232 protein-coding genes, 3 tRNA genes, 1 other RNA gene, 1 pseudogene and 3 other annotated features (1 of these 240 running past the window's edge) are annotated in these 230,686 nt (G+C 32.2%); of the genes and pseudogenes, 229 read left to right on the top strand and 8 right to left on the bottom strand.

Features of this window, described 5'->3' with window-relative positions; all coding sequences use genetic code 11:
- From gpr to rpoD, 38 genes are all read left to right on the top strand, one after another.
- Nucleotides 1–834: the 3' portion of a GPR endopeptidase gene (gpr, locus tag EV214_RS01445; protein WP_132241944.1), read on the top strand. It extends 141 nt beyond the left edge of the window; the window shows 834 of its 975 coding nt (coding positions 142–975); its start codon lies off the left edge, out of view; the stop codon is at nucleotides 832–834.
- A gap of 146 nt (nucleotides 835–980) precedes the next feature.
- Nucleotides 981–2,210, top strand: coding sequence for a stage II sporulation protein P (gene spoIIP / locus EV214_RS01440; protein ID WP_243116523.1), 1,230 nt, complete (start codon nucleotides 981–983; stop codon nucleotides 2,208–2,210).
- An 87-nt stretch (nucleotides 2,211–2,297) separates the two neighbouring features.
- Nucleotides 2,298–2,627, top strand: coding sequence for a hypothetical protein (locus EV214_RS01435; protein WP_165916168.1), 330 nt, complete (start codon nucleotides 2,298–2,300; stop codon nucleotides 2,625–2,627).
- Nucleotides 2,628–2,807: 180 nt separating this feature from the next.
- A complete protein-coding gene (gene lepA, locus EV214_RS01430; RefSeq protein ID WP_132241938.1) occupies nucleotides 2,808–4,622 on the top strand; it encodes a translation elongation factor 4 in 1,815 nt (604 codons plus the stop codon).
- 52 nt (nucleotides 4,623–4,674) lie between these two features.
- Complete coding sequence (hemW, locus tag EV214_RS01425) at nucleotides 4,675–5,814, top strand: radical SAM family heme chaperone HemW (RefSeq protein ID WP_132241936.1); 1,140 nt, start codon at nucleotides 4,675–4,677, stop codon at nucleotides 5,812–5,814.
- A 106-nt stretch (nucleotides 5,815–5,920) separates the two neighbouring features.
- Complete coding sequence (gene hrcA / locus EV214_RS01420; RefSeq protein ID WP_132241934.1) at nucleotides 5,921–6,943, top strand: heat-inducible transcriptional repressor HrcA; 1,023 nt, start codon at nucleotides 5,921–5,923, stop codon at nucleotides 6,941–6,943.
- A 151-nt stretch (nucleotides 6,944–7,094) separates the two neighbouring features.
- Nucleotides 7,095–7,631, top strand: a complete 537-nt coding sequence (gene grpE / locus EV214_RS01415) for a nucleotide exchange factor GrpE (protein WP_132241932.1) — start codon at nucleotides 7,095–7,097, stop codon at nucleotides 7,629–7,631.
- A 35-nt stretch (nucleotides 7,632–7,666) separates the two neighbouring features.
- A complete protein-coding gene (gene dnaK / locus EV214_RS01410) occupies nucleotides 7,667–9,508 on the top strand; it encodes a molecular chaperone DnaK (RefSeq protein ID WP_132241930.1) in 1,842 nt (613 codons plus the stop codon).
- A gap of 127 nt (nucleotides 9,509–9,635) precedes the next feature.
- On the top strand, nucleotides 9,636–10,769 hold the full coding sequence (dnaJ, locus tag EV214_RS01405) for a molecular chaperone DnaJ (protein ID WP_132241928.1): 1,134 nt from the start codon (nucleotides 9,636–9,638) through the stop codon (nucleotides 10,767–10,769).
- Nucleotides 10,770–10,970: 201 nt separating this feature from the next.
- Complete coding sequence (prmA, locus tag EV214_RS01400) at nucleotides 10,971–11,927, top strand: 50S ribosomal protein L11 methyltransferase (RefSeq protein WP_132241926.1); 957 nt, start codon at nucleotides 10,971–10,973, stop codon at nucleotides 11,925–11,927.
- A complete protein-coding gene (locus tag EV214_RS01395) occupies nucleotides 11,920–12,678 on the top strand; it encodes a 16S rRNA (uracil(1498)-N(3))-methyltransferase (RefSeq protein WP_132241924.1) in 759 nt (252 codons plus the stop codon). Before prmA ends, EV214_RS01395 begins: the two co-directional genes overlap by 8 nt.
- Entirely contained in the window at nucleotides 12,679–13,983 is a 1,305-nt protein-coding gene (gene mtaB, locus EV214_RS01390; RefSeq protein ID WP_132241922.1) for a tRNA (N(6)-L-threonylcarbamoyladenosine(37)-C(2))-methylthiotransferase MtaB, read from the top strand.
- Between the two features lie 91 nt (nucleotides 13,984–14,074).
- Nucleotides 14,075–14,416, top strand: coding sequence for a histidine triad nucleotide-binding protein (locus EV214_RS01385; protein ID WP_132241920.1), 342 nt, complete (start codon nucleotides 14,075–14,077; stop codon nucleotides 14,414–14,416).
- A 126-nt stretch (nucleotides 14,417–14,542) separates the two neighbouring features.
- Nucleotides 14,543–14,731, top strand: a complete 189-nt coding sequence (gene rpsU, locus EV214_RS01380; protein WP_132241918.1) for a 30S ribosomal protein S21 — start codon at nucleotides 14,543–14,545, stop codon at nucleotides 14,729–14,731.
- 25 nt (nucleotides 14,732–14,756) lie between these two features.
- Nucleotides 14,757–15,197 (top strand): GatB/YqeY domain-containing protein, encoded by a 441-nt coding sequence (locus EV214_RS01375; RefSeq protein WP_132241916.1) that lies wholly within the window; start codon nucleotides 14,757–14,759, stop codon nucleotides 15,195–15,197.
- A 132-nt stretch (nucleotides 15,198–15,329) separates the two neighbouring features.
- Complete coding sequence (locus EV214_RS01370) at nucleotides 15,330–16,652, top strand: NfeD family protein (RefSeq protein ID WP_132241913.1); 1,323 nt, start codon at nucleotides 15,330–15,332, stop codon at nucleotides 16,650–16,652.
- Nucleotides 16,653–16,665: 13 nt separating this feature from the next.
- Complete coding sequence (gene floA / locus EV214_RS01365) at nucleotides 16,666–17,661, top strand: flotillin-like protein FloA (RefSeq protein WP_132241911.1); 996 nt, start codon at nucleotides 16,666–16,668, stop codon at nucleotides 17,659–17,661.
- A gap of 33 nt (nucleotides 17,662–17,694) precedes the next feature.
- The gene (locus EV214_RS01360; protein ID WP_132241909.1) at nucleotides 17,695–18,183 is read left to right on the top strand and encodes a hypothetical protein; all 489 of its coding nucleotides are present in this window, start codon (nucleotides 17,695–17,697) and stop codon (nucleotides 18,181–18,183) included.
- Nucleotides 18,184–18,292: 109 nt separating this feature from the next.
- Nucleotides 18,293–18,571, top strand: a complete 279-nt coding sequence (yqfC, locus tag EV214_RS01355) for a sporulation protein YqfC (protein ID WP_132241907.1) — start codon at nucleotides 18,293–18,295, stop codon at nucleotides 18,569–18,571.
- A 30-nt stretch (nucleotides 18,572–18,601) separates the two neighbouring features.
- A complete protein-coding gene (gene yqfD, locus EV214_RS01350; protein WP_165916167.1) occupies nucleotides 18,602–19,804 on the top strand; it encodes a sporulation protein YqfD in 1,203 nt (400 codons plus the stop codon).
- 33 nt (nucleotides 19,805–19,837) lie between these two features.
- Complete coding sequence (locus EV214_RS01345) at nucleotides 19,838–20,812, top strand: PhoH family protein (RefSeq protein ID WP_132242048.1); 975 nt, start codon at nucleotides 19,838–19,840, stop codon at nucleotides 20,810–20,812.
- Between the two features lie 21 nt (nucleotides 20,813–20,833).
- Nucleotides 20,834–22,930, top strand: coding sequence for an HD family phosphohydrolase (locus EV214_RS01340; RefSeq protein ID WP_132241903.1), 2,097 nt, complete (start codon nucleotides 20,834–20,836; stop codon nucleotides 22,928–22,930).
- Nucleotides 22,931–23,386 carry an rRNA maturation RNase YbeY gene (gene ybeY / locus EV214_RS01335; RefSeq protein WP_132241901.1) on the top strand — a complete coding sequence of 152 codons (456 nt, stop codon included), beginning with the start codon at nucleotides 22,931–22,933 and terminating at the stop codon, nucleotides 23,384–23,386. It abuts the gene before it with no gap.
- Between the two features lie 13 nt (nucleotides 23,387–23,399).
- Entirely contained in the window at nucleotides 23,400–24,098 is a 699-nt protein-coding gene (locus EV214_RS01330) for a diacylglycerol kinase (protein ID WP_132241899.1), read from the top strand.
- A 56-nt stretch (nucleotides 24,099–24,154) separates the two neighbouring features.
- Nucleotides 24,155–25,429 (top strand): hemolysin family protein, encoded by a 1,275-nt coding sequence (locus EV214_RS01325; protein WP_132241897.1) that lies wholly within the window; start codon nucleotides 24,155–24,157, stop codon nucleotides 25,427–25,429.
- Between the two features lie 17 nt (nucleotides 25,430–25,446).
- Nucleotides 25,447–26,049: a DUF502 domain-containing protein gene (locus tag EV214_RS01320; RefSeq protein WP_165916166.1), complete on the top strand. Its 603-nt coding sequence runs from the start codon at nucleotides 25,447–25,449 to the stop codon at nucleotides 26,047–26,049.
- A 30-nt stretch (nucleotides 26,050–26,079) separates the two neighbouring features.
- Nucleotides 26,080–27,162, top strand: coding sequence for a DUF3048 domain-containing protein (locus tag EV214_RS01315; protein WP_165916165.1), 1,083 nt, complete (start codon nucleotides 26,080–26,082; stop codon nucleotides 27,160–27,162).
- Nucleotides 27,163–27,174: 12 nt separating this feature from the next.
- Complete coding sequence (locus tag EV214_RS01310) at nucleotides 27,175–27,570, top strand: cytidine deaminase (RefSeq protein WP_132241891.1); 396 nt, start codon at nucleotides 27,175–27,177, stop codon at nucleotides 27,568–27,570.
- A gap of 19 nt (nucleotides 27,571–27,589) precedes the next feature.
- Nucleotides 27,590–28,480: a GTPase Era gene (gene era / locus EV214_RS01305; protein ID WP_132241889.1), complete on the top strand. Its 891-nt coding sequence runs from the start codon at nucleotides 27,590–27,592 to the stop codon at nucleotides 28,478–28,480.
- A 233-nt stretch (nucleotides 28,481–28,713) separates the two neighbouring features.
- Nucleotides 28,714–29,460, top strand: coding sequence for a DNA repair protein RecO (recO, locus tag EV214_RS01300; protein ID WP_132241887.1), 747 nt, complete (start codon nucleotides 28,714–28,716; stop codon nucleotides 29,458–29,460).
- Nucleotides 29,461–29,478: 18 nt separating this feature from the next.
- Complete coding sequence (locus EV214_RS01295; RefSeq protein ID WP_132241885.1) at nucleotides 29,479–30,024, top strand: DUF4342 domain-containing protein; 546 nt, start codon at nucleotides 29,479–29,481, stop codon at nucleotides 30,022–30,024.
- 52 nt (nucleotides 30,025–30,076) lie between these two features.
- Nucleotides 30,077–30,248, top strand: a binding site (T-box leader).
- Between the two features lie 52 nt (nucleotides 30,249–30,300).
- On the top strand, nucleotides 30,301–31,692 hold the full coding sequence (locus tag EV214_RS01290; RefSeq protein ID WP_132241883.1) for a glycine--tRNA ligase: 1,392 nt from the start codon (nucleotides 30,301–30,303) through the stop codon (nucleotides 31,690–31,692).
- Nucleotides 31,693–31,976: 284 nt separating this feature from the next.
- Nucleotides 31,977–32,618 carry a helix-turn-helix transcriptional regulator gene (locus EV214_RS01285; protein ID WP_132241881.1) on the top strand — a complete coding sequence of 214 codons (642 nt, stop codon included), beginning with the start codon at nucleotides 31,977–31,979 and terminating at the stop codon, nucleotides 32,616–32,618.
- 18 nt (nucleotides 32,619–32,636) lie between these two features.
- Nucleotides 32,637–33,446 carry a pyruvate, water dikinase regulatory protein gene (locus EV214_RS01280; RefSeq protein WP_132241879.1) on the top strand — a complete coding sequence of 270 codons (810 nt, stop codon included), beginning with the start codon at nucleotides 32,637–32,639 and terminating at the stop codon, nucleotides 33,444–33,446.
- Nucleotides 33,447–33,475: 29 nt separating this feature from the next.
- Nucleotides 33,476–36,097: a pyruvate, phosphate dikinase gene (gene ppdK / locus EV214_RS01275; RefSeq protein ID WP_132241877.1), complete on the top strand. Its 2,622-nt coding sequence runs from the start codon at nucleotides 33,476–33,478 to the stop codon at nucleotides 36,095–36,097.
- Nucleotides 36,098–36,274: 177 nt separating this feature from the next.
- Complete coding sequence (locus EV214_RS01270) at nucleotides 36,275–37,282, top strand: deoxyguanosinetriphosphate triphosphohydrolase (RefSeq protein WP_132241875.1); 1,008 nt, start codon at nucleotides 36,275–36,277, stop codon at nucleotides 37,280–37,282.
- 447 nt (nucleotides 37,283–37,729) lie between these two features.
- Complete coding sequence (dnaG, locus tag EV214_RS01265; RefSeq protein WP_132241873.1) at nucleotides 37,730–39,580, top strand: DNA primase; 1,851 nt, start codon at nucleotides 37,730–37,732, stop codon at nucleotides 39,578–39,580.
- A 25-nt stretch (nucleotides 39,581–39,605) separates the two neighbouring features.
- Nucleotides 39,606–40,694, top strand: coding sequence for an RNA polymerase sigma factor RpoD (gene rpoD / locus EV214_RS01260; protein WP_132241871.1), 1,089 nt, complete (start codon nucleotides 39,606–39,608; stop codon nucleotides 40,692–40,694).
- A gap of 49 nt (nucleotides 40,695–40,743) precedes the next feature.
- Here rpoD and EV214_RS01255 read toward each other — a convergent pair whose 3' ends face one another.
- On the bottom strand, nucleotides 40,744–40,947 hold the full coding sequence (locus EV214_RS01255) for a hypothetical protein (protein WP_132241869.1): 204 nt from the start codon (nucleotides 40,945–40,947) through the stop codon (nucleotides 40,744–40,746).
- Nucleotides 40,948–41,036: 89 nt separating this feature from the next.
- On the opposite strand from EV214_RS01255, the gene EV214_RS18575 reads away from it, so the two are divergent.
- The 6 genes from EV214_RS18575 to rnpB all read left to right on the top strand — a co-directional run bounded on the left by EV214_RS18575 (nucleotide 41,037) and on the right by rnpB (nucleotide 44,796).
- Nucleotides 41,037–41,189 (top strand): hypothetical protein, encoded by a 153-nt coding sequence (locus EV214_RS18575; RefSeq protein WP_165916164.1) that lies wholly within the window; start codon nucleotides 41,037–41,039, stop codon nucleotides 41,187–41,189.
- Nucleotides 41,190–41,193: 4 nt separating this feature from the next.
- Nucleotides 41,194–41,760, top strand: coding sequence for an HAD family hydrolase (locus EV214_RS01250; RefSeq protein WP_132241867.1), 567 nt, complete (start codon nucleotides 41,194–41,196; stop codon nucleotides 41,758–41,760).
- Nucleotides 41,761–41,799: 39 nt separating this feature from the next.
- Nucleotides 41,800–42,495 (top strand): tRNA (adenine(22)-N(1))-methyltransferase, encoded by a 696-nt coding sequence (locus EV214_RS01245; RefSeq protein ID WP_132241865.1) that lies wholly within the window; start codon nucleotides 41,800–41,802, stop codon nucleotides 42,493–42,495.
- The gene (locus EV214_RS01240) at nucleotides 42,480–43,598 is read left to right on the top strand and encodes a Nif3-like dinuclear metal center hexameric protein (protein ID WP_165916163.1); all 1,119 of its coding nucleotides are present in this window, start codon (nucleotides 42,480–42,482) and stop codon (nucleotides 43,596–43,598) included. The genes EV214_RS01245 and EV214_RS01240 overlap by 16 nt, the downstream gene beginning before the upstream one ends.
- Nucleotides 43,599–43,664: 66 nt before the next feature.
- Nucleotides 43,665–44,378, top strand: a complete 714-nt coding sequence (locus EV214_RS01235) for a zinc ribbon domain-containing protein (RefSeq protein WP_165916162.1) — start codon at nucleotides 43,665–43,667, stop codon at nucleotides 44,376–44,378.
- Between the two features lie 73 nt (nucleotides 44,379–44,451).
- Nucleotides 44,452–44,796, top strand: an RNA gene (rnpB, locus tag EV214_RS01230) — RNase P RNA component class A.
- Between the two features lie 44 nt (nucleotides 44,797–44,840).
- On the opposite strand, the gene EV214_RS01225 is transcribed toward rnpB, so the two are convergent.
- The gene (locus EV214_RS01225) at nucleotides 44,841–45,797 is read right to left on the bottom strand and encodes a hypothetical protein (RefSeq protein WP_132241859.1); all 957 of its coding nucleotides are present in this window, start codon (nucleotides 45,795–45,797) and stop codon (nucleotides 44,841–44,843) included.
- A 211-nt stretch (nucleotides 45,798–46,008) separates the two neighbouring features.
- On the opposite strand from EV214_RS01225, the gene EV214_RS01220 reads away from it, so the two are divergent.
- Entirely contained in the window at nucleotides 46,009–47,283 is a 1,275-nt protein-coding gene (locus EV214_RS01220; RefSeq protein ID WP_132241857.1) for a coiled-coil domain-containing protein, read from the top strand.
- Nucleotides 47,284–47,356: 73 nt separating this feature from the next.
- Nucleotides 47,357–47,635: a hypothetical protein gene (locus EV214_RS01215; protein WP_132241855.1), complete on the top strand. Its 279-nt coding sequence runs from the start codon at nucleotides 47,357–47,359 to the stop codon at nucleotides 47,633–47,635.
- Nucleotides 47,636–47,684: 49 nt separating this feature from the next.
- On the opposite strand, the gene EV214_RS01210 is transcribed toward EV214_RS01215, so the two are convergent.
- Nucleotides 47,685–47,771 (bottom strand) — tRNA-Leu (locus tag EV214_RS01210).
- Nucleotides 47,772–47,931: 160 nt separating this feature from the next.
- Between EV214_RS01210 and EV214_RS01205 the strand changes: the two genes are divergently transcribed.
- The 10 genes from EV214_RS01205 to EV214_RS01160 all read left to right on the top strand — a co-directional run bounded on the left by EV214_RS01205 (nucleotide 47,932) and on the right by EV214_RS01160 (nucleotide 59,665).
- A complete protein-coding gene (locus EV214_RS01205) occupies nucleotides 47,932–48,885 on the top strand; it encodes a metal-dependent hydrolase (RefSeq protein ID WP_132241853.1) in 954 nt (317 codons plus the stop codon).
- 166 nt (nucleotides 48,886–49,051) lie between these two features.
- On the top strand, nucleotides 49,052–49,651 hold the full coding sequence (locus EV214_RS01200) for an RNA polymerase sigma factor (RefSeq protein ID WP_132241851.1): 600 nt from the start codon (nucleotides 49,052–49,054) through the stop codon (nucleotides 49,649–49,651).
- Nucleotides 49,652–49,665: 14 nt separating this feature from the next.
- The gene (locus tag EV214_RS01195) at nucleotides 49,666–50,970 is read left to right on the top strand and encodes a DUF4349 domain-containing protein (RefSeq protein WP_132241849.1); all 1,305 of its coding nucleotides are present in this window, start codon (nucleotides 49,666–49,668) and stop codon (nucleotides 50,968–50,970) included.
- 143 nt (nucleotides 50,971–51,113) lie between these two features.
- Nucleotides 51,114–53,777: a DNA polymerase I gene (gene polA / locus EV214_RS01190; protein WP_132241847.1), complete on the top strand. Its 2,664-nt coding sequence runs from the start codon at nucleotides 51,114–51,116 to the stop codon at nucleotides 53,775–53,777.
- 18 nt (nucleotides 53,778–53,795) lie between these two features.
- Complete coding sequence (gene coaE / locus EV214_RS01185) at nucleotides 53,796–54,392, top strand: dephospho-CoA kinase (protein WP_132241845.1); 597 nt, start codon at nucleotides 53,796–53,798, stop codon at nucleotides 54,390–54,392.
- Between the two features lie 16 nt (nucleotides 54,393–54,408).
- Nucleotides 54,409–54,978: a lytic transglycosylase domain-containing protein gene (locus tag EV214_RS01180; RefSeq protein WP_330571224.1), complete on the top strand. Its 570-nt coding sequence runs from the start codon at nucleotides 54,409–54,411 to the stop codon at nucleotides 54,976–54,978.
- A 444-nt stretch (nucleotides 54,979–55,422) separates the two neighbouring features.
- On the top strand, nucleotides 55,423–56,457 hold the full coding sequence (locus EV214_RS01175) for a nicotinate phosphoribosyltransferase (RefSeq protein WP_132242046.1): 1,035 nt from the start codon (nucleotides 55,423–55,425) through the stop codon (nucleotides 56,455–56,457).
- A 25-nt stretch (nucleotides 56,458–56,482) separates the two neighbouring features.
- Nucleotides 56,483–58,105, top strand: coding sequence for a peptide ABC transporter substrate-binding protein (locus tag EV214_RS01170; protein WP_132241843.1), 1,623 nt, complete (start codon nucleotides 56,483–56,485; stop codon nucleotides 58,103–58,105).
- 138 nt (nucleotides 58,106–58,243) lie between these two features.
- A tRNA-Leu gene (locus EV214_RS01165) sits at nucleotides 58,244–58,329 on the top strand.
- A 241-nt stretch (nucleotides 58,330–58,570) separates the two neighbouring features.
- Nucleotides 58,571–59,665, top strand: coding sequence for a C40 family peptidase (locus tag EV214_RS01160; RefSeq protein ID WP_132241841.1), 1,095 nt, complete (start codon nucleotides 58,571–58,573; stop codon nucleotides 59,663–59,665).
- Nucleotides 59,666–59,790: 125 nt separating this feature from the next.
- On the opposite strand, the gene EV214_RS01155 is transcribed toward EV214_RS01160, so the two are convergent.
- Nucleotides 59,791–60,342 (bottom strand): lytic transglycosylase domain-containing protein, encoded by a 552-nt coding sequence (locus EV214_RS01155; RefSeq protein WP_132241839.1) that lies wholly within the window; start codon nucleotides 60,340–60,342, stop codon nucleotides 59,791–59,793.
- 306 nt (nucleotides 60,343–60,648) lie between these two features.
- Here EV214_RS01155 and EV214_RS01150 point away from each other — a divergent pair, with 306 nt between their 5' ends.
- From EV214_RS01150 to EV214_RS00965, 38 genes are all read left to right on the top strand, one after another.
- Entirely contained in the window at nucleotides 60,649–61,530 is an 882-nt protein-coding gene (locus EV214_RS01150; RefSeq protein ID WP_165916161.1) for an SPOR domain-containing protein, read from the top strand.
- 11 nt (nucleotides 61,531–61,541) lie between these two features.
- Nucleotides 61,542–61,916, top strand: a complete 375-nt coding sequence (locus EV214_RS01145; RefSeq protein ID WP_132241835.1) for a DRTGG domain-containing protein — start codon at nucleotides 61,542–61,544, stop codon at nucleotides 61,914–61,916.
- Nucleotides 61,906–62,343: an ATP-binding protein gene (locus tag EV214_RS01140; RefSeq protein WP_132241833.1), complete on the top strand. Its 438-nt coding sequence runs from the start codon at nucleotides 61,906–61,908 to the stop codon at nucleotides 62,341–62,343. The genes EV214_RS01145 and EV214_RS01140 overlap by 11 nt, the downstream gene beginning before the upstream one ends.
- A 15-nt stretch (nucleotides 62,344–62,358) precedes the next feature.
- Nucleotides 62,359–62,691 (top strand): DRTGG domain-containing protein, encoded by a 333-nt coding sequence (locus EV214_RS01135; protein ID WP_132241831.1) that lies wholly within the window; start codon nucleotides 62,359–62,361, stop codon nucleotides 62,689–62,691.
- A gap of 3 nt (nucleotides 62,692–62,694) precedes the next feature.
- Complete coding sequence (locus EV214_RS01130; protein WP_132241829.1) at nucleotides 62,695–63,402, top strand: PHP domain-containing protein; 708 nt, start codon at nucleotides 62,695–62,697, stop codon at nucleotides 63,400–63,402.
- A 32-nt stretch (nucleotides 63,403–63,434) separates the two neighbouring features.
- Entirely contained in the window at nucleotides 63,435–63,986 is a 552-nt protein-coding gene (locus EV214_RS01125) for an ATP-binding protein (RefSeq protein ID WP_132241827.1), read from the top strand.
- A gap of 426 nt (nucleotides 63,987–64,412) precedes the next feature.
- Entirely contained in the window at nucleotides 64,413–65,741 is a 1,329-nt protein-coding gene (gene rsxC / locus EV214_RS01120) for an electron transport complex subunit RsxC (protein ID WP_132241825.1), read from the top strand.
- 17 nt (nucleotides 65,742–65,758) lie between these two features.
- Entirely contained in the window at nucleotides 65,759–66,694 is a 936-nt protein-coding gene (locus EV214_RS01115) for an RnfABCDGE type electron transport complex subunit D (RefSeq protein ID WP_132241823.1), read from the top strand.
- Nucleotide 66,695: 1 nt separating this feature from the next.
- Nucleotides 66,696–67,256: an RnfABCDGE type electron transport complex subunit G gene (locus EV214_RS01110; protein WP_132241821.1), complete on the top strand. Its 561-nt coding sequence runs from the start codon at nucleotides 66,696–66,698 to the stop codon at nucleotides 67,254–67,256.
- Between the two features lie 16 nt (nucleotides 67,257–67,272).
- Nucleotides 67,273–67,875 carry an electron transport complex subunit RsxE gene (gene rsxE / locus EV214_RS01105; protein WP_132241819.1) on the top strand — a complete coding sequence of 201 codons (603 nt, stop codon included), beginning with the start codon at nucleotides 67,273–67,275 and terminating at the stop codon, nucleotides 67,873–67,875.
- A gap of 20 nt (nucleotides 67,876–67,895) precedes the next feature.
- On the top strand, nucleotides 67,896–68,471 hold the full coding sequence (gene rsxA / locus EV214_RS01100; protein ID WP_132242045.1) for an electron transport complex subunit RsxA: 576 nt from the start codon (nucleotides 67,896–67,898) through the stop codon (nucleotides 68,469–68,471).
- A gap of 15 nt (nucleotides 68,472–68,486) precedes the next feature.
- Entirely contained in the window at nucleotides 68,487–69,470 is a 984-nt protein-coding gene (gene rnfB, locus EV214_RS01095) for an RnfABCDGE type electron transport complex subunit B (protein ID WP_132241818.1), read from the top strand.
- A gap of 141 nt (nucleotides 69,471–69,611) precedes the next feature.
- A complete protein-coding gene (locus EV214_RS01090; RefSeq protein ID WP_132241816.1) occupies nucleotides 69,612–69,995 on the top strand; it encodes a NusG domain II-containing protein in 384 nt (127 codons plus the stop codon).
- A gap of 13 nt (nucleotides 69,996–70,008) precedes the next feature.
- Nucleotides 70,009–70,551 carry a Gx transporter family protein gene (locus EV214_RS01085; RefSeq protein WP_207669597.1) on the top strand — a complete coding sequence of 181 codons (543 nt, stop codon included), beginning with the start codon at nucleotides 70,009–70,011 and terminating at the stop codon, nucleotides 70,549–70,551.
- A 10-nt stretch (nucleotides 70,552–70,561) separates the two neighbouring features.
- Complete coding sequence (locus tag EV214_RS01080) at nucleotides 70,562–70,810, top strand: DUF4321 domain-containing protein (RefSeq protein WP_165916160.1); 249 nt, start codon at nucleotides 70,562–70,564, stop codon at nucleotides 70,808–70,810.
- 9 nt (nucleotides 70,811–70,819) lie between these two features.
- A complete protein-coding gene (locus EV214_RS01075; protein ID WP_132241810.1) occupies nucleotides 70,820–71,398 on the top strand; it encodes a nucleoside triphosphate pyrophosphatase in 579 nt (192 codons plus the stop codon).
- Between the two features lie 209 nt (nucleotides 71,399–71,607).
- The gene (gene radC, locus EV214_RS01070; protein WP_132242043.1) at nucleotides 71,608–72,270 is read left to right on the top strand and encodes a RadC family protein; all 663 of its coding nucleotides are present in this window, start codon (nucleotides 71,608–71,610) and stop codon (nucleotides 72,268–72,270) included.
- 26 nt (nucleotides 72,271–72,296) lie between these two features.
- Nucleotides 72,297–73,331: a rod shape-determining protein gene (locus EV214_RS01065; RefSeq protein WP_132241808.1), complete on the top strand. Its 1,035-nt coding sequence runs from the start codon at nucleotides 72,297–72,299 to the stop codon at nucleotides 73,329–73,331.
- A gap of 45 nt (nucleotides 73,332–73,376) precedes the next feature.
- The gene (mreC, locus tag EV214_RS01060) at nucleotides 73,377–74,180 is read left to right on the top strand and encodes a rod shape-determining protein MreC (RefSeq protein WP_165916159.1); all 804 of its coding nucleotides are present in this window, start codon (nucleotides 73,377–73,379) and stop codon (nucleotides 74,178–74,180) included.
- Between the two features lie 13 nt (nucleotides 74,181–74,193).
- Complete coding sequence (mreD, locus tag EV214_RS01055; protein ID WP_165916158.1) at nucleotides 74,194–74,694, top strand: rod shape-determining protein MreD; 501 nt, start codon at nucleotides 74,194–74,196, stop codon at nucleotides 74,692–74,694.
- A gap of 7 nt (nucleotides 74,695–74,701) precedes the next feature.
- Entirely contained in the window at nucleotides 74,702–77,464 is a 2,763-nt protein-coding gene (locus tag EV214_RS01050) for a penicillin-binding transpeptidase domain-containing protein (protein ID WP_132241802.1), read from the top strand.
- Nucleotides 77,465–77,576: 112 nt separating this feature from the next.
- Nucleotides 77,577–78,215, top strand: coding sequence for a septum site-determining protein MinC (minC, locus tag EV214_RS01045; protein WP_132241800.1), 639 nt, complete (start codon nucleotides 77,577–77,579; stop codon nucleotides 78,213–78,215).
- A 47-nt stretch (nucleotides 78,216–78,262) separates the two neighbouring features.
- Complete coding sequence (minD, locus tag EV214_RS01040; RefSeq protein WP_132241798.1) at nucleotides 78,263–79,057, top strand: septum site-determining protein MinD; 795 nt, start codon at nucleotides 78,263–78,265, stop codon at nucleotides 79,055–79,057.
- Nucleotides 79,058–79,077: 20 nt separating this feature from the next.
- Entirely contained in the window at nucleotides 79,078–79,356 is a 279-nt protein-coding gene (minE, locus tag EV214_RS01035) for a cell division topological specificity factor MinE (RefSeq protein WP_207669596.1), read from the top strand.
- Nucleotides 79,357–79,867: 511 nt separating this feature from the next.
- Nucleotides 79,868–80,974 (top strand): rod shape-determining protein RodA, encoded by a 1,107-nt coding sequence (gene rodA, locus EV214_RS01030; RefSeq protein WP_132241794.1) that lies wholly within the window; start codon nucleotides 79,868–79,870, stop codon nucleotides 80,972–80,974.
- A 71-nt stretch (nucleotides 80,975–81,045) separates the two neighbouring features.
- Nucleotides 81,046–81,456, top strand: a complete 411-nt coding sequence (gene mgsA, locus EV214_RS01025) for a methylglyoxal synthase (protein WP_132241792.1) — start codon at nucleotides 81,046–81,048, stop codon at nucleotides 81,454–81,456.
- A 74-nt stretch (nucleotides 81,457–81,530) separates the two neighbouring features.
- Nucleotides 81,531–82,574 carry an FAD:protein FMN transferase gene (locus EV214_RS01020; protein ID WP_132241789.1) on the top strand — a complete coding sequence of 348 codons (1,044 nt, stop codon included), beginning with the start codon at nucleotides 81,531–81,533 and terminating at the stop codon, nucleotides 82,572–82,574.
- A 165-nt stretch (nucleotides 82,575–82,739) separates the two neighbouring features.
- The gene (locus EV214_RS01015; RefSeq protein WP_132241787.1) at nucleotides 82,740–83,474 is read left to right on the top strand and encodes a M23 family metallopeptidase; all 735 of its coding nucleotides are present in this window, start codon (nucleotides 82,740–82,742) and stop codon (nucleotides 83,472–83,474) included.
- A 19-nt stretch (nucleotides 83,475–83,493) separates the two neighbouring features.
- On the top strand, nucleotides 83,494–84,369 hold the full coding sequence (locus tag EV214_RS01010) for a M50 family metallopeptidase (protein ID WP_132241785.1): 876 nt from the start codon (nucleotides 83,494–83,496) through the stop codon (nucleotides 84,367–84,369).
- 110 nt (nucleotides 84,370–84,479) lie between these two features.
- Nucleotides 84,480–86,324 (top strand): TIGR03960 family B12-binding radical SAM protein, encoded by a 1,845-nt coding sequence (locus tag EV214_RS01005; RefSeq protein ID WP_132241783.1) that lies wholly within the window; start codon nucleotides 84,480–84,482, stop codon nucleotides 86,322–86,324.
- On the top strand, nucleotides 86,317–87,033 hold the full coding sequence (locus tag EV214_RS01000; protein ID WP_132241781.1) for a TIGR03936 family radical SAM-associated protein: 717 nt from the start codon (nucleotides 86,317–86,319) through the stop codon (nucleotides 87,031–87,033). The genes EV214_RS01005 and EV214_RS01000 overlap by 8 nt, the downstream gene beginning before the upstream one ends.
- A 29-nt stretch (nucleotides 87,034–87,062) precedes the next feature.
- Complete coding sequence (locus EV214_RS00995) at nucleotides 87,063–88,550, top strand: Rne/Rng family ribonuclease (protein WP_132241779.1); 1,488 nt, start codon at nucleotides 87,063–87,065, stop codon at nucleotides 88,548–88,550.
- Between the two features lie 164 nt (nucleotides 88,551–88,714).
- The gene (gene rplS, locus EV214_RS00990; protein WP_132241777.1) at nucleotides 88,715–89,059 is read left to right on the top strand and encodes a 50S ribosomal protein L19; all 345 of its coding nucleotides are present in this window, start codon (nucleotides 88,715–88,717) and stop codon (nucleotides 89,057–89,059) included.
- 58 nt (nucleotides 89,060–89,117) lie between these two features.
- On the top strand, nucleotides 89,118–89,636 hold the full coding sequence (lepB, locus tag EV214_RS00985) for a signal peptidase I (RefSeq protein ID WP_132241775.1): 519 nt from the start codon (nucleotides 89,118–89,120) through the stop codon (nucleotides 89,634–89,636).
- An 11-nt stretch (nucleotides 89,637–89,647) separates the two neighbouring features.
- The gene (ylqF, locus tag EV214_RS00980; protein ID WP_132242041.1) at nucleotides 89,648–90,526 is read left to right on the top strand and encodes a ribosome biogenesis GTPase YlqF; all 879 of its coding nucleotides are present in this window, start codon (nucleotides 89,648–89,650) and stop codon (nucleotides 90,524–90,526) included.
- A gap of 53 nt (nucleotides 90,527–90,579) precedes the next feature.
- Nucleotides 90,580–91,389, top strand: coding sequence for a ribonuclease HII (locus EV214_RS00975; RefSeq protein ID WP_132241773.1), 810 nt, complete (start codon nucleotides 90,580–90,582; stop codon nucleotides 91,387–91,389).
- Nucleotides 91,364–92,821, top strand: a complete 1,458-nt coding sequence (locus EV214_RS00970) for a hypothetical protein (RefSeq protein WP_132241771.1) — start codon at nucleotides 91,364–91,366, stop codon at nucleotides 92,819–92,821. The genes EV214_RS00975 and EV214_RS00970 overlap by 26 nt, the downstream gene beginning before the upstream one ends.
- A 4-nt stretch (nucleotides 92,822–92,825) precedes the next feature.
- On the top strand, nucleotides 92,826–93,098 hold the full coding sequence (locus EV214_RS00965) for an EscU/YscU/HrcU family type III secretion system export apparatus switch protein (protein ID WP_132241769.1): 273 nt from the start codon (nucleotides 92,826–92,828) through the stop codon (nucleotides 93,096–93,098).
- A gap of 40 nt (nucleotides 93,099–93,138) precedes the next feature.
- Here EV214_RS00965 and nudC read toward each other — a convergent pair whose 3' ends face one another.
- The gene (gene nudC / locus EV214_RS00960; protein WP_132241767.1) at nucleotides 93,139–93,954 is read right to left on the bottom strand and encodes an NAD(+) diphosphatase; all 816 of its coding nucleotides are present in this window, start codon (nucleotides 93,952–93,954) and stop codon (nucleotides 93,139–93,141) included.
- A gap of 214 nt (nucleotides 93,955–94,168) precedes the next feature.
- Here nudC and EV214_RS00955 point away from each other — a divergent pair, with 214 nt between their 5' ends.
- From EV214_RS00955 to selD, 91 genes are all read left to right on the top strand, one after another.
- On the top strand, nucleotides 94,169–94,450 hold the full coding sequence (locus tag EV214_RS00955; protein WP_132241765.1) for a hypothetical protein: 282 nt from the start codon (nucleotides 94,169–94,171) through the stop codon (nucleotides 94,448–94,450).
- A 1,163-nt stretch (nucleotides 94,451–95,613) separates the two neighbouring features.
- A complete protein-coding gene (locus EV214_RS00950; RefSeq protein ID WP_132241763.1) occupies nucleotides 95,614–95,973 on the top strand; it encodes a YraN family protein in 360 nt (119 codons plus the stop codon).
- A 144-nt stretch (nucleotides 95,974–96,117) separates the two neighbouring features.
- Nucleotides 96,118–97,653, top strand: a complete 1,536-nt coding sequence (locus EV214_RS00945) for a YifB family Mg chelatase-like AAA ATPase (RefSeq protein WP_132241761.1) — start codon at nucleotides 96,118–96,120, stop codon at nucleotides 97,651–97,653.
- A 15-nt stretch (nucleotides 97,654–97,668) separates the two neighbouring features.
- On the top strand, nucleotides 97,669–98,748 hold the full coding sequence (dprA, locus tag EV214_RS00940) for a DNA-processing protein DprA (RefSeq protein ID WP_132241759.1): 1,080 nt from the start codon (nucleotides 97,669–97,671) through the stop codon (nucleotides 98,746–98,748).
- A gap of 76 nt (nucleotides 98,749–98,824) precedes the next feature.
- Nucleotides 98,825–100,897 carry a type I DNA topoisomerase gene (gene topA / locus EV214_RS00935; RefSeq protein WP_132241757.1) on the top strand — a complete coding sequence of 691 codons (2,073 nt, stop codon included), beginning with the start codon at nucleotides 98,825–98,827 and terminating at the stop codon, nucleotides 100,895–100,897.
- Nucleotides 100,898–101,325: 428 nt separating this feature from the next.
- On the top strand, nucleotides 101,326–102,105 hold the full coding sequence (gene codY, locus EV214_RS00930; RefSeq protein WP_165916157.1) for a GTP-sensing pleiotropic transcriptional regulator CodY: 780 nt from the start codon (nucleotides 101,326–101,328) through the stop codon (nucleotides 102,103–102,105).
- 372 nt (nucleotides 102,106–102,477) lie between these two features.
- Complete coding sequence (gene flgB, locus EV214_RS00925; protein ID WP_132241755.1) at nucleotides 102,478–102,891, top strand: flagellar basal body rod protein FlgB; 414 nt, start codon at nucleotides 102,478–102,480, stop codon at nucleotides 102,889–102,891.
- Nucleotides 102,892–102,896: 5 nt separating this feature from the next.
- Nucleotides 102,897–103,334, top strand: coding sequence for a flagellar basal body rod protein FlgC (gene flgC / locus EV214_RS00920; RefSeq protein WP_132241753.1), 438 nt, complete (start codon nucleotides 102,897–102,899; stop codon nucleotides 103,332–103,334).
- Nucleotides 103,335–103,359: 25 nt separating this feature from the next.
- Nucleotides 103,360–103,644, top strand: a complete 285-nt coding sequence (fliE, locus tag EV214_RS00915) for a flagellar hook-basal body complex protein FliE (protein ID WP_165916156.1) — start codon at nucleotides 103,360–103,362, stop codon at nucleotides 103,642–103,644.
- A 34-nt stretch (nucleotides 103,645–103,678) separates the two neighbouring features.
- Nucleotides 103,679–104,542, top strand: coding sequence for a flagellar basal-body MS-ring/collar protein FliF (gene fliF, locus EV214_RS00910; RefSeq protein ID WP_132241749.1), 864 nt, complete (start codon nucleotides 103,679–103,681; stop codon nucleotides 104,540–104,542).
- Nucleotides 104,520–105,233 carry a flagellar M-ring protein FliF C-terminal domain-containing protein gene (locus EV214_RS00905; RefSeq protein WP_132241747.1) on the top strand — a complete coding sequence of 238 codons (714 nt, stop codon included), beginning with the start codon at nucleotides 104,520–104,522 and terminating at the stop codon, nucleotides 105,231–105,233. The genes fliF and EV214_RS00905 overlap by 23 nt, the downstream gene beginning before the upstream one ends.
- An 11-nt stretch (nucleotides 105,234–105,244) precedes the next feature.
- Nucleotides 105,245–106,255 (top strand): flagellar motor switch protein FliG, encoded by a 1,011-nt coding sequence (gene fliG / locus EV214_RS00900; RefSeq protein ID WP_132241745.1) that lies wholly within the window; start codon nucleotides 105,245–105,247, stop codon nucleotides 106,253–106,255.
- Complete coding sequence (locus EV214_RS00895; RefSeq protein ID WP_132241743.1) at nucleotides 106,248–106,991, top strand: FliH/SctL family protein; 744 nt, start codon at nucleotides 106,248–106,250, stop codon at nucleotides 106,989–106,991. Before fliG ends, EV214_RS00895 begins: the two co-directional genes overlap by 8 nt.
- Before the next feature lie 10 nt (nucleotides 106,992–107,001).
- Nucleotides 107,002–108,309: a flagellar protein export ATPase FliI gene (gene fliI, locus EV214_RS00890; RefSeq protein ID WP_132241741.1), complete on the top strand. Its 1,308-nt coding sequence runs from the start codon at nucleotides 107,002–107,004 to the stop codon at nucleotides 108,307–108,309.
- Between the two features lie 11 nt (nucleotides 108,310–108,320).
- Complete coding sequence (gene fliJ / locus EV214_RS00885; protein ID WP_132241739.1) at nucleotides 108,321–108,764, top strand: flagellar export protein FliJ; 444 nt, start codon at nucleotides 108,321–108,323, stop codon at nucleotides 108,762–108,764.
- A gap of 9 nt (nucleotides 108,765–108,773) precedes the next feature.
- The gene (locus EV214_RS00880) at nucleotides 108,774–110,024 is read left to right on the top strand and encodes a MotE family protein (protein WP_132241737.1); all 1,251 of its coding nucleotides are present in this window, start codon (nucleotides 108,774–108,776) and stop codon (nucleotides 110,022–110,024) included.
- 27 nt (nucleotides 110,025–110,051) lie between these two features.
- On the top strand, nucleotides 110,052–111,449 hold the full coding sequence (locus tag EV214_RS00875; RefSeq protein ID WP_132241735.1) for a flagellar hook-length control protein FliK: 1,398 nt from the start codon (nucleotides 110,052–110,054) through the stop codon (nucleotides 111,447–111,449).
- Between the two features lie 11 nt (nucleotides 111,450–111,460).
- The gene (locus tag EV214_RS00870; RefSeq protein ID WP_132241733.1) at nucleotides 111,461–111,904 is read left to right on the top strand and encodes a flagellar hook capping FlgD N-terminal domain-containing protein; all 444 of its coding nucleotides are present in this window, start codon (nucleotides 111,461–111,463) and stop codon (nucleotides 111,902–111,904) included.
- Entirely contained in the window at nucleotides 111,897–112,259 is a 363-nt protein-coding gene (locus EV214_RS00865; RefSeq protein WP_132241731.1) for a TIGR02530 family flagellar biosynthesis protein, read from the top strand. The genes EV214_RS00870 and EV214_RS00865 overlap by 8 nt, the downstream gene beginning before the upstream one ends.
- 78 nt (nucleotides 112,260–112,337) lie before the next feature.
- Nucleotides 112,338–113,777 (top strand): flagellar hook protein FlgE, encoded by a 1,440-nt coding sequence (locus EV214_RS00860; protein ID WP_132241729.1) that lies wholly within the window; start codon nucleotides 112,338–112,340, stop codon nucleotides 113,775–113,777.
- A gap of 46 nt (nucleotides 113,778–113,823) precedes the next feature.
- Complete coding sequence (locus tag EV214_RS00855) at nucleotides 113,824–114,045, top strand: flagellar FlbD family protein (RefSeq protein WP_132241727.1); 222 nt, start codon at nucleotides 113,824–113,826, stop codon at nucleotides 114,043–114,045.
- A gap of 3 nt (nucleotides 114,046–114,048) precedes the next feature.
- Nucleotides 114,049–114,837 (top strand): motility protein A, encoded by a 789-nt coding sequence (locus EV214_RS00850; protein WP_132241725.1) that lies wholly within the window; start codon nucleotides 114,049–114,051, stop codon nucleotides 114,835–114,837.
- On the top strand, nucleotides 114,838–115,590 hold the full coding sequence (locus tag EV214_RS00845) for a flagellar motor protein MotB (RefSeq protein WP_132241723.1): 753 nt from the start codon (nucleotides 114,838–114,840) through the stop codon (nucleotides 115,588–115,590).
- A 24-nt stretch (nucleotides 115,591–115,614) separates the two neighbouring features.
- On the top strand, nucleotides 115,615–116,031 hold the full coding sequence (locus EV214_RS00840; protein ID WP_132241721.1) for a flagellar basal body-associated FliL family protein: 417 nt from the start codon (nucleotides 115,615–115,617) through the stop codon (nucleotides 116,029–116,031).
- A gap of 16 nt (nucleotides 116,032–116,047) precedes the next feature.
- Nucleotides 116,048–117,034 carry a flagellar motor switch protein FliM gene (gene fliM, locus EV214_RS00835; protein WP_132241719.1) on the top strand — a complete coding sequence of 329 codons (987 nt, stop codon included), beginning with the start codon at nucleotides 116,048–116,050 and terminating at the stop codon, nucleotides 117,032–117,034.
- Nucleotides 117,021–118,196 (top strand): flagellar motor switch phosphatase FliY, encoded by a 1,176-nt coding sequence (gene fliY / locus EV214_RS00830; protein ID WP_330571215.1) that lies wholly within the window; start codon nucleotides 117,021–117,023, stop codon nucleotides 118,194–118,196. The genes fliM and fliY overlap by 14 nt, the downstream gene beginning before the upstream one ends.
- Before the next feature lie 15 nt (nucleotides 118,197–118,211).
- Nucleotides 118,212–118,574 carry a response regulator gene (locus EV214_RS00825; protein ID WP_132241717.1) on the top strand — a complete coding sequence of 121 codons (363 nt, stop codon included), beginning with the start codon at nucleotides 118,212–118,214 and terminating at the stop codon, nucleotides 118,572–118,574.
- A 91-nt stretch (nucleotides 118,575–118,665) separates the two neighbouring features.
- On the top strand, nucleotides 118,666–119,061 hold the full coding sequence (locus EV214_RS00820) for a flagellar biosynthetic protein FliO (protein ID WP_165916155.1): 396 nt from the start codon (nucleotides 118,666–118,668) through the stop codon (nucleotides 119,059–119,061).
- Nucleotides 119,058–119,831: a flagellar type III secretion system pore protein FliP gene (gene fliP, locus EV214_RS00815; RefSeq protein ID WP_132241713.1), complete on the top strand. Its 774-nt coding sequence runs from the start codon at nucleotides 119,058–119,060 to the stop codon at nucleotides 119,829–119,831. The genes EV214_RS00820 and fliP overlap by 4 nt, the downstream gene beginning before the upstream one ends.
- Nucleotides 119,832–119,842: 11 nt before the next feature.
- A complete protein-coding gene (fliQ, locus tag EV214_RS00810; RefSeq protein WP_132241711.1) occupies nucleotides 119,843–120,112 on the top strand; it encodes a flagellar biosynthesis protein FliQ in 270 nt (89 codons plus the stop codon).
- Between the two features lie 15 nt (nucleotides 120,113–120,127).
- Nucleotides 120,128–120,913, top strand: coding sequence for a flagellar biosynthetic protein FliR (gene fliR, locus EV214_RS00805; protein ID WP_165916154.1), 786 nt, complete (start codon nucleotides 120,128–120,130; stop codon nucleotides 120,911–120,913).
- Between the two features lie 4 nt (nucleotides 120,914–120,917).
- Entirely contained in the window at nucleotides 120,918–122,006 is a 1,089-nt protein-coding gene (flhB, locus tag EV214_RS00800; protein ID WP_132241707.1) for a flagellar biosynthesis protein FlhB, read from the top strand.
- A gap of 11 nt (nucleotides 122,007–122,017) precedes the next feature.
- On the top strand, nucleotides 122,018–124,045 hold the full coding sequence (gene flhA / locus EV214_RS00795) for a flagellar biosynthesis protein FlhA (protein WP_132241705.1): 2,028 nt from the start codon (nucleotides 122,018–122,020) through the stop codon (nucleotides 124,043–124,045).
- 1 nt (nucleotide 124,046) lies between these two features.
- Nucleotides 124,047–125,171, top strand: a complete 1,125-nt coding sequence (gene flhF / locus EV214_RS00790) for a flagellar biosynthesis protein FlhF (RefSeq protein ID WP_132241703.1) — start codon at nucleotides 124,047–124,049, stop codon at nucleotides 125,169–125,171.
- Complete coding sequence (locus tag EV214_RS00785; RefSeq protein ID WP_132241701.1) at nucleotides 125,164–126,084, top strand: MinD/ParA family protein; 921 nt, start codon at nucleotides 125,164–125,166, stop codon at nucleotides 126,082–126,084. Before flhF ends, EV214_RS00785 begins: the two co-directional genes overlap by 8 nt.
- 31 nt (nucleotides 126,085–126,115) lie before the next feature.
- Entirely contained in the window at nucleotides 126,116–126,781 is a 666-nt protein-coding gene (locus EV214_RS00780; protein WP_132241699.1) for a flagellar brake protein, read from the top strand.
- Complete coding sequence (locus EV214_RS00775) at nucleotides 126,782–127,837, top strand: protein-glutamate methylesterase/protein-glutamine glutaminase (RefSeq protein ID WP_132241697.1); 1,056 nt, start codon at nucleotides 126,782–126,784, stop codon at nucleotides 127,835–127,837.
- Nucleotides 127,838–127,842: 5 nt separating this feature from the next.
- Nucleotides 127,843–129,867 carry a chemotaxis protein CheA gene (locus tag EV214_RS00770; RefSeq protein ID WP_330571214.1) on the top strand — a complete coding sequence of 675 codons (2,025 nt, stop codon included), beginning with the start codon at nucleotides 127,843–127,845 and terminating at the stop codon, nucleotides 129,865–129,867.
- Nucleotides 129,868–129,899: 32 nt separating this feature from the next.
- Complete coding sequence (locus tag EV214_RS00765) at nucleotides 129,900–130,361, top strand: chemotaxis protein CheW (RefSeq protein WP_207669595.1); 462 nt, start codon at nucleotides 129,900–129,902, stop codon at nucleotides 130,359–130,361.
- Between the two features lie 23 nt (nucleotides 130,362–130,384).
- Entirely contained in the window at nucleotides 130,385–131,002 is a 618-nt protein-coding gene (locus EV214_RS00760) for a chemotaxis protein CheC (protein ID WP_132241695.1), read from the top strand.
- Nucleotides 131,002–131,487, top strand: a complete 486-nt coding sequence (locus EV214_RS00755; protein WP_207669594.1) for a chemotaxis protein CheD — start codon at nucleotides 131,002–131,004, stop codon at nucleotides 131,485–131,487. Before EV214_RS00760 ends, EV214_RS00755 begins: the two co-directional genes overlap by 1 nt.
- Nucleotides 131,488–131,500: 13 nt before the next feature.
- Nucleotides 131,501–131,791, top strand: a complete 291-nt coding sequence (locus tag EV214_RS00750) for a hypothetical protein (protein ID WP_132241691.1) — start codon at nucleotides 131,501–131,503, stop codon at nucleotides 131,789–131,791.
- Between the two features lie 47 nt (nucleotides 131,792–131,838).
- Entirely contained in the window at nucleotides 131,839–132,573 is a 735-nt protein-coding gene (locus EV214_RS00745) for a FliA/WhiG family RNA polymerase sigma factor (protein ID WP_132241689.1), read from the top strand.
- Nucleotides 132,574–132,594: 21 nt separating this feature from the next.
- The gene (locus tag EV214_RS00740) at nucleotides 132,595–134,406 is read left to right on the top strand and encodes a FapA family protein (protein ID WP_165916153.1); all 1,812 of its coding nucleotides are present in this window, start codon (nucleotides 132,595–132,597) and stop codon (nucleotides 134,404–134,406) included.
- A 15-nt stretch (nucleotides 134,407–134,421) separates the two neighbouring features.
- Nucleotides 134,422–134,751 (top strand): hypothetical protein, encoded by a 330-nt coding sequence (locus EV214_RS00735; protein WP_132241685.1) that lies wholly within the window; start codon nucleotides 134,422–134,424, stop codon nucleotides 134,749–134,751.
- 17 nt (nucleotides 134,752–134,768) lie between these two features.
- Nucleotides 134,769–135,266: a DUF6115 domain-containing protein gene (locus tag EV214_RS00730; RefSeq protein ID WP_132241683.1), complete on the top strand. Its 498-nt coding sequence runs from the start codon at nucleotides 134,769–134,771 to the stop codon at nucleotides 135,264–135,266.
- A gap of 4 nt (nucleotides 135,267–135,270) precedes the next feature.
- On the top strand, nucleotides 135,271–135,726 hold the full coding sequence (locus EV214_RS00725; RefSeq protein ID WP_132241681.1) for a hypothetical protein: 456 nt from the start codon (nucleotides 135,271–135,273) through the stop codon (nucleotides 135,724–135,726).
- 224 nt (nucleotides 135,727–135,950) lie between these two features.
- On the top strand, nucleotides 135,951–136,649 hold the full coding sequence (rpsB, locus tag EV214_RS00720; RefSeq protein WP_132241679.1) for a 30S ribosomal protein S2: 699 nt from the start codon (nucleotides 135,951–135,953) through the stop codon (nucleotides 136,647–136,649).
- Nucleotides 136,650–136,737: 88 nt separating this feature from the next.
- Entirely contained in the window at nucleotides 136,738–137,655 is a 918-nt protein-coding gene (tsf, locus tag EV214_RS00715; RefSeq protein WP_132241677.1) for a translation elongation factor Ts, read from the top strand.
- A gap of 109 nt (nucleotides 137,656–137,764) precedes the next feature.
- Nucleotides 137,765–138,478: a UMP kinase gene (gene pyrH, locus EV214_RS00710; protein ID WP_132242031.1), complete on the top strand. Its 714-nt coding sequence runs from the start codon at nucleotides 137,765–137,767 to the stop codon at nucleotides 138,476–138,478.
- A 3-nt stretch (nucleotides 138,479–138,481) separates the two neighbouring features.
- The gene (frr, locus tag EV214_RS00705) at nucleotides 138,482–139,039 is read left to right on the top strand and encodes a ribosome recycling factor (RefSeq protein WP_132241675.1); all 558 of its coding nucleotides are present in this window, start codon (nucleotides 138,482–138,484) and stop codon (nucleotides 139,037–139,039) included.
- A gap of 3 nt (nucleotides 139,040–139,042) precedes the next feature.
- Nucleotides 139,043–139,228, top strand: coding sequence for a hypothetical protein (locus EV214_RS00700; RefSeq protein WP_132241673.1), 186 nt, complete (start codon nucleotides 139,043–139,045; stop codon nucleotides 139,226–139,228).
- A 66-nt stretch (nucleotides 139,229–139,294) separates the two neighbouring features.
- Complete coding sequence (locus EV214_RS00695) at nucleotides 139,295–140,062, top strand: isoprenyl transferase (protein WP_330571212.1); 768 nt, start codon at nucleotides 139,295–139,297, stop codon at nucleotides 140,060–140,062.
- A 14-nt stretch (nucleotides 140,063–140,076) separates the two neighbouring features.
- Complete coding sequence (locus tag EV214_RS00690) at nucleotides 140,077–140,862, top strand: phosphatidate cytidylyltransferase (RefSeq protein ID WP_132241671.1); 786 nt, start codon at nucleotides 140,077–140,079, stop codon at nucleotides 140,860–140,862.
- A gap of 69 nt (nucleotides 140,863–140,931) precedes the next feature.
- On the top strand, nucleotides 140,932–142,089 hold the full coding sequence (locus EV214_RS00685) for a 1-deoxy-D-xylulose-5-phosphate reductoisomerase (protein ID WP_132241669.1): 1,158 nt from the start codon (nucleotides 140,932–140,934) through the stop codon (nucleotides 142,087–142,089).
- A 2-nt stretch (nucleotides 142,090–142,091) separates the two neighbouring features.
- Nucleotides 142,092–143,114 (top strand): RIP metalloprotease RseP, encoded by a 1,023-nt coding sequence (gene rseP / locus EV214_RS00680; protein ID WP_165916152.1) that lies wholly within the window; start codon nucleotides 142,092–142,094, stop codon nucleotides 143,112–143,114.
- A gap of 14 nt (nucleotides 143,115–143,128) precedes the next feature.
- Nucleotides 143,129–144,184: a flavodoxin-dependent (E)-4-hydroxy-3-methylbut-2-enyl-diphosphate synthase gene (gene ispG / locus EV214_RS00675; protein ID WP_132241665.1), complete on the top strand. Its 1,056-nt coding sequence runs from the start codon at nucleotides 143,129–143,131 to the stop codon at nucleotides 144,182–144,184.
- 66 nt (nucleotides 144,185–144,250) lie between these two features.
- On the top strand, nucleotides 144,251–148,519 hold the full coding sequence (locus EV214_RS00670; RefSeq protein ID WP_132241663.1) for a PolC-type DNA polymerase III: 4,269 nt from the start codon (nucleotides 144,251–144,253) through the stop codon (nucleotides 148,517–148,519).
- 194 nt (nucleotides 148,520–148,713) lie between these two features.
- Nucleotides 148,714–149,178 carry a ribosome maturation factor RimP gene (gene rimP, locus EV214_RS00665; RefSeq protein WP_207669593.1) on the top strand — a complete coding sequence of 155 codons (465 nt, stop codon included), beginning with the start codon at nucleotides 148,714–148,716 and terminating at the stop codon, nucleotides 149,176–149,178.
- A gap of 16 nt (nucleotides 149,179–149,194) precedes the next feature.
- Complete coding sequence (gene nusA / locus EV214_RS00660) at nucleotides 149,195–150,253, top strand: transcription termination factor NusA (protein ID WP_132241661.1); 1,059 nt, start codon at nucleotides 149,195–149,197, stop codon at nucleotides 150,251–150,253.
- 13 nt (nucleotides 150,254–150,266) lie between these two features.
- Nucleotides 150,267–150,539 (top strand): RNase P modulator RnpM, encoded by a 273-nt coding sequence (rnpM, locus tag EV214_RS00655; protein ID WP_132241659.1) that lies wholly within the window; start codon nucleotides 150,267–150,269, stop codon nucleotides 150,537–150,539.
- Complete coding sequence (locus EV214_RS00650) at nucleotides 150,529–150,855, top strand: L7Ae/L30e/S12e/Gadd45 family ribosomal protein (RefSeq protein ID WP_132241657.1); 327 nt, start codon at nucleotides 150,529–150,531, stop codon at nucleotides 150,853–150,855. Before rnpM ends, EV214_RS00650 begins: the two co-directional genes overlap by 11 nt.
- Before the next feature lie 2 nt (nucleotides 150,856–150,857).
- Nucleotides 150,858–152,864 carry a translation initiation factor IF-2 gene (gene infB, locus EV214_RS00645; protein WP_132241655.1) on the top strand — a complete coding sequence of 669 codons (2,007 nt, stop codon included), beginning with the start codon at nucleotides 150,858–150,860 and terminating at the stop codon, nucleotides 152,862–152,864.
- A 27-nt stretch (nucleotides 152,865–152,891) separates the two neighbouring features.
- On the top strand, nucleotides 152,892–153,263 hold the full coding sequence (gene rbfA, locus EV214_RS00640; RefSeq protein ID WP_132241653.1) for a 30S ribosome-binding factor RbfA: 372 nt from the start codon (nucleotides 152,892–152,894) through the stop codon (nucleotides 153,261–153,263).
- Nucleotides 153,247–154,218, top strand: coding sequence for a DHH family phosphoesterase (locus EV214_RS00635; protein WP_132241651.1), 972 nt, complete (start codon nucleotides 153,247–153,249; stop codon nucleotides 154,216–154,218). Before rbfA ends, EV214_RS00635 begins: the two co-directional genes overlap by 17 nt.
- Nucleotides 154,219–154,226: 8 nt before the next feature.
- Complete coding sequence (gene truB / locus EV214_RS00630; RefSeq protein WP_132241649.1) at nucleotides 154,227–155,120, top strand: tRNA pseudouridine(55) synthase TruB; 894 nt, start codon at nucleotides 154,227–154,229, stop codon at nucleotides 155,118–155,120.
- 12 nt (nucleotides 155,121–155,132) lie between these two features.
- The gene (locus EV214_RS00625) at nucleotides 155,133–156,074 is read left to right on the top strand and encodes a bifunctional riboflavin kinase/FAD synthetase (protein WP_132241647.1); all 942 of its coding nucleotides are present in this window, start codon (nucleotides 155,133–155,135) and stop codon (nucleotides 156,072–156,074) included.
- Between the two features lie 116 nt (nucleotides 156,075–156,190).
- On the top strand, nucleotides 156,191–156,454 hold the full coding sequence (gene rpsO / locus EV214_RS00620; RefSeq protein ID WP_207669599.1) for a 30S ribosomal protein S15: 264 nt from the start codon (nucleotides 156,191–156,193) through the stop codon (nucleotides 156,452–156,454).
- Nucleotides 156,455–156,648: 194 nt separating this feature from the next.
- Nucleotides 156,649–158,754, top strand: coding sequence for a polyribonucleotide nucleotidyltransferase (pnp, locus tag EV214_RS00615; RefSeq protein WP_207669592.1), 2,106 nt, complete (start codon nucleotides 156,649–156,651; stop codon nucleotides 158,752–158,754).
- A 98-nt stretch (nucleotides 158,755–158,852) separates the two neighbouring features.
- Nucleotides 158,853–159,563: a polysaccharide deacetylase family protein gene (locus tag EV214_RS00610; protein WP_132241641.1), complete on the top strand. Its 711-nt coding sequence runs from the start codon at nucleotides 158,853–158,855 to the stop codon at nucleotides 159,561–159,563.
- Nucleotides 159,564–159,652: 89 nt separating this feature from the next.
- The gene (locus tag EV214_RS00605; RefSeq protein WP_132241639.1) at nucleotides 159,653–160,912 is read left to right on the top strand and encodes a M16 family metallopeptidase; all 1,260 of its coding nucleotides are present in this window, start codon (nucleotides 159,653–159,655) and stop codon (nucleotides 160,910–160,912) included.
- Nucleotides 160,913–161,000: 88 nt separating this feature from the next.
- Nucleotides 161,001–161,441 carry a dUTP diphosphatase gene (dut, locus tag EV214_RS00600; RefSeq protein ID WP_132241637.1) on the top strand — a complete coding sequence of 147 codons (441 nt, stop codon included), beginning with the start codon at nucleotides 161,001–161,003 and terminating at the stop codon, nucleotides 161,439–161,441.
- A gap of 74 nt (nucleotides 161,442–161,515) precedes the next feature.
- Nucleotides 161,516–161,785 (top strand): YlmC/YmxH family sporulation protein, encoded by a 270-nt coding sequence (locus tag EV214_RS00595; protein WP_132241635.1) that lies wholly within the window; start codon nucleotides 161,516–161,518, stop codon nucleotides 161,783–161,785.
- Nucleotides 161,786–161,919: 134 nt separating this feature from the next.
- Nucleotides 161,920–163,140 carry an aspartate kinase gene (gene dapG / locus EV214_RS00590; RefSeq protein WP_132241633.1) on the top strand — a complete coding sequence of 407 codons (1,221 nt, stop codon included), beginning with the start codon at nucleotides 161,920–161,922 and terminating at the stop codon, nucleotides 163,138–163,140.
- Nucleotides 163,141–163,295: 155 nt separating this feature from the next.
- Entirely contained in the window at nucleotides 163,296–164,075 is a 780-nt protein-coding gene (locus tag EV214_RS00585) for a ClpP family protease (protein WP_132241631.1), read from the top strand.
- 162 nt (nucleotides 164,076–164,237) lie between these two features.
- Nucleotides 164,238–166,529: an FtsK/SpoIIIE family DNA translocase gene (locus EV214_RS00580; protein WP_132241629.1), complete on the top strand. Its 2,292-nt coding sequence runs from the start codon at nucleotides 164,238–164,240 to the stop codon at nucleotides 166,527–166,529.
- A gap of 14 nt (nucleotides 166,530–166,543) precedes the next feature.
- Nucleotides 166,544–167,611, top strand: a complete 1,068-nt coding sequence (gene mnmH, locus EV214_RS00575; protein WP_132241627.1) for a tRNA 2-selenouridine(34) synthase MnmH — start codon at nucleotides 166,544–166,546, stop codon at nucleotides 167,609–167,611.
- A gap of 3 nt (nucleotides 167,612–167,614) precedes the next feature.
- Nucleotides 167,615–168,955: a 30S ribosomal protein S12 methylthiotransferase RimO gene (gene rimO, locus EV214_RS00570; RefSeq protein WP_132241625.1), complete on the top strand. Its 1,341-nt coding sequence runs from the start codon at nucleotides 167,615–167,617 to the stop codon at nucleotides 168,953–168,955.
- Nucleotides 168,939–169,475 carry a CDP-diacylglycerol--glycerol-3-phosphate 3-phosphatidyltransferase gene (gene pgsA / locus EV214_RS00565; protein ID WP_132241623.1) on the top strand — a complete coding sequence of 179 codons (537 nt, stop codon included), beginning with the start codon at nucleotides 168,939–168,941 and terminating at the stop codon, nucleotides 169,473–169,475. The genes rimO and pgsA overlap by 17 nt, the downstream gene beginning before the upstream one ends.
- A gap of 176 nt (nucleotides 169,476–169,651) precedes the next feature.
- The gene (locus EV214_RS00560) at nucleotides 169,652–170,881 is read left to right on the top strand and encodes a competence/damage-inducible protein A (RefSeq protein WP_132241621.1); all 1,230 of its coding nucleotides are present in this window, start codon (nucleotides 169,652–169,654) and stop codon (nucleotides 170,879–170,881) included.
- Nucleotides 170,882–170,990: 109 nt separating this feature from the next.
- On the top strand, nucleotides 170,991–172,031 hold the full coding sequence (gene recA, locus EV214_RS00555; RefSeq protein ID WP_132242025.1) for a recombinase RecA: 1,041 nt from the start codon (nucleotides 170,991–170,993) through the stop codon (nucleotides 172,029–172,031).
- A gap of 270 nt (nucleotides 172,032–172,301) precedes the next feature.
- Nucleotides 172,302–173,831: a ribonuclease Y gene (gene rny / locus EV214_RS00550; protein WP_132242023.1), complete on the top strand. Its 1,530-nt coding sequence runs from the start codon at nucleotides 172,302–172,304 to the stop codon at nucleotides 173,829–173,831.
- A 159-nt stretch (nucleotides 173,832–173,990) separates the two neighbouring features.
- On the top strand, nucleotides 173,991–174,251 hold the full coding sequence (locus EV214_RS00545; RefSeq protein ID WP_132241619.1) for a stage V sporulation protein S: 261 nt from the start codon (nucleotides 173,991–173,993) through the stop codon (nucleotides 174,249–174,251).
- A 181-nt stretch (nucleotides 174,252–174,432) separates the two neighbouring features.
- Nucleotides 174,433–175,248 carry a PHP domain-containing protein gene (locus EV214_RS00540; protein ID WP_132241617.1) on the top strand — a complete coding sequence of 272 codons (816 nt, stop codon included), beginning with the start codon at nucleotides 174,433–174,435 and terminating at the stop codon, nucleotides 175,246–175,248.
- Nucleotides 175,249–175,316: 68 nt separating this feature from the next.
- Nucleotides 175,317–176,747 carry an adenylosuccinate lyase gene (gene purB / locus EV214_RS00535; RefSeq protein ID WP_132241615.1) on the top strand — a complete coding sequence of 477 codons (1,431 nt, stop codon included), beginning with the start codon at nucleotides 175,317–175,319 and terminating at the stop codon, nucleotides 176,745–176,747.
- Nucleotides 176,748–176,805: 58 nt separating this feature from the next.
- Nucleotides 176,806–177,008: a binding site (T-box leader), on the top strand.
- A 60-nt stretch (nucleotides 177,009–177,068) separates the two neighbouring features.
- Entirely contained in the window at nucleotides 177,069–178,307 is a 1,239-nt protein-coding gene (locus EV214_RS00530; protein WP_132241613.1) for a glutamate-5-semialdehyde dehydrogenase, read from the top strand.
- A 9-nt stretch (nucleotides 178,308–178,316) separates the two neighbouring features.
- Nucleotides 178,317–179,108 carry a glutamate 5-kinase gene (proB, locus tag EV214_RS00525; protein ID WP_132241611.1) on the top strand — a complete coding sequence of 264 codons (792 nt, stop codon included), beginning with the start codon at nucleotides 178,317–178,319 and terminating at the stop codon, nucleotides 179,106–179,108.
- A 183-nt stretch (nucleotides 179,109–179,291) separates the two neighbouring features.
- Entirely contained in the window at nucleotides 179,292–180,440 is a 1,149-nt protein-coding gene (gene steA, locus EV214_RS00520; protein WP_132241609.1) for a putative cytokinetic ring protein SteA, read from the top strand.
- A complete protein-coding gene (locus EV214_RS00515) occupies nucleotides 180,434–181,321 on the top strand; it encodes a copper transporter (RefSeq protein ID WP_165916151.1) in 888 nt (295 codons plus the stop codon). The genes steA and EV214_RS00515 overlap by 7 nt, the downstream gene beginning before the upstream one ends.
- Nucleotides 181,322–181,332: 11 nt before the next feature.
- The gene (locus tag EV214_RS00510) at nucleotides 181,333–182,016 is read left to right on the top strand and encodes a glycosyltransferase family 2 protein (RefSeq protein ID WP_132241605.1); all 684 of its coding nucleotides are present in this window, start codon (nucleotides 181,333–181,335) and stop codon (nucleotides 182,014–182,016) included.
- 290 nt (nucleotides 182,017–182,306) lie between these two features.
- Nucleotides 182,307–183,320, top strand: a complete 1,014-nt coding sequence (selD, locus tag EV214_RS00505; RefSeq protein WP_132242021.1) for a selenide, water dikinase SelD — start codon at nucleotides 182,307–182,309, stop codon at nucleotides 183,318–183,320.
- A 26-nt stretch (nucleotides 183,321–183,346) separates the two neighbouring features.
- Here selD and EV214_RS00500 read toward each other — a convergent pair whose 3' ends face one another.
- Nucleotides 183,347–184,723: an alanine/glycine:cation symporter family protein gene (locus EV214_RS00500; protein ID WP_132241603.1), complete on the bottom strand. Its 1,377-nt coding sequence runs from the start codon at nucleotides 184,721–184,723 to the stop codon at nucleotides 183,347–183,349.
- Between the two features lie 311 nt (nucleotides 184,724–185,034).
- Here EV214_RS00500 and selA point away from each other — a divergent pair, with 311 nt between their 5' ends.
- The 7 genes from selA (at nucleotide 185,035) to nfsA (ending at nucleotide 192,961) form a co-directional block, all read left to right on the top strand.
- Nucleotides 185,035–186,450, top strand: coding sequence for an L-seryl-tRNA(Sec) selenium transferase (selA, locus tag EV214_RS00495; RefSeq protein ID WP_132241601.1), 1,416 nt, complete (start codon nucleotides 185,035–185,037; stop codon nucleotides 186,448–186,450).
- 13 nt (nucleotides 186,451–186,463) lie between these two features.
- Entirely contained in the window at nucleotides 186,464–188,359 is a 1,896-nt protein-coding gene (gene selB, locus EV214_RS00490; protein ID WP_132241599.1) for a selenocysteine-specific translation elongation factor, read from the top strand.
- 125 nt (nucleotides 188,360–188,484) lie between these two features.
- Nucleotides 188,485–188,916 carry an acetyl-CoA carboxylase biotin carboxyl carrier protein gene (gene accB / locus EV214_RS00485; RefSeq protein ID WP_132241597.1) on the top strand — a complete coding sequence of 144 codons (432 nt, stop codon included), beginning with the start codon at nucleotides 188,485–188,487 and terminating at the stop codon, nucleotides 188,914–188,916.
- A gap of 9 nt (nucleotides 188,917–188,925) precedes the next feature.
- Nucleotides 188,926–190,278, top strand: coding sequence for an acetyl-CoA carboxylase biotin carboxylase subunit (locus EV214_RS00480; protein WP_132241595.1), 1,353 nt, complete (start codon nucleotides 188,926–188,928; stop codon nucleotides 190,276–190,278).
- Nucleotides 190,279–190,295: 17 nt separating this feature from the next.
- Nucleotides 190,296–191,216 (top strand): acetyl-CoA carboxylase, carboxyltransferase subunit beta, encoded by a 921-nt coding sequence (gene accD / locus EV214_RS00475; RefSeq protein WP_132241593.1) that lies wholly within the window; start codon nucleotides 190,296–190,298, stop codon nucleotides 191,214–191,216.
- Nucleotides 191,209–192,153: an acetyl-CoA carboxylase carboxyltransferase subunit alpha gene (locus tag EV214_RS00470; protein ID WP_132241591.1), complete on the top strand. Its 945-nt coding sequence runs from the start codon at nucleotides 191,209–191,211 to the stop codon at nucleotides 192,151–192,153. The genes accD and EV214_RS00470 overlap by 8 nt, the downstream gene beginning before the upstream one ends.
- A gap of 70 nt (nucleotides 192,154–192,223) precedes the next feature.
- On the top strand, nucleotides 192,224–192,961 hold the full coding sequence (gene nfsA, locus EV214_RS00465; protein WP_132241589.1) for an oxygen-insensitive NADPH nitroreductase: 738 nt from the start codon (nucleotides 192,224–192,226) through the stop codon (nucleotides 192,959–192,961).
- 47 nt (nucleotides 192,962–193,008) lie between these two features.
- Here the strand turns inward: nfsA and EV214_RS00460 are convergent, their stop codons facing one another.
- Nucleotides 193,009–194,565, bottom strand: coding sequence for an ABC-F family ATP-binding cassette domain-containing protein (locus EV214_RS00460; RefSeq protein WP_132241587.1), 1,557 nt, complete (start codon nucleotides 194,563–194,565; stop codon nucleotides 193,009–193,011).
- Nucleotides 194,566–194,879: 314 nt separating this feature from the next.
- Between EV214_RS00460 and EV214_RS00455 the strand changes: the two genes are divergently transcribed.
- From EV214_RS00455 to EV214_RS00315, 31 genes and pseudogenes are all read left to right on the top strand, one after another.
- Complete coding sequence (locus EV214_RS00455; RefSeq protein ID WP_207669591.1) at nucleotides 194,880–196,349, top strand: alanine/glycine:cation symporter family protein; 1,470 nt, start codon at nucleotides 194,880–194,882, stop codon at nucleotides 196,347–196,349.
- Between the two features lie 248 nt (nucleotides 196,350–196,597).
- Nucleotides 196,598–196,694: transfer RNA gene (locus tag EV214_RS18570), tRNA-Sec, on the top strand.
- Between the two features lie 290 nt (nucleotides 196,695–196,984).
- Complete coding sequence (locus EV214_RS00450; protein WP_132241583.1) at nucleotides 196,985–197,899, top strand: GTP-binding protein; 915 nt, start codon at nucleotides 196,985–196,987, stop codon at nucleotides 197,897–197,899.
- Between the two features lie 15 nt (nucleotides 197,900–197,914).
- Nucleotides 197,915–198,784 carry a uroporphyrinogen decarboxylase family protein gene (locus EV214_RS00445; RefSeq protein ID WP_132241581.1) on the top strand — a complete coding sequence of 290 codons (870 nt, stop codon included), beginning with the start codon at nucleotides 197,915–197,917 and terminating at the stop codon, nucleotides 198,782–198,784.
- A 76-nt stretch (nucleotides 198,785–198,860) separates the two neighbouring features.
- The gene (locus EV214_RS00440; RefSeq protein ID WP_330571208.1) at nucleotides 198,861–199,127 is read left to right on the top strand and encodes a hypothetical protein; all 267 of its coding nucleotides are present in this window, start codon (nucleotides 198,861–198,863) and stop codon (nucleotides 199,125–199,127) included.
- Between the two features lie 41 nt (nucleotides 199,128–199,168).
- Nucleotides 199,169–199,609, top strand: coding sequence for a B12-binding domain-containing protein (locus tag EV214_RS00435; protein WP_132241579.1), 441 nt, complete (start codon nucleotides 199,169–199,171; stop codon nucleotides 199,607–199,609).
- A 56-nt stretch (nucleotides 199,610–199,665) separates the two neighbouring features.
- A pseudogene (locus EV214_RS19535) lies at nucleotides 199,666–199,818 on the top strand (uroporphyrinogen decarboxylase family protein); the annotation flags it as partial.
- A 60-nt stretch (nucleotides 199,819–199,878) separates the two neighbouring features.
- Nucleotides 199,879–201,675, top strand: a complete 1,797-nt coding sequence (locus EV214_RS00425) for an ASKHA domain-containing protein (RefSeq protein ID WP_132241577.1) — start codon at nucleotides 199,879–199,881, stop codon at nucleotides 201,673–201,675.
- 152 nt (nucleotides 201,676–201,827) lie between these two features.
- Nucleotides 201,828–202,511, top strand: coding sequence for a BofC C-terminal domain-containing protein (locus EV214_RS00420; RefSeq protein WP_132241575.1), 684 nt, complete (start codon nucleotides 201,828–201,830; stop codon nucleotides 202,509–202,511).
- A gap of 112 nt (nucleotides 202,512–202,623) precedes the next feature.
- Entirely contained in the window at nucleotides 202,624–203,220 is a 597-nt protein-coding gene (ruvA, locus tag EV214_RS00415) for a Holliday junction branch migration protein RuvA (RefSeq protein WP_132241573.1), read from the top strand.
- Between the two features lie 19 nt (nucleotides 203,221–203,239).
- The gene (ruvB, locus tag EV214_RS00410) at nucleotides 203,240–204,253 is read left to right on the top strand and encodes a Holliday junction branch migration DNA helicase RuvB (protein ID WP_330571207.1); all 1,014 of its coding nucleotides are present in this window, start codon (nucleotides 203,240–203,242) and stop codon (nucleotides 204,251–204,253) included.
- Between the two features lie 11 nt (nucleotides 204,254–204,264).
- A complete protein-coding gene (locus tag EV214_RS00405; protein WP_165916150.1) occupies nucleotides 204,265–205,935 on the top strand; it encodes a SpoIID/LytB domain-containing protein in 1,671 nt (556 codons plus the stop codon).
- A gap of 12 nt (nucleotides 205,936–205,947) precedes the next feature.
- Nucleotides 205,948–206,973, top strand: a complete 1,026-nt coding sequence (queA, locus tag EV214_RS00400; RefSeq protein WP_132241569.1) for a tRNA preQ1(34) S-adenosylmethionine ribosyltransferase-isomerase QueA — start codon at nucleotides 205,948–205,950, stop codon at nucleotides 206,971–206,973.
- A gap of 33 nt (nucleotides 206,974–207,006) precedes the next feature.
- Nucleotides 207,007–208,125, top strand: coding sequence for a tRNA guanosine(34) transglycosylase Tgt (gene tgt, locus EV214_RS00395; protein WP_132241567.1), 1,119 nt, complete (start codon nucleotides 207,007–207,009; stop codon nucleotides 208,123–208,125).
- An 83-nt stretch (nucleotides 208,126–208,208) separates the two neighbouring features.
- Nucleotides 208,209–208,487, top strand: coding sequence for a preprotein translocase subunit YajC (gene yajC, locus EV214_RS00390; RefSeq protein WP_132241565.1), 279 nt, complete (start codon nucleotides 208,209–208,211; stop codon nucleotides 208,485–208,487).
- Nucleotides 208,488–208,619: 132 nt separating this feature from the next.
- Nucleotides 208,620–209,015, top strand: a complete 396-nt coding sequence (locus EV214_RS00385) for a TIGR04086 family membrane protein (protein WP_165916149.1) — start codon at nucleotides 208,620–208,622, stop codon at nucleotides 209,013–209,015.
- A gap of 67 nt (nucleotides 209,016–209,082) precedes the next feature.
- Nucleotides 209,083–209,223 carry a six-cysteine ranthipeptide SCIFF gene (gene scfA / locus EV214_RS00380; protein WP_132241561.1) on the top strand — a complete coding sequence of 47 codons (141 nt, stop codon included), beginning with the start codon at nucleotides 209,083–209,085 and terminating at the stop codon, nucleotides 209,221–209,223.
- A 78-nt stretch (nucleotides 209,224–209,301) separates the two neighbouring features.
- Complete coding sequence (gene scfB / locus EV214_RS00375; RefSeq protein ID WP_132241559.1) at nucleotides 209,302–210,654, top strand: thioether cross-link-forming SCIFF peptide maturase; 1,353 nt, start codon at nucleotides 209,302–209,304, stop codon at nucleotides 210,652–210,654.
- Between the two features lie 10 nt (nucleotides 210,655–210,664).
- A complete protein-coding gene (locus tag EV214_RS00370) occupies nucleotides 210,665–211,171 on the top strand; it encodes a gamma carbonic anhydrase family protein (RefSeq protein WP_132241557.1) in 507 nt (168 codons plus the stop codon).
- An 88-nt stretch (nucleotides 211,172–211,259) separates the two neighbouring features.
- Complete coding sequence (gene secD, locus EV214_RS19025) at nucleotides 211,260–212,522, top strand: protein translocase subunit SecD (protein ID WP_243116517.1); 1,263 nt, start codon at nucleotides 211,260–211,262, stop codon at nucleotides 212,520–212,522.
- 18 nt (nucleotides 212,523–212,540) lie between these two features.
- A complete protein-coding gene (gene secF, locus EV214_RS19020; protein ID WP_243116516.1) occupies nucleotides 212,541–213,422 on the top strand; it encodes a protein translocase subunit SecF in 882 nt (293 codons plus the stop codon).
- Nucleotides 213,423–213,623: 201 nt separating this feature from the next.
- Nucleotides 213,624–214,139, top strand: a complete 516-nt coding sequence (locus EV214_RS00360; protein ID WP_132241555.1) for an adenine phosphoribosyltransferase — start codon at nucleotides 213,624–213,626, stop codon at nucleotides 214,137–214,139.
- A 141-nt stretch (nucleotides 214,140–214,280) separates the two neighbouring features.
- Complete coding sequence (locus EV214_RS00355; protein WP_132241553.1) at nucleotides 214,281–216,467, top strand: RelA/SpoT family protein; 2,187 nt, start codon at nucleotides 214,281–214,283, stop codon at nucleotides 216,465–216,467.
- 23 nt (nucleotides 216,468–216,490) lie between these two features.
- Entirely contained in the window at nucleotides 216,491–216,940 is a 450-nt protein-coding gene (dtd, locus tag EV214_RS00350) for a D-aminoacyl-tRNA deacylase (RefSeq protein ID WP_132241551.1), read from the top strand.
- An 11-nt stretch (nucleotides 216,941–216,951) separates the two neighbouring features.
- Nucleotides 216,952–217,575, top strand: coding sequence for an MBL fold metallo-hydrolase (locus tag EV214_RS00345; RefSeq protein ID WP_132241549.1), 624 nt, complete (start codon nucleotides 216,952–216,954; stop codon nucleotides 217,573–217,575).
- Nucleotides 217,576–217,641: 66 nt separating this feature from the next.
- A complete protein-coding gene (locus EV214_RS00340) occupies nucleotides 217,642–217,833 on the top strand; it encodes a hypothetical protein (protein WP_132241547.1) in 192 nt (63 codons plus the stop codon).
- Nucleotides 217,834–217,842: 9 nt separating this feature from the next.
- Complete coding sequence (gene hemZ, locus EV214_RS00335; RefSeq protein WP_243116515.1) at nucleotides 217,843–219,318, top strand: coproporphyrinogen dehydrogenase HemZ; 1,476 nt, start codon at nucleotides 217,843–217,845, stop codon at nucleotides 219,316–219,318.
- Nucleotides 219,319–219,378: 60 nt separating this feature from the next.
- Nucleotides 219,379–219,587 (top strand) — a binding site (T-box leader).
- Between the two features lie 65 nt (nucleotides 219,588–219,652).
- Nucleotides 219,653–220,912 carry a histidine--tRNA ligase gene (gene hisS / locus EV214_RS00330; RefSeq protein ID WP_132241543.1) on the top strand — a complete coding sequence of 420 codons (1,260 nt, stop codon included), beginning with the start codon at nucleotides 219,653–219,655 and terminating at the stop codon, nucleotides 220,910–220,912.
- Nucleotides 220,913–220,932: 20 nt separating this feature from the next.
- Nucleotides 220,933–222,714 (top strand): aspartate--tRNA ligase, encoded by a 1,782-nt coding sequence (aspS, locus tag EV214_RS00325; RefSeq protein WP_132241541.1) that lies wholly within the window; start codon nucleotides 220,933–220,935, stop codon nucleotides 222,712–222,714.
- Nucleotides 222,715–223,110: 396 nt separating this feature from the next.
- Complete coding sequence (locus tag EV214_RS00320; protein ID WP_132241539.1) at nucleotides 223,111–223,920, top strand: glycosyl transferase; 810 nt, start codon at nucleotides 223,111–223,113, stop codon at nucleotides 223,918–223,920.
- Nucleotides 223,921–223,975: 55 nt separating this feature from the next.
- Entirely contained in the window at nucleotides 223,976–225,079 is a 1,104-nt protein-coding gene (locus tag EV214_RS00315) for a DUF3866 family protein (protein WP_132241537.1), read from the top strand.
- Here the strand turns inward: EV214_RS00315 and EV214_RS19285 are convergent.
- Complete coding sequence (locus EV214_RS19285) at nucleotides 225,039–225,170, bottom strand: hypothetical protein (protein ID WP_279233091.1); 132 nt, start codon at nucleotides 225,168–225,170, stop codon at nucleotides 225,039–225,041. The genes EV214_RS00315 and EV214_RS19285 overlap by 41 nt on opposite strands.
- Nucleotides 225,171–225,246: 76 nt before the next feature.
- On the opposite strand from EV214_RS19285, the gene EV214_RS00310 reads away from it, so the two are divergent.
- From EV214_RS00310 to EV214_RS00285, 6 genes are all read left to right on the top strand, one after another.
- Entirely contained in the window at nucleotides 225,247–225,780 is a 534-nt protein-coding gene (locus EV214_RS00310) for an NUDIX hydrolase (protein WP_132241535.1), read from the top strand.
- Nucleotides 225,781–225,882: 102 nt separating this feature from the next.
- Nucleotides 225,883–226,521 carry a stage II sporulation protein M gene (gene spoIIM / locus EV214_RS00305; RefSeq protein ID WP_132241533.1) on the top strand — a complete coding sequence of 213 codons (639 nt, stop codon included), beginning with the start codon at nucleotides 225,883–225,885 and terminating at the stop codon, nucleotides 226,519–226,521.
- Between the two features lie 25 nt (nucleotides 226,522–226,546).
- The gene (locus tag EV214_RS00300) at nucleotides 226,547–226,765 is read left to right on the top strand and encodes a hypothetical protein (protein WP_132241531.1); all 219 of its coding nucleotides are present in this window, start codon (nucleotides 226,547–226,549) and stop codon (nucleotides 226,763–226,765) included.
- A gap of 77 nt (nucleotides 226,766–226,842) precedes the next feature.
- Entirely contained in the window at nucleotides 226,843–227,730 is an 888-nt protein-coding gene (gene xerD / locus EV214_RS00295; RefSeq protein WP_132241529.1) for a site-specific tyrosine recombinase XerD, read from the top strand.
- 122 nt (nucleotides 227,731–227,852) lie between these two features.
- Nucleotides 227,853–229,019, top strand: a complete 1,167-nt coding sequence (locus EV214_RS00290; RefSeq protein WP_132241527.1) for a D-alanyl-D-alanine carboxypeptidase family protein — start codon at nucleotides 227,853–227,855, stop codon at nucleotides 229,017–229,019.
- 279 nt (nucleotides 229,020–229,298) lie between these two features.
- Nucleotides 229,299–230,396, top strand: coding sequence for a M24 family metallopeptidase (locus tag EV214_RS00285; RefSeq protein WP_132241525.1), 1,098 nt, complete (start codon nucleotides 229,299–229,301; stop codon nucleotides 230,394–230,396).
- Nucleotides 230,397–230,686: the final 290 nt, after the last annotated feature.

Raw genomic sequence — 230,686 nt, 5'->3', positions numbered from 1 at the left:
GAGGGAAGTAAAATCATGAGTAAGCCAGAAGGCAGTTATATTACCATTGAATCACATGGTTTAAAAAAGGCAGATGCAGACTTAAAAGATGAATTAAGCCAGCTTTTAGCAAAAGAATTAGTGAAAATTTTACCAGAAAAAAAGAATTTCAAAACACTTATTGTAGGTCTAGGAAACTGGGATATTACACCTGATGCATTAGGACCTCAAGTCGTATCAAAGGTATTTATTACAAGACATTTTTTTGAAAGCTATAAAAAGAGTGAGGACGAATCAATGCGGCCTGTTAGTGCAATATCTCCAGGGGTAATGGGAACTACAGGAATCGAAACAGTAGAAACGATTCAGGGGGTTGTAGAGAAGACAAAGCCAGATTTAGTGATTGCCATCGATGCCCTTGCTTCAAGAAAAATGCAAAGAGTACATACTACCATTCAAATATCAACAACTGGAATCAATCCAGGTTCAGGCGTAGGCAATAAACGAAAAGAATTAAGTCAACGTACACTGGGCGTACCTGTTTTTGCAATTGGCGTGCCAACTGTTGTAGATGCTGCAACTTTGACGAACGATACCATAAGCTTAGTTGTAGAAGAGTTTTCCAATCAAGCAACGAAAGGTTCGGAATTTTATAAGATTTTAAAAGGAATGTCGGATGAAGATAAATATGCACTAATTAAAGAAGTATTGGAACCTTATGGTGCAAATGTGATTGTTACAACAAAAGATATTGATATGATTATAAAAAATATTTCTCAAATCATTGCAAATGCTTTAAATATTGCCCTACATCCAGGCATAGACTTAAAAGATGTAAATCGATATTTGCAGTAGTGAATCAATCATATATTGAAGGTACCTCTCATATAATTTATGGATAAGAAAAAATAAATACAAAATAGCGAAAAGTAATTTATGATTTCATTATTCATTAAAGTAAAGGTTGCTACAAAAGAAAATAGAGAGAGGTGCATGGATTGGTGAATATTAAGGTGATCGAGCTAAAAAAATATTATAAGAGGGTAGGAATCTTCATAACTTGTATAATGTGTATTTTATCATTAAGAATTATTATTTTAGATACGAAAGATATGATTGCAAAAGCCAATGGTGCGCAAGTAGAAAAACATGTTGTACAAGCAGACAATAAAAAACATATATCTGATCATTTATTTATGATTATGCTAAACAAAACCATACCTGCTATGGAAGTGAATTACAAAAAAGAAAATGGATATAGTCAGGATAAAGAATTTATAAAGCTTGCTTTAGGCAAATTAATAAATTTTGATTATGAAGATCCTAAAACTTTGTTTGAAGCGCAAATGCCTGTTCTAAAAGATATAGATGATGATTTAGCAGAAAAGGAAAATGCTTTCGTTTTCAATAACGAGAAAAATGATCAAAATCAAAACAATGACATTTATTATGTAAATGGAAAACCAATTGTAAAAGAGGAAAAAAATGAAGTTGTGCCATCAAGTAATATGAAAGGGGAAAATACAGAAGTTGCAAAGAATGCACCCGATAAAGATTTAGCAGCGATACAGGTCGTAAGTTCTTCAATAAAAAAGCCTAATCAAGTAAAACTTGATATGAATAAACCTACAATATTCATCTATCATACTCATGCAACAGAATCATATATGCCAGAAGAAATAGGAAATTTTCATTCTTTAAAAAGGAAATACACAGTAAGGGCAGTAGGAGATCAATTATCAGAATATCTATCTAATAAAGGATATAAAGTAATACATGATGATACGATGCATGATTATCCTTCCTATCAACAATCGTATGTAAGATCATTAGAAACTTTGAGAAAAAATCTAAAAAAGAATACTTCGTTGAAAATAATCTTTGATATTCATAGAGATGCGGCACCGAATAATGACACAGCTAGAACAAATAGTTATGTAACAATAAATGGTGAAAAAGTTGCAAAGTTTAGTATTGTTGTTGGAACTGGAAATGAAAATGCAGAAAAATTAATGATATTAGCAAAATATATAAAAGCAAAAAGTGATGAACGTTATCCAGGATTAGCAAAAAAAACAATTACGAAGCCTTATAAATTTAATCAGTTTAATTCAGATTACTATGCCCTCATAGAAATAGGGAATACAGCAAACTATATAGATGAGGCCGTAAGAACAACGAAATACGTAGGAGAAATTTTAGATCAAGTGATTAAGGATATAAATAAATAAAGAAAAGGACAATTTTCAAAGGTGGATTACAAAACTATGATGTTATAGAAAACATAAATTTTGTCTAAAATAGTATTGGTGATGAAGATGAGTCGAAGTGAAAGAAAAAAAAATGAAAAAAGTGAAAAAAAAAATATAGGTAAAAAGTGTATTTGTATATTCCTTTTATTTTTTTTGATGATAAGTGGTATATTGGTAGTAGATGATTCGTTTAGAATGATGATGATGATAGAAGAACCAAAAGTTATCGAACATCATAAGATAAACGAAAAAGTGCATGAAATAGGATTTTGTGGAGAAAAATTCTACATAGACGAAGAAAAAATATATGACGGATATATATATATTCAAAATCAAGTAAAATACTTTATGACAATGTTGAAGGAAAAGAAAAATAATTTTTCAGAAGAACAGTGAATATAGGCCGAGTGACTTGCTCGGCTATTGTTGTTCGTAATTAAGAAATGAGCAGCTGTGATAGTCGCATATGGATTTATATCTATCGTTTACATGCTAGAAATATGAGTGCTATACGATAGAAATGAATTATGGTATAATGGTAAAGATTATCCAATTGTGTATAGAGGAGGAGTAGTAATGACCAGTAATCGTCAAAAAAAGATACGTAATTTCTGTATCATTGCTCATATTGATCATGGGAAATCTACCCTTGCTGATAGATTGATAGAAAAGACAGGATTACTTACCCTGAGAGAAATGAAAGATCAAATACTAGATAGCATGGACTTAGAGAGAGAGCGTGGCATTACGATAAAGCTACAAACAACCCGATTGGTATATAAAGATCAAAAGGGTGAAGAGTATATATTAAATTTAATAGATACTCCGGGACATGTAGACTTTACCTATGAGGTATCAAGAAGCTTAGCTGCTTGTGAAGGCGCTGTTTTGGTAGTAGATGCAGCGCAAGGGGTGGAAGCACAAACTTTGGCCAACGTGTATTTAGCACTTGACCAGAATTTGGAAATTATACCTGTAATTAATAAAATTGATTTACCTGGTGCAAGACCTGATGAAATAAAAGATGAAATTGAGGAGATTATTGGAATTGATGCAAGTGACGCACCCCTTATTTCTGCAAAAGAAGGGTTAAATATTGAAGAAGTTCTAAAGGCTATTGTAGAAAAAGTACCCGCACCAAATGGAGATGAAGAAGATGCATTAAAAGCATTAATCTTTGATTCCTACTATGACAGTTATAAAGGTGTTGTAGCTTATGTAAGGGTAAAACAAGGAAGCATAAAGCCTGGAGATCAGGTTCTTATGATGTCAACGAAAAAGAAATTTGAAGTGAATGAAGTAGGTGTATTTACGCCAAGAGCAATAGCTGTAGGAGCGCTTAAAGCTGGAGATGTTGGGTATATAGCAGCAAGTATAAAAAAGGTAGCAGATATAGAGGTGGGAGATACCATTACAAGTGCTAAAAATCCTGCTAAAGAACCTTTGCCAGGATATAAAAAAGTAGTGCCTATGGTTTATTGTGGCGTATATCCGGCTGAAGGGGAAAAGTATGAAAATGTTCGTGATGCTTTAGAAAAATTACAAGTAAACGATGCGGCATTATCCTTTGAACCAGAAACTTCAAATGCTTTAGGGTTTGGATTTAGATGTGGATTTTTAGGACTTTTGCATATGGAAATTATTCAAGAAAGATTAGAAAGAGAATTTGATTTAGATTTAATTACCACATCTCCAAGTGTTATCTATAGAGTAACAAAGACCGATGGACAAGTATTGATGATACAAAATCCAACGAATTTACCGCCTATTCAGGAGGTTAATTTTATTGAGGAACCTATTGTAACTGCACAAATTATGCTACCAAATGACTATGTTGGAAATGTAATGGAATTGTGTCAAGATCGAAGAGGTGTAATGAAGAACATGGAGTATTTAGACGAAAGAAGGGTAGTACTCCGTTATGAACTCCCTTTAAATGAAGTAATCTATGACTTTTTTGATGCACTAAAATCTAAAACAAGAGGATATGGATCACTAGATTATGAATTTAAAGAATATAATCGCTCACAACTTGTTAAAATGGAGATATTATTGAATAAAGATGTTGTGGATGCTTTTTCAATGATTGTACATGAAAGTAAAGCTGAATCAAGAGGCAGAATTGTTTGTGAAAAATTAAAAGAGGTTATTCCGAGACATATGTTTGCCATTCCAATACAAGCAGCTGTTGGAACGAAGGTTATTGCGAGAGAAACCATCAGTGCATTAAGAAAAGATGTATTGGCAAAATGTTATGGTGGAGATATCAGTAGAAAGAAAAAACTATTAGAAAAACAAAAAGAAGGTAAAAAGCGTATGAGACAATTAGGGTCAGTAGAAGTTCCGCAAGAAGCTTTTATGGCTGTGTTAAAATATGATGATAAAAAATAGTCACCTTTTGGTGGCTGTTTTTATTAGGATCCTAAAATGGAGGGCTAACAAAATGAAAGAGCTTGGTATGTATATTCACATTCCCTTTTGTATACAAAAATGTTTTTATTGTGATTTTTGTTCGTTTGCGAATAGGAAACATTTGATTCCTGAATATATAAATGCTTTAACAGAAGAAATGAAATCGTGGAAAGAAAAATTAAAAGAATATAGAATAAAATCTATATTTATAGGAGGGGGAACCCCATCAATTATTTCAATTGATGAAATGGATAAAGTATTAAGGACAATCTATTTGAATTTTGATTGCAAAAAAAATCTAGAATTTTCTATAGAAAGTAATCCAGGAACATTAGAAAAAGAAAAATTAGCATATTATTTAAATAATAATATAAATAGATTGAGTATAGGGCTACAGGCATGGCAAGATAATCTTCTGAAAAGTTTAGGGAGAATACATAATCAAGAAGTATTTTTGGAAAATTTTCTATTGGCGCGGGAAATTGGTTTTAAAAATATTAATATTGATTTAATGTTTGGCCTTCCTGAACAAACGTTAACACAGTGGCAAGAAACTTTGTATAATATAGTGGCACTTAGACCAGAGCATATTTCGGCTTATAGCTTAAAAATTGAAGAAAACACAGTGTTTGACAAGCTTTATGAAAGTGGTGTTTTACAATTGCCTTCAGAAGAACAAGATAGAGCAATGTATCATTTTGCAATAGATTATTTGCAAGAACATGAATATATTCATTATGAAATATCGAATTTTTCAACAAAGGGAAAAGAATGCATACATAATAAGATGTATTGGAATAATGAAGAATATATTGGATTTGGGTTGGGTGCCCACTCTTGCTTAGGAAAAGTACGTTTTTCAAATACAAAAGACTTAAATGAATATATTAATAAAGATAATGAAAGAGAAATAGACTATATAATTGAAGAAAAAATGTCACAAAAAGATGAAATTGCTGAAACTATGTTTTTAGGTTTAAGAATGATAGATGGCATAGAAATTGAAAGATTCACAAAAAGATTCAGTTGCAGTCCATTAAAATTATATAGGCATGAAATTTGTAAACTAAAAGAAGAAGGACTAATACACGTAGATGGTAAAAAAATAAGATTAACAAGAAAAGGAATAGATTTATCGAATCAAGTTTTTGTAGACTTTTTACCAGATTAAAAAAATAACAAAAATGTTATTGACAAATTATTTTATTAGTGATAATTTAAAAACATAATAGTTTAGCACTCATTAAAAGAGAGTGCTAACAAATAGGAGTGGTATTATGGAGCTGGGAGAAAGAAAATTAAAGATTCTGCAGGCCATAATAAAAGATTTTATAGATACAGCCGAACCTGTAGGCTCAAGAACATTAAGAAAAAAATATGATTTGGGGATTAGTGCTGCTACAATACGAAATGAAATGGCAGATTTGGAAGAAATGGGATATTTACAGCAACCCCATACTTCAGCTGGCAGAGTTCCTTCTGATAAGGGATATCGATTATATGTAGATAGTCTAATGATTATTGATAAACTAGCTCAGAGACAGAAGGAAGCTATAAGAAAAAGTATTTTACAAAGTGTAGGAGAAGTAGAACAAGTAATAACCAACACTTCAAAAATATTATCACAAATGACGCGGTTGACTTCTGTTGTTTTGTCGCCACAGTTCGATCAAAGTAAGTTAAAAACGGTTCAATTAATACCTGTTGATGAAAGTAGTATATTATTAGTAATCATATCTGAATCAGGGGTTGTAAAGAATACACTTTTGAGAATGAATGAAAGTTGCACACTAGATAATTTAATGTTTTTATCAAAAATGCTAAATATAAAGCTTAAGGGACAAACCATCAGAAATATCACATGGGATACTGTGGAGGATATCAAAAAAGAAATAAAAGCATTTAATTCATTACTAGATTTAGTCATGCCTGTTGTATTATCAACGCTAGAAGAGATGGTTAATATACAGATGTATTTAGATGGACTGACAAATATTTTTCATTTACCTGAGTATCATAGTATTGATAAAGCAAGAGATTTTATGGAAATGCTAAACCATAAAGAGAATATAATGGATTTATTAATCAATAGTAGAGATGGTGTAGACATCACCATTGGGAAAGAAAATAAACATGAGGCAATGCAGCAATGTAGCTTAGTTACAGCGACGTACAAAATAAATGGATTGATTGTTGGTAAAATTGGCGTGATTGGACCTACTAGGATGAATTATGAAAATATTGTTTCGGTTGTAGATTATATAACAAAAAACTTATCAAATTTGCTAGGAGCGTTGTAGAAAAAAGCAACTATATAGTGCAAAATATATGTTTTGCACTATATATATGTTTTTATCTATATGAGATATAAAGCATTACATAATAAAAGTATATAATTTTTTTCCTTTATAGTAAAAAGGTAAAAATACAAATGTAGGCAGGTGTTTAATCATGGAAGAAATGAAAGAGAATGAAACAAAGATGGATGAACCAGTAGAATCCAATCTAGATGCTACAAAAGAAGAAATGAATGAATGTAGCATGGAATTTGAAAAAATCAAAGAAGAAAACAAGGAGTTAAACAACAAATATTTGAGAATGACAGCAGATTTTCAAAATTATAGAAAAAGAGCAGAAAAAGAGAAAAGTGACATTTATAATTTTGCAAATGAAAAATTGATGATAGATTTATTGCCAACCATCGATAACCTAGAAAGAGCTATGCAGTCTTATACAGATGAAGGAAAAGATGCATCTCTTGCTGAAGGTATGGAGATGATTTTGAAGCAATTTTTAGATGTGTGTCATAAAAATGGCGTTGAAGAAATTGAAGCCATGAAAAAAGAATTTGACCCAAATTATCATCATGCTGTTATGCAAGAAGAAAATGATGATTATGACGCAAATATCATTATAGATGTATTCCAAAAAGGGTATACCCTTTTTGGAAAGGTTATTCGACCAAGTATGGTAAAAGTTTCAAAATAAAAAATTATATATAAGATGAAGGAGGAAATTTTACAATGGGTAAAATAATAGGTATTGACTTAGGGACAACCAATTCATGTGTTGCAGTTTTAGAAGGTGGAGACCCTGTTGTAATTCCAAATGCAGAAGGAAATAGAACAACACCATCTGTCGTTGCATTTACAAAAAGTGGAGAAAGACTTGTAGGAGAAACAGCAAAAAGACAAGCGATCACAAATCCTGATAAAACAATTATGTCTATAAAAAGAGAAATGGGTACAGATCATAAAGTGACAATTGATGGAAGAGATCATTCACCGCAAGAAATTTCAGCAATGACCCTTATGAAATTAAAAGCAGATGCAGAAAGCTATCTAGGAGAAAAAGTAACAGAAGCCGTTATCACTGTTCCTGCATATTTTACAGATAGTCAAAGACAAGCTACAAAAGATGCTGGGAAAATTGCAGGTCTCGAAGTAAAAAGAATTATCAACGAGCCCACAGCAGCATCATTAGCTTATGGCCTTGATAAAGACGATACACACCAAAAGATCATGGTATTTGATTTAGGTGGAGGTACTTTTGACGTTTCTGTATTAGAACTTGGGGATGGGGTATTTGAAGTATTAGCAACGCATGGAAATAACCATCTTGGAGGAGATGATTTTGACCAAATAATTATAGATTTTTTAGCAGAATCATTCCAAAAAGAACATGGGGTAGATTTGAGAAAAGATAAAATGTCATTACAAAGATTGAAAGAAGCTGCTGAAAAGGCGAAAAAAGAGTTGTCAAGTACACAAACAGCAAATATTAATTTACCTTTTGTTACAGCTACAGCTGAGGGACCTCTCCATTTAAATATGGATTTAACACGCGCTAAATTCAATCAACTTACTGCAAAGCTTGTAGAAGCAACAATGGAGCCGACAAAAAAAGCATTAAAGGATGCGGATTTAGGTACTGGAGAACTCGATAAAGTTGTTTTAGTAGGCGGTTCTACAAGAATTCCAGCTGTACAAGAAGCCGTAAAAAAACTTACAGGAAAAGATCCGCATAAAGGCGTTAATCCGGATGAGTGCGTGGCTATTGGTGCAGCTATTCAAGCAGGGGTATTAACTGGAGAAGTAAAAGATGTATTATTATTAGATGTAACACCACTTTCACTAGGAATTGAAACTTTAGGAAGTGTATTTACAAAGCTTATTGAAAGAAATACAACCATTCCTACGAAAAAGAGTCAAGTTTTTTCTACAGCAGCAGATAATCAAACAGCTGTAGATATACATGTATTACAAGGGGAAAGACAAATGGCTTCTGACAATATTACATTAGGAAGATTCCAATTAACTGGAATCATGCCAGCACAAAGAGGTATCCCTCAAATAGAAGTAACATTTGATATCGATGCGAATGGAATTGTTAATGTTAGTGCAAAAGATAATGGAACAGGAAAAGAACAAAAGATTACGATCACTGCTTCAACAAATTTATCAGATGCTGATATTGAAAAGAAAGTAAAAGAAGCTGAACAATATGCAGAAGAAGATAAAAAGAAAAAAGAAGCAATTGAAGAAAAAAATAAAGCAGATGCTATGGTTTATGAAACTGAAAAAGCATTAAAAGAAGTAGGAGACAAGATTAGTGTTGATGAAAAAACGAATGTTGAATCAAAACTTGAAGATCTTAAAAAAGCTTTAGAAGCAGATAATGCTGAAGAAATCAAAAAAGCAAATGAAGATTTAACAACTGCTTTCCATGTATTATCTCAAAAGATGTATGAACAAGCTGCTCAAAATGAAAACCCACAAGGAGAGCAAGGACAGAATACAACAAATGCACAAGATGACAATGTAGTAGATGCAGACTATGAAGTTGTGGATGATGAAGATAAATAGATAGAAGAGGCACCCTCATGGGTGCCTTGTAAATGTGAAAACACTTGCTAAAATTAGATATTTTTCATATAATTTATATAGTTTTGTGGTTTTCTCACAAAACCTGAATAGAAAGGCGGTGAGAAGTATGGCTAAAAGAGATTACTATGAAGTGTTAGGTGTAGATAGAGGAGCTGATGAACAAGCCATTAAGAAAGGTTACAGAAAAATGGCTATGAAGTATCATCCAGATAGAAATCCAGACAATAAGGAAGCAGAAGAAAAATTCAAAGAAGCGAATGAAGCTTATGAGGTTTTAAGTGATCAGAATAAAAAAGCAAGATATGATCAATTTGGGCATGCGGGTGTAGATGGAAATAGTCAAGGTGGATTTGGTGGTGCATCTGGATTTGGCGGATTTGATGATATTTTTGGTGATATATTTGATATGTTTGGGGGCGGGTTTTCTGGCGGGAGAAGAAAATCTGGACCTCAAAAAGGTGATGATTTAAAACAGGAAGTGGCAATAACTTTTGAAGAGGCTGCTTTTGGTGTTGAAAAAGAAATAAGTATTTCAAGACATGAAAACTGTTCTTCGTGTAACGGTACAGGAGCAAAGCCTGGAACAAATAAAAAAACATGTTCTAAGTGTAATGGAACAGGTGAAGTTCGTTATGCAACAAGAACGCCGCTCGGTCAATTTGTGAATGTGAAAACTTGTGATACATGTAATGGAGAAGGAAAAATCATTGAGCAACCTTGTGCAACTTGTAATGGAACAGGAAAAGCAATAAAAAATAAAAAAATGCAAATAAAAATTCCAGCAGGAGTAGATACAGGTTCTGTTATGTCCTTAAGAGGAGAAGGGGAGCCCGGTGAAAAAGGTGGACCTAGAGGAGATTTATATATTGTCATTCGCGTAAAGCAGCATGAAATTTTTAAAAGAGATGGAAATGATGTGATTTGTGAGGTACCAATTACTTTTGTACAGGCAGCATTAGGAGATGAACTCATTATTCCAACATTAGATGGGCAAATTAAGTATAAAGTTTCTGAAGGGACACAAAGCGGTACGATATTTAGAATGAAGGGTAAAGGCATACCTAATTTAAGAGGTTATGGCAGAGGGGATCATTACGTAAAAGTAGTTGTGGAAATCCCTACAAGACTTAATGAAAAGCAAAAAGAATTACTTAAGAAGTTTGCTGATATAATGGGAGAAGATGTACATGAACAGAGAAAGAGTTTTTTTGATAAAGTAAAAGATACTTTTGGTATTTAGCTAAAGCACCCAGTGATTACTGGGTGTTTCATTTGTATAATAGATTTATGCAAGTTTTTATCTAATAATTATAAGCGCGCTACTTTTTAAAGTGCGAGACTAAGAAACTCAATTAAGTTTTAATTCTATAAACTTATGGTAAAGACAAGTAGTCTAGGGTATAATAACACATAAAGTGGAAAGTTACGGAGGATTTAGAATATGAAATGGATAGAAGTGAAAATTAAAACAACGACAGAGGCTGTTGAAGCAGTAGCTAATATTTTGTATGATGCTGGGGTGGGAGGTGTGGTCATAGAAGATCCAAACGACTTGATTTTCAAAGAAAAAGAATCAGGAGATTGGGACTATGTTGATGAATCTATTTTTGAAAGAGAGTATGAAGGTGCCATAGTAAAAGGATATTTCCCAGAGAATGGAGACTTACTAGATAAAATTAAACTTATAGAAGAACATGTAGAAAAAATACCACAATACAATCTTGATAAAGGATTAGGAGAAGTTACAACAACAGAAGTCTATGAAGAAGATTGGGCGAATGAGTGGAAAAAATATTATAAACCTAAAAAAATAGGAGATAAGGTGGTTATAAAGCCTTCTTGGGAACCTTATGAAGCTGCATTTGATGAACTTGTGATCGAACTTGATCCAGGGATGGCATTTGGAACAGGCACCCATGAAACAACGATGATGTGCATACAAAATTTAGAAAAGTATATAACGAATGAACATGAGGTATTTGATATTGGCTGTGGCAGTGGTATTCTTTCTGTTGCAGCTGCAAAACTTGGAGCAAAGAAAGTTATAGGTGTTGATTTAGATGAAGTAGCCGTCACAGCTTCTAAAAGAAATGTATTAGAAAATGGAGTAGATACTAAAGTTGAGATAAAACATGGAAATTTGATGGATGTGATTATAGGAAAAGCAGACATTGTGGTTGCTAATATTATAGCAGATGTAATTATACATTTATCTTCCTATATAAGTGATTTTATGAAGAAAGATAGTGTTTTTATTGCTTCAGGTATTATTCTTGAAAAGATTGATGAAGTGGTCAAAGCCTTAGAAAAGAACGAGATGGAAATTCTTCATATTGATAGACAAGGTGAATGGGCAGTGATTGTTTCTAAAACAAAGGGTGAAAAAAGGGATGCATAGATTTTTTGTAAATGAAAAAAATATTTTAGGTGAAGAGCAAAAAATTATTATTGATGACAAGGAAGATGTGAAACATATTGGCAAGGTATTAAGGCTTTCGCAGGAAGATCGCATAGAGATCTGTGATGGACAGAATATAGATTATATAGGGGAAATTATTTCGTTAACAAAGTCAGAAATCATTGTAAATATATTAGAGCGACGTTTATCTAAAACTGAACCACTAGTGAATATAACACTTTTTCAAGGAATACCTAAATCAGCTAAAATGGATATGATTATACAAAAATGTACAGAACTTGGAATTAAAAGAATTGTTCCTGTGGTTACAGAGCGTACAATTGTACAATTAAAGGATGAAAAAGCTGAGACGAAAAAGATTGAAAGATGGCAAAAAGTTGCAGATGCGGCAGCAAAGCAGTGTAAGAGGGGTCGAATTCCTACGATTGCGTATCCTATTTCATTTGAAGAAATGTTAAATGAAATAGCTACGTATGATTTAAGGATGATTCCTTATGAGCAGGAAGAAAATAGAGGAATTAAAGGGCTTTTAAAGAATAATGGAGACTATAAAAGTGTTGCCATTATCATTGGACCAGAAGGTGGTTTTGAAAAAGACGAAATTATAGCGGCACAAGGTAAGGGGGCTTTATCTGTTACCTTAGGGCCTAGAATATTAAGGACTGAAACCGCGGGTTTTGTAGCTTTAAGTATATTGATGTATGAGATGGGTGATTTAGGAGGCATATAGATGAAGAAAGTAACATTTTATACCCTTGGATGTAAAGTGAATCAATATGAAACAGAGGCAATGGGAGAGGTTTTTGAAAAAGCTGGATATGAGATGGTAGATCACGAAGAACATGCAGATGTATATGTAATTAATACTTGTACTGTTACAAATCTAGGAGATCGAAAATCAAGACAGTTTATTCGAAGAGCAAAACGAAAGAATCCAAAGGCTATTATAGCAGTGGTGGGATGCTATTCTCAAACAGCCCCTAAGGAAGTAGCTTCTATTGAAGGCGTAAATATTATTTTAGGAACAAATGATCGGAATAAAATTGTTGAATATGTAGAAAAAGCAGCAGAGAGCAAGATGATTAATGCTGTTGATGATATTATGAAAATTCATGAATTTGAAGAAATGACGATAGGAGAAATAAAAGGAAAAACGAGAGCTTACCTTAAAATTCAAGAGGGATGCAATCAATATTGTACGTATTGTATTATTCCTTATGCAAGAGGACCTATTCGAAGCAGAAAAATAGAAGATATTGTAAGTGAAGTGAAACGTTTAGCAAAGAATCACTTTAAAGAAATTGTGCTTACGGGAATTCATGTAGCATCTTATGGAAAAGATCTAAAAAACACGTCATTATTGGATGTAATTGATGCAGTACATGAAGTGGAGGGTATCGAACGGATAAGAATTAGTTCTATAGAACCAACAATTATGACAGAAGACTTTGTAAAGACGCTTTCAAACTTAAAAAAAGTTTGTCCGCATTTTCATTTGTCATTGCAAAGTGGATGTGATGAGACGCTTAAGAGAATGAATAGAAAATATACTACAATAGAATACAAAACAATTGTAGAGCGGCTAAGAAAATATATGCCTGATGCATCCATCACTACAGATATTATGGTAGGGTTTCCTGGAGAAACAGAAGAAGAATTTGAAAAAACCTTTGAATTTGTTCAAGAGATTGGATTAAGTCAAATTCATGTATTTAAATATTCTCAAAGAAGAGGAACACCAGCTGCTAAATATGAAAATCAAGTGCCCTCGAAAATAAAGAATAGAAGAAGCGAAAGATTGCTAACATTGGCAAACGAAAGTCTAATAAAATATCATGAGAAATTCATACATACACAAAGACCTGTACTCTTTGAGACGGAAAGTAATGAAATGCAAGGTTATTATGAAGGATTAACAGATAACTATATTCGCACATTTGTCCAATCAAAAGAGGATGTAGAAGGGAAAATATTGCTAGTAGTATTAGAAAAAATATTAGAAGAAGCAGTAGTAGGAAAAATATTAGACAAATAGAAAGTATAAGACGTTTGAAAGAAGGAATTCTATTATTTGTGTTGAATAGATATGGATAGAAGTGTGTAATGGTATAAAGGAGGTGAATAGAATGGCCGATTGTATTTTTTGCAAAATTGCTTCTGGAGAAATTCCATCAAAAGTGGTATATGAGGATAATTTTGTAATGGCTTTTCATGATATAGAGCCGCAAGCGCCAACACATATTGTAATAATTCCAAGAGAACATATAGCATCACTTGATCATGTTTCTGATAGTCATAAAGATCTACTTGGACATATTTTCCTTTCGATAAAAAAAGTTGCAAAAGCGCTAGACTTAAAAGATGGCTATAGAGTTGTAAGTAACTGTGGGCATTTAGGTGGACAAACTGTAAGTCATATACATTTCCATCTTCTAGGTGGACGACAACTTCAGTGGCCTCCGGGTTAAAAAAAGTTGCACAAATTGTTAATTTAATGTATAATAACATAGTGCTATTTTGGATGCCTAAATGGTTCTGTTTCATTTGGAATTCTATGAGCATGCATAAGTTTGCTAGCGGAGGGAGGGAGAATTATGTCAACAGAAATTAAATTAGGGGAAAGCGAAACTCTTGAAAGTGCTCTTCGCAGATTCAAGCGCTCATGTGCGAAAAGTGGTGTTTTATCAGAAGTTAGAAAAAGAGAACATTACGAAAAGCCTAGCGTAAAACGTAAAAAGAAAGCAGAGGCTGCTAGAAGAAATAAAGCTAAGAAAAAATTCTAATAAATTTAAAAAAGAGGTGTCACACATGTCCCTCAAAGAGAGATTAATGGCTGATTTAAAAGAAGCCATGAAGGAAAAAAAGAAACTTGAAAAAGCAGTTATAACCATGGTACGATCCGCTATAAAACAATATGAAGTTGATCATAGAGTAGAGCTTGATGATGAAGCTATTTTAGATATCGTATCAAAGCAAGTAAAACAAAAAAAAGATGCTATTGAAGAGTTTGCCAAGGGTGGAAGAGATGACTTGGTGGATGAAGCAAAAGCTGAAATAGACATTTTATTGAACTATTTGCCACAACAATTGACAGAAAAAGAGCTTACACAAATTGTTAGTCAAACAATTGAAGAAGTTGGTGCGAATAGTATGAAAGATATGGGTAAAATTATGTCAGCAGTGATGCCTAAAGTAAAAGGTAGAACAGATGGCAAAACGGTAAATAGAATTATAAAACAATTTCTATAATAAAAAATGATCTAAGTTTAACTTAGGTCATTTTTTCTATTTTTACTATGAATTGTTTAAAAAAAGCATGAAATGTAATATACTATATTGGAAGACAAGATTTTAGGTTTATTATTAAAGGAGGTGAAAAGTTTGAAAAGATTTTATATGAAATATATGCTTTTTTGCGTATTAATCGTATACTGTGTATTTTCTAGTACTTATGCTTATGCTGAAAATGAGAAAAGTGTATATGTCATACCTATAAAGGGGGAGATTAATCCTGCTGTTACACAATTTGTGGAAAAGGAAATAAGAAAAGCAGAAAATGATCCGGATTCTGTAGCAATTATATTTGAAATCGATACATTAGGAGGGATGATTAAAGAAGCTACGAAAATAAGAGATCATATGATGAAAACATCCCTTCGAACGATTTCTTTTGTGAATAAAAAAGCAGAATCAGCAGGGGTGCTGCTAACGATTGCATCAGAACGTATTGCTATGAGCAGTGGAAGTACAATAGGATCGGCAGAAACCATTCCGTATACAGAAAAAAATATTTCGTATTGGAAAGGTGAATTGAGAACTACTGCAGAGCAAAGAGGGAGAGATACAAAATTAGTAGAAGCTATGGCAGATCGACGTATTGAAATAATAGATCCAAATGATGCAACAAAATATGTTGCACAGAAGGGTGAATTGTTAAATTTAACAACAAAAGAAGCTGAAAATCTAGGATTTACTGATTTAGTAGGAAATAGCTATGAAGAGATTTTAGACACATTAAATGTGAATTATACAAAAATCATTAATATCAAACCAGATTTTAAAATGATGATTGCACAAGGGGTCACAAGCTCTGTACTGCTCCCTATCCTCTTAAGCATAGGGTTTATTGGGATGATCATAGAATTTTTAACACCAGGCTTTGGTGTTGGAGGAACAATTAGTTTTATTGCTTTTACTATTTTTTTTGGGGGAAGCATGTTAGCTGGGAATGCTGGCGTTTCGGTAATTATGATTTTTGTCACGGGGATAATCCTTCTATTCATTGAATTGATAGCACCAGGGTTTGGCGCACCAGGAATAGGTGGGATTTTATGTATTATACTAAGTATTGTTTTATCTTCAGATTCTATTGTGCTTGGTATTACATCGTTAGGTATTGCTTTTATTTTAGCAATCATTACGGCTGTTTTATTACTAAAATATGCACCAAAGAATAGATATTTTGATAAAATCATTCTTGAAACCCAGTTGAGAAAAGATAAAGGTTTTGTAACTACACAACAGAAAAAATCTTTATTAGGATTAGAGGGTATAACGGTTACGCCATTGCGTCCTGCTGGGATGGCAGAAATAGAAAAAACAAAAATAGATGTTGTAGCAGAAGGCGAATTTATTGATGTACATACGAAAGTGAAAGTGATTAAAGTAGAGGGTAGAAAAATAGTAGTAAAAAAAATAAATTAGGAGGTTTTAAAATATGTCACCTATTGTTGGGTTTGGGATTATGGCTATTGTTGTACTTTTGGTTTTAGGATTACTTTTGAGTTTTATACCTGTAGGATTATGGATTACAGCCTATTTTTCAGGTGTGAAAATAGGTATTTTTACCTTGGTAGGGATGCGTTTTAGAAGAGTGTCTCCATCTAGAATTGTAAATCCTCTTATTAAAGCAACAAAAGCAGGATTAGATCTAGATATAGATAAATTAGAAGCACATTATCTTGCTGGAGGAGATGTGGATAGTGTAATAAATGCCCTTATTGCTGCGCAAAGGGCGGAGATATTTTTAGAATTTGAAAGAGCTGCTGCAATTGATTTAGCAGGTAGAGAAGTCTTGAGTGCTGTTCAGGTAAGTGTTAATCCAAAAGTAATAGAAACTCCAAAAGTCGCAGCGGTTTCTAGGGATGGTATTGAAGTAATGGTAAAAGCAAGGGTAACAGTAAGAGTGAATATTGAAAGACTTGTTGGAGGTGCTGGAGAAGAAACGATCATTGCTAGAGTAGGAGAAGGAATTGTAACGACAGTAGGTTCTGCGACGAGCCATAAAGAAGTCTTAGAAAATCCTGATTTGATATCAAGAACTGTTTTATCTAAAGGGTTAGATGCAGGTACGGCCTTTGAGATATTATCTATTGATATTGCTGATGTAGATGTAGGAAGAAATATTGGTGCACAACTTCAAACAGAACAAGCAGAAGCGGATAAAAGAATTGCGCAAGCAAAAGCAGAAGAAAGACGTGCAATGGCTGTTGCAAAAGAACAGGAAATGGTGGCAGCTGTACAAGAAATGCGTGCAAAGGTTGTAGAAGCTGAAGCAGAAGTTCCTAAAGCTATGGCTATGGCCCTAAGAGAAGGAAAACTTGGTGTGATGGACTATTATAATATGCAAAATATTATGGCAGATACAACCATGAGAAAGAGTATATCTATATTAGGAAAAGAAGAAGATACAAATTCTCAAGTAAAGAAATAGTTGACTTCTTTTTAACTTAAAGGATGTGAGCCAATGGATTTTGATAAAATTATATCGATATTACTTCCACTTATTTTCTTTATAGGACAGGTAATTTTTAAAAAAGATAATAAAGAAAAACTAAAACATAAAAATGACGCAAAAAAAGATAAAAAAAATGATTATAGAGACAAAGGAAATAAGTATATAAAAGGATTTGAAGAAAAAGCACAGGGACTAAAGGACGAAATACATTCAACTTTAGAGAATATGGAAGTAGATGATTATAAGGGCCAAGCGCCTATGATTTACGAAGCAAAAGTAGAAAATGATCATCGACAAGTAAATGTAAAGGGAATACCAGATGTTAATACATCTAATAAATCTATAGAAATTAAAGAGACTGCGATAAAAGAAGAAATAAGAGATGTGATTTGCGAAAGAGAAATCGGTAAAAAAGGAATTTTGATCAATAAAAACAATTTGATATATGGTATTATTATGTCAGAGATATTAGAAAAACCAAAGTCTTTGAGAAGATAAAAAGCTGTGAAAATATTTTCGCAGCTTTTTTCTTCTATTTAAGTCCTTAAAATAAAGGAATACAGCATAATATAGAAGCATAAAATTAAATATAAAGGGGGAGTATCTTATGAAAAGGAAGGCAAAAGAGATAAAAGAAAGTGTATCAGAGTTATTAGAACTTCCTAAAGATATTATATTAGATCTTCCAAGAATTACTTTACTGGGAAATATACAATTATATATTGAAAACCATAAGGGGATTATTGAATATTCTGAACTTAGAATAAGAATAAATACAAAAAGTGGTGTGATTAGAATCGTAGGAAAAGATCTCTCGATTAAAACCATTATGACAGAAGAAATTATTGTATGTGGAAGCATTGAAAATATTGAGTTTGTCAAGTAATATTTTTACAGAATAAGGGGGGAGGGAATTTTGATCATAGTAAAGCTATGGAATTTTTTTAGAGGATATGTTGTTATTAAAATTGAAGGTCTAGCACTAGAAAAATTTATAAACTATGCGATTGCGAGGGGAATATATCTTTGGGATATTGTTAGGATAGATTATACTACACTAGAGGCAAAGGTAGGGTTAGAAGGATACAAAGAACTTAGGCATATTGTAAAAAGGGCAGGATGTAGAGTGAAAATTAGACAAAAAATAGGATATCCTTTTTTTATGTACAAAATTAAAATGAGAAAAATGTTTGTAGTGGGATTTGCTATTGCAATATGTATTATAATGAGTACTACTTCTTTTGTATGGAATGTTGAAATTGTTGGAAATGAGAAAATATCACAAACAGAAATAAGAGAAAGGTTAAATGAATTGGGTTTGTATACAGGGGTATGCAAATATAAACTAGATCTATCAGATATAGAGAATAATATGATGATAGAACTTGAAAATTTGGCTTGGGTAGGGATAGAGATACAAGGAACAAAGGCAATTGTAGAGATTGTTGAGAACGTATCACCTCCAGAAAAAATACCCAAAGAAGTACCATGCGATATTATTGCTAGAAAAAAAGGTGTGATTAATAAATTGATTGTAAAAGAAGGAGATGCATTGGTACAGGAAGGAGATATTGTAAAGAACGGGCAAGTTTTAATGACAGGGGTTATTGAAAGAGAAGGATTAGAAAAAAGGTATGTACATGCATTCGGAGAAGTATTTGCGAAGACTTATTATGAAGAAGTGGGTGCCATTTCTTTGGTCAAATTTAAAAAAATAAAAACAGGAAATAAGTTTGTAAGAAGAATTATAAAAATTGGAAATAATCAAATCATATTAAGTTTAGGAGAAATCCCCTATAATAATGTTATAATTGAGAAAAAGAATAAAAGTCTTTCAAGTTGGAGGAATATTAAAATGCCTGTCGAAATTCTTATAGAGGAGTATTATGAAGCTACCTCACAAAAGGAAGTAATTGATAAAAGTACTGCAAAACAGGCAATGCAAGAGAAATTAATGGTAAAGTTGCTTAATAAGATACCGGAAAATGTGAAAATATTAAATAAAGATATAGTATTCTATGAAGAAAAAAATAGAATACGGGCAAAATTAACAATTGAAGTTTTGGAAGAAATAGGAAAGCAACAGCGGATTACATCTATTGTCAAGGAGGATGAGTGATTGGAACAAAAATGGATAGAGAAAAAAATAAGTATGAACGAATTTGATTATACAAAAGAATTATTTGGAAATTTCGACGAAAATATAAAAATTATTGAAAACACATTTCATGTAAATGTTGTAGTAAGACAAGGAGAAATTGTAATCATTGGGAGTCTAGAGGAAGTAGAGATGACAGAAAAACTTCTATATAGATTGATTCAAATTGTTAAGATAGGAGAAAACTTAGATAGTCAGAAAATAAATTATTCTATCAAGTTGCTTATGGAAGGACAAGATGATAAAATAGAAGGTTTATTAGAAGAGATCGTTTGTATTAGTGCCAAAGGAAAACGAATAAAACCAAAGACATTAGGACAAAAAAAATATGTTAAGAGTATAAAAAATAGTGATGTAGTATTCGGAATTGGTCCTGCAGGAACGGGAAAGACTTATTTAGCTATGGCTATGGCAGTAAGTGCTTTTAAAAATAAAGAAGTAAGTAGAATTATACTAACAAGACCTGCAGTAGAAGCAGGAGAGAGTTTAGGATTCTTACCAGGTGATTTACAAGATAAGGTAGATCCTTATTTAAGACCCCTTTATGACGCCCTATATGATATATTAGGTGGGGAAACTTTCTTAAAATACAAAGAAAAAGGAATGATAGAGGTAGCACCCTTAGCATATATGAGAGGGAGAACATTAAATGATGCATTTGTTATTTTAGATGAAGCACAAAATACGACAAGGGCACAAATGAAAATGTTTTTAACAAGACTGGGTGTAGGATCAAAGGCTATTGTAACGGGAGATATAACACAGATAGATTTACCTAAAGGGAAAGAATCAGGGCTTAAGGAAGCTATAGAAATTTTGACGCAAGTAGGAGGCATCGACTTTGTATTTTTGGATGAAAATGATGTAGTTAGACATTCGTTAGTACAAAGAATTATTAAAGCTTATGAACAACATGAACAAAAGAAAGAAATACTTATTAAAAGTAAAGATGGACATAGGAAAAGATAGAAAAACTAGGGGGAAATTTATATGACCTTTTTTAAGCATGTCCTGCAGAAAATAAATAATACGATACTTGTACGTTTTTTACGAAAAAAGATGGTAAGTAAAATTATGCTTACAGCAATTTTTTTTGTGGTCATCTTTTTTAGTATGATTGCAAGTCTTGCACCTCAAAAATATGAGTTGCAAGTAGGACAGAAAGCACCAGAAGATCTTCGGGCACCAAGAGATATAGAAAATAAAATTGAAACGCAGCGGCTCATAAAAAAAGCAGAAGATGCTGTTGAACCAAAAGAGAAAATTGATCCAACGATTCAAATTGACATAAAGAAAAAAATTGAAAAATTTTTTGAAAATACTTATGAAATTCGATCACTAGAGGATATTACAACTGAAGAAAAGTTAAATAGACTAAAGGAAAAAGATGAAATAAATTTAAATGATGATGAGCTTGTCTTAATGCTTGTAGCATCTGAGAAACATTTGAAAAATATTGAAAGCTATATATATGAAATTATTACCCAAGTAATGTCTAATGGAATTAAAACCGAAGAATTAGAAAAAGAGAAAAAGAATATTGAAAATTATTTTAAAGGACTAAAAGATTTCAGTGAGAAAATACGATCACTAGGTAGTCAAATTGTAAATACATCCATTCAAGCAAATCGTTTTTTAGATGTTGAGCGAACACAGCAAAAGAGGGAAGAAGCAAAAGAGAGTGTTGATGCAGTTATGGTTAAAAAAGGTAATACCATTGTAAATCAAGGAGAAACCATAACAAGAGAACAATTACAACTTCTGAAGGATGCGGGAATGACAAAAAAGCAAGGAAGCAAAGATTTTTCGCTACAGATTGGGGTAGCTATCTTAGTTATGAGTGCACAAATCTTGTTAATCGCATATATGTATGTATTTAACAAAAATATTTTTGAGTCTTTACCAAAGCTTTATCTTATATTTATTATATTTGTATCTGTTTATATGGTAGCTAAAACAACCTATGATATTTCTTTTTTCATAGCACCAGTTGCAACGGCTGCTATGCTTGTAGGTATTTTGATCGATACAAGATTAGCCATATCTATTAATTTAGTTATGGTAATACTTCTTACACTTAGCAGTGGGAATCATATTGGTTTTTTCATTACTGCACTTATAGGAGGAACGGTAGGAGCTTGTAGTGTTACACGTACCCATCAGAGATCAAATATATTTTTAGCAGGAGTAATTGTAAGCTTTAGTAATATGATGATTATTATTGGATTAGGAATGCTGAACCACTATGAATTTTCTAAAATAGCTATAGATAGCTTGTATGGTATATTAAATGGGATATTTTGTGCCATACTAACCATAGGGACATTACCATTATGGGAATCAGCCTTTCATATCTTGACACCGCTGAAGTTATTAGAATTATCTAATCCAAACCACCCAGTCCTAAAAAAATTACTACTTGAGGCGCCAGGAACGTACCATCATAGCATTATTGTAGGTAATTTAAGTGAAGCTGCAGCTGAGGCAATAAGCGCCAATGGATTATTTGCAAGAGTGAGTGCTTATTATCACGATATAGGGAAGCTCAAAAGACCGTATTTATTTAAAGAAAATCAATTAACTAGTGAAAATCCGCATGACAAAATTGCTGCTAGTCTAAGTGCTATGATTATAACAAGTCATGTAAAAGATGGTTTAGAAATAGGGGCAAAATATAAACTACCACAAGAGATTATTGATATGATTGAGCAGCATCATGGGAATACATTAGTTAAGTATTTTTACCATAAAGCGATGAATGAAGAGGAAAAAGAACAAGTTGATGAGAAGGATTTTCGTTATGAAGGAAAAAGACCTCAGTCTAGAGAAGCTGCTATTGTTATGATTGCAGATTCAGTAGAAGCTGCTGTGAGAAGTATGCCAGGACCAAATAACGAAAAAATAAAAAACTTAATAGATAAAATTATAGAGGACAAGCTTAGTGATGGTCAATTAGATGAATGTGATATAACCCTGAAGGATTTAGAAAGAATGAAAGCATCTTTTAGAAGGGTTTTAATGGGCATATTCCATGAAAGAATAGAATATCCGGAATTAAATACAAAAAAGGTAGAGGTGGCAAAATAAATGGACATAATGATAGATAATAGACAAAAGATCATAGAATATGATAAAAAAAATGAAGCTTTAATAATGAAAGCGATTGATTTATCTTTAGAAAAAGAAGGGGTATCTAAGGATATAGAGATAAGTATATCTTTTGTAAACAATGATGAAATACATGTTTTAAATAGGAATTACAGAGGGGTAGATCGACCGACAGATGTCTTGAGTTTTCCACAATACGAAAATATACATGAGATAATTGAGCCAACTGTATTAGGAGATATTGTGATTTCTTTGGAAAAAGCAAAAGCGCAAGCTGCTTCCTTTGGGCATTCTTTTGAAAGAGAAGTGTTATTTTTAATAGTTCATAGTATGTTCCATCTTTTTGGATATGATCATGATACAGAAGAAAATACTAAAGTAATGCGAAAAAAAGAAGAAGATGTATTGCAACAAATGGGTATACTAAGAAAATAAGTGAGGTACTTTCATGAAAGTAAGAAAACTAATAGATAGTTTTAACTACGCCATTGATGGTATTATCTACACTTTGAAAACCCAACGGAATATGCGAATACATTTTACGATGGCTGTGATTGTATTGTTTTTGAGTTTGTTTTTTGATTTATCGAAGTTAGAAATACTCATTTTATTTTTTACAATTGCCTTAGTAGTCATTGCTGAAATGATCAATACTTCTATTGAAGCAAGCATAGATTTAATAACAGATCAATACCATGAATTGGCTAAAATTGCTAAAAATGTAGCGGCAGGGGCAGTACTTATAGCTGCTTTAAATGCGGTTGTTGTTGCCTACATTATCTTTTTTGATAAATTTAATAGGATTACAGACATGGTTTTGCATAAAGTTAGAAAAATGCCGATTCATATTACATTTATTAGTTTACTGATTACAATTTTAGTTGTGATTAGTATAAAAGCTTATACGGGAAAAGGTACTCCTTTAAGAGGAGGAATGCCAAGTGGCCATACGGCGATTGCATTTTCAATCTTAACGTCTATTGCATTTATATCTGAAAATACCCTTACGATTTCACTATGCTTGCTAATGTCAATTTTAGTGGGGCAAAGCAGGATTGAAACAGGTATTCATAATTTTTTTCAGGTTATAATGGGTGCAATTTTAGGGATATTCATTACAGTATTCATTTTTCAAATCATTTATTAGGGGGGGAGTAGGTTAGGGCTACTACCCTTTTATAGACCGTATTGGGAGGAATTAGTTTGGTTACATATGATGTAGGCATAAAATGTATTTTGTTGATGATATTACTTGTTTTATCAGGACTATTTTCTAGTGCTGAAACGTCGCTGACTTCAATTAATATTATCAAAATAAAGCAACTTCAAAATAATGGAAGGAAAGATGTACAAGTACTAGAAAGGCTTATGCATAAGACGCCTAAGATTTTAGCAACTATACTTATTGGAAATAATATTGTGAATATTGCAGCTACTGCTATTGCTACTGAGCTTACATTTAAATTGATTTCAGGACAAAATGCAACATTGGTTGCTACAATAGCCATGACATTACTCATATTAATTTTTGGTGAAATAACGCCTAAAACCTATTCTGCCCAATATCCTGAAAAAGTAGCGATGAAGTTAGGGAGACCTTTAGAATTTTTATCTATTGTCTTATACCCAATCCTGAAAATTCTGACGACTATTACAAATGCAATTATCAAGCTCTTTGGAGGAGATATAAAAACAACAACAGTTTTAGTTTCAGAAGAAGAAATTATGACTTTAGTAGATGTAGGTGAGGAGGTAGGGATTATTGAACGAGATGAAAGAGAAATGATCAATAGTATTTTTGAAATAGGGGATATAGAAGTAACAGAAGTGATGGTACCAAGAATTGATATGGTCTATCTTGAAGAAGTATCGACCCTAGAAGAAACATTGAATGTAGTTATGCAATATGGATATTCTAGAATTCCTGTCATTAAAGATACAGTAGATAATGTTATCGGTATTTTATATGCAAAGGATCTATTAATATATTCTAAAGAAAAGAAAGAGTTGCAATTTGAATTTGATATTCTTAAATTAATCAGAGCGGCATACTACGTACCTGAAAGTAAAAAGGTCAGTAATTTATTAAAAGAGATGCAAAAGGAAAAGGTACATATTGCCATCGTATTAGATGAATATGGGGGAACATTAGGACTAATCACAATAGAAGACATTTTAGAGGAAATCGTTGGAGATATTTTAGATGAGTATGACAATGAAATTGATTTTATCGAACATTTAGGAGATAATTCTCTTATTGTGAATGCAAAAGTATCTATTGAGGAAATCAATGAAATTTTACAAGTAAATATCTCAGAAGAAGAATATGAATCTATAGGAGGATTTGTGTTTAATTTATTAGGCAGAATACCTATTAAGGGAGATGAGGTTATATTAGATCATGTGAAAATTAAGGTTTTAAATGTGCATAATCGAAGAATTAAACAATTAGAAATACAAAAGATTACCATAGAATAATGGGGGAAATATTTCCTATGAAAAAGATAAGAAAGATTTTTATCACAGGATTATTTGTATTAACGCCTATAGTTGTAACCAGTATGTTAATTGGATGGATCTTCAATACAGTAGATTCTATATTTCGCGTACCCATAGAAAAAATCATTGGTTTTCGTATAATAGGAATAGGCTTTATATTAACAATGATCATCATTTTGGGGACAGGTGTCTTTGCAACAAATTACTTAGGGAAAGAATTCATTCATTTTGTTGAGCGTGCATTAAGTAAAATTCCGCTAGTAAATACGATATATTTATCCATTAAGCAACTAATAGACACCATTCTTATGAAGCAAAGGGACGCTTTTAAAAGCACAGTTTTAGTAGAGTATCCGTCCAAAGGAATTTATACAATTGGTTTTGTTACATCAGATGCGCATAGAGATATTTCGGAAAAAGTTGGTAAAAGAATGAAAAGCGTTTTCATTCCAACCACACCAAATCCTACATCAGGTATGTTTATAATGATACCAGAGAAGGACGTGATGCCACTAAACATAACTATTGATGCAGCTTTGAAATTAGTAGTATCTGGTGGAATTTTGCTCCCAGAACAAATGCAAATGAAAGACAAATGAAAAAACAAATGGAAGGATGAGGGGGACATGTTGAAAAATAGAAAAATAATCTTATTCGTTTTAGTTATTTTTACCTTTAATTTTTTAGTAGGTTGTGGTTCAAAGAAAGAGGAGCCTGCTATTATAGAACAAGAAGTTGAACTAGAAAAAAATAAACCTACAAATATAGAAATTGTAGATAGTAAAGAAACAAATGAAAAACCAGAAAAAGTAAAAAAAGTAGGGGTACCATCGCCTATTAGCGGTATGTATGCAAAAGAAGAGAATATACATAAAAGGCCTTTTGCTGTTATGTTTGACAATCAAAGTAAAGCTAGGCCACAAGCAGGGTTAGATCAAGCAGAAATTGTTTATGAGATTTTGGCAGAGGGGAATATTACAAGATATATGGCGATATTTTTAACCAATGAGCCAAATTTAATTGGACCTGTAAGAAGTGCAAGACCTTATTTTCTTGATAAAGCCATGGAATTCGATGCACTATATGTTCATGATGGTGGCAGTCCACAAGCATTAAAAGACATCAAAAATCTTAAAATAGGAGATATTAGCGCACAGTCTAGAGGAAAGGATATTTTTTGGAGAAAAAACCATAAAGTTAGACCTCATAATGAATATACAAATGCCGCTGCAATTAGAAAAGCAGCAATGCAAAGCCATTATAGAGAAAATGTAGATTTTGATACGTATATTTTTAATGATGAAGACCAAAAAAATGGTGGAAGTAGTTTAACCTATGTTAAGATGCCGTATTCAAAAACATATAAACCAAATTTTAAATATAATGAGGAAGATGGTTTGTACTATAGATATATAAATAAAGAACCTCATTTAGACGAAGGTTCAAAGAATCATTTAACAGCAAAAAATATTATCATTCAAAAGGCACAAACAAAAGTAATAGATAATGAAGGAAGAAGAGAAATAAATTTGGTAGGAAAAGGTGAAGGATTATTCATTACAAAAGGAGAAATATGTAAGGTTACTTGGGAGAAAAAATCTAGAAGAGCGATCACAAGATTTTTCTATGAAGATGGAGAAGAGATTAAATTTAATCCAGGCATTACTTGGATGGAAGTCATTCCATCGAATTTTGAATTAATCACACAGTAGGGAGGAAAAGATTTGACAGATAAAGAATTGTTTCAAAAGGCAGTGGAAGCAAAGGAATATGCTTATGCACCGTATTCAAAGTTTAGAGTAGGGGCAGCAGCATTAACGAAAGATGGACAGATTTACGCAGGCTGTAATATAGAATGTGCATCTTTTGGAGGAACAAATTGTGCAGAAAGAACGGCTATTTTTAAAGCTATTTCGGAAGGTAACAAGGAGTTTGAAGCCATTGCTATTGCAAGCGATAACAATACATTCACATTTCCTTGTGGTATTTGCAGACAGGTTATATTTGAGTTTGGTAAAAAAATAAAAATTATTGTAGGGAAGCCAGATGGAGAAATTAAGGTGGTTTCAATTGACGAATTATTGCCACATGGTTTTTCGGGAGAAGATATGGATAAATAAATAGGAAGAGGGTTAATGAATGAAATTTCAATCAGGATTTGTAACAATTATTGGAAGACCTAATGTAGGAAAATCAACACTAATGAATCAAATTATTGGGGAAAAGATTGCAATTATGTCTGATAAACCTCAGACAACAAGAAATAAAATACAAACCATTTATACAAAAGAAAATTTTCAAGTTATATTTTTAGATACGCCTGGGATGCATAAACCCAAAAATAAATTGGGTGAATATATGCAAAAATCTGCACAACAAACGCTAAATGAAGTGGATGTAATATTATTAGTAATAGATGATACAGCAGATATGGGTCCGGGAGATCAATATATTCTAGAAATGATAAAAACTGTGAAGACGCCTATTGTATTAGTGATAAACAAAATGGATAAAATTCCACCAGAAAAATTTGAAAAAATATACAATATGTATAATCAGCAAAATTTATTTCATGACATCATAGCAATATCTGCCACTGAAAATAAAAATGTGCAGAAGCTTATGGACAAAATTGTGAAGGGCTTGCCAGAAGGGCCTCAATATTTTCCAGCAGATATGATTACAGATCAGCCAGAAAAAGTAATTGTTAGTGAAATTATTCGGGAAAAACTTCTACATTATTTACAAGAAGAAGTGCCTCATGGTGTAGCAGTAGATGTTTTGAGTATGAAAAAAAGAGAAAAACAAGAGATTGTGGATATTAGTGCAACCATCTATTGTGAAAAGAAATCTCATAAGGGAATAATTATTGGTAAAAATGGAAGAAAATTAAAAGGTGTGGGAAAAAGTGCAAGAATTGATATTGAAAATTTACTTGGATCAAAAGTTTTTTTGGAATTATGGGTTAAGGTAAAGGAAGATTGGAGAGATCATGAAAATATGTTAAATACTTTAGGATATAAGTTATAGCAGAATTACAAAATTTACAATGTATATAAGCACCCTATGGAAGAAAAATATAAGTGTATAGCCTATTTGAAAGAGGTGATCGTAGGGTGTTAGAAAAAATATTGTGGAATTTGTTTTTGACTACGGGAAATATAAATATTTATATGAATTATAAAAATCTTCAAGAAATAATCCCAGATAAGGAAATTGAAGCACAAAAAATTTATCAGATACACAACTTTTGAGGTGATGAAATGCTTTTAAAAACAGATGCAGTGGTTCTAAAGCAAAGTAAATTTGGTGAAGGACATGCAGTCCTTACCTTATTTTCGAAAAAAACAGGAAAGCTGCAAGCTGTAAACAAAGGATACAAAAAATCAGGAGGAAAATATTCAGTAGGCACACAACCGTTTTGTTATGGAGAATTTGTTCTTTTTAAAGGCAGTGGTTTATACCAGATTTCACAAGTAGATCTAAAGGATTCCTTTTATAAGTTAAGAGAAAATGTTATAAAGTTGACTTATGCTTCATATATATTAGAACTAACGGAAAGAATGGTTACAGAGGGACAAACAAATAATCGATTGTTTTATACATTACTTCAATTTTTACATATTTTTTCTAACTTTCATAAGGAATATGAAACTTTAATAAAAGCTTATGAACTAAAACTCTTGATGTATTCTGGATATAAGCCCGAAATGAATAACTGTGTGCATTGTGGAAATAATTATAAAGAAAAGATCAAATTTAGTGTAAATGAAGGTGGCATATTATGTGAAAGTTGCTTTAGAGAAGATTCTTATGCTATGCAAATTTCCAAGGTTACCATAAATGTTATGAAATTTTTAATGGATACAGACTTAGAACAAATTTCAAAATTAAAAATAAAGCCAAATGTGTTAAAAGAACTTAATAAAATTGTGAAAGAATATATCTATACTTATATAGATAAAAAACAATTTAAAAGCTTGCAATTTTTAGAATCTATAAAAGAATAATATAAAGGTGGTGCGAGTATGGAAATTACTTTAGAAAAAATTGATCAAGTAAGGGATCGAACAGGTGTAAGCTACAAGGAATCAAAAGAAGCATTAGAAGCAGTGGGTGGAAACGTCATTGATGCTATTATTTACATTGAAGAAATGCAAAACAACAAGTGGACAGACAACATTTCTGGTGTTGGCAATGATGTCGTAGAAAAGCTAAAGGATATTGTTAAAAAAGGAAATGTAACCAAAATCGTCTTAAAAAGAGATGAAGAGATTATTATGAATATCCCTGTGACGGTTGGGGCTGTAGGAGCAGTTTTATCGCTACCAGCTACAATGGTAGGGATTTTAGCAGCATTAGCTGCTAAATGTAAAATTGAGATTGTAAAAACGGATGGAGAGATTGTTGACATCAATGAGATGGCAGGAGAAACTTTAGAAAATGTAAAAAGTGTTGCAGAAGATACCTTTAGCAATGTAAAATCAAAGGTAGATGGATATAAAAACAAAGGAAATGTAGATAAAAAAGATGTAGATGTTGATTTAAGCAAAGATGAAGACAAAGAAGAGTAAAAAGAATCTTTACATCAATAGAACAATATGGTAGAATCATATAAAAATATAAGCATTTGCTATGAAAGAGAAAAGTAATTAGAGGGTATTATTTCAGAGAGTTGGTGGTGCTGCAAATCCAATATAATCCCTTGATGAAAGGAACTCTTGAGCATATTAATGAAAGTGGATACTTTTGTATCAACTAGGGTGGAACCGCGGAAGCAAAGTCTTTCGTCCCTTGATGTAGGGATGAAAGGCTATTTTTTTGATTGTACAAAAAGAGGAGGACTGAAAATGACTGCAGAGAAGAAAATGGATAAGATCGTTGCATTGGCAAAAGGAAGAGGATATGTATTTTCGGGATCTGAAATTTATGGAGGATTAGCGAATACTTGGGATTATGGCCCTTTAGGGGTAGAACTGAAAAATAATGTAAAAAAAGCTTGGTGGAGAAAATTTATTCAAGAATCTCCGTATAACGTGGGAATTGATGCTGCTATTTTAATGAATCCTCAAACATGGGTAGCTTCTGGACATATAGGAGGATTTAATGATCCTTTATTAGATTGTAAAAAATGTAGATCAAGATTTAGAGCAGATAAGCTTATTGAAGATTATTTTAGAGAAAAAGAAGCAACAGAAATAACGGTTGATGGTTGGGCAAATGAAAAAATGGAAGTTTTTATCAATGAAAAAAATATAAAGTGTCCAGAATGTGGTGAATTAGATTATACAAAAATTAGACAATTTAATCTTATGTTTAAAACGTTTCAAGGGGTAACAGAAGATTCAAAAGCAGAAATATATTTAAGACCAGAAACAGCACAAGGCATATTTGTGAATTTTAAAAATGTAGTTAGAAGTTCAAGAAAAAAAATACCTTTTGGCATAGGACAAATTGGAAAATCTTTTAGGAATGAAATAACGCCTGGAAACTTTACTTTTAGAACCCGCGAATTTGAACAGATGGAACTTGAATTTTTCTGTAAACCAGGAGAAGATTTAGAATGGTTTGAATATTGGAAAACATTTTGTAAAAAATGGCTTCTAGATTTAAATATGAAAGAAGAAAACTTAAAATTAAGAGATCATGAAAAAGAAGAATTATCTCACTATAGCAATGCTACAACAGATTTTGAATATAAGTTTCCGTTTGGTTGGGGTGAGTTATGGGGTATTGCAGATAGAACGGATTTCGATTTGAAACAGCACAAGGAGCATTCGGGTGTTGATTTAAGTTATCAAGATCCAGTAACAAATGAAAAATATATACCATACTGTATAGAACCATCTCTAGGCGCGGATCGAGTCACATTAGCCTTTTTAATAGATGCTTATGAAGAAGAAGCATTAGAAGATGGAACCAGTAGAACGGTTTTGAAATTACACCCAGCGTTATCGCCATATAAAGCTTGTGTATTGCCACTCACAAAGAAGTTAGACGAAGGCGCTACAGAATTATTTGCCAAACTTGCGAAAAAGTTTATGGTTGATTATGATGTATCAGGAAGTATAGGAAAGAGATATAGAAGACAAGATGAAATTGGTACGCCGTTTTGTATTACTTATGATTTTGATACTTTAGAGGACAATGCAGTTACTGTAAGAGATCGAGATACAATGCAGCAGGTAAGAATAAAAATTGAAGATCTAGAAAGATACATCGAAGAAAGAATGGATTTTTAAGAATATATATCATGTGTATATAGGAGACAATAGAGGAGAAGTTACTGCATTCTCACTATTGTCTTTTTCTAAAAAAAATTACAAATTATGCTATGCTGTTTATATAGATAGCAAATAGTTATAATAAAGAAGAATTATTTTATAGATATAATTATTTTCTGAAAAAAATATAAAAAAGTGAAAAAAGAGATAGTAAAAATGTTTAATATTTGTTACAATGATATATATAATATAACATATAAAAATAAATAGTATAACATATTACATAAAATTCTATAAAAGAGGTGATAACCATAGAATTTTCAAAACGCCAACAAGCAATTATTGAGATTGTAAAGGAAAAAGAACCAATAACTAGCGAGCAAATTGCGAAAATACTAAAAGTTACAAGAGCTACACTAAGACCAGATTTAGCTATACTTACAATGACAGGTATGTTAGATGCAAGACCTAAGGTCGGTTATCTTTATTCTGGAAATAAGCCAATAAATCTAATTTCTGAGAAAATTCATGGTATAACAGTAAATGATATAAAATCTATACCTGTTGTTGTTGACGAACAAACTACACTCTACGATGCACTCGTCATATTATTTCTTGAAGATGTAGGATCTATTTTTGTACTATCAGAGGGTTATCTTGCAGGAGCCGTATCAAGAAAAGATTTTCTAAGAAACATTATGGGTGGTACAGATGTAAATAAGGTACCTGTAGGTTTAATTATGACGAGAATGCCTAATATTATTATGACGTATCCAAATGAAACTGTGCTAGAAGCTGCGATTAAAATTATAGATCATGAGATAGACAGTCTTCCTGTAGTTGAAAAAGTTAAAGTAGATAAAAAAGAATACTACAAAGTCGTGGGAAAAGTATCTAAGACTAATATCACAAGAGTATTTGTTGAACTTGGAATAAATAATTAAAAAGGGGGGCACTAAAAGATGAATCGCAGACTTGTTGTATATATAATATCTGATTCTATAGGAGAAACAGGAGAACAAGTTGTAAAAGCAGCTATTAGCCAATTTGTGTGTAAAGATTGCGAAATAAGGAGATTTCCATATATATCGGATGAAGATCAAATTGTTGAGATTATGAATGAAGCAGCGAATGAAAACTCTTTGATTGTTTTTACAATGGTTGTACCAGCTTTGAGAAAAATATTGATTGAAAAGGCACAGCAGCATGATATTATTAGTATTGATATTATGACCCCAATCGTAGATTCTTTACAAAAAGTTTTAGGAGATATCCCGAAAAATGAACCAGGTCTGATTCGAAAATTAGATGAAAAATATTTTAAAAAAATTGAGGCAATCGAATTTGCTGTAAAATATGATGATGGAAAAGATCCAAGAGGCTTAAACAAAGCAGATGTTGTATTAGTGGGTATATCAAGAACTTCTAAAACACCACTGAGCATGTATCTTGCCCATAAAAACATAAAAGTTGCAAATGTTCCATTAGTACCAGAAGTACCTATACCAGAAGAGTTATTTAAGGTTGCATCTAAAAAAATAATAGGACTTACTACAAATCCAATAAAATTAAATGAAATAAGACAAGAGCGGCTAAAAGCTCTAGGTCTTAGAAATGAAGCAAATTATGCAAGTATGGATAGAATACTAAAAGAATTAGATTATGCCGAAAGTCTAATGAAAAGACTAGCTTGTCCAATCATTGATGTATCAAATAAAGCCATAGAAGAAAGCGCAAATATTATTTTAGAAATATTGAAACAAAACGTATAAGAATTTGTTACTTGAAAGGAGTTTTGGACATGAGAAAATATGTATATGCTTTTGACGACGGAAATAAGGAAATGAAATCAATACTTGGAGGGAAGGGAGCAAACTTAGCAGAGATGACAAAAATAGGGTTGCCTGTTCCTCCAGGATTTACTGTTAGTACAGAAGCGTGCAATCAATATTATGAAGATGAGAAAAAAATTAGTGAAGATATTGAGAAACAAATATTTGAACTTCTCCAAGGATTAGAAGAAAAGATCAACAAAAAATTTGGAGATATAAAAGATCCGCTACTTGTATCCGTAAGATCTGGTGCTGTAGTTTCTATGCCAGGAATGATGGATACCATATTAAATTTAGGATTAAATGACCAATCTGTAGTAGGTCTAGCATCTGAAACAGAAAACGAACGATTTGCTTATGATAGTTATAGAAGATTTATTCAAATGTTTGGAGATGTTGTTCTAAGTATTCCAAAATATAAATTTGATCGTATCTTAGAGAATGAAAAGGAAATAAATAAAATTGAACTGGATACAGCATTAGATGTAGAGAACCTTAAAAATATTATTAAAGGATATAAAGAACTTGTCAAAAAAGAAACAAAAAAAGATTTCCCGCAAGAACCTAGAGAACAATTACTTATGGCAATTGAAGCTGTTTTTGGTTCTTGGAATAATACAAGAGCAATTATTTATAGACAAATAAATGATATACCTGGGCACTTAGGAACAGCAGTAAATATACAGTCTATGGTATTTGGAAATATGGGAGAAACATCTGGTACAGGGGTAGCTTTTACAAGGAATCCATCTAATGGGGAGAAAAAATTGTTTGGGGAATTCTTGATGAATGCACAAGGAGAAGATGTTGTAGCAGGGATTAGAACACCTCAATCTATTGAAAAATTAAATGATACTATGCCAAAAGTATATGAAGAGTTTGTACGTGTTGCAAATCTTTTAGAAAACCATTATAAAGATATGCAAGATATCGAATTTACGATTGAAAAAGGAAATTTATATCTTCTACAAACAAGAAATGGAAAAAGAACAGCACCAGCGGCCATTCATGCAGCTGTAGATATGGTGAATGAAGGGCTAATAGACAAAGAAACAGCAATTATGAGAGTAGAACCAAATCAATTAGATCAGCTACTGCACCCAACATTTGAAGAGAATGCAATGAAAGCAGCAGAAAAGATTACTACAGGTTTACCAGCTTCGCCAGGTGCTGCTACAGGGAAAATCTATTTTAATGCCCAAGACGTTGTAAAAGCTGCTAGTGCTGGAGAAAAAGCAATATTGGTAAGATTAGAAACTTCTCCTGAAGATATAGAGGGAATGGCAGCAGCCCAAGGAATTCTTACAGCAAGAGGTGGCATGACTTCTCATGCAGCAGTTGTTGCAAGAGGAATGGGAAAATGTTGTGTAGCGGGTTGTGGAGAAATAAAAGTTGATGAAGGAAATAAAATCTTTAGAATAAGCGGTAAAATCTTCAAAGAAGGAGCGTATATTTCATTAAACGGAAATACTGGAAATGTCTATGCGGGAAGCATTCCTACAAAAGAACCAGAATTATCTGGAAGCTTTTCAAAACTTATGCAGTGGGCTGATGATTTAAGAACTCTGAAGATTAGAACCAATGCAGATACGCCAAGAGATGCACATATGGCTGTAAAATTTGGGGCAGAAGGAATTGGACTTTGTAGGACAGAGCATATGTTTTTTGATGAAGAAAGAATTGCTATTGTAAGACAAATGATTGTAGCAAAAGATGTAGAGGAGAGAATGATCGCTTTAGATAAATTGCTACCTTTCCAAAAAAAGGACTTTGTAGGCATATTTGAAGCAATGGGTGAAAGGCCTGTAACTGTAAGGCTACTTGATCCACCATTACATGAATTTTTACCACATAGTGATGAAGATATTAAAACATTGTCAGAGCAAATAGGGGTAGCATATAGGGAACTAAAAGAAACCGTTGAAGAATTAAAAGAATTTAATCCAATGCTTGGTCATAGAGGCTGTAGACTTGCGATTACTTATCCAGAGATCTATCAAATGCAGGTAAAAGCATTGATTATGGCTGCAATAGAGGTGAAAAAAGAGAAGAAAATCAATATTACACCAGAAATTATGGTGCCTCTCATTGGACATGAAAAAGAACTTGGAATTATAAAAGAACTTATTGTAAATACTGCAAATGAAATTATCAATGATAGTGACGAAAAAATTGACTATACAATTGGTACAATGATTGAAGTACCAAGAGCTGCATTGACGGCTGATGAAATTGCAAAACATGCAGAGTTCTTTTCATTTGGAACAAATGATTTGACACAAATGACTTATGCTTTTTCTAGAGATGATGCAGGAAAATTTATTGGAGAATATAGAAACAAAGGAATTTTTGAAAAAGACCCATTCCAAAGGCTTGATCAAGTTGGAGTTGGAAAATTAATGGAAATTGCACTGGACTTAGGGAAAAAATCAAGACCAAATATAAAATTAGGCATCTGTGGTGAACATGGAGGAGATCCAGATTCAATTGATTTTTGTCATAGAATAGGGTTACATTATGTTTCTTGTTCCCCATATAGAGTACCTATTGCAAGATTAGCAGCAGCGCGTAGTGCGATAAAAAATAAATAGTAAAAAAAGCATGAAAATTTATGAGGTCACTGAAAAAGCATAGCTTTTTCAGTGACCTCAAATTTATTCATACCTTTTTACGAATAACCTACTACAAATAGAGGAAGGAATAAAATAAAGTCTGTTGTATATATATAAATACGAGCAAGTTATTTATAAAAAGAGGGGTAGGTAAAAATGAGTTTCAGAGAAATAACTGAAAGCATGGAAGAGGAAAGACTTTTACCATATGCTGCGAAGGCATCACAAACGAAAGGAAGAAAAGTAGAGGAAGAAAAATGTGTTATACGAACAGAATATCAAAGAGATCGAGACCGGATACTGCATGCAAAAGCATTTAGAAGACTTAAGCATAAAACCCAAGTATTTCTCTCACCAGAAGGGGATCATTATAGAACCAGACTTACCCATACATTAGAAGTCGCTCAAATTTCTCGAACGATAGCTAGAAGTTTAAAATTGAATGAAGATTTAACAGAAGCCATTGCATTAGGTCATGATATCGGGCATACGCCATTTGGACATAGTGGAGAAAAAATATTAAATGAAATCCATGTAAATGGCTTTAAGCATAACGAACAAAGTCTAAGAGTGGTAGAATATTTAGAAAAAGGGAAATTAGGATATGGGTTAAATCTTACGCTTGAAGTACGCGATGGGATATTAAATCACACAGGAGATAATGAACCATGCACATTAGAAGGGCAGATTGTAAAAATTAGCGATCGTATTGCATATATTAATCATGATATTGATGATGCTATAAGGGGGAGAGTCATTGATTATAATGATCTACCAAAAGACTGTTTAGGTGTATTAGGGGCAACGCATAGTGAAAGAATTAATAAGATGATTGTAGATGTAATTAATAATAGCTATGAAAAAAAAGAGATTCGAATGAGTGAAGAAAAAAAATCATATACAAATAAATTGCGGGATTTTATGTTTGAAAAAGTATATTTAAATAGAGCTGCTAAAAAAGAAGAAGATAAGGCAAAATACATAATAGAACAACTTTATCATTGTTTTTTGAACAAACAAGAAAAAATACCTAAGGAAATATGGATGAGAATAGAAGATTTTGGGGTAGAAGAAGTTGTAAAGGACTATATAGCGGGAATGACAGACAGATATGTGATTAACAAATATTTGGAAATTTATGTACCTCGTGTGTGGGAGAAATAATTCTGAAAATTATGTATTTGAGTTTTAGAATTATTTAAGAAGGATTAAAGATACTTATGTCGAATATTGTGAAGCATAGGAAAAAGATGACATGTATATAAATTACAATATTAGTCAATTAGTAGATATGCAGATTATAAATAACGTTCATAAAAACAACATAAAGTTTTTTATTTGTCGAGTTGTGGATGTGTTTATAATTTAGACAACATAGATCAGTGGATGTTTAGAAGATAAATGGATATGAAAATAATGAGAGGGGGACGTAAGATTAAATGATATGCTGAGTGGATAAAAGGTGACAATGTACAGTTTATTGACAGTTTTAATCAAGTAATAGAAAAGTCCCTATATAGTTCTTGCGATTAGTGAATTAAATTTCATATAAAGCAGGAAATTTAATAAATATGGAGAAACAATAAAAAAAGGATTGTATGGGTGATTGATATGGGCAATAATTTTGATGAAAAATTAATTGATGAAATAAAGCTGCGGAATGATATTGTAGCGGTTATTTCTAAATATGTACAATTAAAAAAAAGTGGACGTAATTATGTCGGGTTATGTCCTTTTCATAATGAGAAAACACCTTCCTTCATGGTATCAGAGGAAAATCAATTTTATCATTGTTTTGGATGTGGAGAAAAAGGTGATATAATCAATTTTATTATGAAAGCTGAAAATTTAGATTTTGTAGATACGGTTTCACTACTTGGAGAATGGGCAGGAATAAATTTTGATAAAAATTCCACATCCAAGCAGGAAAATGAAGAAATATATCGAAAAAATAAAGTGTATGAAATAAATAGAGAAGCGGCCTTGTTTTATTATAAGAATTTATTGGATAAAAAAAATGGTGGATTAAATTATTTGTTAAAACGAGGATTAGAGATTCAGACAATAAAGAAATTTGGACTAGGATATGCACATGAGGATTGGGAACAACTCAATAAGTATCTTTTATGTAAGGGATATAATCAAAATGAAATATTTATGGCAGGTTTAGTTTCAGAACAGAAAAATAAGAATGGCTATTATGATAGATTTAGAAACAGAGTCATGTTTCCCATTATTAATACGACAGGAAAAGTGATTGCTTTTGGGGGAAGAGTATTAGGTGATTTTCAGCCCAAATATTTAAACTCTCCTGAAACGCCAGCTTTTAATAAAGGGAACAATTTATTTGGACTAAATTTTGCAAAAAATGAAGTGACCCAAAAACATCAAATCATTGTGGTAGAAGGATATATGGATGTTATTTCACTTTATCAAAATGGCATAAAAAATGTTACGGCATCCTTAGGGACAGCCCTTACAAAAAATCAAGCGAATTTATTAAAAAGGTATGCAGGGGAAGTTGTCATTGCATATGATACAGATACAGCAGGACAAGCGGCTACATTACGAGGGTTGGATGTTTTAAGGGAAGTAGGATGCAAAGTAAGGGTACTGCGTTTGTCACAAGGAAAAGATCCAGATGAATTTGTCATGAAAAAAGGAAAAGTGGCTTTCTTGGAAGAAGTGGACAATGCACTATCTTTAATAGATTATAAAATTATGTTATTAAAAAAAGAAAATGATTTAGCAACTACTGAAGGTAGCGTGAAATTTGTAAAATCCATAACAAAAATATTAAAAGGATTAACGAGCCCAGTAGAGATGGATGCATATATTAAGAAAATTGCATTAGAATCACGAATTTCAATAGAAGCTATAAAGTCAGAAATTTATGGAAATAATAAATACGATAGAAGAAATAATGAAAAAAAACAGATACTAGATGGGAATAAGTATAGAAGTAAACATGATAGGTATACTAATAAATATGAGATACAACCTTTAAAACCAATAGAAAAAAATGGACATTTAGAAGCGCAAAGGTGCTTATTAAAATTAATGACAGCTAATAAAGAAATTTTCTATAAAGTAAAGATAGTTATTTCTTATGAGGATTTCGTAGATGAAACTTATAAAAAAATAGCACAAATTCTTTATGAATTGTATGAAAAAGATGATTCTGTGGATTTGGAAAAGATATCAAACCAATTAAATATAAAAGAAATAGCCATATTACATGATATTAATCATTGCATTGTACCGAAAGAAAATGTGGAAAAAGCTTTAATCGATTATGTCAACAGTATCCAAAAACATAAATTTAAAAACATGAAAGTAGATATGGAAGATGAATTAAAGCAGCTTGAAAAAGTAGAAAATAAAACAAAAGAGCAGATAGTGAGGATAAGAGAGTTATGTATAGATTACGAAAAATTAATGAAAGAACTAAAAAAATTGTAGGATTGTAAGAAGGGAGGGAAGCGTAATGAGTAAGAAAAGTGAAAATAAAAAAGTGCAGTCTGTTAAAAACCTTGTAGAAAAAGGTAAAAAAAGAGGCATGTTAACATATAATGAGATTATGGATACATTAGAAGAGATAGATCTAGATAAGGATCAGATTGAAGAAGTATATGATAATTTAGCTGCAATGGGAATTGATATTGTAGGAGAAAAGGAAGACTTTATTGAAAAGGAAGCGGAAGCGGAAGAAACAGTAGAGTTAGATATTTCAATTCCTAAAGGGATTAACATAGATGACCCTGTAAGAATGTATCTCAAGGAGATTGGGAAAGTACCATTACTTTCAGCTACAGAAGAAATAGAGCTAGCTAAAAAAATGGAGCAGGGAGATGAAGAAGCAAAGAAAAGATTATGTGAAGCGAATTTAAGGCTTGTTGTAAGTATTGCAAAAAGATATGTGGGAAGAGGCATGTTGTTTTTAGATTTAATACAAGAAGGAAACCTAGGGCTTATCAAAGCTGTGGAAAAATTTGATTGGAGAAAAGGTTATAAATTTAGTACCTATGCAACTTGGTGGATCAGACAGGCAATTACAAGAGCTATAGCAGATCAGGCAAGAACCATAAGAATTCCTGTTCATATGGTGGAAACCATTAATAAATTAATAAGAATTTCAAGACAATTACTTCAAGAATTAGGAAGAGAACCAAAGCCTGAAGAGATTGCAAAAGAAATGGATCTTCCAGAAGATAAAGTTCGAGACATATTAAAAATTGCCCAAGAACCAGTATCCTTAGAGACGCCTATTGGAGAGGAAGAAGATAGCCATCTTGGTGATTTTATTCCTGATGATGATGCACTAGCACCTGCTGAAGCAGCAGCATTTTCAATGCTTAAAGAACAATTAGTAGAAGTGTTAGATACATTAACGCCAAGAGAGCAAAAGGTTTTAAGATTAAGATTTGGATTAGATGATGGAAGAGCAAGAACGTTAGAAGAGGTGGGCAAAAAATTTGATGTTACAAGAGAAAGAATTCGCCAGATTGAAGCAAAGGCTTTAAGAAAACTAAGACATCCTAGTAGAAGTAAAAAGTTAAAAGATTATTTAGAATAAAGATTCGCGCATACGCGAATCTTTGTAATTGCATAGGAAATAATTATGTTTACCAATATTGTTTTTGTGTACCATATTCAATTTTTTTTTCTTTTTCTTCCTGGGATTCTTGATCATCTAATTGATCTTGTAAATAATCCATCATTTGAGCAGCTTCTTCTTCCCAATCAGAAGTAGTACCACCCCATTTAAAATGTACTGATTTCTGAAAGGGCATATGATTAAAATTAGTTTTTGATTTTTTCTCAGTCATAAAAAAACCTCCTTAATTATATTTTGTACAAAAAAAAAGAAATGATATTGTTAATATTTGGTTATTCTAAATCTTGGAGGTGTTATACAATGATTAATACAATATTGTTTGATTTAGATGGTACATTACTACCAATGGATTTAGAAGAATTTACACATCATTATCTAAATGCCCTTTGCAAAAAGTGTGCGCCTATGAATAGATCCAAAAGACTTACCGAAAGCCATTTGGGCATCTACTGAAAAGATGGTAAAGAATATTGATAAAAATAGAACAAATATGGAAATTTTTATGGAAGATTTTGTTACACGAATCGATATGAAAATGGAAGAATTCGAACGATTGATGAATAGTTTTTATCAGGAAGAATTTGAAAATTTAAAATTTACAACAAAGCCTACCGCGATTGTCATAGACATTGTGAAAATTTTAAAGCAAAAAAATTATAAACTTATTGTTGCAACAATAAGTTTATTTCCAAGAACTGTAATTTTACATAGAATTCAATGGACAGGACTTAATGATAAAGATTTTTCACTTATTACAGATTATGAAAGTGCACATTTTTGTAAACCAAATCTTGAATACTTTCAAGAAATATTATCTATAATAGAAAAAACCCCTGAAGAATGTTTAATGGTAGGAAATGATGTGCAAGAAGATTTAGTAGTAAGTAAACTAGGCATGAAAACTTTTTTGATTGAAGATCATATAATCAATAGAGAAGATAGCAAACCACAACCAGATTTTACAGGATCCTATAAGGATTTATTAAAATATGTAGAAGAATTACCAAGTTTGAAAGAAGAATAAGAAAAGTTTATAGAATATATTGTATTGTGAGGAGTTAGCATGAAATTAACACCTAGATTATTAACGATTGCGAAATTCGTACCCCCAAAATCTGTCGTTGCAGATGTTGGGACAGACCATGGGTATATTCCCGTATACCTAATAGAAAATAAAATTGCACAAAAAGTGATTGCAACAGATGTAAATGAAGGACCGCTATATAGTGCTCAGACCGCTATAAAAACATATGGAATGGGAGATTATATTGAAACAAGATTAGGAAATGGTCTTGCCCCTATAAAGTCTAATGAAGTAGATACAGTCATTATAGCTGGAATGGGAGGGTTACTCATTCGGGATATATTAATGCGTCATATGGATGTAACAAAATCTGTTAACCGATTTATTTTACAGCCTATGGTAGCACAAGATGAATTGAGACGATGGCTCATTCAAAATGACTTTAAAATTGTGGATGAAAAGTTAGTTCGTGAAGAGCATAGGATCTATGAAATAATGGTTGTAGAGCATGGCATGCAAAATATTGATGATGAAATTTACTTTGAAATTGGACAGAAATTGATAGAAAATAAAGATCTCTTGTTAGAATCTTTTATAAAAAAACATATAAAAAAGCAAAATGAAATTATTAATAATCTATCTGATCAAGAAACAGAAAATGCAAAGAAAAAGTTAAAAGAATGCAAAAAGAAAGCCGAAAAATTAGAGGAGGTGCTAAGATGGGTGAAAAGCTAGCAACGGTAATAAACATCATGGAAAGTATAGCACCTCCCTATTTGGGTGAAAACTGGGACAATGTAGGTCTTCATATAGGACAACATGATAGAAGTATTCGCAGAATTCTAGTATGTCTAGAAGTAACAGAAGCGATTATTGATGAGGCTGTATATAAAAATATAGATATGATTATTTGTCATCATCCATTGATATTTAAAACCATTAAACATATTAGAACAGATAATCCTATTGAAAAAATGATTTATAGATTAATAAAAAAGGATATTGCACTCTATTGTGCCCATACAAATTTAGATATCGCACATGGGGGTACAAATGATGTTCTAGCCAAATTTTTAAATATTACAGAAACAAAGCCATTAATCATAAGTGATAAAGAAAAGTACTTTAAACTTGCTGTTTATGTACCCAAAACGCATGTGCAAAAGGTAAGCGAGGCCATATGCAGTGAAGGCGCAGGACATATAGGGAACTACAGTCATTGTACATTTCAAACAGAAGGGGTAGGTACTTTTAAGCCTTTAGATGAAACAAATCCTTTCATTGGCGATATAGGGAATATTGAAAAAGTGGAAGAACAGAAGATAGAAACAATTGTTTTAAAAGAAAATTTAAATAAAGTGATCCAAAGTATGCTAACTGTCCATCCTTACGAAGAAGTAGCGTATGATATTATACCTCTAAAAAATCAGATACATAAACATGGCTTAGGAAGAGTAGGAAAATTAGTTAAACCTATAGAGGTAGGTGAATTTTGTGAAGCAATAAAATCAAAGCTCGGTATAAAATTTGTAAGAGTAATTGGAAATTTAGACAAAACAATACAAAAAATTGGTGTATGCACTGGCAGTGGCGCAGCATTTATTGAGGATGCGTATAAAGCTAGATGTGATTGTTATATTACAGGAGATGTGAAATATCATGATGCACAATATGCACTTTCTTTAGGGATTACACTCATTGATGCTGGGCACTTTGAAACAGAATATATAGTGTGTGAACCACTAGCAGAAGGTTTGAAAAAAATGATTGAAAAAGATGATTATGATCTAGAAATAGTATTAGCATCTAATGATATGAATCCTTTTCAGACGCTATAGGAATAGGTTTTTTTACCTATTCTTTTTGTTTTTGTGTTATATAATAAAATAAAAGGTGGGGTAGGCATGCAGCAGATGGATTATTTATGGAAGCTTCAAAAAATGGAAAATATCATACAAGAAGAAAAGAGAATGCTAAAAAGTATTACAAAAGGAGAAGAAATTGGAGAGAAAATAAAACAACATAAAGAATTTAAAAATATTTATGAAGTTAGAAAAAAGAAGAATGAGGAAAAGAAAAAAGAATTAACAAAGTTTGAAGATACGTATAATGAAATGTCCTATAAAAAAGATGAAATAAAGAATAAGTTATATGATGGAAAAATTATAGATTTGAAGCAACTAGACAGTCTTTTAAAAGAACAAGAAAAACTAGAAGACACAATAAGCAGCATTGATTCAAAAATGCTCGAAATAATGGAAGTGGTTGAGGCAATAGACGAAGAATTAAAAGCGACGGAGATACAAGAACGTAGAATGGGTAGTATTATTAAGAAGATGCTTTTAGATCGAAAAATTCAAATTCATAATATAGAAGAAAAAATTACAGAACAAATGAAAGAGAAAGAAGAGGTCTTAAAAAATATAAATGAAAAATATATGGAAATATACATGGATATAAAACGTAAAAAAAATAATCCCATTGCGCGCATAGAATCTGATATCTGTACAGGCTGTCATATGGATCTGCCTATTATGGTTCTTAGTAAATTAAAAAGTCAAGAAATTGTAATTTGTAGTAATTGTGGCAGGATAGTATATAGTATAAGTGAAGGATAAAATACAATAATTGGATTTTGACAAATATTTGTCTTTATGATATCATGTTATTTGTCGTTAAAAGTAAATATTTTGAGTAAGTCAGATGGTCGCGGATCGCATTTGCGAACGAGGAAAGTCCGAGCTCCGTAGGGCAAGGGTGCTGGGTAATACCCAGTGGAGGTGACTCCAAGGAAAGTGCAACAGAAATAAACCGCCAATCATTATTGGTAAGGATGGAAAGGGGAGGTAAGAGCTCACCGCTTCTCTGGTGACAGAGAAGGCTATGTAAACCCCACCCGGAGCAAGACCAAGTAGGGATTTAAAAAGGCGGCTGCCCGTCGCTTCCCGTTGGTAGGTCGCTTGAGCCTACTGGCAACAGTAGGCCTAGATAGATGGCTGTCAGATACAGAACTCGGCTTATAGACTTACTCATAATAAAAAACACTTGCCTTCTTTAGGCAAGTGTTTTATTCATATATATTAATTTTGCTCCTCATTAACTTCAGCTACTTCTGTTTCTTGTGTACATCTACAGTGTGGTTTTCTGTCGATTTGATTAGGGAATAATTGTGGGAAGGTTGAACAAATTGGATCTGTTTCAGCTGAAAGATTAGGGAAACCAGTCGATAACACACAAAGTTGAACAGGAACAACGATTTTCTTCTCACAAGTTATACATAAAGCTATGATTAGATTTGCACTAACATTACCGTTTGATGGATCTACTATAATATCTCTCGTGATGCTATTTGTACCTAAACGTGTTTCACAATTAATATTACAAAATTCAGTAAAACGTGGAAGAAATGCTGTATCGAATACAGATGGCATGCATAGTTCAAAGAAATTTGTTAAAAGAAGTGGTGCTTGATTTCTAGAAATTGGAACATTTGCAGAAAGTGTTACTGTGCATTCCTTATCGCATTTATCTGTAAATAATACATCTATTTCGACAACGACATTACCAGTGATTTCAATAGTTTGAGTACCAAATATAGGTGTACCTTTCCATTCATTATCACAATCCTTCGTATTTGTGTATAATATCTTTTCGGATTGTGTTCCGTCAGGACCCGTAACTTCAAGAGCATTTCCACATCCATCTTCTACAAAATCAGCTCCAGATATGGTTGTTGTAGGTTTTACAATCAAGTTTCTCTCGTCATTAATATCCAAAGGATTAAAGAATTTTTTACATCGGATGTCTAAAATTCTTAATATTCTAGCGTTTCTTCCTAAGTTTGGTTCAAATTCTTGTCCTGCAATCGTTTTTAATCCTTGCAAATTAAATAATGCTGCATCATAAACTTTTTGTACATATATAGGTTCAGCTTTCACCTTTCTAAGTGTGCCATCAAATTCACATCCTGTACTAGCCGTACAACATTTATCAGAAAGGGAAAGATTGAGTTGTGGTGAATTATGATTACATGTCATAGTCGTGACCCCCTTTTTATATTCTTTTCTTTATAATAGCTTTTCTCACTGCTAGTATATTCATTTTTAAATTTTCTGTTACACTTCTTATATAAATTTGTCATATAGTATTTAGCTTTTTAATATTATAGTAGGAAAAGAGCATTTTAAAAGTTATCTATAAATTTGTTTAGAGAATGTAGTGACTAATTTGTAGTTGGGGGGTGATAACATGTCCTTTGCAAATCAAAGAAACACTTTGATTCATGATCATCTAGGAAATCTATATAATTTTCGATGGGATGAAGAAAGGATCCTATATACGTACTTTGATAAGTATTTAAAAAAGTATGAGAAGGATATACTTGTTGAAGATTGTACATTAGAATTTGACGCAGGAATTGATGCGCAAAATAATGTATATTTTGTTTATCAAAGAAAAGATGGTAGATTGATACTCAAGTCTTTAGTCAATGGTTTTTGGCAAGAAAATCTATTAGGAGGAGAAAATACACTAAATATATTAAACTTAAATCTTTTTATCGATTATGGACGGATACATATTATTTATTGTGTGCCTTCAAATGAAAGTGATATGACTTATAGAATTTATCACCACTATTATGATGAACAAGGTTGGAAAAACTTTGTGGTACAAGATATTGAAAGAAAAAATCTACTCAATCCATTTCAAATGATAAAAAAAGAAAAAAACTTTGTTGTTGGATTTTATGATTTGATGGGTGAAGAAGAACAAATCTTCATTAAGGAATTTAATACAGAAACGGATCAATGGGAAAACACCATACAACTTACGGATGGATCTAATAATAGAGTGTATTTAGATATACTCATAACAAAGAAAGAAAATTTGCACCTAACCTATTCAGAATATTTCCAAGGAAATCTTTTAATAAAAGATGAAAAATATAAAGTGCATGAAAATAAAGCGATAAAAATAGCTGAAAATATAATATCGAATCCGTCTAACTGTACTAATCCTACTTTTATTAAGGATCACGATAAACTTTGGAATGTGTGGACAGAATATGATCAAATTGTCAGTAGCTTATCAACGGATGACGGAATAACCTGGAGTGAGCCATATTTATGGAAAGAATCGAAAGAAGAAATTTTTTTTCGATATAAGTTTGATACAAATGATGAAAATATAGATACTGATTATAGATTTAATTATTCTTTTGGAAAAGATTATCCAGAGTTTTCGTTTATAGGGTTCGGTCCTCTTGAGAGGGCAGAAAAAATACCATTACAAATAAATAAAAAAAAAGAGGAGGAGGCTTGTGTAATGGAGTTAGAAGAAGTGAAAAGAAGTGAAAAGCAAATAAATGATGTGCGAAACGATACGATCCAGATTAGTAAATTACAAAAGGATATTGAAAAATTAGAAGCAAAAATTTCAGATATCAAAAATTTGGAAGAAAGGATAAATAATATAGAGGAATATTTTAGGAGAAGAAGAGGACTATTTTTCTCTAGAAAATAAAAATGAAAAGATGACTTGTGGGATTGATTATAAGTCATTTTTTATTTTAACATGAAAAGAAAAAGCTAAATATTTGTACAATATAGATAATTGTGGTCATATTGTTTTAGCGTCTTTAGAAGAAATTACTTCAAGTATTGAGGAAATATCTAGTGGAGCGAATAATATTTCAATTTCTTCTGGTGAGATTAGATTGCAAAGTATAGATACAAAAAAACAAGTAGAACAGACAGATGACATATTAAGATACATAAAAAATATTTCAGATCAGACGAAAACAACAGAACAAATTGTAAATGCGCTGCAGGGATTAAATGTAACTATGCAACGGTTATCTGAAATTATAGAATAATTGATAAAGAAAATAAAAAACCTAGGTTATTCAACCTAGGTTTTTAGCTTGGTGCCGAAGGTGGGACTCGAACCCACACGAAGTTGCCCCCATCGGATTTTGAGTCCGACGCGTCTGCCAATTCCACCACTTCGGCTTGCCACAAGAATTATAATACCATAGATAACAAGAAAATGCAATAATTATTTTAAAAAAAACAATAAAAAACGAAAAATAATTAGAAATCTTATTGAATGATAGATGGGATTATGGTAAACTAAAATCATGATGTAAAATAGATGATGGAGGTGAAAAGAATGGATCCGGTTACGCATGGCATTATTGGGCTAGCTATATCTAGCTTTAGTGGAGAAGCAATAACATTTAGTAATCCTATCGCGTTAGGCTGTGCAATTGGAGCCATGTCTCCAGATATAGATATTATTGCAAAGTTAAAGGGTGACTACACTTATTTAAAGCATCATAGAGGGATATCTCACTCTATACCAGCTCTTTTTGTACTTGCAGGAATCATTACAATGGGTTTATCGTTATTTTTCAAGGAATTTCATTTTTTACAAGTATTTATATGGACTTTTATAGGGGGTTTATCCCATACATTCTTTGATATTTTAAATTCCTATGGGGCGAAACTGTTTATGCCATTTACAAAGAAAAAATCAATGGTAGGGATACTCATGCTATATGATCCGGTCATAACCATTCTCAGTTTTTTATTAATATTTGTAAAGCAAAAGGGGTTGATCTTTTATGGGGGAATTCTTTTTAGTTTTATTTTATATTTAGCAATAAGGTGGAAGATGAAAAAATATGCAGAAAAAATCGTATTGGCATACTATCAACATGGGTATAAAATTACAGATATAAATATTTTACCAGCCCTTATGGCTTTTCATAAATGGGACTTTATCGTAAATACGAATAGTCATAACCTTGTAGGGCAAATAAATCTCTTAAATAAAAAAGTATTTGAAAGAAAGAAATTTAAAAAACCAGAAGATGAAATCCTTCAAATGTTTAAGGAAACAAAGATAGGAAAATATTTTAGAGAGTTTACACCTAACTACCATGTCATTCAACTAGAAGAGATGAACAATATTATATTAAAGTCTATTGATTTACGATATTTTCTAAGAAATAATTTTATGCATCATGCTACTGTTATATATGATCGTGAAGAAAATATTGTTGAGTCATTTTTTCATCCCTATAGTATTCAAAAAAACATTAGGGTAGTGGAAGTTGAATAATCAAAAAATGGTTATGTATGAGTGACGTTGAAAAAAACGTCGCTTTTTCTTTATTTCTCAAGAAAAAAACATATAATATTCATGATTCTATAAAAAACATGGAACTTATTATGTAATGTTCACGTCTAAATAGGTAGGCTTTTGTGGGAGAAAGGAGGGCGTTTGTGTGGAAAGGCTAGAAAAATCTCTAATTGAGAAAAGTCAACAAGGGGATATAGAAAGCTTTGAATTTTTAATAAAAGAACATCAAAAGCTAGCATTTAATATAGCTTACCGAATACTCGGAAATATTGAAGATGCAAAAGATGCTACACAAGATGCTTTTATAAAAACGTATAAGTCGCTTTATAAATTTAAAGGAGAAAGTAATTTTTCAACGTGGCTATATAAAATTGTTACAAATACATGCTTGGATTTATTGAGAAAAAGAAAAGTACAAAATACATATTCTTATGATGGACAGGTTGAGACGCAAGATGGGAAGATTGTTAGAGAACTTCATGATGAGAAGCATAGCCCTGAAATTATTGTTCAAAGGCGAGAATGCAAAAAAAATATTCAAGATGCAATTAGATGTTTATCAGAGAATCATAAAACAGTCATTGTATTAAGAGATATCCAAGGTTTTTCTTATGAGGACATCAGTAAAATGTTAGGTTGTTCTGAAGGAACGATAAAATCACGAATTAGCAGGGCGAGGCAGGCATTAAAGGAGGTAATAGAAAAGAATAGGGAACTTTATGATGAGACTTACGTCAAAATATAGAAAGGAGGGATTTTATGAGATGTACTGAAATGAAAGAGTTAATAGCTCTTTATATAGATGATTTGTTAGATGGACATATAAAAAATATGCTAGATAAGCATTTGGAAGAATGTTCAGAATGTAGAGATGAATATGAAATATTAATGAATCAGATAAATTTATGTAAACAACTTCCGATGATTGATTTGCCAGAAGGGTTTGAGGATGAGTTGCATAAGGGATTGCTAAGGGTGAAAGAAGAAAATAAAAATTTAAATCATGAAAGCAATGTAGAAGTACTTCGGTTAAAGAAAAAGAATAAAAAGCGAAACTGGAAATTATTCACCTCTATTGCAGCGATGTTTATAATATTGATTGTGGGTAGTGCAATGATTGGGCATATGAAAACGGGTTCAGAAGAAGAAATGAGTAAAGAAATGATCACAGAAGAAAGCAAGATATACGCTGGTCAGCAACCTGTTGCAAAGCAAAGAATGATGGCAAGTGAACCTAAGTTAAAAATAGAAGATAATAATGCTGAGTTAAGTATGAATGACAGTACAACATTTACTTTGGAAGGTGCTTCTGAAAACTTTGGCAACAACGCTACAGTTAATGGAATAAATGAAAGAGGGATTAAAAAATCAAGTGAAAGAAAAGTCATAAAGAATGCTTTTGTTTATCTTGATATAGAAAATTATGATGAGAAATTTAATGAAATTGTAAAAATTATAGAAGTGGTTGGGGGTTATATTGAAAATTCGAATACAAATTATAAAGACTATAATGCTGAAAAATCACTCGTGAATGGGAATATAACTATACGTATACCAGAAAAACATTTTATACATATTTTAGAGAAAATAAAAAAAATAGGGATTGTCACGAATTTGGGTATAGATGGGAATGACATTACGCAGCAGTATAGAGATACAGTCAATGAAATAGAGAATCTCAAAATTCAAGAAAAAAGACTTAGAGAGATCATGAACAAAGCAAAGAGTGTAAAGGATGTATTAGAGGTTGAACGAGAATTTACAAGGGTTCGTGGACAGATCAATCAAATGACTGGAAATATTAAAAGATGGGATGATTTAACCAGTCTTTCTACGATTGAAATTTCTCTAAATGAAATTATTCCAAAAGATAAAAAAATTGGTCCTGTAAATAGTAATACAATAGATCAAGCAAAGAAGGCTTTTATTAAGACGATAAATCATATAATGGAATTCGTTGAAAAGAGTTTTATTGTGTTCGTTAGTATATTACCGATTGTTTTCATAATAGGTGTTATCGGAATCCCTGTTATATGGTATATTATAAAAAGGACTAAAAAGTAATAGGTATGAAAAAACAAGTCTCAATGATGAGACTTGTTTTTTTAGGAAGGAATTTATGAAAAATTTTAGAATATAGTAAAGATTACTATATTATCTTATTTTGGGTAGTATATAGATAAGAAATTTTGAAGGAGAGGATTACTATGGAAAATAAAAAAATTGTCATTATAGATGGAAACAGTCTTATAAATAGAACCTTCTATGCATTACCACCATTAACTACAAAGGAAGGGGTACATACGAATGCAGTTTATGGATTTGTAAATGTATTATATAGAATACTTGAAGACTACAAACCAGACTATATGACGGTTGCTTTTGATCGAAAAGCACCTACATTTAGACATGTTGCATTTGATGCATATAAAGCTGGAAGAAAAAAAATGCCTTCTGAATTAGGGGCGCAGTTACCTATTTTAAAAGAAGTTTTAGATGCCTTTAACATGCATAGGGTAGAGATTGATGGTTATGAAGCAGATGATTTGATAGGGACCATTGCAAAATTTTGTGAAGAGAGAGATGTTTATCCGATTATTATTACAGGAGACCGAGACGCACTACAACTGGCTTCAGATAAAACAAAAGTATTAATAACAAAAAAAGGAATAAGTGAGCTAGAAGAATATGATGAAATAGGTGTTTTTGAAAGATATGGTGTTACACCAAAAGAATTTATTGATTTGAAGGGGCTTATGGGAGATAAGTCTGACAATATTCCAGGGGTACCTGGGATTGGGGAAAAAACAGGTATAAAGTTAATAAAAGAATTTAAAAGTGTTGAAAATTTAATAAATAATCTAGAAAATGTGGCTAGTGATAAATTACGAGATAAATTAGAAGAATTTGCACAGCAAGCTGTAATGAGTAAAAGATTGGCAACGATTATGCTAGATGTTCCAGTAGAAATGTCCCTAGGTGAATTTGAAATAAAGAATCCGAATGAAAAAGCGCTAGTAGAAATATTTAATAGATTAGAGTTTCGTAAGCTCGTAGAGAAATTGAAAATAAATGATGAAAGTAACGAGCAACCAATGAATTTATTAGAAACAAATATAATAGACACAGTAGAAGAAATAGATCTATTAAAAAAAAAGATAAAAAAAACAGGGGAAATATATTTAAAAGTATTGCATGATGGCAAAGATGTTAGAAAAAATATAATAAGCGGGATTAGTTTAATCGTAGGAGAAGAAAGCTATTTTACCGATACAAAAAATAAAGAGATAATCAATGGATTAAAAGATATATTTGAAGATTCTAATATAAAGAAATCTGGGTATCTGATAAAAAAGGATCTGCTTGCATTAAAATCATATGGAATATTTTTAAAGAACATAGCCTTTGATTTGGCAATTGCTTTATATTTACTAGAACCAACGAGAAAATCTTATGAAATTAGTGATATTGCTTATGAATATTTAAACGAAAAAGTTATGAGTGAAGAGGAACTTTTAGGAAAAGGGAAAAAAAGAATAAATTTTAGTGAAGTTACGAGAGAAAAATTAATAGAATATGGAGGCTGTATTTGTAATACGGTTATAAAGACAAAGGATAAGGTTATAGAAAAATTAAAAGAATATGATATGGAAAAGCTATATTACGAAATAGAATTAGCTTTGGTAGATATACTAGCAGATATGGAATACGAGGGATTTATGGTGGATAAAGAAACACTTAATGAAATAGGGAAAACATTAGATGAAAAGATAAATGGTTTAACAGAAGAAATATATGACCAAGCAGGAGAAGTATTTAACATTAATTCTACCAAACAATTGGGTGTAATTTTGTTTGATAAGCTAGGACTAGACCCTATTAAAAAAACAAAAACAGGTTATTCTACAAATATTGAAGTATTGGAAAAATTATATAATAAGCATAATATTGTTCCTAATATTATAGAATATAGGCAAATGGTAAAATTAAAGTCCACTTATGTAGACGGATTGATTGGGGTCATTAACCATACAACGCATAAAATACATTCTAGCTTTAATCAAACAGTGACTGCTACTGGAAGAATAAGTAGTACAGAACCTAATTTGCAAAATATACCTATCAAAATGGATGTGGGAAGAGAAATTCGAAAAGTATTTATCCCCAAAAGTGAGGAGTATTTATTACTCGATGCAGATTATTCACAAATAGAATTAAGGGTTTTAGCCCATATATCCAAAGATCCTAACTTTATAGAAGCATTTCATAAAGAACAGGATATACATACCGCTACTGCATCTAAGGTATTTAATATGCCTATGGAAGAAGTAACATCTTTAGAAAGAAGCAGAGCGAAGGCTGTTAATTTTGGCATAGTATATGGAATTAGTGATTATGGATTGTCAGAAAATCTTCATATAACAAAAAAAGAGGCGCAAAAGTATATAGATGAGTATTTTAATAAATATACTGGCGTTAAAGCATATATGGAGAATATCGTAATAGAAGGAAAAGAAAAAGGTTATGTAACAACGATGCTAAATAGAAGAAGGTATATTCCTGAATTAAAAGATAAAAATTTTAATGTACGTTCTTTTGGTGAAAGAACTGCAATGAATACACCTATTCAAGGAAGTGCAGCAGATATTATAAAAATTGCTATGATTAAAGTATATGAAGAACTAAAAAATAGGAATTTAAAATCAAAATTGATTCTACAAGTACACGATGAATTGATTATAGAAGTGCACAAAGATGAAATAGAAGAAGTGAAAGAAATTTTAAAAAGTCAAATGGAACATGCGCTTCATTTAGATGTACCGCTAAAAGTGGATATGAATATAGGTAGTAGCTGGTATGAAACAAAGTAATGAAGGGGAAATAAACTTATGAAAATTATTGGACTTACTGGGGGTATTGCTTCAGGAAAAAGTACGGCTTCAAATATTTTGAAAGAATTAGGCATACCTGTTATAGATGCAGATTTAATTGCTAGAGAAATTGTAGCGCCGGGGAAACCTACACTTGACGAAATTAAACAGATTTTTGGTGAAGTAGTAGTTCATGAAAATGGAACGCTAAATAGAAAATATTTAGGTGAAATTGTTTTTTCAGATAAAAACAAATTGAGGGAATTAAATTACATTACCCACAAAAGAATCATTGAAGAAATTATAAATAAAATAAATATATATAGAAAAACTCGTACATATCCTGTTATAATAATAGATGCAGCCTTATTGATTGAAATGGATATGAAAAAAATAGTGGATGTTGTTTGGTTAGTAATAACCCATGAAAGCATACAATTAAAAAGATTAATAGAGCGAGATCATGTGAGTTGTGAGGATGGGCTAAAACGGATAAAATCCCAAATGGCTACAGAAGAAAAGAAAAAATATGCAGATGTAGTCATAGATAATAACCAAGATATTATGTATTTGAAAAAACAAATAGAGGAGCAATTAAGAAAGATAAATAGATAGGCATGGAGGGATACTTTTGATTTTGATTGATCTTAAAAAACATAAAAAATTGCTTGTTGTAATTGCAATGGTAATGACAATTGGCATTGTTTTAAATAATACAAATTGGTTACTTAAGATTTTGTATCCAATCCATTATGAAGAAATTATTGACAAGTATGCAATAGAATACAATCTAGATCCACATCTTATTGCGGGGATTATTCGAACAGAAAGTAAATTTAATGAAAAAGCAAGATCTTCTAAAGATGCAAGAGGACTTATGCAAATTGCGCCTATAACGGGAAAATGGGCTTCAGAAAAATTGGGTATGGAAAACTATGATGAAGCAATTTTATTTACACCAGATGTAAATATTAAAATAGGATGCTGGTATTTAAATAAACTGAAAGAAGAATTTGGTGGGGATTTACAATTGATGCTTGCTGCATATAATGGAGGAAGTGGGAATGTAAATAAGTGGCTACAAGATACAAAATATAGCGAAGATGGAAAAACACTAACAGATATCCCTTTTGCTGAAACAAAAGCATATGTAAAAAAGGTTATAAAAAGTTATAAAGTTTATAGGATTGTATACAGATAACAGGATATATCTTGTTATCTGTATATTTATATCGTATGGATAAGATGTTAAGAGAATATGTAAAGTTTCTATAAAATTTTGATAAAGAGAGGTTTTGACACGAAACAAAATGAATCAAATGCTATTTTCATATGAATAATGGAAGGAATTTATTGAATAAATTGAACAAGTCATTTATAATAATTATTGCAAAGTAATTTTAAGTACTTTAATATTTTTTTGCTACTAGCTAAAATGGGTGAAGATATGAAAAGTTATTTTCATACCATTGTAACATCAGTAGTAATCGGTACTATATTTGGAATAGTAATTTTAAAGGTTATGCTGTAGGACCACTTATAGGTTCAGGCATTGCATAGTTTATGATTTATATAGCAGAAATATTCATAAAGTATTGATATGTTATTACCAATAATAGGATACAATAGAAAGGAATGTGATTATATGAAACATATGACAAGTCTTGAGGATATTAAAAATATAAAAATTAGCAAGGATCGATGCATGCACTCGAGTAATCATGATGAAATTTTAACAGGATTAACAACAGATGTTTATTTTTTGAGAACGTTAGATATTTTAAAATACATGAATTTAGATAACCAAATAGTAACTGCCGAAATTTTCGCCCGAAAACCGGGTGTGTTTGTAGGAATTGAAGAAGTAAAGAATATGCTAAAGGATAAAGATGTTGAAGTGTGGGCAGTGGATGAAGGGGAAACGTTTGAAGCCAAAGATACTTTAGTGAGAATTAAGGGCGCTTATAATAAATTTGGTGTTTTTGAAACAGCAATGCTTGGAAGTCTCGCAAGTGCTAGTGGATGGGCTACTGCTGCTAGCGCAGTAAAGAAAGCGTGCGGAGACAAAACTTTTTTATGCTTTGGAGCTAGGCATGTACACCCAGCTGTTGCACCGGTAATGGAGAGAGCTGCTGTAGTTGGTGGAGCGAATGGTGCAAGCTGTGTTTTAGCAGCAAAACTAATGAATATGGAAGCCAATGGTACATTGCCTCACGCAGCTATGCTAATTGCAGGAGATACGTTAGATGTCGCAAGAGTCTATGATGAAGTTACACCAGCATCACACAAAAGGATCGTGCTAGTAGATACATTTAAAGATGAGGTTGAAGAAAGTTTGAGAATTGCAAAAGAACTAGGAGATAGATTGTTTGGTATTCGATTAGATACACCAAGCGAGAGAGGTGGGGTAACACCATACCTTGTGAAAGAATTAAGAAGTAAATTGGATATTAATGGATACACCCATGTAAAAATATTTGTATCAGGAGGGTTAACTCCAGATAAGATAAAAATATTATGTGAAGCAGGGGCAGATTCTTTTGGTGTAGGAAGCTATATTTCAGGAGCACCTGCAATTGATATGACCATGGATATAAAAGAAGTAGGAGGGGAATCTGTTGCCAAGAGAGGAAGAATTCCTGGACTTGTAGAAAATAGTAAGTTAAAAAGAATTCTTTAGAGAAGGACTAAGTGGAGGTATTTGAGTGACAAAGGAAAAAAAGATTTTTTGTTGCATAAGTGTTTTAACGATTTTACTGATATTATCAGGATGTATGGATAAAAATGCAGAAATCAAACCAAGTAAAGAGGAATTTGTACAAATTGGAAATCCTGTATCAGGAGGGGAATTGATTATTCCTGTTATTCAGTTTGATACATTAAATCCCATTTTGAATGATAACAAAAGTGTTTATTATTTAAATAAACTTATTTATGATGGATTAATCACCTTAGATGAAAAGCTAGAAACACAACCAGCTTTAGCCCAAACATGGGATGTCTCAGAGGATGGCAAAGAATGGACTTTTGATTTAAGAAATGATATAAGGTGGCATGATGGGAAAGCTTTTACTGCGGAAGATGTGAAGTTTACCATAGAGGCCCTTAGAATGAATGTAGGCAGAAAAGAATCTGTTTATAGTGTGTATGTAAAGGACATAAACAATGTTCAAATGATAAATGCATATAGAATAACCATTGGATTTAAAACGCCTATAAACAATGCAATAGAGCTATTTACATTTCCAATTATACCAAAACACAAGTTTTTAAGTAGCCAAGACGTTTATAATAAAATAGATCTTGTACCCATCGGAACAGGACCTTATAAGATTGATACATATGACAAGTTTAAAAGCATTAAATTTACGCTTAATGACGATTACTGGGGAGATAAGCCCTATATTACTTCAATACTTGCGAAGCGTATACCAGACAAAGAAGCAGTACTGACGTCTGTTGAAACAAGTGAAATAGATGTTGCAGAAGCAACTAACTTTGACTGGGAAAAATATAGTGAAGATAAATCACTAAAAATTTATGAATATATAACCCAAGATTATGAATTTTTAGGATTTAACTTTCGTAATAAGATTCTTCAAGATAAAAATGTTAGAAGTGCATTAGGGTATAGTATAGACCGACATGCTATTGTTGATGAAGTCTATTTAGGACATGCGACAGTAGTAGATGTACCGATTCATCCAGATGCATACTTGTATGATGAAAATGAAAAAAAAATGGGGAAAGATCTATTAAAGGCGAAGAAATTATTAAAAGAGTCGAATTGGGAAAATAGAGATACAGACCCATGGCTTGAGAATGAATCAGGACAAGAACTAAGATTATCTCTATTAGTAAATGGTGACAACTTGCAAAGGATAGAGGGTGCGCAAATGATTGCATCCCAGCTTAAAGAAATAGGAATAGATATAGTGATTAATAAGGTCAATTGGGAAGAATACCAAAAAAGAATAGGAGCAAAGCAGTTTGATATTGTTTTAAGTGGTTGGAGATTACCCTATTCTTCTAATATTCGATTCGCCTTGCATTCAAGCTATGTAGGAAATACCAATTTTATTAGCTATAGTAATCCTGAAATGGATAGATTATTAGATGAGGCGTTAAATGACAAAAACAAATCATTGAGAAAAGAAAAATATAAACAATTGCAAAATTTTATTGTAGAAGAGGTTCCTTACTTTAGCTTATATTTTAAAAATAGTTCAATTATTATGAAAAAACGAGTAAAAGGGGATATAATGCCAAGACCTTTCAATATATATGGCAATATTGAAAAATGGTATCTTTTAGAAGAGTCAAAATAGGCATGCAATATTTATTGACAGTTTATTAAAAATAAGATATAATATATAGGGAATGTGAATTTGAGATAATGCGATTGTTGGACTGCTTAGATCATATTGACAATTCTTCTATATTATAGTATGATGATTTGGAAATATGCAAGGGTGGTGGAATTGGCATACACGCAAGTTTGAGGGACTTGTGCCGTAATGGTGTGTGGGTTCGAGTCCCATCCCTTGCACCATATAAAAATAAGTGAATGTAAAAACAAAAGCTGTCTCTGATTTAGGGTAGCTTTTTTATTTTTAAATTAAAAAAAATATTGTGACAGGCAGGAATTTTTATTTGTATGTAGAATAATAATATGTAGAACGTTGTAAAAATGTGATAGAATATCTATAGGACAGGATAACTTGAATAGGACATAAAGGGAAATTGTTTTAAGGTTTATTTAAAATACTGATTTTAATGGGGGCTGACAAAGGATGAAGTTTATAAAATATGTTTTTGTTATAATGGTGATTTTGTTGTGCAATTTATTTATATTTTCTTTTGTGTATGGTGAAGAAAGTATGAAAGGTGTAGTAATAGCAAATGATGTAAATGTCAGGGAAGAACCTAAAATAGAATCAGCAGTTGTAAATACTTTGAAATTAGGGGAATATATTTCTGCTGTAGATAATAGCGGAGAATGGGTTGGAGTAGCATTAAATGATGGAAAAATAGGATGGGTAAACAATAAACTAATTGTTATGGTAGATTATGAAAAAGACTTGATTAAGAAAGGTATTGTAAAAGCAAATTGCTTAAATGTGCGCCAGGAGCCAAATGGTGATGCAAATATTATACAAAAAATAGAGGGTGGATTGGAAGTAACCATAACGAAAGAGAATGAAGGTTGGTATGGGTTACTCCTTGATAACGAAAAAGAAGGCTGGGTAAGTTCAGAATTTGTAACGATAAAGAATAATTATAAAAAAGCGAAGATTACAGGAAATAATGTGAATATGAGAGCAAATCCATCTGACACAGGTGAAATTGTAAAAACGATAGGAGCAGATAGTGATATATTGATAAAAGATTTTCAAGATAGTTGGTATCATATTATTACAGCAGATCAACAAGAAGGTTGGATTTATAAAGATTATGTAAAGATTTTATTAAATGACCAATCTACGTCAAGAGGTGGAAGTAGATCTAGTCTTGGAGTGGAAGTAATAAATTTTGCTAAGCAACAATTAGGTAAAAGATATGTATATGGCTCTAATGGACCAAACACTTTTGATTGCTCAGGGTTTACATCCTATGTGTATAAAAATATTGGCATAAAGCTTCCTAGAGTATCGAGAGATCAAGCAAAAGCCCAAAATGGTGTAAAAGTATCAAAAGACGATCTAAGAGCAGGAGATTTAGTTTTTTTTAATAGCAATGGATCAGGGCAAGTTAGTCATGCGGGTATATATATAGACAATGGACAGTTCATACATGCCTCTTCAGGTAGCGCCATGAGTGTAATTATATCGAGTTTTAATGATGGACATTATAATAAAAGATATGTTACTGCTAGAAGGTTCTTTTAAAAAAACCCCTACTATTTTATAGTAGGGGTTTTAAATCACTTTTTTAATTTGAGCAATGGAAATTATGAACGTTAGTGAATAATTTCGTTGGCGAAATGAGCTGTTGCGATAGCAATAAGAGAATTTTACTTTGTATCTTCATAGATTTCTTTTGAATGAAGCACTTTATTAACATAGTTCTTTGTTTCAGCAAAAGGAGGAATTCCGTTATACTTAGCTACATTACTAGGACCAGCATTGTAAGCCGCTAAAGCAAGCTTCGTATTCCCATCATATTTTGATAATAGATCACGAAGGTATTTTGTACCGCCATAAATGTTTTGAGAAGGATTCAAAGGGTTTGTCACACCAAGTGTTTTGGCTGTTTGAGGCATTAATTGCATTAGACCTTGTGCACCAACCTTTGATTGGGCATTTTTATTAAACCCTGATTCTGCATGGATGACTGCTTTGATTAGATTTTCATCAACATTATATTTTTTAGAAGCGGATTCGATAATAGAATTATAACTTTCATGAGAAATATTTTCGTATGCTTCATTACCAATACTTTCATTTAAAATGTCTTCAAAATTTGTGGAAGTATGATTTTTTACAAAGTTTAAGTTGACGGGTAGTCGACTTTGTATTTCGGCTATTTTTTGATCAAATATTTTTTGGACAGGATTATTACGCATGATAAGGACTCCTTTTAGTATGATTTATCAAACTACAGTATGTATCGGATGTATTTACACATTTCTTTAGTGGCGATAATGTAATTATTTAGAAAAAAATAGTGAAATAATATATTAAGGCATAATTAAAAAATAAGTTTACTAATTTTGCAAGTTGTTTTCTTAATCTATAAAAAAATTAACCCACATAGATAAAGAAGGAAAAAATGATAGGACTGTAGAAAATAAAATATAGAAGAAAATTTATATAGGAAGAGAGCGCTTTTGAAATGGATGGAAAGGATATATTTTAGGGGAGGTATAGGAATGCGGCAATCAAGATCAAAAGTTAGAAAAGAAAGTAAGGGGAAAAAATTAAGTTTTATTATTATATTTTTAATACTATTGCCAAGTATATCGATTTTATTAGGATATTTAGGTACAAAATATGTTATTAAGCCCATTCTTTCTAAAAATAGTGTAGAAATAAAAGAAAATACTTTCAACGAGATCCCTAGGGAAGTAGTTAAGCCAGATGAAAATATACAGCCTAATAGTGAAAATATACAACCTACCAATGAAAAAGAAACATATCTGAGTGCATTTGAGATCAAGGGACTTGACATATTTAGTATGCAAGTAGGAAGCTTTTCCACAAAAGAGAATGCACAAGTGTTGGTAGATGAATTAAAATCCAAAGAAATGGGGGCTTATATTTGGTATAATGAGAGGTATAAAGTAATGACGATTTCAATGTTAGATAGAGAAAGCATAGAACCATTTATTAGGAATGTGAAACAAGAATATGAGGGAGCTTTTGTAACGACAAGAAGTGTTCCGATAAAAACAATTAAATATGCTGAAGCAGATGCGCAGTGTAGTATGCTACTAGAAAGTCAAAATAAACGACTTATTGAAATCTTTAAGGACGTATCTGAAAGCATCATAAGATCAAAAGAAAAGCCTATTCATATTTTGATTCAAAAACAGATTGATGATTTAGAAGATATGAAAGATAAATTAAAAAAAGAGAAACCAACAAAACATATTGAAGCGATATACCATGCATTTGTAAAATTAGTAGATGATTTTATACAAGGATTGCAAGATGGTCTGAAGAATGATACAAAATCATGTATGACAATACAAAATACATTGATGAAAGGGTTGTACCAATATTCAGATTTCGTAACAAATAATGAATATTGAGGAGGATTCGGATGAAAATTATAGAGATAATGAATTGGCTAGATGCAAAATGCCTAACGGGACAGGAATCATTAAATTCAGAAGTAAATACGGCTTTTGGGTGTGATCTGATGAGTGATGTGCTAGCTTTTATTAACGAGAAAACACTCTTACTAACAGGCCTTACAAATCCACAGGTAATTCGAACGGCAGAGATGATAGACATTAATGCAATTGTTTTTGTGAGAGGAAAAAAACCTAATAAAGCAGTGGTTGATCTAGCAAATAAAAATAACATGATATTACTTTGTACAAATCATACGCTATATACAGCGTGTGGTATATTGTATATGAAAGGACTTAAAGGGATTTTTAACAAGGAGGAGAACGAATCATATGGACAATGAACAAGGGAAAAATAGCATAAAATTAGAATATGAGATCATAAAAGATGACTTTTCTAGAGCTGGGGAAGCATCAAGCAATATTAAAAAGATTCTTAGGCAATTAGGTATAGATTCAAAAACCATAAAAAAAGTGGCCATTGTTACTTATGAAGCAGAAATGAATATTGTAATTCATTCAGATGGTGGAAAAATAACTGTATTTATTAGTCCTCATGATATACAAATAATTGCTAAGGATCGAGGACCGGGTATTAAAAGCATTGATCGTGCAATGGAAGAAGGATTCTCTACTGCTTCTAACAAAGTGAGAGAGTTAGGATTTGGTGCAGGCATGGGACTTCCAAATATGAAAAGATATAGCGATGAATTTGATCTGCAGTCAAAATCAGGTGAATTTACAGTTCTTGAAATAAAAATCTATATATAAGTAGGAGGGAAAAGAATGCAAGTGATGGATTTAGTTAAAAAAGCAAACTTTAAATTAATAACAAGTGATCCTTTAATTTCCAGAAAAATCAAAGGCGTATATTGTTGTGATTTATTAAGCTGGGTCATGGCGCGTGCTAAAGAGGGGGATGCTTGGATTACGGTTCAAACGCATATGAATATTGTAGCCGTTGCAAGTTTACTAGAGATTAGTTGTATTATTATACCAGAGTCTATCCCAGTGGAAAAGGAAACAATTGATAAAGCCAATGAAGAAAATATTTTTATTTTGAGTACAGATTTAAATAGTTATGAAATATTTTGTAAAATGAAGCAACTGGGATTATAGAATATGCAAATAGCCGTAGATTTCCATATTCATACAGCTTTATCGCCTTGTGGAGATAATGATATGACACCAAACAATATTGTCAATATGAGTGTATTAAAAGGATTAGATGCCATAGCGATTACGGATCATAATAGTGTGGAAAATTGTAAAGCTTGTATGCAAGTGGCACAAAATAAAAATATTCTTGTCATACCTGGTATGGAAATTCAAACAAAGGAAGAAGTGCATTTGATTTGCTTGTTTAAAAATTTAGAATGCGCAAATATTTTTCAAAAATTGGTTTATAGCAAACTAGAAGAAAAGGAAAATATTCCGAAAATTTTTGGGAGACAGCTGATTTTCAATGAGAAAGATGAAGTAATCAAAGAAAATAGTAGAATGCTCATTGCTTCTGTAAACCTTTCATTAAATGAAGTCTTTATAGAAATGAATAATTTAAATGGGGCAGTGATTCCAGCGCACATAGATAGAAGCGCTTATAGTGTAATTGCAAATTTAGGTTTTATTCCTAAAGAATTGCCCATTAAGATTTTAGAAGTGTCAAAAAAGTGTGATGTGGAAAAGTTTTTGCGTAAATATAAGTATTTAAGCAAGTACAAGATCATTAAAAGTTCAGATGCCCATTATTTATGGCATATACTAGAACGTGAAAATTTTATTGAAGTAAAGAAAAAAAACATTGATAGTGTTTTAGATACGTTAAAATAGTATATAAATATCAATAACGGAGGGGTTGAAGATTGAAAGAACTATCACTTCATATATTAGATATTGTTCAAAACAGTATTACAGCTAAAGCTACTCTTATAAAGATTATGATTGATGAGAATGAAAAAAAGAATGCTATGACCATAGAAATTATTGACAATGGCATAGGCATGAGTAAGGAGTTAGTACAAAAAGTAACAAACCCCTTTGTAACGACACGGACAACGAGAAAGGTGGGGTTAGGAATCTCTTTGTTTAAGGCTGCAGCAGAAAGATGTAATGGTAAGTTCTATATAGATTCAGCCTTAGGTAAAGGGACAAAAATATATGCAAGTTTTGAAAAAAATCATATTGATCGAGCGCCTATAGGAAATATGGCAGAAACCATCATTAGTATGATTATATCAAATGAAAAGATTGATTATTTATATGTGCATTGGCTAAATGATCATAAATTTGTCGTTGATACGAGAGAAGTAAAGAAAATATTAGGAGATGTACCACTAAATAATACAGAAGTTATTGATTGGATAAAACATTATCTGATAGAAGGGCTAATGCATCTAAAGAAAGAGAATAAATGAAAAATTTAATAGTTTTCATTTATTCTTAAAAATAAAATTGCATAGTGCGATTTTATTTTTTGCGTAAATGATGGAAAAAATTTTAATATCTAAGAATGGAAAATCACAGAAAACTACACAATTCCTTATATTTCATAAATTATGAATTAAATCTATATGATGAAGGTAGATTGACTTTTCTCGACAGAAAAGTTAATATATAATTGTGTGCATGAAAATATTGTTTTAATGATCCTATATTTTTGGAGATGTATTAAATAAATACAAGGAACATTTTAGATTTTTCCACATAATACAGTATACATTAGAAAAATTTAAAAGAATGAACATTTTACCACAAAAAATATAGTGAAGAACAAAAGCATCATTGCATATGGGCATGGGCAGATTTAAATAACAATTTTATTAAATAAGGGGTGAACATACATGAACTTTTTATCCTTTAGAGGTGGGGTACATCCGCCACATTATAAGGAAGCAACGGAAAATTTAAAAGTTGAAAAAGCTAAAGATCCAAGTATTGTTGCTATATCTCTTCAACAACATATCGGAGCACCTTGTGAAGCTCTAGTAAAAGTTGGAGACAAGGTAAAAGTAGGACAAAAGATAGGCGAAGCAAAAGCTTTTGTTTCTGCACCTATTCATAGTAGTGTTTCTGGTGTTGTGAAACAAATTAAAACCATGAAAGTACCAATACCAGCAGGTGAAGCACAATGTATTGTGATTGAATCAGATGGACTCAATGAGATTCATGAAAGTGTTATACCTAAGGGGGATCTAGAATCTCTATCAGGAAAGGAAATTCTTACGATTATCAAAGAAGCGGGTATGGTAGGTATGGGAGGAGCAACTTTTCCAACCCATGTAAAATTATCTCCACCACCAGATGCAAAGATTGATACGATCATTTTAAATGGTGCTGAATGTGAACCATATTTAACAGCTGACCATAGACTCATGTTAGAAGATCCAGAGAGTATTATTTATGGATTAAAAGCAATGATGAAAGTTGTAAATGTTTCAAAAGCGTATATTGGAATAGAAAACAATAAGCCTGATGCCATCGAAAGTATGCTAAAAGCAGCACAAAAAGAAAGTACGATAGAAGTAGTAGGACTTCAAACGAAATATCCTCAAGGGGCTGAAAAACAATTAATTTATGCTTGTACAAAGAGAGAAGTTCCATCAGGAGGACTGCCATCTGCTGCGGGTGTTATTGTAAACAATGTTGCAACAGCTTCAGCAATTAGCAATGCTATTAAAACAGGAATGCCTTTAATAGAAAGAATTTGTACAGTTACAGGAAAAGGCATTAAAGAACCTAAGAACCTATTAATCAAGGTAGGAACACCTACAAAAGAAATTATTGAGCAATGTGGTGGATACAATGGAAATATTGGCAAAATTATCATGGGTGGACCAATGATGGGACTTGCGCAATATACAGATGAACTTCAAGCAATAAAAGGTACATCGGGAATACTTGTTTTCACACCAGAAGAAGCGAAGCTTCCTGAAACGAAGGCCTGTATAAGATGTGGTAAATGTGTTGAAATTTGCCCAGCTTTCTTACAACCCTTATATATTAGTGCGTACTCTTTAAATGATATGCATGATACAGCGGAGAAATACCATGCACTTGACTGTATAGAATGTGGTTCTTGTTCGTTTATCTGTCCTTCCAAGAGACCACTACTCCAATCAATTAGAGTATCTAAGCGCGAAATTGTTGCAAAAAAAAGAAAGACTAAGTAATGGGAGGGAATGAGAATATGGATAATAGACTTATTGTATCTTCGTCTCCCCACATAAGGGCAGATGAATCAGTTAATAGAATAATGAGAGATGTTGTAATTGCGCTAATGCCTGCAACATTAGCAGGTATATATTTTTTTAGAATGGGTGCAGTGAAAGTGATTTTAGCTGCAGTTATTGCAGCAGTAGTAACAGAAGCAGTCATACAAAAGATGTGTAAAAAAACGGTTACAATTAATGACTGGAGTGCGGTAGTTACAGGATTATTATTAGCCTTTAATATACCAGCAAGTGCACCTATGTGGATTCCAGTAATTGGATCAATCTTTGCAATTGCTATTGTAAAACAAGTATTTGGAGGACTCGGACATAACTTTATGAATCCAGCATTAGCAGCACGTGCGATGCTACTCGCTTCATGGCCAGTACAAATGACAGCTTGGGTAAAACCAGGAGTAGATGCTGTGAGTACAGCAACACCACTAGCAATCATGGGTGGAGAAGCTGCGGGCGAGTTGCCTTCTATTGCAGATTTGATAGTTGGAAATATTGGAGGATGTATTGGTGAAACTTCTGCATTGCTTTTAATTATTGGAGGCATTTATCTTGTCTATAGAGGTGTAATTACACCAAGAATACCTGTAATTTACATTGGAACAGTTGCAGTACTCATGTTCATATTTGGTGGATTTGATTTTAACTTTATGATTAGCCAAGTATTTGCAGGAGGATTAATGATTGGGGCAATATACATGGCAACAGATTATGCTTCATCACCTGTATCAGCAAAAGGGCAAATGATCTTTGCATTAGGATGTGGGATATTAACGGCAGTGATTAGAAAATTTGGCGGATATCCAGAAGGTGTTTCTTATTCAATATTACTAATGAATGTGGCTGCACCACTTATTGATAAGTATACGAGCCCAAGAGTATTTGGGGAGGTGAAGTAAAATGAAAGAGATAGGAAAATTAGGAATCATTCTATTTATTATAGCAGCTGTAGCAGCTACTATACTTGGATATACAAATGATATTACAAAAGCTCCTATTGAAGCGCAAATGATGCAAGCAAATATCACAGCGCGCCAAACAGTACTTCCAGATGCTGCTGAATTTGAAGAAGTAGATAAAGGGCAATATGAAGGATATGAAAATATTCTAGAAGTATTTAAAGGTGTCAAAGATGGTGAAACAGTAGGTTATACAATCAAGACAAATCCGGGTGGATATGGCGGAGAAGTTGAAGTAATGATTGGTATTACTATGGACAATGCGATTAGTGGTGTAAACATAGGAAGTCATAATGAAACACCAGGACTTGGGGCGAAAGCATCAGGAGAATTCAAGGATCAATATAATGGAAAAAGCGTTGATAAGGAAGTAGAAGTTATTAAATCAGGAGAACTAAAAGATAATGAGGTTATGGCTATTTCAGGAGCAACGATTACTTCAAAAGCGGTAACAAAAGGTGTAAATAGTGCAATTAAATTATTTAACGAGAAGTTAAAATAGTTTTGGAGGTGACAAAATGAAGTTAGGAAAAATCTTTATGGCGGGAATTTTATTTGAAAACCCGATTTTTATACAAATGCTTGGCATGTGTCCAACTCTTGCGGTTACAACATCAGCAGTTAATGGAATAGGTATGGGGCTTGCAACAACAGCAGTTTTAATAGGATCAAATACGGCAATTTCACTACTTAAAAAGGTGATACCAAGTAAAATCCGTATACCAGCATTTGTTGTTGTCATTGCAACATTTGTTACAGTTGTAGGAATGCTACTAAAAGCGTATTTGCCTGCACTTGACAGTCAATTAGGTTTATTCATTCCACTTATTGTTGTTAACTGTGTTATTTTAGGAAGAGCAGAAGCTTTTGCATCAAAAAATTCTGTAGTAGCATCTGCAGTAGATGGCATTGGAATGGGATTAGGATTTACCATTGCACTTACTATATTAGGAAGTGTTCGAGAAATACTAGGAGCAGGTGCAATATTTGGTAAAGTTTTATTTGGCGCATCTTTCCAACCAGCTTTAATAATGATTCTTCCTCCAGGAGCTTTTCTTGCTTTAGGATTATTATTAGCGCTTTTAAACTATGTGCAAGCTAGAAAAGCAACACAAAATTAAAGGGGGAAAAGATAATGGATATGAAAGGATTATTTGTAATACTCGTTAGTGGTATATTAGTAAATAACTTCGTGTTGTCAAGGTTCCTAGGGATTTGTCCTTTCTTAGGCGTATCTAAGCAAGTTGAAACCGCTACGGGTATGGGCATGGCTGTAACATTTGTTATGACATTAGCATCAATTATTACATGGATGGTGCAACACTATATTTTAGATGTTTTTGAATTGGGTTATATGCAAACAATTGCTTTTATATTGGTAATTGCAGCATTGGTCCAGTTTGTAGAAATGGTTATTCAAAAAATGAGCCCAACACTATATCAAGCGTTAGGGGTATATTTACCACTTATTACAACAAACTGTGCAGTTTTAGGGGTAACACTTTTAAATATTCAATTTGAGTATAATTTAATTGAAACAATCGTAAATGCTATAGCAGCAGCGGTAGGATTTTCTTTAGCGATTATTCTTTTTGCAGGAATTAGAGAACGTTTAGAAATAGCAGATGTACCAAGTATATTTAAAGGATTTCCAGTAGCGCTTATAACAGCTAGTTTAATGGCTATTGCATTTTTAGGATTTGCCGGACTTGTGTAAAAGGAGGGAAAAAACATGGATATATCAACAATTATGGGTCCTGTTGTAAGTCTAGGTGGAATGGGACTATTATTTGGAGCAGGACTTGCTTATGCTTCACAGAAGTTTGCTGTAGAAGTAGATCCAAGAGTAACTGCAATTGGTGAAGCACTACCAGGTGCAAACTGTGGAGGATGTGGATACCCAGGATGCGGAGGTCTTGCAAATGCAATTGTAGAAGGAAAAGCACCAGTAAATGCTTGTCCTGTTGGAGGCGCAGAATGTGCAAGTAAGATTGCTGAGATCATGGGTGTAGCAGCAGGGGATGATGTGAAAAAGGTTGCTAGAGTTATATGTAGTGGTGGACATTCAAATTGCAAGGAAAAATTTGAATACTATGGCATACAAGACTGTAAAGCAGCTGCAATGGTTTCAGGAGGAAGTAAAAGTTGTGCATATGGATGTTTAGGTCTTGGTACCTGTGTGAATGTTTGTCCATTTGATGCAATCTATATAACAGAAGATGGTATTGCAAAAGTAGATCCAGAAAAATGTACATCTTGTGGGAAATGTATTGAAGCATGTCCGAAAAATGTGATCGACATTGTACCCTATGCGCAAAATGTAGTCGTTGATTGTAACAATAAAGAGCGTGGAAAAGTTGTGAAAGATAATTGCGCTGTAGGATGTATAGGATGTCAACTTTGTGTGAAAGCCTGTCCGTTTGAAGCCATAACTTTTGAGAATAATCTTGCAAAAATTGATTATGACAAATGTAAAAACTGTATGATTTGTGCAGAAAAATGTCCAACAGGAGCAATTTATGCAAACTTTGAAAAAAGAAAAAAAGCAGAGATTGTTGCTGAAAATTGTATTGGCTGTACAATCTGTGCGAAAAAATGTCCAGTTGATGCGATTGAAGGGGAATTAAAACAAGTACACAAGGTGTTAGAAGATAAATGTATCGGGTGCGGTGCTTGCGTAGAAAAATGTCCTAAGAAAACAATTGTTATGAAATAAATAAAAGAACATGCAGTTTATGCATGTTCTTTTATTTTCCATAATGAATATGAATTTATTGCTTGTAATGAATAAGTCAAAATGTTAAACTTAAATTATCTGATTTGATAGGAAATTGTGATGAAAAATAAGAGTTGAGAGATGATTATAGTGACAAAATGGGACAGATGGTTAATAATTTCGATTATTTTTTTTGCCATAATGGGCATGTTTTTTGTTAAGTCTATAACGCATAATGATGAACATTTGTATTTAATAATTGAAGTAGATGGAAAAGAATATAAAAAAATTTCTCTAGATCCATCCAATCCTCCGAGTACCGTTAAAATCGATACAATTTATGGGCACAGTATCATTGAAGTTGGAGGGGATGGGGCTAAGTTTTTAGAATCAGATTGTAAAGATCAACTATGTGTAAAAATGGGGAAGATTACAAAAGCTAATCAAACAAGTATTTGTTTGCCCAATAGAGTATCTATAAAGCTAATATCAAAAAAATCTGACGTAGATAGTATTAGCTATTAGAGAGGATTAAATGATGAATGTAAGAAGAATGATCTATTTATCACTGCTTGTTGCAGTAGGTATTGCCCTTCAGATAGTAGAAACTTATATACCATTACCTATTTATGGGGTTCCGGGAGCAAAACTTGGACTTGCAAATATTGTAAATCTCGTAACTTTAGTTGTATTTGGATTTAAATATGCATTGGTAGTAGGTACACTGAGGTGCTTTGTGGCAACACTTGGTACCGGGGCTGTGACGGGACTATTTTATAGTTTATCAGGCGCTTTATTTAGTACTTTTATCATGTGGCTTGTGGACAGATATTTTTCAAAGCAATTTAGCTTAATAGGGGTAAGTGTTTTTGGCGCATTAGCGCATAATATTGCACAACTTACTGTTGCAAGCCTTATGGTTTATAATTTTCTTATTTTCACTTATTTACCATTTATGATGATTATAAGCCTTTTTACTGGGTATTTTGTTGGATTAACATCTATATATACAGCAAACCATCTAAAGAAAATTGTACCTAAAAAAGGGAATGGATATAAAGATAGACCTAGACACATTTAGGAGGTATTTTATGCGTGGTAGAAATAGAAATACTTGGATTTTATTATTGCTATTAGCTGTAGGGGTTGTGATTGGAGGCTTGCTAGGAGAATTGTTCAAAGAGCATATTAGCATCCTTGGATATAGTAAACCTATTGGATTCCAGCCATTTACAATTAACCTTGAAGTGATGAAATTTACACTAGGCATGATGGTTAATTTTAATTTAGCTAGCATAGTAGGCATTATACTGGCAATATTTGTTTTTAGCAGATTGTAGGTGCGTGTCTTGAATAAAATCATATTAGCATCAGGTTCACCAAGACGAAAGGAGATTTTTGAAATATTTGAAACTCCATTTGAAATAAAGGTAGCAGATATTGAAGAAAAAATACATGTAGGAGAAACGCCAGAACAAATTGCTATGGCTTTGGCATTTGAAAAGGCCATGGCAGTAGTAGAAAATTGTGATCAAGGCGATATTATTATAGCTGCTGATACAATTGTAGTAAAAAATGAAGTTTTAGGCAAACCCAAAAATGATAAAGATGCATTAAGAATGCTAAAACTTCTTGAAAATGATGTACATTTTGTAATTAGCGGACTTGCAGTGGTACAAGCGCATACGTTCAATAAGTTTGTGAGTTTCGATAAAACAAAAGTAAAAGTAAAACAATTGACAAATAGGGCTATGAAAAGGTATATTTATACAGGAGAAGTATGGGGTAAGGCAGGCGCTTATGGTATTCAAGGAAAAGGGTCGGCAATGATTGAATGGATAGAAGGAAATTACTTTAATGTAGTTGGATTACCCATATCAAAGCTTCAAAGTATATTACAGGACCACTTTCAAATTGAACTCATTTAAGGACAAGGGAAATAAATATTTAATATTGTGAATAAAGTTTAATTGTTTTCAAGAGGCTTAATTCTTGGCATATGAAAGATATGTAGAGGAGTAAGAGCGTAAGAAAATGGTTACAATAATAACAAGATTAGGTAATTTATGATGAAATAAATCCTTAAGAGAAGGTGCGATAGAAAGTGGCTAAGGATGATTATATATCTATTAAAGAGATGGCTGAAAGTGAAAGGCCTAGGGAGAAACTAATAAAATTTGGTGTAAGCGTCTTATCTAATGCGGAACTTTTAGCTATATTAATTCGAACAGGAACAAAAGAGACTTCTGCTATTGAATTGGCACAAAAAATTCTATCTATAAGTCATAGTGGGTTAAGATATTTAGCGGACTGTACCATAGAAGAATTGAGTGAAATAAAGGGGATTGCTAAAGTAAAGGCATGTCAAATTGTAGCTGCAATTGAACTAGGAAAAAGACTTGCAATGAGTAATTCTAAGGCTAAATTAAATATTAGGTCGTCAAGAGACGTGGCAAATGTTTTTATGGAAGAAATGCGGTATTATAAAAAGGAGTATTTTAAAAGTATACTTCTAAATACAAAGAATGAAATCATTATTACTGAGAATATTTCCATTGGGAGTTTGAATAGTTCTCTCGTACACCCAAGGGAAGTGTTTGTAAGTGCCATAAGAAAAAGTGCATCCTCTATCATACTGATTCATAATCATCCAAGTGGAAATCCAGATCCGAGTAACGAAGATATAAAAATAACAAAAAGATTAATTGAAGCAGGTAAAATCATTGGTATTGAAATTTTAGATCATATCATTATTGGCGATGGGAATTATTTAAGTTTAAAAGAAATTTCTATTATATAAAGCAAGTATAGGAAGGAGCAATATTTATGGGATTATTTAATATGTTTTCAAAGGACATGGGAATAGATTTAGGAACAGCAAATACACTCGTATATGTTAGAGGAAAAGGAATTGTAGTAAGGGAGCCTTCTGTAGTTGCTATACAGCTAGACACAAAAGAAGTACTTGCTGTAGGTCAAGAAGCAAAACAAATGATTGGTAGAACACCAGGGAATATTGTTGCGATTAGACCATTAAAAGATGGTGTAATCGCTGATTTTGATATTACACAAAGTATGTTGAAATATTTTATTAAAAGAGCTTATCCTAAAAAAACACTATTTTCTGCACCTCGCGTTGTGGTAGGGGTACCATCTGGCGTAACAGAAGTTGAGAGAAGATCCGTTGAAGAAGCAGCTGTTCAAGCAGGGGCAAAGGAAGCATATCTTATTGAAGAACCCATGGCCGCGGCAATTGGAGCAGGATTACCTGTTGAACAACCTACAGGTAGTATGGTTGTAGATGTTGGTGGTGGTACAACAGAGATCGCAGTAATTTCTTTAGGCGGAATTGTAACAAGTAGGTCAGTTAGGGTTGGTGGAGATGAATTAGATGAGTCTATTGTCCAATATATTAAAAAAGAATATAGCCTTATGATTGGGGAAAGAACAGCTGAAGAAATAAAAGTAACAATAGGTTCAGCATTTCCTAAAGTGAAAGAAGAAAAAATGGCTATTAGAGGAAGAGACTTGGTATCAGGTTTACCAAAAACATTGACTATTTCATCTACAGAAATATTAGAAGCGTTGCATGAGCCAATCAATGTACTTATTGAAGCAATTAAGTATACATTAGAAAAAACGCCTCCAGAACTTTCAGCAGATATTATGGAACAAGGAATTATGTTGACGGGTGGGGGAGCGCTGTTAGATGGATTTAATAAGTTGATTCAAAAAGAAACAGGAATGCCTGTTCATATTGCGGAAGAAGCATTAGATTGTGTGGCACTTGGTACAGGTAAAACTATTGAAGAAATTGAAACACTAAAAAGAGTATTGATTTCTTCAAAAAGATTTAGATAAAGTGGTGAATAATCTATGAAAAAATTGGTTAAAAGGGGACCGATAATGATAGTGACGTTTGTTACTATCATTATCATTATTGCAATGGGTATTACTATAGGCGGACGAGCGAAAGTATCTGTACCTGAAAATTTACTTGGGAAAATTATCACACCGGTACAAAAGATATTGTATAAAGGTGGGCAAGTTGTTGATGATGGCATAAGCTCATTATTTACATTTAGAACAATTTCAAAAGAGAATAAAACATTAAAAAAAGAGATAGCAGCATTAAATCAAAAAGTGATTGCCCTATCCCTTACAAGAGATGAATTAGATGAATTAAAAAATCTACAAGATGCATTAAAATATGTTAGCCAAAATCATAAAAAAAATTATGTAACAGCAAGTGTTACTGGAAAAGATGTTGGAAATTGGTTTAAGGTATTTATAATTGATGCAGGGAAAAACCAGGGGGTTCGTAAAAATAGTACGATAATGAATGGAGAAGGTTTAATTGGAAGAGTTTATGAAGTTGGAGATAGTTGGTCGAAAGTAATAAGCATTATAGATAAACAAAGCTCTGTAAGTTTTCAGGTTCTTCGCAATAATCAATATCTTGGTGTTGTTAGAGGAAGTCTGAAAGGAGAACTGATGGGATATTTGATTGAACCTGAAGCGGATGTAGTAGTAGGGGATAAACTGATAACCTCGGGTCTTAGTATGTACGAAAAAGGAATATTGATTGGTGAAATAAAAGAAGTAGTAAAAAAAGAAGATGAGCTTTTGAAAACAATTATTGTAGAGCCGGTAGTAAATTTCAAAAAAATAGATAAAGTATTTATAATAATACCTGATGGGTTGGACTAAAGGAGTTCTAGGTATGAGAGCACTTATCATTTCAAGCATTATTATTTTAAATTTTTTAATGCAATCTACGCTTTTACAACATTTCCGGATATTAGAAATACTGCCGAATACCTCTTTAATTATCGTTATAGTATTTGCAATTTTATCGGGAAAAAAAAGAGGCGCTGCTATCGGTTTTTTTACAGGAATGGTACAAGATATTTTGTTAGGAAATATGTTAGGCGCAAATACATTGATTTATATGATCATAGGCTACAATATCGGGATTTTTGAAAAAAATATCTATAAGGATAATTACTTGACACCTGTCTTTTTTACAATTATAGCTACGATTATATATCATCTAATGTATTACGTGATAATGTATATGACACATAATACGATAAATATATTTCTTTTATTTAGGAAAATTATTTTTTTAGAAGTGATATATAATGCGATAGTGTCCATATTTGTTTATAGAGCTATATTTAATATAAGTAAACACTCCTATATGAAAGTAAAAATAAGGTGATGAAAAAATGTTCGAAAAATTAAAAGATAGGCATAATCAAATGATTGTATTTTTTGCAATGTTTATTTCTATTCTTGTACTAAGATTATTTAGTTTAACGATTGTGGAAGGTGAAAAATACAAAAAAAAGGCAGAAGAAACTATAATGAGGAAGATCCCTATTTCTGCGCCAAGAGGAGAAATAAGAGATCGATATGGAAGACCCCTTGCAGTGAATAAGCCCAGTTTTACTGTGCAAATTATGAAGAATGAATTAATAGATGAAAAGATCAATGAAGTATCGGTAAAATTATTAAATATTCTCGAAAATAATGGAGAAGAATATAATGATAATTTTCCTATAAAAGTTGAAAATAACCAATTTTATTATACTTTTGACAAAGAAATAGAAGAATGGATTTATACAAATGAACATCTGCTTAAAGAAGAGAATGTAGATATTCAAAATGCAGAGGATGTATTTAATAGATTGAAAAAAAATTTAGAAATAGATACAAAAGATGCTTTTGAAGCACAAAAAAAAATGCAAAGTAAAGGTATATACCCGCCTATTTCCGTAAAAACTATGAAATTTATACCTGAGATGAAAAAAGAAAATTTTCTAAAAGGATATGATTTAGATGAAAAATTATCAGCAAAAGAAGCATTTAATGCTTTAAGAGAAGACTTTAAAATATCTAGTGATTATTCAAATGAAGATGCTAGAAAAATATTAGCCATAAGAAATGAATTAAAAGAACAAGGATATAGAAAATATCTTCCTGTAAAAATAGCATTAAACGTATCAGATAAAACAGTTGTAGCAATAGAAGAAAAAAGTATGGAATTACCAGGTGTAAATGTTGAGGTAGAACCTATCCGTTATTATCCTAATGACGAACAGGCAGCCCAGATTATTGGATACTTAGGAAAAATATCTGATAATGAAAGAGAAAAATTCACAAAAGAATTGGGATATCTACCAAATGATTTGATCGGAAAAGATGGTCTAGAAAGAGCGTATGAAAATAATTTAAAGGGAAAAGATGGGGCCAAATATGTAGAAGTTGATGCCATTGGAAGACTTGTTAATGTATTGCGAGAGGAAAAACCACAAAAAGGCGAAACGATACATCTTACCATAGATGCAAATCTTCAAAAAGTTGCAGAAGAAGCTTTGGAGAGGGCACTAAAGCAAATTCAAGTAGGCGGTACTTTTAAGAGCAAATGGGGAGATTATAAGTATTCAGCATTTAAACATGCAACATCTGGTGCAGTTGTAGCACTTGATGTAAATACTGGAGAAGTATTAGCCATGGCAAATTATCCATCCTTTAATCCGAATCTCTTTACTACAGGGATTTCATCAAAAGATTGGGAATCTGTTCAAGATAATAATCCAAGGGATCCATTATCTCCGTTACCTCTTTATAATGTAGCAACAAAAACCGCCGTTCAACCTGGATCTATCTTTAAAATGATAACGGGTCTTGCTGCAATAGAGCAAGGATTAGATCCTAAGCAAAAGTTGTATGATGGTGGATATATTAAACTCGGGGCAAAGAGCTTCGGATGTTGGATTTGGAATGAGTATCATGGTAATCATGGCTGGGTTGACTTATATAAAGCCCTTGAAGTATCATGTAACTATTACTTTTACGATGTATCAACAGGATGGGACTATTATAAAAATAAGCCACTAAATATTTCTATGAATGTTGATAAAATACTAGAATATGCTAAAATGTTTGGATTAGGACAATCTACAGGGATAGAAATAAGTGAGAGTGCCTATGGGGTACCAAATCCTAAGAAGAAAATGGAAGCTACAAAAAGTTTATTAAAAAGAGAACTTGAAAGGACCGCAAAAGAATATTTTAAAAAAGAAATTCTATCCGATAAAGCAGCATTAGAAAATCAGATACAACAAATCATAGGTTGGATAGATGAAAACCCTTCTAGAGGCGCATTAATAGGCAGAGTAAGTAAATTAGGGGTAAAAGAAGAAAAAATCGAACCATTAGTAGATGTAGTTAAATTTAGCTATTTTAATCAAGCAAAATGGACAAAAGGTGATACCTTCAATCTTTCTATTGGACAAGGGCAACATACATACACGCCTTTACAAATGGCTAGATATATGGCGACATTGGTAAATGGAGGATACAATAATGAAGCACATGTCGTAAAGAAAGTTGGGAATGAAAAAACATCTGATAATAATGGAAAACATGAAAGCATTAGAATACCTTTAAAGAATTACCAGAATTTAGATCATGTAAGGAAAGGGATGGAACAAGCAGGGGAGGGAGACCATGGAACTGCAAGAACTATTTTTAAAAACTTTCCTATTAAAGTAGCAGCTAAAACTGGAACGGCAGAAAGATCAGGGAAAATTCAGCTAAAGGATGAAGATGAAATTGTATATTTAAAAAAATATTTAGGAAGAATTGCGCCCTATATGAATTGGGCAGATGTTGAGAAAAAAGCAAAAGAATATAGTGAAAAATATATATACGAGAGTTTAGCAATGAGAAAAGCAATAAAAGATTTGAGTAATGGTAAAATTACGGATAAGGTTTTAGACCAGTTTAAGGATGATTACGATAATTTTGCTTGGTTTGTTTCCTATGCGCCAAGTGATGACCCACAGATTGCTGTAGTTTCTTTAATATTTCAAGGAGGGCATGGAGGGTATGCAGGTCCTGTTGCGCGCGAAATTATTGCAGAATATTTAGGATTAAATAAAGAATATGATAAGATTGAACTTAAAAATACACTTACAAATTAAATAAATGGGTAAGTGTATTTTTTTTATCAAAAAAGAGGATTTGAATGGATTTTGAAGAATAACTTATTAGGAGTGGAAGAACTATTTGTACTAATTTGGAGGGAATCAATGGATGTACGAAGAAAAATTTGTTGCATTCAAAGGTAGCAAAGAAGGAATATCTATTTATTTAAATAGAAACTCAGATTATGCGAATTTGAAAAAACAATTAATCAAAAAACTTGAATCCGCTAAGCAATTTTTTGAAGGGGCCAAGGTCATTAGTATTCAAGGAAAAGTTTTATCAGATGAAGAAAAAGAAGAGATAAAAGAAATTATGTATTCGAAATTTGGAATGGTCATTGTTGAAAAGAATGAAGAAATACAGAGGAAAGAGATACAAGTAACTAAGGAAATTTTTGAGGGAATAGAAGAAGGAAATACAAAATTCATTCGGGCAACAATACGTTCAGGTCAGCGCATTCAATTTGAAGGAAATATTATTATTATTGGCGATGTAAATCCAGGTGCCCAAGTAATGGCAGAGGGGAACATATTAGTCATGGGTGCTCTGAGAGGTTTCGCACATGCTGGAACAAGTGGGAATGAAAGGGCTTTTGTTGCTGCTTTTAGCTTACAACCAACATTATTAAGAATAGGGGATATGATTGCGAGATCTCCAGACAATGAAACAATAAAACCAATGGGACCTGAGATTGCAATCATAAAAAATAGTGTTGTGATAATTGAACCTTATTTACCAAATAAGTAAATTTTAAAAAATTTTTATACGAAATACTAATGATGGAGGGAACAAAAATGGGTGAAGTAATCGTAGTAACTTCAGGCAAAGGTGGCGTGGGTAAAACCACTACAACTGCAAATATTGGTACCGGATTAGCCCTTGAAGGGAAGAAAGTTGTAGTTGTAGATGCAGATATTGGCCTTAGAAATTTAGATGTAGTAATGGGACTAGAGAATAGAATCGTTTATGATGTTGTGGATGTAGTAGACGGTGTTTGTAGATTAAGACAAGCACTTATTAAAGATAAAAGATATAGTGGGTTGTTTTTATTACCTGCCGCACAAACAAAAGATAAAAATGCTGTTAATCCGAAGCAAATGCAAACGCTTTGTAATGAACTAAAAGAAATGTTTGATTATGTTTTGGTAGATTGTCCAGCAGGAATTGAACAAGGCTTTAAAAATGCAATTGCAGGTGCAGATAAAGCCATTGTTATTGCTACTCCAGAAATTTCGGCTGTAAGAGATGCAGATAGAATTATAGGATTATTAGAGGCAGCAGAATTAAGAGATCCTCTTTTGGTGATTAATAGAGTTAGAATAGATATGGTTAAAAGAGGCGACATGATGAATATTGAAGATATGATAGATATTTTAGCCATAGATCTTTTGGGGGTAGTTCCTGATGATGAAGCGATTGTTATATCTACAAACAAAGGCGAACCTGCTGTAGTAGATAATGTATCCATGGCTGGAAAAGCCTATAGAAATATTACAAAAAGAATTTTAGGAGAAGAAATCCAATTTCTTGAATTAGACGGTCAAGAAGGTTTTATGTCAAGACTTCGAAAGTTATTTGGAATGAAATAAATCTGAAAGGGGAGAAAAAAATGATGGATGTATTCAAACTCTTTAGTAGAGAAAACTCCTCTAGTAAAAATGTGGCAAAGGAAAGGCTGAGATTAGTTCTTGTTCATGATCGAACAAACTGCTCTCCACATTTTCTAGAAATGATTAAGGGAGATCTACTTAATGTCATTTCTGATTATATAGAAATAGATGAAGACGGCTTAGATATTAAGATCTCTAAAACAAAGAGAAGTATAGATGATGCGATGGTTCCTGCGTTGATCGCAAATATTCCTATCAAAAAGATGAAAGCAAAATAAGTTATGCAATAAATAAAAAAGTCAACCTTTTATTTAAAAAGGCAGACTTTTTTATTTTAAAAAAATCAAATTTATGAAAATAGATAATTTTTGTTGAGTGAATTTCAGTTAATATGATATAATTTAAATTAAGCATATGAGAAGCGAATGATGTAGATTGATAAGAGATCCACTTGATCAATGAGGCTATAACCTTGTTTGTTACACAGGTAATTCCTATTAGGAAACTTAACCAGCTAATCATAGAAATACTCATTATTGGAATGATACGCTCTGTTACGGGTATAGAGACTTTTCTAAGTCTCTTTCCAAGGTGATTACATCTAACCTCTATCCAAGAGTTATTATATAACGGAAATGATCATCAAGTTAAGATTCCTTAACAAGAAATGTATCATAGAAAGCTCGATAAAAAATTTGAACAAAGAAAGGAATATGGTTATTAATGTTCAGTAGAAGAAATTCTTGTTTTTTACTTGAATGATACAACTATATTATACAAGGTGTATAGATGATAGATAAAAAATTAATTAAGCGTATGGATATCGTTATGATCGTTATTGTACTCGTATTGTTTTTAATTAGCTTAATGATGATCAGTAGTGCAACGCATGTTACGCAAAATGGCTTGACAAGACAAGTTAAAATGCAGGCGATAGCTTTTTTTATTGGGGTAGTTGCGGTTAGTATGATACTTTTTATAGATTATAATACGTTTTCTAATTTAAAGACAAGTATTTATATTGGGTCTATTTTACTATTATTAGCTGTATATTTGCCAGGAATAGGAAAAGTGCAATTTGGTGCAAGAAGTTGGATCAACTTAGGGCCTGTTGATCTACAGCCATCTGAAATTGTAAAAATAGCTTTTATACTTTCCTTTGCAAAATTCCTTGAAGATAGGCAAAATGAATTAAATACATTTAAAGAATTGATACCTGTAGGATTATATGCAGCTGTACCCATTCTATTGGTTTTAAAGGAACCTGATTTAGGGAATGCGCTAGTGTTTGTGGTGATTTTTTTAGGGATGACATTTGCATCAGGACTTAATTATAAGATCATAGGAAAAGGAACGATAGCAGGAATTATTTCTTTACCAATTGTGTATAAGTTAATGGCACTACATCAAAGAGTAAGAATTGATGCCTATTTAAATCCGGCTGATTTGGATCTGCCTGGAAACTATCATGTAATGCAATCAAAAATCGCTATTGGATCAGGGCAAATATTAGGGAAAGGTTTGTACCATGGGACACAAAACAATTATAATTTTTTACCCGTTCAAGAATCAGATTTCATTTTTGCAGTTCTTGTAGAGGAATTTGGATTTGTTGGTGGATTGATTGTTTTAGTATTATATTTTATATTTCTATATAGAATGATAAAAATTGCTAAAAATGCAAAGGATGTATATGGCTCTTTAATTGTCATAGGGATTACTTCTATGTTTGCCTTTCAAATTTTTGAAAATATTGGAATGACCATGGGGATAATGCCTGTAACAGGGGTAACACTACCATTTTTAAGTTATGGAGGAAGTTCTCTTTTGACAAATATGATAGCGATTGGCATTGTTCTAAATATAGGGATGAGAAGGCAAAAAATAAACTTTTAAGGGATAAGAAAAATAATATAATGGATGGACAAGTATTTGATTAACGCTAAATGGATAAGGAGAAGATAAAAATGAAGATTGCTTTAATAGCCCATGATAAGAAAAAAGAGAGTATCGTAAATTTTTCTATAGCTTATAAGCATACACTAACAAAGTATGAATTAGTAGCTACTGGAACCACGGGGGAACGAATTACAGAGGCTACAGGACTAAATGTTAAAAGATTTCAATCAGGACCTTTAGGTGGAGATCAGCAAATAGGTGCTGAAATTGCAAAAAACAAGATTGATTTAGTGATTTTCCTGAGAGATCCATTAACTGCCCAACCCCATGAGCCTGATATTTTGGCACTGCTTAGATTGTGTGATGTTTATACGATACCTGTAGCAACGAATATAGCTACTGCTGAAATTTTACTTCGGGCAATGGAGCGAGGAGAGTTTCATTGGAGAGAAATCATTAAAAAGTATGAAATGGAATAGAAAAAGAAAGCTTGCCATACATGATTATAATAGAGGTTAAAAACATTTTTGTGTGATGGGTACGGAGGAAAGTTATGTCTAAAAGAATGATTATATTAGTTATTATGCTTATATTATTATTTACTATTGCTTTACAGGGGTGTAGCAACAAAAAAGAAGTGGTTACCCGTTCAACATTTATGCTAAATACGAAGTTAGATATTAGTGTTTGGATTGAGGATAAAAATAGAGGCGTAGAGATCATACAAGAATGCTTTAAAAGAATTTCTGAAATTGAAGAGAAGATGAGTGTAAATATTGAAAATAGTGAAGTAAATAAAATAAATGATCATACGCAAAAAGAATTTATAAGCGTCAGTAAAGATACAAGTGAAGTTTTAAATGCGTCCCTAAAGTATGCAAAACTTTCTAATGGTGCATTTGATCCTACGATTGGCAAGCTAGTGGAGCTATGGGGGATTGGCAAAGAAAATTTTAGAGTCCCTAAAAAGGCAGAAATTGATGAGGTTTTAAGATATGTAGATTATCAATTATTGATAAATAATGGTGAAAATAAGTTTAAGCTCGCCAAAGATCATATGCGTATTGATCTAGGCGGCATTGCTAAAGGATATGCAGGTGATGAAGTTTATAAAATTATTAAAAAAAATAGTGTAGAGGGTGCAATCATTAATTTAGGTGGAAATATCATCGCTTTAGGAACAAAAATAGATGGTTCAAATTGGAGAATAGGAATACAAGATCCTTTTGAACCGACAGGAACGCATATAGGGGTAGTTGAAGCATCTGATAAAGCCATTGTTTCATCTGGAAACTATGAGCGATTTTCTATAGTAAATGAAAAGAGATATCATCATATTATTGATCCTAAAACAGGATATCCTTCAGAAAATGGTATTATAAGTGCTACAATTATTGCTAATTATTCAATGGATGCAGATGCATTGTCAACGGCTGTTTATGTATTAGGAGTTGAAAAAGGATTAGAATTGATAGAAAATATGGAAAATGTAGAAAGCATTATCATTACAAAAGATTACAAAGTATATTTATCATCAGGAATAAAAGGAGCATTTGAAATTAAAAATAATAAATTTCAAATAGTAAATCAGGACTAAAGTAATTGATTACTTTAGTCCTTTGTTGTAATAATTGACCCTTCTTAAAAATATATTATATTAAAGGAAAGTTAAAAAATAAATTATCTAATTGTGTTTGTTGGTTTAAATGGTTTATTTTTTTCTTATCCAGAAAGTAAATAGAAGGAGGAAGAAGGGACAATTATGAATAAATCATATAAAACGATACCAATTAACCGGCAAAAGCATAACCACTATTCACAGCAATCAACATATAAAGATAAGAAACATTTTTACAAAAGAATTTTAAAACAAATTGTAATATGTAGTCTTGTTGTGTTATTTGTTATGTTAGTGAAAAACATACATTCGCCAATTACCAATAAAACAACAGAATGGATTAAAACATCTCTAACGAGAGAAATGGATATGAAAAAATCCATAAAACAGGTAGTCAAATATGCAAAAGAGATACCTAAAATCCCTGATAAGGCTGTCAATGTTTTTGGTACTTTTTCAAATAAAAAAAAATCAAATATGGAATTTGTAGTACCTATAGAAGGAGAAATTATATCTAATTATGGGGAGAATGTAGATCCTTATTTAAACACAAAAACATTTCAAAGAGGGGTAGATCTATTCGTCAATAAAGAAAAAAATATTGCAGTGATTGCGGATGGAGAGGTTGTTGAAGTTGGAGAAGGAAAAAGCTTGGGAAAGTATGTAAAAGTAAAACATGGGAAGGAGCTATTCTCATTATATGCAAACTGTTCTAATATTTTAGTTAAAAGAGGTAGTAAGGTAAAGCAAGGAGAGGAAATTGCCATCATTCATAGTCTTAAGGAAAATGAAGATACATATTTACACTTTGAACTCTGGATAGAAGGAAAAGTAGTGGATCCTACTCAGTATATTCCTTTTGATCGAAAGATTATCTAATATAAAAGGTGGTATATGAATGAGATTGATGCGGTTATGTGGTGTAGATATAAAGGTTAATGGATTATTAGGCATTATATTTTTTATATTTTTTATATTTGGATATGTTGAAGATTTATTGATCTCGTTTATTGTCGTACTACTTCATGAAGGGGCACATGTTTTTACGGCAAAGTTATTAGGATACAATATAGATAATATTGAGATTTTCCCATTTGGAGGAGTTGCAAGAATTGAAGAAACCATTGCTACAAATCCACAACATGAAATAATGATTGCAGTTTCAGGACCGATCTTAAATTTAATAATCGTTTTTATGAGTTATTATCTAATGGGGATATTTTTATTTTCAAGTGAGCAATTCATTTTTTTTGTGCATGTTAATTTAGTCATTGGAATATTTAATTTATTTCCGATTGTGCCGCTAGATGGAGGAAGAATCGTTAGGGCATACCTCGCCTATTTTTGGGGGTTTAAGAGAGGCACAAAAATAGTAGTAATATTATCTAAAATTCTTAGCTGTTTATTATTTCTATGGGGATGCTATGGGATGCAATATAATAAATTAAATATCTACTTTTCATGTTTAGCTATCTTTCTATATATAGCTGCCCATAAAGAAAAAAAAATGGCAGCTTTTATTTTTATTAAGGAAATCACGCAAAAAAAGCAGCATCTATTAGAAAATGGGGTATTAAGTACAAGATATTTAACAGCAGTTAAAAGCACAGCCATAAAAGATATTATGAATCAATTTATCCCAAGGAAGTATCACATTATTACAGTTATGGACACACGATGCAATGTAATTGCGGTATTAACAGAAAACGAAGTTTTAAATGGAATGGTAACATACGGATTAAATGCTTCTTTAGAAAAGTTGTTAAAGATCTAGTAAAATGATAGAATAGTAATGCAAAATATTTAGAGAAAGATATTGTATTGAAGTTAGACCATATACAAATAATAAAAAGTAAAGTGTATGATGAATTAGGAGGACCAAGGATGAATAAATTAGATTTAGAAGACTTACTTTTTGAAGTAGAGAAACCGGCTAGATACATAGGTGGTGAAACCAATGCAGTGCAAAAAGAAATAGAGAATATTCATGTACGTTTTGGATTTGCATTTCCTGATGTTTATGAAGTGGGTATGTCACACTTAGGTATGCATATCCTATATAATTTGCTAAATGATGAAGCGGATATATTTTGTGAGAGAATTTTTGCTCCTTGGATAGATATGGAAGAATCACTAAGAAAAAGGAATATACCATTATTTACACTAGAAACGCATACCCCTATAGGGGACTTAGATTTTGTTGGATTTACATTACAATATGAATTAAGTTATACAAATATTTTAAATATGTTAGATCTAGGAAATATACCCATAAAGAGTAAAGATCGGGGAAATGCGTATCCTTTTATCGTTGCAGGAGGACCCTGTGCATATAATCCAGAACCTTTAGCAGAGATTGTTGATGTTTTTCTGATGGGAGAAGGAGAAGAAATACTACTTGAAGTAATGGAGAAATATAAAAAATGGAAGACATGTGGATTACCTAAAAAGAAATTTTTAGAGGATATTGTGCATATTAAAGGAGTATATATTCCATCCTTCTATGAAATAGTATATAACGAAGATGATACCATAAAAGCATTCATTCCTAAAAATAAAAAAATCCCTACAAAAATATCAAAAAGAATCATGAAGAATTTAGATGAAGCGTATTATCCGAAGAAGGTAATTGTGCCATTTATAGAGGTTGTACATGAACGAGCCATGGTAGAAATTTTTAGAGGTTGTACAAGAGGATGTAGATTTTGTCAAGCAGGGATGATTTACAGACCTGTTCGAGAAAGATCTATTGATAAAGTGAAGGAATTAGCACAGGAATTAATTCAAACTACTGGTTATGAAGAATTGTCTTTAGCTTCACTAAGTACAAGTGATTATTCAAAAATAAATGAGTTAATTAGAGATCTAATAGATACCTACGGGAGTAAGAAGATTGGATTGTCGCTACCTTCACTTAGATTAGATAAATTTCCGCTGGAAGTGATTGAAGAAATTCAAAAGGTTAAAAAGACAGGACTCACATTTGCGCCTGAAGCTGGGACACAAAGATTAAGAGATGCGATTAATAAAGGGATTACAGAAGATGATTTAATAGAGACTATGAAAAATGCATTTTCACTTGGATGGAGTACTGTGAAACTTTATTTTATGATAGGACTTCCTACAGAAACTTATGAGGACCTAGACGGTATTGTGGACCTTGCTTATAAAGTTGTAGATGCTTACTATCATACACCAAGAGAAAAAAGAGGTAAGGGGTTAAATCTTACAATCAGCATATCTTCTTTTGTACCAAAAGCATATACACCTTTCCAGTGGGAAGCGCAAGATACGACAGAAACATTTAGGGAGAAACAAAACTATTTAAAGGATAAATTAAAACACAAAAATATTAAATATAGTTATCATGGAACAAAAACAAGTTTTTTAGAAGGTATTTTTGCAAGAGGAGATCGAAAAATTGGAAAAGTTTTAATCAAAGCGTGGGAGAATGGGTGTAAATTTGATGCTTGGGGAGAGCATTTTGAATATGAAAAGTGGCGAGATGCTTTTGAAGCATGCACTATAAATCCTCACTTTTATGCCAATAGGAAGCGGGGATACGAAGAAGTACTTCCTTGGGATTTTATTGATATAGGTGTGACAAAATCTTTCTTAAAAAGAGAAAATGAAAATGCAAAAAAAGGGATTTTAACACAGGATTGTAGAATGAGTTGCACAGGTTGTGGAATAGATCAAGCTTTTATGGGTGGTGTGTGTAATGAATAAAATGAGAATACGATTTAGTAAAAAAGATTGGATGGTATTTATTTCTCATCTTGATTTAATGAGAACCATGGAGCGTGTCCTTAGAAGGGGAAATATTCCTTTAGTGTTTTCACATGGATTTAATCCACATCCTAAGATGGCTTTTTCTACTGCATTAGCTTTAGGGATATCAAGTGATGGAGAATATATGGATATAGAGGTTGAGGAAGAAATAGATTTAGATGTATTTAAAAGTAGCATCAATGATCAACTTCCAAAGGGGTTGAAAATAATTCAATGCAAATATGTAGATGTAAAAAGTAAAGCATTAATGGCTATCGCTGAATATTCAACTTACACGGTAAGATGTTGTTTAATAGAAGAACATAGTGAAGAAGAACTGAAAAAACAAGTAGCAGATTTTATGGCGAATGAAGAAATCATATTACATAAAACGATAAAAAAGAAAAATATTGAACAGATAAAAGAAGTAAATATAAGACCTTTCATAAAGAACATAGAAATTATAAATAAAGAAGATGGGTCGTGTATTTTTAAAATGACGCTAGCCACAGGAAGTAAGGGGAATTTGAAACCTGAAGTAGTTATAGAAAAACTTGCAGAGTTAAAAAAAACACCTATAGTATTAGAAAAAATTAGGATTCATAGATTAGACTTGTATGGCGTAAACAATGGGAAACTTGTTACACCATTAGAAATAAATGTATAACTTATTAGGGTTTTAGGGGGATTGTTGGAATGAAAAAAATTATAGTCGATTCCAGTTTAAACCAGACGCGTGTTGCAGTACTAGAAGATAAGGAGTTAGTAGAACTTTATATAGAAAGAGAAACAAATAGAAGAACAGTAGGAAATATATATAAAGGACGTATTGCAAATGTGTTACCTGGGATGCAAGCAGCTTTTGTAGATGTAGGACTCGACAAAAATGCATTTTTGTTTGTAAAAGATGCAATCCCACCAGAAATGGAAGCGGATAGAGGCCTATCTATAAGAGATGTTGTTAAAAGTGGACAAGAAATTATTGTTCAAATAATTAAAGAAGCTATCGGAAGTAAAGGTGCGAGAGTCACAACGCACTTAACCCTTCCAGGAAGGTATTTAGTTTTAATGCCTTATGTAGATTATGTGGGAATCTCTAGAAGAATTAGCAATGAGCATGAAAGAGAGAGATTAAGAGAGATCATAGAAGCTGTAAAACCAAGTAATATGGGAATTATTGTGAGAACTGCTGGAGAAGGTAAGGAAGAAAAAGAAGTGAAAGAGGATTTAAATTTTTTACTTAAATTATGGCAGAAAATTGAGAAAGAAAAAAAACTGGGATTTGCACCAAAGCTTATCTATCAAGATTTAGATTTGCTGCATAGAACAATAAGAGATATGTTTACAAGTAGTATTGACAAATTGATGATCAATGACAAAGAAAAATATAAAAGTATCCTTGATTTAGTGGAACTTGTAGCTCCTCACTTAAAAAAGCGAGTAGAACATTTTGAAGTGGACATGAATATTTTTGAGTATTTTAATATAGAGAGTATGATCAATCATGCCATTGCAAGAAAAGTTTGGCTAAAAAGTGGTGGCTATCTCGTAATCGACCAAACAGAGGCTTTAACAGTAGTTGATGTAAACACAGGTAAATATGTTGGGAGTATTGATTTAGAAGATACGGTTTTACGAATCAACAAAGAGGCAGCAGAAGAAATAGCGAAACAATTAAGGCTTCGTGATATTGGTGGTATTATTATCGTAGACTTTATAGATATGAATAAGCAGGGTGGAAAAAAAGAAGTTTTAAATGTATTAGAAAAAGCACTAGAAAAAGACAGAACAAAAACCAATGTATTGGGAATAACCCAACTAGGACTCCTTGAAATGACTAGAAAAAAGATCAGAGGGAGAATCGGGTCTATCATGCAAAAAAAATGTCCTTATTGTGAAGGCACTGGTAGTGTACTTTCTGAGTATACGGTTATTCAAAATATAGAAAAAGAGGTGAAAAGGATTGCGCTGCACACAACTTCTGAAGCAATATTAATAGAAGTAGCTCCTTGTGTAGTCGAGATTCTAAAGACAGATGGAAATCGATTTGTAGAAAAATTAGAGGAAAGCGCAGAGTTGAAAATATTTATAAAAGGTGTAGAGAAGATACATACTAGTGCGTTTAGTGTAAAAGCAATGGGTAAAGTAGATAAAATTAGTGAAATGCTAAAAGGATATAAATGATAAAAAACAAATATAGATTCGAAAAATAGATACATTATATAAATATAATGAATTGTTATTGTATTTTAGTTTCTGTTGTGTTATAATCATATCTGGCAGTACGGGCGATCCTCTATTATAAGATAGTATAATATGAACGTCTAGGAAGGAAGGAGGGGACAACCATGGATATTATTAAAGCGATTGAGCAAGAACAACTTAAATCAGATATTCCTGCGTTTAATGTTGGTGATACAGTTAAAGTATACTTAAAGATTAAAGAGGGAACTAGAGAAAGAATTCAGATTTTTGAAGGTTTTATCTTAAAGAGACAAAATGGTGGAGCAGGAGAAACTTTTACTGTAAGAAGAATTGCTTCTGGTGTTGGTGTAGAGAGAACTTTGCCACTGCATTCACCAAAAATTGAAAAAATCGAAGTAGTTAGAAGAGGAAAAGTTAGAAGAGCAAAACTTAACTACATTCGTGAACTTAGAGGTAAAGCAGCAAAAATTAAAGAAAAAAGATATTAACAAAAAGGGACTGAATTCAGTCCCTTTGTTAATATTCTTAATAAGCGGTGAAAAAGATATGAAAAAGAATCATATAAAAAATAAGAAGCAAAAAGTGATGATTATTGTAATATTTTTTTTAATAACCGTTAGATTATTTGTTGTTGAATGCATACAAGTTGAAGGGAATTCCATGTGGCCAACGCTTATGGATGGTGAAAGGTTCATTATAAACAAATTTACATATAGAATAAGCAAACCTAAAAAGGGCGATGTTTTAGTATTTAAGCATCCTAATGATCAAAACAAAAAAATGATAAAAAGAGTTATTGCAACGGATGGGGATACAATTCAAATGGCTGATGAGAAAATATTTGTAAATAATAAGGTGCTTAGAGAATCCTATATTTTTAAAAAGTCAGTAGATGATTTCCATAAAAGAGCCGTTCCACAAAATACTTTTTTTGTTCTTGGAGATAATAGAAATAATAGTAAAGATAGCAGATTTAAAGATATTGGTTTTATCCGTTATGATCTGATAAGAGGAAAAGGATGTTTTGTGATTTGGCCTATAAAGAATTTTAGAAAAATTAAATAGAATGTGCGGTGATCAATGTGCAAAAGATTAATTGGTATCCAGGGCATATGAAAAAAACAAAAGAATTGATACAGACTAATTTGAAATTAGTAGATGTTGTAGTAGAATTATTAGATGCGCGTGTGCCTATTAGCAGTAGGAATCCTCAAATTGATGAAATTATTATAGGAAAACCAAAAGTGATTGTTTTAAATAAAAGTGATTTGGCAAATCCTAAAACAACAAATGAATGGATTCATTACTTTAAAAAATCTGGTATAAATGCAATTGCAGTAAATGCAATGAACGGTGCAGGATTAGATAAGCTCACGGCAGAACTGGAAGAAACCGTAAAAATAAAAATGGAAGCACGAATAGAAAAGGGAATGCGTAAAAGACCTGTTAGAGCAATGATTGTAGGCATACCAAATGTGGGAAAATCCTCTATCATTAATAAACTTACAGGAAAGAAAAGTGCAAAGACAGGGGACAAACCAGGTGTTACAAGAGGAAAACAATGGGTAAGATTAAAAGGAAATATTGAGTTATTAGATACACCAGGAATTTTATGGCCTAAATTTGAAGATCAAAATGTGGGATTAAAATTAGCTTTTACAGGTTCTATAAAAGATGAAATATTAGATATAGAGACCATAGCACTACGGCTTATTGAGTATCTTTGTGATAAGTACCCTGAATATATGAAAGAAAGATATAAACTCAAAATGATCGAAGAAGATGGACTTGTGAATATGGAGAATATGGCAAAAAATAGAGGCTGTATCATTTCAGGTGGAAGAATTGACTATACAAGAATTGCAAACGTAGTAATGGATGAATTTAGGAGTGTGAAAATAGGAAAAATCACATTAGAAACACCGGATGATTTGGAGAGCGCTATGGATGAGTAGTGCTTTTATTTTTTATGATAAAATAAAAAAATTCAATGGAAAGGGAAAACAATATGACATTCGAAACGATGAAAGTAAAAGAAATAAATACATTGATCAGTGGGATGGATATAGAAGAGGCGCTTAAATATATGTCTTTGCTAGTAGGCGACAGAAGAGAATCTGTCAAAAAAATAGGAAATAAACTAGAAAAAAGATATGGAAAAATTTTAAATGAGAAAAAAAGAGTGCAAAAATTATGGACCTACGAAAATGATTTAATTCGTGCAGGATACAAAATGATTGCGGGTATAGATGAGGCGGGAAGGGGTCCACTTGCAGGGCCAGTGGTAGCAGCAGTGGTGATTTTACCGCAAAATATATTTATAGAAGGAATTAATGATTCAAAGAAAATTTCTATAAAGAAGAGAGAAGAATTGTTTAAAATTATAACAGATAAATCCTTAAGTATAGGGGTAGGAATAATTGACCATAGCACAATTGATAGGATAAATATATTAAATGCAACAAAGCTAGCCATGAAGGAAGCTGTTGAGAAACTTTCTATATTCCCTCAATATTTATTAATTGATGCAGTGAAATTAACCGATATAGATATAAAGCAGACTGCTATTGTTCAGGGAGATAGTAAAAGTATATCTATTGCTGCAGCATCTATTGTAGCTAAGGTAACGAGGGATAAAATAATGGATCAATTCCATGAAATATATCCACAATATGGTTTTATCAAACATAAAGGATATGGAACAAAAGACCATTATGAGCATATTAAGAACTATGGACTCTCCCCAATACATAGGAAGTCTTTTTTAAAAAATATAATGGGTGATATAAAAAATGAGGATCAGTCAATCAAATTATAATCTACAAGTTCAAGGAAATAATGAGCAAGGTTTAATAGGATTTAAAACTGGGCAGATTATGCATGCGAAGATTCAAAAAATAATCAATGATGTATTGTTTTTGGAAATGGCAAATGGAAAGATAGTAGAAGCGAAAACAACCATTGCGCTAGATTATCAAGAAAATGCAGTGCTGAAATTTAAAGTAAAAGAAATGAATGAAAAACAAATAACGATTCAACCAATTATAGAAAATCCAGACAAAGAAGAAACAACAGCTCCAGTAGAAAAAAAAATAATTAATCTATTAAAAACATTAGATATAAAATCAGGAAAAGAAGAAATCACATTAGTGAAGCAATTGCTTGCCAATGAAATTCCTGCAAGTAAGGAAAATCTGTTAAAGATGATTCAAATTAAATCAGATTTTGAAAAGATGGAGAGCTTACTGCAGGATAAAACAATCAATATGAATGAAAAAATATTAAATGAAAATATCCGTCTGGTATTAAAAAATTTGCTAAAAGATGGGGATGTTTTTAAGGAAAAACAATCAAATGTTTTGTTTCAAAATGAAAGAAGTTCGTCTAATAAAGAATTGATGCATACAGAAATAAAAAAAAATGGTAGTAATCTTACACAGGAAGGGACAACAAGAGAAAATACAAATTTAAAAAATGTAAATATTCATAATGTTAATTTTGAAAAAATTATTTTTCTATTAAAAAATAATTTAAGTGTAAATATTTCTAATATTACAAATATAAATAACTTAATATTAAAGGATGATACCGTTGGGAGTAAAATAGATAATTTGGTAGAGTTACTTTACAAAAATGAGGAAACATCAAATTTTGGGAAAAATATAGATGGGTTATTCTTAAAAATAAAGCATATGATTCTTGAAAAAAAGTTTGAACCACAGGAAATAATGAAAGAAATATATATCAAATTAGAGCTTGTGAAACAAGGTATTGGAAGCTTAAACCCAAAGAATGGGGAAGAAATTTTAAATAATATAACAAACTTAAAAAATAGTTTGGATTTTATAAACAAGATGAATCAGTTTCAAAATTACTTACAAATACCTATATTTTTGGATAATGAACATAAAAATTTAGAATGTTTTATTTCAAAAGACGATAAAAATGGGAAAAAGATTAATCCAAAAGATGTGAAGATCCTTGTTGCATTAGATACGAAAACAATGGATAAGGTACAGGTATTAATTGATATTAAAGATAAAAACATTACATGCAATTTTAAAGTGATTGCAGATGAAGTGAAACAAATCCTATTAAAGTTTGAAAACCAGTTAAAGGATGCTTTGATGTTTTTAGGCTTTACTCAAGTCAATACCAACTATGCAGTTTCAAATATAGAGGGAAATATTCTGGGTATAGACAATGATCAGAATTCTAAAAAAATAAATTGTATTGATGTGAAGGTGTAAGCGTATGGATAAAAAGAAGCAAACAGCAGCAGCCATAAAATATGATAAAGAGCATGATAAAGCACCAGTGATTGTTGCAAAAGGTGAAGGTTATATTGCACAGAAGATTAAAGAAATTGCTTCAGAATTAGATATTCCAACGTATAAGGATGAAAAACTCGTAAATCAGCTGAATAATTTATCTATTGGAGAAGAAATACCACCTGAATTATATCAAGTAGTTGCTGAAATACTGGCGTTTATTATTCGATTAGATACGAAAGAGGAAAAGAGATAATGCATTTATTGTCTTTTCCTCTTTATTATTTTTAAAAGTGTTATTTATAATTTTCAATAAACCAATCAATCAATTTTCTTGAAATACTGATGGAACTTGGTATTGGAGGAAGCATACTTGCTTTAAACCAGCCGGCATCCTTAATCTCCGTTTCATCTATGACAATTTCACCACCGTCGTATTCAGCAGTGAACGCAACCATGAGAGAATTAGGAAATGGCCATGGTTGACTACCAAAGTAGGATATATTCTTAACTTTTATACCTACTTCTTCCAAAACTTCTCTTTTCACACATGCTTCAAGGTTTTCCCCTGGTTCGACAAATCCAGCAAGGACACTATAAAAAGGTGAAGTAAAGCGTGTACCTTGGGCAAGAAGAAGTTGATTGTCTTTTACTATTGCTACAATGATAGCTGGGCATATACGAGGATAGTTAATAAGTCCACATTGAGGACAAACTTTAGCATATTCATTTGCTTTTGTATGAGTAGGCGTTGCACATTGTCCACAATACTGATGTGTTTTATCCCAATTCATAATTTGAATAGCACGACCAGCAATCCAGAAAAAGTCTTCTTGCATAAGTCCGTATAATTGTCGTAAGTCTATAAATTCCATATCAGCAGGGGCTGATGTATTTATCGGTAATTCTACAGAGTAACAAGGATCATTATCTATTTTACCAAGATATTGTTTTCTTATCGGAGAAAGATTTAATAATGATAAATCCTTCATATGTGGAATGGCAGCAGTGCTAGTATTTAATTTTATTAAGAGCATATTATCACGAAAAATAAACCAAAATGCCGAATTATTTTCATGCGATAAACAAATAGATCCTGGTACAAAATGCATAGGGAACCCCTTCTTTCATTTGATATATACTATAGATTTTAGAATAATATGGTAATAAAATCAAGTGAATTTGTGGGAAATAGATCATATGGCATAAAAAAATGCCATAAAAGGAAATTTACCAATTTTATTCTTTTTAATGATATAATTACATGTATATGTAGAAATTTCCTTTCATATGTCGTATAATGGTGAAAGGAAAGGGTGACAATTTATGAGATTAACAGTGAAAAGCAGATTGGTAAGCAATTATGTGCAAGAATGGCTTAAAATAAATAATAAAGTTGAAGCTACGCCAAAAGATGTAATAGAATATCTTGTAGCAAAAAAAATATATACGAGTTATGCATTAAGAAACTTTCATAGGGACTTAAGAAATTTAGAAAACAGAAATATGCTACATCTTATTAAAGGTGTAGAAACAAAACAAGTAAAAAGCAAAAGATATTGGATTTTGAAAAAATCAGATAAAACTTTTAACGAAATTAGATGCTGAAATCTCAGAGAAATTATTTTATTCAAATAAAAGAATATAAAATAAATTTAAATATTATGTTGAAAATTAACTATGGAATGAAAAGTAAGAAGACCAGAAACAATTCTGGTCATAAAAGAAGGAAATATAATAGACAACTGATTTGTGAAAAAATTATGTATGAAGAATTGGGCAAGGGTGCCCAATTCTATTTTATGTTTAATAGCGACCATAGTAAGGGCAGCAGAACAATATTACTAACAATAAGAAGAAAAATAATAAACTGCTGTCACATCCGCCAAAGATACTGCCAATTCCTCCACATTGCTTATCAGCCATTTATACTACCCCCCCCTTTTTTTTCTAGTTTATGTATTTTTGTTTTATCTAATATAAAGTATGCAAGATATAGGACATATGTTACATAGATTGCACACTTATTTTTATAAAAATTATTATAAAGGTATTTAAGGAATGACTGATATAATAAAAAATATATGCAAAAAGAATTGGGAAAACCCAATTCTTTTAGGCTATCATTAATATCTTCCATAGCCACCTAAGCCACCGCAGAATAATACTACTAATAGCAAGAAGAAGAATAATAAACTGCTATCACATCCACCAAAGATACCGCCAATTCCTTGAGTATCAGCCATTGATTTATGCCTCCTTTATAATTGATATTTTTAATGATTTTTTAGTTGTTCTAATATAAAGTATGCAGATTGTAGGACTATGTTACATTATTCTTTAAAATAATTCTATAAACGATGCAAACGATTGATCATAAATAGAATAAGGGCTAATAAAGATAGCATTGGATTTCTTTGATTCATAATTTTTTCTCCTACATAACGGGTGTAAACATGTACATATTATAAAAACATATGATGAGATTGCTTGAATATATTACCCTAGTAGACAGCGGTCTCTAGATAGCGTTTATCTAAGAACAAGATGCAAAAGAGAAACTTCTAGTGAATAAAGATTATATTGTAAAAAAATAACAATCGAAACAATTACTAAAATTCGATAAAATTAAATAAAGATAATAAAAATTTAGAAAATTCAAATAGATATGATATACTGTAGACATGTTTGTAGAAGTATAAAAAACAAAAAATAATGAAAGAATACTAAAATAAAATCATAGAGAAGAAGTTTTAGCGAGGAAAGAAATAATGAATAAGAATACAAGAGATTTAGGTATTTTTGGAGAGAAAATTGCTGCAGAATATTTACGGAAATTGTGTTATAAAGTTATCCGATCTAATTATAGATGTAGATTTGGAGAGATCGATCTCATTGTCTATAAAAATAATACATATGTATTTGTTGAAGTGAAAACAAGAAGAAACACATCTTTTGGGAGACCGGTAGAAGCAATTAATAGAAACAAGAAAACACATCTATTGAGAGTAGGCCAATATTATATTCAAAATTTAAATTTAAAAGATTGTAATTTTAGATTTGATGCAATTGAAGTAATGATTGACCCTTTAAAACCACCTAAAGTAAATCATATAGAGAATATTATGTAATAAATAATGCAATACTTATATTTATCAAGAAAGGGTATTATTATGACTACTTAGGGGTTTATAAAATGAAACTTAGCATATGCTGAGTAGAGAGATATATCAAATGATAAATTTTGAATATTTCTTCTTAAAGGAGGTGCTTCTTTGCTATCTAGAGTCTATAGTTGTGTATTAACTGGATTAGATGGTAATCTTACAGAAGTAGAAGTGGATATCTCAAATGGATTGCCAGCTTTAAATATAGTAGGACTTCCAGATACAGCGGTTAAAGAATCTAAGGAGCGTGTTCGTGCTGCAATTAAAAATTCAGGATTTGAGTTTCCTATGAAAAGAATTACCATTAATTTAGCTCCTGCAAACACAAAAAAAGAGGGAACCTATTTTGATTTACCCATGGCTTTAGGAATCCTACAAGCATCCAAGCAGATTGAGAATATATCTATTGAATCATTTGCGTTTATAGGAGAACTATCATTGAATGGAAATCTCAATAGAGTTCCTGGTGCATTACCCCTTGTGATTGCATTAAGAAATCAAGGGATTAAAAAAATTATATTGCCTAAATCTAATGCTGATGAAGCAGCCATGATTGAAGATATAGAAATTTATCCCTTTCACAGTTTAAAGGATATCATAAAATATTTTCAAGGAGATTGCATGGTAGCACCTTATAAAACAGATAAAAGGATACTTAGGAAAGGCAGCAGTGGATATGATGAGGATTTTGCTGATGTAGTAGGACAAGAAATGGTAAAAAGAGCATTTCAAATTGCAGCAGCAGGAGGGCATAATATTATGATGATAGGTCCACCTGGTTCGGGAAAAACTATGTTAGCTCGTAGATTTCCAACTATACTCCCAGATATGACATATGAAGAGAGGTTGGAAGTTACAAAGATCTATAGTGTTGCGGGAGAATTATCGGATTATGCATCTTTGGTAAAGGAAAGACCTTTTCGTTCGCCACATCATACGATTTCAAGTACAGCGCTAGTAGGCGGCGGAAGAAAACCTAAACCAGGGGAAGTATCATTAGCGCACTTCGGGGTTTTATTTTTAGACGAGCTTCCGGAATTTCAACGAAGTGTGTTAGAAATGTTAAGACAACCTATGGAAGATGAAGTAGTCACCATATCAAGACTAAATGCAACCCTTACATATCCATCGAATTTCGTTTTAATGGCAAGTATGAATCCATGTCCGTGCGGTTATTATGGAGATTTATCACATGCATGTTCTTGTACACCTATGCAAATTAAAAAATATTTATCAAAAATCTCAGGACCATTATTAGATAGAATTGATATGCATATTGAAATCTTTCCAATTAAATATGAAGAATTAACAAAAAACTGTACATCCAAAACATCTGCCCAAATGAAAGTAGATGTGGATCGGGCAAGAAAAAATCAGCTGGAGAGATATAAAAATCATAAAATTTTCTTTAATGCACAACTTACGCCAAATTTAACAAAAAAATATTGTGAACTAGGATATCAGGAAAAATTATTAATGGAGGATGCTTTTAATAAATTGGGATTAAGTGCGAGAGCATATAACAGAATCATAAAAGTGAGCAGAACAATAGCAGATTTAAATGATTGTGACCAAATTGAGACTGCTCATATTGCAGAAGCGATTCAATACAGAAATTTAGACAGAAAATTTTGGAATTTGTAATAAAGGATGGAGCGTATGCGTGAGAAGGATTATTTAGTTTGGTTACATAGCTTAAAAGGTGTTGGACACAAATCTTTAGAAAAATTATTAGAGATATTTGGGAGTGCTGAAAAAATATTTAAAATATCAGTTGAGGAACTCTATAAATTTAAAGGAATAAATCATAATATGGTTCATAGCATAATAAAGAACAGAGAAACATTTAAAATACATGCGCTAATAGAAGGTATAAAAAAGCAAAATATAGATATTTTAGAAAGAGAAGATGAAGAATATCCAGAAAATTTAAAAAATATATACGACCCACCTTTTATATTATATAAAAAGGGATGCATAGTAAGCAAGGATGTAGAAGCTGTAGCAATAGTAGGGGCAAGAAAAGCTTCTACATATGGGAAATATGTAGCTTATCAGTTGGGGAAGGATTTGGCGAAAGCAGGGATTACTGTGATTAGTGGAATGGCATATGGGGTAGATACCATGGCGCATAAAGGGGCATTAGAAAATGGAGGAAGAACCATTGCTATTTTAGGATGTGGTTTAGATACTTGTTATCCAAAATCAAATTATGATCTGATGCTACAAATTGAAAAAAATGGAGCCATTCTATCTGAATACAATATAGGAACCAAGCCGTTAGCCGGAAATTTTCCTGCTAGAAATCGAATTATTAGTGGCATGGCAAAAGGAGTTATTGTAGTAGAAGCAAGCATCAAAAGTGGGTCTTTAATTACTGCAGAATTTGCGCTAGAACAAGGACGGGAGGTATTTGCTATACCAGGTAATATTAATAGTCCTTTAAGTAGTGGAACGAATAAGTTAATCAAAGATGGTGCCAAACTAGTGACAGATATAGAAGATGTCTTAGAAGAACTGCATATAGAAATAAGTAAAGATCAAGAAGAGAAAAGGGTAAACTTGAGTGAATTAGAATCAGAAGTATATGATATAATTTTGAAAAATCAACCTATTCATACAGATCTACTTATGAATCAATTAAGGTGGAATGTAGGAAAAATTAGTAGTGTTATTACAATTTTACAATTAAAAGGATTAATAGAGCAACTGCCAGGAAAATTGTTAATCTTAAAATAAATTTTGAATTAATATTTTGAAATTTTAAAAGCTTTCTGATATAATTACTATTGCTTTTAAAAATGGAGGTGAAATTGTGGCAAAATCTTTAGTTATCGTAGAATCTCCTGCCAAAGCCAAAACAATTGGAAAGTTTTTAGGCAAAAATTATAAAGTTGTTGCCTCCGTTGGCCACGTAAGAGATTTACCGAAAAGTAAAATGGGAATAGATGTTGAAAACAACTATGAACCACATTATATAACAATTAGAGGAAAAGGGCCTGTTATAAAAGAGTTAAAAAAAGAAGTAAAAAAAGTAAAAAAAATATTGCTTGCTACTGACCCTGATAGGGAGGGAGAAGCTATCTCATGGCATTTGGCGCATATTTTATCTATTAATGAAAAAGAAGCATGTAGAATAGAATTTAATGAGATTACCAAGGATGCTATTAAAAATGCAGTTAAAAATCCAAGGGAAATCAATAAAAGTTTAGTAGATGCGCAACAAGCAAGACGAATACTAGACAGGCTCGTTGGATATAGCATTAGCCCATTGTTATGGAGAAAAATTAGAAAAGGGCTAAGTGCTGGTAGAGTTCAATCTGTTGCGACGAAGATTATATGTGATAGAGAAAATGAAATAGAAAGTTTTATACCTCAAGAATATTGGAGCATTGTTGCAACTGTATTTAGTAAAAATACAAAAGAAAGATTTGATGCAAAATTTTACGGTACGGTTGCTAAAAAAATGGAATTAGATCATAAAGAGTTGGTAGAAGATATTGTACAAAAGTTGAACAATGGATCTTTCATTGTAGAAAATGTAAAAAGAAAAGAGAAAAAACGAAGTCCATATCCTCCGTTTACTACGAGTAGTTTACAGCAAGAAGCGGTAAATCGATTAGGGTATACGACGAAAAAAACTATGATCATTGCGCAACAACTTTATGAAGGAATTGATATTGAAGGGGAGGGTTCTGTAGGTTTAATTACGTATATAAGAACAGACTCAACCCGTGTTTCAAGTGAAGCAAAGGAACATACAAAAAACTATATTTTAGAGAATTTCACAAGTAAATACATTGGTGAGCATGAGAAAAAATATAAAACGAAGAAAGAAGCACAAGATGCACATGAAGCGATAAGACCTACTTCGATAGATAGACATCCTGAAAAAATAAAAACTTCTCTTAAAAAGGAGCAATACCAATTATATAAGCTTATTTGGGAAAGGTTTTTGGCAAGTCAGATGAAAAATGCGCTTTATGACACGTATTCAGTAGATCTAACAAATAATGGTTTTTTATTTAAAGCATCTGGGTCTAAATTGGTTTTTGATGGATTTTTAAAGGTGTATACGTATGCATCAGTTACAGATAACGAAATTCCAGAGGTTTATGAAGGGCAAATTCTAGATACTGAAGAGATAGAATCAAAGCAACATTTTACACAACCGCCTGCAAGATTTACAGAAAGTTCTTTAGTAAAAGAATTAGAAGAAAAAAATATAGGAAGGCCGAGTACATATGCACCGATAATATCTACAATCCTAAGCCGCGGATACGTAGAAAGGGAAAAGAAATCACTAAAACCTACAGAATTAGGAAGTATTGTGACAGACTTACTGAAAGAATATTTCAAAAATATTGTGGATGAACATTTTACTGCTGAACTTGAAGAACAATTAGATAAAATTGAAGAAGAACAATTAAAATGGGCTGAAGTAATTGATCATTTTTATAAGCCTTTTGATAAAACATTGAAATATGCAGAGGAAGAAATAAAAAAAATTGAATTAATAGAAGAAGAGACAGATGAAATATGTGAAGATTGTGGAAAAAATATGGTGATTAAGTATGGGAAGTATGGAAAGTTTTTAGCTTGTTCAAACTATCCAGAATGTCAGCATACAAGACCATTTTTAAAGAAAATTGGTATAGCATGTCCACGCTGCGGAGGAGATATCGTAGAAAGAAGGTCTAAAAAAGGAAGAGTATTCTATGGCTGTGGAAGTTTTCCAAAATGCAATTTTATGGTATGGAATCGACCGATTGCTGAAAAATGTCCAGTATGTGAATCACTATTAGTAAAAAAGAATAGGAAAAATGATACAATTATACAATGTTCAGATAAAGAGTGTAAATATAAAAGAGTTGAAGAAAATGTATGATAAATCAAAATTATTCAATTATTTTTAAATTTAATGTTGATTAAATTTTAAAAATATGATACCATTTCACATGGTCTGTTGAAACGAATGTTTTGGATATGAAAAAATATTTCAAAAGAATGCATAGATTGAACGGTACAAGGTATTATTAGAATCAGAAGGAATAAAAATACATTTTACTGAAAAAGATATAGATAAAGTAGCAAATTATACATTTCTTATCAATGGAAAACTGAAAATGTTGGTGCGTGAAGACTTCATACGGTTTTAGAAAAATTTCTTAAAGATTTATCTTTTAAAATTATAGATTTGCAAGAAGAAGTGACCATTAATAGGGAAGATATAAAAAATAAATTAAAAGATAAGATTATGCATCGAGAGTTGAATGAAATAATACTATAAGAAAAAAGTTTACGAGGAGGATACAAATGGCGATCTCAATATTGGAAAAAACAAGAAAATTAAATAAAATACTTCAACAGTCAGGGAATGTACCTGTATCATTTGGAGAATTGTGTAAAACATTGAGTAATGTATTAGATTCTAATGTATATGTTGCGAGTAAAAGAGGGAAGGTTTTAGGGGTTCACTTAATAGATCATTCAGAAAATCCTATTATTATTGATTCTGATACGGGAAATAAAATGTTTCCTGATGAATATAATGAGGAATTATTAAAAATTACAGATACGAAGTATAATGTTACAGGAGATGAATTTCTTAAGATTTTCAAGTATGATGTTGAAAGTGTTGAAAAATTGACTACAATTGTTCCTATAAATGGAAGTGGACAAAGATTAGGGACATTGATTTTATCAAGACATGATAAAGCGTTTGTAGATGAAGATTTGGTATTGGCTGAATATAGTTCTACTGTTGTAGGAATGGAAATACTTAGAGCTAAAAGTGAAGTGATTGAAGAAGAAGCAAGAAAAAAAGCTGTTGTACAAATGGCTATTGGTACACTTTCTTATTCTGAACTAGAAGCTGTTGAACATATTTTTGAGGAACTTGAAGGAACAGAAGGTTTATTAGTAGCAAGCAAAATTGCAGATAGAGTAGGAATAACAAGATCTGTTATTGTGAATGCTTTAAGAAAGTTTGAAAGTGCTGGTGTTATTGAATCAAGATCATTAGGAATGAAAGGTACACATATTAGAATATTAAATAATAAATTAATTGATGAACTAGAGAAATTAAAAAGATAATATGTTTTCAAATAAAAAAACAACCTAAAGGGTTGTTTTTTTTATTCGAAAAGTTAATTTTTAAGGTGCAAAGCTATATAAGGAAGTACAAAAAATCAAATGTTAGAATATGGTTAAAAATTACTATCTTTATTGAAAGCAGTAGAAAAAAAGATAGATATAGTATAGAATGTATCTGAGAAATAAGAACATTGTGATTTTGTGTAATATTAAAGAAAATTGTGTAAAAATATGAAAATGTAAAAATAAGGGGAAAGAAGGAATATTCAATTGTATATAGAAATATATAAAGATAAAAGAAAAAACACTATATATGGAGAATTGTGTAGAAAAAACGAATGTTTAAAGATTATATTTTGTTAGGAGGAATATATGAACGTTTTAGATAAATCTTTTAAGAATATGAATATACTAGAGAAATCGATGAATGCCTCTTGGCTTAGAAATGACGCAACATCCAATAATATCGCAAATGTGAATACACCCAAATTTAAAAGGAATGTAGTGAAATTTGAGTCTGTCTTGGCGGAAAGTTTGTCTGATACATCTATAGGGGGAAAAGTAACGCACGAAAAACATATACCAATAGGGAATGTAAATATAGATCAGATAGAACCGATGGTTACAAAAGATTTTACAACAAAATATAGGAAAGATGGAAATAATGTCAATATTGATGTGGAAATGGCAAATATGGCGAAGAATACAATACGCTTTTATACATTAAAAGAAGCTATATCTTCAAATTTACAAAAATTAAAACTTGCTGTGAAGGATGGGAGGTAGATTAGATGAGTTTATTTAAATCAATTAATGTAAGTGCTTCTGGATTAACTGCAGAAAGACTAAGAATGGATATTATATCTAAAAACATAGCAAATGCAAACACGACTAGAACAAGTAACGGTACGCCTTACAGGCGTCAAGTTCCTGTTTTTAAACAGACAGAATCTACTTTTGAACAAACACTCGAAAATGCAAAAAATGGAGAACAAACTGGAAATGGGGTTGAGGTTGTTGGAATAAAGGAAGATAAAACACCATTTAAAAAAGTATATGATCCAGGGCATCCTGATGCGGATAAAGACGGGTATGTACAGATGCCGAATGTAGATATTGTAACAGAAATGATCAATATGATTTCATCAACGAGAGCCTATGAAGCCAATGTGACTGCTATGAATACGACAAAAAGTATGGCTATGAAAGCGCTTGAGATTGGCAAATAGTTAATAAAAAATGGAGGACTTATACATGAAAATTAATAATATTACCAATCCCACGGTACAGTCATTTAATATAAATGATAAAAAAGAGGAAAATAATTTTTCGACATTTTTAAAGAATGCAATCAATGAAGTGAATGATTATGAATTAGCATCACAAAAACTTGGCACGCAAGCTGCAATGGGAGAAATTGAAAATATACAAGAAGTGATGATCGCTACCGAAAAATCAGAAATTGCATTGCAATTTACTATGGAGATAAAAAATAAAGTTCTAGATGCCTATAAAGAAATAATGAGACTACAAGTATAGAATCCGTAGTAGCATAAGGGAATGAGGTGACCAGATGGGCAATACGCTAGAACAAATGAAAGAGCAATTAAATGAATTCTATAAGAAATTAGATAAAAAACAAAAAATAAAAATTGGTGTCAGTGGATTATTAATAATTATTAGTATGGCATTATTACTTACTTTTACTTCCGAACCTGAGTATGTAACCTTATTTAGTGAATTGGAACCTAAAAATGTTGGGGAGATCACAGCAAAACTGGATGAAATGACAATTCCTTGGAAAAATAATGAAACTGGGACAAGTATATTGGTACCGAAGGAATATAAAAATAAAGCACAAGCGAATCTAGCGGTAGCGGGTTTGCCTAAGGGAAATTTTTCTTATGAACAGATGCTTGATAATAGCAGTATAACAATGACGAATGAAGAAAGAAAAAAGAGATTTGTCATTGCACAAATGAACGCATTAGCAAGAACGATAGAAGAAATTGATGGCATAAAGAAAGCAATGGTAAATTTAACTGTAGCAGAAGATACAAATTTTTTAATGAATGATCAAAAATCAAAGGCTTCTGTATTTGTTGAAGTAGAATCTGGAAAAACGCTTTCTAAAGAACAGGTAGATGGTGTTGTGATGCTTGTATCAAATGGCGTAAAGAGTTTAGAACCAGAAAATATATCGGTGGTAGATAATAGAGGACAAGTACTCAATAAAGAAACAGATGGGAATACTTTTGATGCTTCTACGCAATTAGGTTTACAGCAGCAAGTAAAAAATGAACTGCAAGAAAGCATAACACAATTCCTAGCAACTGTATATGGAACAGGAAATGTGGCTGTTATGGTGAATGTAAAGCTTGATTTTGACAGTGAAATCACTGATATGAAGGAATTTGCCCCCCCCTATAGCAGATGAAACTAATGGGCTTATTAGAAGTATTGGCGATGCAAAGGAGCAAGTTGTAAATGGTTCTGAAGGTGGTATACCAGGGACTGATTCAAATGCTGAGGATATCACCCAATACACTGAAAATAGTGAAAGTGTATCTAAGTATGATAAAGCAAATAAGACAATTAATTATGAATTAAATGAAATTAATAAAAAACTTGTTAAGGCACAAGGACAAGTAAAGGATATAACGGTTGCAGTTTTAATTAATAAAAAGTCTTTACCAAATGAAGAGTTAACAGACGAGTATAGAAAAGAAATTGTTAATCTTGTTTCTGCTTCTGCTGGTTTAGACACCAAAGGGGTAGAAGTGATCGCTAGAGAATTTGACACAAGCTTAGTGGATCAGTTTGCAAATACGGAAAGTAACAGTGGATTATCTGGAAGCTTTGGAAATATACCATTATGGGCTATAGGGGTGCTAGGTGCACTTTTTATAGGAATTATAGGCTATACAGTTTACAGGTTAAGACGTAGAAAAAGTGAAATGGATCAGGCACTAGAAGATGTTGTTATGCCAGTGATAGATGAGGATCTTGACGAGATTGAACTTGAAGTAAATGAAAAGTCAGGATATAAAAAGCAAATAAATAAGTTTGTAGATAAAAATCCTGAAGCAGTAGCACAGTTACTAAAATCATGGATTAATGAAGATTAGGAGTGTAGTTTATGACTCGGAAAATGGGACTTAGTGGCAAAGAGAAAGCAGCCGTACTTTTGATATCTTTAGGGCCAGACAAATCAGCTAAAATTTTCAAGCATCTTCAAGAAGAAGAAATTGAGGAATTAACATTAGAAATTGCAAATATGAGAAAAATTTCATCTGAAGAAAAAGAGAAAGTTATGGAAGATTTTTATCAAGTTTGCTTAGCACAAGAGTATATCTCTGAAGGCGGTATTAATTATGCGAAAGAAATTTTAGAAAAAGCTTTAGGATCACAAAAGGCTTTTGATATTGTAAATAAGCTAACGGCTTCTTTACAAGTTCGTCCTTTTGATTTTGCAAGAAAAGCTGATGCAAGTCAATTGCTAAACTTCATTCAAAATGAACACCCGCAAACCATTGCACTTATTCTTTCATATTTAGGATCTCAGCAAGCAGGGCAAATATTATCTTCTTTGCCTCAAAATAAGCAAGCAGCAGTAGCAAAGCGTATTGCTACAATGGATCGTACTACACCAGAGATTATTAAAGAAGTTGAATCAGTTTTAGAAAGTAAGCTCTCTTCTATGGTTACGCAAGATTATACTTCTGCTGGAGGGATACAATCAATTGTAGATTTATTAAATTCTGTTGACAGAGGAACAGAGAAATTTATTATGGAAACATTAGAAATTGAAGATGTGGAATTGGCTGAAGAAATCAAGAAGAGAATGTTTGTATTTGAGGATATTGTTACATTAGATAGTACATCTATTCAAAGGTTTATACGTGATGTAGACAACAATGAGTTAGGGATTGCCTTAAAAGGCGCTACAGAAGAAGTCCAAGAAGTTATATTTAATAATATGTCAAAACGAATGGCAGAAATGATTAAAGAAGATATGGAATTTATGGGTCCAGTACGACTAAGAGATGTTGAAGAAGCACAACAAAAAATAGTAAACATGATTAGAAAACTTGAAGAAGCAGGTGAAATCATCATATCGCGTGGAGGAGGGGATGAAATAATTGTCTAGAATTTTTAAATCTTCCTATGTTACAGTGGGTCAAAAAAAAAAGATTGGAATAGAAAGTATCCCCTTAGAGATAAAGGTTGAAAAAGAAAAAGATATTCGGGAAGAAATTGATTATGAAGCCATTCATAATGAAAAAATGAAAGAAATAGAAAAATTAGTAAAGCAAAGAATGGCAGAAGCAGAAAAACAAGCACAAACAATTATTCATGATGCTTATGAAGATGCAAAAGGGATATATGAAAATGCAAAGAAAGATGGATTTGAAAAAGGAAGGCCCGAAGGCTATGAGACAGGGAAAGATGAAGCAAACCTGCTTATAAAAGAAGCCTTAAACATAAAAAATGAAGTGCTAAAAACAAAGAAAAATATCGTTGAAGGATTAGAGGAACAAAGTATAAAACTTGTTATTCATACTGTAGAAAAAATACTAAATAAAGAAGTTAAGGACACATATGATACCATTATTGGATTAGTAAAAGCAGGACTAAGCAAATGTGCCTACACCGAATCTTTGGTTCTTAGAGTGAGTCCTGATGACTATAATTACACAGAAAGTGCAAAGAACAAAATATTATGTTTAGCAGAAAATATTGATGATATAACCATAAAACAAGAACCTTCTCTTAAAAAAGGAAGTTGTATTATTGATACTGTATCTGGAAGTATTGATTGTAGCATTGAAACACAATTGAATCAGATTAAGTCTTTATTTACAGAAATATTAGAGAGTGAGTGATGCGTTTAAAATGCTTAATCTAGACAAGTATAAATATGCACTTGAAAATGCAAACTTAATCAAATATAGTGGAAAAGTTTCTCGAATTATAGGCCTTACAATAGAGGCATTGGGACCCGCTGTAAAACTAGGAGAACTATGTCTCATTTATCCGTTAAAAGGAAGAATCGCGATAAAAGCGGAAGTTGTTGGATTTAAGGATGAAAAGGTTTTACTAATGCCTTTAGGAGAAATGGATGGTATTGGACCTGGCAGTAAAGTTGTTGCAACGGATGAATTGCTTAATGTGAATGTTGGAGAAAATTTATTGGGTCGCATATTAGATGGATTAGGAAATCCGATTGATCATGCTGGGCGAATAGATAGTACAAAGAAATATCCGGTGAATAATCAACCCCCCAATCCTCTTAAGAGAAAGAAAATAGAAGATGTACTTTCTTTGGGAGTTAAAGCTATTGATGGCTTATTGACTTGTGGCGTAGGTCAAAGAATTGGTGTTTTTGCAGGAAGTGGGGTAGGAAAAAGTACACTTATGGGGATGATTGCTAGAAATACTGAAGCAGATGTGAATGTGATCGCACTTATTGGAGAGCGTGGGAGAGAGGTAAGAGAATTTATTGAAAATGATTTACAAGAGGAAGGATTAAAAAGATCTGTAGTTGTTATTGCAACATCTGATCAACCTGCTCTCGTAAGAATGAAAGGAGCACTCTTAGCAACGTCTATTGCTGAATACTTTAGAGATACAGGAAAAAATGTTATGCTACTCATGGACTCTCTAACAAGATTTTCTATGGCGCAAAGAGAGGTAGGGCTAGCAGTAGGAGAGCCGCCTGTTACAAAAGGATACACACCTTCGGTTTTTGCAGCACTACCTAAACTGTTAGAACGTTCTGGAAACTCTGATAGAGGATCGATAACAGCACTTTATACAGTTCTTGTAGATGGAGATGACTTAAATGAACCCATTACAGATGCTGCAAGAGGGATATTAGATGGACATATTGTTCTGTCAAGAAACCTTGCAAATAAAAATCACTATCCAGCTATAGATATATTGGCAAGTATAAGTAGGGTAATGCCCAATATTGTTGAAGAAGAACACAAAGAATTTTCAAGTAAATTTAGAGATATACTCGCTACTTATAAAGATGCTGAAGACTTGATTAATATAGGTGCATATGCAGAGGGGAGCAATCCTAAGATCGACTATGCTATAAAAATGATCGAATCATTAAACGATTATTTAAAGCAAGGGGTTCATGATAAGTTTAATTACGCAGATGCCACCAAACAAATGAAAGATATCCTACAATAGAGGTGTATACAATGAATAAATTTATCTTTAAATATGAAAATTTATTAGGCGTCAAGGAACGGTATGAAGAATTAATAAGTAGGAAATTAAATAAAGCGCAAAAAAAGCTTGAAGATGAAAAAATGCGCTTAAAGGGACTAGAAGATTACAAAGAAGACTGCCAACATAATATGGCTATACAAATGAGAAAAGGGACAGATGCTGTTTCACTTAGAACATATGATATGTTTTTGATGCAGCTAAAAAGAAAAATATTAAGCCAAAAGGAAGCAATAGAAAAGTGTAATCAAGAAGTAAACCAATATAGATTAGAATTAATGCAAGCAGCTAAAGAGAAAAAGACCTTTGAAAAGCTTAGAGAAAGAGAAAAAGAAAATTTTTACTATATAGAAAAAAAAGAAGAAGAAAATTTTGTGGATCAACTAGTAACTTTTAATAACTTCAAGAGCAATTAGGGGGCACCAATGGCAAAGTCTAATATAGTAGAGAAAGAAAAAAAAAGTATGGGTATAGGAAAAATATTAGGGACTGTGGTTGTGGTTTTTATTACAATTCCACTAATGATTATGAGTATTTTATATTTTACTAATGACAATTACAAATTTATTATAAACCAATATTTGAGTAAAATATCTGGACCTATTGGGGTGTATTTTGAAAGTTATCCAACGAGAGATGAAAAGGAAGGCCAAAAGAGAGAAGTTGCGAAATATTTGGTAAATCTAGATATTGAAAGCGCATCTGATAAGTTGACCATCATTCAAAAGGAAGATGAAAAATTATATGCAGATTTACTCAAAATTTGTACACAGATCAATGGGAATCAGACGAATAAAATACTTGAATATATGCGACAAAGTGCTATCAAGAAAGATGTTTTATCATCCATTATAGAACAAATAAAAGGGGATCAAATAAAGGAATTACAAGAGAAAGCAAAATATTATGAAACGACAGCTTTAGTAAATGCTGTTGAAGAAATCAACGATAATTTAACAAGTGAAATGGTTTCTTATAAAAATATAGGACTAACCCTAGAACAAATGAAGGAAGAGAATGCTGCTGAAATTTTGAAATATTTAGATAAAGATGTAGCAATTAGACTTTTATCCAACTACCAATCAAAAAATAAAAGAAAAAAAGTTGATGAATTGCTAAGGCGTATGGAAGAACGAGAAAAAGAACTAATAAACATTGCCAACATATATAACGTTGAAAAAGCTGAAAAACTACTAGCAGATATTGGTGATGAGAATAATTACAAACCTGAAGAATTATCAATTGTTTACAGAAATATGGATAGGTTAAAAGCTGCTCAAATCTTATCAAAAATTGAAGATAAAAATTTTACTTATAAGTTGTTAGAGCAGATTAAGAATGATGAACTGATTGTAAACGGGAAAGATACAGTGACATCAGATATGATGAGCGCGATGAAGATCTATCGTGAATATGATCAAGAAATTGATGAATTGACAAAAGTTTATGGAAAAATGGAACCTACACAAATTGGAGCTGTAATTACAAAATTATTTAAAAGTCGTAATATGCCTAAAAAATACGCTTTTCAAAATGGAGAAGAAATTATTATTACAGATCAAGAGATCGCAGTAAATATTTTAAAAAAGTTAAAGGAAAAGACAGTGGCAGAAATACTTGCAACACTAGATAGTAGTTTAGCTTCTGAACTATCGAAAAAGCTGACACTACCTTAATAAAAATACTAGAAAGGGGGTGAAAAAATGAATGCGTTACAAATGAATCTAAAGACACAAGTTAATCATACGCAATCCACAACGAGCAAGCCTAAGGATCTGATGAAAAGAAAAGAAAGTAGCACTTTTAATGGCATCTTAAGTGAAAATATGAAACAACAAAAAGAATATGATTTCAAGAAAAAAAGTGATGAAAAGTTTATAGAGAACACAAATAGTGAAGAAAAGTTAAATGCTGAAAGTCAATCTATACAAAAAGAGAAAACTGAAAAAAATTCAATCACAAATAACGAAGCAATGGAAAAAATAGAAAATGCAGAAAAAGACAATGCAAAAGAGGAACTACCACAGGAACTTATGGATTTTATTGCTTCGTTGAATAAGCTTTTAGAAGAAATGGATAAAAAGATGCTTGTTGAAGGAAAGGACGTTGCCGTAACTGCGTCATTTGAAGAATTGAAATCACAAATTAATGAATTTCTATCAAATATGGATCAAAATAATATTGTAGCTACGCAAGATACGGCATCACTAAAAGAAACACTTATGCAATTGATGAATCAATTTGAAACAGCGATGGATCAAACTGAAGTGAAAGTAGAATCAGAAGATTTTAATGAACTATTATCAAAAATTAAAGCAGTATTAGAAGATAATCAATATGATAAAACAAAAGACACGCCTGTTACGAATGATGTAATCGATAAAAAAGACTTAACAAACGTACAAAGTAAAGAAGATGCTAAGAAAGATACAGAAACAGTAAAAAATGAAGTATCCGTAAATACAAAAAATGAAACAAAGGCTGATTCGGAAAATGAGAGGCAAATGTCACAAAATGAAAACAAAGAAGGTAAAAGTGGTTTTTTTGCGAATAAAGAGCAAAAAATTATTATCAGTGATAAAATAATACAAGAATTACCAACCACGTATAATGTTCAGAGCAATGTAACCTCAGTAGAAAATATAAAAATAGAAAATGATATGTTACAAAAACCGAATTTTAACAATATCTTAGAACAAATGGTTGAGAAAGCACAAGTGATCGTAGATGAGAAAGGTTCAGAAATGTCTTTACAGCTTAAACCAGATAATTTAGGAAATCTGTCTATGAAAATAGCCGTTGAGAGAGGCATCGTTATTGCAAATATTGTTGCAGAAAATCAAGCAGTAAAAGAGGTTATAGAATCAAATTTTAATGCACTACGTGATGCCCTAAATGAAAAAGGTTTTGGTATTTCTGAATTGAATGTAAGTGTAGGACAAGACTCAGATTTTCAAAAACAGCAAAATTTTATGAATTCCAAGAAAAAAAGTAGTGGAAAAATGGCTATAGATAAATTAGATTATGAAGATTCAATTTTAAATGAAGAAGCAAATGATATAAGTGCTATCAATACTTCAAAAATCAATCATTTAGGTTAGGAGGTGAAAAAATGTCTGTGGATGGAGTTAATAACAATACAACGAATGTGACGAATAGTGAGAAAGTAACAGCGGCTATAGAAAGAGGAGAAAAAACGAGTGTTAAAGAAAAAAAAGATACATTGGGGAAAGATGCATTTTTACAGCTTCTCGTAACACAGCTTAGTCATCAAGATCCATTAAATCCTGTTGAAGATAAAGAAATGCTCGCACAAATGGCTCAATTTAGCAGTTTGGAACAAATGCAAACTTTTAACAAATCTATGGAGGGATTAAGAGAAGATATTGCATATGCAGTAAAAGATGTTTTAACAGTAGATACAATGAACTACAACTTAAATAAAGAAGTGCTTGGTGAATTAATAAAATTAAATAAAGCTTTAGAAGCATATGGAATAAAACCACCAGTAGATTCTGACCCTGAAGTTGATACAGGAGGCAGTGGAGATGAATAAAATAATGATTCAAAATATTCATGCCACAACGCAAAAAATAACATCTAAAAAAGTAGTGCAAAATAAATCTTTCGCACAGCTACTAGATCATGTTGTGAACAAAGATGTAAAATTCTCTAAACATGCAATAGAACGGTTAGCGTCGAGAAATATAAAGCTTGACAATAAAGAAATTTTTAAAATTAAAGAAGCTTTAAATAAAGCAAATCAAAAGGGAATTAAAGAGACACTGATCCTTATGAATAACAAAGCATTTGTTGCGAGTGTACAAAATAAAACGATTATTACAGTAGCGACAGATGAACAGTTAAAAGATAATGTTTTTACGAATATTGATGGGGCTGTAATTATATAGCTGGACCTTTATAGGAGGCTATATATCGCTGAATGATTGAGGAGATATATTACAGTAAATAAAAGGAGGTCATGTAAAATGATGCGTGCATTGTTTACCGCAGTGTCAGGACTTGGTGTTCACAAATCAAAAATGGATGTTATTAGTAATAATATTGCCAATGTGAATACAGTAGGATATAAAAAGAGCAGAATGACATTTAAAGAAACTTTTAACCAAACATTACAAGGGGCATCTGCCCCACAAGGTGGCAGAGGAGGTACAAATCCACAACAGATTGGGTTAGGTGTTGGTATTGGTGCCATGGATACCATCCATACAATAGGTGTTGCAGAGACAACGGATGTACCTACAGACTTAATGATTAATGGAGATGGTTTTTTTATGGTTTCTGATGATGCGAGTTTTCTAAACAGAAGCTATACAAGAGCAGGAAATTTTCAAATAGATCGAGCAGGTAATCTAAATAATGCAGATGGTCTTAGAGTATTAGGTTATCGTGTAGAAGATATGGGGGAAAATCCAACGTTTAAGAGCAATCTAGAAGGATTAGTTATTTCAAAAGCAATGACCTTTCCAGCAAAAGCAACTACAAAAGTTACATTAACAGGACAATTGAATAGTGAGACAGAAAAAACTATTGATCTTGGTACTGTTGGTGTTGAGCCTGCACAGGGTAATGTAAGTGATGATCCTACAAAAGATGCTGTACTATTGTTGAAAAATGGAAAATATGAAGTAAACCCTACCTACGCAGATGCAGTCGCAAAGGAAGTATCCTTTCAAGCATTTGATAATTTGGGAGGGATGCACAATTTTAAGCAAGTGTATATAAAGATTAAAGATAAACAAGTTGCTGCTGGACCTCCAGCAATAAATAATAGTCAATATCAAGTTGAAACATTCTATGTAAAAAAAGATGGAACCATGTTACATGCTGGTGCTGCTACTACACCTCCAACTGCAACTGGAACTTCACCAATATTAGAATTTGATTCAAGTGGAAAATTAGTCAATACACCGAAACTATCATTAGAGGTTGGTGCTGGTTTAACAAATGGTGCAGGAGCTTTAGGCTTTGATGTAGAGCTTAACAGTGATAACATCATCATGACTTCTGGTGAATCTACCATGTCTGACGAGCAAGATGGGTATAAACAGGGAAGCCTTGATACTTATACTATTGGGCAAGACGGGATCATTCAAGGGACCTTTACAAATGGGATGAAGTGTTCAATAGGAAGGCTTGCTTTGGCAAAATTCAAAAATCCTGCTGGACTTTTAAAAACATCAGGGAACATGTTTATCAATACGGCAAACTCTGGATCACCCATTGTAGGAAAGCCTGGTGAAAGTGGATTTTCTACTTTAGCTGGCGGAAAATTAGAAATGTCTAATGTAGATATAGCTAAAGAATTTACAGATATGATCACAACACAAAGAGGGTTCCAAGCAAGTGCAAAAATAATTACAACATCAGATGAAATATTACAGGAATTAGTAAACTTAAAAAGATAATAATTTATTCCGGGCATCTTTGCCCGGAATCTAAAGGATGGTTCGCATGATTTATGTTACAAGATTAAGTGGAAAAGAGTATGTAATCAATAGTGATCTAATTGAATGTATTGAGTCTACACCGGATACAGTCATAACCCTTACTACTGGTAAAAAAATAATTGTATTAGAACCTATTGACGAAATAATTAACAACATAATAAAATATAAACAGCAAGTTTTTTCACATCTAGAAGTAAAGCATAACTCCTTGAGAAATGAGGTGTAGACATTGGATTTAGCAACAATTATTGGAATCGTTTCAGGGCTAGGAATGATTATATGGGGGATTGTGATAGATGGAAGTATTTCAACTTTTTATAATCTACCATCAATCGTGATTGTCCTAGGGGGAACCATTGCAGGGATTTGTGTAGCCTATCCGTTGAATAAACTAAAAGACGCACTGGTTGTTGTAAAAAAAGCCTTTGCGAGTAAAAATCATGATCCTATGGAAATTATTTCAAAGATCATCGAAATTGCAAACATTGCAAGACGTGAAGGTCTGTTAGCGCTTGAAGAGGCGGCAGAAAATATAGATGATAAATTTTTGCAAAAAGGTGTTATGCTTATTGTAGACGGTACAGATCCTGAGTTAGTTAGAAACATTTTAGAAACAGAATTGGCATTTGTTGAAGAAAGACATGGTGAAGGGCGAAGCATATTTGATACTTTAGGAAGTCTAGCACCAGCCTTTGGAATGATCGGTACATTGATAGGACTTATTAATATGTTAAAAACCCTAGAAGATCCCTCGGCTGTAGGACCACAGATGTCAGTCGCTTTAATTACTACTTTTTATGGGTCATTGCTTGCAAACTTAATATTTATTCCTATTGCTGCAAAATTAAAAATTAGGAGTAGAGAAGAGATATTGATTAAAGAAGTAATGGTTGAAGGACTTTTGTCTATTCAAGCAGGGGAGAATCCTAGAATTATTGAAGTAAAACTTAAATCTTTCCTTCCTCCAAAACATAGAAAGACCTCTGAAGGTAATGATAAAGAGGGAGTGGAGGCTTAAATGGGAAGAAAAAGAAAACAGGAAGAGACAAAGGCGGGTTCACCTGCGTGGATGACTACTTTTAGTGACTTGATGACATTACTACTGTGTTTCTTTGTACTATTATTTGCTTTTTCAACGATAGATTTAAGAAAATTCTCAGCAGTGATGCAGTCTTTTCAAGGTTCCTTAGGTGTTTTTGAAGGAGGAAAAACCCTTGATAGTACAGAATACATTCAAGAAGCCTTAAATGATGAAAAAACAACAGCACAACTTGAGGAGATAGAGGACTTTAAAAAACTAAAAGAGCAGATCGAAGAGTATCTAGAGAACAATGAGATGGAGCAACAAATACTGGTTGACCTTGATGCAAGAGGATTACTACTTAGATTTAAAGATAATGTGCTTTTTGATTCAGGCTATGCACAACTAAAGCCAGTAGCGAAAAAGACATTGGAATTTATAGCGGATCTATTAAAACAGGAGGAGTTTATAGAGAAATATATAAGGATTGAAGGCCATACAGATGCTGATCCAATTATACACTCTAAAAAATTTCCAACAAATTGGGAGCTTTCTGTGACAAGAGCTTCAAATGTAGTAAGGTTTTTAATTGAAGAAGCAGATATGAGTCCTCAAAAATTATCGGCATCAGGATATAGCAAGTATCACCCTGTAGCACCAAATGATAGTGTTGAGAATAAAGCAAAGAATAGAAGAGTAGATATTGTTATACTTCGTTCTGAATTTGTTAAATCAGAGTCATATTATTAAAGTGCTCAGAAAGGGTGTAGAAGAATGACAACAAAAAAAATAATATTATATAGTGTCATAGGTTTTATTTTAACAGCATTAGTTGTGGGTGGCGTATTTTATTTTGTAGCAAATAAAAAAGCAAATGAAAACCCAAAAGAAGTTCAAACGAGCACCTATTCTATGGGGGAATTATATGCAAATATAAAAGAGAGTAGAAAAATTTTAAAAGTAAACATAGAGATAGAAATAGCGAATGAAAAAATAAATGAAGGATTAGACAACAAGCGCTCCGAAATAATAAACAAGATATTAGAATTATTAAGAAGTAAAGATGAAACACAATTATCAGGTGACAAGGGCCAACAAGCTCTTCGAAAAGAAATAGTGAAATCTGTAAAATCTGTGGTGCCCTCTGATGAAATTATGGATGCATATTTTGTAGAGTATATTATCCAATAAAAGGGAGGGATCGTGATTGTCTGATGTATTGTCACAAAGTGAAATTGATGCGCTACTCCAGGCACTAAGTACCGGTGAAGTGGATGCACAGGAAATGAAAGCGGAAACAAAAGAAGCAAAAGTTAAAAGATATGATTTCAGAAGACCAAATAAATTTGCAAAGGATCAATTGCGAACACTCCAGATTATTCATGAAAATTTTTCTAGAGCGTTAAATACTTTCTTATCTGGTTATCTAAGAAGTTTAATACATGTGGAAGTGTTAAGTGTAGAACAATTATCTAATTATGAGTTTACCAATTCAATAGCAAATCCAGCGATTTTAGGGATTATAGATTTTAGCCCGCTAGATGGGCAGATTATTTTAGATATTACTGCTGATATTGCTTTTGCAATTATTGATAGGATATTAGGAGGTAGTGGCATCGCGATTGAGGAAAAGAGAAGTTTTACAGAAATTGAAATTTCATTGATAAAGAAACTAATGAAGCAAATTATTAAGTTATTTAAAGAACCATGGGAAAATGTAGTACCTATTGATCCAAGGTTAGAAAAAATAGAAACCAATTCTCAATTTGCTCAGATTGTTTCGCCAAGTGAAACAATAGCTCTTATAACATTGAATATTAAGATTGGTGAAGTTGAAGGAATGGTAAATCTATGTATTCCTCATTTGGTTATTGAGCCTATCTTACCAAAATTGAACACAAGATTGTGGTTTACTAGTACAAATAAAGAACGCACACAAGGAGATGAAGAACTTCTTACACACAGAGTAGAAAAAACGAAAGTTCAAGTTAGAGCTGTTTTGGGAAGAACTTTTATAACAGTAAGTGATTTTCTTGATCTTCAAGTAGGAGATGTGGTTCAATTAGATGCTTTGGTAAATGATGATATGAAAATATTTGTAGGAGATAATCTAAAATACTATGGAAAACCTGGAACAAAAAAGAAAAAGATGGCTGTGCAAATAAAAGGTGTTGTAGAGAATGGAGATGAGTAAAATGGCCGATATGCTTTCTCAAGAGGAAATAGATGCTTTATTGAAAGGTACCCCGCAGGTTGTGGAGGATAAAAAACATATAGAACTAAATGAAAATCAAAAAGATGCTTTAGGAGAGATAGGAAACATTAGTATGGGCACTTCTGCAACAACATTGTTTACGCTTTTAGGGCAAAAAGTTACCATTACGACGCCAATGATATCTGTGTTAACAATGGAAGAACTAGCAAAACAATATCCAACGCCTTTTGTTGTTGTTGAGGTTAAATATAAAGAAGGCATTGAAGGTGGAAATCTCTTAGTATTAAAAGAAAATGATGTTAAGATTATTACGGATATTATGATGGGTGGAGATGGAACAAACAATTCAGGAGAATTAACAGAATTACATTTAAGTGCTATCGGTGAAGCGATGAACCAGATGGTAGGATCATCGGCCACTTCTCTGTCTGAAATGTTTCATAGTAAAATAGATATCAGTCCCCCAAGGGCTATGTCTATGAGTTTTTCAAAGGATATAGAAGGCTTAGATTTTGTAGGTTATGATGACCAAGTCGTAAAGATTGCATTTAAAATGGTAGTAGGAGATATTATTGATAGTGAGATTATGCAAATTATACCAATATCTTTTGCAAAGGATTTAGTAGATAATTTACTAAATGGCACTTCTACAAACTATCAAGAAGAACAACATAATTCTATAAGTAATCAAATGAATAATATCCCTCCAATTATAGAACAACAAGCAAATGGGATGCAGCAACAGATGAGCAATGAGGGATATATGAGTAATAATAATGCTATGCCAGGTTCAGGTATGCCTAGTGCAAGAAGGACAGAACCAGTAAATGTGCAACCTGTGCAATTCCAATCTTTTGATAATGGGTATGGAAGTAATGGAAAAGAAAGTATCAGTTTAATTAAAGATGTACCACTAGAAATTACTGTGGAATTAGGTAGAGCTTCTAAAACAATCAGTGAAATTTTAGAATTTTCTCAAGGAACGGTTGTGGAACTTGAAAAATTAGTTGGAGAACCTTTAGATATTCTAGTAAATGGACAATTTATGGCTAAAGGAGAAGTTGTTGTAATTGATGAAAACTATGGGATTCGTATAACAGATATCCTAAATCCTGCAAAAAAGATAAATAAGATTAAATAACGAGGAGGAAATATAATGCCAAAAGGAATTTTAGTAGTTGATGATGCCGCATTTATGAGAATGATGATTAAGGATGTTTTAACAAAATATGGATTCAATGTTCTAGGGGAAGCTGAAAATGGTGCAAAAGCAGTTGAAAAGTATAAAGAATTGAACCCTGAATTAGTGATTATGGATATTACTATGCCAGAAGTAGATGGTATACAAGCCTTGAAAGAGATCAAAAAAATCAATCCGAATGCGAAAATTGTTATGTGTTCTGCGATGGGGCAACAAGCGATGGTTATTGAAGCAATTCAAGCTGGAGCTGGAGATTTTATTGTAAAACCATTTCAAGCAGACCGGGTTGTTGAAGCTGTTAAAAAAGTACTAGGTTAGTTCGAAAGGGGAAATTACAATTATAGCAGATATAAAATATTTTATGAGTGTTTCAATTGCATTTCTCTTTATATTAGGATCGGCCTATTATGTGACAAAATGGATGGGTAAAAATGGTAACCTGTTTATAAAAGGTAGAAACATGAAAATCGTTGAAAAAATATCTTTAGGTATGGACAAATCTATTTGTATGATTCATATTGGGAGAGATTACTATATCCTAGCTGTTGGTAAACAAAATATTGAATTATTAGATAAAATCAATCAAAATGATATAAAAATTACTTTGAATCCTCCCAAAGATGAGCAAATACAAGAGCCATTTGATGATTTTCTAGATGAATATCTGTATAAGGAGAACAGTCTATCAGATGAAAGGCAGAAAAATATAGATAGTTTTACAGCGCCTATGTGGGATAAGCTAAAAGGAATGAAAAGACGTAGCGCAGAGATAAAACACTATAAAGATAAGGACGAACTAAAATGAAGAAAAAAGGTGTAAAAAGAATATATTGGATCATTGGGATTATGATATTTATCATAGGGTTCTCATTCTCTGTATCTTGTGCCGAACCTAAAATGCCAATTCCCAAAATCAGTATAGGCTTAGATGAAGCCAATAATCCAAAGGAAGTAGCCAATAGCTTGGAAATTTTATTTTTAATGACAGTTTTAGCACTAGCGCCATCTATTTTAATTATGATGACATGCTTTACTAGAATTATCATTGTGTTATCTTTTATACGTAAAGCGATTGCTACGCAAACAACACCACCTAATCAAGTGCTTATTGGATTAGCTCTTTTTCTCACTTTTTTTATTATGGCACCCATTGGTTCGGAGATTAATGAAAAGGCGATACAACCTTATTTGAATGAACAGATTTCAGCAGAAGTAGCAATAGAAAATGGAATGGCACCACTAAGAAAATTTATGTTTAATCAAACAAGAGAAAAAGATTTGGCACTTTTTATAGATATATCAGGTAGTGAGGTGCCAAAAGAACTTAAAGATATTCCAACGAAAGCATTAATTCCAGCCTTTATTATTAGTGAATTGAAAACTGGATTTCAAATTGGGTATGTACTATTTATACCATTTGTCATAGTTGATATGGTAGTTGCCAGCACACTCATGTCAATGGGAATGATGATGTTACCGCCAGTGATGATTTCAATGCCTTTTAAGATTTTACTATTTATATTGGTAGATGGCTGGAATCTTATTATCAAATCCTTGATTATGGGATTTAAATAGAGGTGTAATCAATGAGCCAAGGACAAATTATAGATCTTTTGCAGCAAGCTATGCTAAATGTGATATTATTATCAGCACCAATGCTTGTGTTAGGGCTCATTGTGGGCTTAGCAGTAAGTGTTTTTCAGGCAACAACACAAATACAAGAACAAACACTTTCATTTGTTCCTAAAATCATAGCGATTTTAGTTGCGATTATTGTTTTTGGTCCATGGATTTTAAGTAGAATTGTAGATTATACAGAAGGTTTATTTATGAATTTAAATGATTTTATAAAATAGATTGGATTGAAAAATGTGGAGATTGCAGTAAGATTATTAGGGCATATTGATATATTCTTGCTAATTTTTGCAAGAATTTTAGGCATTTTTGTTTCAACACCAGTTTTTAGTAATAAAAATGTACCTTCTTATATAAAAATAGGAGTTTCTTTAATTATTACACTGATCCTATTTCCTGTGATTAATGTACCCAAAAATCTAGTGAATGATAACTTCTATTCATTATCGCTAAATAGCACAAAAGAATTGATGACAGGTATTATGATAGGATTTATTTGTTACCTTTTTTTCAGCGCAATCTATTTGGCAGGAAATATTATTGACATGCAAATAGGTTTTTCTATGGCAAGTGTAATAAATCCAGAAGATGATACACAAGTGCCAATAATGGGAAGCTTGTTCTATATCATGGCAGTATTAGTGTTTTTATCAACGAATGGACATCATACGGTAATTTATGCACTAAAATATAGCTTTGACAGCATTCCTATGGGAAGCTTAATAGTTAATGCGTTTATGATTGATAAATTAATCAGCATATTAACAACAATTTTTATTGTTGCTTTTAAAATGGGTGCACCTATTTTGATTACAATTTTTATATCAAACATATTACTTGGAATATTAGCACGTACTATGCCTCAAATGAATGTTTTTGTTGTAGGGATGCCTCTAAAAATATTAGTGGGTCTTATGATTATTGTTTTAATACTACCTTTATATTTAGGGGTTTTCGAGCATCTATTTGACAACATGTTTGAAAATCTTTACGATTTTATAAACCTTGTAGCAAAAGGATGATGTCATGTTTCTTTTTAAGATAGATTTACAACTTTTTTCTGGAGAAAAAACAGAAAAAGCTACACCAAAGAAAAGAAAACAATCTAGAGATGAAGGCCAGGTATTACAAAGTAAAGAAATTAATTCCGCATTTATATTGCTAGTTACTTTTTTAGTTTTAAGTGTAATGGGAAATTATATTTACCAAAACTTTATGGACTTTACTAAAAATTTATTTTTAGAAATGAAAGATAGTGATAATTTATTTACGATTAATGAAACGCACAAATTATTGATACAAACTATTATTTTAATAGCAAAAATAGTAGTACCTATTGTAGGGAGTGCATTTATTGTTGGTTTAATATGTAGCTATATGCAGGTAGGATTTTTGTTTACAACAAAACCTTTAAAACCTAAGCTTAGCAAACTCAATCCAATTAATGGGATGAAAAAATTTTTTTCAATGAAACCTTTAGTAGAACTTTTTAAATCACTTATAAAGATCAGTGCAGTTGGATATATAACTTTTAGCTATGTATTAAAACAATCTAAGAATATATTCAATATTATGGACATGGATATTTTGCAAATTATAGGGTATTTAGGTAAAACTACAGTGAATATAGCTTTTCGCGCTGCCGCTATGTTAATTGTTTTAGCAGCAGCAGATTATTCATATCAAAAATGGGAGCATGAAAAAGAGTTGAAAATGTCAAAACAGGAAATAAAAGAGGAATATAAGCAAATGGAAGGAGATCCTCAATTAAAATCAAAGATTAAAGAAAAACAACGACAAATGTCAATGGGAAGAATGATGCAAGATGTGCCAAAGGCAGATGTGATTATTACAAACCCAACCCATTATGCTGTTGCCATTCGGTATGATAGTAAACTTGAAGATGCCCCTGTTGTCTTAGCAAAAGGAAAAGATCTTATTGCACAAAAAATAAAAAAAGTAGGGTATGAAAATGATATAACAATTGTAGAAAACAAACCACTCACCCGATCCATTTATTTCGCTGTTGATATAGGAGATTATATTCCTCCAGATCTTTATCAAGCAGTTGCAGAAGTGTTAGCTTATGTATATAAACTCAAAAATATCCAATAGGAGGAATAAAAATGAAATTTGGTGATATTGCTGTATCACTTGCAATCATAGCAGTTGTTATTATTATAATTATTCCAATACCCCTGCTTGCTGTAGATATATTGTTAAGTTTTAATATATCATTATCTTTACTTATTTTATTGATTTCAATATATAACAAAGAACCTTTGCAGTTTTCAGTTTTTCCTTCGATGCTTCTTTTAACTACATTATTTAGGCTTTCTTTAAATGTTACCACGACAAGATATATTTTATCTCGTGGAAATGCAGGAAGTGTTATCGAAGCATTTGGTCAATTTGTTATAGGTGGAAATGCTGTTGTTGGTTTTATCATATTCTTAATTATCATAATTATACAATTTATGGTAATTACAAAAGGAGCAGAAAGAGTATCAGAAGTTGCTGCAAGATTTACACTAGATGCAATGCCAGGGAAACAGATGGCAATCGATGCAGATTTGAATTCTGGCTTGATAAGTGAAATGGAAGCACGGGAAAGAAGAATGCGTATACAAGGAGAAGCTGACTTCTATGGATCTATGGATGGCGCAAGTAAATTTGTAAAAGGGGATGCTATTGCAGGGGTTATTATAACCCTTATTAATATAACAGCAGGATTTGTATTAGGAATGCTAGGCGGTGAATTGAGTTTTCTAGAAGCGCTGCAAAAATATACTTTGTTAACCGTAGGAGATGGATTAGTAGGTCAAATTCCGGCATTACTTATTTCAACGGCAACAGGCATCGTGGTAACAAGAGCTGCTTCAGATTCTGATTTGGGAAATGATGTATTACAACAATTGTTTAGACAGCCTCGGATTATGTTTATTGTTTCAGGCGTATTGTTATTTTTAGGACTAACACCGTTACCTAATCTGCCATACATGACATTAAGCGCTATATTTTTATATTTAGGATTTATTCTTAGAAAGTCTATTAAAGAAAGCATTGTTGAAGAAGATGGAGTTCCTCAAGAAATAGAAGCTGAAGAAATTAAAAAACCAGAAAATGTAATACCTCTCCTTCAAGTAGATCCAATTGAGTTAGAATTTGGATACGGCATTATTCCGCTGGCAGATCCAAATCAAGGTGGGGATTTATTTGATAGATTAGTGATGATTCGAAGGCAATGTGCCTTAGAACTAGGAATTGTTGTACCAATGATAAGGCTTAGAGACAATATTCAATTAGAATCAAACCAATATGTAATAAAGATAAAGGGTGTTGATGTAGCAGAAGGAAGTATTATATTTGATCATTATTTAGCAATGAATCCGGGTACTGCGGAAGGAAATATCAATGGAATTGATACAATAGAGCCTGCTTTTGGATTACCTGCAAAGTGGATTGAAGAGGATGAAAGAGAAAAGGCTGAAATATTTGGTTATACGGTTGTTGATCCTTCTTCCATCATATCTACGCATCTTACTGAAATTGTTAAGAATCATTCGCATGAATTATTAGGTAGACAAGAAGTAAAAACATTACTTGACAATGTGAAAGAACATCATGGAGCTTTAGTAGATGAACTTGTTCCTAAAATTATGTCTTTAGGAGAAGTTCAAAAGGTATTGTCGAATTTATTAAGAGAGGGTATTTCAATAAGGGATATGGTTACGATTTTAGAAACACTTGCTGATTATGGGACAATTACAAGAGATGGAGATATGCTTACAGAATATGTTAGACAATCTCTCTCAAGAGCGATTACTAAAAAGTTTATTGAAGGGAAGAATGCAAAAGTAATTACCCTTGATCAAAATCTTGAGGCAACGATTATGGAATCGATTCAGCAAACAGAACATGGATCCTATTTAAACTTAGATCCAAATAGTACACAAACTATTTTGAATAGCTTAGCCAAGCAAGTGGAAAAATTAATGTCTGTAGGAGAACAACCAATTATATTGACTTCTCCTATTGTTCGATTTTATTTTAAGCGGTTAACAGAGCAATTATCGCCTGAACTAGTCGTTTTATCGTATAATGAAATTGATCCAAAAGTTGAAGTACAGTCAATTGGGATGGTGAGTGCATAATATGAAAGTAAAAAGATATATTGCAAATAATACACAGGAAGCCATGTTGAAAATTAAAACTGAACTTGGTGTAAATGCTGTGATTTTGCATTCAAGAAAAATTAAGCGTTCAGGTATTATAGGATTTTTCAAAAAACCACTTATTGAAATGGTTGCTGCGATTGAAGAAAACAATGAACAAAATAGAAAAAGAATAAACACACAAAGTGAAAGAAAAAATATAAATAAACAAGGAGAAACAGATAAGATTGACGAATTACAATATCAAGTAGGAAATATTCAGAATATGTTAAATAACTTTATTCATAATATAGACGAAAAAAAAGAACCCAAAAAGCCTGCACTATTTGAAAAATATTACAGTCAACTGTTAGAAAATAATATTGAAAAAAATATTGTGGATAAAATTATGAATATTGCAAAAAAACAGATGAGCTTTTCGAATGAAAATGAAGAAGCAATCAACAAAGCAATAAAAATTATTATTAGAGAATATTTAGGTGCCTCTCAGTTTGTGCGAGAAAAGGATGATGGGCAAAAAAGGATTGTCTTTGTCGGACCAACGGGTGTTGGCAAAACAACAACCATAGCTAAGCTTGCGGCAAGGTTAGCTATTGGAGAAAAAAAATCTGTTGCACTTATTACAGCGGATACTTATAGAATTGCAGCAGTGGAACAATTAAGAACCTATAGTGAAATTTTAGACATTCCAATAAAAGTAATATATGAACCTGAAGAGATTGAAGATGCCATAGAAGGGTATAAGGACAAAGATATCATTTTAGTAGATACAGCTGGCAGAAACCATAGATCCTTAGAGCAATTAGATGAAATAAAAAAGTTAATGAATTATATAGAAAATCCTGATGTTTTTTTAGTAATTAGTGCAACAACAGGGTATAAGGATATTAGAAGTATTATTGATTCTTATCAATTTATTGAAGATTATAGCTTATTATTTACCAAATTAGATGAAGCAAATGGTTTTGGGAATATATTAAATACAAAGATATTAACTGGAAAAAATCTTTCTTATCTTACTACAGGACAAAGTGTTCCAGATGATATTGAGATTGCGAATCCAGAAAAAATTGCAAATATAATTGTAGGTAAATATTATGAATGATCAAGCAAAAAAGCTAAGAGAGATCATTCATAATATAAAAAAACAAAACAAAGAAGCGCATAGTCCTACATTTTCAAAAAATACTGCCGATACTGATAGTACAAGGGTGATAACCATTACAAGTGGAAAAGGTGGGGTTGGAAAATCAAACTTTACGATTAATTTAGGGTTATCACTAAATAAATTAGGATACAAAGTTACAATTTTAGATGCTGACTTAGGTTTAGCAAACATTGATATTATTCTAGGTGTTATTCCAAAATATTCTTTAGCACATGTTATTCGAAAAGAAAAATCATTAGAAGAGATTATGGTAGAAGGACCGGGGGGGATAAAATTAATATCAGGAGGTTCAGGACTGAAAGAACTTGCGAATCTAACAGAAGAACAAATAACAAATTTAATTGTGAATTTAAAACTTCTTGGTAAATCAACGGATTTTATTCTAATAGATACAGGTGCAGGAATCAATAATTCTGTTCTATCATTTGTGGACGCAGCAAGTGAGATTATTTTAGTTACTACGCCTGAACCTACATCTATTACGGATGCATATGCAGTACTTAAAAATATTGTATTAAATGATAAAGAAAAAATAATTAGAGTATTAATCAACAGAGTAGAGAATAATGAGGAAGGATTAGAAGTTTTTAACAAGCTGAATACGGCTTCACAAAGGTTTTTAAATGTATCTTTGCAAAGACTGGGTTATTTATATGATGATATTTTAGTCTCTAGAGCAGTAAAACGACAAACTCCTTTTCTATTAGTTTATCCGAATAGTTTAGTTAGTAAAGGGGTAGAAACAATTGCATCGAGACTTGTTAATGAAACGAATTCAGAAGTGTTTGAAGTCAGTGGCTTGAAAAAATTTATTCATAAATTTTTTTATAGTCATAGAGAATCATTGTAAAAAATATTAGAAATGAAAGTAGGGTTTGTTTATGGTGAAAACAGATCTTCCAAATGTTGGAATGAAAATAGGGATAGAATTAGAGCATCCTTTGATGAATAAAAGTACAAAATTTGTTAGCCAAGTGATGGATATTATTGATGAAAAGGCTATGTTTATTGCGACACCTATCGCTAAAAATGTTTTAGTGCCTATAGATATTGGTAAAATCATAAAAATTAGTTATTTTAAAAAAAACTTAGGAACCTATGGATTTAATGCAGAAGTAGTAGAAAGAAAAAATGTTGGGGACATATCTTATATGAGAGTTAAAAAGATAGGAGAGGTTTTTCGTATACAACGGAGGAATTTTTTTAGATTAGAAGTATTATTAAATGGAGAAGTAAATGTAATCGAATCGCAAAATGGCAATGAAAAAACCATATCTGTTTTAACAAAGGACATAAGTGGTGGAGGCGTAAGAGTTATTAGCAAAGAAGCATTAGAAGTTGGCAGTGCAGTGGAAATAAAAATCGAAACAAAAAATAAACCAATTGTAGTTCAAGGTGAAGTATTGAGATGTGTTTTATATGAGGAATCTAATTATAATTTTGATATAGGAATCATCTTCAAAGATATTGATAAAAAAGAGAGAGAACAGATCATAGCATTTGTTTTTGATTATCAAAGAAGAATGCGAAAAAAGGGATTGATTTAAATGAAAAAAATTAAAGTGTTAGTAGTCGATGATTCTGCTTTTATGCGCAAAATAATTTCGGATATAATTAATTTAGATGATACATTAAATGCGGTTGACACATCTAGAAATGGGAAAGAAGCAATCGAAAAGATAAAGAAACTTTCTCCAGATATTGTAACAATGGATGTAGAAATGCCTATTATGGATGGGATAACAGCTTTGAAAATGATCATGAAGCAGTCACCTTTACCTGTTGTCATGCTTAGTAGTTTGACAAAGGAAGGGGCAGATGCTACGCTAAAAGCTTTAGAGATAGGTGCAGTTGATTTTATTACAAAACCAACAAATATTTTCAAAATGAGCACAGAAAATATGAAGCAGCAACTAACAGAAAAAATTAAGATTGCATCTAGAGCAAATATAGGTTCTAAAGGTATGGTTCATTCTAGAAAAATAGAAAATGTACATGGGATGAGTACACCTTTTAAAGAAACGGGTAGTATGAAAAAAATTGTTGCTATTGGGACTTCGACAGGGGGACCAAGGGCATTACAAGAGGTTATTCCATATTTACCCAAAAATATTCCGGCAAGCATTTTGATTGTACAGCATATGCCTAAAGGATTCACAAAATCATTAGCTGAGAGACTAAATAATTTATCAGAAATTCATGTTAAGGAAGCAGAAGAGGGAGATATTTTATTACCGGGATATGCATATATTGCGCCAGGGGGATATCATGTGAAAATTATAAATTCAGCAAATAATTATAAAATAAATCTTACAAAAGAAGAACTTGTTTCTGGGCATAGACCTTCTGTGGATGTGATGATGAATTCCCTAGCACAGCTAAAATTAAAGAACCTAGTTGGTGTTATTATGACAGGAATGGGGTCAGATGGAGCTGAGGGAATCAAAAATATAAAATTACAAAAAGGATATACTATAGCGCAAGATGAAGCAACATGTGTTGTTTATGGTATGCCAAAAGCAGCTGTCAATTTAAATTGTATTGATAAAATAGTACCACTACAGGATATTGCAACAATGATAACAAAATATGTGGGGGTGTAGTGAACATGGATATGAATATGAATCAGTATCTAGAAATTTTTATCGAAGAATCAAAAGAAAATTTACAAAGTATGAATCAATGTCTATTGGAATTAGAAAATAATCACAAAGATATTGGACTTGTTCATGAAATTTTTAGAATTGCGCATACATTGAAAGGTATGTCTGCTACTATGGGGTATAATAAAGTTGCAAAGCTTACCCATGAGATGGAAAACGTACTACAACTATTGAGAAGTAATGAGATGAAATTATCAGCAGCGATCGTGGATATTTTGTTTGAATGCTTAGACACCCTAGAAGGATATATCAATGAAATTGGCGATTCAGGAAATGAAGGAGAATTAGAATCTGATTATTTAGTGAAAAAATTAAATAAAGTGATTCATCCAGATGAGGAAAAGTGTCCGGACAATGAGCAGATACAAAATATCATGGTAGATGAAACGAATAAGATTGTTATCGAAGTTGGTGAATTTTCAAAAAATATTGCAGTAAAAGCTGCTGAAGATGGATTTAGTTGTTATAAAATGCAAATAGATTTAAACCCAAATTGCATGCTTAAGGCAGCAAGAGCTTTTATTATCTTTAATACCCTTGAAAAAGATTGCGAAATATTAAAATCTAATCCACCTGTAGAAGATATTGAAGATGAAAAATTTGATACAAGCTTTGAATTACTTATTATTTCGAAACTTGATGGAGAAAACATAAGAAAAAAAATAATGAATATATCTGAGATAGAAAATGTATTAATTGAAAAAATTGATGCAAAAGAACTTGTGGTGCAATCTCAAATTATTACAAATAGTGAAGAAGAAAAAATAGAGACCATAAGTAAAGAGGAGGAACATGAAAAAACTTCAAATCAATCGAAAAAGCCAAAGTTAGGAAAAACCGTAAGAGTAGATATCGATCGGTTAGATAACTTAATGAATCTTGTAAGTGAATTAATTATTACAAGATCAAGATTAGAAGAAATCGATGATTCAGGGAAAAAAAATAATATGCATGAAGCCATAGAATACCTTGAAAGAATTACAACAAGTTTACATGATGCTGTAATGAAAGTAAGAATGGTTCCTATTGAGAGAGTATTCAACAGATTTCCAAGAATGGTACGCGATCTTTCAAAGGATCTTGGGAAAGAAATTTCATTGGAAATGTCAGGAGAAGAAACAGAAGTTGATAGAACGGTTATTGATGAAATAGGGGATCCACTTATTCATCTTATTAGAAATTCCATTGATCATGGAATAGAAGATCCTGAAACAAGAAAACAACATGGAAAATCTGAAATAGGAACAGTAAAGCTTATAGCTTATCCGGATGGAAATAGTGTTGTAATTGAAGTAGAAGATGATGGACAAGGAATTAACATTGAAAAAGTGAAAGCAAAGGCGATCAATAATGGACTCATAACAAAAGAGCAAGCTGATAATATGGACGATAAAGAAGCTGTAAATTTATTGTTTAGATCAGGATTTAGTATGGCTGATAAAATATCTGATATTTCAGGTAGAGGTGTAGGGTTAGACGTTGTGAAGACAAAGATAGAAGCTCTTGGAGGGATTGTTGAAGTAAAAACTTCTAAATCAGGTAGTACATTTACCATAAGATTGCCATTGACTCTTGCTATTATTCAGGCATTATTGGTTAATGTTGGGGATGAGAAGTATGCAATTTCCCTTAGCTCCATTAAAGAAATTATTACAATTGATCCTAAAAATATAAGAAATATACAAGAACAAGAGGTGGTATTATATCGAAATACTACATTACCAATACTGAGAATGAACGAGATTTTAGAAGTTCATTCAGAAAGACAACAAGAGGACGATTTGATTGTGGTTGTTGTCAAAAAAGGAGATAAAACAGCAGGATTTGTAGTGAATAGTCTAATAGGGCAACAAGAAATTGTAATAAAGTCGTTAGGGAAATATTTATTAGGTATTAAATCGATTGCAGGAGCTACTATTTTAGGAAACGGGCAAGTTGCACTTATTGTAGATACAAATTCCCTTTTCTAAACTTTAAGATTGCATAAAAAGGAGAGGATATAATGCTTCATAAGATGGATACAACAGACAATCAATATGTATTATTTAAACTTGACAATGAGTACTATGGAGTAGATATTTTACGTGTTGAAACAATTGAAAAAGTTATGGATATAACAAGGGTTCCACATGCTTTGTCTTATGTAGAAGGGGTTATTAATTTAAGAGGTGAAGTAGTACCTGTTATTAATTTGAGAAAAAGATTTAATTTACCACAAGAAGAGTCGAATGAAGAATCTAGAATCATTATTGTTTCTGTTGAAGATATGGTGGTAGGTTTGTTAGTAGATTCATCCTCTGAAGTTTTGCAATTAGATGCTGATGCAGTTGATGATGTTCCGAATATTACTGAGCACTTAAAAAATGATTATGTAAAGGGCATAGGTAAAAATGAAGAAAGGATTATTATCCTATTAGATTTGGAAAAAGTTTTAGAAAATGGAGAGCAAAAGGAAGCGCTATAAGTAAATATAAGGTGGGATAAAATATGGGCATTTCTATAGAAGAGATGAATAATATGCAACTAGATGTTCTAAAAGAAGTAGGGAATATTGGTGCAGGAAACGCTGCAACAGCTCTTGCCAAAATGCTGAATAGAAAAATTGATATGAATGTCCCAAAAGTTGAGATATTAGAATTTAGAGAAGTTGCAGAACTTTTAGGGGGAGCAGAAATACCTGTATGTGGAATATATTTTAATGTGGTTGGAGACTTAACTGGAAATATTATGTTCTTGCTTACTTTAGAATCATCTAAATTATTAGCAAATATGCTTTTGCTAAGGGAAGAAAATTCTGAAATTTTAGATGAAATTGAGCAATCTGCTTTACAAGAAATAGGAAATATCCTTTCAGGCGCATATATATCATCCTTAACAACATTAACAGGATTAAACATGAAAATATCAATTCCTTCGTTGACAACAGATATGGCAGGCGCTATATTGAGTGTACCTATTATTCAATATGGCCAGGTTGGAGATAAAGTATTATTGATTGAGACTGAATTTCATGAAGGGAATGATGAAATCAAAGGATATTTTTTCTTAATTCCTGATGTAGATTCTTTTGAAATATTATTAAAAAGTTTAGGGGTATTAGAATAATGGGAGAGATTATCAAGGTTGGGATGGCAGATTTAAATGTTGCGAAAGATGAAGATGTTTTAACGACTTTAGGATTAGGTTCATGTGTAGGAGTGACTATACATGACCCTATTGCAAAAGTTGCTGGCATGGCACATGTTATGTTACCTTCTAGTAAAACAATAAGAAATAATACAAATCTAGCTAAATTTGCAGATACAGCTATACTTTTACTATTAGAAAAAGTTTTAAAGTTAGGGGCTAGAAGGACAAGACTAGTAAGTAAACTAGCTGGAGGGGCCCAAATGTTTTCATTTTCAAGTAAAAATGATATCATGAAAATAGGGGAAAGAAATGCTATTGCTACGAAAGAAATATTAAATGAGTTAAAAATACCAATAAGTGCTGAAGATACTGGAGGGAATTTTGGCAGAACTATAGAACTTCATGCAAGTACAGGCATAATGCTGGTAAAAACAATAGGACGCGGTACGAAACAAATATGAATGGAGTTAGTTTATGAAAATTATAAAATCCATACCTTACATATTTCTTATATTTTCAATAATTGTTAGCACAATCATTGCTATGATGAATAACATTAGTTTCATTGTGTTTTTAAAGAGAACAAGTATACTTTATGTCATTATATTTTTGGCTACGAAGAGTTTTATTAGTAACTTGGTGAAAGTAGAAGAATCATCTAATCATATGCCTAAAATAGAAGGTGTGGTTGCATCAGAGAAGTTTGAAAATGGAATGGATGAAAAAAAAGCAGAAGATGATTTTATCCCCTTAGATTTAGGATAACATAAAACAAGTAACTATACGAATAAATCATAAGGGGGTCAGAAAAAATGGTGGATAGAAACTTATGGGAGAAATATATCAAAACGCATGATAAGAAAATTAAAGATCAATTGATTGTTGAATATATGGATCTAGTAAAAATTATTGCAGGACGGCTATATGCAAATTATGGTAATCATACGGAGTTTGAAGATTTAGTGAGCTATGGTATTTTTGGCCTATTAGATGCTATAGATAAATTTGATCCATCAAAAAATGTAAAATTTGAAACGTATGCATATATAAGGATTAGAGGAGCAATCATTGATCAGCTTAGGGTACTTGATTGGATTCCACGGTCTGTTAGACAGAAATATAAAAGAATTGAAGAAGCTTATAAATCTATTGAAAACAAATTAGGAAGAAGTGCAAGCGATAAAGAGATTTCTTTAGAGTTAAATATTTCACTAAATGAATTAAATGCAATGTTAGCAGAAATTCATTCTTTTTCTATTATTTCATTAGAAGAAAAAATTTCGAATAATACAAACTTTACCATTATCGATGAGAATGTAGATAGCGAACCGCAGCAACACTTTGAACGAGAAGCAACAAAAAAAATACTATTAGATTCTTTAAATGATTTACAAGAAAGAGAGAAAAGAATTATTCAACTTTATTATTATTCAGAATTAACGTATAAAGAAATTTCTGCTATTTTAGGGGTCTCTGAATCAAGAATTTCTCAACTACATACAAAAGCCATTATAAAATTGAGAAGTAAAATTGGGAAAGTTCTATAAAGGGCAATGGGGGGGATGACAATGGTGGACAGAAAATCTATTATTGTAGAAGGAAAAACACTAGAAGAAGCAACTAAAAGTGGATTAAAAGCTTTAGACACCCAGATTGATTATGTAGATATAGAAGTTCTAGAGGTAGGCAAGTCTCGTTTTGGTATTTTTAATAAAAATTTCAAGGTAAAATTAACTGAAAAGACAATAAACTATGAAGAAATTACGAATCTAGAAGCTGAGAATGAAAATGGAAAGTTTGAAATGCGTATGGACAAAGACAAGAGCAATCTAATCATATATCCGCCAAACGGGTTGGGGAAAACTGTAAGCATTGACGAAATTATATTTGAATTAGAAAAAAATGAAATTAAAAATATTGATATAGAAAAGATAAAATCAAGTTTAAAACTAAATAAAGTTACATCCATAGATATAAAAGATTTAGAAATTAAGGATCCCATCGATGCAAAAGCTGAGGTAATTATGTCAAGAGATAATATGAAAGTGTACATGAAGATTCTTCCTCCAAATGGTGGAAATATGATTACAAGAGAAGCAATCGATCATATTTTGGAAGAGAATCATATTGTTTATGGAATAGATGATATGCGCATTAACAAAATGATTTTAGAAAAGCAATGCAATGACGAAAACATCATAGCAGAAGGGAAAGAACCTGAAAATGGAAAAGATGGAATGATAAAATATAATTTTGATATAAATATTAAGGGCAAGCCACAAATCACTGAAGACGGAAAAGTAGACTTTAAGGAAATTGACATTATTTGCCATGTAAAAAAAGGTGACTATCTTGCTGAAAAGATTTTGCCAACAGATGGAATAGATGGAATGACCGTAACAGGAAAAGAATTAAAAGCTAAACCAGGAAAAATTGTTCATTTTAAAAAAGGTAAAAATGTGGGTGAAAGCGAAGATGGTTTAAAGTTAATTGCGGAGGTAGATGGACAAGTAAAATTAGTGAATGATAAGGTAAACGTTTTACAAGTATATGAAGTAAATGGTAATGTAGATCATGCAACAGGAAACATTCACTTTGCTGGAAAAGTAATTATTAGAGGAAATGTAAGAACTGGTTTTAAAATAGAATGTTCAGAAGATGTTGAAATTTATGGTGTTGTAGAGGGAGCAACAATTATTGCAGATGGTGATATTATACTGCATAAAGGTATTCAGGGGCACAATACTGGAAAATTAATCAGTAAAAAAGAAATAATATGCAAGTATATGGAAAACTGTTACGCAAAAGCCAATGAAACTATTACTGCGGATGCTATAATGCATTGCAAGTTAGAGTCAAATGGATCTATTGTTGCTACTGGTAAAAAAGGCTTAATTGTTGGTGGGGAAATACGAGCAAGGAATGAAGTGAGTGCAAAATGTATTGGTTCGCCCATGTCTACCGTTACAAAATTAGAAGTAGGTATTGATCCGGACATAAAAGAAAGATATGAAAGTTTAAGGAAAGAACTTGAAGAACTTTATAAAAATAAGGAAAATGTTGTAAAAGCCAAAGAATTATTAACTAAAATTTCTAAAATGACGAAACTACCAAAAGAAAAACAGAATATGTTGGATAAATCAATTAATACGGAAAAACATTTAGATCAGAAGATAGAAAGTGTAAATATGGCTATGATGCAGTTGCAAAACATGCTTCAGAAATTATCTAGTGGTAGAGTGAATGTTTCATCGTTAATATATCCAGGAGTAAGAATATCCATTGGTAATTCAGTATATTACAGTAGAGATGATATTGTATGTGCTACAATTACAAGGGAAGATGGAGAAATAAAAATAAATCCATATTTAGCAAAATAATGGGAGATGATCAATATGTCTATAAGACCTATAGATTTTCAAGTACTCGTTCCCAAAACACAGCAAATGTCTCAAGAAAATCAAGCACTCAACAATAAAATAAGAAATGAACAGGAATATTTAATTCAGCAAGATAAAATAAATGTAGAACAACAGTTGAATAAAGTGAAAAAATTTGAAAATAAAGACCGATTAAATATGAGAAACGATCAAGATAAAAATAAAAAAGGTTATCGTCAAGATTTAGATAAAAAAAAAGAAGACGATGAAAAAGAAGATGAACACAAAAATACAGATAAGAAATTTATGAATGGCATAGGAACAAATATAGATATCAAAATATAAGATTATGGAGCGAGAATATGATTGATTATATATTTTTTTTTATAGGGATTGTGGTGATTGTCATATCTTTTTTACTACTCAAGACAAATAATGATAATCAAGCTACTATTGAATCTCAAATGATAAAAAACAGGGATAAAGAATTGTTAGAGCGTGTTTATTTGATTGAAAATATCATAGAAGAATTGAAAGCAATTAGTGAAGAGACGATTCAAAATATAGATATGAAAACGAATGATATTTATCATATGCTACAAACGGTGGATAAAAATATGGAAAAGTATACTTCAATAGTAAATAAAAAAGAATATAGTGGAGATATAGAAGAAAATGCTAGATTTGTTGTAGAGACACATCTAGGTTTAATGAAAGATGGGCATATGCTAAACCATGATGAGGATACCAAGAAGATATTAGGATTAGTAGATGAAGGATATTCACCTGCTCAAATTGCCAAGAAACTTGACAAAGGTATTGGTGAGGTTCAGCTAATATGCAACCTAAAGAAGAGGTGATAATTTGAGAAAAAATATACTAGTAGGCGTATTATTAGGGATCGGTATAGGTCTTATTTTATCATCAGTGTTCCATATTGTAAAACATGAAAATAAACAGATACTACCTGACGAAAAATTTATTAAATCTGAAGCAAGAAAATTAGGAATGATTGATCCTGTTGAATATTTTGACAAAGGGAATATAAACAATGAAAATATTAAAAATATAAATGAACCTGTTGAAAAGAAAACAGATGAACGAATGGTTGTTAAAATTCCTAGAGGATACAAAAGTGAAGATATTTCAAAGGTTTTAAAACAAAAAAAACTAATAGTCTCTGAAGAATCGTTTTTAAATATAATCAACAACAAAGGATTAGAGAATAAGTTGAGATGGGGTATCTATGAATTTAATGCCAAAGAATTGGAAGTAGACATCATAGATAGAATTGTTAAAGGAAATTATATAAAGGAATAGACAACCTTATATGATTTTTTTTATGCCATTGTATATTTGTAGTATAATATGGAAATAATGTTTTTGTGCCTAAGTAATGAAATTTATTATTGCAAAACATATAGCTACTGTGGTATACTACTTAAGGTGATAAATCACACACACTTTGGAATTTTTAAAATGGTGCCGAAAGGTGTTTTAAAAAGATGAACAGAGTGGCGGAAAAAACCAGGGAGGTGAAGGCAATGGCAGTTATTTCAATGAAGCAATTGCTAGAAGCAGGTGTACATTTTGGACATCAAACAAGAAGATGGAATCCCAAAATGGCAGAGTATATTTTCACAGAAAGAAATGGTATCTACATTATTGACTTACAAAAGACAGTGAAAAAGGTAGAGCAAGCTTATGCTTTTATTAAAGAGGTTGCTGAAAATAATCAATCTATCTTATTTGTAGGAACTAAAAAACAAGCACAAGAATCAATTGAACAAGAAGCAAAAAGAAGTGGGATGTATTTTGTCAACCAAAGATGGCTTGGTGGAATGCTTACAAACTTTAAGACAATCAGAAAAAGAATTGATCGTCTGAATGAATTAACAAGAATGGAAGAAGAAGGAATGCTTGATGTTCTTCCTAAGAAAGAAGTAATTAAGCTTAAGAATGAGCAAGAAAAGCTTGAAAAATTCTTAGGTGGAATTAAAGATATGGATGGTGTTCCTGGGGCAATTTTTGTTGTTGACCCAAGAAAAGAAAGGATTGCAGTAAGAGAAGCAAGAATATTAGGAATACCTGTAGTGGGTATTGTTGATACAAATTGCGATCCAGATGAAGTTGATTATGTAATTCCAGCAAATGATGATGCGATTAGAGCAGTTAAGTTAATTACTGCAAAAATGGCAGATGCAATCATTGAAGGTAAGCAAGGAGAACAATTAGAAGACTAATTTTAACGGGTAAGGGTTAAGAAGGAATGAGTTTTCCTTCCTTCTCTTACCCATTCTAATATACTAATGTACTTAAGGAGGCGTTCTTATGGCTGTTACAGCAGCAATGGTAAAAGAACTAAGAGAAAAAACAGGTGCAGGAATGATGGACTGCAAAAAAACGTTAATGGAAGCAAATGGGGATATGGATAAAGCAATTGACATTTTAAGAGAAAAAGGTTTAGCAAAAGCAGCTAAAAAATCAGGAAGAATTGCAGCAGAAGGTTTAGTAGACATCTGCATGAATGAAAACAATACAAAAGCAGTTGTAGCTGAGGTAAACTCTGAAACTGACTTCGTTGCGAAAAATGATGAATTTAAAAAGTTTGTAAAAGATGTAGCTATTACAGCGCTAAATTCTGATAAAGCAAATGCAGAAGAACTATTAAATGAAAAATATTTAGATACAGATGCAACAGTACAAGAGACATTAAATGATAAAATTGCTAAAATAGGCGAAAATATGAGTGTAAGAAGATTCGAGAGAATAGAAATGGAAAATGGAAAAGTAGCAGGATATATCCACGGGGGTGGAAAAATAGGCGTATTAGTTGGATTAGAAACAAGTTCTGATTCAGAAGAAATCCTTGCTTTAGGAAAAGATATCGCGATGCAAGTTGCTGCTATGAATCCAAAATATATTTCTAGAGATGATGTGGATGCAGCGTACATAGAACATGAGAAGGAAATATTAAAGCAACAAGCATTAAATGAAGGAAAAGATGCGAATATCGTAGAAAAAATGATTGTTGGTAGACTCAATAAACAATTAAAAGAAGTATGTTTATTAAATCAAGCATTTGTAAAGAATCCAGATTTATCCGTAGAACAATTAATTAAAGAAACAAGTAATAAACTTGGAACTGAAATTAAAGTGATAAGTATAGCTAGATTTGAAGTAGGAGATGGATTAGAGAAAAAAGAAGAGAATTTTGCAGAAGAAGTAGCTAAACAAATAAATAAGTAATTTTTTAAAATTAAAGATAGAGAACACGAATTGTGTTCTCTTTTTAACTAAAAAACAAATTTAAAGGTTTTTTTCGAGATGTGTAGAATAATAAAAACGGGGGTTGTATATAGTGGAGCCTAAATATAAAAGAATTATATTAAAATTAAGTGGAGAAGCTTTAGCAGGAGAAAAAGGTTTCGGATTAGATGAAAAGACCCTTGATGCAATTGCAAAACAAGTCAAAGAAATTTCAGGGTTAGGCGTTGAAGTATCTATCGTTGTTGGAGGAGGAAATTTTTGGAGAGGTCGCAGTAGTGAAGGTATGGATCGAACAACTGCCGATTACATGGGAATGTTAGCGACAGTAATTAATGCATTGGCATTGCAAGATGCACTTGAAAGCATTGATATTTCCACACGTGTGCAAACAGCAATAGAAATGCGACAAATTGCAGAACCTTATATAAGAAGAAAAGCAGTTAGACACTTAGGAAAAGGAAGAGTTGTTATTTTTGCTGCTGGAACAGGAAATCCATATTTTTCGACAGATACAACAGCAGCATTAAGAGCAGCAGAAATTGAAGCAGAAGTAATTTTATTAGCAAAAAAGGTTGATGGTGTATATGATTCAGATCCAAAGATTAACCCAGATGCAAATAAATTTGATGAACTAACATATATTGATATATTAAGTAAAGGATTAGGGGTAATGGACTCAACTGCATCTTCACTTTGCATGGATAATAAAATTCCGATTATTGTATTTGGCTTGAATGAACCTGAAAATATTAAGAAAGTAATTTTAGGAGAAAAAATTGGAACATTGGTAAAGGAGGTATAAATGATGAGTACACAAGCATATAAAGCATTAGAAGAGAGAATGGAAAAAACGATTAGTGTATTTAGAGAAGATCTAAATGCGATTAGAGCAGGAAGGGCAAATCCAGCATTATTAGATAAAATCATTGTAGAGTATTATGGAACGCCTACACCACTCAAGCAAATGGCAGGGGTTTCAGCACCTGAACCTAGAGCATTAATCATACAGCCTTATGACAAGACATCTATTCAAGCAATTGAAAAGGCGATATCTCAATCCGATTTAGGTATTAATCCATCTAACGATGGGAAAATTATTCGATTAGCAATCCCACAGTTAACAGAAGAAAGAAGAAAAGAGTTAATAAAGATTGTTAAAAAGACTGGTGAAGGCGCAAAGGTTGCTATAAGAAATGAGCGAAGAGATGCCAATGATCAGCTAAAAAAAATGCAAAAAAATAGTGAAATAACAGAAGATGATTTAAAGGCGGCAGAAGATAAAGTACAAAAGATGACCAATAAATCTATAGAAATGATAAATGATTTGGTTAGTAAAAAGGAAAAAGAAATGTTGGAGGTATAATATTTGAGTGAAGCAACGGACGTAGTTGGATTACATTTACAAAAGGCTGTTGAAATACTTAATGCGGAATTCCAAATATCCATAAAAAAGACGAGGGCGCCTAAAAATGACCAAAATCTAGAAGAATGCAGAGTAATCAAACAAAAAAATACTGATTACAACATAGAATTAACAGTTAGTTATTTTTAAGCCCCCATCCTATTAGGGGGTTTTAAAATATTTCTTTTAGTAATAGCTATTTGGAGGAATTATAAAATGAAATCGATGAAAAATATCTTTTCTAGTAGAAAGAGAAGAGTTGACGATAAAAAATTAGATATGACAAGACTACCGAAACATATAGCAATTATAATGGATGGAAATGGACGATGGGCAAAAAAGAGAGGACTACCAAGGACAGCAGGACATAAGGCGGGGGTAGAAGCTTTAAGGGATATTATTCGTACATGTTCTACTTTAAATATCAAGTATTTAACTTTATATGCATTTTCTACAGAAAACTGGAAAAGACCAAAGGATGAGGTATCTGCTTTGATGCAGTTGCTTGTTCACTATTTAAAAAAAGAAATAATAGAATTACATAAAAATAATGTAAGGATCAGAACCATTGGGGATATAAGTGGGCTCTCTCAGGTTGCCCGTAAAGAAATCGATATTGCAATAGAATTGACAAAAAATAATGATGGATTAGGCGTGAATATTGCACTCAATTATGGCGCTAGAGCTGAGATGATCAAGGCTGTTAAAGAGATGTGTCAAAAAGTAAAAAATAATGAAATAGCTATTGAAAATATTGATGAAAATGAATTTGAGCAATGCTTATACACAAAAGGAATACCTGATCCTGATCTAGTGATTCGTCCAAGTGGTGAATTTAGAATAAGTAATTTTTTATTATGGCAGATTGCCTATAGTGAATTTTGGTTTTCAAATATTTTTTGGCCAGACTTTAATGGGGAATGTTTAATGGAAGCGATTATAGATTATCAAAAAAGAGATAGAAGATTCGGAGGAATTAAATAAAGGTGGTGATATAGATGCGTACAAGAATTATATCTGCACTATTTGCTATACCATTGTTTTTGTTTGTCATATTAGAAGGCGGGATTATTCTTGATGTGTCAGTATTTATATTAGCATTAATAGGAATCAATGAATTTTTTAATGCTTTTAAAAATATCAAAATTTTACCGTCAAAGCCTATAGGCGTATTGAGCACTATCTTTATGTTTACCATTGCTTTGAGAACTACCAACATAAAATGGATGATGTTATGGTTTTTTGTGTGTATGCTACTGGTATTAGTAAATAATCTACTAAAGAAGGAAATGGATATTCTTGCATCAAGTATTACGAGTATGGGTATATTTTACATAGTCTTTTTTATGTATCATATTGTTTTTATTGCTCATCATAGTAAATATAGTCTATTACTTTGGATGGTATTTCTTGTTGCTTGGGCAACAGATACGTTTGCATATTTTACGGGCTATTTTTTTGGTTCGACAAAACTTTGTCCTAATATTAGTCCTAAAAAAACTGTGGAAGGTGCTATAGGCGGCATAGCAGGGAGTGTTCTTATAAGTGGAATTTGGGGATACTTAGTTGCACCTGGAATTCTTATGCACTGTCTCATCATTGGATTTATAGGAAGTATTCTTGGACAATTTGGAGATTTAACAGCATCCATTTTCAAAAGATATACGGGAATCAAAGATTATGGAAAAATCATGCCAGGTCATGGTGGTGTTTTAGATAGATTTGATAGTATACTTTTTACTGCACCAGCAGTATATTATTATATGATTTTTTTTATAAAATAATTTTTAAAATGCAATAATGGCTTTTTATACTTTCACATAAAAAGTTTTAATATCTGAAAGGATGATTTTATGAAATGTATTAGCATACTAGGATCTACAGGCTCAATAGGAACACAAACACTAGATGTTGTTAGAAATAATAAAGAAAAATTCAATATAGTGGGTTTGAGTGCAAATAATAATATTGATCTCTTGGAAAAACAAATAAAAGAATTTCATCCAGTAGCAGTATCTGTTATGAATGAGAAAAAAGCTTTAGAACTTAAAAAAAGATTAGGAAATATCAAAACAAAAGTATTCTATGGATTGGACGGGTTAACAACTATTGCTACATTAGAAGCGTCTGATTTGATTGTTACTGCCGTGGTTGGAATGATAGGATTAATTCCTACTATAGAGGCAATTAAGTGTAAAAAAGATATTGCACTTGCAAACAAAGAGACCCTTGTGACAGCAGGAGAAATTGTTATGAAGGAGGCAAAAAGAAACAATGTAGCTATTCTTCCAGTAGATAGTGAACATAGTGCTATATTTCAATGCTTGATGGGGTATACTTTAAAGGATATTAGAAGAATTATATTAACCGCTTCAGGGGGACCTTTTAGAGGATATAAAAAAGCGCAACTGCAGGATGTAACCGTTAAAGAGGCGCTAAATCATCCTAAATGGAATATGGGCAAAAAAATTAGTATCGATTCGGCAACACTTATGAATAAAGGCTTAGAAATAATTGAAGCAAAATGGCTTTTTGATTTAAGTTTAGACCAGATTGATGTAGTGATTCATCCTCAAAGTATCATTCATTCCATGGTAGAATATAAAGACAGTTCTGTGATTGCACAAATGGGTTATCCAGACATGCGTGTACCCATTCAATTTGCACTAACATATCCAAGTAGAACAAAGAATAATTATAAAAAATTAAATTTATTAGAGGTTGCAACTTTAACCTTTGAAAAACCAGATAGAGATACTTTTCCTTGTTTAAATCTTGCTTATGAAGCATTAAGAATAGGGGGTAGTTTACCAACAGTACTAAATGCAGCAAATGAAGAGTTGGTGGCGCTTTTTATACAACAAAGAATTGGGTTTTATGATATACCAAGGATTGTAGAACTAGCTTTAGAAAAACATGACGTTCAGTATGAATTAACCATTGATGAGATTATTCAAATGGACAGATGGGCAAGAAATTTTGTGAAAAAAATATCATTTAAGGCGGTGTAATGATGGGAACGATATTGATTATATTGGTTGCTTTATTAGTTTTTGGCCTTTTGGTAGTATTTCATGAATTTGGGCATTTTGGGGTTGCAAAACTTGTAGGGATTAAAGTCCATGAATTTGCAATTGGGATGGGTACTAGAATTTTAAAAGTAAAGGGTAAGGAAACGGAATATTCAATCAGAATTCTTCCTATAGGTGGATATGTAAAAATGGAAGGTGAAGATGAACATTCAAAGGATGAAAGAAGTTTTAATAATAAACCCATATGGGCTAGAATACTCGTGATTGTTGCGGGACCTGTTATGAATTTTGTGTTAGCGATTTTTCTATTTACCATGATGTTTTATATGATGGGATTTCCAACAAATCGTCCAATTGTAGGTGAAATAATACCAGATTTTCCTGCACAAATAGCAGGGATTGAGGCAGGGGATGAAATCATTTCTATTAGTGGAAAAGAAATGGATACTTGGGAAAAAATCGTTGAAACAATCCATGAAAATAAAGACAAAGATTTACGTATAAAAATACGAAGAGATGGTGAAGAAAAGAATTTTTCTATTAAATCTAGAGTCAATGAAGGAACAAAACAATTCATGATTGGTATTTCACCGACGCTAGAAAAATCTTTTATAAAATCCTTTACAAATAGCTTCAGTAAAACTATAGATGTCATAAAAGAAATGATTGGTTTCTTTGGAAAGTTGTTTAGTGGCAGTGCTTCTGCAAAAGATGTTGTTGGACCAGTCGGGATTATTTATTTAGTTGGAGAAGCGGCAAAGACAAATATATACTATGTACTACATTTAGCAGGATTAATTAGTGTAAATTTAGGCGTTGTAAATTTGCTCCCTATTCCAGCGCTAGATGGTGGAAGATTGGTTTTCTTAATGATAGAAGGTTTGACTGGCAAGCCTCTTGATCCAGAAAAAGAAGGGTTTGTTCATTTTACAGGATTTGTTCTATTAATGGGTTTAATGTTATTCATGGTATACAAAGACATCGTAAGATTTAATCTGTTTTAAGGTTGAGGTGAAAAATGAATATTAAAAGAAAAAAAACAAAAGTTGTTTCCTGTGGACATATAAAAATTGGTGGAAATTTCCCTATCTCCATACAATCTATGACCAATACAGATACAAGAGATGTGTTTGCTACGATTGAACAAATGAAACGTCTTGAAGAGGCTGGATGTGAAATTGCAAGAGTGGCAGTCTTAGACCTAGAAGCGGCAGATGCAATAAAAGCATTAAAAGCTAAAACGAATATGCCTATTGTAGCGGATATACATTTTGATTATAGGTTGGCACTAAAATGTATTGAAAATGGTGTTGATAAATTAAGACTCAATCCAGGAAATATTGGGGAGTTGGATCGCGTTAAAAAAGTTGTAATCGCTGCAAAAGAGAGAAACATTCCAATAAGAATTGGTGTAAATGCAGGATCTATTGATAAAAAAATGGTTACTAAATATGGGAGAGTTACGCCAGAAGCTATGGTTGAGAGTGCTTTAGAGCATGTAAACATCCTTGAAAATTTAAGTTTTGAAGATATTGTGATTTCTTTGAAATCATCAGATATAAAATTGACACTAGAATCCTATCGATTAATTTCTGAAAGGGTAGATTATCCCCTTCATATTGGCATAACGGAAGCTGGAACCATAAAGAGTGGCACTATAAAATCTAGTATAGGAGTCGGGGCATTACTCTTAGATGGCATAGGAGATACATTAAGAATTTCATTAACGGGAGATCCTGTAGAGGAAGTAAAGCTAGGTAGAGAAATCTTAAAATTAGTTGGGCTAAGAGATTTTGGGATAAAAATCATATCATGTCCAACGTGTGGAAGATGCCAAATTGATCTAATCAGTATTGCAAATAAAATAGAAAAAAAGCTTGAAAAAATAAATAAGCCTTTAACTGTAGCAATCATGGGATGCGCAGTAAATGGTCCAGGAGAGGCGAAGGACGCAGATATAGGAATTGCTGGAGGCAAATCATCAGCCCTATTATTTAAAAAAGGAAAAATCATTAAGAGAATTGAAGAAGATAAAATTGAGCAAGTTCTTTTAGACGAAATTCAGAAAATGTAGGGCACCTTCACCTAAACAGGTCATTAAGAGAAGGCTGCAATTTAGGTGGACGAAAGGGGGATAGTAATGGCTTATTTATTAAGTGATGTAATCAATAGCGTTGCCCCAAATAGGAATGGAAAAATAGATGCAATGGTTGAAAAGATAAAATATCATAAAGAAAGTAAAACATTAAACTTTATAATAATTTCTAGTAAAATTATTCGTAGATCTCTTTTAGACGATTTTAAAAAGGATATTAAAAAAAATATTCCTTTTGTGAAAGAAATAAAGTTTATCATTTTGTATAAAAATATTGAACTTGAACCAAATAATAACCTCCCTGTTTATTGGGAAAATATTGTTTATGCATTAAATAAAGCCATGCCTTCTACCATAGCTTGGTTGGATCATGCAAATTTCAGGTTAGAAAATGAAACATTAATTATTTGCATTGAAAGTGATATAGGGGTGGAAAACTTAAAAGGAAAAAAAGTGGATCATTTTATAAAAGAAATGGTTGAATCAGAATTTGATAAAAATATAAAAGTACTCTTTGAAGTAGGTAAAATTTCAAAGAGTGATCAGAAAGAGGCATATAAAAAAGAAAAAGAAACACAAACACAAGCAATTCTTCAAGGTCTATTAGTAAATGTAGATAGAACCCCTCAAAGAGAAATAAAACAGAACAATATAACTGGCGATGTAATATTGGGTAAAAAAATCAATGAACTGACAACACCTATTCCAAACATTAATGAAGAATCAGGAATTGTTTCCATTGAAGGAGAAATATTTGACGTTGAATGGCGAGAATTAAAAAACGGAAAAAGTTTATGTGTATTAAGTGTGACGGACTATAAGGGATCTATGGCTGTAAAGATTTTCGCAAAAAAGGAAGACGTAGATGGGCTAACAGAGGTTTTGAAGAAAGAACAATATATTAAAGCTAGAGGAGATGCCCGCTATGATACCTTCTCAAGAGAAATTGTAATTATGGCAAAAGATATGGTAAAGGGACAACCCAAAATAAGGATGGATAAAGCAGAAAAGAAACGAATAGAATTACATGCCCATACACAAATGAGTTCTATGGATGGCGTATCCTCAGCAGCAAGCCTTGTAAAAAGAGCAGCTAAGTGGGGACATCCTGCAATTGCCATTACAGACCATGGTGTGGTACAGGCTTTTCCAGAGGCAATGGATGTAGCGAAAAAAAATGGTATAAAAGTTATTTATGGCGTGGAAGGATATTTAGTAAACGATGGGGAGCCTATTGTAATAGGGAACAATACAAAAGGGATCAATCAATGTTATGTGGTATTTGATATAGAAACGACAGGGTTATCTAGTAAAAACGATAAAATAACGGAAATTGGTGCTGTAAAAATTCGAGATAATGAAATTATAGATCGGTTTAATGTTTTAGTAAATCCTGAAATGCCTATACCACCTAAAATCGTTGAACTTACTGGGATCACAGATGATATGGTAAAAAATCAACCTAGCATTGAAAAAATTTTGCCGAAGTTTCTAGCATTCTTAGAAGACGTTCCTGTTGTTGCCCATAATGCGGGATTTGATACAGCGTTCATTAAAGAAAATTGTAATAAAATAGGACTTGGTTTTAATAATCCTATTGTAGATACTTTACGATTATCAAAAATTTTACTTCCAAACTTAAAAAGATTTCGACTAAATATTGTTGCCAAGGAGCTTGGCATAGCATTAAATAATCATCATAGAGCTGTTGATGATGCAGAAGCGACTGCAAATATTTTTATACAGTTTTTGGCTATGTTAAAAGAGAGAGGGATTACCCAATTAAATCAGTTAAATGACTTATATGCGAAGTTCGTAGATGTAAAAAAGCTAGATACTTTTCATGTCATCATATTGGTGAAGAATTATACAGGGTTAAAGAATTTGTATAAAATTATTTCTACGTCACATATGGAGCACTTTTATAAAAAACCGAGAATTCCTAAATCATTATTATCGCAGATGAGAGACGGACTGATTATAGGAACTGCATGTGAAGCTGGAGAATTGTATAGAAGCATATTGGGGAATAAATCAAATCAAGAAATTGAAAATATTATAAAATATTATGATTATTTAGAAATACAGCCTATAGATAATAATCAGTTTTTAATAGAAAAAGGACTGGTAAAGGGTACAGAGGAATTAAAAGAAATCAATAGACAGATTGTAAATTTAGGAAAACAATATCATAAACCTGTAGTTGCAACAGGAGATGTACATTTTTTAGATCCTAAAGATGAAGTGTATAGAAGAATACTAATGGCTGGGCAAGGCTTTAGTGATGCAGATAATCAGGCGCCACTTTATTTAAGAACAACCAATGAAATGTTAGAAGAGTTTAAGTATTTAGGAGAAAATACAGCCATGGATGTCGTAATCAATCATCCTGATGCAATCGCTCAAATGATAGATCCTATAATACCCATACCAGAGGATACCTATCCACCTATTATAGAAGGTGCGGATGAGGATTTAAGAAATATGTGCTATGAAAAAGCAACGAGAATCTATGGAGATCCATTACCCGATATTGTTAAAAAAAGATTAGATAGAGAGCTAAATTCCATTATTAGTAATGGCTATGCAGTTATGTATATAATCGCCCAAAAACTTGTAACAAAATCCTTAAGTGATGGCTATTTGGTAGGTTCAAGAGGTTCTGTAGGGTCTTCTTTTGTTGCGACCATGAGCGATATAACAGAAGTAAATCCGCTGCCACCTCACTATATATGCAACACATGCAAACATTCAGAGTTTATCACGGATGGTTCAATCGGAAGTGGTGCAGATCTACCTGATAAAAAATGTCCTATGTGTAGTCATAATTATGTAAAAGAAGGGCATGATATCCCTTTTGAAGTTTTTTTAGGATTTGAAGGAGATAAAGAGCCAGATATAGATCTTAATTTTGCTGGAGAATACCAACCAAATGCACATAAGTATACAGAAGTATTATTTGGGGAAGGATATGTATTTAGAGCTGGAACCATTGGCACGATAGCGGATAAAACAGCCTATGGATTTGTGAAGAAATATTTTGAAGGGAAAGATCAGATTATTAACAACCGAGAGATTAATCGACTAACACGCGGGTGCACAGGCGTAAAAAGGACGACTGGACAACATCCAGGGGGTGTTATGGTGGTACCAAATTATAAGGAAATATTTGATTTTACACCTATTCAGTATCCTGCGAATGATGGGTCATCAGGAATTATTACAACACATTTTGATTATCATTCGATTAGTGGTAGATTATTAAAACTTGATATCTTAGGGCATGATGTGCCTACTATTATTAGAATGCTACAAGATATCACTGGGATTGATCCTGTACACATTCCACTCGATGATCCACAAACAGTTCAAATATTTACGAGTCCTGATCCTCTTAAAATTATAGATGAAAATTTTCAATGTGAAGTAGGAAGTCTTGGTATTCCAGAGTTCGGGACGAAGTTTGTTAGACAAATGCTAGTAGATACACAGCCTACTACTTTTGCAGAGTTGGTTCGTATCAGTGGCTTGTCCCACGGGACAGATGTTTGGCTTAACAATGGACAGGACTTAGTTAGACAAAAAATAGCACCCTTAAAAGATGTAATTTCTACGAGAGATGATATTATGAATTATCTAATTTTAAAGGGGCTACCACCAAAAGCATCTTTTAAAATAATGGAAAAAGTAAGAAAAGGTAAGGGATTAATACCCGAAGATGAAGTGATGATGCATGAAAATAATGTTCCTCAGTGGTATATTGATTCCTGCAATAAAATTAAATACATGTTTCCTAAGGCGCACGCAGTTGCCTATGTTATGATGTCATTTAGACTTGCATATTTCAAAGTGCATCATCCGTTAGCTTTTTATGCAACCTATTTTACTACAAAAGCTTCAGATTTTGATGCTGAGCTTGTTGTGAAAGGAAAAGAAAGCATTAAGAACAAAATAAAGGAAATAGAAGAATTAGGGAATCATCTAACGCAAAAGGAAAAAGATTTGCTAACGGTTTTAGAAGTAGTTTATGAAATGTATTGTAGAGGGTTTGAATGTTTACCTGTAGATCTTTATAAATCCGATTCAGATAAATTTATTATTTCCAATGATAAACTGCTCCCACCGCTAAGGGCATTGCAAGGGGTAGGAGAAAATGCAGCTAGAAGTATTTGTAAGAGCAGAAAGAATAGAGAATTTATTTCTATGGAAGATATAAGGGAAAGAGCAAAGGTTACGAAGACGGTTATTGAAAATTTAAAAAATCATGGATGCTTAAATGGATTACCTGATACAAACCAGCTTTCCTTATTTTAGAGTTGCATATTTTTAAAGGTTATGCTATAATCTTGATGATAGGCATATAAGTTTTTTGTTGAAGAGTGGGACAGCACCCACTCTTTCCTGTTATTTACTTACTTTTATCTAAAGAATAATACGTGTATATTTTCGAAAGAATATGTATATAGCGTCTTACATAGTGAAAAAGGAATAAAAAGGGAGTGATAAGTGTGACAAAGAGACGTACTATTGATATTGTAGAAGAAATGGTTGTACCTTTTATAGATGATACAGAATTAGAACTAGTAGATACTGAATTTGTAAAAGAAGGACCAAACTGGTTTTTAAGAGTGTATATTGATAAACCAAGTGGTGTAAGCTTAGATGATTGTCAACTTGTAAGCAAGTTTTTAAGTGAAAAATTAGATGAAGCTGACCCGATTGAGCAAAATTATTATTTAGAAGTATCTTCACCTGGTTTAGATCGGTCATTAAAGAAAGATAAGGATTTTGAAACATACAAAGGAAGAATGATCGATGTGTATTTATATCATGCTTTAGATGGAAAAAAATTAATAGAGGGAGAATTAATTGGAATTCAAGATGGATCTGTCGTGTTAAAAATCCATACAGATGAAGAACTGAAAATACCAAGAGAAAAAATATCAAAGGTAAAATTAGCTATTACTATTTAACAAGGAGGTGGAATAAATGAATGGAGAGTTTATTGAAGCTTTAGGCCAAATTGAAAAGGAAAAAGGCATATCAAAAGAGATATTGATTGATACAATTGAAGCAGCTTTAATTTCTGCATATAAAAGGAACTACGGATCTGCTCAAAATGTGAAAGTATATATTAATAGAGAGAGTGGAGATGTAGGCGTATTTTCAGTGAAAAATGTTGTTGAAATAATTGAGGACGAATTGCTAGAAATGAGTATTGAGGATGCAAAAAAAATAAATAGCAATTATGGATTAGGGGATGTAGTAGAGAAGGAAGTTACCCCTAAAAACTTTGGAAGAATTGCTGCACAAACAGCAAAACAAGTAGTTGTGCAAAGAATTAGAGAAGCTGAAAGAGGTATTATTTTCGATGAGTTTATCAACCGAGAAAGCGAGATTGTTACAGGGCTTGTTCAACGAATGAGCAAAGGAAATGTTTTTATAGATTTAGGAAAAACAGAAGCAATTTTAACGCCTGCTGAGCAAATACCAGGAGAAGAATATAAGCACAATGACAGAATCAAGACGTATATTGTTGAGGTGAAAAAGACAACAAAGGGGCCTCAAATTCTTGTTTCAAGAACACATCCAGGACTTGTAAAGCGATTATTTGAATTGGAAGTTCCTGAAATTCATGATGGGATTGTAGAAATAAAAAGTATTTCTAGAGAAGCCGGTTCAAGAAGTAAAATAGCTGTATATTCTCATGATGAGAATGTTGATCCTGTGGGAGCATGTGTAGGACATAAAGGAACAAGAGTACAAGCAATTGTAGATGAAATGAAAGGCGAAAAAATTGATATTGTAAAATGGAATGATAATCCAGAAGAACTCATTGCAAGTGCATTGAGTCCATCAAAAGTATTAAAAGTGATTGTCAAAGAGAGTGAAAAAACAGCATTAGTAGTTGTTCCAGACTATCAATTATCTCTAGCAATTGGAAAAGAAGGTCAAAATGCAAGATTAGCTGCGAAATTAACAAACTGGAAAATTGACATTAAGAGTGAATCACAATACGAAAAGGCTAGTCAAGAAATAGAGGAATAGGAGGTATTGTATAATGAAAGTTAGAAAAATGCCCCTAAGAAAGTGTATAGGCTGTATGGAATCAAAACCAAAGAAAGAATTAATTAGAATTGTTCGGTCTAAAGATGGTGAGATGAAACTTGATGTGACGGGAAAATCTGCTGGCAGGGGAGCTTACATATGTAATGATATGGATTGCTTTAAAAAAATGCATAAAAAGAAAGGGCTAAATAAGGCTTTTCAACAAGAAGTGGATGAAGCGATTTATAAACAATTACAAGAGGAGTTAATAAAGAATGGAGAATAAAATTTTTTCTTTTTTAGGATTAGCTCAACGTTCGGGGAATTTAGTTACTGGTGAAGACACTTGTATATTTAATATAAAAAAAAATGCTGTTAAATTAGTAATTGTTGCAAATGATGCATCGAACAATACAAAGAAGAAATTCCAAGATGTGACAGGTCATAAGAATGTTAAATTTATCATATACGGAGAGAAAAAACAATTATCGCACGCTGTTGGGAAAATAAATAGAACCGTTTATGGTATAAAAGATGAAGCATTTGCAAATAAACTTTTTTCCCTTATTAAAGATTGTTTAAATAATTTAGGGGGTGAATGAATATGTCAAAACTAAGAGTATATCAATTAGCTAAAGAATTTGATATTTCTAGCAAAGAACTAATTAATAGATTAGTGGAACTTGGCATTACTGTAACAAATCATATGAGTACACTTGAAGAAGAGACGATAGGAATATTAAAAGAACTTTATGGAAAAGTGGAAGAAGAACCTGACGAAAAAAAAGTGACGGAAAAAAAGAATAAAAAAAATAAAGATTCTTCTGAAATAACAGAGCATAAGGAACAGAATGGAGATAAAAATATGATTAAAATTCCTGAAACGATTGCTGTGCAAGAGTTTTCTGAGAAAATAGAAAAAAATGTATCACAAATAATTACAAAATTAATGGGTTTAGGGGTTTTTGCTACAGCAAATCAAGAGATAGATTTTGATGTAGCGGCTACAATTGCTTTAGAATTTGGAATAGAAATTGAAAAAGAAGAAGTAAAGGAAGAAAATGAATTTGGTTTCGATCAAACGCCAGATAAACTGGAAGATTTAAAAGAAAGGCCGCCTGTAATAACTGTAATGGGTCATGTGGATCATGGTAAAACTTCGTTACTTGATGCAATAAGAGATACACATGTGACCGAGAGAGAAGCTGGGGGCATTACACAGCATATTGGTGCTTCGGAAGTAGAGCTAAATGGTAAAAGAATTGTATTTTTAGATACACCAGGTCATGCTGCTTTTACATCTATGAGAGCAAGAGGTGCGAGTATCACAGATATAGCTATTTTGGTTGTTGCAGCTGATGATGGTGTAATGCCTCAAACGATTGAAGCAATCAGCCATGCGAAAGCAGCAAATATTCCAATTATTGTAGCTTTAAATAAAATTGATAGACCAAATGCTAATCCAGATAAAGTAAAACAAGAGCTATCAGAAAATGGCGTTTTGATAGAAGAGTGGGGAGGAGACGTTATTTGTGCTCCTGTTTCAGCATTAAAAGGTGAAGGTATTGATAATTTATTGGAAATGATTCTACTTGTAGCAGAAATACTTGAATTAAAAGCAAATCCAAATAAGTTAGCTTTCGGAACAGTAATTGAAGCGAAATTAGATAAAAGTAGAGGCCCTGTAGCGACGATTCTTATACAAAATGGAACATTAAAAGTTGGAGATTCTATTGCAGCAGGAGCTGCTTATGGTAGAATCCGAGCAATGATTAATTCATTGGGTAAAAATATTAAAATAGCAGGTCCAGCAACAGCAGTAGAGATTTTAGGTTTATCAGATGTACCTGAAGCAGGAGATTCTTTTAATGCTACAAAAGAAGATAAAGTAGCGCGACAAGTTGTTGAAAAAAGACGTACAAAAATGAGAGAAGAAAATTTAAATGCAACAGCAAAAGTATCATTAGAAGATCTATTTAAGCATATACAAGATGGAAATGTTAAAGAACTAAATATTATTGTAAAAGCAGATGTGCAAGGTTCTGTTGAAGCTGTGAAACAGTCATTTTTAAAACTTAATAATGATGAAGTAAAAGTAAAAGTATTACATGGTGGAGTAGGAACTATTACAGAATCGGATATAATGCTTGCTTCAGCTTCTAATGCGATTATTATAGGATTTAATGTGCGACCTTCATCTACAGTAACGAATTTAGCAAAAGCAGAGAACGTAGACTTGAGAACATATAGAATCATATATGAGGCAATAGCAGATGTAGAAGCTGCTATGAAGGGAATGCTTGATCCAGAATACAAAGAAGTAGTACTGGGAAAAGTAGAAATAAGAGCAACTTTCAAAGTGCCAGGAGCAGGTATTATTGGCGGGGCTTATGTAAAAGAAGGAAAAGTGACAAGAAATTCAAAAGTAAGATTAGTTAGAGATGGTATTGTCGTATTTGAAGGAGAAATATCGTCCCTAAAGAGATTCAAAGATGATGCAAAAGAAGTTGCTACTGGCTATGAATGTGGAATAGGTCTTGAAAATTATAATGATATTAAAGAAGGCGATATTGTAGAAGCCTATATTATTGAGGAAATAAAAAGAGGTTAATAACTACCAAAGAAAGGTGGTTTTCATATGGGATATCCAAGAACAAATAGAATTAGTGAAGAAATAAAAAAATTGGTCAGCAATATGATATTAAATGAATTAAAAGATCCACGTATATCAACACTAACAAGTGTAGTGGATGTAGAAGTAACAAGAGACTTGAGATATGCAAACATTTTTATTAGCATATATGGAACCCAAGAAGAACAGGAAAATACAATGAAAGCATTAAAGAAAGCTTCCGGATTCATAAGAAAAGAGATGGGGAAGAAATTGAAATTAAGATATACGCCTGAGCCGATTATTAATATGGATCGATCTATAGAAAAAGGTGTATACATGTCAGATTTAATCAATAAAGTTACCCAAAAGGACGATCTCAATGAAGATACAGAATAAAACAGATATGGAAGTAGTGGGGAATCTTTTTCATAAGGCTCATAATATTCTTATTCTTCCGCATATACTTCCGGATGGAGATACAATAGGCTCATCAATAGCCCTTTATTTGGCATTGGAAAAAATTGGAAAACATCCACATATATTCCTAAAAGAAACTGTACCTGATAATATAAAATTTCTTTCGAATGGAAACATTTATAATAGGGTAGATAAATATTTTCAGTTTGATTTAGTTGTATCTATAGATTGTAGCGATATTGGAAGATTAGGGGATAGAGAAAGCTACATTGATAAAGCGAAGTGCAGTTTGAATATAGATCATCATGTTACGAACACCTATTTTGCAGATTATAATCTGGTTGATCCAAAAGCAGCCGCTACAGGAGAAATCATATATTTTCTAATTAATAGCTTAGGCATTTCAATTACAAAAGATATGGCTACTTGTTTATATACAGCAATATCAACAGATACAGGTAGTTTTAAGTACGATAATACAACGCATCAAACGCATAGCATAGCAGCCATATTGTTAGAGAAAAATATTGATTTGAATTTTATAACCACAGAGATTTATCAAAACAAGCCTATATATAAAGTAAAACTACTAATAGAAGTTTTAAATACGCTTGAATTTTATTGCGAAAATAAAGTAGTCATTTTATGTATTATGAAAGAACATATAGAAAAAACTGGCGCAAAATTAGAAGATACGGAAGGATTCATTGAATATGCAAGAGACATTGATGGGGTAGAAGTCGGGGTATTACTAAAAGAAATGGATCAGGGACAAATAAAAGTTGGTTTTAGAGCAAAGTATGATGTGGATGTAAGCAAGATTGCGAAAGTCTTTGATGGCGGAGGTCATAAAAAAGCTTCTGGTTGTACCATCCATGATAGTATAGAAAATGCAAAAAGAATAATCATAAATAGTATAAAAAATCATTTGTAGGTGATAACTTGAAAGGAATCATTAATGTTTTAAAACCTCCGAATATGACATCGCATGATGTGGTATATTTTATTAGAAGGATATTAAAAACAAAAAAAGTGGGGCATACAGGAACACTTGATCCAATGGCGGCTGGAGTATTGCCAATTTGTGTTGGAGAGGCCACGAAAGTAAGTCAGTATCTTTTAAATGATAAAAAAAAATATAGATGTGAAATGACTTTAGGCCATAATACAGATACGCAAGATCGGTGGGGGAAGATTATAAATACAAGACCAGTAAATGTTATAGAAAAAGACATTTATGATGTATTTGAATCATTTAAAGGAGAAATATACCAAATTCCCCCTATGTATTCAGCTTTAAAACATAAAGGGAAAAAATTATATGAGTTAGCACGTGAAGGAAAAGAAGTTGAAAGAAAAGAAAGAAAAATAAATATTTATGAACTTGAAATTATTCAGATAAGTGACAAGCAAATTCTCTTCGACGTATTATGCTCAAAGGGGACATATATTAGGGCTTTGTGTGAAGATGTTGGGAATAAATTACAATGTGGGGCGTGTATGTCTTTTCTATTAAGAACACAAAGTGGAAAATTTACCCTTGATGATACAGTGACATTAGAAGAGTTAGAAAAAGCATCTACCTATGAAATTGAGTCAAAGTATTTATTCGCGATGGAGTATCCACTTACCTTTATGCCAAAGGTAAATATAAAAGAAGAATCTAAAAAGTATTTGTTAAATGGAAATAACCTTTATCTAAAAAATATAGCATCACATGATGATTTTACACATGATGCTAGAGTAAGATTGTATGTAGAGAATCAATTTATTGGACTAGGAAAGATACAATCAGATAAAGACTTTTATATTGATGTGGATAGAGTTTTTAACTAAAGGGGCAGAAATATGGAAATCATAACTTCACTAGAAAATTTGAGTATAGATGGAAATACAGGTATTGCATTAGGGAGTTTTGATGGTGTGCATATGGGACATCAAGCCCTAATTGTGAATTTAGTAGAGAACTGCAAAAGGAAAGGTTTAAGAAGTATTGTTTATACTTTTAAGAATCATCCTAGGAAATTAACTTCTGTAAGCGGTGCACCCAAAAAGATTATATCTGATAAAAAGAAATTTGAAATTTTAGCGCAGCTTGGTGTCGATTATACTGTCTACATTGCATTTGATGATTATCAAAGGAATTTAGCGCCTGAAAATTTTATCAAGGAAGTCTTAAAAGATAAGCTCAAAATGTCTTATGGTATTGTTGGATTTGATTATCATTTTGGATATAAAGCAAAAGGAGATACGACACGGCTAAATGACTTAAAAGATAAATATGGGTATGATCTTATGGTTGTGAAAGCCATAAAAATTCAAGAGGAAGTTGTTAGTAGTACAAAAATTCGAGAATTTATCAAAGATGGCAATATGGGTAAAGTCAATTTGTTTCTAGGAAGAAATTACTCTATTACAGGAGAAGTTGTTCGTGGAAACGGATTTGGAAAAGAATTTGGATTTCCAACGGCAAATATTTCGGTAAGTGAAGCTTATATTTTACCAAGTATAGGCGTCTATATTACAAAAACCATTGTTGATAATAAGTGCTATTATAGTGTTACGAATGTAGGATATAATCCTACGATAGGAAATACTTCAATCCGTATAGAAACGCATATTTTAGATTTTAATGAGGAACTATATGGAAAAGAAATTGAAGTTATATTTTTCCAGAAATCTAGGGATGAATCAAAATTTGAAACCATTCATGAATTAATTGATCAAATTCATAAAGATATAGAACGTGTTAAAAAATTTTTTAGTATAGGATATTTCTATTTACAATAAAGCTTGCGTATGATAATATTATATACTGTAAAGAACCATATGCTATGTAATACGATTCTCCAACGGTTTACTTGGCATTTGGCGATATATATAATAAGGAGGTCATTATTATGACAATGAGTAAAGATAAGAAACAAGCGGTTATAGGAGAATACAAAGTACATGAAACAGATACAGGTTCTCCAGAGGTACAGGTTGCTATGTTAACAACTAGAATCAATGAGTTAAACGAACATTTAAAGGTACACAAAAAAGATCACCATTCTCGTCGTGGACTTTTAAAAATGGTGGGTAAGAGAAGAAATTTATTAAATTACTTAAAGAACATAGATATTGAAAGATATAGAACTGTTATTCAAAAATTAGGTTTAAGAAAGTAGTGAGTATTGAGCGGGGATGTCCCGCTCTATTATTTTATATAGTATTGATTGGATAGTTGTTTTTAGACTGGAAAGATAGTAAATCGAATAAAGTGTTTTTTTATTAAATTACATAAAGGATTTTTCATAATCATGTAGGAAATAATATAAATAACATCGAATTGATTAAGAAGTTATAGAGGAGGAGGTAAATGATGGAGAGAACATTTAAGACTACCATAGGTGGTCGAGCGTTTGAAGTAGAAGTAGGAAAAGTAGCCCAATTAGCAAATGGTTCAGCTTTAATCAGATATGGAGAAACGGTTGTTTTAGTTACAGCAGTTGCTTCAGCTACACCCAAAACAGGTATTGATTTTTTTCCATTAAGTGTGGATTATGAAGAAAAGTTATATTCTGTGGGGAAAATCCCAGGAGGATTTATTAAAAGAGAAGGAAGACCAAGCGAAAAAGCGATCCTTACATCAAGATTGATCGATAGACCTATAAGACCTTTGTTTCCTAAGGGATTTAGAAATGATGTACAAGTTATTGCTACGGTTCTTTCAGTAGATCAAGACTGTACACCAGATTTTGTTGCAATGGTAGGTTCATCTGTTGCATTATCAATATCAAGTATACCTTTTGATGGACCAACAGGTTCAGTAGTTATTGGATTGATTGATGGAGAATTTATAGTAAATCCTACTTTAGAACAAAGAGAGAAGAGCCAGATGCACTTAGTGGTTTCTGGTACAAAAGATGCAATTATGATGGTAGAAGCAGGGGCAGATATAGTTTCTGAAGAAGTTATGTTAAATGCTATTTTATTTGCACATGAAGAAATAAAAAAAATTGTAAGCTTTATAGAAGAAATTGTGAATGAAGTAGGTAAGCCAAAGATCGAAGTAAAATTATACAAGATAGACGAGGAAATTGAAAAAGAAGTAAGAGCCTTTGCTACTGAAAAGATGATTGAGGCTATTAAAACTGTAGAAAAATTAGAAAGAAATGAAAATATGGAAAATGTAAAAGCTGAGACACTAGTATATTTCGAAGAGAAATATCCTGAAAAGCTCAAAGATGTAAATGAAACTTTATATCAAATTACAAAAGAACAAGTAAGACATATGATTACACAAGAGGGGATTCGACCAGACAATCGTACATCTGAAGAAATCAGACCTATTTCCTGTGATGTAGCATTTCTACCTAGAACCCATGGAACTGGTTTATTTACTAGAGGACAAACCCAGGTGCTTACAGTAGCAACATTAGGAGCAATAGGAGATGCGCAGACAATCGATGGACTTGGAGAAGAAGAATCCAAACGATACATGCATCATTATAATTTTCCACCGTATAGTGTAGGAGATGCAAGGTTTTTAAGAGGTCCTGGAAGAAGAGAGATTGGACATGGTGCGCTAGCAGAAAGAGCATTAGTACCTGTTATTCCTGCAGAAGGAGATTTCCCTTATACCATTCGACTTGTATCAGAAGTGTTAAGTTCTAATGGAAGTAGTTCTCAAGCGTCTGTATGTGGAAGTACTTTAGCATTACTTGATGCAGGGGTACCAATTAAGGCACCTGTAGCAGGAATTGCAATGGGACTTATAAAGGAAGAGAATCAAGTAGCCATACTCAGTGATATTCAAGGAATGGAAGATTTCTTAGGAGATATGGATTTTAAAGTAGCAGGGACAAAAGAAGGAATTACTGCTATTCAGATGGATATTAAAATACATGGCATTGATAAATCCATATTACAAACGGCGCTGGAGCAGGCAAGAAAAGGAAGAATTTATATTTTAGATAAAATGAATGAAACCATTAAAGTGCCTCGTCAGGAACTTTCACCTTTTGCACCAAGAATTATAAACATGATGATTGATCCTGAAAAAATTAGAGCAGTAATTGGTTCAGGCGGAAAAACAATCAGTAAGATCATAGAGGAAACAAATGTAAAAATAGATATTGAAGATGACGGAAGAGTTTTTATTACTGCAGCAAATATGGAAGAGGGAAATAAGGCAGTAAAAATTATTGAAGGAATTGTGAAAGAAGCACAAGTTGGAGAAATTTATATGGGTAAAGTAATAAAAATTATGAATTTTGGTGCTTTTGTCGAAATACTTCCAGGTAAAGATGGATTACTTCACATTTCTCAAATTGCAAAAGAAAAAATTCCAAAAGTAGAAGATGTGTTAAAAGTTGGAGATGAAATTTTGGTGAAAGTTATTGAAATTGATAAGCAAGGAAGAATCAATCTATCAAGAAAAGTACTTCTAGAGAATGAAGAAAATAAAAAAGAACCAAAAGCATAAACCAGTCAGGTTTATGTTTTTTTATCTTTTAAATTATAAAGATTATTGAATAAATAAAAAATCTCTGAATATGCATCTAGTATATAGGAGGTGCATGCATGAGAATTTATATAATATCTAAAAAGATGTTTATAATCGTTTCATTTATTTTACTCATTACAATTATATTTTTGAGTTTTTATGTTGAGAATAGTATAGATACTTTCTTTATGGAAGAACTAGAGGAACCTATTCGAAATGGAGATGCCAATATGAATAAAATGGCATTTACGTGTAATGTTGATTGGGGAAATGAGGAAATTCCCAAAATATTAGATATTTTAGAAGAAAAAAACATAAAAATAACTTTTTTTGTTACAGGAAGATGGGCTTTGAAAAATCCTGAACTACTTAAATTCATTTATAGCAAAGGTCATGAAATTGGAAACCATGCCTATAGCCATAAGATGCATAGTAAAATTAGTGAGAAAGAAAATTATGACCAAATCAAGAAAACAGAAGATGCAATTATGAATGCATTAGGCATTAAGACGAAATATTTTGCACCACCATCAGGAGATTTTAATCAAACGACCCTAAAGGTTGCAAAAAATCTTGGATACAAGACAATACTTTGGAGTGTAGATACCGTTGACTGGAGAAAAGGCTCTAGCAAAGAAATTATTATTGCTAGAGTCATGAAAAAGCCCCATAAAGGAGCAATTCTTCTTATGCATCCAAAACCTGCAACGGTGGAGGCATTGCCTTTTTTAATTGATAAAATTAAAGAAGAGGACATAGAAATAGGAAGGATTTCTGATTTACTTTAAAACTGAGCGGATTGTTTTATCTTGATTATTCATGTATACTCAATTATAATAGCTATATGTTATCAACTAATGAAAAATAGGAGGAAAAGATGTATCAAAAATATACTTTAAGCAATGGTGTAAGAGTTGTTTTAGAGAAAATTCCACATGTGAAATCTGTGTCTCTTGGGTTTTGGGTAAAAACGGGCTCAATTCACGAAAATAAAACCAATAATGGGATAACCCATTTTATAGAACATATGCTTTTTAAAGGAACAGAAAAAAGAAATGCAAAGGAAATCGCTGCAGCGATAGATGATATAGGAGGGCAACTAAATGCCTTTACAAGCAAAGAATGTACTTGTTATTATGCAAAAGTACTAGATTCACATGTTGATATTGCAGTGGATGTATTAACAGATATGCTGTTTCACGCGCAGTTTAATGCAGAAGAAATCGAAAAAGAAAAAAGTGTTGTATTAGAAGAAATTAATATGTATGAAGATTCTCCTGAAGATAAGGTCCATGATTTATTATCAAAAACTGTATTTGACGGCCATACTATAGGTTTCCCAGTACTTGGAAACCATAAAACGGTAGAGAATTTTCAGAGAGAGGATTTACTAAATTATATTAAAAAGAATTATACAACTGAAAATATGGTCGTATCCGTGGCAGGAAATTTTAATGAAGCATTACTGCTTCAATTACTTGAAGAAAAATTCAAGATATTTACAAATAAAAAAGAAAAACAGGATTTAATCAATTGCCCTAAGTTTATTACAAACACGGCAATAAAATACAAAGATATTGAGCAATTACATTTATGCATAGGTCTAGAAGGGGTTCCTTTAATGAGTGATGATTATTATCCTTTATTACTTATGAATACAGTTTTTGGTGGCAGTATGAGTTCTAGATTATTTCAAAATATTAGAGAAGATAAAGGACTTGCCTATTCGGTATTTTCTTATCCTTCTTCCTATAAACAAAATGGGATCTTTACAATTTATGCGGGAATCAACCCAGCACAACTAGAAGGGGTTATGCAATCGATCAAGGATGAAGTCCATAATATTAAAAAATATGGACTTACTGAGGAAGAATTAGTAAAATCAAAAGAACAATTAAAAGGAAATTATATTTTGGGCTTAGAAAGCACGAGTAGTAGGATGTTATCCATTGGGAAATCGGAATTATTCTTAGAAAAAATTTATTCGCAAAAGGAAATTCTTAACAAGATTGATGAAATAAAAATGGAAGATGTACGTAACGTGATTGATAAAATCTTCGTGTTAGATAAAGTATCTATTGTGGCAGTGGGTAATATTGATGAAAAAACAGATATACGTGCATTTTTACAATCTTAAGATGTTAGCGTAAGCTAATATCTTTTTCACTTATTAGGAGCGTATAAAATATTTTTTTTGTGAAGAGATGACAAAAGGAGGAGAATAAATGTTAAAAATAAAAATAAAAACAAAAGATAATGTATTACTACCTAAATATGAAACCGTTGGATCAGCAGGAATGGACTTACATGCAAATATTGAAGAAACAATCACTTTAAAACCAGGAGAAAGAAAGTTGATTTCCACAGGGATCTTCATTCAATTACCAAAGGGACTAGAAGCACAAATTAGAGCAAGAAGTGGACTTGCAGTGAAATATGGTATTGGATTAGTAAATGGCGTGGGAACGATTGACAGTGACTATAGAGGTGAAATTAAGGTACCACTTATAAATTGGGGGGATGAAGATTTTCATATAGCGCCTAGTGATAGAATTGCTCAGATGGTCATTTGCAAATATGAAAAGATTACATGGGAAGAGGTAGAAATTTTAGATGAAACGAAAAGAGGTATTGGTGGATTTGGACACACAGGCATTTCCATGTAATAATATAAAAAATTTAAAAATAGAATAGAATAGAATAGAATAGAATAGATGATTGGTAAATAAGGGGGATGAAAATGAGGTTGAGCAAATTGGGGGGAAAAGAGATTGTAAATCTTAGTGATGGAGGGAGATTAGGCATTTTAGCAGAATCTGATTTATTGATAGATGAAAGAAATGGAAAAATCAGAGCTATATTAATTCCAGATTTTAAGAATCAGTTTTCTATTTTCTATGACAAAAATTATGTTGAAATTCCATGGAATTGTGTTAGAAAAATAGGCAATGATATGATTATTATTGAGTTAGAAGAGGCCGAGTTTCCAAAGAGTCACTTTTCTCTATGAAGAATTGAAATAGAATATATCCCCAAAATAGCAAGGATAGCATAAAATAGTATAGAAACAATTGGTTGAAATTTGTAGCATTTGTTATTAATTTATGCTAATATATAGGTGAATATGTGGTTAGGGGGAGAAATATGGAGATCATTGTTCAAAAATTTGGAGGCACTTCAGTAGCGACAAAAGCGCTTAGAGAAAAAGTAGCACAAAAGGCGATTGATATGAAGAAAGAAGGAAAATACCCTGTTGTGGTTGTATCTGCAATTGGAAGAAGCGGCGATCCTTATGCAACAGATACACTCATCAAATTTTCTAATGCTGTGTATGAAGAATATGCTAGTAGAGAGTTAGATATGATTATGGCTTGCGGAGAAATTATATCTTCTGTTATTTTAGCAAATAGTATTAAATCCATGGGATATAAAGGTGTTGCATTAACAGGCTATCAGGCAGGGATTATTACAGATGATAACTATGGTGATGCTGAAGTAATAAGAGTTGATAAAACAAATATTCTTAACCTTCTAAATAAAGATTGTATTCCTGTAGTCACAGGATTTCAAGGAGCAACAGAAAGCGGAGATACCACTACATTAGGACGAGGAGGCAGTGATACGACAGCAGCGATCCTTGGAGAAGCCTTAAATGCAAGTTTTATAGAAATATATACAGATGTGGATGGGGTCATGACAGCAGATCCAAGACTCGTGAGAGAAGCAAGAGTGATAGATTGTATGGGTTATGATGAAGTATATCAAATGGCTGAAGATGGTGCAAAAGTAGTTCATCCTAAAGCAGTAGCTGTTGCCAAAAGAAGTAATATTCCATTAAAGGTAAAAAACACATTATCTGATGCATCAGGAACTATTATTCATAATAAACAATCTTATACCAATCCCTATAGTAAAAATATAAGAAATGAAGATGTATTAACGGCAATTGCACATAAAAATAACATTGCTCAGGTAAATGTATATTTTGAAGACTCAATTGAAGCAAATGAATTACTGATGAATGCATTAACAAACAACCAAATTAGTATTGATTTGATTAATTTTTTTGTTGATAAAAAAGTATTTACAGTTGATGCAAAAAATGTTGAAAAGATTGACAAAATACTAGAAAAAAATAAATTTAAATACAGTATTATTAAAAATTGCAGTAAAATAACGACTATAGGTCATAAAATGAGAGGCATTCCAGGGATTATGGCAAAAATTGTTAAAGCCTTATCTTATGAGCACATCAAAATACTACAAACATCAGATTCTCATAATACAATCGCTTGTTTAGTAAAAGATAGTGATACACAAAGGGCTGTTAATGCCATTCATAGAGAATTTCATCTTTCAGAATGAAAATTTTATTACTTCAGAAATAATTTAGGTATATAAGGGAAACAATAAAAAACTACTATACGAAAAACTTACAGTATAGTAGTTTCTTTATTGGAAAAAATAAGTTGAGAAACTTACTGATGAGTTTTTCATAAAAAATATAGGAGTGTGAAACAATGGATAATAAATATAGTAAAACAATGGGATCAATCCCTCAGACAGAGCCACAATTTAGTCCGCCTAACATAGAAAAAAGTTTTGAACAAGAAATAAAATTAGATAATATTAAAGAGATAGGAACTCAAAATGTACCAGATGTACCTAGTAATATACACTATGTAACCATTATTGGGCATATTGAAGGGCATGCTGTAGCACCACCGCAAAGCAAGTCTACAAAATATGAACATATTATCCCACAATTAATTGCAGTAGAAGAAAACCCTAAAATAGGTGGCATGATCACGATTTTAAATACAATTGGAGGGGATGTAGAAGCAGGGTTAGCCATTGCAGAGCTGATTTCAAGTATGTCAAAACCTACTGTGTCTCTTGTACTAGGAGGTGGACATAGTATTGGCGTGCCATTGGCTACAGCGAGTAACTATTCATTTATTGCACCAACGGCAACCATGACCATCCATCCAATAAGAATGAATGGATTAGTAATAGGCGTTCCACAAACCTTTAAGTATTTTGAAAAAATGCAAGAAAGAATTCTACAATTTATTACAAGAACATCTAAAGTATCAAGAGATGTTATTGTAAATTTAATGACAGAAACAGACGAAATAGCCAACGATGTAGGCACAATCCTAATAGGCAAGGAAGCTGTCGATGTGGGTTTGATTGATCAAGTTGGTGGGTTAAATGATGCGCTGACTAAATTAAAAGAACTGATTCAATTGCAAGAAGATCATAGAAATGAAATCGTGACACAAAAGAATTTACAATAGAATAATTCAGAAGCTTATGTTATAATAACAATGTTAAAGTGTTAATCGTTAGCATTGACACTTTATTTTTTGCGAGAGAAGTAAATTTTTTCAAACATTTATAAAAGCTTATGGCACAGTTAATCTGTGCTTTTTCTAATAAAATGAAGGGGGCATGAAACCATGACAAGTAGGAAGACTAGAAAGAGAAAGAAAGCGAATGATCAATCTACTTTGAAAAATGAAATCATTTCTTTATTTATCATAGCTATGGGTATACTAATTATGATCAGTTTACAAACAAAATCTACAGGACAACTTGGAAAATATATAAAATCAATGCTAATGGGATTATTATCTATACCTGCATATGTGTTACCCTATTTCATCATACTCTTAGGGATTTTTTTAATGGTTGGGAAGGTAAGCTTTTTTGATAAAAAATTCAAAATTTCAATAACCTTCTTGTACATAGGATATGTTATGTTGTATGGTATTTATTCATTAGAAAATATACCATCTGAATTAAGTTTTCAAAATATAGAGCTAATATACTATCAAGGAACAGAAGGGATCGGGGGAGGATTAATTGGTAGTATATTTGCATTACTTAGTATAAGATTTCTAGGAATCAATGGAAGTTATGTTGTGATTATTACAATGATGATGATTGCTTTTCTTGTTATTACTAGAATTTCTTTGGTTAATATGCTAAAAAGATGCAGAGAAATCATCGTAAAGTTTTGCACTTTACTATGGGATTGTGTGTTAGAATTTGTACAAATACCGAAGACGAAAGAGAAAAAAAATAAAAAGGAAAAAAATATAAGCATCGAAGAATGTGTAGAACCTATTCTTCAAAATAAACAATTAGATGAAAAAATTAAAATATTAGATTTTACCCGTGAAGTAGAGGGGGATATAGTTGTAGATGAAACCAGCCAACTGCTGAAAAATAATGATTTAAGACAAGTGGCTATGGCAGCGGAAGAAGAAAATGATGTAGAAGATATAAGTTATCATATTAAGAAAACGACGAAATGTGAAGTAGCTTATAGATTTCCATCGTTGAATTTATTACAAGATAATCCAATTGCAAACACAAAAAATGACAAAAAAGAAATTCTGCATAAGGCAAAAATATTAGAGCAAACATTGGGAAATTTTGGTGTTGATGCAAAAGTGATACAAGTAAGTAAAGGACCTACGATAACACGATATGAAATTCAACCTAGCCCAGGGGTAAAGGTAAGTAAAATCGTAAATCTGTCCGATGATATTGCGCTCAACTTAGCAGCTTGTAATATAAGAATTGAAGCACCTATTCCAGGTAAAGCTGCTGTAGGGATAGAAATTCCTAATGATAATGTTTCTATGGTTACAATAAAAGAAGTTTTAGAAAGTGAAAAATTTATAAATAGTGATTCGAAATTAACTTTTGTTCTTGGAAAAGATATTGCAGGCAATCCCATGACAGCAGATCTTGCTAAGATGCCACATATGCTTATAGCAGGAGCTACAGGGTCTGGAAAAAGTGTGTGCATTAATACATTCATTACAAGTATTCTTTATAAGGCAACACCTGAAGAAGTGAAATTACTATTGGTAGATCCAAAAGTAGTAGAATTAAATAATTACAATGGGATTCCACATCTTTTAATTCCTGTTGTGACGGACCCGAAAAAGGCTTCTAGTGCACTAAATTGGGCTGTAACAGAAATGACCAATCGCTATAAATATTTTGCGCAAAACAGTGTCAGAGATATTAATGGATATAATGAAAAAATGAAAAATAATGGGGAGGAAACTTTGCCTAAGATTGTTATTATTATTGATGAACTTGCTGATTTAATGATGGTATCTCCAGGGCAAGTAGAAGATAGTATCTGCAGGCTAGCACAGATGGCTCGAGCAGCAGGAATACATCTTATTGTTGCTACACAAAGACCTTCTGTAGATGTAATCACGGGGGTTATTAAAGCAAATATCCCATCACGTATTGCTTTTGCGGTTTCTTCCCAAATGGACTCTAGAACGATATTAGATATGGGAGGGGCAGAAAAGCTATTAGGAAAAGGAGATATGTTATTTTATCCTGTAGGAGCATCAAAACCTATACGTGTACAAGGGGCATTCATTACAGATGGAGAAGTAGAAAAAATCGTGAATTTTGTAAAAGAGCAAGATATAGCGCATAAATATGAGGAAGATATAATAGAAAAAGTAGAAAGCAATCTATCAAAAGAAGAAGAATCGCTAGATGAACTATTAAAGGATGCGATAGAGCTAGTTATTGAGGTGCAACAAGCTTCTATTTCTATGTTGCAAAGACGATTTAGAATAGGATATAACCGAGCAGCAAGATTGATTGATGCGATGGAAGAAAGAAATATTGTTGGGCAGCATATAGGAAGTAAGCCGAGAGAAGTATTAATATCTAAAGAAGATTTTGAAGAAATGAAAAGTGAATCATAAAGAGAAATTGAGGGATGAATGTGTTAAAAGTAATAGACATAGAAAAAGCATTGACAATAAAAAATACACTTTTTATTGATGTGAGAGCCCCAGCAGAATTTGCTGATGGAACCATTTTGGGGGCCGTGAATTTTCCTATATTAGACGATGAAGAAAGAGCTATTGTGGGTACAATTTATAGAAAAGAAAACAGTGATCAAGCTACATTAACTGGATTAAATTTAGTATCAAGTAAGCTACCTAATTTGTATGCGACTATAAAACAATATAGTAAGGAATATGAATATATAATTATATTCTGCTGGCGAGGTGGCATGAGAAGTAAATCCACATGTTCTTTTCTTAGCATGTTAAATATTCCAAATGTCTATCAGCTAGCAAATGGATACAAAAGCTATCGAAAATATGTGATTGATTTTCTTGATAATAAAATAGAAAAGTATAAATTTATTATGTTACATGGATTAACAGGCGTAGGGAAAACCCATATACTAAAAAAACTAGAGAAAGCTGGAAAATACACATTGGATTTAGAGGAACTTGCTAAAAATAAAGGTTCTGTTTTTGGAACGATTGGATTTTCAGAAGGTTCTCCATCACAAAAAAAATTTGAATCATTGATATTTCATGTTTTATATAGGGCAGATGAAAAGTATATTTTTGTAGAAAGTGAAAGTAAACGAATCGGTAGTGTAAATGTGCCAGATCGTGTATATGATCAGATGGTAAATGGTTACCACATATTTGTAAAAACAAAGATAGAGAATAGAGTCGAAATTATTTTGAAAGACTATGTAAAATATTTAGAAGCGAATGATAAAAGTATTGGAAAAGCGCTGGATCATTTAAGAAAAAGATTAGGGAATGAAGCCGTTGATACTTTGATAAAGAAAATTGAAAAAAAAGATTATACTTTTGTGATAAAATATTTAATGAAATACTATTATGATCCACTATATGAATATTCAATCAAAAAATATGAAAATTATCATTTGACTGTTGAATATGAAGATATGAATGAAGTGATACCCATTTTGATGGATTTTATAGAAAATATTGTTTCAAAAAAGAAAGGAGTTTGATTCATGAATTTAAAAGTATCTATCGAGTCATTAGGTTGTGCAAAAAATTTAGTTGATTCAGAAGTTATGATGGGATTGTTATCTCAATATAAGTATCAACTTACGAATGATAAATATGAAGCAGACATTATCATTATAAATACTTGTGGGTTCATAGAAGCAGCAAAACAAGAATCCATTAATACAATTATAGAATTAGGCAGTTTAAAAAAAGATGGAAATTGTAAACTGCTAGTAGTATCTGGGTGTCTCGCAGAAAGATATTCAAAAGACTTGTTAGAAGAACTACCAGAAGTGGACGCCGTCATCGGAACAGGAAATTATCCTGAAATTATTAAAGTCATTGATGATACATTAAAGGGAAAAAAAGTAGTTAAATCAGGAAATATTAATATTGAAATATCAGAAGATTTACCAAGAATTTTAAGTACACCATCTTATACTGCATATTTAAAAATTGCAGAAGGGTGCGATAATCATTGTACCTATTGTATTATTCCAAAACTTAGAGGGGTTTATCGAAGTAGAAAAATGGAATATATTATAGAAGAGGCAAAAGAACTGGCAAAAAATGGTGTTCAAGAAGTGATTTTAATTGCCCAAGATACATCTACATATGGGATTGATCTATATGGGGAAATTAAACTTCCAGCGTTATTAAAAAAGCTTGCTAAAATTGAAGGATTGAAATGGATTCGAATTTTATATTGTTATCCGGATCAAGTCTCAGATGAATTAATAGCGGTGATGGCAGAAGAAAGTAAGATCTGCAAATATTTAGATTTACCGATTCAACACTGCAATAATAATGTTTTAAAAAGAATGAATAGACAAACAACAAAAGAACATATCCTAAGAGTGATCAACAAACTTCGTGAAAGCATAAAGGATATGCATTTGCGTACTTCATTGATTGTTGGATTTCCAGGAGAAACAGAGGAAGATTTTAATGAACTTAAAGAATTTGTAAAAGAGGTAAAATTTGATAGACTAGGCGTATTTACCTATTCCCAAGAGGAAGATACACCAGCTGCAAAGTTTTCTGATCAAATTCCTGAAGAAATAAAGGAAGAAAGACGAAATGAAATTATGCATATACAAAAAGAAATTTCTTTTCAAAAAAATAGAGAGAAAATAGAAAACATTTATGATATACTGATAGAAGAACAGGTTGAAGAGTATGTTTATATAGGTAGAACTGCATATGATTCCCCAGAAGTAGATGGGGTTGTTTATTTTAATGCAACAAATACATTAAACTTAGGAGAATTGGTAAAGGTTAGAATAACAGATACTTTAGAATATGATTTATTGGGAGAGATTGTGGATGAACCTTGCGAATAAGTTGACCCTTGCTAGAATTATTTTAGTTCCCATTTTTATGATCGTCTTACTGAATAAGATTCCGTATGGTATGTACATAGCAGCGATAATTTTTACAATTGCTGCTATAACAGATACTTTAGATGGATATGTTGCTAGAAGCAGGAATCAAATAACGAAATTTGGAAAATTTATGGATCCTTTAGCAGATAAGCTATTGGTTACAGCGGCGTTAGTTTGCCTTGTAGAAATGGGTAAATTACCTGCGTGGATTGTGGTTGTGATTATTTCAAGGGAATATACCATAAGTATCTTAAGAGCAATTGCAGCATCTGAGGGAATTGTCATTGCAGCAAGTGGGTGGGGAAAATTAAAAACCATTACACAAATTATTGCTATTATTTCAATACTACTTAATAATTACCCTTTTTCTTTAATAAATTTTCCGTTTAGTACAATTATGTTATGGGTTGCAGTAATTCTTACAATTGTATCTGGTGTAGATTATTTATATTTAAATAGAAAAGTATTAAAACGGTAAAAGCAGCATAGCTGCTTTTTACTATTTCTATTATATTTACAAAGTGAGTAATTTTGTATTTTATAAGCGTTTGATTTTTATATAAAATACAAAAATTTATGCATAAGCTTACGAATTAAGCGACGAGCACAAAATTGAGGATTTTGACGATCTACTTATAGAAAGGGGTTTTGGTGATGAATTGTTCAATTATAAGTGTGGGTACAGAAATTTTATTTGGACAAATTGTAAATACGAATACAGTCTATTTATCAAAAGAATTAAATGGGTTAGGCATTAACGTATATCACCACTTTACTGTGGGAGATAATACAAAAAGATTAGAAGAAACATTGCTTTATGCGATGTCTAAATCGGATTTAATTATTACTACAGGAGGACTAGGACCTACGCAGGATGATCTTACAAAAGAAACAATTGCACAAGTACTAGGGAAAAAATTAGAAATACATAAGCCATCTCAATCAAGATTGTATAATTTTTTTGAATGTTGCAATAAAACAATGCATGAAAATAACTTAAAACAGGTATACTTACCAAAGGATAGTATAGTTCTTACAAATGATTGTGGGACTGCACCAGGTTTTATTCTTGATGTAGATGGAAAAATATTTATTAGTATGCCAGGACCTCCAAATGAGATGAAATGTATGTTTAATGGATATGTGAAGGATTTTTTAAAAGGAAAATCACAACATATCATCCATTCAAAGGTGCTAAGGTTTTTTGGTATTGGAGAATCAGCGCTTGAAACAGCATTGATTGATTTAATAGACAACCAAACAAATCCTACCATTGCAACTTACGCGAAGATTGGAGAAGTGAGTGTTCGGATTACTGCAAAAGCAGAAAATATAGAAAAAGCAGAGAAAATGACAAACGATGTTATCGCGGAAATTAAAAATAGATTGGGTCAATATATCTATAACTATGCTGACGAGGAGTTAGTAGAAGTAGTTTCGAAAAAATTATTAGAAAAAGAAGTCAGTATTTCATTTGCAGAGTCGTGTACAGCAGGATTGATTGCTTCTAAATTAGCAGCTACTCCAGGTATATCAAAATGTTTAGATAGAAGTATTATTACTTATAGCAATGATGCAAAGATAGAGGAACTTGGTGTGAAAGAAGCTACTTTGCAAAAATATGGTGCTGTTAGCGAAGAAACAGCTAGAGAAATGGTATTAGGGCTTAGAAATAAAACGAAAAGTGATTTATGCTTATCCGTAACAGGTATAGCAGGTCCGGGAGGTGGAAGTAAAGAAAAACCAGTAGGATTGGTATATATTGGGATGGTTTATGATAAAAAGGTTATATGTAATAAATATAATGTTTTTGGAGATAGAAGCAGAGTAAGAAATTATACAAGTATGCTTGCGCTTAACATGATAAGAAAGGTGTTAGAATAAAAAATATTATGATTGACCTTGCAAAGGGAATCATATATAATGGAATCAGAACGTTTGTTCGACAATGAAGGAAGGTAGGTGGAAACCAGACCTAAAAATCTGGGTGAATATGGATGCGAAAAAAAAAGCGTTAGAAATTGCAATGGGACAAATAGAAAAACAATTTGGTAAAGGTTCAATTATGAAGCTTGGAGAGGATACATCAAGAATGAATATTGAATGTATTGCTACTGGGTCTTTGGATTTAGACATTGCTATCGGAATAGGTGGCATACCTAGAGGTAGAATTATAGAAATATATGGCCCTGAGTCTTCTGGTAAGACGACAGTTGCACTACACATTATTGCTGAGGCACAAAGAGAAGGTGGCGTTGCAGCTTTTATAGACGCAGAGCATGCACTAGATCCCGTTTATGCAAAAAACTTAGGAGTAGATATAGATGAGTTGATTGTATCGCAGCCTGATACAGGAGAACAAGCACTAGAAATATGTGAAGCATTAGTTAGAAGTGGTGCCATTGATGTAATCGTAATAGACTCTGTTGCAGCATTGGTTCCTAAAGCTGAAATTCAAGGCGAAATGGGTGATAGCCATGTCGGGCTTCAAGCAAGACTTATGTCTCAAGCTCTAAGAAAGCTTGCTGGTGTGATTAATAAATCAAAAACGTCCACAATATTCATCAATCAATTAAGAGAAAAAGTTGGGATTATGTTTGGAAATCCAGAAACAACTACTGGAGGAAGAGCACTTAAATTTTATGCTTCAGTTAGGTTAGATGTAAGAAGAATTGAGACACTTAAACAGGGAGATGTTATGATCGGAAACAGAACAAGAGTGAAAGTTGTAAAAAATAAAATAGCACCGCCTTTCAAAATAGCTGAATTTGATATTATGTATGGAAAAGGAATTTCAAGAGAAGGTTCTATTCTAGACTGTGCAGCAAAACAAGATATCGTAAAAAAATCAGGGTCCTGGTATAGTTATGAGGACAATAAGCTTGGGCAAGGTAGAGAAAATTCAAAACAATTTTTAGTTGAAAATCCTCAAATCGCTTTAGAAATAGAAAATAAAATAAGAACGTTTCATAATCTGCCATTAATGGCTGAACATGAGCAGAAAAAATCTGCATTAGCAGTAGATAGTGAATAATGAAAAACCCATAATAGGGTTTTTTTTATAGGAATATTTTAACAGGCAAATGGTTAGAATAGAACAGTGAAGTTCAGCTTGACAGTGTATAAAAAAAGATATACAATTATAACAGATATTGGTGTATCTATGCATGAATAAAGGGGCCTAACTAGTGTTTTAAATTTTACTCTATAATCACATAGTGAAAGATTTAAAAACCGAGGTTTCTCGGTTTTATTATTTGCTTAAGTTCAAGCAGGGAGGTGTTTGTGTATTAATATTAATCCTATCGATATTATAGTATCTATTGTAGCAATTGTTATAGGAAGTGGTATAGGATATATTGTTAGAAAAAATATTGCTGAGGGCAAAATGAATAATGCTGAACAAAGAGCGGAAGAAATCATAATAGAAGCTCAAAAGAAAGCAGAAACATCAAAAAAAGAAATTTTACTTGAGGCAAAAGAAGAAGTTCATAGACTAAGACATGAACTTGAAAGAGAAAATAGAGAAAGACGTAATGAAATACAGAGATTAGAAAGAAGATTATTGCAAAAAGAAGAGGCGTTAGATAGAAAGTCTGATAATCTAGAGAAAAAAGATGAAAAATTGAATAAAAAAATAAAAGAAGTAACAGAAAGAAAAGATCAGATTGATGGACTCTATGAAAAGCAAATGGAAGAGTTAGAAAGAATATCAGGGCTTACATCTGAACAAGCGAGAGAATTGCTTTTAAACGATACAAAAAAAGAAGTGAAACATGAAGCAGCTATGATGATTAAAGAAATTGAACAAAAAGCGAAAGAAGATGGAGAAAAGAAAGCTAAAGAAATTATATCTTATGCGATACAAAAATGTGCAGCAGACCATGTTGCTGAAACGACAGTATCTGTAGTAAATCTTCCAAATGATGAAATGAAAGGTAGAATCATTGGTAGAGAAGGAAGAAATATAAGAGCATTAGAAACATTAACTGGAATAGATTTGATCATTGATGATACACCAGAAGCAGTAATTCTTTCGGGTTTTGACCCTATAAGAAGAGAAGTAGCAAGAATTGCACTAGAGAAGCTTATTGTAGATGGTAGAATCCATCCAGCAAGAATTGAAGAAATGGTAGAAAAAGCGAAGAAGGAAGTAAATAATATTATGAAAGAAGAAGGTGAACAAGCTACGTTTGACACGGGTGTTCACAGTCTTCACCCAGAGTTAGTGAAATTACTTGGAAGACTTAAATATAGAACCAGTTATGGTCAAAACGTTTTGAAGCATTCTATAGAAGTTTCCCATTTAGCAGGTTTGATGGCTGTTGAATTAGGCGTTGATGTGAAACTTGCAAAAAGAGCAGGACTACTTCATGATATTGGAAAAGCAGTTGATCATGAAATTGAAGGCACACATGTAGATATAGGAATGGATTTATTGAAAAAATATAAGGAATCTAGTGAAGTGATCCATGCCATGTCTGCGCATCATGGAGATTATGAACCTGAAACCATTGAAGCAGTACTTGTAACAGCAGCAGATGCGGTATCAGCTGCTAGACCAGGTGCAAGAAGAGAAACACTTGAGACTTATATTAAGCGATTACAAACACTTGAAGAAATTGCAAATTCAAGTGAAGGGGTTGAAAAATCATTTGCTATTCAAGCAGGTAGAGAGATTCGGATTATGGTAAAACCAGAAGAAATGACAGATGAAGATATTATTTATCTTGCGCGTGAAATAACAAAGAAAGTTGAAAATGAATTAGAGTATCCTGGACAAATTAAAGTGAATGTTATAAGGGAAACAAGAGCGATTGAATATGCAAAATAAAAGAAGCTTAAGCTTCTTTTATTTTTTAAAATAATTTTTTTAAATTTTCAATTTTTTCGGTTTATAAAAAAGGTTTTTCAATAATAGGTGTAGAATTAATATATAAACAAATTTGTTAAATAAAACCAAATTTCATTTAAATTTAAGGGGGCTATAATCATGGAAGTATTAAAAGTATCAGCAAAATCAAGTCCAAATTCTGTTGCAGGAGCATTAGCAGGCGTTTTAAGAGAACGCGGGGGTGCTGAAATCCAAGCGATTGGTGCAGGTGCTCTAAATCAAGCAGTAAAAGCAGTAGCCATTGCTAGAGGATTTGTTGCTCCTAGTGGTGTTGACCTAGTTTGTATCCCTGCTTTTACAGATGTGTTAATAGACGGGGAAGAAAGAACTGCAATAAAATTAATTGTGCAACCAAGATAATAGTCTATACGAAAGCCTGCTTTTATAGCAGGCTTTTTGTATGATTTGATAAAAGTATGAATTTATGACTAATTTTACCTATGAAAGTTTAGAAATATACTTGTATAGGAGCGATTATAATAAGAAAAATAGACGGATAATAAAGATATAAATATTTTGAAAATCATATTGAGGTGGGACTATGGGAAATATTGATATGCATGTACATACGCGTGCATCTGATGGGATTCTTTCACCTAACGAAATAGTAGATTGGGCGAAAAAATTAGGATTGATGGGAATTGCTATTACAGACCATGATACAGTTGAAGGTATTGAAGATGCAATAGAAGCTTCGAAAGAATATAGTGATTTTTTTGTGATACCGGGCATAGAATTGAGTGCAATCTATAATGATGTTGAAATTCATGTATTAGGATACTTTATAGATTTCAAGAACAAAGAAATTATTAAAATAACAGATCAAATTAAAAATCATAGAATACAAAGAGCAAAATTGATTGTAGAAAAGTTAATAAAGATAGGTTATGAAATTACATTTACAGAAGTTTGTGATATCGCTAAAGCAGGTGCCGTTGGTAGACCGCATATAGCGAAAGTACTGCTGAGAAAAGGGTATGTATCATCCATACAAGAAGCATTCGAGAAATTACTGATAAAGGGACAAGATGCATATGTAGAGAGGTTCAAACTTACTATGGATGAAGCAATAAATGTTATAGAAAACGCAAATGGGATACCTGTTTTGGCACATCCTAGATTAATTGATAGTAAGATTTCCATAGAAGATGTCTTAAAAAAAGGGATAAAAGGAATAGAGGTCTATCACACAAGACATTCCTATTTACATAGTCAAATCTACTTGAAATTGGCTCAGAAATATAATCTATTTATTACAGGAGGATCAGACTACCATGATGAAATGATCAATGACAAACCTACTATTGGAAGTGTTTCTGTACCGTATCATACAATTATTTCGATGAAAAATAAGTAATTTAAAAGGATTTTAAATAAATTTGTAGAATATAATTAGTTTAGTAGAATTGGAAAGGGGTTAAAAAATTGACAAAATATTACGAAAATCCATTAATCACAAGATATGCAAGTAAAGAAATGGCAGAAATTTTTTCTTCAGATGAAAAATTTGAAACATGGAGAGCACTATGGATTGCGCTAGCGGAGTCTCAAAAAGAATTAGGATTAGCAATATCCCATGAGCAAATCGAAGAAATGAAAAAATTTCGCGATACAATCAATTATGATGTTGCTATAAAAAGAGAAAAGGAAACAAGACATGATGTAATGGCACATGTGTATGCTTATGGCATACAATGTCCGAAAGCAAAACCGATTATCCATCTTGGTGCAACCAGTGCTTATGTCGGAGATAATACAGATGTTATTATTATGAAAAAAGCAATGATGACGATTATAAAAAAAATGACGAATCTTATGAATAAGCTGTCTAAGTTTGCAAAAGAATATAAGGAACTACCAACCCTTGGATTTACGCATTTTCAACCTGCTCAATTAACGACTGTTGGTAAACGTGCTACCCTTTGGTTAATGGATCTTTTAATGGACTATGAGGATGCTGAGCATTTATTAGCAAGTTTCAAATTAAGAGGTGCAAAGGGTACAACAGGTACCCAAGCGAGTTTTTTAGAACTTTTTGATGGCAATCATGAAAAGGTAAAAGCATTAGATCAACTTGTAGCACAAAAATTAGGATTTGATAAAACTTTTCCTGTAACAGGACAAACCTACTCAAGAAAATTAGATTATAAAGTACTTTCTGTTTTGAGTGGTATCGCACAGAGTGCACATAAAATGACAAATGACCTTAGACTTCTTCAAAATTTAAAAGAAATAGAGGAACCTTTTGAATCTACACAAATTGGCTCTTCAGCCATGGCATATAAAAGAAATCCTATGCGAAGTGAAAGAGTAGCATCTCTTTCTAGACATGTTATCGCATCTACAATGAATACAGCTATGACAGTTTCTACACAGTGGTTTGAGAGGACGCTAGATGACTCAGCAAATAGAAGAATTTCTATACCAGAAGCTTTTTTAGCAGTAGATGCGATCCTTGAAATAGGTATAAACATCTCTTCTGGGTTAGTCGTTTATGAAAAGGTAATCACACAGCATGTTATGAATGAGCTACCATTCATGGCTACAGAGAATATCTTAATGGAAGCTGTAAAAAGAGGTGGCGACCGACAAGAGTTACATGAAAAGATTCGTGTGCATTCTATGGAAGCAGCGAAACAAGTAAAACAAGAAGGGAAAGAGAATGATTTATTATTAAGAATTGTAGAAGATGCGACATTTGGCATTTCAAAAGAAGATATTGGACATTTAATGAACCCGAAACTTTTTATAGGTAGAGCATCACAACAAGTATCTGAGTTTATCAAAGAGAATATTGATCCTATACTAGCGGCGCATAAGGATCTTTTAGGAATCGAAGTAGATTTGAAAGTGTAAAATTATTACATTGACATGCTTTGAATTTTTTGATATAATTGTTTTTAAATATAAATATTTAGATGCTTTGAAGGAGAATAGTAAAAGAGAGATGCTTCACAGAGAATAAGATATTGGTGAGAATCTTATAAACTATCTTTTTGAACCCGCTCTGGAGCATATGACAAATAAAGTCATTACGGTTGTAATCACGTTATGATTATACTAAGTGAGCAATTAGGCTAATTAGGGTGGTACCGCGGGTAAACTCTCGTCCCTTAGGGATGAGAGTTTTTTTTGCATATAAAAAAGTAGAAATAATTTATAGAAGGAGTGGTAAATATGTCGTTAATAGATATAGGCAAAAGGCTGTATGAGGCATCACAGGTTTTAGCCACTATGGATACAAAATCTAAAAATGAAGCTTTAAAGGAAGTCGCACTTAGCTTAAAGGGACACGCGGAACATATTCTTAGAGAAAACCAAAAGGATATTGAAAAAGCAATAGAAAATAATATGAAAGAAAGCTTAATTGATCGATTACGTCTAAGTGAAGAACGAATTGATGATATGATAGAAGGTATTCATAATATCATTAAGATGAAAGATCCTGTTTGGAAAAGCAGTGAAGTTTGGACTTTAGAAAATGGTTTAACAGTCAGTAAGATGACCGTACCTATTGGGGTTATTGGTATTATTTATGAATCAAGACCCAATGTAACGGTGGATGCTTTTTCACTTACATTAAAAAGTGGCAATTGTATTTTACTTCGTGGAAGTTCTTCATCTATGCATTCTAATAGAGCCTTAGTATATGCAATGAAGGAAGGCTTGAAAAAAAGCAATATTTCTGAAGAGGTCATTGGATTTGTAGATGACCCTAACCGTAGCGTTGTGAAAGAAATGTTAACACTCAATAAATATATAGATCTAATTATTCCACGAGGCGGAAATGATTTAATTCAATTTGTTGTAAACAATGCATCTGTACCAACGATTGAAACAGGCGTAGGAAATTGTCATATATTTGTAGATGCAACTGCAAATATACAAAAGGCTATAAATATTATTGAAAATGCAAAGGTGCAACGTCCTGGCGTTTGTAATGCTTGTGAAACAGTTTTGGTTCATAAAAATATTGCAGAGGTGTTTTTACCTAAACTTTATGATTATTTAAAGGATAGGGTAGAAATGAGAGGATGTGAAGAAACAAAAAAAATGATTCCTGTAAAATGTGCAACGAAAGAAGATTGGGCTGAAGAATACTTAGATTATATTTTAGCAATTAAAATTGTACAAAATTTGGAAGATACGATTTTGCATATTCGTAAATATGGAACAAAGCATTCAGAAGCAATTTTAACAGAGAATTTAAGCAATGCAAATAAATTTTTACGCCAGGTAGATGCAGCAGCTGTATATGTGAATGCTTCGACGCGATTTACAGATGGTAGCCAGTTTGGGTTTGGTGCAGAAATGGGCATTAGTACGCAAAAAATGCATGCGCGGGGTCCGATGGGCTTAAATGAATTAGTTACAATAAAATATACAATATTAGGGAATGGACAAATCAGAGAATAGAGGGATATTATGTTGACTACCATTATGAAAACAAGTAGAAAAATTGTTGTTAAGATAGGGAGTAATACATTAGCAAATGAAGATGGAACCATTAATAAAGAATTTTTGCAAAAACTTAGTGAACAAGTAAATTATTTAAAAGAGCAAGGAAAACAGATTGTGATTGTATCTTCTGGTGCAAGAATAGCAGGTGTAGCAACCATTAGTAAATGGATGAGGAAAGGAGATATTCACTATAAGCAAGCTTTATGCGCTATTGGGCAAGTAGAACTCATGGATTCATATCGAAAAGCTTTTTCTAAATATGGGATGCATATTGGGCAAATGCTATTAACAAGAGAAGATTTATTCGATGCAAATAGAACTTTAAATATTAGAAATACATTATTTACCTTAATAGATGAAGGGGTTATTCCTATTATTAATGAAAATGATACAGTATGTGTAGAAGAAATAAAAATTGGAGATAATGATACATTAGCAGCACTTACAGCAAATCTTTGGGATGCTGATTTACTGGTTATGTGTAGTGATATTGATGGTGTGTTTAGTAAAAATCCAAAAGAACATAAAGATGCGCGCCTCTTAGAAGAAGTTGATGATATTGATGCTTTATTAAAAAATATTGAAATAGGTGCAGGGAATGATTTTGGTACAGGAGGAATTGAAACAAAAATTGAAGCTGCTAGAAGAGTGAATAATTATGGAATACCTATGATTTTAGTAAATGGTAAAAAAGAAAATATGTTGTTGGCATTATTAGAGGGAACACAAAAAGCAACACTATTTATTCCAAAATAAAAGAATCATACTATCTGTAGTGGAAAACGGATCCTCCATATGCAGATAGTATTTTATTTAGTATCATAAAAAGTCACAAAATGTATATATTCTACACCCTAATTATGGTATAATATCTTTTGGTGAATGGTATTATTTATAAAAATTTAGAAATACTAATGAAAAAGCAATTGGAGGAAAAATATGTTAACCAAAGCAATTGCAAGAGTAGATAAAAGAACGAAAGAACTTGTGAATAGACTAAATTCAGGAGAAATTGCAGTGATTAATCATGAAGATTTAGATGAAGTTGCTGCTAATTCTTTAGTCATGCGCAAACCAGTGATGGTTATTAATGCGGCGCAGTCCATCAGTGGGCGGTATCCAAACCTTGGACCTGAGATTTTAGAAAAAGCAGGAATTCCTATATTGGATCATGTAGGAGAAGCTATTTTTAATAGGATTAATGAAGCGGATATCTTAGAGATTAAAGGGAACGAAATATATATTCGTGAACAAAATATTGGAGCTGGAACAATATTAACCAATGAATTAATAAAAAAGAAACTAGAAGAAACAAGTGAAAATTTTCAGTTTGAATTAGATAAATTTATTGAGAATACATTAGAGTATGCAAAAAAAGAAAAAGATATGATTCTTGGAAATTTAAAAATACCAGAAGTTGAAACAAAATTTAAGGAAAGACATACTTTAGTGGTTGTAAGAGGAAAAAATTACAAAGAAGATTTACATGCAATAAAATCCTATATTGAGGAATTTAATCCAATACTAATTGGAGTTGATGGTGGTGGAGATGCCCTTATGGAGTGTGGATATATTCCAGATATAATTGTGGGGGATATGGACAGCGTTTCTGATGAATGCTTAAAGGCTTGCAAAGAAATTGTTGTACATGCCTATACGAACGGCAAAGCACCAGGACTTGAAAGAATTGAAGAATTAGGGCTCAAAAGTGTAGTGTTTCCAGCTCCTGGAACAAGTGAAGATATTGCAATGTTACTGGCTTTTGAGAATAAAACAGAATTAATAGTAGCTGTAGGCACCCACTCAAGTATGGTTGATTTTCTTGAAAAGGGAAGAAAAGGAATGGCAAGTACTTTTCTCGTAAGATTAAAGGTCGGTGCAAAACTCATTGATGCAAAAGGTGTTAATAAATTGTATGGAGAAAGCGTAAAATTCAAACATTTCGTTGGATTGGCTGTTGGGGCGATGATCCCTATTTTTATTGTAGGGGCATTATCTCCAACGGTACAACAATTACTAAAATTATTTGTGATAAAATTAAAATTTGTTTTTCCAATGGAATTTTTAGGGAGGTATCACATTTGGTAATAAATTTAAAGTATTATTTAATAACGATTGTTGCAATATTTTTGGCAATAGGGATAGGCATATTTATTGGAATTATGTTAGATGGACAAGATTTAATTGTAGAACAGCAAAGAGAAGTTGTTTCCCAGTTAGAAAGTAAATTTGATGAATTTAAAATAAAGCAAGATACGCTACAAGAAAAAATTGATACACTGAATTTGGAAAAAGAAAAGAATGAAAAATTTGTAAATACCATGTATCCAGAATTAGTAAAAGAAAAACTAAAAGATTTAAATGTTGTCATCTTAGAAACTAGTGAACATTATGAGTATTCAGGTATAACAGATGCTTTTAAAAAAGCAGGTGTTAATAGTGTAAGTAATATTATTACAAAAGAACTATTCATATTAGATGATGAGAATGATCTTGTAACATTAGCGAGTGATTTTGGATTAACAGGAAATTCAAAAGAAGAGTTACAAACACAATTAATAAAAAAATTCACTAGTTCTTTAGTTTCTGAGAATGGCATGGAAATCATAAAAAATTTGAAGGATAAAAAAATGATTGATTATGGGGATGATTTGACTGGAGCTGCTGATTATATTATTGTTGCAGGGGGAAGTATAGACGAACAAAAAATTGTACTAAATAATGTAGAGGTGCCAATTATTAATTTTTTCAAAAACAACAATATTCCAGTGATGGCTGTTGAAAAATTAGAGGTTCCTTACTCAAATATTCTAGACTACAAAAAATTAAGAATATCAACAGTAGATAATGTGGATACGATGATTGGAAAAATATCGATGCTAATGGTAGTAAGTGGGCAAGAAGGGCATTTTGGTGAAAAAGAAACTGCAGAGAGCTTAATGCCAGAAGGATTTAAAACAGTAGACTAGGAGATGATTGTGTGTCTAAATGTATTACTGCTTTAGTGCCAGCTTATAATGAAGCAGATCGAATTAAAAAGACAATTGATGCGATCAAAAGATCAAAGCATATAGATAGAATTGTAGTACTAGATGATGGATCCGAAGACGATACCTTGATTGTTGCAAAAAATATGAATGTTGAAGCTTATCGGTTAGATCAAAACCAAGGAAAAGGATTTGCACTAAATTATGGTATAAAAAAAGTAGAAAAAAATAGTCGTATTGTCGTTTTTTTAGATGCAGATTTGGGAGACACCGCATCCGAAGTTGATAAATTGATCATACCAATACTAGAAGATGAAGCAGATGTTACCATTGCAAGATTTCCTTCTGCAAAGAGAAAAGGAGGTTTTGGATTGGTCAAAAACTTGGCAAAATATGGGGTGAAGTTTTTTACAGGACATACCATATATACTTCTCTTTCGGGACAAAGGGCGTTTAAAATACAAGTGCTTGAAAAATTAGGAAGTTTTCCAACGGACTATGGCGTTGAAGTTGGCATGACGATTGATATCTTAAATAGAGGATTTAGAATAAAAGAAGTAGATGTAAGTATGACCCATAGAGAAACGGGTAGAGACTTAAAAAGTTTTATGCATAGAGGAAAGCAATTTTATCAAATACTTTTCACATTACTTCGAAAATCTAAAGAGAACAGCTAGTAATAGTCAATAGATAAAATAAATCAGACATATGAATAGCGCCTTTTAAAGAATGATGTAGATTGATAAGAGATCCGCTTAATCAATGAGACTATAACCTTGTTTGTCACACAGGTAATTCCTATTAGGAAACCTAACCAGCTAATCATAGAAAACTCGATAAAAAATTTAAACAAAGAAAGGGATATGGTTATTAATGTTCAGTAGAAGAGATTCTTGTTTGCTACTTGAATAATACAACTATATTATACAAGGTGATAAGTGTGGGTGTAAATAAAAGATTAACAGAAATGAGTCGGGCATCTGGATGAGCAGCAAAAATAGGTCCAGAGACCTTGGCACAAGTTTTGTGTCATTTGCCAAAAGTACAACATGAAAATTTATTGGTGGGTTTAGAAACGTCTGATGATGCGGCAGTATATAAACTAAATGATGATACTGCTATTATACAAACATTAGATTTTTTTACACCAGTAGTAGATGATCCGTATATGTTTGGACAAATTGCAGCAGCCAATTCTTTAAGTGATGTGTATGCCATGGGAGGAGAGCCTATTTTGGCTATGAATATAGTGTGTTTCCCTACTTGCGTGTCTATGGACATTCTTACAGAAATATTAAAGGGTGGTGCAGACAAAGTGAGAGAAGCTGGTGCATTGTTAGTAGGAGGACATAGTGTGGATGATAATGAACCTAAATATGGTTTATCTGTTACTGGACTTGTATCTCCCGATGAAGTAATGAGCAATGATTTATCAAAACCAGGAGATAAATTGGTATTGACAAAACCTTTAGGTACAGGAATTTTAAATACAGCCATAAAAGCAGGAATGCTTTCAGAGGATACAATAAAAAAAGTTATGCATGTAATGGCGAGTTTAAACGATATAGGTGCAAAAGGAATGAAAAAAGTAGGTGTAAATTCTTGTACAGATATTACTGGTTTTGGATTTTTAGGACATGCCTATGAAATGGCAAAAGCCAGCAATGTTACACTGAAAATAAATGCAAAGGATATACCGGTTCTTGAAGGAACAATAGCGCATGCAAATATGGGACTTGTTCCTGCGGGTGCATATAGCAATGAAGACTATTTAAAAGGAAATGTTGTTTTTGATGAAGGGGTTCCCACCCATATGCGAGATATTTTATTTGATCCTCAAACATCCGGAGGCTTATTGATATCTGTAAACAAAGATCGCGTGAAAGATCTGACAGAATTTTATAATAAAAACTTACTTACAGAGTTCTCTATCGTTGGAGAAGTAGTTGAAAAAGAAGATACTTTTATAAAAGTAAAATAAAGCATCCTTTTGGGATGCTTTATTTTTTATGATTTTCCATTTAATTTATTTTCATAATCTTTAGTCATCTTAAAGATGATCGGACTAAGCGCTAGTAATGCAATTAAGTTTGGTATTGCCATAAGACCATTAAAAGCATCCGATAAGTTCCAAACGATATCTAGGGATGTTGTAGCACCTACAAAACATAATGCAATCCAAACCCATTTATAAATTTCAACAGCTTTTACGCCAGCAATAAATTCTAAACACTTAGAACCATAGTAATACCATCCGATTATGGTTGAGAAAGCGAAGAAAATTAATCCAAATGAAACAATATATGCACCAAAACCCGGAAGTGCCTCACTAAATGCAGTTGTCGTTAAAGCTGCACCCGTTAAACCATCTTTAACAGTCATAAGTCCGTCACTGCCGATCGTAACAAGACCCGATACCAATATAACTAAAGCTGTCATTGTACATACTATTAATGTATCTAAGAATGAACCAAGAGAACCGATAATACCTTGTCTTACAGGATCATTATTTTTAGAAGCTGCATGGGCAATTGGTGCACTACCAAGACCAGCTTCATTTGAAAATACACCACGGGCAACACCCATACGAACTACTGTTCCAATAAATCCTCCGCCAACAGCTGTTGCATTAAAGGCATTTGAGAAGATCATACCAAAAGCTGTAGGAATCATAGATGCATTGCTAAATAATACGATTAAAGAACCAATTACATAAATAACAGCCATAGCAGGAACGATTTTATCTGTAACATTAGCGATACTCTTAATTCCACCAACAATAACTAATCCTGTAGCAACCATAATAATAATTCCGGATATTTTAGGAGAAAGACCCATTGAAGTACTTAGTGATGCAGCAACTGAATTGGATTGTACCATGTTTCCTATACCAAAAGAAGCAATAAATCCAAAGAAGGCAAAAGCCCATCCTAACCATTTCCAATTACCACCATATTTATCTTCCATACCCATGCTTGCATAGTACATAGGCCCACCAGATTTTTCACCTTTTTCATTTGTAATTCTATATTTTATAGCAAGTAAGGCTTCGCCAAATTTTGTTGCGCCACCGACAGCAGCTGTAACCCACATCCAAAAAATTGCACCAGGGCCACCCACAGCAATAGCAGTCGCAACACCCGCGATGTTACCTGTACCAATTGTTGCAGCGAGAGAAGTCATAAGTGCTTGAAAAGGAGTGATATCACCTTCACCAGCATGTTCTTTTGAGAAAAGTAACTTAAAAGCATAGCTAAGCTTTCTAAACTGCACAACTCTTGTACCTAAAGTAAGAACAAGTCCTGTACCAACTAAGAAAACAATCATAATTGGTCCCCAAGCGAAACTACCTATTGCAGCAATTAAATTTGAAAAAGATTCCATAAAAAACCTCCTTTTAAGTAAGTGATAGATTCAAACAAGTACGTTAATTATTCTTGATTACACCTCCTTAATAAAAACCTAAAATTTTCAAAAATAGAAAAAACTAGTTAACTCATTTTCATTATAGAATATTCTGAAAATTTAAGCAAGTAATTTTCTGAAATATAAAAAAGTGGAAATTAATAACAATTCACAAATTAAGCAAAATGAATTTTAAAATTTATATGTAATCCTTTGACTGAAATTATGGTATAATTTTAGTTGATTATAGCTAATCATAAGGATTATCGGAAATATTTAAAATTGGAGTGATGTGTATGTCTACAAAAAAAGATTTGTTTGTTTTAATTCCAAAGGTAGATGATCTATTGAATGATGAAAAAATTAAGGATTTATTAGAGAAAGTGCCTAGAATTATGATTGTAGAAGCTATTCGGGAAAGTATTGAGGAGATTCGAATAAAAATTGTACAATTAGATAACCAACAGGTGAAAAGTTTTAAAATAGATTATGAGGCATTAATAGAAAAAATTATAAGAATTATCAAGCAAAAAAATAGAATGAATTTGAGCAAAGTAATCAATACTACAGGGGTTGTACTACATACAAATTTAGGACGTGCACTACTTAGTGAGTCCATAAAGGAAGAAATATGGAATGTGGCAAATAGCTATTCTACATTAGAATTTGATGTAGATTCTGGGAAACGAGGCTCTAGATATGCCCATGTTGAAGAAATCATAACCAAACTAACAGGTGCAGAATCTGCCTTAGTTGTGAATAACAATGCAGCTGCTGTTTTGCTTGTTCTTGATACGCTAGCTAAAAATAGAGAAGTCATTGTTTCAAGGGGACAGCTTGTAGAAATAGGGGGATCTTTTCGTGTACCGGATGTAATGCAGCAAAGTGGTGCAAAGCTTGTTGAAGTAGGCACAACGAATAAGACACATATTTCGGATTATGAGCGTGCCATAACTGAAGATACAGCTGCCTTATTGAAAGTGCATACGAGTAACTACAAAATACTTGGATTTACCCAAGAAGTTTCGTTGAAAGATTTGGTAGAAATAGGGAGAGAACATAATATCCCAGTAATTGAGGATATTGGAAGTGGTACGTTTATAGATTTTTCTAAATTTGGACTTTATAAAGAACCTACCGTGCAAGAAAGTGTTGCAATGAAAGCAGATATTGTAACTTTTAGCGGAGATAAATTATTGGGAGGCCCTCAAGCTGGCATTATTATTGGGAAAAAAGAGTATATAGAGAAGATGAAAAAAAATCCATATACACGGGCATTCAGAGTTGATAAATTGACGTTGGCAGCCTTAGAGGCAACGTTAAGATTATATTTAGATGAAGAAAGCGCTTTAGAAAAGATTCCTACCTTGCGTATGCTAACCATAAGTTTAGAAGAAATCGAAAAAAAGGCGAACGCTTTGTATGCGCTATTGAAGGAGAATATAAAACATTGCACAATTGAAAAAATCAAAGGATTCTCTCAAGTTGGAGGCGGATCAATGCCTTTAGAAAAGATCCCAACAATGTTAATAAGCATAAAGCCAGAAAATTTATCTATAAACAAATTCGAACAAATGTTAAGAGATTACAATCCCCCTATTATAGCAAGAATCAGCGAAGAACGAATTTTGATGGATGTGCGTACCATAAAAGAAAATGAATTTGAAATAATCGTAGCTGGAATAGATAAACTACTAAAGAAATAATGAGGTGAATGATTTGAAGCATATTATTATTGGTACAGCAGGGCACATTGATCATGGGAAAACCACATTGATTAAAGCTTTAACCGGAGTAGATGCAGATCGATTAAAAGAAGAGAAAAAAAGAGGTATTACAATAGAACTAGGATTTGCTCATTTCGATTTGCCAAGTGGCAAGACAGCGGGGATTATTGATGTACCAGGACATGAAAAATTTATTAAAAATATGCTTGCTGGGGTTGGCGGAATAGATATCGTACTATTAGTTGTTGCGGCAGATGAAGGAATTATGCCTCAAACGCAAGAGCATTTAGACATACTATCTATTTTGGAAGTAAAAAAAGGGATTATCGTGTTAACAAAGACAGATTTAGTAGAAAAAGAGTGGCTAGAGCTTGTACAAGAAGAGATAAAAGAAAGGGTACAAGGAACCTTTCTTGAAAAAGCGTCTATTATGCCTGTATCTGCTACAAATGGAGAAGGTATTGAGGAATTAACTCAATTGATTGATGAAATGACGGAGCAAACAGAAGCAAAAGATAGGTTACTTCCCTTTAGAATGCCGATCGATCGAGTATTTACAATTTCTGGATTTGGAACGGTTGTTACAGGAACACAGATTGAAGGAACCATTAATGAAGGGGATGCTGTAAAGATCTATCCTCAAGGAATCGATAGCAGAGTCAGAAACCTTCAGGTTCATGATAAAAACGTGAAAACTTCATATGCAGGGCAAAGAGTGGCAATAAACTTAGCGAACATAAAAAAAGAAGATATACAAAGAGGAAATGTATTAGTACCACCAGATGCTATGCAATCAACGATGATGTTAGATGTAAAAATAAATTTATTAAAAAATGAACAAAGAGTTCTAGAAAATAGAAGTAGATTAAGGGTGTACCATGGGAGTAGTGAAATTCTTTGTAGAATTGTTTTATTAGACCGTGAGGAATTAAACCCTGGAGAAAGCTGTTATGCCCAATTGAGGCTAGAAGAAGAAACGGTTGCAAAAAGAGGAGATCATATTGTAATAAGATTTTATTCACCTATGGAAACCATTGGAGGAGGCATCGTTTTAGAGCCTAATCCTGTGAAGCATAAAAGGTATAGAGAAGAAATATTAAACGAATTAAAAATTAAAGAACAAGGAAGTCCAGAACAAATTCTTGAAGAGGCAATCAAACGATTTAGTGACAAATTTGAGAATACACATTTCTATGGTGTCCAGACAGGGTTAGGGGAAGATAAAACAAAAAAACTGATCGCATTGCTTATTCAAGAAAATAAGGTGATAAAGCTTTTAGATACAATTATGATTCATAAATCCTATTTAGATGGGTTAAGAGAGAAAATCATCAATACTTTAAGTGTGTATCATAAAAACAATCCATTAAAATCTGGTATGAGTAAAGAAGAACTTAGAAATAAAATAGTTCCTCAAGCAAAATCAAAACTATATGATGAAATTATGGACTATCTTATTCAAGACAAAGTGATCAAGCAATTAAATAAGCATATTTCCCTTTATGATTTTAATATTGTATATACACCAGAACAAGAGAAGATAAAAAGTAAAATAGAGAAAATGTACTTTGAAACCCGATTTAATACGCCATCTGTAAAAGAATTAATGGAAAATACAGAGGATGAGAGAGAATGTACACAAGTTTTATATGTTCTTATAGATATGAACCGTCTTGTAAAGATCAATGAAGACTTTCTTATCCACATTGAACACTATCATAAAGCAATAGCATTGATGAAAAATTATGTTGTAGAGAATGGTTCGATCACGCTTTCGCAATTTCGGGATTTATTAGGGACTACAAGAAAGTACGCATTACCATTGTTAGATTATTTTGATCAAAATAAGATTACAAAAAGAGTAGGAGAAAAAAGAACATTGTTATAGCATCCTTAAAATGAGGATGCTTTTTTTTATAGAATTTGAAAAATAGATAGAATATATGCTATAATAGCAGTAAATATTAATACCAAGTACTAATACCAGACAAACAATAATGGGAGGAAATAACAATGAACATAAAAGATATAAAAGAATTAATATTGACAATTGACAAAACAAGTATACAAAGGGTTGATATAGAAGGAAAAGAGGGAAAAATAAGTATATCGAAAGCTATTTATGCTGATGGGCAAAAGCATGAGATTAAGAATGAGAAAAAGGAAGTTTTGGTTGTTGAAGAAAATATAGAAGTATCTTTAGAAGATATATATATTGTGAAATCGCCAATTGTAGGTGTTTACTATGAAGCTTCAAGTCCAGATGAGAAAGCTTTTGTTAAGGTAGGAGCTCGCGTGGAGAAAGGACAGTCCCTCTGTATCATAGAGGCGATGAAGATTATGAATGGCATTGAAAGTGAAGAATCAGGAGAAGTAATAGAAATAATGGTAAATAATGAGGATCCGGTAGAGTATGGACAACCTTTAATGAAAATTAGGAGGTAAGTATACATAATGTTTAAAAAAATACTCATCGCAAATAGAGGAGAAATTGCACTTAGAATTATTCGTGCATGTAAAGAATTAGGCATAAAAACAGTAGCCGTTTATTCAGAAATTGATAGAGATGCATTGCATGTACATATGGCAGATGAAGCCATATGTATTGGTCCTGGAAATTCCTCTAAAAGCTATTTAAATATGAATAATATTATTAGTGCAACATGGGTAACAAGCGCGGATGCAATCCATCCAGGGTACGGTTTTTTGTCTGAGAGCCCAACGTTTGCTAGAGCTTGTGAGGAACAAGAGATCAAATTAATTGGACCTAAGGAAGAACATATAAGAAAAATGGGAAATAAATCTGAAGCCAGAAAAACAATGATTGCGGCAGGGGTGCCTGTTGTCCCAGGATCAGAAGGGGATACGAAAGATGCAAATGAAGCTTTTGAACTTGCAGATAAAATAGGTTATCCTGTGATTATTAAAGCGGTTAGTGGTGGTGGAGGAAGAGGAATGCGTATTGTCTATGACAAAGAAGTATTTATAAAAAACTTTCAGATGGCAAAATCAGAAGCAGCAATTGCCTTTAATGATGATGCTATGTATATCGAAAAGTATATTGAAGAGCCAAGACATATAGAATTTCAAATTTTAGCAGATGAATATGGAAATACCATTCATTTAGGGGAACGGGATTGTTCAATACAAAGACGTAACCAAAAAATGATTGAAGAAGCACCATGTAGCATCATGGATACCTCTTTAAGAGAAAAGATGGGAGAGATGGCATTAAAAGCTGCAAAAGCTGTAGGTTATGTAAGCGCAGGAACTATCGAATTTCTACTAGACAAACATAATAACTTTTACTTTATTGAAATGAATACAAGAATTCAGGTAGAACATCCTGTTACTGAATGGATTACAAATATAGATTTAATTAAAGAGCAGATTAAAATTGCCGCTGGAGAAAAAATAAATTTTAATCAACAAGATATAAAAATAAATGGGCACGCAATAGAATGTAGAATCAATGCAGAAGATATCCATCATAATTTTAGACCTTCACCAGGAACTATTGAGGAGTATTTTGTACCTGGAGGAAATGGGGTGCGCATAGATAGTCATATCTATAGTGGCTACAAGATTCCACCTACATACGATTCTATGATTGCAAAATTAATTGTATGGGGTAGAGATAGAAATGAAGCAATAAATCGCATGAAAAGAGTCCTTGATGAAATCATTATTACAGGAATTCATACAAATATAGATTTTCATAGAGAAATACTAGATAATGAGAAATTCTTGAAAAATAAAATTAACACAGCATTTATTGCAACAGAAATGATAAAAGAAAATGATTAATAAAGAGGAGGGAAAAAATGTTAAGTGAAATCTTCCGAAAAAAGAAGAAATATGCAACGATAAACTTATATGAAGAAAAAGGATACAAAAATATAGATAAAAAAATGAATCCTATCACGTGTACTATAAAGGAAGAGAAAGATTTGAATGATGCATCAAAAATAAAATGTAAAAATTGTAATACATATGTTTTAAAAGAAGAAGCAAAAGATCAGTTTTATACATGTGAAAAATGTGGGTATCATTTTAGAATAGAGGCGAGAGAACGAATAGGGTTAATCGTAGATGAAGGTAGTTTTATAGAATATGATCAAGCATTAAAAACAATAGACCCACTAAATTTTCCAGAATATGAAGGAAAAATTCATAAAGCAGAAGAAAAATCAGGGGAAAGTGAAGCTGTTATAACTGGAGAGGGTAAAATCAATGGTGCTTCAGCAATATTATGTGTGATGAATCCTAATTTTATGATGGGAAGTATGGGATGTGTAGTAGGTGAGAAAATCACCAGAGCAATCGAAAAAGCAATAGAAAAAAGATATCCTGTAATCATTTTTTGTGCATCTGGTGGAGCGAGAATGCAGGAAGGAATATTCTCACTTATGCAGATGGGTAAAACCTCTGCAGCACTGGGTAAATTATCGGATGAAGGGTTATTATATATTTCTGTTCTAACAGATCCTACAACAGGAGGCGTTACAGCTAGTTTTGCTATGCTAGGAGACATTATTTTAGCGGAACCTGGTGCTTTAATAGGGTTTGCAGGGACTAGAGTAATCGAACAAACTATTAGACAAAAGCTACCGGAAGGATTTCAGCGAGCAGAATTTCTAAAGGAAAGAGGATTCGTTGATCAGATCGTGTACAGAAAGGATTTAAGGAAAATGCTCTATAAAATACTATATATCCATACATTAGGGGGTGGAAGTAATGCATAATACCCTAGAATTTGAAAAGTCGTTAATAGAGCTAGAAAATAAAATTATAGGATTGGAAAACTTCTCTAAAGAAAACAATGTGAATCTAGTAAGTGAGATTGACATATTAAGAAAAAAATTAGACCAGATGAAAAGAGATGTATATGCAAACTTGTCTCCTTGGCAGAAAGTAAAAATTGCTAGATTACAAGAAAGGCCAACAACGGTAGAATATGTAAAAACGATAATGCCTGATTTTATTGAACTGCATGGAGACCGCCTATATATGGACGATGCTGCTATTATTGGTGGAATTGGAACATTTGAAGGAATTGCTGTAACGGTAATTGGGCATCAAAAGGGAAAGGACACAAAGGAAAATATCAAAAGAAATTTTGGTATGGCGCATCCGGAAGGGTATCGAAAAGCGTTAAGACTTATGAAGCAGGCGGAAAAATTTAAAAGACCTGTCGTGACCTTTATAGATACACCAGGTGCATATTGCGGATTAGGTGCAGAAGAAAGGGGTCAAGGAGAAGCGATTGCTACAAACTTGCTAGAGATGAGTAGATTAAAAACACCGATTATTTCTTTTGTCATTGGAGAAGGTGGAAGTGGAGGCGCATTAGGTTTAGGAATTGCTGATAGAGTCTGCATGTTGGAGCATACAATCTACTCTGTGATTTCCCCAGAAGGGCTTTCAAGTATCCTATGGAAGGATGCTGGTTTAGCTGAAAAAGCAGCAGATATTATGAAATTGACGGCTAAAGATTTGCTAGAAATGAAAGTAATTGATAAAATTATTGGAGAACCTTTGGGTGGCGCACATAAAGATATTGAATTCGTTTCAAATAATATCAAAGATTATTTAATCAAAGAATTACCAGCATTATTAAAATTAGATTCAAATACATTGTTAGATCAAAGATATGAAAAGTTAAGAGAAATTGGAAAATAGCGTGGCCAACTTTGAATGAGCTTGCATATTGTTGGGTATTAATAAAAAAATAAGAAAGGAAGGTATTTAAATGAATGAAGTGATAAAACTTTTAAAATCTCACAGATCTATCAGAAAGTTTCAAGATAGAAGTGTTGAAGAAGAAAAAATAAAAATGATTATTGAAGCAGCACAATGTGCTTCCACTTCTACGTTTGTGCAGGCCTATACAATTATTAGAATAAGAGATATGGCTATCCGGAAAGAAATTGCAAAATTAAGTAGCGATCAAATTTATGTTGAAAAATGTCCGTTGTTTTTTGTGTTTTGTGCTGACTTAAATAGATTAGATTTAGCTTGTAAGATAAATAGTACGCAGATGATAGAGGGGTATACGGAGTCGTTGATCATGGCAACTGTTGATACTGCCCTTGTTGCTCAAAATATGATGATAGGGGCTGAAGCAATGGGATTAGGTGGTGTGTACATAGGAGGGTTAAGAAACGATCCCTATAAGGTTTGTGAACTTTTAGATATCCCTAAGAATGTATATCCTGTATTTGGTATGTGTTTAGGATATCCAGATCAAGACCCAGAAACAAAACCAAGATTACCTTTGGATGTTATACTTAAAAACGATAAATATCGTATAGAAAAAGATGAAGAAAAAATAAGAGAATATGATAAATTAGTCAGTGAATATTATAGTGAGAGAACAAGAGGAAAAAGAGATGATTCATGGTCTAAGCAGGTAGCAGAAAAAATGGGAAATGAGTTAAGACCACATATGAGAGAATTTTTGAAAAGCAAAGGTTTTGAAATGAAATAAGTTTACATTTATAGCAAAAGGCTAGGAGAAATCCTAGCCTTTTGCTGCTATACTATTTTAGTTGTCCAAGACTCACAATTCCATATATCTGTTACGATGTCATTATAAAATTCGGGTTCGTGGCAGATAAGAAGGATGCTACCCGTGTATTCTTGAAGGGCACGTTTCAATTCTTCTTTTGCATCAACATCTAGATGGTTTGTTGGTTCGTCTAGAATCAATAAATTTGTTTCTCTATTAAGTAGCTTACAAAGACGTACTTTTGCTTGTTCTCCACCGCTTAACACAAGAATTTTACTTTCTATATGTTGGGTGGTTAAACCACATTTGGCGAGGGCAGCGCGAATTTCAGCTTGCGTATAAGAAGGGAATTCTTGCCATGTTTCTTCAATACACGTTTTGTAATTGGCTTCTTTGATTTCTTGTTCAAAATAGCCCATATGCAAATAATCTCCTAGTTCAACAGATCCAGAAATGGCTTTGATTTCAGCTAAAATACTTCGAAGTAGGGTCGTTTTTCCAAGCCCATTTGCGCCCATAAGTGCGATTTTTTGTCCGCGTTCCATACACAGATTTAAAGGCTTAGAAAGAGGTTCATCATATCCAATAACAAGGTTTTTTGTTTCAAAAATCAGTTTTCCTGAAGCCCTAGATTGTTTAAAGTTAAATTCAGGTTTTGGTTTTTCGTTAGCAAGTTCGATTACATCCATTTTATCAAGTTTTTTCTGCCTAGACATTGCCATGTTTCTAGTGGCAACTCTTGCTTTGTTTCTGGCAACAAAATCTTTCAATGATGCAATTTCTTGTTGTTGTTTTTTATAGGCAGATTCAAGTTGTTGTTTTTTTGCTTCATGAATATTTAAAAAATTATCATAGTCACCTACATAACGGTTTAATTCTTGATTCTCCATATGATAGATTAAGTTGATAACACTATTTAGAAATGAAATATCATGAGAAATCAAAATAAAAGCATTTTCATATTCTTGAAGATAACGTTTTAGCCATTCAATATGTTGTTCATCTAAATAGTTTGTAGGTTCATCTAAAAGAAGAATATCTGGTTTTTCGAGGAGCAATTTTGCAAGTAAAACCTTTGTTCTTTGTCCACCGCTAAGATCATGAACATCCTTATCAAGCCCAATACCATCTAATCCTAGTCCTCTAGCAATTTCTTCAACTTTTGAATCAATGATATAAAAGTCATTATGTGTTAAAACATCTTGGATTGTACCTAGATCTTCAAGCATTCGCTCAAGCTCTTCTGGTGTAGCATCAGCCATATTATCACATATTTGGTTCATTTCAGTTTCAAGATCAAAGAGATATTTGAATGCATTTTTTAGGACATGGCGGATTGTAAGTCCTTTTTCAAGTACAGTATGTTGATCTAGATAACCAATTCGAACACGTTTTGACCATTCGATGTTTCCTTCATCAGGTTCTAATTTTCTGGTGATGATGTTCATAAAAGTGGATTTACCTTCTCCGTTGGCTCCAATGAGCCCGATATGTTCGCCTTTTAAAAGTCTAAAGGAGACATTATTAAAAATTGCACGGTCTCCAAATCCATGACTTAGATTTTTCACTGTTAAAATACTCATTTCATACTTCCTTTCTTAATATGTTTGTTTATCTAAATGGTAAAAGTAAACTAGTTCAATGAGATCTATTGTATATGCATGAGAGCTATAAAATGAAAATCTTTTATAGAAGATAGATAGGCCTACATAGTTAATTATATACGAGTGGATCATTCTTTTCAAAGTAAAATTGAAAAATAACAAAAAAAGATTAAAATTTAGAAATAATATTAGTTCGTCTGTAGGAATGCGTAGAAAACAGTAGAAATGTGTAGGGAAATATGTTATAATATTTTTGTAATGTTCAAAAAATATAAAAAAAAGGAGGAATTTCAGTGAATCAGATTGTAGATTTTTTGAACGGTATTATTTGGAGTAAAGCACTAATATATTTATGTTTAGGGGTAGGGGTTTATTTTTCTTTCGCAACACGTTTCTTACAAGTACGACATCTTAAAGAAATGGTAAAATTATTATTTGGTGGAGAAACATCTGAAACAGGAGTAACATCGTTCCAAGCATTTTCTATTGCGATTTCAGGACGTGTGGGTACAGGGAATATAGCAGGTGTTGCTACTGCGATAGCATTAGGAGGTCCAGGTGCATTATTTTGGATGTGGACGATTGCGTTTTTAGGTGCTGGTTCAGCATATGTAGAATCTGTTTTGGGACAAATTTACAAAGAAGAACAAAACGGAGAGTATCGTGGAGGTCCAGCATACTATATTGAAAAAGGATTAGGAATTAAATGGTATGGCATAACATTTGCTGTTGCAACTATACTTGGTGTTGGGCTGTTTTTACCTGGAGTTCAATCAAATAGTATTGGTGCAGGTTTAGAGAATGCATTTGGGATTAGTCCAATGATTACAGGTTTTGGTTTAATTGCTGTTTTAGGATTAATCGTATTTGGTGGCGTTAAGCGTATAGGAAAAGCTGCGGAAATTATAGTGCCATTCATGGCTGGTGCATATATCCTTGTCGCTGTAGTTATAATTTTCATGAATATTTCTGAACTACCAAAAGTAGTTACATTAGTTTTTAAAAGCGCATTTGCTTTAGAGCCAGCATTTGCAGGGATTTTTGGTATGGCAATTTCTTGGGGAGTAAAACGTGGAATTTATTCAAATGAAGCAGGTCAAGGTACAGGCCCGCAAGCAGCAGCTGCTGCTGAAGTGCCGCATCCTGCGCAACAAGGTTTGGTACAAGCGTTCTCCGTATATATCGATACATTGTTTGTATGCTCTGCAACTGGATTTATGATTTTGATTACAGGAATGTATAATGTTGTAAGTCCTGCTGGTGGATTTATAGTAGAAAATTTATCGAATGTTGATATTGGTCCTGCGTATACGAAAAATGCTGTAGAATCGATGTTTCCAGGATTTGGTAGTGCATTTGTTGCCGTTTCACTTCTATTCTTTGCGTTTACAACATTAATGGCATATTATTATATAGCTGAAACGAATGTAGCATATTTGATCAGAAAATTTGGACCAAGCTATGGTTGGATGATTTCTGGTTTAAGAGTTATGCTATTAGGTGCTACTTTCTATGGAACTGTTAAGACGGCTGGATTGGCTTGGGCACTAGGTGATGTAGGGGTTGGAATGATGGCTTGGTTAAATATCATTGCGATTATAATGCTACGTAAGCCTGCATTCGCAGCACTTAAAGATTATGAAAAACAAATGGCAAATGGCGTGGAAAAATACACATTTGATCCTAAAGCATTAGGAATTGAAAATGCTGAATTTTGGGAAAATAGAATATCTAAATCTGGAGATAAGAAGAAGCTTAGGTAAGTATAGAACATGATAAAACCCTCTAACATTTAAAGTTAGAGGGTTTAATTGTAAGTATAATTAGCTAGTAGGATGGGAATAACTTATAAGAGGTTAATAATGATAGAGTGCATGGATGAAAGAGCATACACATTGTTTTCATGAGTATTTTGAGGATGACAAAATTTTATTAAAAACGACAGCGGTATTCTTGCGTAATCAGTAGGAGTATGCTATAATTAATTAGTACGAATAAAAACAAAATACATGGGAGTAGATGGTGGCTGGTGTTGCCTCTGGTCTTCAAAACCAGTTTGAGGCGTTAAGAGCGTCTTAGGTGAGTTCGATTCTCACATATTCCCGCCAATGATTATTAAGAGAGTAAATACTCTCTTTTTTTTATTTATATAAATATATGGATATTAAGTGTCTATATGTCAAAGTCGCTTTTTCTAGACTGTTATTTTGTTATTATAGAAATAATCTATAAACAAATATTTAAGATAGAAAATAGCAATTAGACTGATATTTTTACAAATGATAAAATTTTCTTTAAGGTATCTATAGGATTTTATAGATATAGAGCGATTGTTTTAGAAATTTGCGAACGGTAAAACAGCAGGAAAAAAAGACTTTAGTTACAAAGGAGGTTTATATTGAATATTAATATAAATATTATTTCAGGTTTTTTGGGAGCTGGAAAGACTACATTTTTGAGAAAAATTATTCCAAATATAGAAGGAAAAACTGTTTTGATTGAAAATGAATTTGGCGATGTTGGCGTTGATGCAGACTTGATTGAGGACAAGTTGCCTATTAGAGAGATTTATGCTGGTTGTATTTGTTGTAGTTTGGTACAAGATTTTAAAAAAGCCATAGAAGAGTTAGTTTTAGAATATAGACCAAACCATATATTGATAGAGCCATCTGGTGTTGGAAGCTTATCAGATATTATAAAGGTTTGTAATAAAATCTCTAAAAATTCAGATTTCAGTGTAAAAATAAATCATTTAATAACGATTGTAGATGCAAGTGCATTCGATGATTATTTGGAGAACTTTGGTGGATTTTATGTAGATCAAATTCGAAATGCACATATTATTTTTTTAAGCTACTTTGATAAAATATCTCACAATGAAATTGAAAAGGTAATTACTAAAATAAGAATAAATAATCAATCCGCATTTATTTTTAAGGAAGATTGGTATTCTTATCCAGGTGAAGAAATAATTGAAATATTAAATACAGTTAAAAAATTGGAAAACGATTTCGAAGAAAATGCGATATCCATGCCTGCTAATAAAATTTTTAGTAACTGTGCTGTTAGTAATCCAAGAATTTTTTCAGTAAAAGACATGGAAAAAATATTTACTTCTTTAAAGGATAGGACGTATGGTTTTGTGTTGAGAGCGAAAGGGATGTTAAAACTTGATACAAACCAGTTTATTTACTTTGATTTTACGCCACATCATTATCATTGGGAATATATAGAAGAATGTAAGGAAACAAAAATAGCTGTCATTGGTAGTAACTTAAGGAAAGAAAAAATATTTGAAATATTTCATGAATAAGTAGGAGGGGTCAGAATGGGGAAAATGATTGACTTTAATTGTACGTATGATAATGCTGTGGGGATCAATAAAGAAGTCACAGAAAAAACAGGCTTGAAATTTCCAGAAGCTTATAAAAATGGGGAAAGTATGGTCTTACTTGCCAAAGAATTGAAAAAATATGATGATAGAAATTTTTGTGAATTGCCATTTTGCCATACTGTTGAAGGGGAAGCAATGGGTGGAAGTATCAATTTTGGGGATGAGAACATAGGACCAAGAGCAAAAGATTATATTTGTACAAATGCAGAGGAAGTATTAAACTTACCCCAAATTGATTATTCAAAAGGACGGATCGCGGAAGTTTTAAAAGCATGTAAATGTTTACGAGAAGAAGGAGAAAATGTGGTTTTGTATATTTCAGGCCCTTTTACAATCATGAATGTCTTAATGGATTCACGCTATGTGTTTAAGATTTTTAGAAAAAATCCAGCGGTTATGAAAGAAATTTTTGATAAGTTACAAGATGAAATAGTACGTTTTACGGAAGAAGCCCAAAAAGTAGGGGTCAATATGATTAGTTATGCGGATTCTTCTGGAGGATTAAATATTTTAGGGCCCAAATTCTCAGAACAAGTGGTAGAAATGTTTACCTATCCACTATTAAAAAGGATAGAAGCAATGATTAGTAATGAAACCATTTTATTACTTTGCCCTAAAACGACTTTTGCATTATTAGGAACAGACAAAGCCGTATGGAAAGATATTGATCTTGGAGAAACTATAAAATATTCCGAAGCTTGTATAAAAGTGATTGGCAAAGCAAAATTTGTTGGACAAATGTGTGTTAAAAACAAAGCGTTTGAATTAAAAGATGGGATTATTAAAACCATTAATTTACTTTAATTGTGAATACGAAAAAAAAAGATCTGAATAAGTAAATGTTTTGAAGAAAACCGAATTGACAAAGGGAGGGCATTATATGCACAAAGATGATCAGATGACACCAAATGAACGATTGACTGCATTTATGACAGGAAAACCTATGGACAGAATTCTATCTATGCCAGTTACTTGCTCCATGTCTGGACTAGCATTAGGAATGACTCACAAGGAAAAAAGAAGCACAGCTTTAAATGAAGCCCGAGCACAGATTGCTTGTTATGAAAGATTCGGCAATGTTGATCAATTTATGGCTTCTGCTAGAAAATATGGAAAGTGGCCACTAGATTCAAAAAATTTCTTATAAAATAAAAATATATTAATCAATAAAAGATGGAGGGAAAAACCATGTCAGTAACAAAAGAAGAATTATTAAAAAGATTATCAGATGGTGTAGTAGATATGGAAGAAGATGATGTGATTAAAGCAAGTAATGAATATCTAGAAGCAGGATACGCTGCATATGATGGTATCATGGAAGGTCTTGTAGATGGCATGAACCGTGCAAGTCAATTATATGATGATGAAGAATATTTTGTTACTGATGTATTATTATGCTCAGATGCAATGTATGAAGGTTTATCAATTCTAAGACCGCATCTTAGTTCGGATGGAATGAATACAGTTATAGAGTTGTTAAAAGAAGCTGGTATAAGGGAAAATGTTAAAGTTATGATAGGTGGAGGACCAATTTCAAAGAAATTTGCTGATAAGATTGGTGCAGATGGTTATTCTGATAATGCAGTGGATGCAGTTAGATTAGCGAAAAAATTACTTGATATAGCATAGAGAGGATTATGGTAGTATCACTAAAAGAAAGATTATTTAGCTAAGAATTTGCTGTAAAATATATTAACAAGATGATTGATAGTGTTAAAAAAGAAAACATAGGTACTATTGTACATATATGTAGACAAATGAAGAATGTATATGCGCAGGTGAATAAAATAAGAAGTGATGTCTTAAGCTTTGATTCTATAGTAAATATGAGTGAGTGATGCAAGAAAAAAATAGGAAATCAATGCTATAATTTCTAACAAAAGGAGATGCAGTTATAGATGCCTAAGATCTTTATTGAGCAACAGAATAAAATGTTTGAATATGTACCGAATAAAAATTTGTTACAACTTCTGTTAGAAAATGAAGTTTTCGTCGATAATCCGTGCAATGGAAAAGGTTCATGTGGAAAATGTAAGATTAGACTACTAGAAGGAAACTTACCTGATCTCTCAGAAACTGAACGGAAACTTTTAAAAAAAGAAGAAATGAATGCAGGTATAAGGTTATCTTGTCTTGTAGTACCACAAGAAGATATTGTAATTGAAATTTTACAAAAAGAAAGAAAGCATGAGATACTTACGACGGGATATATGCCTGATTTCGATTTTAATCCTGCAATTCATAAAGAGATCTTTGAAATAAAAAAACCTACATTAGAAAATCAAATTTCATTAGAAGATTCTATATGTAATACATTTGGTATTGAAAAATGCGACTGGAAATTATTACAGCAACATGAAATGATATATGGAAAAGTCACAGGTGTTTTTAATGGGGAGGATTTAATTGGAATTGAGGCAGGCGATACAAAAAAAAATATTTATGGAGTTGCTATTGACATTGGAACTACAACGGTCGTAACGGCATTGATTGATATGAATACAGGGAATGAATTGGGTACAGCTTCGATGATTAATCCACAAAAGAAGTTTGGTATGGATGTTTTAACTAGAATAAGCTATGTACTAGAGCATCCAAAGGATGCTAAAGAAGAGCTGAAACATGCAATTGTAAATGCTATCAATGAGATGATTGAAGATATGTGTAATCAATCAAAAATAGATAGAAAAAATATCTATGAGATTGCTATTGCAGCAAATTGTACAATGATGCATTTTCTTTTAGGGGTTGATGCAACAGATATTGGAAAGTCTCCATATGCACCAGTATTTGTAAAATCAAAAAATATACGAGCGAATGATATTGGTTTAAAGGCGCATGTAGGGGCAAGACTATATTGTCTGCCATCGGTTTCATCCTATATAGGTGCGGATATTGTAGCAGGTGCATATGTTTGCGAATTACATAGAGCTAGCAAAAATATTCTATTTATAGATATTGGAACGAATGGAGAAATCGTTTTATCTAATCATGGAAAGTTATTATCCTGCTCTTGCGCGGCGGGGCCAGCTTTAGAGGGTATGAATATTAGTTCAGGTATGCGGGCAGCAGAGGGTGCAATTGAAGATGTGAAAATTACTGAAAATGGAATTGAAATGAAAGTTATAGGTAATGAAGAACCTATAGGAATATGTGGAAGTGGGATATTAGCTGCGGTGAAAGAGTTGGTTCGCATAGCGGTTATAAAAAAAGACGGAGCATTCATAAAAAAAGAAAAACTAGAAGAAACAGATTATCGCTATGATATGATCCAATTAGATGGAAGAAAACGAGAATTTGTTTTAAAGCGTAGCCCAGAAAAACTATTGATTACCCAAGCGGATGTTCGGCAGGTACAATTAGCAAAAGGAGCTATTCTTTCTGGTTTTTACGCTTTACTAAAACGTGCAAATATTGATATGCATAAACTTGATAAAGTTATGATAGCAGGACAATTTGGATCCCACTTGTCTGCGGATAGTTTAGTGGGAACAGGTATCTTACCAGAAGAGATCAAGGATAAACTTGTATATGTAGGGAATTCTTCTAAAACAGGAGCATATATGGCGCTTATGTCTATTGATGCAAAGCAACAAATTGAGGAATTAGCGCATCAAATGGATTACATGGAGCTAGGCGCATCAGAAGGATACGAAAGACTTTTTGCCCAGTGCCTTCTATTTACAAATCGTTAATATTGACTAACAATATCAATCTTTTTAGCCAAAGATAGACATGAAAAACTTTGCTAGAATCATGACTACTTGTGGAAAATAAATCTGAAGATTTTGCATAAATTAATGGGATTTGGAAATAATCTACTCCTAGATAGACTAGGAGGGATTTTATGTGGAGAAGAAGGCGGAGAAAAAGAGGTAAAATTTTTGCTGGATGCTTGATTCTACTTATAATAGGATTTGTATATGGATATCTCACAAATGATCCAGAGATGTCAGAACATATAAAGAAAAGAAATATGAAGAATATTAGCTTAGGTGGAATAAATGTGAAACCACAAAATAATACGCAAAATCAAAACAAGGAAAATCAACAAAAGCCTCAAGAGGATCATCAAGAAGAAAATACAGAGGATAGAGAGCCGATTGTTGAGAATGTAAATGTTGTGACAGATGATATACAAATTGTATTTAGTACCTATTACAAAAATACAAGAGATATGGTGACAAAAGAAAGTAAGCTACCAAATCAATTGATAGGAAGAAAATTTGATGAACTACAAACTTACTTAAAGGAAAATTATGTAGAATGGAATATAAGGCAATGTAACAAAAATAGAGTGGAATTGTACCAAGAGACAGACAGAATTCCGCCCAATTATTATCTAGCAAAAGAATACAATGGATATATTGCTATATTCAAAGTAAATGAGGATGGAGAGAACATACTTGTAGAGCAAACCGAAATCCCTACATCGTCACTAGGTGAGATGGATTTACAATACATTAAAAAGGGGATTATAAAGAAGAAGAGAGATGAAATTAATCAGATATTAGAAGATTATAGTAGTTAAAATGTACTCAAATGAGTACATTTTTGTTTTTATATGGTACAATAAAAAGAACTGACCCATTCAGGTGGATTTAGGGGATAGTTTAAGATTAAATAGCATGGAGGATTCTTAAATGTTTGAATATATTAAAGGCAATTTAGAATTCATTGGGGAAGAGTATATTGTTGTTGACAATTATGATATTGGATATAAAATCTATACTTCTAATGAATCTATTGCAGACTTAAAAACAAAACTTGGGGCAGTTATTGTATACACACAGATTATTGTTAGAGATGATGACATGAGTATTTTTGGATTTTCTACGAGAGAAGAATTGAAAATGTTTCGGTTATTAACTACTGTAAATGGGATTGGATCTAAAGTAGCTTTAGGTATTTTATCTTCTATTCCAATGGGTAATTTAGTTGGAATTATTGTTGCTGAAGATACACATAGCCTTACAAAGGCACAAGGGGTAGGTAAGAAAACAGCCCAGAGAATTATACTAGAATTAAAAGATAAAGTGGATTTAAAGATTGCAGTGATGGAGCCGTCTCTTATTTCTCAAATACATAATGAAAACGACGATGCTGAGGAAGCGATAAGTGCATTGGTAGCTTTGGGATATACAAAGGGCGAAGCAAAAAAGGCTGTTGATTATGTGAAAGATGCTTGTGGAAATATTGAAGATGTGATTAAGAAAGCATTAAAATTTCTTTCAAAGTAGATTGAAGAGAGGGAGATAGATGATTCAGAATATGGATGAAAATAGAATTATCACCACTTCTCTTAGAAATGAAGATTGTGAAGTGGAAAACAATTTAAGGCCAAAAAGATTAGAAAATTATATTGGACAGTATAAGGCTAAGGAGAAATTGAAAATTTTTATCGATGCTGCTAAGATGAGAGAGGAACCACTAGACCATGTGTTATTGTATGGTCCACCGGGACTAGGAAAGACGACATTATCTAGTATCATTGCAAATGAATTAGGAACAAGTATTCGAATTACATCAGGGCCAGCCATTGAGAGACCAGGGGATCTGGCTGCAATACTTACGAATCTTGGCGAAAATGATGTATTATTTATAGATGAAATTCATCGATTAAATAGAAGTGTAGAAGAAATATTATATCCTGCAATGGAAGATTATGCGCTAGATATTATTATCGGAAAAGGACCTAGTGCTAGATCGATAAGATTAGAGTTATCAAAATTTACTTTAATTGGTGCAACTACAAGGGCTGGATTATTGACGGCGCCTTTAAGAGACCGTTTTGGTGTCATTTGTAAACTTGAATTATACGAAAAAGAGGATTTAAAGAACATTGTTATAAGATCTGCGAGCATATTGCGGATAGAAATCGACGAAAAAGCTGCAATAGAGATTGCTAAAAGATCTAGAGGTACACCCCGTATTGCAAATAGACTTTTAAAAAGAGTCAGAGATTATGCACAAGTAAAAGGAAATGGAACAATTAACATTGAAATTGCTAAAGATGCTTTAATGCTTTTAGAGATTGATCCTTTAGGATTAGATAATGTAGATAAAAATATATTGTTTACCATCATTGAAAAATTTGATGGAGGACCTGTTGGATTAGATACATTAGCTGCATCTACTGGAGAAGAGCGAAACACAATTGAAGATGTGTATGAGCCGTATCTGCTTCAATTGGGATTTATTCAAAGAACGCCTAAAGGAAGAATTGTAACAAGATTAGGGTATGAACATTTAGGATTACCTATAGATCATTAAGAGGAATGGTGATGCAGATGATAAAGCTTCTTTCTAAAATTTTAGCAGTAATAATAGTGCTGATGATTTTACCACTTCAAACCGATGCCAATGAAGGAAAGATTCAAGATCAAATTAAAGTAGGTATTCGATTTGGCGAGAGTGCAACACCTGTCGTTTCTCTAGCTTCACCTAATGGTTTAGCGTTAGGTTATTATGAAGGAGATAATTTTAAGGGTATCATGCAATTCTTTGAAGATATTATTGTTAGAAAAGATGATTATTTTATAAATGTAAATGGATCATTTATTACGTATGATTTTGATAGTCAAAGTGGAAGTGGTAATAAAAATATTGAAGGACCTGTTCATATTCAAATTGGAAATGAATTTAGTAATCAACAAGAAGCTGAGAATTTTCTTAATGAGCTACCCAATATGATGGAACATCCTTATCTTGCTTATGAAAATGGTTGGCATGTTTGGGTTGGATGTTATACGAGTGTTTCAGAGGCTGAAGAGACGTCTAAAAATATAAAACTTTTGATCCAAAATGCGGATTTGAGAATTATTACTAAAGATGATAAAAGAGTCCAAGTTTTAAACAAATATGGTAAAGTATCATTTATGTACAATACGGATGATGTTGTTTATGCTTTTAAAGCAATTCCACAAGAAAGTTCAAATGGAATCATTCAATTAGATGGAAAAAGCTTTAGAGGAAGTATCATTATACATCGATATATAGGTAGTGATTTAACAGTGATTAACCGATTAGATATAGAAGAGTATCTTTATGGTGTAGTACCTAGAGAAATGTCAGGAGATTGGCCTATTGAAGCGCAAAAGGCACAAGCTGTTGCTGCTAGAAGCTATGCTGTTGTCAATCTAAATAGACATGAGAATTATGGCTTTGATGTGTGTGCTTCTAGCCATTGTCAGGTGTATGGTGGGTATAATAGTGAAAAATCAAGAAGTACGATGGCAGTAGATGAAACAAGAGGAGCATTATTAACCTATGATGGAAAAGTGGTGACAGCCTTTTATCATTCAAATAGTGGGGGACATACGGAAGATAGTGAAAATGTTTGGTCAAATCCAGTAGGATACTTAAGAGGGGTGGATGATCCGTATTCAATTGGGGCACCTAATGATACATGGGTCAAAGTTTATACAAAACAGGAAATTGAAGGTGTTTTAGCATCCAATGGTTTATCTGTAGGAACACTTCAAAATATAGTTGTGGAGGAGCGTTCAAAAAATAGTAGAGTTTTAAAATTAGCTTTTTATGGGACAAGTGGAAGTGAAATTTTAGAAAAAGGGAAAATTAGAAGCATGTTTGGGAATAATAGTATTAAAAGTACTTGGTTTGATATGGGTACAAATGGCGAGCGTAATGCAAACATCATGGTATTATATGATTTGAATCAGCCTGCTGAAGCAATAGATATGAATAGTAAGTATATTCTCACAGCGCAAGGCTTGAAAGAATTTGAAGTAGCAAATAAATATGTAAGCAATGGGAAAGAATATAAGCTGATTGCTTCAAATGCAAATGCAAATGTAGATCAATATACATTTACAGGAAAAGGATGGGGACATGGACTCGGTATGAGTCAATGGGGTGCAAAGAAAATGGCTGAAGATGGTTTTAACTATGAACAAATTTTAACACACTATTATACAGGAACTAACATCAAGTAAGGAGTTTTAAAAATGAAAACAAGTGATTATTATTTTGATTTACCTGAAGAATTGATTGCACAAACCCCTTTAATAAATAGGGATGCATCTAGATTGATGGTTGTGGATAGAAGAACAGGGGAAATTCAGCATCAGTTATTCAAAAATATCATTGAATATTTAAAGCCAGGGGATTGTCTTGTATTAAATAATACAAGAGTACTACCTGCTAGGCTCTTTGGTGTAAAAGAAAATACAGGTGGAAAAGTAGAGTTTTTGCTTTTAAAAAGAATAGATAAAGATAGATGGGAAACTTTGGTTAAACCTGGAAAAAAAGCAAAAATAGGAGATACGATTGTTTTCGGAGACGGTATATTAAAGGCGCATATTATTGACATGGGAGAAGAAGGTTCAAGAATTGTAGCGTTTGAATATGAAGGTATATTTGAAGAAATTCTGGACAAACTTGGAACGATGCCATTACCTCCATATATAAAGGAAACTTTAAATGATCAAGAAAGATATCAAACGGTATATTCAAAGCACGAAGGATCTGCTGCAGCACCTACCGCAGGACTTCACTTTACAAATGAATTACTCCGAAAGATAGAAGAAAAAGGGGTTGAAATAGTTTATATTACATTACATGTTGGATTAGGAACCTTTCGTCCTGTAAAATGTGAAGATATACTACAACACAAAATGCATTCAGAATTTTATATGGTAAGCAAAGAAACAGCAGATACAATTAATCATACAAAAGAAAATGGCGGAAGAATTATTTCGGTAGGAACTACTTCTACGAGGACTTTAGAGAGTATTGCTGATGAAGAAGGGATTGTCCGTGAATGTCAAGGATGGACAGATATTTTCATTTATCCAGGATACAAATTTAAGGTTATTGATGGATTGATTACCAATTTTCATCTTCCAGAGTCTACGCTCATCATGCTCGTGAGCGCTTTTTGTGATAGGAATTCAATCCTAGGTGCTTATGAAGAAGCTGTAAAGGATAAATATAGATTTTTTAGCTTTGGAGATGCTATGTGTATTATCTAGACAGAATATAGAATACTTTAGGAGGCTTATGGAATGGCTGTAAAATATGAACTTATAAAAGAATGTAAACAGAGCGGTGCAAGATTAGGTCGCTTACATACCCCGCATGGCACAATTGAGACGCCTATATTCATGCCAGTAGGGACGCAAGCAACGGTTAAAACCATGACACCAGAAGAATTAAAAGAAATAAATGCACAAATTATTTTAAGCAATACATATCATTTGTACTTAAGACCTGGACACGAGCTTGTAGAGAAGGCTGGCGGATTACATAAATTTATGAATTGGAATAAACCGATTCTAACGGATAGTGGTGGATTTCAAGTTTTCAGCTTAGGGGATTTAAGAAAGATTTCTGAAGAAGGGGTAGAGTTTAGATCTCACATAGACGGTTCTAAGCATTTTATTAGCCCAGAAAAAGCGATAGAGATTGAAAATGCATTAGGAGCAGATATTATTATGGCATTTGATGAATGTGCACCCTATCCAGCAGATAGAGAATATGTGAAAAACTCACTTGAGAGAACAACTAGGTGGGCAAAGCGATGTAAAGAAGCCCATAGAAATCCTGATACACAGGCTTTATTTGGTATTATTCAAGGAGGTATGTATAAAGATTTAAGAGAACAAAGTGTAGCAGAAATAACTGCACTAGATTTTCCAGGATATGCTGTTGGCGGATTAAGTGTAGGGGAGCCAAAACCACTTATGTATGAAGTGTTAGACTATACGACACCACTGATGCCCAAAGATAAAGCAAGATATCTTATGGGTGTTGGAAGTCCCGATTGCTTAATAGAAGGAGCAATACGAGGCATTGATATGTTTGATTGTGTTTTACCTACAAGAATTGCTAGAAATGGTACAGCAATGACTTCAGTAGGGAAAGTGGTTATAAAAAATGCTAAGTATACAGAAGATTTTGGACCACTAGATCCAAATTGTGATTGTTATACTTGTAGAAACTACTCTAGGGCGTATTTAAGACACTTATATAAAGCAGGGGAGATCTTATCAGGAAGATTAGTTAGTTATCATAACCTTTATTTCTTATTAAATCTCATGAAAGATGTGAGGGAGGCAATAAAGGCGGATTGCTTACTAGATTTTAGAAAAGAATTTTTTGAAAGATATGGTTATGATCTATAAAATTTTCAAAACATAAGAGGATTTTTAATTTATATGTTGAATAACTATAAATATATACATATATATAAGGGAGGCATAGACACATGAATCCAGCATATTCGCCGATTTTTATGACGGCTGCATTTATTGCAATATTTTACTTTTTAATTATTAGACCTCAGAAAAAAAGAGAAAAAAAAGTAAAAGACATGAGGAATAGTTTAAAAGTTGGAGATTATATTGCAACAATAGGTGGCATACATGGGAAAATCGCAAAAGTAAAAGATGAAATGGTAATCCTTGAAGTAGGAAGCGATAAAGTGAAACTTCAAATTGCTAGATGGGCAGTGGGTAGTGTAGTGAAAAGTGATGATATTAAATAGTGTGAAAAAAGATGACCTTTAGGGCATCTTTTTTTTGAATATTTTAAAGAAACTAAAGGGTTCTTATATTGCTGTAATATTTTTAAGAATGGAGCATAAATATGCTATAAGAATGCTTTTGGGGGTGAAGGGGTGAAAGCCAAAAATAATATAGAAACAGGTAGAGGCAGTGTTGTAGGGGTTTATGTGAAAGCGATACTTTTTGCATGCATTGTTGCTTTGTTTATACTTATCATTGTAGCACTTTTGATTACTTATACGAATATTTCAGAGTCAATTATACCCATAGTTGTTTCAATTACCATGGTTATAAGTAGTTTAACATGTGGCATGGTTACAGGATCAAAGATGAAAAAAAAAGGTTGGTTTAATGGTGCATTGGTAGGATTGATTTATGTCATGCTGATTATTTTCATGAGTTGGGTACTGATTGCTGATTTTACAATAGGAAGAACGGTTCTTGTAAAAAGTATAATCGGGATTGTGTCAGGTGGGGTTGGTGGAATGATCGGGGTAAATTTAAAATAAATATCTTTGATAACAAACGCCTTTATGTTATAATTTAGTTGAAATCATTCTAGAGGGGGAAAGTAGTATGAAGCATATTAAGACATTGACAAAAGCTACACTAAAAGAAAGCGCTGTTAAAGGTGGCTGTGGGGAATGTCAAACTTCATGTCAATCAGCATGTAAGACTTCTTGTACAGTAGCTAACCAAGCGTGTGAAAATAAATAATACATATTAAGAAACAGTAATATGCCAATATTACTGTTTTTTAAATGTATTGTGTTTTAAAATAAAGGAGGATCATAAATGATACACAAGTTTACGCAAGACGATACAAGGATTGTATTAGATGTAAATAGTGGTGCTGTTCATGTGATAGATAAAATTGTATATGATATTTTAGACGGTTATAAAGAAAAAACTGTAGAAGAAATCATAGAACAGTTTGGTGACAAATACAAAAAAGAACAGCTAGTAGAAGCGATATATGAAATAAAAACTTTGGAAAATGAGGGATTATTATTTACTGAAGATACTTACGTAAATCATCCAGCATTTAAAAATAGACAACCTGTTGTAAAAGCATTATGCTTGCATATAGCGCATGATTGTAATCTTTTATGTAAATATTGTTTTGCTTCCCAAGGGGACTTTAAAGGACAAAGAAGTTTGATGAGTGAAGAAGTGGGAAAGAAAGCATTAGATTTTTTGATAGAGAATTCAGGTAGTAGAAGAAACCTTGAGGTCGATTTCTTTGGTGGAGAACCACTCATGAATTTTGATGTTGTTAAAAAATTAGTTGCCTATGGAAGAAGCAGAGAAAAAGAAAGTAAGAAGAGATTTAGGTTTACAATCACTACAAATGGTGTATTATTAAATGATGAAAATATGCAATATATTAATGAAAATATGGACAATGTAGTATTAAGTATAGATGGAAGAAAAGAAGTAAATGATAACATGAGATATACAGTAAATGGAAGTGGTACCTATGATATAATCGTCCCTAAGTTTTTAAAAATGGCGAAAATAAGAAATGGAAAGAGCTATTTTGTTCGGGGTACCTTTACAAAAGAAAATTTGGATTTCTCAAAGGATGTATTACACTTAGCAGATTTAGGATTTGACAATACATCTGTTGAACCAGTAGTAACGGAAGATTGTTATGACTATGCAATTAAAGAAGAAGATCTAGAAACTATTTTTAATCAATATGAAGTGCTTACAAATGAATATATAAAAAGACAAAAAGAAGGAAATGGATTTACATTTTTTCACTTTATGCTAGATTTAGATCAAGGACCTTGTGTAGTCAAAAGATTGTCAGGATGTGGAGCAGGATCAGAGTATTTGGCAATTACGCCAGAAGGAGATATTTATCCATGCCATCAGTTTGTAGGAGATGAAGATTTTCTTATGGGAAATGTAACGGAAGGCAGTATCAAGAAATGCACACAAGTAGATTTTAGCAATGCGCATGTATATAATAAAGAAAAGTGTAATAACTGTTGGGCAAAGTTTTATTGTAGCGGTGGGTGTCATGCTAATGCGTACAATTTTAATCATGATATTCATAAGCCTTATGAATTAGGATGCGAAATGGAGAAAAAAAGAATAGAGTGTTCCTTGGTAATCCAAGCAAAATTAATGAATCAATAGGAGGGAAAACATGATTATAGCATATGAAGAAATTATGCCAGAAATTCATCCAAGTTGCTACGTAGCTGAAAATGCAACAATTATAGGAAAAGTAAAATTGAAAGAAAATGTAAATGTTTGGTATGGAACCGTTATTCGTGGAGATGATAATTATATCACTATTGGAGAAAACACCAATATACAAGATAATTGCACTGTACACATTGCAAAAGATTTTCCAACGATTATTGGAGATAATGTGACTATAGGGCATAACGCTATTGTACATGCATGTAAGGTTGGTAACAATGTATTAGTAGGAATGGGTGCCATTATACTTAATGGTGCTGAAATTGGTGAAAATGTAATAATTGCAGCAGGGTCTATTGTTCCTCCCGGGAAAAAGATTCCCTCTAATACATTAGTTATGGGTTCACCTGCAAAAGTAGTGAGAGAATTGACAGAAGAAGATAGAAAAAAGCTAAAAAAATCTGCAATAAACTATGTCGCATTAGCAAATAAACATAGAAATAAATAGGTGGATAAATTATCCTTCTATGAGGATTGACCACATTTCATACAAGGTATATAATACTTTTATGAGTAAAAAAGGAGGACAAGAAGTTATGAAAATGAAAAATGCAATCATCTTGCTATTGATTATTGCCATTGTTGCTACAGGAGCTGTCGCTGGAATGAAGGGGCTTGAAGTTGGCAATGTTAAAGTAAGTTCAATTAAACAAATGATGAAGTTAGGACTTGATTTAAAGGGTGGTGTCTTTGTTGTTTTAGAAGCACAAACAGATACGACTGGAAAAGAATTGGATAAGATTATGAATCAGACAAAAGAAGTTATAGAGCGAAGAGTGAATGCAATGGGTTTAACAGAACCTAATGTTATGAGAGAAGGAACAAAAAGAATAAGAGTGGAGCTACCGGGGGTGAAAAATGCGCAAGAAGCAATTGCGTCGTTAGGAACAGTAGCCCAGCTACAATTTATAAATGCAAAAGGTGAAGTAATACTAACGGGTGAGCAAGTGAAAAATTCAGAAGTGGGATTTGAAAAGGATAGAGGGAATATTCCTTCTGTTTCATTAGAGTTTACTAGTGAAGGAGCAGAGCTTTTTCAAAAAGCTACAAAAGAAGCCGCATCACACCCCCAAGGTTCACCAGAAAGAATTATCGGTATTGTACTAGATAAAGAAATTATATCTGCTCCAGCTGTTTCAGATGAGATTGCAAATGGAAGAGCATCTATTACAGGGAATTTTACAATTGAAGAGGCATCTAGATTGTCAGCCCTTATTAGAGGCGGGGCACTACCTGTTACGTTAACTGAAGTACAAACGTCTGTTATAGGACCTACACTTGGAATGGATTCTTTAAATAAAAGTATATATGCTGCAGGAATAGGGATTGCTTTGGTATTCCTTTTTATGCTTATTTATTATAGAGTACCAGGATTTATTGCGAATATTGCTTTATTAATTTATATATTAATTGTGCTTTATGTATTGGTAGGTTTTGGTGCAGTCCTTACATTACCTGGTATAGCAGGTTTGATTTTAGGGATTGGTATGGCTGTTGATGCAAATGTGATTATATTTGAGAGAATAAAAGAGGAAATTAGAAATGGGAAAACCCTTAGAGCAGCAGTAAGCTCTGGATTTTCTAAGGCGTTAACTACAATACTAGACTCTAATGTAACAACTGTGATTGCAGGATTTGTTCTTTATCAATTTGGATCAGGAACGATTAGAGGTTTTGCGGTAACGTTAATGATCAGTGTTGCGGCAAGTATGTTTACAGCTGTTATTGTAACAAAATTCTTATTAAAGCTATTTATTAGTATTGACATATTTAAGAATACAAAATTATATGGAGCATAGAAAGGGGAGTATAGGATAATGAAGGTAATTGAAAAAAAGAAATTATGGTTTAGCCTTTCTATTGCTATTATTGTTATTGGGTTGATAATGGGAATGGTTCAGGGATTTAATTTAGGAATAGATTTTACCGGTGGAACGATGATGCAGATCCATTTAGGGAAAGAAGTAGCTGTTGATGAAGTGAAGCAGATCACATCAAAATTTGACTTGAAAGCAGATATTCTTCATGTAGGGGAAGAAAAGCAAGAAATTATGATCAAAACGAAAAAGGATTTAGATAATAATGCAAGACAAGAAATATTTGAAGCTTTTAAAGAAAAATATAATTTGAAAGATAATGACCTTAGAGCAGCAGAACAATTTGGTCCGTCGATTGGAAAAGAAATACAAAGCAAGGCGCTTTTATCTGTTGCCATTGCATCTTTAGGCATGCTGATATATATCACTTTTAGATTTGAGTTCAAATTTGGTGCATCAGCTATTATCACATTGATCCATGATATTTTAGTCGTACTTGCTATATTTGCCATCTTTAGAATTCCAGTGAATAGTTCTTTTGTAGCAGCCATGTTAACAATTGTTGGATATTCTATCAATGATACCATTGTTGTTTTTGATAGAATAAGAGAAAATATTAAATTTATGAAAAAGAAAAACTACACTGAGATCGTAGATACAAGTATTAACCAAACGATCAGAAGATCTATTAATACTTCTTTAACAACTTTAATAACCATTACTGCGTTATATATTTTTGGCGTAGAGTCTATAAGAGAATTTGCACTTCCATTAGTAGCAGGAATTATAACAGGAACATACTCTTCTATATTTATTGCAAGTCCGATTTGGGTTTCATGGAAAAACTGGGAAGTTCGTAGGGGAAGATATGATGCAAATTAAGAATAAATTTATAAAAAATAGTGATACCTTTGGGGTCACTATTTTTTTATTTTGGATTATCCTTGAATAGGCTTATAATATGTCATATAATAAATTGTATATGTGAAATTATATATGATTGAAAGTAGGTTAATTTGAAAGGTTAATGTTGTGTAATAAAGTATCAACTGGGTTTGTGGATAAATAAGGGAGGCGTTTTTAATGAATTTAAAAGAGAAAATAAGGGAAATTGAGGACTATCCAGAGAAAGGAATTAGTTTTAAGGATATTACAACCCTTCTAAAAGATGGAGAAGCTTTTCATGATATGATAGATCAATTGGTAAAAACTATTGAAGATAAAGAATTTGACTTAATTGTTGGACCAGAATCTAGAGGTTTTATTGTTGGAACACCTCTATCTTATGCCACTAAAAAAGGATTCATACCCGTGAGAAAGCCAGGGAAATTGCCTGCTGAAACAATAAAACATGAATATGACTTAGAATATGGTAGTGATGCTTTAGAAATGCATAAAGATGCTATAAAACCTGGGCAAAGGGTAATCATTACAGATGATTTACTTGCAACAGGAGGAACACTACGCTCAACTGTGAAATTAGTGGAACAATTAGGTGGGGAGGTTGTGGGCATACTATGTCTGATGGAACTAACTTACTTAAAAGGGAGAGAAACTTTAAAAGGTTATGATGTAAAATCTTTGATTCAGTATAAATAGTGGTTGGGGATCCAACCACTTCTTTTATATAGCTTGAAAAAGAAATACTATGTTTTTGATTTTATTTGTTATATAATGAATTTAATATTTTGAACATGTACATAATTTTACTGATACTAAAGTGATAAATAGGGTGATGAGATGTTAGAGAAACTATTAGCGCAAATACAACAATATAATCCAAATAGCAATATGAGGTTTATTATAAAAGCCTATAATTTTGCGGATGCTGCACATGAAGGGCAAGTAAGAAAATCGGGTGAAAAATATTTCATTCATCCTGTTGAAGTTGCTAAAATTTTAGCAGAACTTGAGATGGATGATGCAACGATCGTTGCGGGTCTATTACATGATGTGATAGAAGACACGAGATATGATTATGATGAAATTAAAAATGAATTTAGTGAAGAAGTAGCTATTTTAGTAGAAGGGGTAACAAAACTCGGAAGTTTCACTTATGAAACAAAAGAAGAAAGACAAGCAGAAAGCCTTAGAAAAATGTTTCTTGCAATGGCAAAGGACATAAGGGTGATTATTATTAAGCTTGCAGATCGTTTGCATAATATGAGAACCTTGAAGTATATGAATGAAAATAAGAAAAAAGAAAAAGCTGTAGAGACGATTGAAATTTATGCACCTATAGCGCATAGGCTGGGGATATCTAAGATCAAGTGGGAATTAGAAGACCTTTGTTTGCGTTATATTGATCCAGAAGGATATTATGATTTAGTAGATAAGGTAGCAAAAAAAAGAGGAGAAAGAGAAAGCTATATTAATAAGGTTATTCAGGAATTAAAAAAAGCGTTAGTAAATTTAAATATAAAATGTGAAATAAATGGAAGATCTAAACATTTTTATAGTATTTATAGAAAAATGGTTTATCGTCATAAATCATTTGAAGAAATCTTTGATTTAACAGCTGTGCGTGTTTTAGTTCATAGTGTAAAAGATTGTTATGGTGCATTAGGAATGGTACATACCATGTGGAAACCTATTCCAGGTAGATTTAAAGATTATATTGCCATGCCAAAGCCAAATATGTATCAATCTCTTCATACTACTGTTATCGGGCAGAATGGAGAGCCATTAGAAATCCAAATTCGAACATGGGATATGCACAGAATTGCAGAATATGGTATTGCTGCCCATTGGAAGTACAAAGCGGGTAATGAAGGTGACGAAGAGGAAAGTGGAGATAAACTAGATGATAAACTAAGGTGGTTGCGTCAATTATTAGAGTGGCAAAGAGACATGAAAGATCCAAAAGAATTTATGGAGTCTTTAAAAATAGATTTATTTACAAATGAAGTTTTTGTCTTTAGCCCTAAAGGCGATGTGGTGGATCTTCCAGCTGGATCTACACCGATTGATTTTGCATACAAAATTCATTCTGCAATTGGAAATAGTTGCATAGGAGCCAAAGTGAATGGCAGAATTGTACCCATTGATTATAAGTTAAAGAATGGGAACATTGTGGAAGTATTAACTTCAAAACAGAGTCATGGACCAAGCCGAGATTGGTTAAAGTTTGTTAAAAGTACACAAGCAAAAAATAGAATACGGCAATGGTTCAAAAAAGAACGAAAAGAAGAAAATATCGAAAAAGGTAAAGAACTGTTTGAGAAAGAGATTAAAAAAAATGGCTATGAAGTACATGAGCTAGCAAAACCTCAATGGATGAATCAATTAATAAAAAAATTAAGATTAAATACAATAGAAGATCTATATGCAGCGATTGGCTATGGTGGGATTTTACTGAATCAAGTGATACCCAAATTAAAACAACTGCATAAATCTATTCAAAAAGAGGAAAAATCTATAGAAGAAGTAGTGACGCAAAATAAACAATATAAAGATAAAGCAAAGAAAGAAAAGAAAGATGCCCAAGGGGTTAAAGTAAAAGGAATAGACAATATACTTGTGCGGTTTTCAAAGTGTTGTACACCAGTTCCAGGAGATGAAATTGTAGGTTTTATCACAAGGGGACGTGGTGTTTCTGTTCACCGGGCAGATTGTGTGAATATGCTCAAAGGTATAGATTCTTTAGATCGGTTGATAGAAGTTGAATGGGATGAAAATAAACAAAAATCATATGAGACAGAAATACAAATTATTTCTACGGATCGCAAAGGATTATTATCAGAGGTTACAAATTTTTTATCAGACATTAAATTGACTGTAACTGCAGTTAATGCAAGAACAAATAAGGATAAAACGGCGATCGTTAATTTGACAATAGAAATTACGAATATAGAACAATTGAGTAAATTGATTAAAAAGGTTAAGTCAATGCAAGGTGTAGTAGATGTTTATCGTGTGACATCTTAGTTTTTTAAGCAAGGAGGTATAAAATGAGAGCAGTAATTCAAAGAGTAAGCTGTGCAAGTGTAATGGTGGATGGAAGTATTTTAGGTGAAATTGATAAAGGTTTTTTGGTTTTACTAGGGGTTGAAGAAGATGATGAAGAAAAAGATTTAGAATACATGGCTGAAAAAATTGTAAACTTAAGAATATTTGAAGATGAATTTGAAAAAATGAATCTTTCCATTCTAGACATTAGAGGTGATATGCTTATAGTTTCACAGTTTACATTACTTGGAGATTGTCGTAAAGGAAGAAGACCTAATTTTATGAACGCTGCAAAACCTGAAAAGGCGAATGATCTTTATATGAAATTTGTAGAAAAGTGTAAAACTTATGGAATAAAAGTGGAAACAGGTGTCTTTAGGGCCCATATGGAAGTAAGCCTTTGCAATGATGGACCTGTAACGATGTTAATGGATAGTAAGAAGAATTTTTAGGAGGAAAAAAAATGATTTTAGAAAGAATTCCAGCAGGAATTTATGCTGTTAATTGCTATATTCTGGCTTGTGAAGAGACAAAGAAAGCTTGTATTATCGATCCTGGTGGAGATGCGGATGAATTGTTGAGCTATATAGAAAAAAAAGGTCTGGATTTAGCATTTATTCTACTAACCCACGCACACGGAGACCATATTGGTGGCATACCCCAAATAAAGGAAAAAGAAAATACGCCTGTTTTTGTTCATAAAGAAGATGAAAAGATGCTTCAGGATGGCAATAAAAATTTATCAAATATGATGAGTGGACCTAATATAGAAATTGTTGCAGATCGATTACTTTCAGACGGAGAAATTATAGAATTAGGAAAATTAAAACTTCATATTATTCATACCCCAGGACATACCCGTGGAAGTGTCTGTATTAAGGTAGAGGATATGCTTTTTTCAGGAGATACACTTTTTGCAAATTCTATTGGAAGAACGGATTTAGAGGGGGGCTCTTTCGAAGAGATTATCCATTCTATCAAAAGAAAACTGCTAATAATTGAAGATGAAGTAAAAGTATTACCTGGACATGGACCCTATTCATCTATAGGTATAGAGCGCATAAATAATCCATTTATAAATCAATAAAAGTGAATATCCCTAAAGGATTGTGTAAAGAATAAGAATAAAATCAATTCTTTGGGAGGTTGAACCATGAAAAAAAGCGTAGGGAATTATATTAGTAAGAGAAACACGGATAAATTTTCAGAAATAGATTTTCATGATTTTCTCGATATGGTTCAGTCAGGACTTTGTGATGAAGAAATAGCGAATGAATTAGGTGTTCACAAAGGATATGTTGAAAAATTAAAAGATGAAATCAAGAAGGATTATGATATAAGGTGATGAAAAGTGATGAATGTATGTTTAAAAGGACACGATTTTCAATATGAGGTAGGGGAATTGTTGAAAGCTTTTGTAGCGCATGAAAAAATAAATTTTGTGGAAAATGCTTTGGTAGAGGACCAAAGCATTTTGTTAGTAAGTAGTCTTTCGAATAGAGCTGATCAATACATAGTAAATGCAAAAATAATAAAAAGTAATGGCATGATTATTAAAAAACAGATTGAATACAAAATGTGCACAGATGATAAACTGAAAATACGAAAAATGATCAAAGGAAAGATTAAACTTTCTATTTATGATGTTTTAAGTGAATTTTATAATACGACGCTTCCATGGGGGATTCTTACAGGGATCAGACCAACAAAGATTGTACATGAATTGATGAATCAAGGGCTTGATATGACACAAATCGAGAAAAAACTAAAAAATGATTATCGAATGGGCGATGAGAAGATCAATTTAGTGATGAGAATTGCGCAAATTGAGAAACCTTTTATACATAGAAAAAATGATCATAAAGTGAGTATATATGTGAGTATTCCATTTTGTCCCACGCGATGTATCTATTGCTCTTTTCCTTCGAATCCGCTAGATAAAGGGAAGAATCAAATAAAAGAATATTTAGAAGCTTTAATTTACGAGATAACAGAAACTGGGAAAATATTAAAGGAATGTGGAAAAAAAGTAGAATCTTTATATATTGGGGGGGGGACACCCACTACGCTAAATGCTTTAGAATTAGAAACTTTAATCAAAGAAATAAAAGAGCATATAGATCTAAGCTATGTGAAAGAAATAACGGTTGAAGCGGGCAGACCAGATACAATTACAAAAGATAAATTAATGGTTTTGAAGAGAGAAGGTGTAAATAGAATCAGTATTAATCCGCAAACAATGAATCAGAAAACGTTAGATGCTATTGGACGGTCTCATGTGCCTCAAGATATTGTAGAAGCGTATGATTTAGCAAAACAGATTGGGTTTGATGCGATCAATATGGATATAATTGTTGGTTTACCCGGTGAAAATGCTAAAATGGTAGAAGATACGATGAAGGAAATCGAAAAGTTAGATCCACAAAATCTTACTGTACATACTTTAGCTGTTAAAAAGACGTCTCGTCTACGAGAACATATAGAGGATTATCCATTAGCAAAGGAAGAAGAAGTGAAGAAAATGTTAGAGATTACAAGCGATTATGCAAAAAAAATGGCGTTGATACCCTATTATATGTATAGACAAAAATATATGCTTGGCAATCTTGAAAATATTGGATATTGCAAACCGGATCATGAATGTATCTATAACATTCAAATTATGGAAGAAAAACAAAGTATTATTGCTTTAGGCGCAGGCGCTGTATCTAAAATCTATTATGAGGAAGAAAATAGATTAGAAAGAGTACCGAATGTAACAAATCTAGAACAATACATAGAAAGAGTAGAAGAAATGATTGCGCGCAAGAGAAAAGAATTAAGTAATTGATTAGGAAAATATATTGACAGATAAGCGGTTCTTCATTATAATAATAACAAATCGTATATGATACAAGCAGTGATAAGGAAGAGTAGATATAATACTATTGTCAGCGAGTTGAGATGTGGTGAGAGCTCAATAATAAAGATTATATTGAAGACACTTTTGAGCAGATTATCCCAGATTTTGTGAGATAATACGTATTTCGGCGTTAACGAATCTAAGTGGGTTTTCCAAGTAGGGTGGTACCGCGGGATATAAAACTTCTCGTCCCTGGCAATAATAGGGATGGAGAAGTTTTTTTGTGTTCACTCTGAATCATTAGATAAGGGGAGGTTTATATATGTCAATACAAGCACCAAGAGGGACAAAGGATGTTTTACCATCAGAGATTTACAAATGGCATTATGTAGAAAAATTATTTAGAGATGTTTGTGATAAATTTGGGTACAAAGAAATTAGAACGCCTATTTTTGAGCATACGGAATTATTTAAACGTGGTGTAGGTGAAACAACGGATATTGTGCAAAAAGAAATGTATTCCTTTGAAGATAATGGAAAAAGAGAGATTACGCTAAAGCCTGAAGGGACATCTCCTGTCGTAAGAGCTTTTATTGAAAATAAATTGTATGCAGATACCCAACCTACAAAGCTTTATTATGTCACACCATGTTTCAGATATGAGCGACCACAAGCAGGAAGACTTCGTGCATTTCACCAATTTGGGGTTGAAGTTTTTGGCACTGACAATCCCTCTGTGGATGCAGAAGTAATTGGTATTGCGATGGCTTTTTATAAAAAAATTGGTATTATCAATTTGGAACTTAGAATCAATAGCGTGGGATGCCCTGAATGTAGAGCAGCATATAATAAAATATTAAAAGACTATCTAAAGAAAAAACTTTCGAATCTTTGTAATACGTGTCAAGATCGATATGAAAGAAATCCAATGCGTATTATAGATTGTAAGGTGGAAGGTTGCAAAGAACAAATTACAGATATTCCATTGATGATGGATCATTTATGTGATGCGTGTCGGGATGATTTTGATAAATTAAAAGAAAATCTATCTCTTATGGAGATAGAATACTTGGTAGATCCGAGCATTGTAAGAGGCCTTGATTATTATACAAAAACAGCTTTTGAAATTGTCTCACATGAAATTGGTGCGCAGGGAACTGTTTGTGGAGGCGGGAGATATGATGGTTTGGTAGAAGAGTTAGGGGGACCTAAAACTTCAGGAATAGGATTTGGAATGGGAATAGAAAGACTTTTATTAACACTTCACAACAATCAAATTGAAATTCCAAAGCCACAAGGTTTAGAATTATTTATTGCTACTATTGGAGAAAAAGCAGAAAAAGAAGCTGTGAAATTACTACACAAATTAAGACTTGAAGGGATTTTTGCTGAGAAAGATTACTTACACCGAAGCCTAAAAGCCCAGTTTAAATATGCCAATAAACTAAATGCTTCTTTCACGATTGTAATTGGAGATGACGAATTAGATAAAGATATTGTTACATTAAAAAATATGAAAACCAGTGAGCAAACAGAAATCAATCTTAGCAATATACTAAAAGAATTAAAAAATAGACTATAGAATAAATAGGAGGAAAAGTGATGGCAGAAACATTAGGAAGTATGAAAAGAACCCATATGAGCGGTACCCTTAGAACAAATAATATAGATGAAGAAGTTGTATTAATGGGGTGGGTACAAAAAAGACGTAATTTAGGTGGGTTACTATTTGTAGATCTAAGAGATCGATCTGGAATCGCACAAATTATATTTGACAAGGATATTTCAGAAGAAGCTTTCCTAAAAGCAGATAAACTTAGAGGAGAATATGTAATCGGTGTAAAAGGTGTCGTAAAAACGAGAGAATCTATCAATAAAAATATGCTTACTGGAGATATTGAGATATTTGCTAGTGAACTAAAAATATTCTCAGAAGCACAAACACCGCCTATATACATAGAAGATGAAGATGAAGTTTCAGAAAATTTAAGATTAAAATATAGATATTTAGATTTAAGAAAACCTAAGATGCAGAAAAATTTGATGTTTAGGCATAAAATGGCAAAAATCACAAGAGATTTTCTTGACGAAAATGGTTTTGTTGAAACAGAAACCCCTATGCTTGGAAAACCTACGCCAGAGGGAGCAAGAGATTATTTAGTACCAAGTCGTGTAAATCCTGGAAAGTTCTATGCCCTTCCTCAGTCTCCTCAATTATTCAAACAATTATTGATGGCTTCAGGGATGGATCGATATTTTCAAATTGTAAAATGTTTTAGAGATGAAGATTTAAGAGCGGATAGACAACCTGAGTTTACACAAATTGATATTGAAATGTCATTTGTTGATATTGAAGATGTATTATCAATGAATGAAAGATTATTAAAGAAAATTTTTAAAGAAATGATGAATATAGACATACAGCTTCCGCTACAAAGAATGCCTTATAGTGAAGCAATGGAAAGATATGGTTCAGATAAACCAGATGTTCGTTTCGGATTTGAACTAACAGGGTTAAATGAACTAGTAGAAAATTGTGGGTTTAAAGTATTTAGTGATACGATTAAAAATGGTGGAGATGTTCGAGGAATCAATATAAAGGGACATGGAGATGATTATAGCAGAAAAAAAATAGGGAAACTCGAAGATTATGTTAAAACTTATGGAGCAAAAGGATTAGCGTGGATAAAAATTACCAATGAAGGCCCGACTTCTCCAATTGCTAAATTCTTTAGTGATGAGGAAATGAACAAAATTATTGAAAGATTTGAAGCGAAAGAAGGAGATTTGATCCTTATAGTAGCAGATAGACCAAATGTAGTATTTGATGCATTAGGACATTTAAGGGTAGAAATTGCAAAACAATTAGATCTTTTAAATAAAAATGATTATAAACTACTTTGGGTAACAGATTTTCCTTTATTTGAATATGACGAGGAAGAAAAGAGATATGTTGCAAAACATCATCCATTCACTTCACCAAAGGAAGAGGATCTTCATTTATTAGAAACTGAGCCACACAAAGTATGCGCAAAGGCATATGATATTGTTTTAAATGGTGTAGAAATAGGTGGTGGAAGTATTCGAATCCACAATAGCGAACTTCAGCAAAAGATGTTTAAAGCTTTAGGACTTAGCGAAGAAGAAGCTTGGGAAAAATTCGGATATTTACTTGAAGCTTTTAAATATGGAACACCGCCACACGGTGGGATTGCATATGGATTAGACCGATTTGTTATGTTACTAACAGGAAATGATAGTATCAGAGAAGTGATTGCTTTCCCTAAAACACAAAATGCTTCATCACCTATGACAGAGGACCCTTCAACAGTAGATAAAAAACAATTAGAAGAATTGCATATTGAATTGGCATTAGAAAAATAAATATGGAGTGCTTTTAAGCACTCTTCTTTGATTGCCAAGGTTACGGATAGATAGGTTCTGTATTTGTCGTATACAGAGGAGCATCAAAAAGTAAGCAATTTATTTTTTCTTATGCTTAATAATAATATATAATAAAGACAAGAGACCAGCTAGTAATAGTCAATAGATAAATTATGAAAATCGTTCTCTTCCCAAGGTGATTACATCTAACTGCTATCAAGAGCTATTATATAACGGAAATGACCATCAAGTTAAGATTCCTTAACAGGAAATATATCATAGAAAACTCGATAAGAAATTTGAACAAAGAAAGGAATATGGTTATTAATGTTCAGTAGAAGAGGTCCTTGTTTTCTACGTGAATGATACAACTATATTATACAAGGAGATGAAGTAATGATGATATCTATAATATTTTTAAGTGTAAGCTTCATGATAAGTAAATTCATTATGCCAATGTTTTTTCATTTATTATACGATACGGAGTCTATAAAGGATAATTATAGAGGTGAAAGTATTCCAGTAGGGTTAGGACTCATATTTATTCCAGTCATTACGATAAATACGATTTGTTTAATCCTTTGGAGAACAGGGGATAATGCATTAGATCTTATGTTTTTAATAGGGTGCTTTGCTATGGGATTAGCAGGATTACTAGATGATTTGCTAGGAAATAGAGATGTTACAGGACTCAAGGGGCATCTTAAGATGATGTTAAAATTAAAATTAACAACTGGGGGTTTTAAAGCGGCCTTTGGCGGATTGGTTGCATTCACAATCAGTATAATCATCTCTAAAGATCCTATCAATATCGTTATGAACACTTTGATTATAGCGTTTTTCACAAATTTTATAAATCTATTAGATTTAAGGCCAGGCAGAGCGTTAAAAGGATTTCTAATCAGTGGTGTTGCTTTAGTGTTAAATCCTATTTATGAAATCTTTAGATACTTACTATTTGGGCTTATGGGCGCTACATTAGCGTATTTGCCATATGATTTAAAAGCAAAATCCATGATGGGAGATGTAGGATCAAATATTCTAGGGGTTTCATTAGGCATTGTATGTGCTTCTTCAGATTTTCATGTACGTGTGGTTGTCCTCGGATTTTTGGTTGGAATACATATTTATACGGAGAAATATTCTTTAACACAAACGATTCAAAAAGTGAAAATATTAAGATATATTGATAAAATAGGTAGATAATGGATCTGTCTTTTTCTTTCATTGAGGGATAAAAAATTTATGATGAAAAGAGGGAATGATTTTGATTGGTGTAAAGATAGGAAAAGCTATTGAAATTTTAGAAGAAGGGGATAATAAAACAGAAGTTTTGGTAAAGATAAATGATAAACATGATAAGGCTGTAAATTATAATAGATTAACAGGTCGTGTTAGGATTGGGGATGATTTATTATTAAATACCACGGCGGTTGATCTAAATCTTGGAACGGGTGGCTATCACTTTGTATTATCAAATTTAGATAGACCAAGCATCAATCTGTCACCGGGTGGTCATATTATGAAATTGAGATACTCACCTTTTCAAGTAAAGGTATGTGCTGCTGAAGAACAAGAGAGTATATACCATGAAGTTTTTAAAACGTTTCAGTCTCTAAATCATATGCCTGTGGTCATAGGAACGCTACATAGTATGCTTCCACCAATAATAGAAGTATTAAAAGCGAATAACAAAAATATAAAAATTGCTTACATTATGACGGATGGCGCAGCACTACCTATTGATCTAAGCAATATTGTAAAAGATCTAAAAGAGAAAGTATTAATAGAAGGAACCATAACCATTGGGAACGCTTTTGGTGGGGACTTAGATTGTGTAAATATTTACAATGGACTTATTGCAGCAAAAGATATACTAAAATGTGATATTGTAGTTGTTACAATGGGACCTGGTATAGTAGGTACGGCTACCCAGTTTGGCTTTAGTGGGATAGAACAAGGAAATATTATTGACGCTGTAAATGATTTAGGAGGAACACCTATTGCAGTACCTAGAATAACTTTTGCTGATATGCGAAAAAGGCATAGCGGAATGAGTCATCATACCCTTACGGTACTTGATAAAATAAGCAAAACCAAAGCTTTTGTAGGGATTCCAAAATTTGAAAAAAGTAAAAATGAATATATTTCTTCCCAAATAAATCATACAAGTATTCAAATGAAACATAAAATAATACATATAGATCCAGTAAATGTAACAAGCATCCTTGAAAAATCAACGCTGAATATGCGCACAATGGGAAGAAGTTTTCAAAAAGATAAAGAGTTTTTTATCACAGCTGGGGTGGCTGCACAACTAGGGATTATGGTTTTAAATGATCCTCAATTAGATCTTTTAAAGTAGTATATTCATGAGAGAGATCTTCTAAAACCTCTAATAAATCTGAAACTTTACCAATAAGATAAAATTGATTATGGGTTACGACTTTATACATTTTATCACATCCTTAAATTTTGGTTATTATATGATATGATAGCTTGTCTTTAAATATGTTTGTTAGGAGGAAAATTATGCTACAAAATGAGAAAACCATTCGTTCTGAAAAAATTTTTCAAGGGAAGATTATAAATCTAAGGCTAGATACGGTGCAGTTATCAGATGAAAAAGAATATAGCAGAGAAATCATTGAACATTCTGGAGGCGCAGCTATTATACCTATTACAGAAGATAACAAAATTATTATGGTGAGACAGTTTAGAAAACCAGTAGAAGATTTTTTACTAGAGGTGCCTGCTGGAAAACTAGATAAGGGCGAAGATCCATTGGTTTGTGCTGTTAGAGAGTTGAAAGAAGAGACTGGTTATGAAGCAAAAGATGTAAAATTTTTATTTAGCTTTTATTCATCACCTGGATTTTCAAATGAGATGCTGTATTTGTATGTAGCAAAGGATCTCATTTCTGGTGAAGTCAATCCAGATGAAGGGGAATATATTGAAATTGAAAGTTATAGCATCGATGAATTATTAAATATGATTTATAATGGAGAAATAAAAGATGGCAAAACCATTACTGCAATCATGGCAGTAAAAGATTTTCTTTTCTAACAATAAGTAGTGGACAAAATAAAATAGACAAGGCATATTATCACGCTATCTTGCATAATATTTTATAAAACATAAGATATAGGTAAGAAAGGGGGATTTGTTTTGTCTAAAAAATTTCGAACAATTGCATATAACCATATACAAGGAAATGCGATGATATATTTTTTTGTATGTATGTTTTTTATTATAGGTATTTCAGCGGGTGCATTTACAGTAAAGACTTTAGCAGATTATCAAAAACAAGAACTTATAAGCTATATGAAAAGTTTTTTTCAGATATTAAGCAATAAGCCTATTGACGGATTATCTGTACTTAAGCAGTCTTTAATAAATAATTTACAAACGGCAACATTCATTTGGATACTGGGTATAACGGTTGTAGGTGTGCCATTAATATTGTTATTAATTGCTATAAGGGGATTGATTATAGGTTTTACAGTGGGATTCTTGGTAGAGCAATTGGGGGTTAAAGGAATTCTCTTTTCTTTTATTTCCGTCTTTCCTCAAAATTTGGTGATTATACCAAGTATTATTGTTATTGCTGTTATGGGTATTGGGTTTTCTAAAATGATTATTCGAAATAAGTTCAATAAATCCTATAATACAAGTAATAATACATTTAAACAGTTTATATTATATAGTACAATTAATGCTTTTATTTTTACTTTCATTATTGCAGGATGTATTATTGAAGCTTATGTAACACCTGTGTTCATGAAAATATTATCTAGCTATATGTAAGGAAAGTGATCTAGGGGGAGCAAAAATGGGAAAACAATTTGGGATATTTATTAAAATTTTATTGATTTTAATCATATTTTCTATTTTATTACCTCGTTTCATTGATCATTTAATCAATATGTATATGATTGAAGAAAAAAATACTAGACCAAGAGGAAATAGTACTTTTGTATCAAGCGCTTATATTGAAACAAATAAGTTAAAAGAAAATTTCTTAGAGAGCATAAAATCTTTTATGAAATAATGAAAAGAATAAAGGGTTTTTAGACTGTTTGTTGAATAATACAAAAGATGTACTTCAAAATAAAGGGGAAAAGTTTAATGAATATGTATCTAGAAGGTTTTACCCATTACCTTGTATATGAAAAAGAACTATCAAAAAATACGTTAGAATCATATAAGCGAGATATTTCTCAATTTAAGGACTTTTTAGAAGAAAGAAATATAGAAAATATAAAAAATGTAAATAAAACGACAATTATTACCTATTTGCTACACTTACAAAAAATTGGAAAAGCAACATCAACCATTTCACGAAATCTTGCATCTATTCGTTCTTTTTGTCAATTTCTTTTAAATGAAAAATATATTGAAAAAGATCCAACGATTCATTTAGAATCTCCTAAAGCTGAAAAGAAACTGCCTGCTGTTTTAACATTAAAGGAAGTTGAGCTATTATTATCTCAGCCTGATGATCAGAATGCAAAGGGTATGCGAGATAAAGCCATGTTAGAACTCTTGTATGCAACGGGCATACGTGTTTCTGAACTTGTGGCCCTAGATTGTGCTCATATAAATTTGGATATGGGATATATTAAATGTTGTGGTAGTCATTTGAAAGAAAGAATCATTCCTGTAGGGGCTATAGCAAAGAAAGCAATGAAAAAATACATAAAAAATGCACGTGAAAATCTTTTAAAAGAAGAAATGGAACAGGCACTATTTGTAAATTATTATGGAACAAGATTAACACGACAAGGATTTTGGAAAATTATTAAAAAGTATACGAGTAAAGCACAAATTAATAAAAAAATAACACCACATACATTAAGACATTCTTTTGCTACGCATTTAATTCAAAATGGCGCTGATTTAAAATCTGTTCAAGAAATGTTAGGGCATTCAGACATATCTACAACACAAGTTTATACATTACTGACAAAAAATAAAATTAAGGAAGTTTATAATAAAGCACATCCAAGAGCCTAATAAGGCTCTTTTTCATTGCTATAACCTAAAATTTCAAGTAATGCGATGATTGTCCTCCTGTGCATAACATAAGTTATTGCTGGAAAAGATAAGATTAAACTAAAAATCAAGGAGGACTTAATATGAGACTAAAAAGGTTTAAAATAATTGTTTATTTTATATGCGTTATGTTAATTTCTAGCAATTGTTGTTTATTTGTATATGGGCAAGAATTTGAAGTAAATGCAAGATCTGCAATTTTAATGGATGCAGGGAGTGGAAAAATAATTTATGAAAAGAATATACATGATAAACTTCCACCTGCAAGTGTGACAAAGGTCATGACAATGCTACTTGCAATGGAAGCGATTGACAAAGGTTCAATTTCTTTAGAGGATCAAGTCTTAATCAGTGAACGTGCAGCCTCAATGGGAGGAAGTCAATTATATTTAGAGCCTGGGGAGGAAAAATCAGTAAATGACCTTTTAAAAGGAATTGCTGTAGCTTCAGCAAATGATGGTTGCGTTGCATTAGGAGAACATATAAGTGGAACAGAAGAAATGTTTGTCAAAAGGATGAATGAAAGAGCAAAAGAACTCGGAATGAGTGATACCCAATTTATGAATACAAATGGATTACCTCAAGAGGGACATTATTCAAGTGCTTATGATATTGCGTTGATGTCTAAGGAATTATTAAAGTATCCTAAGATACATGATTATTTGACCATATGGATGTCCTCTATGAAAGTGGGGTTAGCGAATAAAAAACAAACCAGTTTGCAACTGACAAATACCAATAAGCTAATCAGAACCTATCCTGGAGCAAATGGAATAAAAACAGGATATACTTCAGATGCAAAATATTGTTTGTCAGCTTCAGCTAAAAAAAATGGATTCAATTTGATTACGGTCATTTTAGGAAGCCCAACTTCTAAAATAAGATTTTCAGAAGCTACAGGATTGTTAAATTATGGATTTGCTGCTTATAGTACAGTGCCTATTGCAAAGAAAAATCAGATGATTGAGCCATTAGTGGTTGAAAAAGGAAAAGAAGCAAAAGTAAATGCTGTGGCAAAAGATGATTTAAGTGCTTTAGTAAAAAAAGGAGAAGAAAGTAAAGTACAAAAAGAAATTATACTACCAAAGAGTATAAAAGCACCTTTTAAAGCTAATGAAAAAGTTGGAGAGATTATATTAAAAAAAGATGGACAAGAAATCGGAAGGGTAGATATTGTAACGCAAAGCGAAGTTACATCAGCTTCAGCTTTGAATATGTTTCAAAAAATGATTATAAAAACAATACAATGATATAAAAAGAAGTGATTACAATAGACATGTAGTCGCTTCTTTTTTAGTATTACAATTAAGATGAAACAGGTACAAAAGTATTTTCTTGAAGGTGTTTTATAGAATTAATAGAATATATTAACATTATGAAAAGTATATATATAAAGTGCAAAAATAACTTGTTGATATTGAGAAGGAAATAATTAAACGAACAAGCATGATTGGTGAGTTTATTTTCATTATTCCTATGTATGATAAAATTTAGAATATAAAGAAATTGATGAACAGGGGGAATAAAAAATGTTTAATAGGAAGTACATTGACAAATTAACAACAGAAATGGAAAAAAGAGAAGTAGATGCAATGATTATAACACCTTCAACAGATTTAGAATTTTTAATGGGCTTTTCACCGCACATGGACGAAAGATTTCAAGGACTTTTTTATCTAAAAGATCGTAGATATTTTTATATCGTACCGAAACTAAATGAAGAAGAAATTGGAAAAGCGATAGGAAAAGATGCTGCTATTTATGCGTGGGATGATGGAGAAGGATACTTAGGGCAAGTAAAAAAAGCATTTGAAGATTTTGATTTAATGCATAAAAAAATTGCTGTAAATGGAAGTACTAGGGCTATTAGCATGTTAGACATTCAAGGGATCGTAGAAGTGAATTTTATAAATGGAAATGAAATATTAGAAGAAATAAGAATCATTAAAGATGAAGAGGAAACAGAATATCTTAGAAAAGCTGCGAAACTCGCAGATGAAGTATATGAGGATATTGTAAAATTTATTCGTCCAGGAATACAAGAAAAGGACATTAAAGACAAAATAGAAGAACTATTTATGGAAAAAGGTGGCGATGGATTATCATTTAATCCCATTATTGCATCAGGTCCAAATAGTTCTAAACCTCACTATAATGAATATGCAAGATATATTCAGGAGAAAGATGTAATTATTTTAGATTTTGGATGTACCTATAAAGGTCTTTGTTCAGATATGTCTAGAACTGTTTTTGTGGGCGGAATATCAGATGAAGAAAGAAAAGTATATGAAATTATCTATCAAGCGAATAAAGCGGGAGAAAAAGCTGCTAAAGAAGGGGTAGCTGCAGAAAGTGTTGATAAAGTATCTAGAGATGTTATAAAGAATGCTGGATATGGAGAATATTTTTTGAATAGACTTGGACATGGTATTGGATATAGTGTCCATGAAGCTCCCGACATTAAAGGTGGAAATGAAAGAATTTTAGAAAAAGGCATGGCTTTTAGCATCGAACCAGGAATTTATATGCCGGGGAAATTTGGTATGAGAATAGAAGATATCGTATGTATTACAGAAAATGGATCAGAAGTATTGAATAAAGCAAGCAAAGAAATTATTATTGTATAAAAAGTGGCATTTTTTATAAATGCTACTTTTTATATGCTTACGAAAGATATAATCATTAAATACAGGTATAATTACTATTACTTCAGTAAGTTCCGAGTAGAGAAATAAGTTGGAATATATTAATAAGAAATATTTTCATCTATATTTTCTTTTCCACAAAATAAATAAACCAGTATAACAAGGATATACAAATTATTTCATTATATTTCTCTCTATATAGACAATTATGGTATAATAATGTAGCATCGCTTATATTCAATAAGAATAAGTTTTAATAATAAAGCAGGTGA

This window comes from Marinisporobacter balticus, assembly GCF_004345705.1.
GTDB lineage: Bacteria > Bacillota > Clostridia > Peptostreptococcales > Thermotaleaceae > Marinisporobacter > Marinisporobacter balticus.
Note: the sequence above shows the minus strand (reverse complement) of the source record. Positions and strands in the feature narration are given on the sequence as shown.

Bases quoted from the DNA above. Each gene is read 5' to 3' on its own strand.
- EV214_RS01435 (WP_165916168.1), top strand. From the start codon at position 2,298: ATGAGTCGAAGTGAAAGAAAAAAAAATGAAAAAAGTGAAAAAAAAAAT.
- lepA (WP_132241938.1), top strand. From the start codon at position 2,808: ATGACCAGTAATCGTCAAAAAAAGATACGTAATTTCTGTATCATTGCT.
- hemW (WP_132241936.1), top strand. From the start codon at position 4,675: ATGAAAGAGCTTGGTATGTATATTCACATTCCCTTTTGTATACAAAAA.
- hrcA (WP_132241934.1), top strand. From the start codon at position 5,921: ATGGAGCTGGGAGAAAGAAAATTAAAGATTCTGCAGGCCATAATAAAA.
- grpE (WP_132241932.1), top strand. From the start codon at position 7,095: ATGGAAGAAATGAAAGAGAATGAAACAAAGATGGATGAACCAGTAGAA.
- dnaK (WP_132241930.1), top strand. From the start codon at position 7,667: ATGGGTAAAATAATAGGTATTGACTTAGGGACAACCAATTCATGTGTT.
- dnaJ (WP_132241928.1), top strand. From the start codon at position 9,636: ATGGCTAAAAGAGATTACTATGAAGTGTTAGGTGTAGATAGAGGAGCT.
- prmA (WP_132241926.1), top strand. From the start codon at position 10,971: ATGAAATGGATAGAAGTGAAAATTAAAACAACGACAGAGGCTGTTGAA.
- EV214_RS01395 (WP_132241924.1), top strand. From the start codon at position 11,920: ATGCATAGATTTTTTGTAAATGAAAAAAATATTTTAGGTGAAGAGCAA.
- mtaB (WP_132241922.1), top strand. From the start codon at position 12,679: ATGAAGAAAGTAACATTTTATACCCTTGGATGTAAAGTGAATCAATAT.
- EV214_RS01385 (WP_132241920.1), top strand. From the start codon at position 14,075: ATGGCCGATTGTATTTTTTGCAAAATTGCTTCTGGAGAAATTCCATCA.
- rpsU (WP_132241918.1), top strand. From the start codon at position 14,543: ATGTCAACAGAAATTAAATTAGGGGAAAGCGAAACTCTTGAAAGTGCT.
- EV214_RS01375 (WP_132241916.1), top strand. From the start codon at position 14,757: ATGTCCCTCAAAGAGAGATTAATGGCTGATTTAAAAGAAGCCATGAAG.
- floA (WP_132241911.1), top strand. From the start codon at position 16,666: ATGTCACCTATTGTTGGGTTTGGGATTATGGCTATTGTTGTACTTTTG.
- EV214_RS01360 (WP_132241909.1), top strand. From the start codon at position 17,695: ATGGATTTTGATAAAATTATATCGATATTACTTCCACTTATTTTCTTT.
- yqfC (WP_132241907.1), top strand. From the start codon at position 18,293: ATGAAAAGGAAGGCAAAAGAGATAAAAGAAAGTGTATCAGAGTTATTA.
- EV214_RS01345 (WP_132242048.1), top strand. From the start codon at position 19,838: ATGAACGAATTTGATTATACAAAAGAATTATTTGGAAATTTCGACGAA.
- EV214_RS01340 (WP_132241903.1), top strand. From the start codon at position 20,834: ATGACCTTTTTTAAGCATGTCCTGCAGAAAATAAATAATACGATACTT.
- ybeY (WP_132241901.1), top strand. From the start codon at position 22,931: ATGGACATAATGATAGATAATAGACAAAAGATCATAGAATATGATAAA.
- EV214_RS01330 (WP_132241899.1), top strand. From the start codon at position 23,400: ATGAAAGTAAGAAAACTAATAGATAGTTTTAACTACGCCATTGATGGT.
- EV214_RS01320 (WP_165916166.1), top strand. From the start codon at position 25,447: ATGAAAAAGATAAGAAAGATTTTTATCACAGGATTATTTGTATTAACG.
- era (WP_132241889.1), top strand. From the start codon at position 27,590: ATGAAATTTCAATCAGGATTTGTAACAATTATTGGAAGACCTAATGTA.
- recO (WP_132241887.1), top strand. From the start codon at position 28,714: ATGCTTTTAAAAACAGATGCAGTGGTTCTAAAGCAAAGTAAATTTGGT.
- EV214_RS01295 (WP_132241885.1), top strand. From the start codon at position 29,479: ATGGAAATTACTTTAGAAAAAATTGATCAAGTAAGGGATCGAACAGGT.
- EV214_RS01290 (WP_132241883.1), top strand. From the start codon at position 30,301: ATGACTGCAGAGAAGAAAATGGATAAGATCGTTGCATTGGCAAAAGGA.
- EV214_RS01280 (WP_132241879.1), top strand. From the start codon at position 32,637: ATGAATCGCAGACTTGTTGTATATATAATATCTGATTCTATAGGAGAA.
- ppdK (WP_132241877.1), top strand. From the start codon at position 33,476: ATGAGAAAATATGTATATGCTTTTGACGACGGAAATAAGGAAATGAAA.
- EV214_RS01270 (WP_132241875.1), top strand. From the start codon at position 36,275: ATGAGTTTCAGAGAAATAACTGAAAGCATGGAAGAGGAAAGACTTTTA.
- dnaG (WP_132241873.1), top strand. From the start codon at position 37,730: ATGGGCAATAATTTTGATGAAAAATTAATTGATGAAATAAAGCTGCGG.
- rpoD (WP_132241871.1), top strand. From the start codon at position 39,606: ATGAGTAAGAAAAGTGAAAATAAAAAAGTGCAGTCTGTTAAAAACCTT.
- EV214_RS01255 (WP_132241869.1), bottom strand. From the start codon at position 40,947: ATGACTGAGAAAAAATCAAAAACTAATTTTAATCATATGCCCTTTCAG.
- EV214_RS18575 (WP_165916164.1), top strand. From the start codon at position 41,037: ATGATTAATACAATATTGTTTGATTTAGATGGTACATTACTACCAATG.
- EV214_RS01250 (WP_132241867.1), top strand. From the start codon at position 41,194: ATGGTAAAGAATATTGATAAAAATAGAACAAATATGGAAATTTTTATG.
- EV214_RS01245 (WP_132241865.1), top strand. From the start codon at position 41,800: ATGAAATTAACACCTAGATTATTAACGATTGCGAAATTCGTACCCCCA.
- EV214_RS01240 (WP_165916163.1), top strand. From the start codon at position 42,480: ATGGGTGAAAAGCTAGCAACGGTAATAAACATCATGGAAAGTATAGCA.
- EV214_RS01235 (WP_165916162.1), top strand. From the start codon at position 43,665: ATGCAGCAGATGGATTATTTATGGAAGCTTCAAAAAATGGAAAATATC.
- EV214_RS01225 (WP_132241859.1), bottom strand. From the start codon at position 45,797: ATGACATGTAATCATAATTCACCACAACTCAATCTTTCCCTTTCTGAT.
- EV214_RS01220 (WP_132241857.1), top strand. From the start codon at position 46,009: ATGTCCTTTGCAAATCAAAGAAACACTTTGATTCATGATCATCTAGGA.
- EV214_RS01205 (WP_132241853.1), top strand. From the start codon at position 47,932: ATGGATCCGGTTACGCATGGCATTATTGGGCTAGCTATATCTAGCTTT.
- EV214_RS01195 (WP_132241849.1), top strand. From the start codon at position 49,666: ATGAGATGTACTGAAATGAAAGAGTTAATAGCTCTTTATATAGATGAT.
- polA (WP_132241847.1), top strand. From the start codon at position 51,114: ATGGAAAATAAAAAAATTGTCATTATAGATGGAAACAGTCTTATAAAT.
- coaE (WP_132241845.1), top strand. From the start codon at position 53,796: ATGAAAATTATTGGACTTACTGGGGGTATTGCTTCAGGAAAAAGTACG.
- EV214_RS01175 (WP_132242046.1), top strand. From the start codon at position 55,423: ATGAAACATATGACAAGTCTTGAGGATATTAAAAATATAAAAATTAGC.
- EV214_RS01160 (WP_132241841.1), top strand. From the start codon at position 58,571: ATGAAGTTTATAAAATATGTTTTTGTTATAATGGTGATTTTGTTGTGC.
- EV214_RS01155 (WP_132241839.1), bottom strand. From the start codon at position 60,342: ATGCGTAATAATCCTGTCCAAAAAATATTTGATCAAAAAATAGCCGAA.
- EV214_RS01150 (WP_165916161.1), top strand. From the start codon at position 60,649: ATGCGGCAATCAAGATCAAAAGTTAGAAAAGAAAGTAAGGGGAAAAAA.
- EV214_RS01145 (WP_132241835.1), top strand. From the start codon at position 61,542: ATGAAAATTATAGAGATAATGAATTGGCTAGATGCAAAATGCCTAACG.
- EV214_RS01140 (WP_132241833.1), top strand. From the start codon at position 61,906: ATGGACAATGAACAAGGGAAAAATAGCATAAAATTAGAATATGAGATC.
- EV214_RS01135 (WP_132241831.1), top strand. From the start codon at position 62,359: ATGCAAGTGATGGATTTAGTTAAAAAAGCAAACTTTAAATTAATAACA.
- EV214_RS01130 (WP_132241829.1), top strand. From the start codon at position 62,695: ATGCAAATAGCCGTAGATTTCCATATTCATACAGCTTTATCGCCTTGT.
- rsxC (WP_132241825.1), top strand. From the start codon at position 64,413: ATGAACTTTTTATCCTTTAGAGGTGGGGTACATCCGCCACATTATAAG.
- EV214_RS01115 (WP_132241823.1), top strand. From the start codon at position 65,759: ATGGATAATAGACTTATTGTATCTTCGTCTCCCCACATAAGGGCAGAT.
- EV214_RS01110 (WP_132241821.1), top strand. From the start codon at position 66,696: ATGAAAGAGATAGGAAAATTAGGAATCATTCTATTTATTATAGCAGCT.
- rsxE (WP_132241819.1), top strand. From the start codon at position 67,273: ATGAAGTTAGGAAAAATCTTTATGGCGGGAATTTTATTTGAAAACCCG.
- rsxA (WP_132242045.1), top strand. From the start codon at position 67,896: ATGAAAGGATTATTTGTAATACTCGTTAGTGGTATATTAGTAAATAAC.
- rnfB (WP_132241818.1), top strand. From the start codon at position 68,487: ATGGATATATCAACAATTATGGGTCCTGTTGTAAGTCTAGGTGGAATG.
- EV214_RS01090 (WP_132241816.1), top strand. From the start codon at position 69,612: ATGATTATAGTGACAAAATGGGACAGATGGTTAATAATTTCGATTATT.
- EV214_RS01085 (WP_207669597.1), top strand. From the start codon at position 70,009: ATGAATGTAAGAAGAATGATCTATTTATCACTGCTTGTTGCAGTAGGT.
- EV214_RS01080 (WP_165916160.1), top strand. From the start codon at position 70,562: ATGCGTGGTAGAAATAGAAATACTTGGATTTTATTATTGCTATTAGCT.
- radC (WP_132242043.1), top strand. From the start codon at position 71,608: ATGGCTGAAAGTGAAAGGCCTAGGGAGAAACTAATAAAATTTGGTGTA.
- EV214_RS01065 (WP_132241808.1), top strand. From the start codon at position 72,297: ATGGGATTATTTAATATGTTTTCAAAGGACATGGGAATAGATTTAGGA.
- mreC (WP_165916159.1), top strand. From the start codon at position 73,377: ATGATAGTGACGTTTGTTACTATCATTATCATTATTGCAATGGGTATT.
- mreD (WP_165916158.1), top strand. From the start codon at position 74,194: ATGAGAGCACTTATCATTTCAAGCATTATTATTTTAAATTTTTTAATG.
- EV214_RS01050 (WP_132241802.1), top strand. From the start codon at position 74,702: ATGTTCGAAAAATTAAAAGATAGGCATAATCAAATGATTGTATTTTTT.
- minC (WP_132241800.1), top strand. From the start codon at position 77,577: ATGTACGAAGAAAAATTTGTTGCATTCAAAGGTAGCAAAGAAGGAATA.
- minD (WP_132241798.1), top strand. From the start codon at position 78,263: ATGGGTGAAGTAATCGTAGTAACTTCAGGCAAAGGTGGCGTGGGTAAA.
- minE (WP_207669596.1), top strand. From the start codon at position 79,078: ATGATGGATGTATTCAAACTCTTTAGTAGAGAAAACTCCTCTAGTAAA.
- rodA (WP_132241794.1), top strand. From the start codon at position 79,868: ATGATAGATAAAAAATTAATTAAGCGTATGGATATCGTTATGATCGTT.
- mgsA (WP_132241792.1), top strand. From the start codon at position 81,046: ATGAAGATTGCTTTAATAGCCCATGATAAGAAAAAAGAGAGTATCGTA.
- EV214_RS01020 (WP_132241789.1), top strand. From the start codon at position 81,531: ATGTCTAAAAGAATGATTATATTAGTTATTATGCTTATATTATTATTT.
- EV214_RS01015 (WP_132241787.1), top strand. From the start codon at position 82,740: ATGAATAAATCATATAAAACGATACCAATTAACCGGCAAAAGCATAAC.
- EV214_RS01010 (WP_132241785.1), top strand. From the start codon at position 83,494: ATGAGATTGATGCGGTTATGTGGTGTAGATATAAAGGTTAATGGATTA.
- EV214_RS01005 (WP_132241783.1), top strand. From the start codon at position 84,480: ATGAATAAATTAGATTTAGAAGACTTACTTTTTGAAGTAGAGAAACCG.
- EV214_RS01000 (WP_132241781.1), top strand. From the start codon at position 86,317: ATGAATAAAATGAGAATACGATTTAGTAAAAAAGATTGGATGGTATTT.
- EV214_RS00995 (WP_132241779.1), top strand. From the start codon at position 87,063: ATGAAAAAAATTATAGTCGATTCCAGTTTAAACCAGACGCGTGTTGCA.
- rplS (WP_132241777.1), top strand. From the start codon at position 88,715: ATGGATATTATTAAAGCGATTGAGCAAGAACAACTTAAATCAGATATT.
- lepB (WP_132241775.1), top strand. From the start codon at position 89,118: ATGAAAAAGAATCATATAAAAAATAAGAAGCAAAAAGTGATGATTATT.
- EV214_RS00975 (WP_132241773.1), top strand. From the start codon at position 90,580: ATGACATTCGAAACGATGAAAGTAAAAGAAATAAATACATTGATCAGT.
- EV214_RS00970 (WP_132241771.1), top strand. From the start codon at position 91,364: ATGAGGATCAGTCAATCAAATTATAATCTACAAGTTCAAGGAAATAAT.
- EV214_RS00965 (WP_132241769.1), top strand. From the start codon at position 92,826: ATGGATAAAAAGAAGCAAACAGCAGCAGCCATAAAATATGATAAAGAG.
- nudC (WP_132241767.1), bottom strand. From the start codon at position 93,954: ATGCATTTTGTACCAGGATCTATTTGTTTATCGCATGAAAATAATTCG.
- EV214_RS00955 (WP_132241765.1), top strand. From the start codon at position 94,169: ATGAGATTAACAGTGAAAAGCAGATTGGTAAGCAATTATGTGCAAGAA.
- EV214_RS00950 (WP_132241763.1), top strand. From the start codon at position 95,614: ATGAATAAGAATACAAGAGATTTAGGTATTTTTGGAGAGAAAATTGCT.
- dprA (WP_132241759.1), top strand. From the start codon at position 97,669: ATGCGTGAGAAGGATTATTTAGTTTGGTTACATAGCTTAAAAGGTGTT.
- codY (WP_165916157.1), top strand. From the start codon at position 101,326: ATGGCGATCTCAATATTGGAAAAAACAAGAAAATTAAATAAAATACTT.
- flgB (WP_132241755.1), top strand. From the start codon at position 102,478: ATGAACGTTTTAGATAAATCTTTTAAGAATATGAATATACTAGAGAAA.
- flgC (WP_132241753.1), top strand. From the start codon at position 102,897: ATGAGTTTATTTAAATCAATTAATGTAAGTGCTTCTGGATTAACTGCA.
- fliE (WP_165916156.1), top strand. From the start codon at position 103,360: ATGAAAATTAATAATATTACCAATCCCACGGTACAGTCATTTAATATA.
- fliF (WP_132241749.1), top strand. From the start codon at position 103,679: ATGGGCAATACGCTAGAACAAATGAAAGAGCAATTAAATGAATTCTAT.
- fliG (WP_132241745.1), top strand. From the start codon at position 105,245: ATGACTCGGAAAATGGGACTTAGTGGCAAAGAGAAAGCAGCCGTACTT.
- fliI (WP_132241741.1), top strand. From the start codon at position 107,002: ATGCTTAATCTAGACAAGTATAAATATGCACTTGAAAATGCAAACTTA.
- fliJ (WP_132241739.1), top strand. From the start codon at position 108,321: ATGAATAAATTTATCTTTAAATATGAAAATTTATTAGGCGTCAAGGAA.
- EV214_RS00880 (WP_132241737.1), top strand. From the start codon at position 108,774: ATGGCAAAGTCTAATATAGTAGAGAAAGAAAAAAAAAGTATGGGTATA.
- EV214_RS00875 (WP_132241735.1), top strand. From the start codon at position 110,052: ATGAATGCGTTACAAATGAATCTAAAGACACAAGTTAATCATACGCAA.
- EV214_RS00870 (WP_132241733.1), top strand. From the start codon at position 111,461: ATGTCTGTGGATGGAGTTAATAACAATACAACGAATGTGACGAATAGT.
- EV214_RS00865 (WP_132241731.1), top strand. From the start codon at position 111,897: ATGAATAAAATAATGATTCAAAATATTCATGCCACAACGCAAAAAATA.
- EV214_RS00860 (WP_132241729.1), top strand. From the start codon at position 112,338: ATGATGCGTGCATTGTTTACCGCAGTGTCAGGACTTGGTGTTCACAAA.
- EV214_RS00855 (WP_132241727.1), top strand. From the start codon at position 113,824: ATGATTTATGTTACAAGATTAAGTGGAAAAGAGTATGTAATCAATAGT.
- EV214_RS00845 (WP_132241723.1), top strand. From the start codon at position 114,838: ATGGGAAGAAAAAGAAAACAGGAAGAGACAAAGGCGGGTTCACCTGCG.
- EV214_RS00840 (WP_132241721.1), top strand. From the start codon at position 115,615: ATGACAACAAAAAAAATAATATTATATAGTGTCATAGGTTTTATTTTA.
- fliY (WP_330571215.1), top strand. From the start codon at position 117,021: ATGGAGATGAGTAAAATGGCCGATATGCTTTCTCAAGAGGAAATAGAT.
- EV214_RS00825 (WP_132241717.1), top strand. From the start codon at position 118,212: ATGCCAAAAGGAATTTTAGTAGTTGATGATGCCGCATTTATGAGAATG.
- fliP (WP_132241713.1), top strand. From the start codon at position 119,058: ATGAAGAAAAAAGGTGTAAAAAGAATATATTGGATCATTGGGATTATG.
- fliQ (WP_132241711.1), top strand. From the start codon at position 119,843: ATGAGCCAAGGACAAATTATAGATCTTTTGCAGCAAGCTATGCTAAAT.
- flhB (WP_132241707.1), top strand. From the start codon at position 120,918: ATGTTTCTTTTTAAGATAGATTTACAACTTTTTTCTGGAGAAAAAACA.
- flhA (WP_132241705.1), top strand. From the start codon at position 122,018: ATGAAATTTGGTGATATTGCTGTATCACTTGCAATCATAGCAGTTGTT.
- flhF (WP_132241703.1), top strand. From the start codon at position 124,047: ATGAAAGTAAAAAGATATATTGCAAATAATACACAGGAAGCCATGTTG.
- EV214_RS00785 (WP_132241701.1), top strand. From the start codon at position 125,164: ATGAATGATCAAGCAAAAAAGCTAAGAGAGATCATTCATAATATAAAA.
- EV214_RS00780 (WP_132241699.1), top strand. From the start codon at position 126,116: ATGGTGAAAACAGATCTTCCAAATGTTGGAATGAAAATAGGGATAGAA.
- EV214_RS00775 (WP_132241697.1), top strand. From the start codon at position 126,782: ATGAAAAAAATTAAAGTGTTAGTAGTCGATGATTCTGCTTTTATGCGC.
- EV214_RS00770 (WP_330571214.1), top strand. From the start codon at position 127,843: ATGGATATGAATATGAATCAGTATCTAGAAATTTTTATCGAAGAATCA.
- EV214_RS00765 (WP_207669595.1), top strand. From the start codon at position 129,900: ATGCTTCATAAGATGGATACAACAGACAATCAATATGTATTATTTAAA.
- EV214_RS00760 (WP_132241695.1), top strand. From the start codon at position 130,385: ATGGGCATTTCTATAGAAGAGATGAATAATATGCAACTAGATGTTCTA.
- EV214_RS00755 (WP_207669594.1), top strand. From the start codon at position 131,002: ATGGGAGAGATTATCAAGGTTGGGATGGCAGATTTAAATGTTGCGAAA.
- EV214_RS00750 (WP_132241691.1), top strand. From the start codon at position 131,501: ATGAAAATTATAAAATCCATACCTTACATATTTCTTATATTTTCAATA.
- EV214_RS00745 (WP_132241689.1), top strand. From the start codon at position 131,839: ATGGTGGATAGAAACTTATGGGAGAAATATATCAAAACGCATGATAAG.
- EV214_RS00740 (WP_165916153.1), top strand. From the start codon at position 132,595: ATGGTGGACAGAAAATCTATTATTGTAGAAGGAAAAACACTAGAAGAA.
- EV214_RS00735 (WP_132241685.1), top strand. From the start codon at position 134,422: ATGTCTATAAGACCTATAGATTTTCAAGTACTCGTTCCCAAAACACAG.
- EV214_RS00730 (WP_132241683.1), top strand. From the start codon at position 134,769: ATGATTGATTATATATTTTTTTTTATAGGGATTGTGGTGATTGTCATA.
- rpsB (WP_132241679.1), top strand. From the start codon at position 135,951: ATGGCAGTTATTTCAATGAAGCAATTGCTAGAAGCAGGTGTACATTTT.
- tsf (WP_132241677.1), top strand. From the start codon at position 136,738: ATGGCTGTTACAGCAGCAATGGTAAAAGAACTAAGAGAAAAAACAGGT.
- frr (WP_132241675.1), top strand. From the start codon at position 138,482: ATGAGTACACAAGCATATAAAGCATTAGAAGAGAGAATGGAAAAAACG.
- EV214_RS00695 (WP_330571212.1), top strand. From the start codon at position 139,295: ATGAAATCGATGAAAAATATCTTTTCTAGTAGAAAGAGAAGAGTTGAC.
- EV214_RS00690 (WP_132241671.1), top strand. From the start codon at position 140,077: ATGCGTACAAGAATTATATCTGCACTATTTGCTATACCATTGTTTTTG.
- EV214_RS00685 (WP_132241669.1), top strand. From the start codon at position 140,932: ATGAAATGTATTAGCATACTAGGATCTACAGGCTCAATAGGAACACAA.
- rseP (WP_165916152.1), top strand. From the start codon at position 142,092: ATGGGAACGATATTGATTATATTGGTTGCTTTATTAGTTTTTGGCCTT.
- ispG (WP_132241665.1), top strand. From the start codon at position 143,129: ATGAATATTAAAAGAAAAAAAACAAAAGTTGTTTCCTGTGGACATATA.
- EV214_RS00670 (WP_132241663.1), top strand. From the start codon at position 144,251: ATGGCTTATTTATTAAGTGATGTAATCAATAGCGTTGCCCCAAATAGG.
- nusA (WP_132241661.1), top strand. From the start codon at position 149,195: ATGAATGGAGAGTTTATTGAAGCTTTAGGCCAAATTGAAAAGGAAAAA.
- rnpM (WP_132241659.1), top strand. From the start codon at position 150,267: ATGAAAGTTAGAAAAATGCCCCTAAGAAAGTGTATAGGCTGTATGGAA.
- EV214_RS00650 (WP_132241657.1), top strand. From the start codon at position 150,529: ATGGAGAATAAAATTTTTTCTTTTTTAGGATTAGCTCAACGTTCGGGG.
- infB (WP_132241655.1), top strand. From the start codon at position 150,858: ATGTCAAAACTAAGAGTATATCAATTAGCTAAAGAATTTGATATTTCT.
- rbfA (WP_132241653.1), top strand. From the start codon at position 152,892: ATGGGATATCCAAGAACAAATAGAATTAGTGAAGAAATAAAAAAATTG.
- EV214_RS00635 (WP_132241651.1), top strand. From the start codon at position 153,247: ATGAAGATACAGAATAAAACAGATATGGAAGTAGTGGGGAATCTTTTT.
- EV214_RS00625 (WP_132241647.1), top strand. From the start codon at position 155,133: ATGGAAATCATAACTTCACTAGAAAATTTGAGTATAGATGGAAATACA.
- rpsO (WP_207669599.1), top strand. From the start codon at position 156,191: ATGAGTAAAGATAAGAAACAAGCGGTTATAGGAGAATACAAAGTACAT.
- pnp (WP_207669592.1), top strand. From the start codon at position 156,649: ATGGAGAGAACATTTAAGACTACCATAGGTGGTCGAGCGTTTGAAGTA.
- EV214_RS00610 (WP_132241641.1), top strand. From the start codon at position 158,853: ATGAGAATTTATATAATATCTAAAAAGATGTTTATAATCGTTTCATTT.
- EV214_RS00605 (WP_132241639.1), top strand. From the start codon at position 159,653: ATGTATCAAAAATATACTTTAAGCAATGGTGTAAGAGTTGTTTTAGAG.
- dut (WP_132241637.1), top strand. From the start codon at position 161,001: ATGTTAAAAATAAAAATAAAAACAAAAGATAATGTATTACTACCTAAA.
- EV214_RS00595 (WP_132241635.1), top strand. From the start codon at position 161,516: ATGAGGTTGAGCAAATTGGGGGGAAAAGAGATTGTAAATCTTAGTGAT.
- dapG (WP_132241633.1), top strand. From the start codon at position 161,920: ATGGAGATCATTGTTCAAAAATTTGGAGGCACTTCAGTAGCGACAAAA.
- EV214_RS00585 (WP_132241631.1), top strand. From the start codon at position 163,296: ATGGATAATAAATATAGTAAAACAATGGGATCAATCCCTCAGACAGAG.
- EV214_RS00580 (WP_132241629.1), top strand. From the start codon at position 164,238: ATGACAAGTAGGAAGACTAGAAAGAGAAAGAAAGCGAATGATCAATCT.
- mnmH (WP_132241627.1), top strand. From the start codon at position 166,544: ATGAATGTGTTAAAAGTAATAGACATAGAAAAAGCATTGACAATAAAA.
- rimO (WP_132241625.1), top strand. From the start codon at position 167,615: ATGAATTTAAAAGTATCTATCGAGTCATTAGGTTGTGCAAAAAATTTA.
- pgsA (WP_132241623.1), top strand. From the start codon at position 168,939: ATGAACCTTGCGAATAAGTTGACCCTTGCTAGAATTATTTTAGTTCCC.
- EV214_RS00560 (WP_132241621.1), top strand. From the start codon at position 169,652: ATGAATTGTTCAATTATAAGTGTGGGTACAGAAATTTTATTTGGACAA.
- recA (WP_132242025.1), top strand. From the start codon at position 170,991: ATGGATGCGAAAAAAAAAGCGTTAGAAATTGCAATGGGACAAATAGAA.
- EV214_RS00545 (WP_132241619.1), top strand. From the start codon at position 173,991: ATGGAAGTATTAAAAGTATCAGCAAAATCAAGTCCAAATTCTGTTGCA.
- EV214_RS00540 (WP_132241617.1), top strand. From the start codon at position 174,433: ATGGGAAATATTGATATGCATGTACATACGCGTGCATCTGATGGGATT.
- EV214_RS00530 (WP_132241613.1), top strand. From the start codon at position 177,069: ATGTCGTTAATAGATATAGGCAAAAGGCTGTATGAGGCATCACAGGTT.
- proB (WP_132241611.1), top strand. From the start codon at position 178,317: ATGTTGACTACCATTATGAAAACAAGTAGAAAAATTGTTGTTAAGATA.
- steA (WP_132241609.1), top strand. From the start codon at position 179,292: ATGTTAACCAAAGCAATTGCAAGAGTAGATAAAAGAACGAAAGAACTT.
- EV214_RS00500 (WP_132241603.1), bottom strand. From the start codon at position 184,723: ATGGAATCTTTTTCAAATTTAATTGCTGCAATAGGTAGTTTCGCTTGG.
- selA (WP_132241601.1), top strand. From the start codon at position 185,035: ATGTGTATGTCTACAAAAAAAGATTTGTTTGTTTTAATTCCAAAGGTA.
- accB (WP_132241597.1), top strand. From the start codon at position 188,485: ATGAACATAAAAGATATAAAAGAATTAATATTGACAATTGACAAAACA.
- EV214_RS00480 (WP_132241595.1), top strand. From the start codon at position 188,926: ATGTTTAAAAAAATACTCATCGCAAATAGAGGAGAAATTGCACTTAGA.
- accD (WP_132241593.1), top strand. From the start codon at position 190,296: ATGTTAAGTGAAATCTTCCGAAAAAAGAAGAAATATGCAACGATAAAC.
- EV214_RS00470 (WP_132241591.1), top strand. From the start codon at position 191,209: ATGCATAATACCCTAGAATTTGAAAAGTCGTTAATAGAGCTAGAAAAT.
- nfsA (WP_132241589.1), top strand. From the start codon at position 192,224: ATGAATGAAGTGATAAAACTTTTAAAATCTCACAGATCTATCAGAAAG.
- EV214_RS00460 (WP_132241587.1), bottom strand. From the start codon at position 194,565: ATGAGTATTTTAACAGTGAAAAATCTAAGTCATGGATTTGGAGACCGT.
- EV214_RS00445 (WP_132241581.1), top strand. From the start codon at position 197,915: ATGGGGAAAATGATTGACTTTAATTGTACGTATGATAATGCTGTGGGG.
- EV214_RS00440 (WP_330571208.1), top strand. From the start codon at position 198,861: ATGCACAAAGATGATCAGATGACACCAAATGAACGATTGACTGCATTT.
- EV214_RS00435 (WP_132241579.1), top strand. From the start codon at position 199,169: ATGTCAGTAACAAAAGAAGAATTATTAAAAAGATTATCAGATGGTGTA.
- EV214_RS00425 (WP_132241577.1), top strand. From the start codon at position 199,879: ATGCCTAAGATCTTTATTGAGCAACAGAATAAAATGTTTGAATATGTA.
- EV214_RS00420 (WP_132241575.1), top strand. From the start codon at position 201,828: ATGTGGAGAAGAAGGCGGAGAAAAAGAGGTAAAATTTTTGCTGGATGC.
- ruvA (WP_132241573.1), top strand. From the start codon at position 202,624: ATGTTTGAATATATTAAAGGCAATTTAGAATTCATTGGGGAAGAGTAT.
- ruvB (WP_330571207.1), top strand. From the start codon at position 203,240: ATGATTCAGAATATGGATGAAAATAGAATTATCACCACTTCTCTTAGA.
- EV214_RS00405 (WP_165916150.1), top strand. From the start codon at position 204,265: ATGCAGATGATAAAGCTTCTTTCTAAAATTTTAGCAGTAATAATAGTG.
- queA (WP_132241569.1), top strand. From the start codon at position 205,948: ATGAAAACAAGTGATTATTATTTTGATTTACCTGAAGAATTGATTGCA.
- tgt (WP_132241567.1), top strand. From the start codon at position 207,007: ATGGCTGTAAAATATGAACTTATAAAAGAATGTAAACAGAGCGGTGCA.
- yajC (WP_132241565.1), top strand. From the start codon at position 208,209: ATGAATCCAGCATATTCGCCGATTTTTATGACGGCTGCATTTATTGCA.
- scfA (WP_132241561.1), top strand. From the start codon at position 209,083: ATGAAGCATATTAAGACATTGACAAAAGCTACACTAAAAGAAAGCGCT.
- scfB (WP_132241559.1), top strand. From the start codon at position 209,302: ATGATACACAAGTTTACGCAAGACGATACAAGGATTGTATTAGATGTA.
- EV214_RS00370 (WP_132241557.1), top strand. From the start codon at position 210,665: ATGATTATAGCATATGAAGAAATTATGCCAGAAATTCATCCAAGTTGC.
- secD (WP_243116517.1), top strand. From the start codon at position 211,260: ATGAAAATGAAAAATGCAATCATCTTGCTATTGATTATTGCCATTGTT.
- secF (WP_243116516.1), top strand. From the start codon at position 212,541: ATGAAGGTAATTGAAAAAAAGAAATTATGGTTTAGCCTTTCTATTGCT.
- EV214_RS00360 (WP_132241555.1), top strand. From the start codon at position 213,624: ATGAATTTAAAAGAGAAAATAAGGGAAATTGAGGACTATCCAGAGAAA.
- EV214_RS00355 (WP_132241553.1), top strand. From the start codon at position 214,281: ATGTTAGAGAAACTATTAGCGCAAATACAACAATATAATCCAAATAGC.
- dtd (WP_132241551.1), top strand. From the start codon at position 216,491: ATGAGAGCAGTAATTCAAAGAGTAAGCTGTGCAAGTGTAATGGTGGAT.
- EV214_RS00345 (WP_132241549.1), top strand. From the start codon at position 216,952: ATGATTTTAGAAAGAATTCCAGCAGGAATTTATGCTGTTAATTGCTAT.
- EV214_RS00340 (WP_132241547.1), top strand. From the start codon at position 217,642: ATGAAAAAAAGCGTAGGGAATTATATTAGTAAGAGAAACACGGATAAA.
- hemZ (WP_243116515.1), top strand. From the start codon at position 217,843: ATGAATGTATGTTTAAAAGGACACGATTTTCAATATGAGGTAGGGGAA.
- hisS (WP_132241543.1), top strand. From the start codon at position 219,653: ATGTCAATACAAGCACCAAGAGGGACAAAGGATGTTTTACCATCAGAG.
- aspS (WP_132241541.1), top strand. From the start codon at position 220,933: ATGGCAGAAACATTAGGAAGTATGAAAAGAACCCATATGAGCGGTACC.
- EV214_RS00320 (WP_132241539.1), top strand. From the start codon at position 223,111: ATGATGATATCTATAATATTTTTAAGTGTAAGCTTCATGATAAGTAAA.
- EV214_RS00315 (WP_132241537.1), top strand. From the start codon at position 223,976: ATGATTTTGATTGGTGTAAAGATAGGAAAAGCTATTGAAATTTTAGAA.
- EV214_RS19285 (WP_279233091.1), bottom strand. From the start codon at position 225,170: ATGTATAAAGTCGTAACCCATAATCAATTTTATCTTATTGGTAAAGTT.
- EV214_RS00310 (WP_132241535.1), top strand. From the start codon at position 225,247: ATGCTACAAAATGAGAAAACCATTCGTTCTGAAAAAATTTTTCAAGGG.
- EV214_RS00300 (WP_132241531.1), top strand. From the start codon at position 226,547: ATGGGAAAACAATTTGGGATATTTATTAAAATTTTATTGATTTTAATC.
- xerD (WP_132241529.1), top strand. From the start codon at position 226,843: ATGAATATGTATCTAGAAGGTTTTACCCATTACCTTGTATATGAAAAA.
- EV214_RS00290 (WP_132241527.1), top strand. From the start codon at position 227,853: ATGAGACTAAAAAGGTTTAAAATAATTGTTTATTTTATATGCGTTATG.
- EV214_RS00285 (WP_132241525.1), top strand. From the start codon at position 229,299: ATGTTTAATAGGAAGTACATTGACAAATTAACAACAGAAATGGAAAAA.